The sequence below is a fragment of the Pseudarthrobacter sp. NamE5 genome, from assembly GCF_005796225.1.
Taxonomy (GTDB): Bacteria; Actinomycetota; Actinomycetes; order Actinomycetales; family Micrococcaceae; genus Arthrobacter.
This window is the reverse complement of record NZ_VAHO01000001.1, coordinates 55,084-281,095: the sequence shown is the minus strand read 5'-3', so window position 1 is coordinate 281,095 and position 226,012 is coordinate 55,084. Positions and strand designations below refer to the sequence as shown.

The 226,012-nt window shown below is 65.9% G+C and carries 213 protein-coding genes, 1 tRNA gene and 4 pseudogenes (2 of these 218 running past the window's edge); 130 read left to right on the top strand and 88 right to left on the bottom strand.

The features are described 5' to 3' along the window. Window positions 1-83: the 5' portion of a hypothetical protein gene (locus FDW84_RS19155; RefSeq protein ID WP_171046614.1), read on the bottom strand. The gene continues 55 nt to the left of window position 1, outside the view; 83 of the gene's 138 nt are visible here — the first part of the coding sequence; its start codon is at window positions 81-83; its stop codon lies off the left edge, out of view. A gap of 215 nt (window positions 84-298) precedes the next feature. Here FDW84_RS19155 and FDW84_RS02505 point away from each other — a divergent pair, with 215 nt between their 5' ends. The 3 genes from FDW84_RS02505 (at window position 299) to FDW84_RS02495 (ending at window position 4,642) form a co-directional block, all read left to right on the top strand. Then, entirely contained in the window at window positions 299-1,144 is an 846-nt protein-coding gene (locus FDW84_RS02505) for an alpha/beta fold hydrolase (protein ID WP_138606232.1), read from the top strand. Window positions 1,145-1,378: 234 nt separating this feature from the next. Next, a complete protein-coding gene (gene ppsA / locus FDW84_RS02500; RefSeq protein ID WP_138606230.1) occupies window positions 1,379-3,793 on the top strand; it encodes a phosphoenolpyruvate synthase in 2,415 nt (804 codons plus the stop codon). After that, on the top strand, window positions 3,794-4,642 hold the full coding sequence (locus FDW84_RS02495) for a pyruvate, water dikinase regulatory protein (RefSeq protein WP_138606228.1): 849 nt from the start codon (window positions 3,794-3,796) through the stop codon (window positions 4,640-4,642). It begins immediately after the preceding gene. A gap of 9 nt (window positions 4,643-4,651) precedes the next feature. Here the strand turns inward: FDW84_RS02495 and FDW84_RS02490 are convergent, their stop codons facing one another. Genes FDW84_RS02490 through FDW84_RS02440 form a run of 11 tightly spaced genes read right to left on the bottom strand, consistent with a single transcriptional unit; the run spans window position 4,652 to window position 16,239 of the window. Beyond that, the gene (locus FDW84_RS02490) at window positions 4,652-5,641 is read right to left on the bottom strand and encodes a 3-hydroxyacyl-CoA dehydrogenase family protein (RefSeq protein ID WP_138606226.1); all 990 of its coding nucleotides are present in this window, start codon (window positions 5,639-5,641) and stop codon (window positions 4,652-4,654) included. 2 nt (window positions 5,642-5,643) lie between these two features. Next, complete coding sequence (locus FDW84_RS02485) at window positions 5,644-6,138, bottom strand: ribose-5-phosphate isomerase (protein ID WP_138606224.1); 495 nt, start codon at window positions 6,136-6,138, stop codon at window positions 5,644-5,646. Beyond that, complete coding sequence (locus FDW84_RS02480) at window positions 6,135-7,913, bottom strand: dihydroxyacetone kinase family protein (RefSeq protein WP_138606222.1); 1,779 nt, start codon at window positions 7,911-7,913, stop codon at window positions 6,135-6,137. Before FDW84_RS02480 ends, FDW84_RS02485 begins: the two co-directional genes overlap by 4 nt. Before the next feature lie 52 nt (window positions 7,914-7,965). After that, complete coding sequence (locus FDW84_RS02475; protein ID WP_138606220.1) at window positions 7,966-8,967, bottom strand: sugar phosphate isomerase/epimerase family protein; 1,002 nt, start codon at window positions 8,965-8,967, stop codon at window positions 7,966-7,968. Window positions 8,968-8,969: 2 nt separating this feature from the next. Then, window positions 8,970-10,094, bottom strand: a complete 1,125-nt coding sequence (locus tag FDW84_RS02470; RefSeq protein WP_138606218.1) for a Gfo/Idh/MocA family protein — start codon at window positions 10,092-10,094, stop codon at window positions 8,970-8,972. After that, on the bottom strand, window positions 10,079-10,777 hold the full coding sequence (locus FDW84_RS02465) for a ThuA domain-containing protein (RefSeq protein ID WP_138606216.1): 699 nt from the start codon (window positions 10,775-10,777) through the stop codon (window positions 10,079-10,081). The genes FDW84_RS02470 and FDW84_RS02465 overlap by 16 nt, the downstream gene beginning before the upstream one ends. 57 nt (window positions 10,778-10,834) lie before the next feature. After that, window positions 10,835-11,839, bottom strand: a complete 1,005-nt coding sequence (locus FDW84_RS02460) for a sugar phosphate isomerase/epimerase family protein (RefSeq protein ID WP_138606214.1) — start codon at window positions 11,837-11,839, stop codon at window positions 10,835-10,837. A gap of 25 nt (window positions 11,840-11,864) precedes the next feature. After that, entirely contained in the window at window positions 11,865-13,058 is a 1,194-nt protein-coding gene (locus FDW84_RS02455; protein WP_138606212.1) for a Gfo/Idh/MocA family protein, read from the bottom strand. Between the two features lie 13 nt (window positions 13,059-13,071). After that, complete coding sequence (locus tag FDW84_RS02450; protein WP_138606210.1) at window positions 13,072-13,977, bottom strand: carbohydrate ABC transporter permease; 906 nt, start codon at window positions 13,975-13,977, stop codon at window positions 13,072-13,074. A gap of 1 nt (window position 13,978) precedes the next feature. Continuing rightward, the gene (locus FDW84_RS02445) at window positions 13,979-14,914 is read right to left on the bottom strand and encodes a carbohydrate ABC transporter permease (RefSeq protein WP_138606208.1); all 936 of its coding nucleotides are present in this window, start codon (window positions 14,912-14,914) and stop codon (window positions 13,979-13,981) included. Then, window positions 14,911-16,239 carry an extracellular solute-binding protein gene (locus FDW84_RS02440; protein ID WP_138606206.1) on the bottom strand — a complete coding sequence of 443 codons (1,329 nt, stop codon included), beginning with the start codon at window positions 16,237-16,239 and terminating at the stop codon, window positions 14,911-14,913. The genes FDW84_RS02445 and FDW84_RS02440 overlap by 4 nt, the downstream gene beginning before the upstream one ends. A gap of 244 nt (window positions 16,240-16,483) precedes the next feature. On the opposite strand from FDW84_RS02440, the gene FDW84_RS02435 reads away from it, so the two are divergent. Beyond that, window positions 16,484-17,539, top strand: a complete 1,056-nt coding sequence (locus tag FDW84_RS02435; RefSeq protein WP_138606204.1) for a LacI family DNA-binding transcriptional regulator — start codon at window positions 16,484-16,486, stop codon at window positions 17,537-17,539. Window positions 17,540-17,549: 10 nt separating this feature from the next. Next, complete coding sequence (locus tag FDW84_RS02430; RefSeq protein WP_138606202.1) at window positions 17,550-18,734, top strand: mandelate racemase/muconate lactonizing enzyme family protein; 1,185 nt, start codon at window positions 17,550-17,552, stop codon at window positions 18,732-18,734. Here FDW84_RS02430 and FDW84_RS02425 read toward each other — a convergent pair. After that, entirely contained in the window at window positions 18,731-19,570 is an 840-nt protein-coding gene (locus FDW84_RS02425; protein WP_171046613.1) for a helix-turn-helix transcriptional regulator, read from the bottom strand. The genes FDW84_RS02430 and FDW84_RS02425 overlap by 4 nt on opposite strands. A gap of 87 nt (window positions 19,571-19,657) precedes the next feature. Between FDW84_RS02425 and ilvD the strand changes: the two genes are divergently transcribed. Continuing rightward, window positions 19,658-21,523, top strand: a complete 1,866-nt coding sequence (gene ilvD, locus FDW84_RS02420) for a dihydroxy-acid dehydratase (protein WP_138606197.1) — start codon at window positions 19,658-19,660, stop codon at window positions 21,521-21,523. Window positions 21,524-21,541: 18 nt separating this feature from the next. Here ilvD and FDW84_RS02415 read toward each other — a convergent pair whose 3' ends face one another. Beyond that, complete coding sequence (locus FDW84_RS02415; protein WP_138606195.1) at window positions 21,542-22,648, bottom strand: GTP pyrophosphokinase; 1,107 nt, start codon at window positions 22,646-22,648, stop codon at window positions 21,542-21,544. Window positions 22,649-22,697: 49 nt separating this feature from the next. Beyond that, window positions 22,698-23,687 (bottom strand): LacI family DNA-binding transcriptional regulator, encoded by a 990-nt coding sequence (locus tag FDW84_RS02410; protein ID WP_371419125.1) that lies wholly within the window; start codon window positions 23,685-23,687, stop codon window positions 22,698-22,700. Window positions 23,688-23,905: 218 nt separating this feature from the next. On the opposite strand from FDW84_RS02410, the gene FDW84_RS02405 reads away from it, so the two are divergent. From FDW84_RS02405 to FDW84_RS02395, 3 genes are read left to right on the top strand one after another with little or no spacing between them, the layout of a single operon-like run. After that, window positions 23,906-24,988 carry a uridine-preferring nucleoside hydrolase UriH gene (locus tag FDW84_RS02405; RefSeq protein WP_138606191.1) on the top strand — a complete coding sequence of 361 codons (1,083 nt, stop codon included), beginning with the start codon at window positions 23,906-23,908 and terminating at the stop codon, window positions 24,986-24,988. After that, on the top strand, window positions 24,988-26,412 hold the full coding sequence (locus FDW84_RS02400; RefSeq protein WP_138606190.1) for a uridine transporter UriT: 1,425 nt from the start codon (window positions 24,988-24,990) through the stop codon (window positions 26,410-26,412). Before FDW84_RS02405 ends, FDW84_RS02400 begins: the two co-directional genes overlap by 1 nt. 8 nt (window positions 26,413-26,420) lie before the next feature. Beyond that, window positions 26,421-27,389, top strand: coding sequence for a ribokinase (locus tag FDW84_RS02395; RefSeq protein WP_138606188.1), 969 nt, complete (start codon window positions 26,421-26,423; stop codon window positions 27,387-27,389). Here FDW84_RS02395 and FDW84_RS02390 read toward each other — a convergent pair. Next, window positions 27,386-28,984 (bottom strand): succinic semialdehyde dehydrogenase, encoded by a 1,599-nt coding sequence (locus FDW84_RS02390; RefSeq protein WP_138606186.1) that lies wholly within the window; start codon window positions 28,982-28,984, stop codon window positions 27,386-27,388. The two genes, FDW84_RS02395 and FDW84_RS02390, sit on opposite strands and share 4 nt — an antisense overlap. 177 nt (window positions 28,985-29,161) lie before the next feature. Here FDW84_RS02390 and FDW84_RS02385 point away from each other — a divergent pair, with 177 nt between their 5' ends. From FDW84_RS02385 to FDW84_RS02350, 8 genes are all read left to right on the top strand, one after another. Further along, on the top strand, window positions 29,162-30,184 hold the full coding sequence (locus FDW84_RS02385; RefSeq protein WP_138606184.1) for an extracellular solute-binding protein: 1,023 nt from the start codon (window positions 29,162-29,164) through the stop codon (window positions 30,182-30,184). Then, window positions 30,181-31,872 carry an ABC transporter permease gene (locus FDW84_RS02380; protein WP_138606182.1) on the top strand — a complete coding sequence of 564 codons (1,692 nt, stop codon included), beginning with the start codon at window positions 30,181-30,183 and terminating at the stop codon, window positions 31,870-31,872. The genes FDW84_RS02385 and FDW84_RS02380 overlap by 4 nt, the downstream gene beginning before the upstream one ends. After that, entirely contained in the window at window positions 31,869-33,026 is a 1,158-nt protein-coding gene (locus FDW84_RS02375) for an ABC transporter ATP-binding protein (protein ID WP_138606180.1), read from the top strand. The genes FDW84_RS02380 and FDW84_RS02375 overlap by 4 nt, the downstream gene beginning before the upstream one ends. 36 nt (window positions 33,027-33,062) lie before the next feature. Continuing rightward, window positions 33,063-35,666, top strand: coding sequence for an AMP-binding protein (locus tag FDW84_RS02370; protein WP_138606177.1), 2,604 nt, complete (start codon window positions 33,063-33,065; stop codon window positions 35,664-35,666). Window positions 35,667-35,940: 274 nt separating this feature from the next. Next, window positions 35,941-37,323 carry an APC family permease gene (locus FDW84_RS02365; protein ID WP_138606175.1) on the top strand — a complete coding sequence of 461 codons (1,383 nt, stop codon included), beginning with the start codon at window positions 35,941-35,943 and terminating at the stop codon, window positions 37,321-37,323. Between the two features lie 53 nt (window positions 37,324-37,376). Next, window positions 37,377-38,171 (top strand): alpha/beta hydrolase, encoded by a 795-nt coding sequence (locus tag FDW84_RS02360; protein ID WP_138606172.1) that lies wholly within the window; start codon window positions 37,377-37,379, stop codon window positions 38,169-38,171. Between the two features lie 49 nt (window positions 38,172-38,220). Continuing rightward, the gene (locus tag FDW84_RS02355) at window positions 38,221-38,796 is read left to right on the top strand and encodes a DUF1349 domain-containing protein (RefSeq protein ID WP_240721330.1); all 576 of its coding nucleotides are present in this window, start codon (window positions 38,221-38,223) and stop codon (window positions 38,794-38,796) included. A 67-nt stretch (window positions 38,797-38,863) separates the two neighbouring features. Further along, window positions 38,864-39,802 carry a carbohydrate kinase family protein gene (locus FDW84_RS02350; protein ID WP_138606168.1) on the top strand — a complete coding sequence of 313 codons (939 nt, stop codon included), beginning with the start codon at window positions 38,864-38,866 and terminating at the stop codon, window positions 39,800-39,802. 129 nt (window positions 39,803-39,931) lie between these two features. Here the strand turns inward: FDW84_RS02350 and FDW84_RS02345 are convergent, their stop codons facing one another. Continuing rightward, on the bottom strand, window positions 39,932-41,116 hold the full coding sequence (locus FDW84_RS02345) for an ABC transporter substrate-binding protein (protein ID WP_138606166.1): 1,185 nt from the start codon (window positions 41,114-41,116) through the stop codon (window positions 39,932-39,934). 347 nt (window positions 41,117-41,463) lie between these two features. Between FDW84_RS02345 and FDW84_RS02335 the strand changes: the two genes are divergently transcribed. From FDW84_RS02335 to FDW84_RS02320, 4 genes are all read left to right on the top strand, one after another. Further along, window positions 41,464-42,057 (top strand): TetR/AcrR family transcriptional regulator, encoded by a 594-nt coding sequence (locus tag FDW84_RS02335; protein ID WP_138606164.1) that lies wholly within the window; start codon window positions 41,464-41,466, stop codon window positions 42,055-42,057. A gap of 359 nt (window positions 42,058-42,416) precedes the next feature. Further along, on the top strand, window positions 42,417-44,129 hold the full coding sequence (gene betA, locus FDW84_RS02330) for a choline dehydrogenase (RefSeq protein ID WP_138606162.1): 1,713 nt from the start codon (window positions 42,417-42,419) through the stop codon (window positions 44,127-44,129). 56 nt (window positions 44,130-44,185) lie between these two features. Further along, window positions 44,186-45,739 (top strand): aldehyde dehydrogenase family protein, encoded by a 1,554-nt coding sequence (locus FDW84_RS02325; protein WP_205754713.1) that lies wholly within the window; start codon window positions 44,186-44,188, stop codon window positions 45,737-45,739. Between the two features lie 117 nt (window positions 45,740-45,856). Next, window positions 45,857-47,500, top strand: coding sequence for an APC family permease (locus FDW84_RS02320; RefSeq protein WP_138606160.1), 1,644 nt, complete (start codon window positions 45,857-45,859; stop codon window positions 47,498-47,500). Between the two features lie 103 nt (window positions 47,501-47,603). On the opposite strand, the gene FDW84_RS02315 is transcribed toward FDW84_RS02320, so the two are convergent. After that, window positions 47,604-48,902 (bottom strand): Y-family DNA polymerase, encoded by a 1,299-nt coding sequence (locus FDW84_RS02315; protein WP_171046612.1) that lies wholly within the window; start codon window positions 48,900-48,902, stop codon window positions 47,604-47,606. Continuing rightward, the gene (locus tag FDW84_RS02310; protein WP_138606158.1) at window positions 48,895-49,326 is read right to left on the bottom strand and encodes a LexA family protein; all 432 of its coding nucleotides are present in this window, start codon (window positions 49,324-49,326) and stop codon (window positions 48,895-48,897) included. Before FDW84_RS02310 ends, FDW84_RS02315 begins: the two co-directional genes overlap by 8 nt. A 270-nt stretch (window positions 49,327-49,596) precedes the next feature. On the opposite strand from FDW84_RS02310, the gene FDW84_RS02305 reads away from it, so the two are divergent. Continuing rightward, window positions 49,597-50,550, top strand: coding sequence for a DUF559 domain-containing protein (locus FDW84_RS02305; protein WP_138606156.1), 954 nt, complete (start codon window positions 49,597-49,599; stop codon window positions 50,548-50,550). Window positions 50,551-50,747: 197 nt separating this feature from the next. Here FDW84_RS02305 and purU (FDW84_RS02300) read toward each other — a convergent pair whose 3' ends face one another. From purU (FDW84_RS02300) to glyA, 7 genes are read right to left on the bottom strand one after another with little or no spacing between them, the layout of a single operon-like run. Continuing rightward, entirely contained in the window at window positions 50,748-51,644 is an 897-nt protein-coding gene (gene purU / locus FDW84_RS02300) for a formyltetrahydrofolate deformylase (RefSeq protein WP_138606154.1), read from the bottom strand. A 3-nt stretch (window positions 51,645-51,647) separates the two neighbouring features. Further along, window positions 51,648-53,021, bottom strand: a complete 1,374-nt coding sequence (locus tag FDW84_RS02295; protein WP_138606152.1) for an L-serine ammonia-lyase — start codon at window positions 53,019-53,021, stop codon at window positions 51,648-51,650. A gap of 1 nt (window position 53,022) precedes the next feature. Further along, window positions 53,023-53,661, bottom strand: coding sequence for a sarcosine oxidase subunit gamma (locus FDW84_RS02290; RefSeq protein WP_138606150.1), 639 nt, complete (start codon window positions 53,659-53,661; stop codon window positions 53,023-53,025). Next, window positions 53,654-56,614, bottom strand: coding sequence for a sarcosine oxidase subunit alpha family protein (locus tag FDW84_RS02285; protein ID WP_138606148.1), 2,961 nt, complete (start codon window positions 56,612-56,614; stop codon window positions 53,654-53,656). Before FDW84_RS02285 ends, FDW84_RS02290 begins: the two co-directional genes overlap by 8 nt. Next, window positions 56,611-57,030, bottom strand: a complete 420-nt coding sequence (locus FDW84_RS02280; RefSeq protein ID WP_138606146.1) for a sarcosine oxidase subunit delta — start codon at window positions 57,028-57,030, stop codon at window positions 56,611-56,613. Before FDW84_RS02280 ends, FDW84_RS02285 begins: the two co-directional genes overlap by 4 nt. 32 nt (window positions 57,031-57,062) lie before the next feature. Continuing rightward, window positions 57,063-58,283: a sarcosine oxidase subunit beta family protein gene (locus FDW84_RS02275; protein WP_138606143.1), complete on the bottom strand. Its 1,221-nt coding sequence runs from the start codon at window positions 58,281-58,283 to the stop codon at window positions 57,063-57,065. Then, on the bottom strand, window positions 58,280-59,635 hold the full coding sequence (gene glyA / locus FDW84_RS02270; protein WP_138606142.1) for a serine hydroxymethyltransferase: 1,356 nt from the start codon (window positions 59,633-59,635) through the stop codon (window positions 58,280-58,282). Before glyA ends, FDW84_RS02275 begins: the two co-directional genes overlap by 4 nt. Before the next feature lie 154 nt (window positions 59,636-59,789). On the opposite strand from glyA, the gene FDW84_RS02265 reads away from it, so the two are divergent. Next, window positions 59,790-60,461, top strand: a complete 672-nt coding sequence (locus tag FDW84_RS02265) for a GntR family transcriptional regulator (RefSeq protein WP_138606140.1) — start codon at window positions 59,790-59,792, stop codon at window positions 60,459-60,461. Window positions 60,462-60,726: 265 nt separating this feature from the next. On the opposite strand, the pseudogene FDW84_RS02260 reads toward FDW84_RS02265, so the two are convergent. Then, window positions 60,727-61,233: pseudogene (locus tag FDW84_RS02260) on the bottom strand (orotidine 5'-phosphate decarboxylase / HUMPS family protein); the annotation flags it as partial. On the opposite strand from FDW84_RS02260, the gene FDW84_RS02255 reads away from it, so the two are divergent. Further along, the gene (locus FDW84_RS02255; protein WP_371419124.1) at window positions 61,136-61,456 is read left to right on the top strand and encodes a response regulator transcription factor; all 321 of its coding nucleotides are present in this window, start codon (window positions 61,136-61,138) and stop codon (window positions 61,454-61,456) included. The pseudogene FDW84_RS02260 and the gene FDW84_RS02255 overlap by 98 nt on opposite strands. 128 nt (window positions 61,457-61,584) lie before the next feature. After that, the gene (locus FDW84_RS02250) at window positions 61,585-62,397 is read left to right on the top strand and encodes an IclR family transcriptional regulator (RefSeq protein ID WP_138606135.1); all 813 of its coding nucleotides are present in this window, start codon (window positions 61,585-61,587) and stop codon (window positions 62,395-62,397) included. A 66-nt stretch (window positions 62,398-62,463) separates the two neighbouring features. Here the strand turns inward: FDW84_RS02250 and FDW84_RS02245 are convergent, their stop codons facing one another. Continuing rightward, on the bottom strand, window positions 62,464-63,399 hold the full coding sequence (locus FDW84_RS02245) for a LysR family transcriptional regulator (protein ID WP_138606133.1): 936 nt from the start codon (window positions 63,397-63,399) through the stop codon (window positions 62,464-62,466). A gap of 149 nt (window positions 63,400-63,548) precedes the next feature. On the opposite strand from FDW84_RS02245, the gene FDW84_RS02240 reads away from it, so the two are divergent. The 6 genes from FDW84_RS02240 (at window position 63,549) to FDW84_RS19975 (ending at window position 73,222) form a co-directional block, all read left to right on the top strand. Continuing rightward, a complete protein-coding gene (locus FDW84_RS02240) occupies window positions 63,549-64,853 on the top strand; it encodes an aromatic ring-hydroxylating oxygenase subunit alpha (protein WP_138606131.1) in 1,305 nt (434 codons plus the stop codon). Beyond that, the gene (locus tag FDW84_RS02235; RefSeq protein WP_138606129.1) at window positions 64,850-66,265 is read left to right on the top strand and encodes a ferredoxin reductase; all 1,416 of its coding nucleotides are present in this window, start codon (window positions 64,850-64,852) and stop codon (window positions 66,263-66,265) included. The genes FDW84_RS02240 and FDW84_RS02235 overlap by 4 nt, the downstream gene beginning before the upstream one ends. A gap of 147 nt (window positions 66,266-66,412) precedes the next feature. Next, entirely contained in the window at window positions 66,413-68,353 is a 1,941-nt protein-coding gene (locus FDW84_RS02230) for a BCCT family transporter (RefSeq protein WP_138606127.1), read from the top strand. Between the two features lie 9 nt (window positions 68,354-68,362). After that, on the top strand, window positions 68,363-69,292 hold the full coding sequence (purU, locus tag FDW84_RS02225) for a formyltetrahydrofolate deformylase (protein WP_138606125.1): 930 nt from the start codon (window positions 68,363-68,365) through the stop codon (window positions 69,290-69,292). 36 nt (window positions 69,293-69,328) lie between these two features. Then, window positions 69,329-71,836, top strand: a complete 2,508-nt coding sequence (locus tag FDW84_RS02220; RefSeq protein WP_138606123.1) for a GcvT family protein — start codon at window positions 69,329-69,331, stop codon at window positions 71,834-71,836. Between the two features lie 132 nt (window positions 71,837-71,968). Further along, on the top strand, window positions 71,969-73,222 hold the full coding sequence (locus FDW84_RS19975) for a hypothetical protein (protein ID WP_371419122.1): 1,254 nt from the start codon (window positions 71,969-71,971) through the stop codon (window positions 73,220-73,222). A 113-nt stretch (window positions 73,223-73,335) separates the two neighbouring features. Here the strand turns inward: FDW84_RS19975 and FDW84_RS02205 are convergent, their stop codons facing one another. The 3 genes from FDW84_RS02205 to FDW84_RS02195 form a co-directional block, all read right to left on the bottom strand. Continuing rightward, on the bottom strand, window positions 73,336-75,690 hold the full coding sequence (locus tag FDW84_RS02205) for an FdhF/YdeP family oxidoreductase (protein WP_138606118.1): 2,355 nt from the start codon (window positions 75,688-75,690) through the stop codon (window positions 73,336-73,338). 117 nt (window positions 75,691-75,807) lie between these two features. Next, the gene (locus FDW84_RS02200; protein WP_138606116.1) at window positions 75,808-76,428 is read right to left on the bottom strand and encodes an MBL fold metallo-hydrolase; all 621 of its coding nucleotides are present in this window, start codon (window positions 76,426-76,428) and stop codon (window positions 75,808-75,810) included. After that, the gene (locus tag FDW84_RS02195; protein ID WP_138606114.1) at window positions 76,428-77,513 is read right to left on the bottom strand and encodes an S-(hydroxymethyl)mycothiol dehydrogenase; all 1,086 of its coding nucleotides are present in this window, start codon (window positions 77,511-77,513) and stop codon (window positions 76,428-76,430) included. Before FDW84_RS02195 ends, FDW84_RS02200 begins: the two co-directional genes overlap by 1 nt. Before the next feature lie 345 nt (window positions 77,514-77,858). Here FDW84_RS02195 and FDW84_RS02190 point away from each other — a divergent pair, with 345 nt between their 5' ends. The 3 genes from FDW84_RS02190 to FDW84_RS02180 all read left to right on the top strand — a co-directional run bounded on the left by FDW84_RS02190 (window position 77,859) and on the right by FDW84_RS02180 (window position 79,892). Then, the gene (locus FDW84_RS02190; RefSeq protein WP_138606112.1) at window positions 77,859-78,677 is read left to right on the top strand and encodes an HAD family hydrolase; all 819 of its coding nucleotides are present in this window, start codon (window positions 77,859-77,861) and stop codon (window positions 78,675-78,677) included. A 137-nt stretch (window positions 78,678-78,814) separates the two neighbouring features. Then, the gene (locus FDW84_RS02185; RefSeq protein WP_371419121.1) at window positions 78,815-79,048 is read left to right on the top strand and encodes a hypothetical protein; all 234 of its coding nucleotides are present in this window, start codon (window positions 78,815-78,817) and stop codon (window positions 79,046-79,048) included. A 40-nt stretch (window positions 79,049-79,088) separates the two neighbouring features. Then, the gene (locus tag FDW84_RS02180; RefSeq protein WP_240721329.1) at window positions 79,089-79,892 is read left to right on the top strand and encodes a glycerophosphodiester phosphodiesterase family protein; all 804 of its coding nucleotides are present in this window, start codon (window positions 79,089-79,091) and stop codon (window positions 79,890-79,892) included. Between the two features lie 20 nt (window positions 79,893-79,912). Here the strand turns inward: FDW84_RS02180 and FDW84_RS02175 are convergent, their stop codons facing one another. Next, complete coding sequence (locus FDW84_RS02175) at window positions 79,913-80,410, bottom strand: hypothetical protein (protein WP_138606106.1); 498 nt, start codon at window positions 80,408-80,410, stop codon at window positions 79,913-79,915. A gap of 141 nt (window positions 80,411-80,551) precedes the next feature. Here FDW84_RS02175 and FDW84_RS02170 point away from each other — a divergent pair, with 141 nt between their 5' ends. Further along, a complete protein-coding gene (locus FDW84_RS02170) occupies window positions 80,552-80,770 on the top strand; it encodes a DUF6480 family protein (protein ID WP_138606104.1) in 219 nt (72 codons plus the stop codon). A gap of 39 nt (window positions 80,771-80,809) precedes the next feature. On the opposite strand, the gene FDW84_RS02165 is transcribed toward FDW84_RS02170, so the two are convergent. The 3 genes from FDW84_RS02165 to FDW84_RS02155 all read right to left on the bottom strand — a co-directional run bounded on the left by FDW84_RS02165 (window position 80,810) and on the right by FDW84_RS02155 (window position 85,277). Then, window positions 80,810-81,907 carry an EAL domain-containing protein gene (locus FDW84_RS02165; RefSeq protein WP_138606100.1) on the bottom strand — a complete coding sequence of 366 codons (1,098 nt, stop codon included), beginning with the start codon at window positions 81,905-81,907 and terminating at the stop codon, window positions 80,810-80,812. A gap of 164 nt (window positions 81,908-82,071) precedes the next feature. Then, complete coding sequence (locus tag FDW84_RS02160; protein WP_138606098.1) at window positions 82,072-83,613, bottom strand: putative bifunctional diguanylate cyclase/phosphodiesterase; 1,542 nt, start codon at window positions 83,611-83,613, stop codon at window positions 82,072-82,074. Between the two features lie 17 nt (window positions 83,614-83,630). Further along, entirely contained in the window at window positions 83,631-85,277 is a 1,647-nt protein-coding gene (locus tag FDW84_RS02155) for an ATP-binding protein (protein WP_138606505.1), read from the bottom strand. A 214-nt stretch (window positions 85,278-85,491) separates the two neighbouring features. On the opposite strand from FDW84_RS02155, the gene FDW84_RS02150 reads away from it, so the two are divergent. The 5 genes from FDW84_RS02150 to FDW84_RS02130 all read left to right on the top strand — a co-directional run bounded on the left by FDW84_RS02150 (window position 85,492) and on the right by FDW84_RS02130 (window position 89,494). Then, a complete protein-coding gene (locus FDW84_RS02150) occupies window positions 85,492-86,277 on the top strand; it encodes a class I SAM-dependent methyltransferase (protein WP_138606503.1) in 786 nt (261 codons plus the stop codon). 134 nt (window positions 86,278-86,411) lie between these two features. Continuing rightward, the gene (locus FDW84_RS02145; RefSeq protein ID WP_205754712.1) at window positions 86,412-86,861 is read left to right on the top strand and encodes a hypothetical protein; all 450 of its coding nucleotides are present in this window, start codon (window positions 86,412-86,414) and stop codon (window positions 86,859-86,861) included. 90 nt (window positions 86,862-86,951) lie between these two features. Beyond that, window positions 86,952-87,368 (top strand): hypothetical protein, encoded by a 417-nt coding sequence (locus FDW84_RS02140; RefSeq protein ID WP_138606096.1) that lies wholly within the window; start codon window positions 86,952-86,954, stop codon window positions 87,366-87,368. A gap of 107 nt (window positions 87,369-87,475) precedes the next feature. Next, window positions 87,476-88,285 (top strand): SDR family oxidoreductase, encoded by an 810-nt coding sequence (locus FDW84_RS02135; protein ID WP_138606094.1) that lies wholly within the window; start codon window positions 87,476-87,478, stop codon window positions 88,283-88,285. A gap of 84 nt (window positions 88,286-88,369) precedes the next feature. Continuing rightward, window positions 88,370-89,494, top strand: coding sequence for a glycerate kinase (locus FDW84_RS02130; RefSeq protein ID WP_138606092.1), 1,125 nt, complete (start codon window positions 88,370-88,372; stop codon window positions 89,492-89,494). Between the two features lie 4 nt (window positions 89,495-89,498). Here FDW84_RS02130 and FDW84_RS02125 read toward each other — a convergent pair whose 3' ends face one another. Continuing rightward, window positions 89,499-89,843 (bottom strand): LuxR family transcriptional regulator, encoded by a 345-nt coding sequence (locus FDW84_RS02125; protein WP_138606090.1) that lies wholly within the window; start codon window positions 89,841-89,843, stop codon window positions 89,499-89,501. Window positions 89,844-89,886: 43 nt separating this feature from the next. Further along, window positions 89,887-90,408 (bottom strand): DUF6328 family protein, encoded by a 522-nt coding sequence (locus tag FDW84_RS02120; RefSeq protein ID WP_138606088.1) that lies wholly within the window; start codon window positions 90,406-90,408, stop codon window positions 89,887-89,889. A 210-nt stretch (window positions 90,409-90,618) separates the two neighbouring features. Here FDW84_RS02120 and FDW84_RS02115 point away from each other — a divergent pair, with 210 nt between their 5' ends. The 5 genes from FDW84_RS02115 (at window position 90,619) to FDW84_RS02095 (ending at window position 95,007) form a co-directional block, all read left to right on the top strand. Beyond that, complete coding sequence (locus FDW84_RS02115) at window positions 90,619-91,518, top strand: SDR family oxidoreductase (RefSeq protein ID WP_138606086.1); 900 nt, start codon at window positions 90,619-90,621, stop codon at window positions 91,516-91,518. A 48-nt stretch (window positions 91,519-91,566) separates the two neighbouring features. Then, entirely contained in the window at window positions 91,567-91,938 is a 372-nt protein-coding gene (locus FDW84_RS02110) for a hypothetical protein (RefSeq protein WP_138606084.1), read from the top strand. 179 nt (window positions 91,939-92,117) lie between these two features. Then, complete coding sequence (locus FDW84_RS02105) at window positions 92,118-92,990, top strand: glycosyltransferase family A protein (protein ID WP_240721328.1); 873 nt, start codon at window positions 92,118-92,120, stop codon at window positions 92,988-92,990. A gap of 95 nt (window positions 92,991-93,085) precedes the next feature. Then, window positions 93,086-93,991, top strand: a complete 906-nt coding sequence (locus tag FDW84_RS02100; RefSeq protein WP_138606082.1) for a GAF domain-containing protein — start codon at window positions 93,086-93,088, stop codon at window positions 93,989-93,991. Beyond that, on the top strand, window positions 93,988-95,007 hold the full coding sequence (locus tag FDW84_RS02095) for an SGNH/GDSL hydrolase family protein (protein WP_138606080.1): 1,020 nt from the start codon (window positions 93,988-93,990) through the stop codon (window positions 95,005-95,007). Before FDW84_RS02100 ends, FDW84_RS02095 begins: the two co-directional genes overlap by 4 nt. An 8-nt stretch (window positions 95,008-95,015) precedes the next feature. On the opposite strand, the gene FDW84_RS02090 is transcribed toward FDW84_RS02095, so the two are convergent. Beyond that, window positions 95,016-96,368 (bottom strand): uracil-xanthine permease family protein, encoded by a 1,353-nt coding sequence (locus FDW84_RS02090; RefSeq protein WP_138606078.1) that lies wholly within the window; start codon window positions 96,366-96,368, stop codon window positions 95,016-95,018. Window positions 96,369-96,567: 199 nt separating this feature from the next. Here FDW84_RS02090 and FDW84_RS02085 point away from each other — a divergent pair, with 199 nt between their 5' ends. Both FDW84_RS02085 and FDW84_RS02080 read left to right on the top strand, forming a co-directional pair. Further along, window positions 96,568-97,173: a malonic semialdehyde reductase gene (locus tag FDW84_RS02085; RefSeq protein WP_138606499.1), complete on the top strand. Its 606-nt coding sequence runs from the start codon at window positions 96,568-96,570 to the stop codon at window positions 97,171-97,173. 163 nt (window positions 97,174-97,336) lie between these two features. Beyond that, window positions 97,337-97,837 carry a hypothetical protein gene (locus tag FDW84_RS02080; protein WP_171046635.1) on the top strand — a complete coding sequence of 167 codons (501 nt, stop codon included), beginning with the start codon at window positions 97,337-97,339 and terminating at the stop codon, window positions 97,835-97,837. Here the strand turns inward: FDW84_RS02080 and pgm are convergent. After that, complete coding sequence (gene pgm / locus FDW84_RS02075; protein ID WP_138606074.1) at window positions 97,834-99,498, bottom strand: phosphoglucomutase (alpha-D-glucose-1,6-bisphosphate-dependent); 1,665 nt, start codon at window positions 99,496-99,498, stop codon at window positions 97,834-97,836. The genes FDW84_RS02080 and pgm overlap by 4 nt on opposite strands. A gap of 246 nt (window positions 99,499-99,744) precedes the next feature. On the opposite strand from pgm, the gene FDW84_RS02070 reads away from it, so the two are divergent. Together FDW84_RS02070 and FDW84_RS02065 are read left to right on the top strand one after the other, a co-directional pair. After that, window positions 99,745-100,662 carry a nuclease-related domain-containing protein gene (locus tag FDW84_RS02070; protein WP_138606072.1) on the top strand — a complete coding sequence of 306 codons (918 nt, stop codon included), beginning with the start codon at window positions 99,745-99,747 and terminating at the stop codon, window positions 100,660-100,662. A gap of 48 nt (window positions 100,663-100,710) precedes the next feature. Further along, complete coding sequence (locus FDW84_RS02065; protein WP_138606070.1) at window positions 100,711-101,205, top strand: DUF4190 domain-containing protein; 495 nt, start codon at window positions 100,711-100,713, stop codon at window positions 101,203-101,205. Between the two features lie 18 nt (window positions 101,206-101,223). Here FDW84_RS02065 and FDW84_RS02060 read toward each other — a convergent pair whose 3' ends face one another. The 5 genes from FDW84_RS02060 to FDW84_RS02040 all read right to left on the bottom strand — a co-directional run bounded on the left by FDW84_RS02060 (window position 101,224) and on the right by FDW84_RS02040 (window position 105,602). Next, window positions 101,224-102,648 carry an FAD-binding oxidoreductase gene (locus tag FDW84_RS02060; RefSeq protein ID WP_138606068.1) on the bottom strand — a complete coding sequence of 475 codons (1,425 nt, stop codon included), beginning with the start codon at window positions 102,646-102,648 and terminating at the stop codon, window positions 101,224-101,226. 232 nt (window positions 102,649-102,880) lie between these two features. After that, entirely contained in the window at window positions 102,881-103,309 is a 429-nt protein-coding gene (locus FDW84_RS02055) for a lipopolysaccharide assembly protein LapA domain-containing protein (RefSeq protein ID WP_138606066.1), read from the bottom strand. A gap of 143 nt (window positions 103,310-103,452) precedes the next feature. Continuing rightward, window positions 103,453-103,656, bottom strand: coding sequence for a hypothetical protein (locus tag FDW84_RS02050; RefSeq protein WP_138606064.1), 204 nt, complete (start codon window positions 103,654-103,656; stop codon window positions 103,453-103,455). A 136-nt stretch (window positions 103,657-103,792) separates the two neighbouring features. After that, window positions 103,793-104,020, bottom strand: a complete 228-nt coding sequence (locus FDW84_RS02045) for a hypothetical protein (RefSeq protein ID WP_138606062.1) — start codon at window positions 104,018-104,020, stop codon at window positions 103,793-103,795. 139 nt (window positions 104,021-104,159) lie between these two features. Beyond that, window positions 104,160-105,602: an amidase gene (locus tag FDW84_RS02040; protein ID WP_138606060.1), complete on the bottom strand. Its 1,443-nt coding sequence runs from the start codon at window positions 105,600-105,602 to the stop codon at window positions 104,160-104,162. A 195-nt stretch (window positions 105,603-105,797) separates the two neighbouring features. On the opposite strand from FDW84_RS02040, the gene FDW84_RS02035 reads away from it, so the two are divergent. The 3 genes from FDW84_RS02035 (at window position 105,798) to FDW84_RS02025 (ending at window position 107,398) form a co-directional block, all read left to right on the top strand. Next, complete coding sequence (locus tag FDW84_RS02035; RefSeq protein ID WP_138606058.1) at window positions 105,798-106,124, top strand: rhodanese-like domain-containing protein; 327 nt, start codon at window positions 105,798-105,800, stop codon at window positions 106,122-106,124. A 62-nt stretch (window positions 106,125-106,186) separates the two neighbouring features. Continuing rightward, window positions 106,187-107,059, top strand: coding sequence for a prephenate dehydratase (gene pheA / locus FDW84_RS02030; protein ID WP_240721351.1), 873 nt, complete (start codon window positions 106,187-106,189; stop codon window positions 107,057-107,059). 135 nt (window positions 107,060-107,194) lie between these two features. Then, the gene (locus tag FDW84_RS02025) at window positions 107,195-107,398 is read left to right on the top strand and encodes a hypothetical protein (protein WP_138606054.1); all 204 of its coding nucleotides are present in this window, start codon (window positions 107,195-107,197) and stop codon (window positions 107,396-107,398) included. 45 nt (window positions 107,399-107,443) lie between these two features. Here the strand turns inward: FDW84_RS02025 and FDW84_RS02020 are convergent, their stop codons facing one another. Next, window positions 107,444-108,493: a diacylglycerol/lipid kinase family protein gene (locus tag FDW84_RS02020; protein ID WP_138606052.1), complete on the bottom strand. Its 1,050-nt coding sequence runs from the start codon at window positions 108,491-108,493 to the stop codon at window positions 107,444-107,446. Between the two features lie 90 nt (window positions 108,494-108,583). Here FDW84_RS02020 and serS point away from each other — a divergent pair, with 90 nt between their 5' ends. The 4 genes from serS (at window position 108,584) to FDW84_RS02000 (ending at window position 112,201) form a co-directional block, all read left to right on the top strand. Beyond that, a complete protein-coding gene (gene serS, locus FDW84_RS02015) occupies window positions 108,584-109,864 on the top strand; it encodes a serine--tRNA ligase (RefSeq protein ID WP_138606050.1) in 1,281 nt (426 codons plus the stop codon). A gap of 140 nt (window positions 109,865-110,004) precedes the next feature. After that, window positions 110,005-110,514 carry a hypothetical protein gene (locus FDW84_RS02010; protein WP_205754711.1) on the top strand — a complete coding sequence of 170 codons (510 nt, stop codon included), beginning with the start codon at window positions 110,005-110,007 and terminating at the stop codon, window positions 110,512-110,514. 217 nt (window positions 110,515-110,731) lie between these two features. Next, the gene (locus FDW84_RS02005) at window positions 110,732-111,592 is read left to right on the top strand and encodes an HAD family hydrolase (RefSeq protein WP_138606048.1); all 861 of its coding nucleotides are present in this window, start codon (window positions 110,732-110,734) and stop codon (window positions 111,590-111,592) included. A 24-nt stretch (window positions 111,593-111,616) separates the two neighbouring features. Next, window positions 111,617-112,201: a histidine phosphatase family protein gene (locus FDW84_RS02000; protein WP_138606046.1), complete on the top strand. Its 585-nt coding sequence runs from the start codon at window positions 111,617-111,619 to the stop codon at window positions 112,199-112,201. Between the two features lie 70 nt (window positions 112,202-112,271). Here FDW84_RS02000 and FDW84_RS01995 read toward each other — a convergent pair whose 3' ends face one another. Beyond that, entirely contained in the window at window positions 112,272-112,871 is a 600-nt protein-coding gene (locus tag FDW84_RS01995; RefSeq protein WP_138606497.1) for a hypothetical protein, read from the bottom strand. Between the two features lie 134 nt (window positions 112,872-113,005). Here FDW84_RS01995 and FDW84_RS01990 point away from each other — a divergent pair, with 134 nt between their 5' ends. Continuing rightward, on the top strand, window positions 113,006-115,384 hold the full coding sequence (locus FDW84_RS01990; protein ID WP_138606044.1) for a phosphoketolase family protein: 2,379 nt from the start codon (window positions 113,006-113,008) through the stop codon (window positions 115,382-115,384). Between the two features lie 4 nt (window positions 115,385-115,388). Here the strand turns inward: FDW84_RS01990 and FDW84_RS19970 are convergent, their stop codons facing one another. The 4 genes from FDW84_RS19970 to FDW84_RS01975 all read right to left on the bottom strand — a co-directional run bounded on the left by FDW84_RS19970 (window position 115,389) and on the right by FDW84_RS01975 (window position 118,283). Then, window positions 115,389-115,553, bottom strand: coding sequence for a hypothetical protein (locus FDW84_RS19970; RefSeq protein WP_371419120.1), 165 nt, complete (start codon window positions 115,551-115,553; stop codon window positions 115,389-115,391). A 36-nt stretch (window positions 115,554-115,589) separates the two neighbouring features. Then, on the bottom strand, window positions 115,590-116,150 hold the full coding sequence (locus FDW84_RS01985; RefSeq protein WP_371419119.1) for a DUF429 domain-containing protein: 561 nt from the start codon (window positions 116,148-116,150) through the stop codon (window positions 115,590-115,592). A gap of 93 nt (window positions 116,151-116,243) precedes the next feature. Beyond that, on the bottom strand, window positions 116,244-117,572 hold the full coding sequence (locus tag FDW84_RS01980) for a carboxylesterase family protein (protein ID WP_240721350.1): 1,329 nt from the start codon (window positions 117,570-117,572) through the stop codon (window positions 116,244-116,246). Between the two features lie 222 nt (window positions 117,573-117,794). Continuing rightward, the gene (locus FDW84_RS01975; RefSeq protein ID WP_013599443.1) at window positions 117,795-118,283 is read right to left on the bottom strand and encodes an inorganic diphosphatase; all 489 of its coding nucleotides are present in this window, start codon (window positions 118,281-118,283) and stop codon (window positions 117,795-117,797) included. Between the two features lie 154 nt (window positions 118,284-118,437). Here FDW84_RS01975 and dacB point away from each other — a divergent pair, with 154 nt between their 5' ends. From dacB to panC, 15 genes are all read left to right on the top strand, one after another. Continuing rightward, on the top strand, window positions 118,438-119,976 hold the full coding sequence (dacB, locus tag FDW84_RS01970; RefSeq protein WP_138606042.1) for a D-alanyl-D-alanine carboxypeptidase/D-alanyl-D-alanine endopeptidase: 1,539 nt from the start codon (window positions 118,438-118,440) through the stop codon (window positions 119,974-119,976). Window positions 119,977-120,067: 91 nt separating this feature from the next. Next, entirely contained in the window at window positions 120,068-121,198 is a 1,131-nt protein-coding gene (locus FDW84_RS01965) for a zinc-dependent metalloprotease (RefSeq protein ID WP_138606040.1), read from the top strand. 159 nt (window positions 121,199-121,357) lie between these two features. After that, on the top strand, window positions 121,358-122,413 hold the full coding sequence (tilS, locus tag FDW84_RS01960) for a tRNA lysidine(34) synthetase TilS (RefSeq protein WP_138606493.1): 1,056 nt from the start codon (window positions 121,358-121,360) through the stop codon (window positions 122,411-122,413). A 30-nt stretch (window positions 122,414-122,443) separates the two neighbouring features. After that, a complete protein-coding gene (hpt, locus tag FDW84_RS01955; RefSeq protein ID WP_041651844.1) occupies window positions 122,444-122,995 on the top strand; it encodes a hypoxanthine phosphoribosyltransferase in 552 nt (183 codons plus the stop codon). A 17-nt stretch (window positions 122,996-123,012) separates the two neighbouring features. Beyond that, entirely contained in the window at window positions 123,013-124,053 is a 1,041-nt protein-coding gene (locus FDW84_RS01950) for a LacI family DNA-binding transcriptional regulator (RefSeq protein ID WP_171046611.1), read from the top strand. Window positions 124,054-124,261: 208 nt separating this feature from the next. Continuing rightward, window positions 124,262-126,325, top strand: a complete 2,064-nt coding sequence (ftsH, locus tag FDW84_RS01945) for an ATP-dependent zinc metalloprotease FtsH (protein ID WP_138606038.1) — start codon at window positions 124,262-124,264, stop codon at window positions 126,323-126,325. Window positions 126,326-126,335: 10 nt separating this feature from the next. Next, window positions 126,336-126,980, top strand: a complete 645-nt coding sequence (folE, locus tag FDW84_RS01940; RefSeq protein WP_138606036.1) for a GTP cyclohydrolase I FolE — start codon at window positions 126,336-126,338, stop codon at window positions 126,978-126,980. 10 nt (window positions 126,981-126,990) lie between these two features. Further along, entirely contained in the window at window positions 126,991-127,911 is a 921-nt protein-coding gene (gene folP / locus FDW84_RS01935) for a dihydropteroate synthase (RefSeq protein ID WP_138606034.1), read from the top strand. Window positions 127,912-127,924: 13 nt separating this feature from the next. Continuing rightward, window positions 127,925-128,317, top strand: coding sequence for a dihydroneopterin aldolase (gene folB, locus FDW84_RS01930; protein ID WP_138606033.1), 393 nt, complete (start codon window positions 127,925-127,927; stop codon window positions 128,315-128,317). Beyond that, on the top strand, window positions 128,314-128,859 hold the full coding sequence (gene folK / locus FDW84_RS01925) for a 2-amino-4-hydroxy-6-hydroxymethyldihydropteridine diphosphokinase (protein ID WP_138606031.1): 546 nt from the start codon (window positions 128,314-128,316) through the stop codon (window positions 128,857-128,859). The genes folB and folK overlap by 4 nt, the downstream gene beginning before the upstream one ends. Further along, window positions 128,856-129,401 (top strand): DUF3180 domain-containing protein, encoded by a 546-nt coding sequence (locus FDW84_RS01920; RefSeq protein ID WP_138606029.1) that lies wholly within the window; start codon window positions 128,856-128,858, stop codon window positions 129,399-129,401. Before folK ends, FDW84_RS01920 begins: the two co-directional genes overlap by 4 nt. Next, window positions 129,382-129,894: a PH domain-containing protein gene (locus tag FDW84_RS01915; RefSeq protein ID WP_138606027.1), complete on the top strand. Its 513-nt coding sequence runs from the start codon at window positions 129,382-129,384 to the stop codon at window positions 129,892-129,894. The genes FDW84_RS01920 and FDW84_RS01915 overlap by 20 nt, the downstream gene beginning before the upstream one ends. Window positions 129,895-130,004: 110 nt before the next feature. Further along, window positions 130,005-131,489 (top strand): PH domain-containing protein, encoded by a 1,485-nt coding sequence (locus FDW84_RS01910; protein ID WP_240721326.1) that lies wholly within the window; start codon window positions 130,005-130,007, stop codon window positions 131,487-131,489. Further along, the gene (locus FDW84_RS01905) at window positions 131,482-132,375 is read left to right on the top strand and encodes a Rossmann-like and DUF2520 domain-containing protein (protein ID WP_138606023.1); all 894 of its coding nucleotides are present in this window, start codon (window positions 131,482-131,484) and stop codon (window positions 132,373-132,375) included. The genes FDW84_RS01910 and FDW84_RS01905 overlap by 8 nt, the downstream gene beginning before the upstream one ends. A gap of 2 nt (window positions 132,376-132,377) precedes the next feature. Continuing rightward, window positions 132,378-133,295, top strand: a complete 918-nt coding sequence (gene panC / locus FDW84_RS01900) for a pantoate--beta-alanine ligase (RefSeq protein ID WP_138606021.1) — start codon at window positions 132,378-132,380, stop codon at window positions 133,293-133,295. A gap of 40 nt (window positions 133,296-133,335) precedes the next feature. On the opposite strand, the gene FDW84_RS01895 is transcribed toward panC, so the two are convergent. After that, entirely contained in the window at window positions 133,336-133,602 is a 267-nt protein-coding gene (locus tag FDW84_RS01895) for a hypothetical protein (RefSeq protein WP_138606019.1), read from the bottom strand. Between the two features lie 141 nt (window positions 133,603-133,743). On the opposite strand from FDW84_RS01895, the gene FDW84_RS01890 reads away from it, so the two are divergent. Beyond that, the gene (locus tag FDW84_RS01890) at window positions 133,744-134,361 is read left to right on the top strand and encodes a TetR/AcrR family transcriptional regulator (RefSeq protein WP_138606017.1); all 618 of its coding nucleotides are present in this window, start codon (window positions 133,744-133,746) and stop codon (window positions 134,359-134,361) included. A 92-nt stretch (window positions 134,362-134,453) separates the two neighbouring features. Here the strand turns inward: FDW84_RS01890 and FDW84_RS01885 are convergent, their stop codons facing one another. Beyond that, window positions 134,454-135,488: a LacI family DNA-binding transcriptional regulator gene (locus FDW84_RS01885; protein WP_138606014.1), complete on the bottom strand. Its 1,035-nt coding sequence runs from the start codon at window positions 135,486-135,488 to the stop codon at window positions 134,454-134,456. After that, complete coding sequence (locus FDW84_RS01880; RefSeq protein WP_138606012.1) at window positions 135,467-137,227, bottom strand: glycoside hydrolase family 13 protein; 1,761 nt, start codon at window positions 137,225-137,227, stop codon at window positions 135,467-135,469. The genes FDW84_RS01885 and FDW84_RS01880 overlap by 22 nt, the downstream gene beginning before the upstream one ends. A gap of 119 nt (window positions 137,228-137,346) precedes the next feature. Between FDW84_RS01880 and FDW84_RS19150 the strand changes: the two genes are divergently transcribed. The 3 genes from FDW84_RS19150 (at window position 137,347) to FDW84_RS01870 (ending at window position 139,839) form a co-directional block, all read left to right on the top strand. Further along, the gene (locus FDW84_RS19150) at window positions 137,347-137,523 is read left to right on the top strand and encodes a hypothetical protein (RefSeq protein WP_171046606.1); all 177 of its coding nucleotides are present in this window, start codon (window positions 137,347-137,349) and stop codon (window positions 137,521-137,523) included. 137 nt (window positions 137,524-137,660) lie between these two features. Continuing rightward, a complete protein-coding gene (locus FDW84_RS01875) occupies window positions 137,661-138,227 on the top strand; it encodes a type 1 glutamine amidotransferase domain-containing protein (protein WP_138606010.1) in 567 nt (188 codons plus the stop codon). Window positions 138,228-138,363: 136 nt separating this feature from the next. Further along, entirely contained in the window at window positions 138,364-139,839 is a 1,476-nt protein-coding gene (locus tag FDW84_RS01870; protein WP_138606008.1) for an MDR family MFS transporter, read from the top strand. Window positions 139,840-139,905: 66 nt separating this feature from the next. Here the strand turns inward: FDW84_RS01870 and FDW84_RS01865 are convergent, their stop codons facing one another. Further along, window positions 139,906-140,742 (bottom strand): alpha/beta fold hydrolase, encoded by an 837-nt coding sequence (locus FDW84_RS01865; RefSeq protein WP_138606006.1) that lies wholly within the window; start codon window positions 140,740-140,742, stop codon window positions 139,906-139,908. Window positions 140,743-140,820: 78 nt separating this feature from the next. After that, window positions 140,821-141,501: a TetR/AcrR family transcriptional regulator gene (locus tag FDW84_RS01860; RefSeq protein ID WP_240721325.1), complete on the bottom strand. Its 681-nt coding sequence runs from the start codon at window positions 141,499-141,501 to the stop codon at window positions 140,821-140,823. Window positions 141,502-141,727: 226 nt separating this feature from the next. Here FDW84_RS01860 and FDW84_RS01855 point away from each other — a divergent pair, with 226 nt between their 5' ends. The 5 genes from FDW84_RS01855 to atzF all read left to right on the top strand — a co-directional run bounded on the left by FDW84_RS01855 (window position 141,728) and on the right by atzF (window position 150,442). After that, window positions 141,728-143,230: an amino acid permease gene (locus FDW84_RS01855; RefSeq protein ID WP_138606002.1), complete on the top strand. Its 1,503-nt coding sequence runs from the start codon at window positions 141,728-141,730 to the stop codon at window positions 143,228-143,230. A 72-nt stretch (window positions 143,231-143,302) separates the two neighbouring features. After that, window positions 143,303-144,187, top strand: coding sequence for an urea amidolyase associated protein UAAP1 (locus FDW84_RS01850; protein ID WP_138606000.1), 885 nt, complete (start codon window positions 143,303-143,305; stop codon window positions 144,185-144,187). After that, window positions 144,184-144,861 (top strand): urea amidolyase associated protein UAAP2, encoded by a 678-nt coding sequence (locus FDW84_RS01845; protein WP_138605998.1) that lies wholly within the window; start codon window positions 144,184-144,186, stop codon window positions 144,859-144,861. Before FDW84_RS01850 ends, FDW84_RS01845 begins: the two co-directional genes overlap by 4 nt. Next, window positions 144,858-148,598, top strand: coding sequence for an urea carboxylase (uca, locus tag FDW84_RS01840; protein ID WP_138605996.1), 3,741 nt, complete (start codon window positions 144,858-144,860; stop codon window positions 148,596-148,598). The genes FDW84_RS01845 and uca overlap by 4 nt, the downstream gene beginning before the upstream one ends. After that, complete coding sequence (gene atzF, locus FDW84_RS01835) at window positions 148,595-150,442, top strand: allophanate hydrolase (RefSeq protein ID WP_138605994.1); 1,848 nt, start codon at window positions 148,595-148,597, stop codon at window positions 150,440-150,442. The genes uca and atzF overlap by 4 nt, the downstream gene beginning before the upstream one ends. A gap of 79 nt (window positions 150,443-150,521) precedes the next feature. Here the strand turns inward: atzF and FDW84_RS01830 are convergent. Further along, window positions 150,522-151,016, bottom strand: a pseudogene (locus FDW84_RS01830) (alpha/beta fold hydrolase). Window positions 151,017-151,071: 55 nt separating this feature from the next. On the opposite strand from FDW84_RS01830, the gene lysS reads away from it, so the two are divergent. The 5 genes from lysS to FDW84_RS01805 all read left to right on the top strand — a co-directional run bounded on the left by lysS (window position 151,072) and on the right by FDW84_RS01805 (window position 158,345). Then, window positions 151,072-152,604, top strand: coding sequence for a lysine--tRNA ligase (gene lysS / locus FDW84_RS01825; protein WP_138605992.1), 1,533 nt, complete (start codon window positions 151,072-151,074; stop codon window positions 152,602-152,604). A 2-nt stretch (window positions 152,605-152,606) separates the two neighbouring features. Then, a complete protein-coding gene (locus FDW84_RS01820; RefSeq protein ID WP_138605990.1) occupies window positions 152,607-152,786 on the top strand; it encodes a hypothetical protein in 180 nt (59 codons plus the stop codon). Between the two features lie 133 nt (window positions 152,787-152,919). Further along, on the top strand, window positions 152,920-153,252 hold the full coding sequence (locus FDW84_RS01815; RefSeq protein ID WP_138605987.1) for a histone-like nucleoid-structuring protein Lsr2: 333 nt from the start codon (window positions 152,920-152,922) through the stop codon (window positions 153,250-153,252). 366 nt (window positions 153,253-153,618) lie between these two features. Next, window positions 153,619-156,111 (top strand): ATP-dependent Clp protease ATP-binding subunit, encoded by a 2,493-nt coding sequence (locus tag FDW84_RS01810; RefSeq protein WP_138605985.1) that lies wholly within the window; start codon window positions 153,619-153,621, stop codon window positions 156,109-156,111. 113 nt (window positions 156,112-156,224) lie between these two features. Beyond that, window positions 156,225-158,345, top strand: a complete 2,121-nt coding sequence (locus tag FDW84_RS01805) for a S9 family peptidase (RefSeq protein WP_138605983.1) — start codon at window positions 156,225-156,227, stop codon at window positions 158,343-158,345. 126 nt (window positions 158,346-158,471) lie between these two features. On the opposite strand, the gene FDW84_RS01800 is transcribed toward FDW84_RS01805, so the two are convergent. Further along, window positions 158,472-159,902: an amino acid permease gene (locus FDW84_RS01800; protein WP_138605981.1), complete on the bottom strand. Its 1,431-nt coding sequence runs from the start codon at window positions 159,900-159,902 to the stop codon at window positions 158,472-158,474. Between the two features lie 303 nt (window positions 159,903-160,205). Here FDW84_RS01800 and FDW84_RS01795 point away from each other — a divergent pair, with 303 nt between their 5' ends. The 5 genes from FDW84_RS01795 (at window position 160,206) to FDW84_RS19145 (ending at window position 163,424) form a co-directional block, all read left to right on the top strand. Continuing rightward, window positions 160,206-160,715, top strand: coding sequence for an amino-acid N-acetyltransferase (locus tag FDW84_RS01795; RefSeq protein ID WP_138605978.1), 510 nt, complete (start codon window positions 160,206-160,208; stop codon window positions 160,713-160,715). 141 nt (window positions 160,716-160,856) lie between these two features. After that, the gene (gene dhaK, locus FDW84_RS01790) at window positions 160,857-161,858 is read left to right on the top strand and encodes a dihydroxyacetone kinase subunit DhaK (RefSeq protein ID WP_138605976.1); all 1,002 of its coding nucleotides are present in this window, start codon (window positions 160,857-160,859) and stop codon (window positions 161,856-161,858) included. Then, window positions 161,858-162,487: a dihydroxyacetone kinase subunit DhaL gene (gene dhaL, locus FDW84_RS01785; protein ID WP_138605974.1), complete on the top strand. Its 630-nt coding sequence runs from the start codon at window positions 161,858-161,860 to the stop codon at window positions 162,485-162,487. Before dhaK ends, dhaL begins: the two co-directional genes overlap by 1 nt. Beyond that, a complete protein-coding gene (gene dhaM / locus FDW84_RS01780; protein ID WP_138605972.1) occupies window positions 162,484-163,164 on the top strand; it encodes a dihydroxyacetone kinase phosphoryl donor subunit DhaM in 681 nt (226 codons plus the stop codon). The genes dhaL and dhaM overlap by 4 nt, the downstream gene beginning before the upstream one ends. 83 nt (window positions 163,165-163,247) lie before the next feature. Then, the gene (locus tag FDW84_RS19145; protein ID WP_171046605.1) at window positions 163,248-163,424 is read left to right on the top strand and encodes a hypothetical protein; all 177 of its coding nucleotides are present in this window, start codon (window positions 163,248-163,250) and stop codon (window positions 163,422-163,424) included. A gap of 12 nt (window positions 163,425-163,436) precedes the next feature. Here FDW84_RS19145 and FDW84_RS01775 read toward each other — a convergent pair whose 3' ends face one another. Further along, entirely contained in the window at window positions 163,437-163,925 is a 489-nt protein-coding gene (locus tag FDW84_RS01775; RefSeq protein ID WP_138605970.1) for a hypothetical protein, read from the bottom strand. 144 nt (window positions 163,926-164,069) lie between these two features. After that, window positions 164,070-165,014, bottom strand: coding sequence for an HhH-GPD family protein (locus tag FDW84_RS01770; RefSeq protein ID WP_138606489.1), 945 nt, complete (start codon window positions 165,012-165,014; stop codon window positions 164,070-164,072). A gap of 144 nt (window positions 165,015-165,158) precedes the next feature. Here FDW84_RS01770 and FDW84_RS01765 point away from each other — a divergent pair, with 144 nt between their 5' ends. Next, a complete protein-coding gene (locus tag FDW84_RS01765) occupies window positions 165,159-165,866 on the top strand; it encodes a hypothetical protein (protein ID WP_138605968.1) in 708 nt (235 codons plus the stop codon). A gap of 45 nt (window positions 165,867-165,911) precedes the next feature. Here FDW84_RS01765 and disA read toward each other — a convergent pair whose 3' ends face one another. From disA to FDW84_RS01750, 3 genes are all read right to left on the bottom strand, one after another. Beyond that, window positions 165,912-166,988, bottom strand: coding sequence for a DNA integrity scanning diadenylate cyclase DisA (disA, locus tag FDW84_RS01760; RefSeq protein ID WP_138605966.1), 1,077 nt, complete (start codon window positions 166,986-166,988; stop codon window positions 165,912-165,914). Between the two features lie 246 nt (window positions 166,989-167,234). Beyond that, window positions 167,235-167,741 carry a 2'-5' RNA ligase family protein gene (locus FDW84_RS01755; RefSeq protein ID WP_138605964.1) on the bottom strand — a complete coding sequence of 169 codons (507 nt, stop codon included), beginning with the start codon at window positions 167,739-167,741 and terminating at the stop codon, window positions 167,235-167,237. A gap of 49 nt (window positions 167,742-167,790) precedes the next feature. After that, window positions 167,791-168,000, bottom strand: a complete 210-nt coding sequence (locus FDW84_RS01750) for a hypothetical protein (protein WP_138606487.1) — start codon at window positions 167,998-168,000, stop codon at window positions 167,791-167,793. Between the two features lie 259 nt (window positions 168,001-168,259). Between FDW84_RS01750 and FDW84_RS01745 the strand changes: the two genes are divergently transcribed. Together FDW84_RS01745 and FDW84_RS01740 are read left to right on the top strand one after the other, a co-directional pair. Further along, on the top strand, window positions 168,260-169,873 hold the full coding sequence (locus FDW84_RS01745; protein ID WP_138605962.1) for a peptide chain release factor 3: 1,614 nt from the start codon (window positions 168,260-168,262) through the stop codon (window positions 169,871-169,873). 6 nt (window positions 169,874-169,879) lie between these two features. Next, complete coding sequence (locus tag FDW84_RS01740; protein WP_138605960.1) at window positions 169,880-171,109, top strand: beta-ketoacyl-[acyl-carrier-protein] synthase family protein; 1,230 nt, start codon at window positions 169,880-169,882, stop codon at window positions 171,107-171,109. 86 nt (window positions 171,110-171,195) lie between these two features. Here FDW84_RS01740 and FDW84_RS01735 read toward each other — a convergent pair whose 3' ends face one another. The 5 genes from FDW84_RS01735 to FDW84_RS01715 all read right to left on the bottom strand — a co-directional run bounded on the left by FDW84_RS01735 (window position 171,196) and on the right by FDW84_RS01715 (window position 177,954). Further along, on the bottom strand, window positions 171,196-172,545 hold the full coding sequence (locus tag FDW84_RS01735; protein WP_138605958.1) for an MFS transporter: 1,350 nt from the start codon (window positions 172,543-172,545) through the stop codon (window positions 171,196-171,198). A gap of 495 nt (window positions 172,546-173,040) precedes the next feature. Next, the gene (locus FDW84_RS01730; RefSeq protein ID WP_138605956.1) at window positions 173,041-174,369 is read right to left on the bottom strand and encodes an enolase C-terminal domain-like protein; all 1,329 of its coding nucleotides are present in this window, start codon (window positions 174,367-174,369) and stop codon (window positions 173,041-173,043) included. After that, a complete protein-coding gene (locus FDW84_RS01725; protein WP_138605954.1) occupies window positions 174,366-175,979 on the bottom strand; it encodes an aldehyde dehydrogenase (NADP(+)) in 1,614 nt (537 codons plus the stop codon). Before FDW84_RS01725 ends, FDW84_RS01730 begins: the two co-directional genes overlap by 4 nt. A 38-nt stretch (window positions 175,980-176,017) precedes the next feature. Further along, window positions 176,018-176,932, bottom strand: coding sequence for a 5-dehydro-4-deoxyglucarate dehydratase (gene kdgD / locus FDW84_RS01720; protein ID WP_138605952.1), 915 nt, complete (start codon window positions 176,930-176,932; stop codon window positions 176,018-176,020). A gap of 137 nt (window positions 176,933-177,069) precedes the next feature. Further along, complete coding sequence (locus tag FDW84_RS01715; protein ID WP_138605950.1) at window positions 177,070-177,954, bottom strand: LysR family transcriptional regulator; 885 nt, start codon at window positions 177,952-177,954, stop codon at window positions 177,070-177,072. A gap of 139 nt (window positions 177,955-178,093) precedes the next feature. Between FDW84_RS01715 and FDW84_RS01710 the strand changes: the two genes are divergently transcribed. Genes FDW84_RS01710 through FDW84_RS01690 form a run of 5 tightly spaced genes read left to right on the top strand, consistent with a single transcriptional unit; the run spans window position 178,094 to window position 181,916 of the window. Then, the gene (locus FDW84_RS01710) at window positions 178,094-179,101 is read left to right on the top strand and encodes a Bug family tripartite tricarboxylate transporter substrate binding protein (protein ID WP_138605948.1); all 1,008 of its coding nucleotides are present in this window, start codon (window positions 178,094-178,096) and stop codon (window positions 179,099-179,101) included. Between the two features lie 5 nt (window positions 179,102-179,106). Next, window positions 179,107-179,682 (top strand): tripartite tricarboxylate transporter TctB family protein, encoded by a 576-nt coding sequence (locus tag FDW84_RS01705; RefSeq protein WP_138605946.1) that lies wholly within the window; start codon window positions 179,107-179,109, stop codon window positions 179,680-179,682. A gap of 9 nt (window positions 179,683-179,691) precedes the next feature. Continuing rightward, complete coding sequence (locus tag FDW84_RS01700; protein ID WP_138605944.1) at window positions 179,692-181,221, top strand: tripartite tricarboxylate transporter permease; 1,530 nt, start codon at window positions 179,692-179,694, stop codon at window positions 181,219-181,221. Continuing rightward, complete coding sequence (locus tag FDW84_RS01695) at window positions 181,218-181,622, top strand: universal stress protein (protein ID WP_138605942.1); 405 nt, start codon at window positions 181,218-181,220, stop codon at window positions 181,620-181,622. Before FDW84_RS01700 ends, FDW84_RS01695 begins: the two co-directional genes overlap by 4 nt. 18 nt (window positions 181,623-181,640) lie before the next feature. Next, on the top strand, window positions 181,641-181,916 hold the full coding sequence (locus tag FDW84_RS01690; protein ID WP_138605940.1) for a hypothetical protein: 276 nt from the start codon (window positions 181,641-181,643) through the stop codon (window positions 181,914-181,916). Window positions 181,917-181,979: 63 nt separating this feature from the next. On the opposite strand, the gene FDW84_RS01685 is transcribed toward FDW84_RS01690, so the two are convergent. After that, window positions 181,980-182,456: an NUDIX hydrolase gene (locus tag FDW84_RS01685; RefSeq protein WP_138605938.1), complete on the bottom strand. Its 477-nt coding sequence runs from the start codon at window positions 182,454-182,456 to the stop codon at window positions 181,980-181,982. 119 nt (window positions 182,457-182,575) lie between these two features. Between FDW84_RS01685 and FDW84_RS01680 the strand changes: the two genes are divergently transcribed. Further along, on the top strand, window positions 182,576-182,845 hold the full coding sequence (locus FDW84_RS01680; protein WP_138605936.1) for a hypothetical protein: 270 nt from the start codon (window positions 182,576-182,578) through the stop codon (window positions 182,843-182,845). A 90-nt stretch (window positions 182,846-182,935) separates the two neighbouring features. Here FDW84_RS01680 and radA read toward each other — a convergent pair whose 3' ends face one another. Then, complete coding sequence (gene radA, locus FDW84_RS01675) at window positions 182,936-184,309, bottom strand: DNA repair protein RadA (RefSeq protein ID WP_138605933.1); 1,374 nt, start codon at window positions 184,307-184,309, stop codon at window positions 182,936-182,938. 120 nt (window positions 184,310-184,429) lie between these two features. Here radA and FDW84_RS01670 point away from each other — a divergent pair, with 120 nt between their 5' ends. After that, entirely contained in the window at window positions 184,430-185,491 is a 1,062-nt protein-coding gene (locus tag FDW84_RS01670) for a Gfo/Idh/MocA family protein (protein WP_240721324.1), read from the top strand. A 23-nt stretch (window positions 185,492-185,514) separates the two neighbouring features. Here the strand turns inward: FDW84_RS01670 and FDW84_RS01665 are convergent, their stop codons facing one another. Then, window positions 185,515-186,642 (bottom strand): FUSC family protein, encoded by a 1,128-nt coding sequence (locus FDW84_RS01665; RefSeq protein WP_138605930.1) that lies wholly within the window; start codon window positions 186,640-186,642, stop codon window positions 185,515-185,517. Between the two features lie 255 nt (window positions 186,643-186,897). Between FDW84_RS01665 and pstS the strand changes: the two genes are divergently transcribed. The 5 genes from pstS to FDW84_RS01640 all read left to right on the top strand — a co-directional run bounded on the left by pstS (window position 186,898) and on the right by FDW84_RS01640 (window position 191,579). Further along, window positions 186,898-188,019 (top strand): phosphate ABC transporter substrate-binding protein PstS, encoded by a 1,122-nt coding sequence (pstS, locus tag FDW84_RS01660; protein ID WP_138605928.1) that lies wholly within the window; start codon window positions 186,898-186,900, stop codon window positions 188,017-188,019. Window positions 188,020-188,128: 109 nt separating this feature from the next. Further along, the gene (gene pstC, locus FDW84_RS01655; protein WP_138132539.1) at window positions 188,129-189,061 is read left to right on the top strand and encodes a phosphate ABC transporter permease subunit PstC; all 933 of its coding nucleotides are present in this window, start codon (window positions 188,129-188,131) and stop codon (window positions 189,059-189,061) included. Further along, the gene (gene pstA, locus FDW84_RS01650) at window positions 189,062-190,174 is read left to right on the top strand and encodes a phosphate ABC transporter permease PstA (RefSeq protein ID WP_138605926.1); all 1,113 of its coding nucleotides are present in this window, start codon (window positions 189,062-189,064) and stop codon (window positions 190,172-190,174) included. It abuts the gene before it with no gap. Between the two features lie 83 nt (window positions 190,175-190,257). Continuing rightward, window positions 190,258-191,037, top strand: coding sequence for a phosphate ABC transporter ATP-binding protein PstB (gene pstB, locus FDW84_RS01645; RefSeq protein WP_138605924.1), 780 nt, complete (start codon window positions 190,258-190,260; stop codon window positions 191,035-191,037). Window positions 191,038-191,195: 158 nt separating this feature from the next. Continuing rightward, window positions 191,196-191,579 (top strand): hypothetical protein, encoded by a 384-nt coding sequence (locus FDW84_RS01640; protein WP_138605922.1) that lies wholly within the window; start codon window positions 191,196-191,198, stop codon window positions 191,577-191,579. 46 nt (window positions 191,580-191,625) lie between these two features. Here the strand turns inward: FDW84_RS01640 and FDW84_RS01635 are convergent, their stop codons facing one another. The 4 genes from FDW84_RS01635 to FDW84_RS01620 form a co-directional block, all read right to left on the bottom strand. Then, window positions 191,626-192,030: a hypothetical protein gene (locus tag FDW84_RS01635; protein WP_138132542.1), complete on the bottom strand. Its 405-nt coding sequence runs from the start codon at window positions 192,028-192,030 to the stop codon at window positions 191,626-191,628. A gap of 181 nt (window positions 192,031-192,211) precedes the next feature. Further along, the gene (locus tag FDW84_RS01630; protein WP_138605920.1) at window positions 192,212-193,225 is read right to left on the bottom strand and encodes an inorganic phosphate transporter; all 1,014 of its coding nucleotides are present in this window, start codon (window positions 193,223-193,225) and stop codon (window positions 192,212-192,214) included. A gap of 1 nt (window position 193,226) precedes the next feature. Beyond that, entirely contained in the window at window positions 193,227-193,844 is a 618-nt protein-coding gene (locus FDW84_RS01625; RefSeq protein WP_138605918.1) for a DUF47 domain-containing protein, read from the bottom strand. A gap of 314 nt (window positions 193,845-194,158) precedes the next feature. Next, window positions 194,159-194,818, bottom strand: coding sequence for a hypothetical protein (locus tag FDW84_RS01620; protein WP_138132544.1), 660 nt, complete (start codon window positions 194,816-194,818; stop codon window positions 194,159-194,161). A gap of 191 nt (window positions 194,819-195,009) precedes the next feature. Here FDW84_RS01620 and FDW84_RS01615 point away from each other — a divergent pair. The 4 genes from FDW84_RS01615 (at window position 195,010) to FDW84_RS19965 (ending at window position 197,960) form a co-directional block, all read left to right on the top strand. Then, window positions 195,010-195,082, top strand: a tRNA-Lys gene (locus FDW84_RS01615). A 186-nt stretch (window positions 195,083-195,268) separates the two neighbouring features. Beyond that, on the top strand, window positions 195,269-196,294 hold the full coding sequence (locus FDW84_RS01610) for a LacI family DNA-binding transcriptional regulator (protein ID WP_138605916.1): 1,026 nt from the start codon (window positions 195,269-195,271) through the stop codon (window positions 196,292-196,294). Between the two features lie 131 nt (window positions 196,295-196,425). Beyond that, the gene (locus FDW84_RS01605) at window positions 196,426-197,256 is read left to right on the top strand and encodes a DUF4397 domain-containing protein (RefSeq protein ID WP_138605914.1); all 831 of its coding nucleotides are present in this window, start codon (window positions 196,426-196,428) and stop codon (window positions 197,254-197,256) included. Window positions 197,257-197,417: 161 nt separating this feature from the next. Continuing rightward, window positions 197,418-197,960: an anti-sigma factor domain-containing protein gene (locus tag FDW84_RS19965; RefSeq protein ID WP_371419123.1), complete on the top strand. Its 543-nt coding sequence runs from the start codon at window positions 197,418-197,420 to the stop codon at window positions 197,958-197,960. Window positions 197,961-198,003: 43 nt separating this feature from the next. On the opposite strand, the gene FDW84_RS01595 is transcribed toward FDW84_RS19965, so the two are convergent. Beyond that, entirely contained in the window at window positions 198,004-198,513 is a 510-nt protein-coding gene (locus FDW84_RS01595; protein WP_138605912.1) for a hypothetical protein, read from the bottom strand. Between the two features lie 206 nt (window positions 198,514-198,719). On the opposite strand from FDW84_RS01595, the pseudogene FDW84_RS01590 reads away from it, so the two are divergent. Next, a pseudogene (locus FDW84_RS01590) lies at window positions 198,720-198,981 on the top strand (L-arabinose isomerase); the annotation flags it as partial. Window positions 198,982-199,039: 58 nt separating this feature from the next. Here the strand turns inward: FDW84_RS01590 and FDW84_RS01585 are convergent. Then, the gene (locus tag FDW84_RS01585) at window positions 199,040-199,996 is read right to left on the bottom strand and encodes an ANTAR domain-containing protein (protein WP_171046610.1); all 957 of its coding nucleotides are present in this window, start codon (window positions 199,994-199,996) and stop codon (window positions 199,040-199,042) included. Between the two features lie 315 nt (window positions 199,997-200,311). On the opposite strand from FDW84_RS01585, the gene FDW84_RS01580 reads away from it, so the two are divergent. The 12 genes from FDW84_RS01580 (at window position 200,312) to FDW84_RS01525 (ending at window position 210,563) form a co-directional block, all read left to right on the top strand. Beyond that, window positions 200,312-201,838: an arabinosylfuranosidase ArfA gene (locus tag FDW84_RS01580; RefSeq protein WP_138605910.1), complete on the top strand. Its 1,527-nt coding sequence runs from the start codon at window positions 200,312-200,314 to the stop codon at window positions 201,836-201,838. Window positions 201,839-201,957: 119 nt separating this feature from the next. Next, window positions 201,958-202,542, top strand: a complete 585-nt coding sequence (locus tag FDW84_RS01575; protein WP_138605908.1) for an HhH-GPD-type base excision DNA repair protein — start codon at window positions 201,958-201,960, stop codon at window positions 202,540-202,542. Window positions 202,543-202,659: 117 nt separating this feature from the next. Next, the gene (locus tag FDW84_RS01570; protein ID WP_138606483.1) at window positions 202,660-203,664 is read left to right on the top strand and encodes a LacI family DNA-binding transcriptional regulator; all 1,005 of its coding nucleotides are present in this window, start codon (window positions 202,660-202,662) and stop codon (window positions 203,662-203,664) included. A 60-nt stretch (window positions 203,665-203,724) separates the two neighbouring features. Continuing rightward, the gene (locus tag FDW84_RS01565) at window positions 203,725-204,276 is read left to right on the top strand and encodes a cysteine hydrolase family protein (protein WP_138605906.1); all 552 of its coding nucleotides are present in this window, start codon (window positions 203,725-203,727) and stop codon (window positions 204,274-204,276) included. 109 nt (window positions 204,277-204,385) lie between these two features. Continuing rightward, window positions 204,386-204,688: an urease subunit gamma gene (locus FDW84_RS01560; protein ID WP_138605904.1), complete on the top strand. Its 303-nt coding sequence runs from the start codon at window positions 204,386-204,388 to the stop codon at window positions 204,686-204,688. A 12-nt stretch (window positions 204,689-204,700) separates the two neighbouring features. Further along, complete coding sequence (locus FDW84_RS01555; RefSeq protein ID WP_138605901.1) at window positions 204,701-205,054, top strand: urease subunit beta; 354 nt, start codon at window positions 204,701-204,703, stop codon at window positions 205,052-205,054. Further along, window positions 205,051-206,796, top strand: coding sequence for an urease subunit alpha (ureC, locus tag FDW84_RS01550; RefSeq protein WP_138605899.1), 1,746 nt, complete (start codon window positions 205,051-205,053; stop codon window positions 206,794-206,796). The genes FDW84_RS01555 and ureC overlap by 4 nt, the downstream gene beginning before the upstream one ends. 18 nt (window positions 206,797-206,814) lie before the next feature. Further along, on the top strand, window positions 206,815-207,294 hold the full coding sequence (gene ureE, locus FDW84_RS01545) for an urease accessory protein UreE (protein WP_138605897.1): 480 nt from the start codon (window positions 206,815-206,817) through the stop codon (window positions 207,292-207,294). Beyond that, window positions 207,275-207,955, top strand: a complete 681-nt coding sequence (locus FDW84_RS01540) for an urease accessory protein UreF (RefSeq protein WP_138605895.1) — start codon at window positions 207,275-207,277, stop codon at window positions 207,953-207,955. Before ureE ends, FDW84_RS01540 begins: the two co-directional genes overlap by 20 nt. A gap of 28 nt (window positions 207,956-207,983) precedes the next feature. Beyond that, window positions 207,984-208,601, top strand: coding sequence for an urease accessory protein UreG (gene ureG / locus FDW84_RS01535; RefSeq protein ID WP_138605893.1), 618 nt, complete (start codon window positions 207,984-207,986; stop codon window positions 208,599-208,601). A gap of 46 nt (window positions 208,602-208,647) precedes the next feature. After that, entirely contained in the window at window positions 208,648-209,484 is an 837-nt protein-coding gene (locus FDW84_RS01530; RefSeq protein WP_138605891.1) for an urease accessory protein UreD, read from the top strand. Further along, a complete protein-coding gene (locus tag FDW84_RS01525; protein WP_138605889.1) occupies window positions 209,484-210,563 on the top strand; it encodes a HoxN/HupN/NixA family nickel/cobalt transporter in 1,080 nt (359 codons plus the stop codon). The genes FDW84_RS01530 and FDW84_RS01525 overlap by 1 nt, the downstream gene beginning before the upstream one ends. On the opposite strand, the gene FDW84_RS01520 is transcribed toward FDW84_RS01525, so the two are convergent. Together FDW84_RS01520 and FDW84_RS01515 are read right to left on the bottom strand one after the other, a co-directional pair. After that, window positions 210,541-210,996, bottom strand: coding sequence for a transferase (locus FDW84_RS01520; RefSeq protein ID WP_138605887.1), 456 nt, complete (start codon window positions 210,994-210,996; stop codon window positions 210,541-210,543). The genes FDW84_RS01525 and FDW84_RS01520 overlap by 23 nt on opposite strands. A 138-nt stretch (window positions 210,997-211,134) precedes the next feature. Beyond that, window positions 211,135-211,428, bottom strand: a pseudogene (locus FDW84_RS01515) (FadR/GntR family transcriptional regulator); the annotation flags it as partial. Here FDW84_RS01515 and FDW84_RS19960 point away from each other — a divergent pair. The 4 genes from FDW84_RS19960 to FDW84_RS01495 all read left to right on the top strand — a co-directional run bounded on the left by FDW84_RS19960 (window position 211,324) and on the right by FDW84_RS01495 (window position 213,444). After that, window positions 211,324-211,620 carry a dihydroxyacetone kinase subunit DhaK gene (locus FDW84_RS19960; protein ID WP_371419118.1) on the top strand — a complete coding sequence of 99 codons (297 nt, stop codon included), beginning with the start codon at window positions 211,324-211,326 and terminating at the stop codon, window positions 211,618-211,620. The pseudogene FDW84_RS01515 and the gene FDW84_RS19960 overlap by 105 nt on opposite strands. 130 nt (window positions 211,621-211,750) lie before the next feature. Continuing rightward, on the top strand, window positions 211,751-212,221 hold the full coding sequence (locus FDW84_RS01505) for an RpiB/LacA/LacB family sugar-phosphate isomerase (protein ID WP_138606481.1): 471 nt from the start codon (window positions 211,751-211,753) through the stop codon (window positions 212,219-212,221). 26 nt (window positions 212,222-212,247) lie between these two features. Next, window positions 212,248-212,529, top strand: coding sequence for a hypothetical protein (locus FDW84_RS01500; protein ID WP_240721323.1), 282 nt, complete (start codon window positions 212,248-212,250; stop codon window positions 212,527-212,529). A gap of 165 nt (window positions 212,530-212,694) precedes the next feature. Beyond that, window positions 212,695-213,444 carry a GAF and ANTAR domain-containing protein gene (locus tag FDW84_RS01495; protein ID WP_171046609.1) on the top strand — a complete coding sequence of 250 codons (750 nt, stop codon included), beginning with the start codon at window positions 212,695-212,697 and terminating at the stop codon, window positions 213,442-213,444. A 22-nt stretch (window positions 213,445-213,466) separates the two neighbouring features. Here FDW84_RS01495 and FDW84_RS01490 read toward each other — a convergent pair whose 3' ends face one another. After that, the gene (locus tag FDW84_RS01490) at window positions 213,467-213,757 is read right to left on the bottom strand and encodes a hypothetical protein (RefSeq protein WP_138605885.1); all 291 of its coding nucleotides are present in this window, start codon (window positions 213,755-213,757) and stop codon (window positions 213,467-213,469) included. 209 nt (window positions 213,758-213,966) lie between these two features. Next, window positions 213,967-214,266: a DUF4193 domain-containing protein gene (locus tag FDW84_RS01485; RefSeq protein WP_138605883.1), complete on the bottom strand. Its 300-nt coding sequence runs from the start codon at window positions 214,264-214,266 to the stop codon at window positions 213,967-213,969. 132 nt (window positions 214,267-214,398) lie between these two features. On the opposite strand from FDW84_RS01485, the gene FDW84_RS01480 reads away from it, so the two are divergent. Then, on the top strand, window positions 214,399-214,992 hold the full coding sequence (locus tag FDW84_RS01480; protein ID WP_240721322.1) for a TetR/AcrR family transcriptional regulator: 594 nt from the start codon (window positions 214,399-214,401) through the stop codon (window positions 214,990-214,992). Beyond that, window positions 214,989-215,981, top strand: coding sequence for a DMT family transporter (locus FDW84_RS01475; RefSeq protein WP_371419117.1), 993 nt, complete (start codon window positions 214,989-214,991; stop codon window positions 215,979-215,981). The genes FDW84_RS01480 and FDW84_RS01475 overlap by 4 nt, the downstream gene beginning before the upstream one ends. Here the strand turns inward: FDW84_RS01475 and FDW84_RS01470 are convergent. The 3 genes from FDW84_RS01470 to FDW84_RS01460 form a co-directional block, all read right to left on the bottom strand. Continuing rightward, entirely contained in the window at window positions 215,898-216,197 is a 300-nt protein-coding gene (locus FDW84_RS01470; RefSeq protein ID WP_240721321.1) for a DUF3040 domain-containing protein, read from the bottom strand. The two genes, FDW84_RS01475 and FDW84_RS01470, sit on opposite strands and share 84 nt — an antisense overlap. An 84-nt stretch (window positions 216,198-216,281) precedes the next feature. Next, a complete protein-coding gene (locus FDW84_RS01465) occupies window positions 216,282-216,812 on the bottom strand; it encodes a DUF488 domain-containing protein (RefSeq protein WP_138606469.1) in 531 nt (176 codons plus the stop codon). 73 nt (window positions 216,813-216,885) lie between these two features. Further along, a complete protein-coding gene (locus tag FDW84_RS01460) occupies window positions 216,886-217,944 on the bottom strand; it encodes an aldo/keto reductase (protein ID WP_138605881.1) in 1,059 nt (352 codons plus the stop codon). A 466-nt stretch (window positions 217,945-218,410) separates the two neighbouring features. Here FDW84_RS01460 and malQ point away from each other — a divergent pair, with 466 nt between their 5' ends. Then, on the top strand, window positions 218,411-220,639 hold the full coding sequence (gene malQ, locus FDW84_RS01455; RefSeq protein WP_138605879.1) for a 4-alpha-glucanotransferase: 2,229 nt from the start codon (window positions 218,411-218,413) through the stop codon (window positions 220,637-220,639). 46 nt (window positions 220,640-220,685) lie between these two features. On the opposite strand, the gene FDW84_RS01450 is transcribed toward malQ, so the two are convergent. The 5 genes from FDW84_RS01450 to FDW84_RS01430 all read right to left on the bottom strand — a co-directional run. Next, window positions 220,686-221,732 carry a lactonase family protein gene (locus FDW84_RS01450; protein ID WP_138605877.1) on the bottom strand — a complete coding sequence of 349 codons (1,047 nt, stop codon included), beginning with the start codon at window positions 221,730-221,732 and terminating at the stop codon, window positions 220,686-220,688. A gap of 513 nt (window positions 221,733-222,245) precedes the next feature. Beyond that, window positions 222,246-224,225, bottom strand: coding sequence for an HNH endonuclease signature motif containing protein (locus FDW84_RS01445; protein WP_138605875.1), 1,980 nt, complete (start codon window positions 224,223-224,225; stop codon window positions 222,246-222,248). Window positions 224,226-224,497: 272 nt separating this feature from the next. Continuing rightward, window positions 224,498-225,055, bottom strand: a complete 558-nt coding sequence (locus tag FDW84_RS01440) for a hypothetical protein (RefSeq protein WP_138605873.1) — start codon at window positions 225,053-225,055, stop codon at window positions 224,498-224,500. A 112-nt stretch (window positions 225,056-225,167) separates the two neighbouring features. Beyond that, window positions 225,168-225,434, bottom strand: coding sequence for a GlsB/YeaQ/YmgE family stress response membrane protein (locus FDW84_RS01435; RefSeq protein WP_138132576.1), 267 nt, complete (start codon window positions 225,432-225,434; stop codon window positions 225,168-225,170). A gap of 133 nt (window positions 225,435-225,567) precedes the next feature. Next, window positions 225,568-226,012, bottom strand: the 3' portion of a protein-coding gene (locus tag FDW84_RS01430; RefSeq protein WP_138605871.1) for an aldo/keto reductase. It continues 389 nt past the right edge of the window; only the last 445 of its 834 coding nucleotides appear in the window; its start codon lies beyond the right edge, outside the window; it ends in the stop codon at window positions 225,568-225,570.

Genomic DNA, 226,012 nt, shown 5'->3' with positions numbered 1-226,012 from the left:
CTAACGCGATCGCGGTGGACGCGCTTTGGAGCACCGACCACATTGGCGGGTACAGGAGGATCCTTCTCATCATCAGAACTCATGAGGCTCATCCTAGGGGCAACGAAGGGTTGGGGTAGTTGTAAACCCAGCCCATCTTTTCGGGCCATGACATGTAAAGGTTCTTCGGCGCTCCATCCCATGTAATGGGCTGAATCGGCGTCGCCTTCAAGGTCATAGTGGGAGGATCCCTAGGATTCTCTATTTCCCGTGGATAGTCTGGGAGAGGACGCCACCCTACGCGAGGGCCAGTGAGAACGTGATTAAAGCAGTTGCTGCGGTGATCGGCCGCCGGAACAATGTCACCATACTCGGCCGGGATGGTGGGCCTGTGATGATGTTTGCCCACGGTTTTGGCTGCGATCAGGCCATGTGGCGGAAGCTGCTGCCATATTTTGTTGATGATTACCGGCTGGTGCTTTTTGATCATGTTGGTGCGGGACACTCCGACATCAGCGCCTATGACTGGGAGAAATACGGGTCCCTGGATGGGTACGCGTCGGACCTGCTGGAAATTTGCGCAGCCCTTGAACTTGAGGACGTCATCCTTGTTGGCCACAGCGTCAGCACAATGATCGCCGTGATCGCCGCAGTGCAGGACCCCAACCGTTTCTCCCACCTTGTCCTGCTTGCTCCTTCACCCCGTCATACCGATGACCCGTACGACGGCTACGTGGGCGGGTTTTCGCGGGAAGACATCGAGGGTCTGCTGGCAGCCCTGGACAGTAACTATTTCGCCTGGGCCGCGGCCCTGGCGCCCTTGGTCATGGGCAACCCGCAGGAGCCGGAACTGGCGGAGGACCTGCGTCTTAGCTTCTGCCGGACAAATCCGTCCATCGCACGGCACTTCGCTGGGGTGACTTTCTTTTCCGACACCCGCCCTGAACTGGAAAAGTTGCGCACCAAGTGCCTGATTCTGCAGTGCTCCGACGATCGGCTTGCTCCGCCTGAGGTGGGCGCCTACCTGCACCAGAATCTGGAACACAGCACCCTGGTGCAGTTGCAGGCCACCGGGCACTGCCCCCACGTCAGCGCTCCGGAGGAAACGGCCCGGGCGATTTTGCACTACCTCGACACCCGCGGCACACCCCATCTCGGCAAATAAGCCCGATGTTCTGGAACAGGCTTTAAGCCCAACCGGACAGTACCTGCGCTACGCCAAAATGGGAGGGTTTCGCGCCCCTCGCTCTCCTTGGGCACCACCAAAGTGACTTTTCATTACTCGAACCAAATGTGTCCCGCATCACATCCGGTTGCTTCCGTGCGGCTCTTCCGACAACCCTTGCATCACCTCATTTTTAGCGCTTGTCGGCGCGTGCCCAACGAAGGAGCACCACCTATGACTGACGTTCTTTGGTTTTCTGACCTTGGCCTGTCCGATCTCGACCAAGTCGGCGGCAAGAACGCCTCGCTCGGAGAGATGGTCCGGAACCTTGCCTCGGCAGGGGTCAAGGTTCCGGACGGTTTCGCTACCACGGTTGACGCCTACCGGCGTTTCCTGGCCGAATCCGGGCTGGACAGCCGGATCGAGGACATCCTGGAGGGCCTGGACAGCGGCGATGTGGCCGCGTTGACCCTGGCCGGAAAGCAGATCCGCGACCTAATCCGCAGCACCCCTTTCGCTCCTGGTTTCGAGGAGCAGATCCGTGCCGCCTACCACCGGCTGACGGGCAAGCACGGAGGAGACGTGTCCTGGGCGGTGCGCTCCAGCGCCACGGCGGAGGACCTGCCCGATGCTTCCTTCGCCGGGCAGCAGGAGACCTTCCTAAACATCCGGGGCGTGGACAACGTCCTGTTCGCCATCAAGGACGTCTTCGCCTCGCTCTACAACGACCGCGCCATTGCGTACCGCGTACACCACGGGTTCATCCACTCGGAAGTGGCACTCTCGGCGGGCGTGCAGCGCATGGTCCGCTCCGACGTCGGCGCATCCGGCGTGATGTTCACCATGGACACCGAGACGGGCTTCACCGACGCGGTCTTCATCACCTCCTCCTACGGCCTCGGTGAGGCCGTCGTCCAGGGCGCCGTGAACCCTGACGAGTTCTACGTGCACAAGCCGGCGCTCGCAGCCGGCCGGCCGGCCGTGCTCAAGCGCGGCCTGGGCGAAAAGGCCGTCCAGATGATCTACACGGAGTCCGAGGAGTTCGGAAAGACCGTGGACTTCGTGCCCGTACAGCCGGACCAGCGCCGCCGCTTCAGCCTCACGGATGAAGAGGTGGAGCAGTTGGCCCGGCACGCGCTCGCCATCGAGGCGCACTACGGCCGCCCGATGGACATCGAGTGGGGCAAGGACGGGGTGGACGGGGAGCTGTACATCCTCCAGGCCCGGCCCGAGACCGTCGAATCCCGCAAGGCCTCCGGCACCATCTCCCGCTACACCCTCACCGAACACTCCGCTGTCCTGGCCGAGGGCCGGGCCATCGGCCAGCGCATCGGCGCCGGCCAGGTGCGGGTGCTCACCTCCATCGACCAGATGGCCTCCTTTCAGACGGGTGACGTCCTGGTGGCGAACATGACCGACCCCGACTGGGAACCGATCATGAAGAAGGCTGCCGCGATCGTCACGGACCGCGGCGGGCGCACCTGCCACGCAGCCATCATTGCGCGCGAACTTGGTATCCCGGCCGTCGTCGGTACCGGCAACGCCTCCCGGGTCCTGGCCGACGGCGCACCCGTCACCGTCTCCTGCGCCGAGGGTGAGGCCGGCTTCGTCTACGAAGGACTGCTCGACTACACGCTGCAGGAAACCAGCCTGGACACCATGCCGCCGGCGCCGGTCAAGATCATGATGAACGTCGGCACCCCCGAGCAGGCCTTCAGCTTCGCCAAGCTTCCGAACCACGGCGTCGGCCTGGCCCGGCTCGAATTCATCATCAACCGGCAGATCGGCATCCACCCCAACGCCCTGCTGGCCGTGGCGGGAGAGATCGAGCGGCCGGACTCGCTGTCCGACTACACAATTCGGCAGATCCGGGAAAAGACCGCTGCCTACGACGGCCCGCGGGACTACTACGTCAAGCGCCTCGCGGAGGGCATTTCCACCATCGCCGCGGCGTTCGCGCCGGAACCGGTGATCATCCGGCTCTCGGACTTCAAGTCAAACGAGTACGCCAACCTGGTGGGCGGTCCCGCCTTCGAGCCCTCCGAGGAGAACCCGATGATCGGGTACCGGGGCGCGTCCCGGTACCTCTCGGAATCATTCCGCAAGGCCTTCGAACTCGAGTGCGAAGCCCTGAAATATGTCCGCAACGAGATGGGCCTGACCAACATCAAGATCATGGTTCCGTTCGTCCGCACCCTGGACGAGGCCCGCGGCGTCACCGAGCTCCTTGCTGCCAATGGGCTGAGCCGGGGTGAAAACGGGCTGGAAATCGTGATGATGTGCGAACTGCCCGCCAACGCCCTGCTCGCCGACGAGTTCCTGGAGTACTTCGACGGCTTCTCCATCGGCTCCAACGACCTGACCCAGCTCACCCTGGGACTGGACCGTGACTCGGCCCTGGTGGCCGAAGGGTTCGATGAACGCAACCCCGCCGTCACCAGGCTCCTCGAAATGGCCATCGCCGCCTGCCGCGCCAAGGGCAGGTACGTGGGTATCTGCGGCCAAGGCCCCAGCGACCACCCGGACTTCGCCGAGTGGCTGCTGGAGCAGGGCATCAGCTCCATCTCGCTTAACCCGGACGCCGTCACCGAAACCTGGCTCCGCCTGGCGCGCACAAGCACCCGCTCCAGCAACCGTTCCGCCGTCTGAATGACCGAAAGCCAAAAGAACACCGTGGGGGCGGGAAACCCGTCCGCCCCCACGGTGTTCTTTCTCTCGGACAGCACCGGCATCACGGCCGAAACGCTCGGCAACACGTTGCTCACCCAGTTCCCCGGCCAGCCCCTGGAGCGCCGGACCATCCCGTTCATCACCACCGTGGAGCAGGCCCAGGAGGTGGTGGCGGTCATCAACCAGCTCGCCGCGGCCGGGCCTCGGCCGATCGTCTTTTCGACCGCCGTCAGCCAGGACGTCCGCTCCGTCCTGGCCCGCAGTCGAGGCCACTTTTTCGACCTGATCGGCGCCCACCTCGGCCAGCTGGAAGATGCCTTGGGCTCCTCCGCCAGCGGCCAGCCTGGCCAGGCCCACGGAGTGGGCGACGCCGTCCGCTACCAGTCGCGGATGGCCGCCGTCGAGTATGCCATCGAGCACGACGACGGCCAGTCGCTGCGTGCGCTGGAGCGCGCTGAACTGATCCTCATCGCCCCGTCGCGCTGCGGCAAAACCCCCACCACCATGTACCTGGCGCTGCAGCACGGCATCCTCGCCGCGAATTTCCCCCTGGTGGAGGAAGACTTCGCCAGCCTGTCCCTGCCACAACCCCTGCTGCCCTTCGCCAACAAATGCTTCGGGCTTACGTCCCAGCCTGTCCGGCTCAGCCAGATCCGCCAGGAACGCCGTCCTGGCAGCGCCTACGCATCGCTGAACCAATGCAGCTTCGAGTTGCGCAACGCCGAGGACATGTACCGGGCCAACAATGTGCCCTACGTGAACTCGGCGTCGATGTCGGTTGAGGAAATTTCAGCCACCGTCCTCCAGCGGATGCAGCTGCACCACTAGGAGAGGCTGTCAGGCAAGCGGGGCAGGCCCGAGGTCCTCCAGCAGTTTCTGCATGGCCACGTACGCCCTGTTCCGGTAGGCGATCAGTTCAGGGATGCGCTCCGCCGGGACGTTGAGGAACCCTGCCCCGGTCTTGGTGCCCAGCTTCCCGGCGTCCACCAGGTCGGAAAGGATTTTCGGGGTGGCGAACCGGTCCGGGAAATCCTGTTGCAGTGACTGGTAGCAGAAGCTGTACACGTCCAGGCCGGCCATGTCCGCGATGGCAAAGGGGCCGAAGAACGGCAGCCGGAAGCCGAAGGTGGTTCGGACCAGGGTGTCGACGTCATCCGCCGTAGCAATGCCCTGCTCCACCAGCTGCGCTGCCTCGTGGAACAGGGCGTACTGCAGGCGGTTCAGCACGAAACCGGTGACGTCCTTAACCACGGCGGTTTGCTTGCCGGCCGCATGCACCAGCTCCCGGACAGCGGCCACGGTGGCTGCAGAGGTACCGGCATGCGGGATGATTTCCACGCCCGGGATGAAGGGTGACGGATTGGAGAAGTGCACTCCGAGGAACCGTTCCGGCTGCGCGACCGGCACGGACAACTCCGCGATGGAGATGGTGGACGTGTTGGAGCCGATGATGGCATCCGGCCGCGCTGCCCCGCTGATCCGCGCGAGGGTCTGGTGCTTGATGGCGATGACTTCGGGGACGGCTTCCTCGATGAAGTCCGCGTCCGCCACTGCCTCCTCGATGTCCTTCGCGGCCCACAGGTTCTGCTTCAGGGTTTCCGTGGCGCCGGCAGGAAAGAGGCCGTCCGCCACGAACTGATCGGACTCCCGCAGGAGCCTGTCGTAGTTGTCCTGTGCCACCTCGGCGGACACATCGGACAGTGCCACGCGGGCGCCGCCCAGGGCGAGGACCTGGGCGATTCCGCCGCCCATGTACCCGGAGCCGACAATGGCAATGCGCCTGGCGGTGCCGCCCGGCGTGGTGGTGTTGGTGGCTGGTTCGGTCATGGTCAGACTGCCTTCGGGGATTCGGGCTCATAGGAGCAGATGGCGTCCACCTTGGCGGCGGAGGGGGAGGATTCGTCGAAGCGGTAGCCGAGCCAGTCGCCCACGAGTTTCTTGGCCAGCTCAAGGCCGATGACGCGCTGGCCCATGGTGAGCACCTGCGCGTTGTTGCTCAGCACCGAGCGCTCAACGGAGTAGGCGTCATGGGCGGTGACGGCACGGACGCCCGGCACCTTGTTCGCCGCAATGGCCACGCCCAGTCCTGTTCCGCAGATCAGCAGCGCGCGGTCCGCTTCGCCGCCAGCAACTTTGCGGGCGGCATTTACGGCAACGTGCGGGTAGGCCGTGGGGTCGTCAGCACCGACGCCCACATCCACAACGGATGCGACGCGGCTGTCCGACTCCAGCAGCGCCTTCAACGCTTCCTTGTATTCGACGCCGGCCTCATCGTTGCCGATGACAATGCGCCATCCTGCCGCTGCCTGCTGGTCCGTACTCATGCGTTTGCTCCATCTCCGGCCACCGAGGCCGACCGGGAACCATCAAGGGAAGAATCAAAAGCTCCGAGGCAGTCGGCGACCCTGCCCGCAATGAGGGCGAAGGACACCGCGCCGGGGTCGGGGTGGCCCAGGCTCTTTTCGGCCAGCGGGCGGGCCCTGCCCAGCCGCGGGCGGAGTGAGGCGGTGGAGTCGGCGGCGGCACGCGCGGCTGCCGCCCCGGCGGCCAGGGCGGAAGCAACGGGAGCGCCGCCGTTGAACGCCGACTGGAAGGCGCCGCGGAAGGGCAGCAATGCGTCCACCATTGTTTTGTCCCCGGGGACGGCCTTGCCCAGGGCGGTGACGGCGTCGGTGAAGGCGGTCACGACGACGTCCGCGTCCTGGCGCCGGTAGGAGGCCTTGTTGCCGAAGGTCCTTCCGGCGGCCTGCAGGGCAGAGCCCCACAGCGCCCCGGAAGTTCCGCCGGCGCGTTCGCTCCAAGCTTCTCCAGCGGCGGTGAGGACCCGCTGTACCGATGCGCCGGCGACCGAGACGTCCCGGGCCGCAGCGGCCGCCGCCTCGGCGCCGCGGCGCATGCCGATGCCGTGGTCGCCGTCGCCGGCGATGGCATCAAGCCTGCCCAGTTCCGATTCATGGTCCGCGACGGCGTCCCGCACCTGCGCGAGCAGGGCGGCTGCAAGCCTGCCCAGCTCAGCCGCTGCCACCGTCGTCTCTTCCGTTTCCACGGCCGCAGGGTGCGCTGGCCCGGCCGTTTCCCGCCGTTCCCGTCGCTCCCGCGGAGCCATGCTGCCCTTGCGGTATCCGGGGGTGTCAGCTGGGGCGGACCAGTAGCGCTCCAGATCATCGTCCAGCCAGAGCAGCGTGAGGGACAGCCCGGACATGTCCAGGCTGGTTACCAGTTCGCCGCATTCCGGCTCCACGATGGTCAGCCCGGCGGCCGTGAGGAGCTTTTCGATCTTGCCGTAGAGCAGGAACAGCTCCTCGTACTTGACCCTGCCAAGGCCGTTAAGGATGGCCACCACCCGGTCGCCTGCGTCGTCGGGCTTGTCCTTGAGCAGCCGGGAGACGAGCAGTTCCGCGAGTTCGGAGGCCGTGGGGAAGGGGTGTTCCGAGATCCCGGGTTCGCCGTGGATGCCGAGCCCCAGTGACATCTGCCCGGCGGGCACGTGGAACAGCGGTTCTGCAGCCCCCGGCAGGGTGCAGCCGTCAAAGGCCACGCCGAGGGTACGGGTGCGGTGGTTGGCGCGGAGGGCGAGCTGCTCGACGGCGTCCAGGTCGAGTCCCGCTTCCGCAGCGGCACCGGCGACCTTGAACACTGTCAGGTCGCCGGCAATACCGCGGCGTTTGTCGATCTGGTCGATCGGGGCGCTGGCGATGTCATCCGTGGCCAGGACGGTGCGGGTCTCGATGCCCTCCGCATTGAGCCGCTGCTGCGCCTCGCCGAAGTGGATCACGTCCCCGGCGTAGTTCCCGTAACTCAGCAGCACACCGCCGCCGGCGTTCGCGGCCTTGGCCACGCGGTATACCTGGCCTGCCGACGGCGAGGTGAAGATGTTCCCGCACACCGCGCCTGCGGCCAGGCCCGGCCCCACCAGTCCGGCGAAGGCGGGGTAGTGGCCGGAGCCGCCGCCCACCACCACGGCCACCTGGCCCGTGGGCATCTCGGTGGAGCGGACCACGCCTCCGTCCACGCGGGCCACGTAGGCGCGGTTGGCGGCGACGAAACCGGTCAGCGCCTCGTCCACAAAGTCGGCGGGGTTGTCGTAAATCTGCGTCATGGTTCCCTCAATGAATCCTTGCTGGAAAGGCGGTGCTGCGTGCAGGTAAGGCCTACACCTTGGCGAGGTCCGCCGTCGGCTGCTGCCGCCCCTGTGACACCTGGCTCCCGCCGAGTGCATAGCCGTCCCGCTTGGGAAGGACATGCCGGCGCAGGTATTCCTGGTTGCCGGCTGACACGCTCAGGCCGTCCCCGCCGTAGTGTTCGGTGCAGAGGATGCCCTGGAAGCCGACGGACAGGGCGACCTTGAAGGCCTCGCGGTAGTTGATGAGACCGCTTTCCATCGGAGCCGGCATGGTCACGTACGTTCCGCGGGCAACGTCCTCGTCGCGGTAGTAGTTCTTCATGTGCCAGTAGTTGGCGTAGGGCAGCGTTTTGGCCACCAGCTCCCGCCAGTCCTCAACCGGCCGGTGCAGCCGGACCAGGTTGCCCAGGTCCGGGTTGAGGCCCACGTTCGCCAGCCCGATGTCCTGGACGAGGCGCACGGAGGAGTCCGCTGTGCCGAGGTATGTGTCCTCGTACATCTCGAGCGAGAGCAGGACACCCACCTCGGCCGCGTGCCGGCCCAGTTCCCGGAGGCGGACGACGGCGTTGCCCCAGGTTTCCCTGTCTCCCGCCGGGTCCTTGTGGCCTTCCACCGTCCAGAACCACAGCTGCTGCTGCTGTTCCGGGGTGATGGCTTGGTGGAGTCCGACCGAGACCACCTCGCAGCCCAGTTCCGCGGCGGCGTCGATAGTGCGGTGGCTGTAAGCCAGGTTGGCTTCCCAGTTGCCTTCCTCGATGACGCTGCGCCGGATGGCGGAGATGGCGGGGAGGCCGACGCCCGCGTCCGCCGCTGTCTGCTTGAACTCGGCCAGGCGCTCCCGGCCGAGGTCTCCGGGGCGGACCCAGCTGTCCGTCAGGTCCGCGTTGGCAAACCCGGCGTCCTTCACCTCCCTGAATGCTTCAGCCCAGACGCCCGCATCCGCGTCATTGGCGTTGACTCCTCCGGTGCCGGTAGCAGGGAACGGCAGCATGGCCGCGGCGATGGGCCAGTTGTCCGCTGTGTAGGCCATGACTAGGAAGCTTCCTGGGCCTGCAGCGCGTCCACGTCCTCTGTTAGGACGGTCAGTTCCACGCTTACCGGCCGCTCCACCGTGCTGTTGATGCGGACGGCCGCACCGCTGTGCGCTGATTCGAGCACCGACTCCATGACCTCCAGGGCGTGGTAGGCGAGGGCACCGCCGGCGCGGGGTTCCGCCCCAGGCGCGGTTGCGGCAAGATCCGCAATGCCGAACCCGCGTCCCGCATCAACGTACCCGGCCGACACCGGAAGGGTCTCCCACGCATCGGCACCCAGCGAGAACAGCTCCACCTCACCGTCAAAGTGGTTGGGATCCGGAACCACCAGCGATCCGCGCTCACCGTGGATCTCGATGTTCGGCGACTTGGACTTTACGGCGTCGAAGCTCATGAACAGGGTGGACAGCGCGCCGGAGGCATGGGTCAGGACACCGGTGACATGGGAATCGATGGTCACGGGGATCTTTTCACCCTGCCGCGGGCCGGAGCCGATGGTCCGCTCATTGCGGGTGTGGCTCGCGGCGCCCACCACCGAGACCACCGGCCCCAGCAGGGTCACCAGGGCGGTCACGTAGTACGGGCCCATGTCCAGCAAGGGTCCGCCGCCGGGCTGGTAGTAGAAATCCGGGTTCGGGTGCCAGCGCTCGTGGCCGGGGGTCACCATGGTGGCGCTCGCAGAGACCGGTGCGCCGATGAGCCCGTCGTCGATCGCCTTGCGTGCCGTCTGGATGCCGGTGCCAAGGACCGTGTCAGGAGCGCAGCCGACGACGACGCCCGCCTCCCGCGCTGCGTCCAGCACCTGCCGCGCCTCCTCAGTGGTGGCGGCGAGAGGCTTCTCGCCGTACACGCTCTTGCCCGCCGCGATCGCCTTCAGCGCCACCTCGGCGTGCGCCGCCGGGATGGTCAGGTTCAGGACCAGTTCGACGTCGTCCGCGGCCAGGAGGTCGTCCACGGACACGGCACGGACGCCCTCGTACTGCTCCGCCACGGCGTGGGCGCGTGCCGGATCCAGGTCCGCGACCGCCACGAGATCGACGTCATTGAGCTTCCGGAAGTTGGCAAGGTACTGCGCGATGATGGCGCCGCAACCAATGATTCCTACTTTCAACGGCTTGCCCACAGCAGGCCCCTTTCAATGATGGTGCGGACGTTCCGGTCCTGGAGGATTTCGACCCTGTGGCCGGGGGTGGCCACGAAGATGCGGCCCTTGCCCCACTGCCGGGTCCAGATGGCGGGGGAGGTGACCTCGCGGTTCCAGGGGTCCCACTCCCGGACCTTCTGGGTGGTGGTGGCCAGGACGTCGATGTAGTCGTCGGAGAGGACCCAGTACTGCTCGGTCACCAGGTCAAAGTCCTCGATGCCCTTGGTGATGGGGTGCTCGGCCGCTGCCGGCAGCATGTTCACCGTGTAGGGCACGTAGTTGTCCGACTGCTCGCCGGTGCACTCGTCCGGGTGCTTGCCCGGGTGGCAGGCGAACTGGCCACCAATCAGGTGCAGGTAGTCGGAGGTGTTGCGGTAGGAGTCGGCAATGCCGCCGTGCCACCCGGCCAGGCCGGTGCCGTTTTCCACGGCAGCCCGCAGCCCGGCGAACTCGTCCTTTTCAATGGTGCTCATGGTCATGCACTGCATGATCAGGTCCACCCCGGCCATGTAGTCAGCGTCGGCGTAGATTTTGGGGGATTCCTCCACCCTGACCTCGTAGCCCTGCTCCTTGAGGTAGGGGATGAACTCTTCAGTGGCTTCGACTGGCTGGTGTCCGTCCCAGCCGCCGCGCACCACCAGGGCGCTCTTGGATTCTGTCATGGGGATTCCTTTGTTTGAGGACCGGCGAAGATGTGCCGGTGAAGCGGGTGGTCCGGGTCAGCGGCTGGCAAAGGCGGCATCAAAGGCAGCTGCAGGCGGGGCGATTCGGGCGAGTTCCTGCACCATAGCCAGTGCCTGCGGTGCACCGATGAGGCGGTCCATGCCGGCGTCTTCCCACTCGATGCTGGTGGGGCCGCTGTAGCCGATGGCGTTCAGGGTCCGGAAGATCCGGTTCCACTGCACATCGCCGTGCCCGGCGGTGACAAAGTCCCAGCCGCGGCGCGGATCCGCCCAAGCGAGGTGGGAGCCCAGCCGCCCGTTGCGGCCGTCGAGCTGCCGGACGGATTCCTTCACGTGGACATGGAGGATGTGTTCCGCGAAGTCCTGCAGGAACATCACCGGATCCAGGTCCTGCCAGATGAAGTGGGACGGGTCAAAGTTCAGCCCGAAGCTCTTCCGGTGGCCGATGGCCTCCAGGGTGCGCTTCGCGGTCCAGTAGTCGTACGCGATTTCGGACGGGTGGACCTCCAGTGCGAAGCGGACACCCTCCTCCTCGAAGACGTCCAAAATCGGGTTCCAGCGGTCCGCGAAGTCCTGGTAGCCGGCGTCGATCATTGCCTGGGAGGCGGGCGGGAACATGGCTACGGCTTTCCAGATGGCGGAGCCGGTGAATCCGGTCACCGTCTTAACCCCCAGCCGGGCAGCTGCCCGGGCGGTGTCCTTCATCGACTCCGCGGCCCGGCGGCGTACTCCTTCGGGGTCTCCGTCGCCCCAGATTTCCGGGGACAGGATGCCCTGGTGGCGTTCGTCAATGGGGTCGTCGCACACTGCCTGCCCGGTGAGGTGGTTGGCGATCGCGTAAACCTTCAGGTTGTTTTTCTCGAGGATGTCCAGCCTGCCCTGGAGGTAGTTGTCGTCCTCGGCTGCCCGGTGCGGGTCCAGGTGGTCACCCCAGCAGGCGATTTCCAGTCCATCGAAGCCCCACTCGCCGGCGAGCCGGGCCACTTCCTCGAAGGGCAGGTCGGCCCACTGGCCGGTGAAAAGCGTGATGGGTCGTGTCATGGGTGTTCCTTCTCCTGTACTCACGTCAGACCTTCTGCCACTGGCTGGAGTTCGCGGCACTGGACTCCACCGCGGCGAGGACCCGCTGGACCTGCAGTGCGTCCGCAAAGGACGGTTCAGGCTGCCGGCCTTCACCGATGGCGCCGACGAGGTCTACCACCTGGTGCGTGAAGCCATGCTCGTAGCCCAGTCCGTGGCCCGTGGGCCACCAGTTCCCCACGTAGGGGTGCTCCGGCTCGGTGACGAAGATCCGGCGGAAGCCGGCGTCGGGGGATTCAGCGGCGTCGTAGAAGTTCAGGACGTTCATGTCCTCAAAGTCGAAGGTGAGGGAGCCCTTGGTTCCGTTGACCTCCAGGCGCATCGCGTTCTTCCGGCCCAGCGCGTAGCGCGTTGCTTCAAAGACGCCTATCGTGCCCGTGGCGCCAGCGCCGCCGTCGAACTTTGCGCTGAAGATCGCCGCGTCGTCAACGGTGACGGGTCCCCGGGGCGTGTCGCTGCTGATGTCACCGTGGCCGCCAAGGCCCACCATTTCGCCGGCAAGCGGACGCTCCGTAACAAACGTTTCAAGCAGCGCGGACACGCCGCTGATGTTCTGGCCCGTAACCCACTGAGCCGCATCGATGCTGTGCGCTCCGATGTCTCCCAGCGACCCGGACCCGGACTTGCTCTTGTCCAGCCGCCAGGTCATGGGGGCGTCTGCGTCCGACAGCCAGTCCTGCAGATACTGGGCCCGGACGTGGCGGATGTCGCCGAGCCGGCCCTGTTCCACGAACCGCTTGGCCAATGCCAGGGCAGGGGTCCGGCGGTAGCTGAAGCCGCACATTGACATGATCCCCTGCTTGGCGGCGGTCTCCGCGGCCAGTGTCATCCTCTCCGCTTCCGCCACAGTGTTCGCCAGCGGCTTTTCGCACAAAACGTGCTTGCCGGCTTCAAGGGCTGCGATGGCGATCTCGGCATGGGTGTCGCCCGGCGTGCAGATGTCGATGAGGTCGATGTCGTCCCGCTCGATCAGGCGGCGCCAGTCCGTCTCGACTGACTCCCAGCCCAGCTTGTCTGCTGCGGCGCGTACGCCCTCGGCGTTCCTGCCAGCGACGGCGGTGAGTTCCGGCTGCAGCGGCAGGTCGAAGAACCGGGGCGCCGTGCGCCAGGCGTGGGAGTGGGCTGCACCCATGAAGGCATAGCCCACCATGCCAACCCGCAGGGGCTTTGCGGTGGTCATATGATTGTCCTTTCTATTTGCTGAAGCCGGCGGTGAGGCCGCTGAGCAGCTGGCGGCGGCCGACGACGTAGAGCACCAGGATGGGCAGCGTGCTCAGCATCACCGAGGCGAGAACGGCCGGGATGTTGACGCTGTACTCGCCCTGGAAGGTCCACAAAGCCAGGGGCAGGACGCGCAGGTCGGGGCTCTGGGTGAGGACCAGCGGAAGCAGGAACCCGTTCCAGACGTGCAGGCCGTTGTAGATGGCGACCGTCACGATGGCCGGACGGGTCAGCGGGAGGGCCAGCCGCCACATGATCTGCCACTCGCTGCAGCCGTCCAGCCGCATGGACTCGAACAGTTCGTTCGGCACGTCGCGGATGAAGTTGGACAGGATCAGCACCGTCAGCGGGATGGCAAAGGCAATGGACGGCAGGATCAGTGCCAGCAGGCTGTCGTACAGGTTTAGCCGGATGATCATCAGATAGATCGGGATGATCGTCGCCTGGAGCGGGATCGCCAGGCCCATCAGGAACATCCCGTTGACCAGTTTGAGGAACCTGCCGCTGCCCCGGACGATGGCGAAGGAGGCCATGAAGGAAATCAACACTGCCGGGGCGACAGCACCGATGGTGACGATGGCACTGTTCATGAAGTACCTGGCGAAATTCGCCTCAATAACCAGCTGGTAATTCTCCAGCGTGGGCGAGGTGGGAAGCGCCAGCGGGTTCTGGCCGAAATAGCCTTCCTGGGTCTTCAGGCTGGTGATCACCACGTAGTACACCGGGATGATGATGATGGCCAGCCAGAGCCAGCCGCCCATCCCTGCAGGGATGTTGAGCCGCCGCAGCCGGGACCCGAAGCCCCGCGTGCGGGCTGCTGAGCTGGTGGGGGAGCCGGCCCTGGCTTCCTCCGTGTTGGTGTTCAAGACGGTACTCACGCTACAGACCTTCCAACTGGCTGCCGTGCTTGTCCTTGCCTCCAAGGCGCTGGAGGAGCAAGGCAAGGGCAAGGCCGATGACTACGAGAATGACGGCGATGACGCTCGCCGGGCCCATCAGGTTGGCCCGGAAGCCCCGCAGGTACATGTCCAGGGCCAGGATCCGGGTGGAGTTGCCCGGTCCGCCGCCGGTGAGGACGAAGATCAGGTCGAAGTACGTCAGCGACCCCACCACCATCAGCGTGGACGAGGTGATGATGGTGTACTTCAACTGGGGCAGGGTGATGTGGAAGAACTGCTTGATGGTACCCGCGCCGTCGATCTCCGCCGCCTCGTACAGGGACTTCGGGATTTGCCGCACGCCGCCTTGGTAAATCAGCGTATGGAACGGCACGAACTGCCAGGCGATCACAAAGATGACCAGGCCCAGGGCGAGGTGCGGAACCCCCAGCCAGTCCTGTGCCAGGAACGGCAGTCCAAGGCCGGTGGCAAGGCCGAAGTTCGGATCCAGCAGCGCCTTGAAGGCAATGGCTACCGCAGCCGAGGAGAGCAGCAGGGGCAGGAAGTACAGCACCGCCAGGGCGGCCCGGTACCGCTGGCTTCCTGCGGTAAAGACCCCCAGGAGGAGGCTGATCGGAGTCTGGACGAGCCAGGAGGCGATCATAATCAGGAAGGTCAGCCCCAGGGCGTTGTACAGCCCCGGGTCCGCGAGGACGGCGAGCCAGTTGTCCATTCCTGCCACCCCGATGGAGCCGATGCCGTCCCAGTTGGCGAAGCTGAGGATGAATACCCCTGCCAGCGGCACCACGGCGAAGACCAGGAAGAAGAACAAGGCAGGCACGGTCAGCCACGCAAGCGCGGCCTTGCGCTTTTCAGTCTGTAGGGATTCGCCCCTGGTGACAGCAGTGCGGGGCGAAGTGGAGACGGTGTTACTCATTTTCCGAGGGTGGCATTCATGTTCTCGGCGAACTGCTGCGGCGTGATCGACTTCAGGAACAGCTGGTCGATGTTGTTCAGCAGGGCCTCGGCTGCGGTGGGGCTCAGCGCCTGGTCCCAGGACTGCTGGAAGTTCGGTGCGTTCTTGGCCAGGTCGTAGACGAAGTTCAGGAAGTCCTTGTCCTCGGACGTGTCCAGCTTGTCCTCGATGCCGTTGACGATGGGAACGGACCCGGAGGCGATGTAGGTGTCAATGACCGTCTCGGTCAGGATCCCGTCCTTGAAGAACTTCTTCGCAGACTCCTTCTCCTGGTCCGTGGCCTTGGAGGAGATCGACATGTACTGGGCAGGGTTTCCTACCCCGTTCTTGGGGTCGCCCTTGCCGCCGGCAACGGTGGGGAAGTGGACGAAGCCCAGTTTTCCGCTCTGGACGAAGTTCTGGCCGCCCTTCTTCATGGCGCCGTAGGTCCAGGAGCCGTGAAGCATCATGGCTGCCTTGCCCGTGAAGAGCAGGGCCTGGTCCGCGTTGGAGTCGGCGGCAATCGAGGAAAAGCCCTTGATGAAGCCTTCTGCCGAGACCAGTTCCTGGATCTTGGTGCCGGTCTCGATGACGGCCGGGTCCAGCCAGGCATCCGGCTTGCCTTCGAAGATGGCGTTAAAGACCTCGTGGCCGCCGATGCGGTCCAGCAGGTATTCAAGCCACATCATGGAGGTCCAGCGTGACTGGCCGCCGAGTGAGAAGGGGGCCACGCCCATGTCGTTGAAGGTCTTGACCAGCGACATGACATCGTCCCAGGTCTTGGGCGGCTGTGCGCCGGCCTTTTCGAACAGTTCCTTGTTGTAGAACAGGACAATGGGGGCGACGTACTGGTTGGGCAGTGCGTAAATCTTCCCGTCCACGGTTGCTGCGCCGAAGGAGGAGGGGAAGAACTTTTCCTTCAGGTCCTTGTTCTCCTCAAACCAGCTGGTGAGGTCCTCCACCTGGTTTGCCTCGGCGTAGGTCTTCAAGGTGCCGCCGCCCCAGCCGTAGATAATGGTGGGGGCCTGGCCGGCGCCGATGGCGGTCTTGATCTTGGTCTTGTACGCGTCGTTCTGGAAGTACGTCACCGCGATCTTGTTGTCCGGGTTTGCCGAATTGAAGGTGTCCACGGCCTTCTGCATGGTGGTCTGGTTCGGCTCGCCGGAGAGGTACCACATGCTGGCGCCCCCGCCGCCACTGGCCGTACCCGGTCCGGATGTCCCGCAGGCACTGGTGGCCGCTACGGCGAAGGGGGTGAGGGCGGCAAGTGCGAGGAAAGAGCGGCGGGAGGTCTGGGGCTGCTTCATTGCTTCTCCATCTGGAATTTGCTTCTTTGCAAGTATCGGAGCCGTGGCTCCGCTCCACTTTTCGAAATGTTTCGAACCTGTGGTTTAGATCACTCTCTAAACTAAAGCCCCTTTATCCGCCCCAGTCAAGAGGAAGCTGGCACAATTTTTGGTCAACCTTTCGGCCGAACGGACCCCTCTTGACGCTTGAAGCAGGCGTGTACAGAATGAGATTTCCGAAAGATTCGAAAGATTGCGATCGCCAATGACAACCAAAACGCCACATCGGACCAAGCCCACGCTCGCCTCGGTGGCGCGCCAGGCCGGCGTCTCGGCGCCCACAGTTTCCAAGGTGGTGAACGGCAGGGACGATGTTGCCCCCGAGACCCGGGCCCGCATCCTGGCCGCGCTGGAGCAGTCCGGCTACCAGTCACCACAGCTGCGGCGGCCGACGGCGGATACCGGCACCGTTGTTGAAGTGGTAATCGACGTGCTCGACTCGGCCTACATGATTGAGGTCCTCAACGGGATACTGCAGTTTGCAGCGGGCGCCGACGTGGAGATCCTGGTCAGCGTCACCGGCCGTGGAAACCCCAGCCTGCCCAGCCCGGAGCGGCGCGCCCAGCGCATGCTGGACGAGGGCAGGGCAGGGATGATCGTCGTTACTTCCGCTTTCAGCGAGGCGCAGCTGCAAGCGTTCCGGCGCCGCAAGATTCCCGTCGTCGTCATCGATCCGCTCAACCCGCCCTCGGCTGATGTGGTCAGCGTGGGAGCCACCAACTGGGCCGGTGGGAAGGCCGCCACGGAACACCTGCTGGACCTGGGGCACCGCCGTATCGCCTACATCGGCGGAATCGAGAACGCCGAGTGCAACCAGGCGCGGCTGCATGGCTACATGGCGGCCCTGATGGCCCGCGGTGTCACGGTGGATCCGCGGTACATCGTTTCGGGCGGCAGGTTCAGGCGGGAGAGCGGTGTTGAAGGGTTCCAGGAGCTGCTCAAGCTCGACCAGCTCCCTACAGCGATTTTTGCAGGCAGCGACACCATTGCACTGGGCGTCCTCAGCGAAGCGGGCCGCCACGGTGTCAAGGTTCCTGAGGACATCAGCCTCATCGGCTTTGACGGCACCAAGCAGGGCGCCGAATCCATCCCTTCGCTCAGCTCCGTAGCCCAGCCGCTGGAGGAGATGGGGCGGGCGGCGCTGCGATCGGTGCTGCGCCAGGCCGACGGCGAATTCCCCGATTCCCACCGGGTGGAACTTGCCACCCACCTCATCGTCCGCGACTCCACCGCCGCTCCCGCAACCGCTGAGCAGGAATGAAGCCGCAACGATGAAAATCACCAGTCTCGACACCGTCGTCGTCGACTTCTACCGGACAAACCTCATCTTCGTCCGACTGAACACCGATGCCGGCATCACCGGCGTCGCCGAGGCAACCCTTGAGGGGCAGGAACACGCCGTCCTCGGCGCCGTCGCGATCCTTGCCGACGCCGTGCGCGGCAAGGACCCCACGCGCATTTCCCAGACCATTTACGAACTCAACCGCGATGCCTACTGGCGCGGTGGGCCTGTGACGATGACAGCGCTCAGCTCCCTTGAAATGGCGATGTGGGATGTGTCCGCACGAGCCCTCGGTGTGCCGGTCCACCGCATGCTGGGCGGGCAGGTCCGGGACAGGGTCCGCGCCTACGCCAACGGCTGGTTCTCAGGGGCCACATCCCCTGAGGACTTTGCCGAGGCCGCTGTGCAGACGGTTGCCCAAGGTTTCCGCGGACTCAAGTGGGACCCTTTTGAAGCGGCGGATCTTACGCTCGGGCCGCGCGACCTTCGTCGAATGCTCGAGCCTGTTGCCGCCGTCCGGGACGCTGTTGGTGATGATGTGGAGCTGTTCATCGAAGGGCACGGCAGGTTCGACGTCCCCACTGCCATCCGTGTGGCCCGGGAACTTGAACAGTTCCAGCCGGTGTTCTTCGAAGAGCCGTGCCCTCCGGACGGCATCGACGCGCTGATCGAGGTCCGCTCCAAGTCTCCCGTGCCGATTGCGGCGGGGGAGCGGTGGTTCGGGCGGAGCACTTTCGTCCCCGTCCTCGCCAGGAACGCCGTTGACTACATCCAGCCGGACGTCACCCACGCCGGCGGCCTGCTGGAACTGTCCTTCATCTCCACGCTGGCAGCCGCCCACTACATTCCGTTCGCACCCCACAACCCCAGCGGCCCCCTTAGTACTGCCGCAACCTTGCAGCTTGGCGCCGCGCTGCCCAACTTCCGGTATCTCGAAATCATGGCCACCGACGTGCCGTGGCGCAGCGCAATTTCGAACGAGCGCCTCCAGCTGACGGAGGACGGCGAGGTGCTCATCCCTCAAGGTCCAGGCCTGGGCATCGAGCTCGATTTTGACGCGATGGCCGAGCACCCATTCACGGCCCATCCCATGCGGATCTTCACAGACGCCGTCGCCGACATCCGCCCGCCGGACGCCCGCTCCTACTTCAACCTCGAGCCCGTGCGGGGCTAACTGCCGGCAGCAAGCAGCAGCTGGATTTGCTGCGCGGCGTCACTGTCCTGAACGGGTGTGTAGATCACGATATGCAGGTCGGGGCGGTCGGAGGGTGAGACCTGGTGGTGCTCAAGCCTCAGGACGCCCACCGAGGGGTGGCGGAACAACCGTTCCCGGGATTCGAAGCCCAGGATGTCGTACCGGTCCCAGCCTTCCTTGAACTCTGCGCTCGTTTCCTTGAGCCGCTCCACCTGGTACGACAAGTCCGGATCGCCCAGCCGCTGCCCGGCTTCTGCCCGGAACTCGGCCAGGAACCTCCTGCTGGTGACGTCCCAGTCGGGCAGCAGTTCCTTCACATAGGGGTCGGTAAAGACGAGCCACAGCAGGTTCCGCTCTGGTGCGGCCACGTTGGCGATGTTGGGATACAGAGCGGCGTAGGCCCGGTTCCAGCCCATAACGCTCCAGTCCGGGGCCAAGGCGAAGGCCGGGTTGGGACCCAAGGCATCGAGGAGGCGCTGGATATGTGCCGGAGCATCGGCAGCCTCCGGACCGGCCGACACAGGCGCCGAATAACCGCCCAGTGACAGGACGTAGGAGCGGCCGGTCTCTGAAAGGTGCAGTGTCCGGGCCACAGCCTCGAGCACTTCCCGGGAAGGCCTGATGTCCCGTCCCTGCTCAAGCCAGGTGTACCAGGTGACACTGACCCCGGACAGGAAGGCCACTTCCTCCCGCCGCAGTCCGCGTTCACGGCGGCGCGCCACCGGCGGCAGTCCGTACTCGGACCGAAGCGCCTGGTCGCGGCGTGCCCGCAGGAAAAGGCCAAGTTCCCTGCGCTTCTCCCCAGCCTCTTTCACGGCAACTAACACTAGTACTCTGGTACTGCTACTACTAGTATCAGCACTGTCTTCCGCTGGCCGGGCAGGGGCGGCAGGATCGGTATCATGCCTCCTCTTCGTTCACGCACTGTCACCCACGGCCGCAACATGGCCGGCGCCCGCGCACTGCTGCGCGCCTCCGGCGTCGCCAACACGGACATCGGCAAGCCGATCATCGCCGTGGCCAACTCCTTCACCGAATTCGTCCCCGGCCACACCCACCTCGCCCCCGTGGGCCGGATTGTCTCCGACGCGATCCTCGCCGCCGGCGCCGTGCCGCGCGAGTTCAACACCATTGCCGTGGACGACGGCATCGCGATGGGCCACGCCGGCATGCTCTACTCTCTTCCGTCCCGGGACCTGATCGCCGACTCCGTGGAGTACATGGTCAACGCGCACTGCGCCGACGCCCTGGTCTGCATCTCCAACTGCGACAAGATCACCCCCGGCATGCTCATGGCCGCGCTGCGCCTGAACATCCCCACCGTGTTCGTTTCCGGCGGCCCCATGGAGGCCGGCCGCGTAACCCTGACCGACGGCTCCGTGCGCTCCCTGGATCTGGTGAACGCGATTGCCGACGCCGTGGACGAGTCCATCTCCGATGAAGACATCAACCTCATCGAAGAGAACGCCTGCCCCACCTGCGGTTCCTGCTCCGGCATGTTCACCGCCAACTCCATGAACTGCCTCACCGAGGCCATCGGCCTGTCCCTGCCGGGCAACGGCTCGGTACTTGCCACGCACACCGCACGCAAGGCGCTGTACGAGAAGGCCGGCTCCACCGTCGTCGAGCTGGTAAAGCGCTATTACGACGGCGACGACGCCTCCGTGCTGCCGCGCTCCATCGCCACCGCCAACGCCTTCGACAACGCGATGGCCCTGGATATCTCCATGGGTGGTTCCACCAACACCATCCTGCACCTGCTGGCCGCTGCCCAGGAGGCGGGCGTGGACTACGGCCTGGCCGAGATGGACGCCAAGTCCCGCCAGGTGCCCTGCCTGGCCAAGGTGGCCCCGAACGTCGCGAAGGACAAGACCTACTACATGGAGGATGTGCACCGAGCCGGCGGCATCCCCGCCCTGCTGGGCGAGCTGAACCGGGGCGGGCTCCTGCACAAGGACGTCCACTCCGTGCACTCCGCCGACCTTGACGGCTGGCTGGATGACTGGGACATCCGCGGCGGCAAGGCTACCGAAGAAGCGAAGGCCCTGTGGCACGCCGCTCCCGGCGGCGTCCGCTCCTCCACCGCGTTCTCCCAGTCGAACGAGTGGACCTCCCTGGACACCGATGCTGCGGAAGGCTGCATCCGTTCTGTAGAGCATGCCTACTCCAAGGACGGCGGACTGGCCGTGCTCCGCGGCAACGTGGCCATCGACGGCGCCGTGGTGAAGACCGCCGGTGTGGACGAGTCCATCTGGACCTTCGAAGGCCCGGCCGTGGTGTGCGAGTCCCAGGACGAAGCCGTGGAGAAGATCCTGAACAAGACCATCAAGGAAGGCGACGTGGTGGTCATTCGCTACGAAGGCCCCAGGGGCGGTCCAGGCATGCAGGAAATGCTTTACCCGACGTCGTTCCTCAAGGGCCGCGGCCTGGGCAAGAAGTGCGCCCTCATCACGGACGGCCGCTTCTCCGGCGGTACCTCCGGCCTGTCCATCGGGCACATCTCCCCGGAGGCTGCCTCAGGCGGCACCATCGCCCTGGTGGAAAACGGCGACATCATCAGCATCGACATCACGGGGCGCTCCCTCCAGCTGCAGGTTTCCGACGAGATCCTCGCCGAGCGCCGTGAGAAACTCCTGGTCAACGGCGGCTACAGGCCCAAGAACCGGGACCGCCAGGTATCGCCGGCCCTGCGTGCCTACGCTGCCATGGCCCTGTCCGCGGACAAGGGCGCGGTGCGGGACGTCTCGCTGGTGGAGAACCTCGTCTAGGGCCGCGCGCCCAGCACCCTACTTCTTCGTCAGCCGGTACCGCTCGATTTGCTTCAGCCGCCGCATCAGGCTGTCGCGCCGGGGGTGCGGGACGGCGTCGGCCGGTTCCGCGGTGAGGTCGATGTGCTTGGTGCCGTACTGCCACAGCAGCAGGTCATCCAGTAGCCGGTCCGGGCCGGGGGAGTAGCGGTGATCCAGGGCCTTGCGCACCTCGGTGATGCGGTTGGCGCTCAGGAGACCGGCCAGCTGCATGGTCTGCTTGAGGCCGTGGGCGGCGAGGAGTTCGGCGGCCCAGCCCCAATCATCGTCCACCTTGCGGTCTACATGCGGGAGCAGGGTGCGCCAGACGTCCCGCACACGGTTGGGGGTCAGCGGTGCTGCTCCTTCGCCGTCGGCGTCCCAAAAGCTGCGCACTTCCTCGTAGCGTTCGTGGAGGCCGGCGAAGGCGGTCTCCACTGTTTCCAGCATGGCCGCGGTGGCCGTGAACTGGCGGTCGAAATGCGGCGTCCAGGCCCGGGGGTCCTCGGCCTTGAACCGGATGTCATGCTCGATCTCGCTCCAGGCATGCGCAAAGATGGTGCGGATCTGGCATTCAAAAAAGTAGCTGCCGTTGGGCACAGCATCCGGGTTGAAGACCTGCTGGTACTCCTTGACGGCCTCGTTCTGGATGGTCCGCAGGATCAGGTGCCGGCTGGAGTAGCCGTACGTGCCGGACTCGATGGAGCCGATGTCTTTTTCCCGGTCCCCGCGGCAGTCGAAGAGCTGGCGCTGGCGCTTGATGATGTTGGCCACGGCGGCGTTTTCGGCCGGCAGCTTGGTGATGACGCGGATGCCCACCATGTCGTTCAGGGTCCGGAACGGGTCCGGGAACTTCAGCAGCCGCGGTCCTCCCGGTTCCAGCGGTTCTTCGGTCCGGGAAATCTTTTCCTTGAATGATTCCACCGTTTTGGTCCGCCCGGTGACGAACAGCGGCGTCACCTCGGTGTCCTTGAGCATGTCCCGCAGGATCAGCAGGACATCGCGCGTGACCAGCTTCAGGGCAGGGCGGACGCGCGCGTAGATCTCCACGTTGTGCTCCACGGACTCGCGGAGCTTCGCGTCCAGGCTGTCCCAGTTACTCGGCATGCTCCCAGCTTACGGCCGGGCACTGACAGAACGACGGCGGGCGGGGCCTTCATTCCGCGGCGGCAGCGGTTGAGGCACGCACCACCAGTGAGCTCTCCAGCGTGACCGCCGTCTTGTCCAGCGGTTTCCCCTCCATCAGGCGGCGCAGCTGTTCACCGGCCCTCAGGCCAAGCGGGGTGGCGGGCAGGTGGACGCTGGTGAGGCCGGGGTTGCTGGTGGCCGAGTAGGGGAGGTCATCGAAGCCGGCCACCGCCAGTTCGTCCGGGATCTTCACTCCGGCCACGCGCGCTTCCTGGAGCACGCCGTAGGCATGTGTATCGGTGCAGCAGACGACGGCGGTCACCCCCTCGCGCTGCCACCCAGGCCACGTTCCGGCGAAGGCGGAAGCTGCCGAACCGACGTCGACCGTGGTGCTGATGATGCGGTCCGCCCCCACGTTGAGGCCCCGGGCGGCGGCCTCCGCCAGGAAGGCTTGGCGGCGGAGGGCGAAGGTTTCGGTGCCGGTGACGCTGTCCACGTACGCCGCCTCCCGGTGCCCGGCCTCCGCCAGGTGCGCGGCCAGCTGGCGCGCGCCGCTTGCCACGTCCAGGTTCACCGAAGGTGCATACGCTTCCAGCCCGGGCGCATCCAGCAGCACCAGGGGTGACGGCGACGCAAGGTCTTCGAGGAAGCCTGCGTTGGGTGCGTCCACCAGGAGCCCGGCCGGACGCAGCGACATCAGCCGCCGGACGTCGTCGGCCTGGGGAAACTCGCCTGCGTCCGTCACTGACAGCAGGAGCTGGTACTGGGGGCCCAGGGACTCGCGCACCCCGGCGATCACCTTCGCGAAGAACGGGTTGGAGATGTCCGGGGCCACCATGACCACAATCGAGCTCACGCCCCTGGCCAGCGAACTGCCGATGCTGTCCACCACATAGCCCAGCTCGGCGATGGCCTCGCGCACCCGCAAGATGTTGTCCTCGGAGACGCGGCCGGCCGTCTTGCCGTTGGCCACCAGCGAGACGGTTGCCACCGAAACGCCGGCGCGGTCAGCAACCATGGCTGCCGTGACGCGCCGCGGGCGTGCCCGGTGCTGCAGCTGTTCTCCGGAATCCATACTTCGATCCTAGCCGCCGCCCCGAGCTGCCAGCGAGGGCAAGGCATCAAGCGTTTGACGTGGGGAGACTGCCGAGGCGGCGTCAAGCGTTTGACGTAGGCCACAAAACCCTGCCAAGATCACTTCCGGAATACTGAGCCCCTGCCCCCGCGCAGGCCCCAATGACGTGGAGAACCATCGTGGAACCAAACCACCAGCCCAAGAACAGCCGGCCGGCTGAACGCAGGAAGATCATTTTGGACTGCGACCCCGGGCACGACGACGCCGTGGCGCTGCTGCTCGCACACGGCAACCCCACTATCGATCTGCTGGCAGTTACAACCGTGGTGGGCAACCAGACCCTCGAAAAAGTCACCCGCAACGCCCTGGCCGTAGGCACCATTGCCGGCATTACCGGCGTCCCCTTCGCCGCCGGCTGCCCCCGGCCCCTGGTCCGCAATATCGAAACCGCGCCGGACATCCATGGCGACAGCGGCATGGACGGTCCGCCCCTGCCCGCGTCCACCATCGGGCTGGACCCGCGCCACGCCGTCGACCTCATCATCGACACCGTGATGGCCCACGAGCCCGGCACCGTCACCCTGGTTCCCACCGCCGGCCTCACCAACATCGCCCTGGCCGCACGCAAGGAGCCGCGTATTGTGGAGCGGGTCAAGGAAGTGGTCCTGATGGGCGGCGGCTACCACGTGGGCAACTGGAGCGCCGTGGCCGAGTTCAACATCATCATCGACCCCGAGGCCGCCCACATCGTCTTCAACGAAAAGTGGCCCGTGGTCATGGTGGGCCTGGACCTGACACACCAGGCGCTCGCCACCCCGGACGTGGTGGAAAAGATCGCCGCAATCGGCACCGGTCCGGCGAAGTTCGTCACCGAACTGATGGACTTCTTCGCCCACACCTACAAGGACGCCCAGGGCTTTGACCATCCGCCGGTCCACGATCCCTGCGCCGTGGCCTACGTGATCGACCCCAGCATCGTCAGCACCCGAAAAGTGCCCGTCAACATCGAACTGCGGGGCGCACTGACCCTGGGCATGACCGTGGCCGACTTCCGCGCCCCCGCACCGGAGGACTGCCACACCAGCGTCGCCGTGGACCTTGACCACGAGAAGTTCTGGAGCCTCGTCACCGACGCGCTGGTCCGGATCGGCGAGCCGGGCAGCGGTGACACAAACAACAGCGGCAACGCGGGCGACGTCGAGCGCCGGCACAGTGCCCACCTCACCGTGGGAGGGGTCAAGTAATGTCTGCCACCGCTACTGAAACCAAGGCCGGCCGGGGCAATGTCACCGCCCTGATGACCGCCCTGCTGGCAGCCTGCGTGGCCTTCCAGCTCAATGCCTCCATGCTCAGCCCCGCCCTGGTCACCATGGGTGAGGAACTGAAGACCGACCAGGCCGTCATCGGACTGTCCCAGACCTGGTTCTTCACCGCGGCCGCCCTGTTCTCCCTGTTCCTGCCCCGCCTAAGCGACATCATCGGCCGGAAGAAGGTCCTCGTGGGCATGATGGTGCTAATGGGCGCCGGCTCGGTGATTGCCGCCCTTGCCCCGGACGTCACCTGGCTCTTCGTGGGGCGCATCATCCAGGGCGTCAGCGGCCCCACCGTTCCGCTCTGCCTGATCATGCTGCGCTCCGCGGTCAGCAACCCGCGCAAGTACGGCACGCTGATGGGCCTCATCACCGCCGTCAACGGCGGGGTGGCAGGCGTCGATTCCTTCGTGGGCGGCTACCTTGCCGAGCACTTCGGCTTCCGCAGCATCTTCTGGCTCATGGTGGTTTTCGCCGCCGTCGCCACCGCCCTGATTGGCTTCCTGGCCGCCGAGAGCAAGCCGGGTGCCGGCACCCGCATGGACTGGACCGGCGTGTTCTTCATTGTCGTGGCCGTCGGAGCCCTCCTGACCGCGCTCAATGAAGGGGCCAAGCTGGTGGGCGGATTCTCCTCCCGGACCCTCATGCTGAGCCTCGTCCTGGTGGCCGTGTCCGCCGTAGCCTTCGCCGCCTTCTGGCGGACGGAAAAGCGCGCCGCGCAGCCGATGGTGGAAATCGTGCACCTGCGCCAGCGCTCCACCTGGGCGCCGCTGCTGACCACCACCCTGACCATGACCGGCATCTTCGCCGTGATCAACGGCATCGTTCCCGCCTATGTCCAGGCAGCCGACGGCTTCGGCGTGGGCCCCACCGAAATGTCGTTGATCATCCTCACCCCGTACGCCCTGCTCGGCTGGCTGGTGGGACCGCTGAGCGGCAGGCTCGCCCCCGTCCTCGGCTACACGAAGGTGCTGCGGATCGGCCTCCTGGGCAGCGTCGCCGCACTCGCCGTCATCGCAGCCTTCGGCCTGGACAGCCTGCCCATGATGGTTGCCGGCACGGTCTTGCTGGGCATCATGTACGCCGGTACGGTCAACATCATGCTCAACGGACTCGGCGTTGTCCTCTCGCCGGCGGGAAACCCCGGCTTCCTGCCCGGCATGAATGCCGGGGCGTTCAACCTGGGTGCCGGACTGAGCTTCCTGGTCCTGCCCGCCGTGCTGGTGGCGACGGCATCCCTCGGCGACGCGAAGGCCTCCTACCTGACCGTCGTGGTCGTCGGCCTTGCCCTCACCGTGGCAGCGTTCGCCGCCTCACTGCTGATCCCCAAGCCTGTCGAAGCCGAGGTGGCCGGGTGAATGCCGCCATGCTCCAAGGCGGGCAGGAGCGGCCGGGCCGGATCGTCGTCGTCGGCTCCCTGAACGCGGACCTCACCATCTACTGCGAACGACTCCCGCTGCCCGGTGAGACGGTGCACGGCAACGGGTTCGCCGTGAACCCCGGCGGCAAGAGCGCCAACCAGGCCGTGGCCGCCAGCCTGCTCGGCGGGAAGGTCAGCCTGGTGGGCGCCGTGGGCGACGACCCCAACGGCGACATGCTGCTCTCCTCCGCGGCACGGGCCGGGGTGGACGTGGGGCACGTCCGGGAGTCGCATGAGCCAACGGGCGTGGCCGTCATCGCCGTGGACGCCAACGGCGAGAACAACATCATCATTTCCGCCGGCGCCAACGGGACCCTGTCCCCGGCGGACGTGGCGGAGGCGTCGGACGTGATGGAGCATGCCGCCGTCGTGTGCCTCTGCCTGGAGGTGGGCATGCAGACCGTGCTGGCCGCCGCCCGCGGAGGGCACGACGCCGGCGCCACAGTTCTGCTGAACCTCTCGCCGTATGCGGAGGTGCCGGAGGAACTCACCGTCCTCACCGACGTCCTGCTGGTCAATGCGCACGAGGCAGCGCTGTTCCTCGGTGAAGGGGCGGCCGTTCCCGTCTCCGGTGCGCCTGACGAGGAGTGGGAGCAGGTCCGGGTGCGGTTTGCGGAGCGGGGGATCCGGCAGGTCCTGGTGACGCTGGGGTCACAGGGCTCAGTGGTGCTGGATTCGCTGGCTCCGGCGGGTTCCCGGATCACCCGGATTGCACCCAGCCAGGTTAAAGCGGTGGACACCACCGGGGCAGGTGACGCCTTCACCGGAGCCGTTGCCGTCCGCCTTGCCGCCGGGGACGCCCTGGCGGACGCTGCCGCCTTCGCGTCGGTGGCGGCGGCACTGGCCACTACCCGGAAGGGCACCCAGGCCGCCTATCCGGAAGCGGCCGACGTCGAACGGCGCCTGCGGGCCTAGGAACCGGTCCGCCGCCCGATCAGCCTGAGCGCTCCCTTGACCAGCCTGAGCGCTCCCTTGACCAGCCTGGTGTACCTCTCGTTGGCCATGCCGGGCGGTGGCCCCACCGGGACGAGCCGCTGCACGGCCACTGTTTGGGTTTCGGTGTACTTGAGGATGCCCTCCCTGCCGTGGCGCCGCCCCACCCCGGAGTCCTTCATTCCGCCCATCGGGGCATCATGGGATGCCCAGGCAGCGGAGTAGCCATCATTGATGTTGACCGTCCCGGCCATCAGGCGGCGGGCCACCGATTCCCCGCGCCGGGCTGACCAGACGCTGGCATTGAGTCCGTAGCGGGAGTCGTTGGCACGTTCCACGGCTTCCTCGTCGTCCTCCACCCGGTAGACGGACACCACGGGGCCGAACGTTTCCTCCCGGGCCACGAGCATTTCCTCGGTCACGCCGGTGAGGACGGTGGGTTCGTAGAAGTACGGGCCCAGGTCCGGCCGGTGGCGGCCGCCTGCAATAAGGGTTGCCCCCTTCGACAACGCGTCCTCGACGTGCTCGGACACCCGTGCCAGCTGCCTTTGGCCCGTGAGCGATCCCATGTCGACCTCCCAGCCTGGACCGGTACCGAGGCGCAGGGCATTCACGCGTGCGGTGAATGCGGCCAGGAAATCCTCGAAGACGTCGCCGTGCACGTAGATCCGTTCCATGCTGATGCAGAGCTGCCCGGAGTTGGAGAAACAGCCCTGCGCAGCACCCCGTGCAGCCTTCGCCAGGTCCGCGTCCGCCAGGACCACGGTGGCGTTCTTGCCGCCAAGCTCACCCGAAAAACCGATCAGCCGCTCGGCGCACTGCCGCGCCACGATCTTTCCCGTCTCGGAGGAGCCGGTGAACATCAGGAAATCCACGCCGGCAACCATCGCCGGACCCAGCACGGGCCCGTCCCCGGTGACAATCTGGAACACGTCCTGCGGCAGTCCGGCCTCCCGCAGCAGTTCCAGGGCCATCAGCGCGGTGAAGGGCGTCTGCGAATCGGGTTTCAGGACCACGGCGTTGCCCGCCAGCAGCGCGGGGATCGCGTCCGAGACGGCAAGGGTCAGGGGGTAGTTCCACGGGCTGATGATTCCCACCACGCCCTTGGGGAGCCGGTGCTCCGTGGTCCTGGTGAGGCCGGGCGCGGCCCCCGTGCGGCGGACAGGGCGCAGGAAGCGTTCGGCGGTGCGCCGGTAGTAGGCCGCGGTCAGGGCGGCGTCCGCCAGTTCCTCGAACGCGTTGAGCCGCGACTTGCCGCTCTCGGCCTGCACCAGGTTTAGGATGTCCTCCTCGCGCTGCAGGAGCAGTGCGTGGAACCGTCCGACGACGGCGCGGCGCTGCCGGAGCGGAACGGCGGCCCACTGCCGCTGGGCTGCCCGGGCAGTGGCAGTGGCGGCGGCGACATCTTCGGGGGTGCAGACAGGGACTTCGCCAATGAGGCCGCGGTCCACCGGAGAAAAGGATGCCTGCAGGGGCCGTCCGGGTGCGCTGGCCACCAGGCCGGAAAGATGCGACGGAGCCAGGGGCCATGGCGGTTGTGTTGCCGGCATCGGTCCTGGCCGGGTGGTGCTGGTCATCGTGACCCCCTCTGAACGCCGTTACACTTCCGAGCCTATCCGGCAGTATCTGTAGGCGTGCTCACGAAGGCGCTGTCACGCCGGTTCATAGTTTCAGGCGTCGCCGGTAATTAAGTTAGGCTTTCCTTGCCAAATTAGCATGCGGTCGCAGTACCGCCCGTGTGAGAAGAGCCCCCTGTGCGCCCTCGTCCCTTGATTGCTGCCGCTGCAGGCCTGACCGCCCTTACGGCCGCCCTGACCGGCTGCGGCATCATCGGTGGACAGCCCGCCGACCTGCAGATCTATTCAGCACGCCATTACGACCTGGAGGGCGCCTTCGGCCAGTTCACGGACGAGACCGGCATTACGGTGGAGTTCATCAGCGGGGATGACGCCGAGCTCCTCGAACGGCTCAAGGCGGAGGGAGAGGACACCCCTGCGGATGTCTTCATGACCGTGGACGCCGGCAATCTGTGGAACGCCGCGCGCCAGGACGAACTTGCCGCCGTCGATTCGTCAGTCCTCAAGGAAGCAGTACCGGAGGACCTGCGTGACGCGGAAGGCCGCTGGTACGGCCTGGCCATGCGTGCCCGCACCATCACCTACAACCCGGACAAGGTTGACCCCGCCGAGTTTGACGCTGCGGACACCTATGCCGGCCTGGCCGACCCCAAGTGGAAGGGCCGTCTCTGCATGCGCGACGCCACCTCTTCCTACACCCAGTCCCTCGTTGCGAGCCTGATCGACCTTCACGGCCGGGAGAAAGCTCTGGAAATCGCCAAGGGCTGGGTGGCCAATGACGTGCAGATCATGAGCAACGATGTGCTGCTGCTCGAAGCCATCGACGCAGGAACCTGCGACGTCGGAATCAACAACCACTACTACCTGGCCCGTACCCTCGAGGAGAAGCCGGACTTCAAGGTGGACCTTTACTGGGCCAGCCAGGAAGGCGCCGGGACACACGTCAACATCTCCGGCGCCGGTGTGGTGGCAGGCTCGGACAACGCCGGGGAAGCGCAGCAGCTCGTCGAATGGCTGGCCACCAAGGGGCAGAACGCCTTCGTTGACGCCAACCACGAGTTCCCGGTCAACCCGGCCGCACAACCCGAGCCGGTCATTGCGGGCTTCGGTGAGTTCAAACGGATGCCGCTGAACGCTGAAGCCTATGGTGACCTCAACGCCGAGGCCGTCGACCTGCTCGCCGAGGCCGGATACAAGTGACCGAAACGGCCGTCCTCGCTGAAGCGGGGACGCCGGACCGCCGTCCCCGCCGGTCGGCCGGTGCCGGCCGCCCCGCCTGGTCCGCCCTCGTTGTCCTGGTGGCCGTGGTGGTTGCCATGCCCGTGCTGGCGGTGATCCTTGACGGGCTTGGCAGCCTGGGCAGCACGGCCCCGCCGCGGGATCTTCCCGGGATGGTGCTCACCACCCTGCTGCTGATGCTCGGCGTGGCCGCGGGCTCGCTGCTGGTGGGGGGCGGCCTGGCCTGGCTGGTGACCGCCTACCGCTTTCCCCTGCGCAATGTCTTCGTCTGGCTGCTGGTCCTTCCCCTGGCCGTACCCGCCTATATTCTGGGGTTCGTTTTCCTCTCCGTGTTCGACGTCTCCGGGCCGGTGCAGTCAGTCCTGCGCACGGCCTTCGGCGCCGATGTGTGGGTGCCCGAAGTCCGTTCGCTGCCAGGCGCGATCCTGGTGATGTCGCTGTCCCTCTACCCCTACGTTTACCTCCTGGCACGAACCGCGCTGATTGAGCACACGGCCGGCACCTACGACGCCGCACGGACCCTGGGCGCGGGAAGGGGCCGGGCATTGCGCCGCGTCCTGCTGCCGCTGGCCCGGCCGTCCCTGGCCGCGGGCATGTCCCTGGTGATGATGGAAACTCTGACCGACTTCGCCACGGTGCAATACTTCAACGTCCAGACCGTTTCCGTGGGCGTCTACCTGGTCTGGAAGGGCACCTTCAACTTCCATGCCGCAACCCAGCTGGCCGTGCTGGTGCTGCTGTTCGCCGTCGCCGTGCTGGCGGGCGAGCGGGCCCTCCGCGGCCGGGCCCGCTACCATCGGCAAGGCGGCCGGGGGCAGGGCCTGCAGCCGCAACGGCTCGACGGCGGCCGCGGCTGGGGAGCTGCCGCTCTTTGTGCGGCGGCTGTCAGCACGGGCTTCCTTATTCCCGTAATCCAGCTGCTGGCATGGGCGGCCGGGGGAGCTGCCAGGAACCCCGGGTTCCTCGCCGACCCCCGCTTTGGCGAGTACATCGTCAACACGCTCCTGGTGGCGGCAGTCACCGCCGCTGCCTGCGTGCTCATCGCCGTGGCGGTGGGACACGGAGTCCGGCTGAGCGGGGGAAGGTTCGTGTCCTCTGCGGCACAACTGACCACGTTCGGTTACGCCGTGCCGGGTGCCGTGGTGGGCATCGGCGTGCTGATCTCCTTTGCTGCCCTGGATGACGCCTTGGAAGCGGCAGGTGTTCCCGGCGGCACCGGACTGCTCATCACCGGTTCGGTGCTCGGCATTCTGTACGCCTACGTCATCCGGTTCCTGGCGCCGGCCTACCAGGCAGTGGACTCCAGCTTCGCGAAAATTCCGATGACCCTAACCTTCTCCGCCCTGAGCCTGGGCGCCGCGCCCCGCCGGATCCTCGCACGGGTGCACGTACCCCTGGCCAGGTCCGGGATCGCGGTGGCCCTGATGCTGGTGGCGATCGACGCCGTCAAGGAGCTGCCCATCGTGCTGCTGCTGCGGCCCTTCGGGTTTACGACGGCGTCCGTGTGGGTCTATGAGCTGGCACGCGAGAACTTCTGGGAGAAGGCGTCGCTGCCTGCGCTGGTGATCGTGGCAGCGGCCATCCTCCCCGTCCTGGTCCTGGTCCGGCAGGCCCGAAGTGTTGAAACCTCTGGAAAGGTCCCGGCATGAGCATAAGGGCACACGGGCAGCATCCCGGCGGGAACGGTGGCGCTCCGGCGGCACTGGTATTTGAAAGCGTGAGCAAGCACTACGGATCAACCGTGGGCGCTCGCAGCCTGGACCTCGACATTCCGGCCGGCGAGCTGGTGACCCTGATCGGCCCCTCGGGCTGCGGAAAGTCCACCACACTGCGCCTCGCCGCCGGCCTGGAACGGCCGGACCAGGGCGCCATCCGGGTTGCGGGGGACGTGGTGGCGGACAGACGCCGCTTTGTGGAACCCGAGAAGCGCCGCGTGGGGCTGGTGTTCCAGGACTACGCCCTGTTCCCGCACATGACCGTGGCGCAGAACGTGGAGTTCGGCCTGGACCGCCTGGCCCGCGGTGACCGCCGGGCGCGGACCGGGGAAGTGCTCGACCTCGTCCGGCTGGGCCATCTCGCCGGCCGGTATCCGCACGAACTCTCCGGCGGCGAGCAGCAGCGCGTGGCCCTGGCCCGTGCCCTGGCGCCCCGCCCCGCCGTCGTACTCCTTGACGAACCGTTCTCCAGCCTGGATGAATCCCTGCGCGCGCAGGTGCGCCGGGACACCGTGGCAACGCTCAAGGAGGCCGGAACCACCGGGGTGCTGGTCACCCACGACCAGACCGAGGCGCTGTCCGTGGGCACCCGCGTGGTGGTCATGCGGCGCGGCGTGATCGAACAGGCGGACACCCCGGAGAAGGTCTTCGAACAGCCGGCCACCCGGTTCGTTGCCTCCTTCATGGGCGACGCCGACTTCCTTCCCGCCCACGTGCACCGGGCCCTGCTCACCTGCGAGATCGGCGTCGTCTCCACCGTCCCCGGCTGGGCCAACAGCGAAGCGGACGTGGACGTGGTGCTGCGCCCCCACGAGGTGGCACTGCAGCCGGACCCAAACTCTCCGGCGCGCGTGTCCGCCGTCGAATACCACGGCGCGTTCGTGCTGCACTACGTCACGCTCGCATCAGGGCGGACGGTGCGGTCCTGGCAGCCGCACACCGTGCGCCACCCCATCGGAACGCCTGTCGCCGTGACGGTAGCGGCAGGGACCACCCCCACCCTGCTGCTTGGCGACCGCGCCATCACCTCACCGCCGCCGGGCAGCTCCTTGGCGCCCCGCCCTTCAGTACCCCTTCAGCTCAGTTAGGCACCCCATGCTTATCCTTCCCACCCTGGTGGCGCTTTGACCGCGCAGCCCGGGCTGGCCCGCGTCGCGTTCGCGGACCTGGCCCGCCACGGAGACCGCCCCGCGGTCTACACCCCCGACGGCGTCCTCTCCTACCGGGAACTTGCCTCCCTCGTGGACCACGTCGCCGCACGGCTCGGCACGGAGCGCCGGCTGGTGGTGCTGGCCGCGCGCAATGACCTGGACTCGCTGGTGGGCTACCTTGCGGCGCTCTCGGCGGGGCATCCCCTGCTGCTGGCACCGGCGGACAAGCCCGACGCCCTGGCATCCCTGCTGGACGCCTACGACCCGGACGTGCTCCTGCGCCCGGGCGACGGCGGCGGGACCCCGCTGCTGGAGGAGCGCCGCCGTGGGACCAGGCACGAACTGCATCCCGAACTGGCGCTGCTGCTGAGCACCTCGGGTTCCACCGGCTCCCCGAAACTGGTCCGGCTCTCGCAGGCCAACCTCACGGCCAACGCCGAGGCGATAGCCGAATACCTGCACATCGGACCCGAAGACCGGGCCGCCACCACGCTCCCGCTGCACTACTGCTACGGCCTGTCCGTCATCAACAGCCACCTGGCCCGGGGGGCAGGATTGGTGCTCACCGACCTTTCGGTGGTGGACCCCTGCTTCTGGGACCTCTTCCAGGAACGCCGGGCCACTTCCTTCGCGGCCGTGCCTTACACGTTCGACCTCCTGGAGCGGGTGGGTTTCGCCGGCAAGGACCTGCCGCACCTGCGCTATGTCACCCAGGCCGGCGGGCGGCTTGCGCCGGAAAAGGTACGCTCCTGGGCGGAAACGGGTCAGCGCCGCGGCTGGGACTTCTTCGTCATGTACGGGGCAACCGAGGCCACTGCCCGGATGGCCTACCTGCCGCCGGACCTCGCCGTGGACCACCCGGAAAGCATCGGCGTGCCGGTGCCGGGCGGGATGTTCCGGATTGAACCCGTGGAGGACCTGGCGGACGGCGAACTGGTGTACACCGGCCCCAACGTCATGCTGGGCTACGCGGAGCAGCCGGCGGACCTGGCGCTGGGCCGGGAAGTCCACGAACTGCGCACCGGCGATCTCGCCCGGCAGCGTGCCAACGGGCTGTACCAGGTGGTGGGCCGGCGCAGCAGGTTCGTGAAGATCGTGGGTCTGCGCGTGGACCTCGGGCAGGTGGAGAAGATCCTCGCCGAGATGGGCATCACCGCCGCCGCGGCAGGATCCGACGACGGGCTGGTGGTCGCCGTTGAAGGCGACCACGACGGCGGAATGCTCGCCAAAGCCCTCGCCGGCATGATTGGGCTGCCCCGCGCCGCCGTCGTAATCCACACGGTGGAGGCCCTGCCGCGCCTGGCCACCGGCAAGGTGGACTATCCCGCAGTGCTTCTGCTCGCCGTAACGGACGCTTCCGCTGCCGCCCCCGCCGCCGGGCGTGCCGGCCCGGCTGCGCCCGCGGATACTGCCGACGGCCCCGCTCCTGCCGGCCGCGCTGCCGCGGACACAGACATCCGGCGCATCTTCATGGATGCCCTGGAATGTTCCTCCGTTGCTGACGATGACACGTTCGTCTCCCTGGACGGGGATTCTTTGTCCTACGTGGCGGTGTCCGTGCGGCTGGAACAGGTCCTGGGGCAGCTGCCGCCGGACTGGCACCTCATTCCGGTGCAGGAACTGGAACGCCGCCGGAAGCCGAAGCAGCGCCGGTTCGTCTCCTTCCTGGAGACCTCGATCGTGGTGCGTGCAGCGGCCATCGTGTGCATTGTGGCCACCCACGTTGAGCTGTTCATGTTCCAGACCGCCCACCTGCTTTTCGCGGTGGCGGGCTACAACTTCGCCCGGTTCCAGCTTGCAGAAGCGCGTCGCCCCAGGCTGCGCCGCCAGCTTCGCGGCGCAGCCCGGATCGTAGTGCCGTCGGTGGCGTTCATTGCCCTGGCCTACCTGCTCACGGACCATTACACGCTTGCCAACATCTTCCTGCTCAATGCCATGGTGGGGCCGCAGGAGGTGACCACCCAGTGGCACTTCTGGTTCGTGGAACTGCTGGTGTACATCCTGCTGGCCATGGCAGCGTTCATGGCCGTGCCGTGGGTTGACCGGTGGGAGCGCCGTGCGCCGTTCGCCTTCGCCCTGGGCCTGGTAGCCATCGCCCTGCTGGCCCGTTACGACATCGTGGACCCCGGCCTGCCCAAGCCTCCGCCGGTGTTCTGGATCTTCGCGCTGGGCTGGGCGCTAGCCCGCGCCCGCACCAACGTGCACCGGTTGACCGTTTCCGCCATCACCCTGCTGACCCTGCCCGGTTTCTTCAACAGCACCGTGCGGGAGACCACCGTGGCCGCGGGCATCCTGCTGCTGGTCTGGGTGCCGGCGCTGCCCGTGCCCGCCGTCCTGCGCAAGGTCACAGGCTGGCTTGCCGCGGCGTCGCTGTACATCTACCTGACGCACTGGCTGATTTACCCGGTCCTGCTGCCGATCAATCCGCTCCTGGCGGTGGCGGGTTCGCTGGTGCTCGGTGTCGGTTACTGGGCTTTGTGCCGGTGGCTGCCCGGGGCTGCTGCGGCTGCGTGGGCCAGGCGGGAAGCGGTTTTGCGGCGAACCCCTGGCTCTTCCGGGGTCCGCAACGCCAGCTGAATTCCTGTACCAAAAGCCCCGGCTGCTGCACGCAGCCGGGGCTTTTTGCTGCCCGGCGTAACACAACAACGGCCCTTGACCGTGAGCGCCGTCACTGCTTTACTAAATGAACCCCATTCATTTATCGGAACCGGCGGTTGGGCCTAAGCAAGCATCGGGCCATCAGCAAGGGAGCGGCCAACAACGGCGTGGCCGCCTTTTCGCCACCGTCACCAATCCGTTTCACCTGCCTGTGCCGCCCCCGCACCGGAGGCCCGAACTCCTAGGAACCACCATGAGCTCCGCATCTGACACCCGAGCCCCGCTTGAGGGAAACCGCCAAAGTCCTGAAGCTGCTGGCAGCGGCTGGCGCCGAGTCCTGGGGGTTCCGTCACTGGTCCTGCTGGGCCTCGTCTACATGGTGCCCCTCACCATCTTCAGCACCTACGGGATTGTGGTTGAACTCACCGGCGGCCGGCTCTCGGCAGCCTACGCCGCCGCCCTGGTCGTCATGCTCTTCACTGCCCGGTCCTATGGGCGGATGGCCAAGGCGTTCCCGTTTGGAGGCTCGGCCTATACCTACGCGACACGTTCGTTCGGCGCCGGTTTCGGCTTCCTGGCGGGCTGGTCGTTGCTGCTCGACTATCTGCTCCTGCCGATGATCAATTATCTGCTGATTGGCATCTACCTCAACGCGGCATTCCCGGCCGTTCCTGCATGGCTGTTCATTGTCGTTTCCATCGTGGCAGTGACTGTGCTGAACCTCGTCGGCATCACGGCCGTAGCCAGGGCGAATTATGTGGTGGTGGGACTCCAGGGTTTGTTCATCGTGCTGTTCGTCGTCCTCGCCTGCGTATCGATCAGCGGCTCGGGCGCTGTGGATCTCCTGGCTCCCTTCAGGGGAGCAGATGGCGCCGAAGGCTTACCTCCGATCATGGCCGGCGCTGCCATCCTCTGCCTGTCCTACCTCGGTTTCGACGCCGTTTCCACCTTCGCGGAGGAGGCGAAAGACCCGAGGCGGACCATTCCCAAGGCCATCATGCTCACCACTGTCCTTGCCGGCCTCATTTTCCTGGCACTCGCCTACATAAGCCACCAGCTGCTGCCGGTGGGGACTTTCGCCAGCCCGGATTCCGCCGCGATCGAGGTCGTCGGCGCCGCAGGCGGGAACCTCCTTGTCGCATTCTTTACCGCCGCCTATATCGCAGGAAGCCTCGGCTCCGCCCTGACCTCCCAAGCCTCTGTGTCGCGCATCATCCATTCCATGGGCCGAGGCCGGGTCCTTCCCGCGGTCCTGGGGCGGCTCCACCCCCGGCTTGGCACCCCGGCGGTGCCGATCATCCTGACTTCAGCGGTGGCGCTGCTTGCCCTGGTCCTTGACCTGACAACCGTCACTTCGCTCATCAGCTTCGGCGCCCTCGTTGCCTTCTCGGTGGTCAACGTATCCGTCATCAAGCATCACTTCATCGATGAGAACCAGCGAGGGCCCAAGGGCGTGGTCAACAACCTTCTGCTGCCCGGCGCCGGCCTTATCCTGACAGTTTGGCTTTGGACGAGCCTGAGCGGATTGTCCTTCTCGCTTGGCCTCTCCTGGGCGGCGCTTGGGCTCGTGTACCTGGCCGTCCTGACGCGCGGGTTCCGCCGGCCAACGCCTGACCTGGAACTCGAAGCCGCCTAGCTGCCGGCTGTCCGGCAAGGACGTGGCTTGCCTGGTCGCTGTAGTCTCGGCACATGCGGCACCGGTATCAGTACGGCGAAGATTCCAGCCAGTGGGGCGAGCTTTTCCTGCCGGAACTGCCCGACGGCGGGACGCACCAGGGCGTTGCAGTGGTCATCCACGGGGGCTACTGGCGCCCGCGGTACGGCGCGGAGCTGGGGGAGCCGCTGGCATCGGACCTGGCTGCCCACGGCGTCGCGGCGTGGAACCTTGAGTACCGGCGCGCGGGAAACGGCGGGGGCTGGCCCCATACCTTTTCCGACGTCCTGGCGGGGATCGACAAACTGCGGGAGATTGCTCCCCTGCATGCACTGGACCTGACCAGGGTAGTGGCACTGGGACATTCCGCAGGCGGGCAACTCGCCGTCTGGGCAGCCGGCCGGGACCGGCTGGGCGGACTGGGGCTGCAGGCGGAGCACCGTGAGTTGGAACCCAATGCCGGCGGCGTTCGGCTTGCCGGGGTGGTCAGCCAGTCGGGCGTCCTGGACCTGGGCGAAGCTGAAAGGCTCAACCTCAGCAACGGTGCGGTGGCCAACCTGCTGGGCGGACCGTCGTCGGAATTCCCGGGGAGGTACCGGTACGCGGACCCCATGGCCGCGCTGCCTCTGGGTGTTCCCGTCTACGCGGTTCACGCGGAGGGAGACGAAGACGTTCCGCTCAGCATGTCCACGTCCTATGTGGACGCCAGCAGGTGTGGTTCCGTGCCCGCACAGCTGGTCATGGTGCCGGGTGACCACTTCGCCCTGATTGATCCTGGAGCCGAGGCCTACCGGAAGTGCCGCGACCTGGTGCTGGGACTGCTGGCCTGAAAACGGTGCCCACGACGGCGCAGACCCACCCTGTCGTAGCATGGCGCCCATGGACATCCCTTGGTCGAGCGGCACCTGGACACATCCCCCTGTTTCTGCCGTTGAACTCGGCGCTGACCTGCTGGTGACGGCCCGGGAAGGCAGCGATGCGTGGCGCCACACGTCGTACGGCTTTGTGCACGACAGTGAGCACGCACTTCTGGTCCCGTTTCCCGAGGGCTCCGCCATGGAGGTGGAGTTTACGGCGGAGTTCTCGGAACAGTTTGACCAGGCCGGAATCTTTGTTCGACTCGCTGCGGACAAGTGGGTCAAGGCGGGCGTCGAGTTCGCGGACGGAGCATGCCAGCTTGGGGCCGTAGTCACCAACGGGCACTCCGACTGGTCCGTCGCCCCCGTCCCCGGATGGAAGGGCAGCCGCGTGCTCATCCGGATCAGTCGTGCCGGCGATGCGCTCACCATCCGGGCAAGGGCAGATGACGGCAGGCTGCAACTGGTCCGCCTGATCCCGCTGCATCCTGCCGCTGACGCTTACGCGGGTCCGTTCACCTGCGCTCCAACCAGGGCTGGCTTGACAGTTCCCTTCCATGCCTGGCGCGTGGTAGAGCCTGACCGCGCCCTGCACTAGCGTCATCCAGTGCCCGCGACAGCGCAACGGCTCCGCCTGACCGGGCCTCTTCTGGCAGAGTATGACCATGCTCACTGTTATTGGCGAAGGTCTTGTTGACGTTGTCCAGCGCGCTTCCGGCGTCGAGGCCCACGTGGGCGGCAGCCCGCTGAACGTTGCGGTGGGGCTGGCCCGCCTGGACCACCCGGTGCAGTTCATCGGACGCTACGGCCGGGACGCCTACGGCGAGTCCGTGGCCGCGCACCTCCGTGCCAGTTCCGTGATGCTTCCGATCGGCCCGGACGACCTTCCCACCAGCGTGGCCACCGCACTGATTGACGACGACGGCGCCGCCACCTACACCTTCGACCTCGCCTGGGAGCTTCCCGGTATCGCCGACAGGCTCGCCTTCATGCTGCAGGGCACCACCCTGCTGCACACCGGCTCCATCGCCACCATGCTGGCACCGGGCGCCACCGAGGTGCTCGCCGCCGTCGAATATGCCCACCCGCGCGCCACCATCAGCTTCGACCCCAACTGCCGGCCCAGCATCATCTCCGACGTTGCGTATGCGCGGCGGCATGCGGAGAAGTTCGTCTCGCTGTCCGACGTGGTGAAGGCCTCCGACGAGGACCTGGCATGGCTCTACCCTGACGTGGACATCCTTGATGCTGCCCGGCGGTGGCTGGAGCTGGGCGGCAACGAGGGGCCGGCCATGGTGGTGGTTACCCGCGGAGCAGAAGGGCCGTGGGGAGTCTGCCGGGCCGGTGAAGCGAAGGTGCCTGCGCCGAGGGTTGAAGTGGCGGATACTGTCGGCGCCGGAGATTCGTTCATGGCAGCCCTGCTCTCAGGCTTGGTGGACCGTGGCCTGGATGGGGCACAAAACCGCAAGGACCTGCGCGAGCTTCCAGCCGAGGGTTTGGGGGAGCTCCTCGCCCACGCTGCACGGGCTGCTGCGGTGACGGTTTCCCGGCCTGGCGCAAACCCGCCCACTCGGGCTGAGCTGAACGGGCATCTGGAGGAGTAGCCCATCCCTTGCCCTTCGACCCTCTCTCAGTTAAAGCGTGTTTCACGCCATCGCTCTCTCACTTCCTTGTGGAAAGTGAGAGAGCGATGGCCAAAATGGCGCATCAACTGAGAGAGCGTGCTGGGCGGGTTACTCTTGGCCCAGCCCCGCGGCCGAGGTCTTTTCGCCGGAAACACTGTTGAGGGCGCGCAGATCGAAAATGCCGGTGATGTCTGCCTGCTGGGTGGTGCCGGCAGTGACGCCGTCCTCCAGGAGCTTGTTGTAGGTGCCGGCCAGGGGGTCCACGGTGAAGACGATGTTTTTCAGGGAGCGGTCGATGACGTCCGCCTTCAGTTCCGCACCTGCTGCTTCCTTGAGGGCGGCGTTAATGACGGTGGCTTTCTCGGAGTCCGATGCGCTCTTGAGCCATTCCACCGACTTCACATGGCCCTTCAGCAACGCCTTCACAGTGTCCGGGTGCTCGGCGGCGAACTTCTGGTTCACGATCAGGATGGTGGTGGGGAACTCGCCCGGCTTCCCGGACAGCGAGCCGTCCCACAGGTCCTTTTCGTCCACCAGCACCCTGGCTCCGGCCGTCAGCACCAGGCGCGAGGCCCAAGGCTCAGGCAACCACGCGCCGTCGAGCTTTCCATCCTGAAACAGCTTCAGGGTCTGGGCGTTCTCGGTCGGGTTGATGGCGACATCACCACTGCCGTCAACGTTGGTTTTGTAACCCTGCGAGGCGAGCCAGGCGCGGAGCGCAACGTCTTGTGTGCCGCCGAGTTGCGGCGAGGCGAGCGTCTTGCCCCTGAGGTCCGCCGCGGAGCTGATCTCCGGCTTCACCACCAGCTGGGCGCCACCGGCGGCCGCACCCGCGATGATGTTGACGGACTCACCCTTGCTCTTGACGAACGAGTTGATGGCGGGGTTGGGGCCGATGTAGGTGGCGTCGATAGCGCCGGCGTTGAGTGCCTCGATGGCGGCCGGGCCGGCGTTGAACACCTGGGTGCTGAGCTTGGTGCCGCCAAGTGCATCGGCGATGTAGTTCTGGCTTACCCCCACCAGGGCGGGCGCGTGCGTGACGTTGCCAAAGTAGCCGAGCTTGAGTTCGACGGCGGGATTGCCGGCAGGTGCGCTTCCGCCGGCAGGTGCCGTGCCCGGGTTAGCCGCGTTGACGGCAGAGGCCAGGGTGCCGCCGCCTCCCAGGAGGGCAAGCAGGGCGGCCGTGATGCCGATCTTCTGGCCCAGGGAGCGCCTGGGTTTGCCGGACTGGCCGGCAACGATGCGGGTTGAGCTTGCCTGGCTCTGCGGACTCTTGTCCTGTGGTTCTGCCATGGGGATTCCTTTGTTGGGGCGGATGCTGAGTCGAGAGTACGGAGCCGCCGGCAGCCGGACAATCATCCGTGTAGCAGGGGTTCACGGGACGACGCGAAGGCTCAACGCGGCGTAGCGGAGCGTCAAGAAACGTCGCAGGACGTCTTGTTCCTGCGACAGCAATCGCCAGCAGGGTCCTGTTCCAGGAACCCCTGACGAAGACGATGGCAGGCGGGATCCTGCTCATTTCCGCGGGAGTACTCATCGTCGAGATCGGAGCCAGCCACGCACATTAGCGGCGCAGCCCCTACGCTCACCGGCGGGCGGGGCGGGATGCACCGGCACCGCTTTCACCATAGGCTGGCGGAGTGGATACAGGCACCGTGAACACCCGTGAACAGGGCGAGCAGGTTGACAGGCAGTCGCGCATTCTTGAAGCAGCGCTGGAACTGCTGTCGCGCCATGGGATCTCGGGTGTCAGCATGCGTGCGGTGGCCCGTGAGGCGGGAGTCGCCCTCGGCCTGGTGAACTACTACTACGAGGACAAATCGAGCCTGATCCGTGCGGCACTGCACAGCGTTGACAAACACGACCTCGCATTGGTTGCGCAGGATCCCGGCCTGTCCCCGGAGGAGCAGTTGCGGAATGCCCTTCGCCGGGTTGCGGGTCCGGAACTCCTGACCACGCGGTACCTGTCCCTTCGCCTGCATCTTTGGGCGCTCGCGCGGGCGGATGAGGATTTCGCCCTGATCAATGCGGCGGCGTTCGACCGCTACCTGGACGGGCTTGCGGCCCTGATCGGGAACGCCAGGCCGGAACTGTCGGCTAAGGAATGCAGGGAGCGGGCGGCCGATATCGTCGTCGTACAGAACGGCATGTGGCTGACCGCGCTCCTTGGCGTGGACAAGGAATCCATCCGGCGGAGCATCGCCCGCACCGAAGAGATCGCCTTCGCCGCGTAGCGGCCGGGCGTGGCCACTACTCCGGGGCGGCGGCAGTGCACCGCCCTTCTCACAAGGCCCGCCCTGTGGCCCAACTCCCTGTCACATTCGGGCGGAAGCGTGACATCTTTCTAAGGCCGGGGGCACATTCCTGCGGCTCATCACGGGACTCATGTTTCGCCGTCGTAAATTTTGAACGTTTGTCCAGTTTTCCTATTGAACACTCGTTCAACTTGCACTACTCTCCTTGAATATGACCTACGCCACACCAGGGAATACCGCGGATTCTCCGGCTAACACGGTCAACCCTTTCGCTTCCGAAAGAACGACGCCCCGCCCTGGGCCAGTGACGGGCACCAGGTAGAAGGAGAGTTTGCAGCATGTCTAAAACCCATTACGACTACGTCATCGTCGGCGGCGGCAGCGCGGGTTCGGTACTCGCCAACCGGCTGAGCGAAGGAGGCCAGAGCAGCGTCCTGGTTCTCGAGGCGGGACGGAGCGACTACCCCTGGGACCTGTTCATCCAGATGCCCGCCGCGCTGACCTTTCCCAGCGGTAACCCGCTCTACGACTGGCGCTACCAGTCGGATCCCGAGCCGTATATGGGCGGCCGCCGCGTTGCCCATGCCCGCGGCAAGGTCCTGGGCGGCTCCAGCTCGATCAACGGCATGATCTTCCAGCGCGGAAACCCCCTCGACTACGAGCGCTGGGGCGCCGATGCCGGCATGGAGACCTGGGACTTCGCCCACTGCCTTCCGTACTTCAACAAGATGGAAAACGCGCTGGCAGCGGATCCCGACGACGAGCTCCGCGGGCACGACGGCCCCCTGGTCCTTGAGCGGGGTCCGGCCACCAACCCGCTCTTCCAGGCATTCTTCATGGCCGCCCAGCAGGCCGGCTACCCAATGACCGACGACGTCAACGGCTACCGCCAGGAAGGCTTCGCACCCTTTGACCGCAACGTCCACAAGGGCCAGCGGCTCTCGGCCTCCAGGGCACACATCCGCCCCAACTCCTCCCGCAAGAACCTCACGGTCCTGACCCGGGCGCTCGCCACCAAGGTCAACTTCAAGGGCAACGTGGCAACGGGTGTCACCTACCGGCGCAATGGCCAGACCCACCAGGTGAACGCGGGTGAGGTGATCCTGGCCGGCGGCGCCATCAACACCCCGCAGCTGCTGCAGCTCAGCGGCATCGGCGACGCAGCACACCTGAACACCTTGGGCATCAACACCGTGGCCAACCTGCCCGGCGTCGGCGAAAACCTCCAGGACCACCTCGAGGTCTACATCCAGCATGCCTGCACCCAGCCGGTCTCCATGCAGCCGGCCCTGGACGTCTGGCGCATGCCGTGGATCGGCATGCAGTGGCTCTTCGGCCGCAAGGGCCCTGCAGCCACCAACCACTTCGAGGGAGGCGGTTTTGTCCGCTCCAACGAGGACGTTGCCTACCCCAACCTGATGTTCCACTTCCTGCCGGTTGCCGTCCGCTACGACGGCCAGAAGGCCGACGCGAAGCACGGCTACCAGGTGCACATCGGCCCCATGTACTCCGACGCCCGCGGCACCCTGAAGATCAAGTCCACGGACCCAACGGTCCACCCGTCCATGGTGTTCAACTACCTGTCCACGGACCAGGACCGGCGCGAATGGGTCGAGGCAGTCCATGTTGCCCGCGACATTCTGGGCCAATCCGCCATGTCGCCGTTCAACGGAGGGGAGCTTTCCCCGGGCCGGTCCGTACAAACGGACGCCGAGATCCTTGACTGGGTTGCCCGTGACGCCGAAACGGCACTTCACCCGTCCTGCACGGCGAAGATGGGCCCGGACTCCGACCCCATGGCCGTGGTCAACCCGCTGGACATGACAGTCCACGGCACCAGCGGCCTCCGCGTGGTGGATGCCTCCGCCATGCCGTACGTCACTAACGGCAACATCTACGCCCCCGTCATGATGCTCGCCGAAAAGGCCGCCGACCTCATCGCCGGAAAAGCCCCCCTGGCGCCGCAGCAGGCAGAGTTCTACCGGCACGGTGTCAGCCCGCTCGAGCGTAACAGTGGCAGGGAAACAGCAGCCGCGGCAGTGCAGGCCTAGGCATGCTGGGTATAAAGGACTCCCTGGACAGTGCATCACAACGTGTAGGAGATACGATGACCGCCACCGCTGAGCGGCTTCACCAGGCCGGTAAAACCGGGGACGTGATCAAGGGCCTTTACATTGACGGCACCTGGCAGGAAGCGTCCGACGGCGGAACAACAGTTGTGCGCTGCCCTGCGGACGGGCGTGAGGTGGCGGTGGTGGTATCCGCCACGGCGGGCGACGCCGAGCGGGCGATCGCGGCCGCACGCTCAGCTTTCGACAGCGGTCCATGGCGGCGGCTCAGCGACCTGGAAAGGGGAGCTGTCCTGCTCCGGGTAGCCGACCTGCTTGAACGGGACAAAGCCGAATACGCCCGTGCGGAGGCGCTCGATACGGGCAAGCGAATCGTCGAGGCCGAGTACGACATTGACGACATTGCCGCCTGCTTCCGTTACTACGGGAAGATCGCAGGCCTCGATGCCGGCAGGGTGATCGACACCGGCAGGCCGAACGCCATCAGCCGCGTGGTCTACGAACCGCTCGGCGTGTGCGCCCTCATCGCGCCCTGGAACTACCCGCTCCTGCAGGCAGCGTGGAAGGTGGCCCCGGCACTCGTTGCGGGAAACTCGTTCGTACTCAAGCCCAGCGAACTCACGCCGTCGACCTCCATCCTGCTCATGGAGACCCTCGCAGAAGCCGGCGTTCCTGCCGGTGTGGCGAACCTCGTTACCGGACCTGGCTCCAGGGTGGGCGGACCGCTCAGCTCGGACCCGCGCGTCGACCTCGTTTCCCTGACCGGGAGCCTGGCCACCGGCCAGACGATCATGGCCGCTGCCGCAGAGACGGTGAAGCGCGTCGCCTTCGAACTCGGCGGAAAGAACCCCAACGTCGTCTTCGCGGACGCGGACTGGGACGCCGCCGTCGACAATGCCCTGACTGCCGTGTTCCTGCACTCCGGCCAAGTCTGCTCGGCGGGGGCGCGGCTCGTCGTCGAAGAGTCCATCGCGGAACGCTTCGTGGCCGAAGTGGTGGAACGGGCAAGGAAAATCCGGATGGGCGGACCGTTCGATCCGGAAGCGGAGACGGGGCCTCTGATCTCCGCGAAGCACCGTGACCAGGTCCACGCCTACGTCCAGGCCGGGATTGCCGAGGGCGCCGAGCTGCTGTGCGGGGGGTTCATCCCGGACGAGGGGCCGCTCGCGGACGGCTACTTCTACCCGCCCACGGTCCTCGCCAACTGCCGCTCGGGCATGAGCGTGCTGCAGGAGGAGTCCTTCGGGCCTGTACTGACGGTCGAGACGTTCCGGACCGAGGACGAGGCCGTGACCATCGCCAACGACACGGAGTACGGCCTGGCGGGTGCGGTCTGGACGTCGGACGCGTCCAAAGCGCAGCGTGTTGCGGGCGCCCTCCGGCACGGAACAGTATGGATCAACGACTATCACCCGTACGTCCCGCAGGCGGAGTGGGGCGGCTTCGGGAAGTCCGGCATTGGCCGGGAGCTTGGCAGCGCGGGCCTCAACGAGTACCGCGAGGCAAAACATATCTGGCAGAACATCCAGCCCGCATCCAGCGGCTGGTTTGGTTCACCTGCCGGTGACGCCGGGGTGGGGGCCGCCGGCTAGCAGCATTTGGGGGAAACGGCCGGGCGCCGCAGGCGTGGCGCCCGGCCGCCGATATCACCCGCGTCCAATGGCGGCCGCGGGGCATCACCATCGTGCTTTTCTCATCTAGGAGTTCGGATGTTGGAACCCAGCAAGAGTACTGATTCAAGTGGCATGGACGAGTTCGGCTATGCCCAGACCCTGGACCGCAGCATCGGCAAGTTTGCCAGTTTCGCGGCAGGTGTCAGCTATATCTCCATCCTTACCGGCGTTTTTCAGCTGTTCTACTTTGGCTTCTCCATGGCCGGACCGGCCTACGCCTGGTCCTGGCCGATCGTCTTCGCCGGCCAGCTCATGGTGGCGCTCTGCTTCGCCGAGCTCGCCGGGCGCTATCCCGTGGCCGGGTCCGTCTACAACTGGGCCAAACAGCTCTCCTCAGGTACGTTCGCCTGGCTGGCCGGCTGGCTGCTGCTCATTTCCTCGATCGTGGCGCTCGGGGCCGTGGCCCTGGCGCTGCAGCTCACTCTCCCCCAGATCTGGTCCGGTTTCCAGATCATCGGTGACGGCACCGGCACCTACGATTTCGCCCTCAACGGCGTCCTGCTCGCCAGCATCATGATTTCCATTTCCACCCTTATCAACGCCTTCGGCGTGAAGCTGATGACCAAAATCAACAGCATCGGCGTCTTCGTGGAACTCGCTGCCGCCGTGCTCCTCATTCTGGCCCTGGCCTGGCATGTGGTGCGGGGCCCGGAGGTCCTTTTCAGCACCGCAGGCTACGGCATGGACCATGACCTCGGCTTCTTCGGGGTGTTCCTCATCGGCGCCATGGCATCGGGGTACGTGATGTACGGCTTTGACACCGCCAGTTCCCTGGGCGAGGAGACGAAGGACCCGAAGAAGACCGCTCCCAGGGCCATCCTTCGGGCAATCACCGCGTCCTTTATCCTCGGCGGACTGATTCTCCTCGGCGGGCTCCTGGCCGCCCCGGACCTGAACGACCCCAAGCTGGGAAGTGCCGACGGCGGGCTGCAGTACATCGTGCTGTCGGTGCTGGGAGGCCCGTTCGGCAAGGCCTTCCTGGTGTGCATCGTGGTGGCTGTATTCGTCTGCACCCTCGCCGTCCACGCTGCCGCCATCCGCATGATGTTCGCCATGGCCCGGGACAACAACCTGCCCTTCAGCCGCCAGCTGAGCAAAGTGCATCCCGAGCGGAAGACGCCCACGGTGGCGGCCATCGTCATCGGACTCATCGCCATCATTCCGCTGATCGTCAACGTATCCCAGCCGGCGATCTTCACCATCCTGTCCAGCATCAGCATCGTCCTGATCTACCTGTCCTACCTGCTGGTCACCGTCCCGCTGCTGCGGCGGCGCTTCCTGAAGAAATGGCCGCTGTCCGACGAAAGCCACGGAGAATCCGGGTTCAGCCTCGGCAAGTGGGGTGTCCCGGTGAATATCCTCGCGGTCCTGTGGGGCGGAGCGATGACGCTGAACCTGGTCTGGCCCCGGCCGGAGATCTACAACTCGGTGCCGCCGTTCGAGTGGTACCTGCAGTGGGGCGGGGTCCTCTTCGTCACCGCAGTCACCGTGGGCGGCGCCCTCCTGTACCGCCTGAAGATCAGGCACCAGACGGGCGTCCTGGCCGAGCATGCAGCCACGGCCGTTCCGGGAGATCCCGAGGTGCCCTCCGCCCCGGCGCAGACTGAGGCTCCCACCGCTCCGGTACCGGCATCTGTCCCTGCCGCGGTGTCGAAGTCGGTGGTGGACGTGGCCAGGTAGGCCCAACCCGCAGCCACCCTGGACGGGCATCCCTTCGCCAACCCTCCCGGGCGAAGGGATGCCCGTCGTCGTTCATCTCTTAGCCGAGGTCCTTGGCGGGATCTCATGCAGCTCTGACCAGGGGGAGCTCGTCCCAGTGGGTGGTGTACCGCGGCGAGCGCATGTCCCGTTTCATGGTCCAGTCCAGCCCGGTCTTGATGCCGGCATGGCCCAGACCGATGGAGCCGCGGCCGAAGCGGCGGCTGACATCCTCCAGCAGGGGCCCGATGCCCCGCTCCTCATGACGGTTCTCGAACGGTTTCAGCGGCGGCTGGTTGCCCGTGGGACGAAGGTCCGTGAGCATGAGCCCGGCCTTGGCGTACCTGAGTCCATCCCGGATGTGGGGCAGCAGCGCATGCGCGGCTTTGGTCAACAGGAGTGGATCCGCCGTGGGCATCGGCAACGACACGCACACTGAGGGATAGGCCTGTTCATGCTGCCGGAACGGGGAAGTGGCCGCGAAAGCGGTAAGGACCTTCGCCTGGAGCCCGTGTTTGGAGAGCCTCGCACTCGCCTGCTGGCCATAGATGCCCAGCACCTGCCGGAGGCCTTCCACGCTGGTGACCGGAGTGGAGAAGGATCGCGAGAAGATGAGCTGGTCCCGGCCAATGCGCTCCTCCTCCATGGGGATGCACGGAGTGCCGCGCAGTTCCAGGACGGTGCGCATGAGAACCACCGAAAACTTGTCCCGGATGGCCACGGGGTCGGCGCGGAGAAGGTCCAGGACCGTGAAGATGCCCAGGAGGTTCAGGCGCCTGGTGAGCCTGCCGGCGATGCCCCAGACCTCCTCCACGGACAGCCGGGCCAGCAGCGCTTCGCGCGCCGGGCCCGGAACACCGTCCCAGTGGCACACTCCGCGGAACGCCGGGTTGTTCTTGGCCCATTTGTTGCACAGCTTCGCCAAAGTTTTGGTGGGGGCAATTCCCACACAGACAGGTACTCCCACGTGCCGCCGCACTGCGTCTTTGATTCTGCGGCCCAAGGCCAGCAGCTGTTCCGGTTCGCCTTTCACGCCCAGGAAGGCCTCGTCGATGCTGTAGACCTCCATCCAGGCGGAATGCCTGCCCAGCAGTTCCATGACCCTGGCACTGATGTCCCCGTAGAGTTCGTAGTTGCTCGATTTCGCCACCAGGCCCCATTCCTTTGCCCTGGGCGCAAGCTTGAACCAGGGCTCACCGGTAGGGATTCCCAGGGCTTTGGCCTCGGGGGAGCGGGTGACGGCACAGCCGTCGTTGTTGGAAAGGACCACCAGCGGCCGCCCCTCAAGCGAGGGATCGAACGCCCGCTCGGCTGAGGCATAAAAACAGTTCACGTCCACATGGGCGATCTGCGGCATCTGCCGCATCAGGACCGGTTTAGACATGATGGAGGCACCTCGTGGCCACACCCCACACGGTGAGGTCGGACAGGGCAGAAACCCTGATGTCCGGATACTTGGGGTTTTCCGCCTGCAGCACTACTCCGGCTGCGGTGATGCGCAGGCGCTTGACCGTCAGTTCGCCGTCCAGCACGGCGATCACCACGGATCCGTCCTTGGGCTCGAGGGCGCGGTTGACGATCAGTTCGTCGCCGTCGCTGATTCCGGCCCCTTCCATGGAATCTCCGGTAACCCGGACCACGAAAGTACTGGTGATGTCCTTGATCAGGTGGGCATTCAGGTCAATCCGGCCGTCGAAGTAGTCCTGTGCCGGTGATGGGAACCCCGCGGCAACGGCCACAGGGGAGATCGGCACGGAGAACAACGAGGCGCCCGCATCTATCACGCGGGGACCGACAATAACGCCCACAACACACCCTTATTCGAAAATATGTTCGATTACTTCAGTGTAGCCCCGCCCTCCGACAACCGGTACTGCCACGCCCCGGACCGCAGCACCAGCCGGCACGCGGTGGGCAATCGTCCCCCTCCCACGCTCTCTCACTTGACGTCGGTTTTCCGGCGATCCTCTCTCACTTAACGCGGGTTTTCCGGCATCCCTCTTACACCTCTGAACGCCCAGCGGCAGACCTGTGGATAACTTCTGCAACTTCCTACCGTCCCGGGGCACAATGCCAGCATGCGAAAGCAAGTCCTGCCCCCGCCCTTGGCGAAGGATCCGTTCACGTTCAGCTCTGCCAGGGCTTCCGGCCTCACACTGGATAGACTCCGCCGCAAGGATGTGGTCAACGTGGGCCGAGGTCTTTACCGCCCGGCGGACTGGGACTTCGATCTGGAAGGCGCCGCCAGGGCGTTGTCCGCTGCGTCTCCCGGAGCCTGGATCTCACACGTGACCGCGGCGCGGCTCCGGTGCCAAGTGCTGCCGCCGTGGCTGGCAGATTCCACAGAGCTGCATCTCAGCAAGCCGCGTGTGCTGCCGTCGGTCCGCCGAAAGGGGATATTCGGGCATACCGTCCTGGCCCTTGAAGATGAGGTTGAAGAGGTTGACGGGATCAGCCTGAGCACACGGTCCCGCACCTGGCTCGATCTGGCACGGATGCTGCCGCTCAATGATCTGGTGAGCATGGGTGACGAACTGATCCGCATCCCGCGGGTGGATTTCGAGGGAAGGACGCAGCCCTATGACACCTTGCCGGGACTGCGCGTCCTGGTGGGGCGCCACCCGAATCTCCAAGGCATCGTCAGGGCCCGCGAAGCGTTGGAGCTGATGCGGGTGGGTGCCGATTCTGCCCCGGAATCGCTGCTCCGGCTGGCTATCGTCAGCGCGGGCTTACCCGAACCGGAACTTCAGGTGCCGTTGCGCGCCGGCGACACGAGGTCGCCGTCAGCCGATCTCGGCTATCGTCATCGCCACCTTGCAATCCAGTACGACGGCGGACATCACCTCGCTGAGGCGCAGATCTTTAGTGACAGGAGCCGGAATAAGGCCTTCGAATCAGCTGGCTGGACGGTGCTTGTATTTGATAAGGAAGACCTTGCCGACGATTTTCAGCGTGCGGTGCAACGAATAAAACGGGCACTGCGGAACGGCTGGCTAGACCATCCGCAGGCATCAGGGTTTGCCAGCGGTTAAGCGGCGGCAGAAATTTCGTTCAGTAGCCCCTTAAAGCCGTGACGCTCCCTCGCCGTTGAACTGGCCACCGGGGTGAGAGAGCGTCACTGGAAAGGCCACGTTAAGTGAGAGAGCGTCAGGCCAAAAGCCACATCGAGTGAGAGAGCGTCAGGCCAAAAGCCACATCGAGTGAGAGAGGGCCCGTGGGGAGGGCGGAATCAGCGGAGGACCACCGTGCGGTTGCCCTGCAGGATCACCCGGCCCTCACAGTGCCAGCGGACCGCGTTGGACAGGGCCTTGCACTCGGTGTCGCGGCCGGCAGCCACCAGCTCCTCGGGTCCGTAGGTGTGGTCCACTTCCACCACCTGCTGGGCGATAATTGGCCCTTCGTCGAGTTCCGCGTTGACGTAGTGCGCAGTGGCACCAACAGTCTTCACGCCGCGCGCGTAAGCCTGGTGGTACGGCTTGGCCCCCTTGAAGCTGGGCAGGAACGAGTGGTGGATGTTGATCGCCTTCCCGTCCAGCTTCCGGGTCAGGTTGTCGCTGAGGACCTGCATGTAGCGGGCCAGCACCACAAGCTCCACGTCGAACTCGTCCACCAGTTCCAGCAGCCGCGCCTCAGCCGCCGGCTTGGTCTCCGGCGTCACCGGCACGTGGAAGAACGGAATCCCGTGCCATTCCACCAGGGCCTGGTGGTCGGTGTGGTTTGACACCACGGCCACCACGTCCACGGGCAGTTCACCAATCCGCGCCCGGAACAGCAGGTCGTTCAGGCAGTGCCCGAACTTGGATACCATAATCAGCACCCGCCGCTTGGAACCCTGCCGCTCCAGCCGCCAGCGCATCCCGAAGCGCTCCGCGACCGGACCGAAAGCGGCCCGCAGCGTGTCCACTGTGGAGGCATCGCCGTCGGACGCGAAATGCACCCGCATGAAGAAATGCCCTTCGGAACGCTCACCGAACTGCTGGTTGTCGATGATGTCGCAGCCGTGCTCCAGCAGGAAGCCGGACACGGCGTGGACAATGCCGGGCGACTCGGAGCAGTCCAGGGTCAGGACATGCTCCACGGTGGTCAGCGGCTGGGAAACAGCGGTTTCAGTCTCAATTGCAGTCATGGCTCAGCACTCGATCACGTTGACGGCAAGGCCTCCGCGGGAGGTTTCCTTGTACTTGGTTTTCATGTCAGCCCCTGTTTCGCGCATCGTCTTGATGGCTTTGTCGAGGGATACCTTGTGGCTGCCGTCGCCGTGCAGGGCAAGGCGGGCGGCGTTGATGGCCTTGACGCTGGCGATGGCGTTACGCTCGATGCAGGGAATCTGCACCAGCCCGCCCACCGGGTCGCACGTCAGGCCCAGGTTGTGTTCAATGCCCACCTCGGCGGCGTTTTCCACCTGCGCCGGCGTCCCGCCCAACACCTCGCAAAGTCCTGCGGCGGCCATGGAGCAGGCGGAGCCCACCTCGCCCTGGCAGCCAACCTCGGCACCGGAGATGGAGGCGTTGATCTTGAAGAGGATTCCGACGGCGGCCGCGGCCAGCAGGAAGCGGACCACGCCGTCGTCGTTGGCGCCGGGGACAAACTTCACGTAGTAGTGCAGCACCGCCGGGACGATCCCCGCCGCGCCGTTGGTGGGGGCGGTGACGATCCGCCCGCCGGCGGCGTTCTCCTCGTTCACGGCCAGCGCGAACAGGTTCACCCATTCCATGGCCCGCAGCGGGTCGGTCTCGCCGGTATCCGCGGCCAGGGTCTGGAATAACGACGGCGCGCGGCGGCGGACGTTGAGTCCGCCCGGAAGGATTCCTTCCGCGGTGCAGCCGTTGTGTACGCATTCGCGCATAACGGCCCACAGCTTCAGGAGTTCCTCGCGCAGTTCCGCCTCGGACCGCCAGGACAGCTCGTTGGCCAGCATCACATCCGAGATGGACATGCCCTCGCGGCTGCAGATGGCCAGGAGCTCGTCGGCAGTGTTGAACGGGTACGGCAGGGCAGTGGAGTCAGCCACCACGCGGTCGCCGGCGTCGGCGTCCCCATCAACCACGAAGCCGCCCCCAATTGAATAGAAGCTCCGTTCGCTGAGGACCGTGCCGGTGTGGTTCAGCGCCCGGAAGGTCATGCCGTTCGGGTGGGCCGGGAGGGATTTGCGCCGGTGCAGCACCACGTCCTCGTCCCAGTTGAAGTCCACCCGGTGGTCGCCGCAGATCCACAGTTCGGCGTCGAGCGCGGCGGCTGCAACCTGGTCATCGGCTGTGGAGGTGTCCACCGTTTCGGGGTCGAGGCCCTTGAAACCCAGGACCACGGCCTTGTCCGAGCCGTGGCCCCGACCGGTGGCTCCCAGCGAGCCGAACAGTTCGGCCTGGACCCGGGTGGTGGAGCTCAGGTGTCCGTCGCCCTTCAGCCCGTCGGCGAACAGCTTTGCTGCCCGCATCGGGCCAACCGTGTGTGACGACGACGGCCCGATGCCAACGGAGAACAGGTCCAGGACGCTGAGCGCCATGTCAGGGGACCTCGGGGGAGGCGTACTCCCGCATTGAGTCCAGGAGCCAGCGGCCCAGGAAATCGGCGAAGGAGGCGCGGGGGAAGATCCGGAACGACTCGTCGCCGGTCTTCCACAGCACTGCCGGGATGTTGCCGATCTCCGTGGACAGGGCCGTACCGGCCTGCAGGACACGGGAGTGCAGGTCCAGCGAGCAGCCCTTTTCGAGGACGGCCCGGGCCCGCGGGCCGGTGAGCTCAAACGTGGTGCGGTTGGCGGAGAGATCCACCACCTGCCCAGCCTCGCCGCCCAGTGCCTCGCGCAGTGCCTGGATCAGGTCACCGCCCAGGGATTCGTGGGCCTCGGTGGGCGCCACCACCAGGAACTCCTCGGGTCCGAGCCAGAGGACCGAAGTGTTTCCGGTCCCGCTGACGCTGCCGCAGCCTGCGGGCAGGCCGCCGGTGACGGAAGCCACGCGCTCCCCGGCCCCGCTGTTCCGGTTGACCCGCAGGCCCACCATGGTCAGGAACGGTACTTCACGAAGTTCCACAACGCCCTGGACGGAGCCGGCTTCAAAAGCTGCGCCCAGCGGGGCTGCCGGGCTCACGCGCAGGGAGAGGTTCTTCTGGGCGGAAGTTGCGGGTGCTGCTGTTTCAGCCATCTTTGCGGGTCCCTTCGGGGTCAAAAAGTACGGTTTCGGCGACGACGACGTCCACGAGCTGATCGCCGGCAGCGGCCACCAGGGTTTCACCGATCCGGTTGCGGCCGTTCTTGATCAATGCCAGGCCGAACGACCGGCCAAGCGCGGCGCTGTGGTAGCTGGAGGTGACAAAGCCCTCCATCGGAACCGGGCCGTAGGCCGGGTTGGTGGAACGGCCCTTCTCCACGAGCTGGGTGCCTTCGGGAAGCCTGAATCCGCCATCTACCGGCAGGACGCTCACCAGGTGCTTGCGGTCCTCGCGCTGTGCGTCGCTGCGGGAGTAGGAGCGCTTGCCGATGAAGTCCTTGGCCTTGGAGACAATCCATTCCATGCCCGCGTCCTGCGGGGTGACGGTGCCGTCCGTGTCCTGCCCGACAATCGGGTAGCCCTTTTCGGCGCGGAGCACGTGCATGGTTTCCGTGCCGTAGGGGGTGATGTTGAACTCGGCCCCGGCAGCTGCCACGGCTTCCCACGTGTTCAACCCGTACCAGGACGGCACGTTGATCTCGTAGGCGAGTTCGCCGGAGAAGGAGATCCGGCAGACCCGGGCGCGGACGCCGGAGGCCAGGGTGGTTTCGCGGAAGGTCATGAAGGGGAAGGCTTCGGCTTCCAGCCCGCCATTGGCGGCCAGTTCCGGCGCCACCTTGGCGATGACTTCGCGGGACTTGGGTCCGACGACGGCGATGGTGCTCCACTGCTCCGTCACCGAGGTGCAGTGCACGTCCAGTTCCGGCCACTCGGTCTGCAGCCATTCCTCCAGCCAGTCGAGCACCTTCGCGGCGCCGCCGGTGGTGGTGGTCATAAAGTAGGTTTCCTCGTCCAGGCGCAGGGTCACGCCGTCGTCGAAGATCATGCCGTCAGGGGTGCACATCACGCCGTAGCGGGCCGAGCCCGGGGCGAGCTTCTTGAACGCGTTGGTGTAGATCCGGTTCAGGAACTCACCGGCATCCTTGCCGCGGATCTCGATCTTGCCCAGGGTAGTGGCGTCCATGAAGCCCACGAATTCGCGGACGGCGGCGCACTCGCGCAGCACAGCCGTGTCCATGTCTTCCCCGTCCTGCGGGTAGTACCACGGCCGCTTCCACTGCCCGACGTCCTCGAACAGGGCACCCTTGGCAACATGCCACGGGTGGATGGAGGTTTTGCGGGCGGGGTCGAACAGTTCGCCGCGCTGGCGGCCGGCCAGTGCCGCGAACGCCACCGGGGTGAACGGGGCGCGGTAGGTGGTGGTGCCGATGTCACCGATGCCGCGGGAGGCCTCGCCGGCGGTCCGGAGCGCAGCAGCAATAACGCCGATGGCATTTACGCCGGAGGTCTTGCCCTGGTCGTTGGCGGTGCTGATGGAGGTGTACCGCTTGATGTGCTCCACCGACCGCATGCCGGCTCCCGTGGAGCGCAGCACGTCAGCCACGGACTGGTCGCGCTGGAAGTCCACGAAGTGGTGGTGCCAGCCGTCCGGGGTGCCCTGCTCGCCGGGAACCAGCCACAGCTGGCGGGTGGGGGCGGCGGCCTTCGGCTCGCCCAGCGGGGAAGGTTCGACGGCGGTGCTGAAGCCGGCAGCGCGGGCCGCCGTAAGGCCCGCGGAGACGCCCTCGGCGAGGCAGACGGCCAACTCAAAGCTGCCGCGCCCCGAACCCACGATTTGCTGGTTGGGGACCACGGTGCTGGGCACAAAAGCGGCCAGTTCATCGTCCCAGCGCAGCTTGCCCTGCCGCTGGGAGTGGAGGTGCACCAGCGGGCTCCAACCGCCGGACACAGCCAGCAGGTCGCAGGCGAACTGCTCGATGCCCGAGGTGAGTTCACCGTCGTCGTTGATGCTGCGGACGGTGACGCCGTCCACGCGGCCGTCGCTTCCACCGGAAGTGTTGGCCACCGCGCTGCCGATCAGCACCCGCGTGCCGGCCTCGACGGCGGCGGCAGCGACTTCGGTGAGCTGCGGTCGGGCGTCCACCACCGCAGCGATCTTGACGCCGGCAGCGCGAAGGTCAGCCGCCAGGGCGTAGGCACTGTCGTTGGTGGTGCTGATGACCACGCGCTTGCCCGCGGCCACGGCATAGCGGTTCAGGTAGCTGCGGACGGCCGAGGCGAGCATGATGCCGGGGCGGTCGTTGTTCTCGAACACCAGCGGGCGTTCGTGGGCGCCGGGAGCCAGGACCACCTGGTTGGCACGGATGTGCCAAATACGCTGCCGCGAAACTCCCGGAGCTGCGGGCGAGGACAGGTGGTCGGTGCGGTTCTGGACGGCGATGACGTAGTTGGCGTCGTAGGCACCGAAGGCCGTGGTGCGGTTCAGGACGGTGGACTCAGCGCCCGAAACGAGCTCCGCCTCGACGTCAGCCACCCATTCCAGGGCCGGCTTGCCTTCGATGGTCTCCGCCATTTCAGGGGACGTGGAACCGGAGAGGAGGGATCCGCCCAGTTCGGGCTGGTCATCCAGGAGCATCACACGGGCGCCGGTGCGGACAGCCTCGCGGGCTGCGGCCAGGCCGGCGGGGCCGCCGCCGATCACCAGAACATCGGTGTGGACGTACTTTTTGTCGTACTCGGCCTGGTCATCGGCCGGGTCCAGCTTGCCCAGGCCGCTCAGGAAATCCGCCTTCAGGCCGTCCACCAGGGTGACGGTGGTGGCGGGGAGCATGGACTCGGCCACGTGGCCGGGAAAGCGTGGCTGCACCTTGACCAGTGCATTGGCTTCCTCCACACCGGCGGACATGATGCCGCGAGGACGGTCCTCATAAAGGGAGTTGCCGGCGGCCACGCGGCCGTTGGCCAGCAGGGCGGAGGCGACGGTGTCGCCCGGGTGGCCGGAGAATTCTTCGCCGTCCACCGTGAAACGCCAGGAGATGGTGCGGTCGATGCGTCCGCCGGCGGCGAGGCGGGCGTTCTGGGAAGTCGCGGGATTCTGGGAAGTCACGGGGTTGCTCCTTCCGGGGCGGTGGTGCTGGAGATGCTGGTGGGGGAGGTGCTGGTGCCCGAGATATCCGGAGAAGCGTTTCCCGTGGTGGTGCTGTCAGCGGCGGTGCTGGCAGTGCCGGTGTCGGCGGTGACCTTGCCGGCGGCATCGGGACGGGGTGAACCCATCGGGTAGACCGCCTGGATCTCATACGTGACGGTGTCCCGGAGCATGTTAAACCACTGGCGGCAGCCGGTGCTGTGCAGCCAGCGTTCGGCAAAGGCGCCCTTGGTGTTGTCGCGGTAGAACAGGTACTCGGCCCATTCGCGGTCCGTGAGTTCGTTCGGGTTTTCGGGGTAGGCTACGTGGGCCTGGCCGCCGTAGTGGAACTCGGTCTCGTCCCGGGAGCCGCAGTTGGGGCAGGAGATGAGCAGCATGTGTGCGTCTTCTTTCTAAAGTGCTCGGGCAGCTAGTGGGCGACGGCGGCAGCGCCGTGTTCGTCGATCAGGGCACCGGTTTCGAAGCGCTCCAGGGCGAACGGCTGGTTCAGCCTGTGCGGGGAGCCCGTGGCAATGTTGTGGGCGAAGGTCATGCCGGCAGCCGGAGTGGCTTTGAAGCCGCCGGTACCCCAGCCGCAGTTGACGAACATGTTCTCCACCGGGGTGTTGCCCACGATCGGGGAGGCGTCCAGGGTGGTGTCCACGATGCCGCCCCAGGTCCGGAGCACGTGGGCCCGGGCAAAGATCGGGAACAGCTCGACGGCGGCGGCCATCTGGTGCTCGATCACGTGGAAGGAGCCGCGCTGGCCGTAGCCGTTGTAGGAGTCCACGCCGGCGCCCATCACCAGTTCGCCCTTGTGGGCTTGGGAGACGTACACGTGCACGTGGTTGGACATCACCACGGTGGGGTGGACGGGCTCGTGCAGTTCTGAAACCAGGGCCTGCAGCGGGTGGGACTGGATGGGGAGGCGGAAGCCGGCCATTTCGGCCAGGACGGAGCTGTGGCCAGCGGCGGCGAGGCCCACCTTTTCGGTGTTGATGGTGCCGCGGTTGGTCTTGACGCCCACCACGCGGTTGCCGTCCTTGACGAAGCCGGTGACTTCGCAGTTCTGGATGATGTCCACGCCCATCTCGTCGCACTTGCGGGCGAAGGCCCAGGCCACGTGGTCGTGCTTGGCGATCCCGGCGCGGGGCTGGTAGGTGGCGCCCATGACGGGGTAGCGGATGTTGTCGCTGATGTTCAGGATGGGGCAGAGTTCCTTGACCTGCTTCGGGTCCAGCCATTCCGCGTCAACGCCGTTGAGCTTGTTCGCCCCCACGCGCCGCATGCTTTCGCGCACGTCACCCAGGGTATGGGCGAGGTTCATCACGCCGCGCTGGCTGAAGAGGAAATCGTATTCGAGCTCTTCCGGCAGGATTTCCCAGAGCTTGAGTGCGTGCTCGTAGATGGCCGCGCTCTCGTCCCAAAGGTAGTTGGAGCGGATGATGGTGGTGTTCCGGGCCATGTTGCCGCCGGCCAGCCAGCCCTTTTCCAGCACGGCGATGTTGGTCATGCCGTGGTTCTTGGCCAGGAAGTACGCGGTGGCCAGGCCGTGCCCGCCGCCACCCACGACCACAGCGTCATAAGAGGACTTGGGCTCGGGGTTGCGCCAGAGGAAGTCCGGGTGCTCGGGGAGGAGATCTGCACTCACTGGGCCGCTCCAATCATGTCTGCTTCAAAGGCGGCAACCTCGGCGTCGCCGTTGAGGTGGGGGTAGAGGGGGAACTGTTCGGCAAGGGCCGCCACCCGGGCGCGGAGTTCGACGGCGGTGTCCCCGGCCAGGGTGCCCGTGCCGTCGGTGCCGTTGCCGGCAGCGGCGATGAGCGCCGTCGCAATAATGTCCGCAACCTCCGCAAATTCCGTGGCGCCGAAACCGCGGGTGGCAAGGGCCGGGGTGCCGATCCGGAGTCCGGAGGAGACCATCGGCGGGCGGGGGTCGAAGGGAACGGCGTTGCGGTTCACGGTGATGCCGATCTTGTGCAGGGCGTCTTCGGCCTGCTGCCCGTCCAGTTCGGAGTTCCGAAGGTCCACCAGGACCAGGTGGACGTCGGTGCCGCCGTTGACCACGGAAATTCCTGCCGCGGCAACGTCGTCCTGGAGGAGCCGCTCCGCCAGGAGCTTGGACCCCTGAAGGACGCGTTCCTGGCGTTCCTTGAACTCCGGGCTGCCGGCAAGCTTGAAGGCTACGGCCTTGGCGGCGATGACGTGCTCCAGCGGGCCGCCCTGCTGGCCGGGGAAAACGGCGCTGTTGATCTTCTTGCCGTACTGCTCCTTGGCCAGGATCACGCCGCCGCGCGGGCCGCCTAGGGTCTTGTGCGTGGTGGTGGTGACAACATCGGCGTACGGGACCGGGTTAGGGTGCAGGCCTGCTGCCACGAGGCCGGCGAAGTGTGCCATGTCCACCATGAGGTAGGCGTCGACCAGGTCCGCGATGCGGCGGAATTCGGCGAAGTCCAGCTGGCGGGAGTAGGCGGACCAGCCGGCCACGATCAGGCGGGGGCGGTGCTCGAGGGCCAGGGCTTCAACCTCGGCCATATCGATCCGCAGGTCCGATTCGCGGACGTGGTAGGGAACCACGTTGTAGAGCTTGCCGGAGAAGTTGATGCGCATGCCGTGGGTGAGGTGGCCGCCGTGGGCCAGGTCCAGGCCCATGATGGTGTCGCCCGGGTTCAGCAGGGCGAACATGGCGGCGGCGTTGGCCTGGGCGCCGGAGTGCGGCTGGACGTTGGCGAACTCGGCGCCGAACAGTGACTTCACGCGGTCGATGGCCAGCTGCTCCACCACGTCAACGTGTTCGCAGCCGCCGTAGTAGCGCTTGCCTGGGTAGCCCTCGGCGTACTTGTTGGTGAGGACCGAACCCTGCGCCTCCATGACGGCGGACGGGGCGAAATTCTCGGAGGCAATCATTTCCAGCGTGGACTGCTGGCGCACCAGCTCCTGGGCGATGGCCTGCTGGACCTCGGGATCGACTGCGGAAAGTCGCTCGTTCAACTGCTCAACCACGGATGCTCCTTTGAAATACCACTTGTTCAATCACTGATATATCAGTGTGGGAACAATGGTATGATTGCGATCACAGCAGAGTCAATAGCTGGACCGAAAGCGGCTGGAAGCTACCGCTTGGATCTCAGCGGGTTTCGAAGAATGGAGCGATGCCTTGAATGCACTTCTTGCCCTGGCCCCTGCGGAGGAGGAGGCCCCCTCGCAGGCGGAGGCCGCATACCGGCAGCTGCGTGACAAACTGATTATGCTGGAGATCCGCCCGGGTGAGCCCATCAATGACGGCCGGCTGGCGGTGGAGCTCGGCTTCAGCCGCACTCCGGTGCGCGAGGCGATCAAGCGGCTTGAGGTGGACCACCTGGTGGTTTCCTATCCCCGCCGGGGCACGTTTGCCACCAATGTGGACTTCACGGAGCTGGCGGACGTGTCGGAAATCCGGGAACTGCTGGAGCCCCTCGCCGCCCGCCGGGCTGCAGACCGTGCCAATGAGAGCATGCGCCGGGAACTACTGAAAGTGGCGGACGCTATTGCCGGCATCGATCCGGGCACGGGCGAGTCCCGGGACCTGATGCGCTATGACCTCATGGTGCACCGGCTGATCTACAAGGCGGCAGCCAACCCGCACCTGGAAGACACCCTGATCCGCTACGACAACCTCGCCACCCGCATCTGGTGCGTGGTGCTGGACAAGGTTCCCTCCGTGACCGGCCACATCACTGAACACGTGGACCTGCTCAAAGCGGTGGCGGCCGGCGACGCGGACAAGGCAGGGGAACTTGCCCTGCACCACGTCACGAGCTTCGAGGAAACCATCCGCAAGATCCTCTAGACGCCAGGGCGCTCCATCACTTACCGGGGCTTCAGCCGAAACGCTCTATCACTTACCGCCGCAAAATCCAAAACCCTCTCTCAGTCGACAGGAGGCGGGTCTAAGACTGCCGCGGGATGTGAAAGAGGGTTTCCTTAGAAGCCGCAGCAAGTGATAAAGGGATCGCCAAAAGGCCGCAGCAAGTGAGAGAGGGTTTCAGGTGCGACGGCGGCCCCCACCAGAAAGTGGGGGCCGCTGCGGTTGCGGGACATATAGGGCCCTGGGGCTAGACGATCGCGGCCTTCAGTTCCTTGGCGGCAACGGCGGGATCGTCGGCGCTGTAGATGGAACCGCCGACGACGGCCACGTCGGCACCTGAGCGCTGTACGGCCTCGATGGTGGAGAGGTTCACGCCGCCGGCGACGGAGAACGGGACGCGGGCTTTTTCGCCGGCGCTCAGGAGCACGTCCAGGTTGTAGCCGGGCTTCGCCTGCTCGTCCAGGCCGGCGTGCATTTCGACAAACTTCGCGCCCAGGGCGCGGGCTTTGTTGGCGCGGCCCACCTTGTCCTCAAAGCCGATCAGGTCCACCACAATGCCCTTGTTGTGTGCCTTTGCGGCCTTGACGGCACCGGCGATGGTGGAGTCGTCGGCGCTGCCCAGGACAGAGACCAGGTCCGCGCCGGCGGTGAAGGCGATGTCGGCCTCCAGTTCGCCGGCATCCATGGTCTTCATGTCCGCGAACACGATCTTGTCCGGGTGGGCGGTCTTGACGGCGGTGACGGCGCTGGACCCGCCGGGCCGCCCGCTAGCCGAAGCGGCGGACTGGAACCTTGGGGAGCGGGAGCTGGAGGTGCTGCAGCTGCTGGCGGCGGGCCAGCGGAACCGCGGCATTGCCGCCAAACTGCACATCAGCGAGAACACCGTGAAGTTCCACCTCCGCAACCTCTACCGAAAGATTGGTGCGTCGTCCCGCACGGAAGCCATGGCGCTCGCCCACAGCAACGGCCTGCGCTGACGCGCGCTGAGTGCAATGTCGGCTCCGTCACAGTCCGCGGTCTAGGATCGGAACCGTGGAGTAACCGGAGGCTCCCTCGGTACCTAGTTGCGGGAGCGCGGGCCGCAACCTACTTGAGAGTATGAATCATGGCTTCAAACGATGAGCGCGAACCCGAGATCGATGCTGAACCGGGTCAGTCCGGCGGCGTCCAGTCTGTTGACCGTGCCCTCACAGTACTGGAGATCCTGGCGCGGGACGGCCATGCCGGCGTCAGCGAGATCGCAGAAGAAATAGGGATTCACAAGTCCACCGTGTCCCGGTTGCTCGGTTCCCTGGTCAGTCGCGAGATGGTCCAACAGAACAGCGACCGCGGCAAGTACCAGCTGGGCTTCGGCATCCTGCGCCTGGCGAGCTCCATTCCCGGGCGGCTCAGCCTGGTGCGCGAGGCCCGGCCCGTGCTGGAAGCGCTGGCGGAGGAATTCAAGGAGACGGTGAACCTTGCCGTCCTCCGCTCCAATTACGCAGTGAACGTGGACCAGGCGATGGGCCCGTCCACCTTGGCCACCTATGACTGGGTGGGCAACCTGACCCCGCTGCATGCCACCTCAAGCGGCAAGGTCCTGCTGGCTGCACTGCCGGCCGAGGAGCGGGACCGCATTTTGAAGGAGACCGGCCTGCCGCCCAGGACTCCGCGGACCATCACCAACCGCAAAGAGCTTGAAACCCAGCTGATCGACGTCGCCCGCGAGGGTTACGGCCTGGTGCGGGAGGAGTTCGAGATCGGGCTGACTGCTGTTGCCGTCCCGGTCTACAACCACCTTAGTGCCGTGATCGGGGCCATCAGCATCTCCGGCCCGGCCTTCCGCTTTGACCCGGAGAAGACACCGGGACTGATCGAAGCCCTCAAAGATGCGGGGCTGCAGGTCAGCGCCAGGATGGGCTACACCCGCGGCCGCTAAGGCATCAGCTTCCGTGGGGAGGATAAGGAAGCCGCTGAACACCAGGACGCCCCACGACCGCAGCCCTCAAAGGTCCTCTTCCTCCAGCCGCTCGGTGAGGATCCGGTTGGCGTTGACCTGCAGGATGTTCAGCGACTCCTGGATCAGGGGTGAGGCGATGCTGCCCCTGCGGACCGCTGCGACAATGCGGCGGGTGGGTCTCGTCCTGCCGGTGATGCGTAACCGAACCACGTTTTCGGCACCATGCAAAGGCGCCAGCCGGGGCAGCAGGCCGACGCCCAGCCCCGCACCCACGAATGCGATGTGGGTTTCCCATTCAACGGCTTCATGGGCGATCCGCGGTGTCACCCCTACCGCCGTGAACGCCGCGGTGAAGAGGGAATGGTAGGTGGAACCGGCGGCCTCCGTGATCCAGGGTTCCGATGCCAGCTCTTCAAGCGTCGCTGTTTCCCTTGATGCCAGCGGGTGGTCACCGGGAATGATCACGTCCAGTGGATCGTCGAGCAGGACTTTCTGCTCGAAGCGCGGATCGTCCTCACCGTAACTGTCGGACTGCATGGCGACGATGACTGCAAGATCGATTCGTTCCGCAATCAACAAGTCGAAGCAGCGGGCCGGATCAGCCTCAAGAACCTGCACCTCGAGCAGGGGGTGTGTTGAGCGCAGGGTGGCGGCGAGCGGCGCGAGCAACTGGGCAGCCGCAGAGGAGAAGCCGCCGAGGCCAAAGTGGGACTGCACCTGGTCACCGGCCTCCATGGCTGCGGCGCGCAGGCTCTCCCACTGGGCAATGAGGGGATCCGAACCTGCCACCAGGAAGCGCCCGGTGGCGGTAAGCCGCACGCCCCGGCCGTCTTTCGTCAGCAGCTGCATTCCAAGCACTCGCTGGAGCTCCCGCAATTGCGCGGAAACGGCAGAAGGAGAATACCCGGTGAGTTCGGCGGTCGCGCCTATGGTGCCGCACCGGCCGAACACGCGCAGTGTGATGAGCCTCGGATCGATCATGCACCTATTGTGCATGGTTATCTTCACTATTTTGCGCTTTTTTTGCAGCTCTTGTGACCCTAATCTCATCACTACAAGTTCTTCCACCACGCCCCTGCACCCGTGGTCTCACGCAGCACCCACTACCCATGCCTCCCGGGAGGAAACCCATGACCGCTTCAGTGAACGCGCCCCTCAATACACGCGGAAAACTCGCTGCATCGTTGCCTGACGAGCAGCTGGCAGAAATCACCGCCTTGTTTCAGTTCCGGCGCACGGGCTACTCCCTCGACGCCCCCTTCTACACCGACCCCGCGATCTTCAAAATCGACATGGAGGCCATTTTCGGCCAGCACTGGATCTTCGCTGCCAGCACCGCCGAACTGCCGGAACCGGGCGACTACGTCACGGTGGACTACGGGCCCTACTCCCTGATTGTGCTGCGCAACGACGACGGCGGCGTCAACGTCCTGCACAACGTGTGCCGCCACCGCGGTGCCCGCGTTCTGACCGAGTCCGCTGGCTCCACCGGTAACCTCGTCTGCGGCTACCACTCCTGGACCTATTCCCCCGAGGGCAACCTGATCCACGCCTCCGCTCCTGGCGAAGCCAAGTTCGACAAGAACTGCTTTGCCCTCAAGCGCGCCCATGGCCGCGAGGTTGCCGGCCTCATCTTCGTCTGCATCGCGGACGAACCGCCGACGGATTTCGACGAAACCGCAAAGATCTTTGAGCCCTACCTCGCGCCCCACGATCTTTCGAAGACGAAGATCGCTTACCAGCAGAACATCATCGAAGAGGGCAACTGGAAGCTCGTCATGGAGAACAACCGTGAGTGCTACCACTGTGACGGCCACCCCGAGCTCGCTTGCTCCCTCTTCCCCACCTGGGGCCTGACGGAGGGCCTGATCCCGCCGCATCTTGAGGAAGTCTGGGACCGGAACAAGCAGGCCCAGTCCTCCCTCGAGGAGCGTTGCCGCCGTTATGGACTTCCCTACGAGGTGGTGGAGCAGCTTGACACCCGTATCGCGGGAATCCGCATCTCACGGGAATCACTCGATGGAGAGGGCGAATCGTTCTCCGCCGACGGGCGCAGGCTGTCCAAGAAGCTGCTCGGTGACTTGCGCGACTTCCGCCTTGGCCGCTGCTCCATGCACCTGCAGCCCAACAGCTGGTTCCATTTCCTGGGCGACCACGTCATCACATTCGCTGTCTTCCCCATCAACGAACACCAGAGCCTCGTACGCACCACCTGGCTGGTGGCCGACGACGCCGTGGAAGGCGTCGACTACGACCTCGAGAAGCTCACCTACACCTGGAAGCAGACGAACCTGCAGGACAAGGCGTTCGTGGAGCTTTGCCAGCAGGGTGCCGGCAGCCCCGCCTACGAGCCCGGTCCCTACATGAAGAGCGAATACCAGGTCGAAGCCTTCATCAACTGGTACGTGCAGCGCGTGCAGGAGCACTTGGCATGATTGAACTCCTCACTGAAACGGCAATCCAGGAACCACAGCGTATCCGCGGACTTGAGATGCCGTGGAACAGGGTGATGGGAAGCACCGAGACACCCGCCCGGGCAGCCCGTGCCTTGAACCCATGGCATCCGCAGGAGTTCATGGCCGAATGTGTCGAGACCGTTCCCGAGGCCGGCGCCATGATGACCTTCGTGTTCCGCCGCTGCGACCGTGCGCCCCTGGCGTTTCGTGCGGGCCAGTACGTGAACGTCGCATTTCCCGTCAATGGCGAGGACCAGGAACCGGTGGACCGCAGCTACTCGCTGTCCAGTTCGCCCACCGAGCCGTGGACCTTCAGCATCACCGTCAAGTGCGACTCCACGGGACTGGTCTCGCCATGGGTGCACGAGAACGTCAAGCCCGGCACGGTTCTTGAGATGCTGGGACCGGTGGGAGCATTCCACCTGCCCGATGCCGACCGGCGGGCACGGTATCTCTTGCTGGCCGCCGGTGCAGGGATCACACCCATCATGTCCATGGTGCGGACCATCCACTCCCTGCCAGGACACGCCGATGTCGTGGTGCTCTACCACGGCTCGGACGCTGGAGGTTTTGCATTCCACCGGGAACTGGCCTATATCGCCTCCGTGGACTCACGCATCAAGGTCTACTACTCCCTGGGCGACCGCAGCATACCGGAGGGGTGGGAAGGGCTCAGCGGAAGGCTGACGGCGGCCATGCTCGAGGAGGTGGCCCCGGACGCCAACGGCCGCCAGGTGTACGCCTGTGGACCTGAGGGTTACCTGAACACCGCCACCGAGCTCCTCCAGAAGGTCGGTGTCGACGACACTTCCATCTACATGGAGTTCTTCTCGGGAGACCGCCAAACGCTCCTTGAATACCAGGCGGAGGTGGCACTTGCCGCCGACTTCGCGGAGGAGATGGCGGAGGAGATCGCCGAATCCGCCGAGGACTACTTTGAAAGCCAGCCCGCCGCGTTCGGCCTCTACGAGCCTGGTTACGACGCGGACGGAACCCTGCAGGCCTCAGGGCTGCCGCTGGAAATCGTCCAGCCGGAGGCACCGGGCTCCGACCCCTCTGCCGACATCCCGGGCGAAGAGCCGGACGCGGCTTCCCCTGATGCCTCGAGCTTCGACACGGTGGGAACAGGCAGCCTCACCATGTCCTTCATGCGTACGGGCATCAATGTGCGGATCGAACCTACCGAGCATATCCTCGAGGCGGCCCAGCGCGCGGGCGTCAGAATTGGCGCGAACTGCAAGGAAGGCATGTGCGGCTCCTGCAAGGTCGTCAAGCTTTCAGGGGACGTCGAGATGAACCACCAGGGCGGGATCCGGGCACGGGAGATTTCTGCAGGCAAGTTCCTGCCCTGCTGCTCCACCGCGCAGACGGACCTGGTGATTGATGCCTGACCCCTGTTCCGGCCCACTGTCAAGGCGCAGCCGAAACCGCTCAAAGCGAAGCCGACTCTAAGAACTGAATCCAAGGAAGTTCAACCTTCCGCCCGGTCTGGGGACGCCGGAGTACAACGCCCATGAATTCAAACCAAAGGACTTGACATGGCTTTGAACAGCGATATCCGCCCGGACAATGACGTCCGGGCCGAACCAGATCTCCAGCCCGCCAACCACAACGCGGAGGCCGAGGTGGAGAACACCGAACAGATTATGCAGGAACTCCGCCAGACCCGCGCTGAGCAGGCTGTGGCGGAACGCCGGAACCGAAAGCTCACCCTGGACAAGGTCACCTTCGGCATCACCGGCATCCTCGCCGTGGCCTTTGTTGCCTGGGGCTTCCTGGGCCGGGACAGCCTGTCCGCCACCTCAACGCTCGCCCTCGACTGGGTCATGGAGTACACCGGCTGGCTCTTTATGGTCCTGGCCTCATTGTTTGTCGTTTTTGTCCTGTGGCTCGCCTTGGGCAAGTGGGGCAACATCCCGCTGGGCAAGGACGGAGAAAAGCCCGAGTTCCGGACCGTCTCATGGATTGCCATGATGTTCGCGGCCGGCATGGGCATCGGCCTGATGTTCTACGGCGTCGCCGAGCCGCTCTACCACTTCATCTCCCCGCCGCCGGGAACCGTTGACGGACGGACGCCGGCGGCCATCCAGACTGCCATGGCCACCTCGATCTTCCACTGGACACTTCACCCTTGGGCCATGTACGCCGTCGTGGGAATCGCCATGGCCTACGGTACCTACCGCCTGGGCCGCAGGCAGCTGATTTCGGCAGCATTCACGTCACTCTTCGGCATCAGGACCGTCGAAGGGCCGGTGGGGAAGTTCATCAACATCCTGGCAATCTTCGCCACGCTCTTCGGCACGGCGGCCTCGCTCGGCCTGGGTGCCCTCCAGATCGGCAGCGGCCTGACTTCGAACGGCTGGGTCGGTGAGATCGGCACCCCTGTCCTGGTGTCCATCGTGGCCATCCTGACCGCCTGCTTTGTGGCCTCGGCGGTGTCCGGCATCAGCCGCGGCATCCAATGGCTGTCCAACATCAACATGGTCCTGGCAGTGGTCCTTGCGCTCATTGTCTTCATCGCCGGGCCCACGCTCTTCATCCTCAACCTCATCCCGGCAGCCGTGGGCGACTACGCCGGGGACCTGGCCGCGATGGCATCCCGCACCGAGGCCGTGGGGGACGAAGCCCTGCGCACCTGGATGTCCGGCTGGACCATCTTCTACTGGGCCTGGTGGGTATCATGGACGCCCTTCGTGGGCATGTTCATTGCCCGGATCAGCCGCGGCCGCACCATCCGCCAGTTCGTGACCGGCGTCCTGCTGGTTCCCAGCATCGTCAGCGTCCTCTGGTTCGGCATCTTCGGCGGAACCGCCTTCAAGGTCCAGCAGGACGCCGACGCGGCCAACCAGCCCGGACTGGTGGCCATGACCGACGGAACACCGTCCATCGACTTCGACGGCGCACTGTTCGACCTCGTGAACAACCTGTCCATGCCGGGCTGGTTAACCGGAGCGGTCATTGTCCTGGCCATGGTCCTCGTGGCGATCTTCTTTGTCACGGGCGCAGACTCGGCATCCCTGGTGATGTCCTCCCTGAGCTCCAACGGTTCCGCCGAGCCGAAGCGCGGCCTGGTCATCTTCTGGGGCCTCCTCACCGGAGCGGTAGCCGCCGTGATGCTGCTTGCCGGCGGTGACAAGCCCTCCGAAGCCCTGTCGGGACTCCAGCGCATCACCATCGTGGCGGCCCTGCCGTTTGTGCTGGTCATGCTGCTGCTGTGTTTCGCCTTGGTCAGGGACCTGCGCCGGGATCCGCTGTCCCTGCGACGGCGGCTGGCGGACTCGGTGGTGGAGCGCGCCATCCGCACGGGCGTGGACCAGCACGGCGGCGCCCAGTTCGACCTCGTGACCAAGCATGAATGCGGTGAACGCTGTTCAGAGGACACGCCGTGCCCTGGCGGTTCCAGTACGACCGGCTCCACCGCAGTTGATTCCATGTCGGCGGATTCCGCCGTCGCTACCAAGCCCACCCCAGCACCCTAGGAGCAAACCATGACCACAGTCCTCGAAGGCCGTCCCGCCGGCAACGCGACGGCGGAAGCCGGCGCCGTCCCCAGCGTCCGCAGTACCGGCACCGCACAGTACGTCCTCACCCTTGCGTGCCCGGAGCGCCCCGGAATCGTCCGGGCCATCACCGCATTCCTCGCTGACCGCGGCTTCGACATCGTTGAACACCAGCAGTTCGATGACCACATGAGCGGCAAGCTCTACCTGCGCACGGCCTTCACTCCCGGAGACAAGGAAGTTTCCGCGGAAGGCCTCAGCGCCGAGTTCGCCGCCATTGCCGATGAATTCGACATGGAGTTCGCCATCCACGACGGACGCCCCCAGCGCGTGCTGGTGATGGTCTCGAAGTTCGGACACTGCCTCAACGACCTTATCTTCCGCTGGCGCGCCGGCAGCCTGGGTGCGGAGATCGCCGTCGTGGTGTCCAACCACGAGGACCTCCGCCCCATGGCGGAAGCCGCCGGCCTGCCGTTCATCCACGTCCCGGTTACAGCGGACACCAAGCCGCAGGCCGAGGCGCGCCTGCTGGAACTGGTGGAGGAGTACCAGGCAGACCTGGTGGTCCTGGCCCGCTACATGCAGGTACTCTCGGACGGCCTCAGCCAGACCCTCCGCGGCCGCGCCATCAACATCCACCATTCCTTCCTGCCCGGGTTCAAGGGGGCCAAGCCTTACCACCAGGCCTATGACCGCGGCGTGAAGCTTATCGGCGCCACCGCGCACTATGTCACCGCAGACCTGGACGAGGGCCCGATCATCGAGCAGGAAGTGTTCCGGGTGGACCACAGCCTGGACCCGAATGCACTGGTCACTGTCGGCCGGGACGCCGAATCGCAGGCACTGTCCCGCGCAGTCAGGTGGCACTGCCAGCACCGGGTCCTGCTCAACAACACCCGCACCGTCGTCTTCCGCTAACGCCAACGCCCGCAAAGCTAAACAGGAGAAACACCCATGAGCGCATCACCACGCGTTGTCATTATCGGCGCCGGCATTGTCGGAACCAACCTTGCCGACGAACTCGCCACCCGGGGCTGGACCAACATCACGGTGGTGGAACAGGGCCCGCTGGAACTCGCCGGCGGCTCCACCTCGCACGCGCCGGGCCTGGTGTTCCAGAACAACCCGTCACGGACCATGACCGAATTCGCCACCTATACGGTGAACAAGCTGCTCGCCCTGAGCAAGGACGGCGAGTCCTGCTTCAACCAGGTGGGCGGCCTGGAGCTGGCAACCACCCCCGAGCGCCTCGCCGACCTCAAGCGCAAGATGGGCGTGATGACGTCCTGGGGCGTCGAGAGCCGGATCGTCGACGCAGACGAATGCGAAAAGATCTACCCTCTCCTGAACACCGGCAAGCTCACCGGCGGCCGCGAAGTCCTGGGCGGCCTGCTCATCCCCACCGACGGTTTGGCCCTGGCCGCCCGTGCGGTGCAGCTGCTGATCGAGCGCTCCAGCGAGCGTGGCGTGACCTTCCTCGGCTCCACCACGGTGACCGGCATCGCCCAGGAGGGCGGCAAGGTGACCGGCGTCGAAACCGACAACGGACTGATCCCTGCGGACATCGTGGTGTCGTGCGCAGGTTTCTGGGGCCGTGAACTCGGCAAGATGGTGGGGCTGGAAGTCCCGCTGCTGCCGCTGGCCCACCAGTACGCCATCAGCACCCCGCTGCCCGAACTCGAGGGCGTCAACGAACTCCCGAAGGGCGCCAGCAAGCCCATCCTGCGCTACCAGGACAGGGACCTGTACTACCGCGAATGGGGCGACCGCATCGGCATCGGCAGCTACGCCCACCGGCCCATGCCGGTTGACATGTCCGCCCTGCCGAAGGTCTCCGCAGAGGAAATGTCGGACCACCGCATGCCCTCCCGCCTGGAGTTCACCCTGGAAGACTTCCTGCCTGCCTGGGAGGACAGCCAGGACCTGCTGCCGGCACTGCGCAGCTCCGCAATCCAGGACTGCTTTAACGGCATTTTCTCCTTCACCCCCGACGGCGGCCCGCTCATGGGCGAGGCGCCCGACCTCGAAGGCCTGTTCGTGGCCGAAGCTGTCTGGGTCACGCACTCGGCCGGCGTGGCCAAGGCAATGGCGGAGCTGCTGGTGGAAGGCCGTTCCCGCACGGACCTGCACGGCTGCGAGCTGACCCGCTTCGAAAAGGTCCAGACCTCCGACGCCTACGTCAGCGAGACGTCGCAGCAGAACTTCGTGGAAATTTACGACGTGATGCACCCGCTGCAGCCCAGGGAATCCCCGCGGGACCTGCGCGTCAGCCCGTTCAACGTCCGCCAGAAGGAACTGGGGGCGTTCTTCCTGGAGTCCGCCGGCTGGGAGCGGCCGCACTGGTTCGAGGCCAACCGCGGCCTGCTCGAGGAGCTCCCTGCCGAGTGGCAGACGCCGGAGCGGGACGACTGGTCCGCCATGTTTTCGTCCCCCATCTCGGCGGCCGAGGCATGGAGGACCCGGACCGCCGTCGGGCTGTTCGACATGACGCCGCTGAAGCGGCTCTCCGTGGTGGGTCCCGGCGCGCAGGCGCTGCTGCACCGGCTCAGCACGGGCAACATCGCGAAGAAGCCGGGTGCCGTAACCTACTGCCTGCTGCTGGAGCACGACGGCGGCATCCGCAGCGACGTGACCGTCGCAAGGCTGGCCGAGGAGGACTTCCAGCTGGGCGTCAACAGCAACGTGGACTTCGACTACCTCCGGGTGGAGGCCCGGAAGCAGTCGGCCGCCGATCCCGCCCAGTGGGTGCATGTCTCCGACATCACCGGCAGCACCTGCTGCATCGGCTTGTGGGGGCCGCTGGCGCGTGAGGTGATCGGCAAGGTCAGCGCCGACGACCTCACCAATGACGGACTCAAGTACTTCCGCACCAAGGAAATCTCCGTGGGCGGCATCCCGGTCACCGCCATGCGGCTCTCCTACGTCGGCGAGCTCGGCTGGGAGCTGTACACCACCGCCGAGTACGGGCTGAAGCTGTGGGACCTGCTGTTCGAGGCGGGCCAGGAGCACGGCATCATCGCTGCCGGCCGCGGCGCGTTCAACAGCATGCGGCTGGAGAAGGGCTACCGGCTGTGGGGCACGGACATGACGTCAGAGCACCACCCGTACGAATCCGGCCTGGGCTTCTCCGTGGCCAAGGACAAGACTGGCTTCGTGGGCGCCGAGGCCCTGGCTGAGCGCAAGGAGCAGCCCGCCACGCGTGCGCTGCGCTGCCTGACGGTCGACGACGGCACTTCCATCGTGCTGGGCAAGGAACCGGTGTACGTGGCTGGCGAAGCCGTTGGCTATGTCACCAGTGCCGCCTACGGCTACACCGTCCGCAAGCCGATCGCGTACGCCTGGCTGCCCGCTTCGGTTTCCGAAGGCGACGCCGTGGAAGTGGAGTACTTCGGCAAGCGCATCGCCGCCACCGTGACACCTGAACCGCTCTTCGACCCGGGCATGGAGCGCCTCCGCGGCTAGTGCCGAGCCTGTCCAACCAAAAACCGGGGGTCGCCGAACAGGGGGCCCCCGGTTTTTCATGTGTGCAGGCCATCCCGCGAAGCTGAACGGTCCGGCACCCTAAATGTCGTACCCCCTTGTCATGATGGGTTTATGGGACAGGCAGCGGTGGCGAAGGCTTTTGAGGAAATCAAGGCTGCCCTTACTGTGCTTGATGCCGAGGTGGATGGGTGTGGGTTGGAGCCCTTCTCGGCTGCTGATTCACTGGCGGGGCTGGCGGATGGGTGCCTGGACATCCTTGCCGGCATGCGGGAGATGGAGGCCGGTTTTGCAGGCCTAAAGGCCCGTGCTGCCGCGAAGTATGCGGACAGCGTCCAAACCAAAGCGCCGGATATGCCGGTGCAGGCGCAGGAGATGGCTGTCGCGGCGGAAATCGGCTGTCTCCTGGCCATGGGGCCGCGGGCAGCGGGTTCCTTCCTGGCCGCGTCACACGCGCTGACCAAGGAGTTGCCGCGGACATTATCGGCACTGCAGTCCGGGACGATCTCCTCGCAGCACGCCCTGGTCATGGTGGACGAGGCCGCAACCCTGGACCCGGCCGGGGTCGTCGCTCTGGAAGCCCACTTCCTGGACCCGGCCACCCCTGAACCGCCCGCGGCGGCGACGATTGGGGACATGCCGGCGTACCGGTTCAAGGCCAAAGCCAGGTCCTGGCGGGAAGCCACCACGCCGAATCCATTGAAAAGCGCCATGCCAAGGGGGTCGCTGACCGGAGGGTGGAATGCCGGCCGGACCAGGACGGCATGGCATGGCTCTCGGCCTACCTTCCCGCTGACCAGGCGCTGGCAGGCTGGAACCGCCTTAACGCCCTTGCGCGGGCCGCACAAGGACCCAACGAAGCCCGCACCCTCACCCAACTCCGGACCGACAAATTCGCCGAAGCGATCCTCACCAGCGGAACCAGTGCAACCCTCCATACAGACAGACCAGGCAACGGTAGCGAAGCAGGTGACAGCGACGCCCGGTTCCTGCACGCCTCGCCGGCATGATGGGCGCTGCGCAATATCCAAGAGCCGGACCAGACCGGCCTCACTCCTGCGCCCCTGCGCCCACGGTGCTTATCTGACAGCCTTGCCGGTGCCGCGACTGCCCCTTGTCCTTGGCTTCGCTCAGTGGTTGGCTGTTGGAATGGCTGATGAAGAGGTTTACAAGAACATTCCGTCCGACGAGCACCTGAGGCAGGATGTGGCGCCCGAGACCGAGGGTGAGCCCCAGGGCAGCCCCGACCCCGGTTTTACGCCTGGACAAACTAACGCCGGCCAGCAGGTGTCAGGCCTCGCGTCGGCCACCGGTTACGGCAAGGACCTGGATCCCGAGGCGCAGCCGGACGGGAACAACCCCATCTAGGCAGCGGACCTCGGGCACAGCGCGCGCCAAGGAACAAATGACGACGGCGACATCCGGCACCTGCCGAATGTCGCCGTCGTCATGCCGTCCTCTAGGGGCCTGAACGGCTGTCTCTACCTGGCTGCGGCAGGCTCCAGTTCTTCGGATGCAACCTCGCCCGACGTTTCGGCAACGTGCGGGACGAAGCGGACAAACATTGCTTTGAAGCCGGGGGTGTTGGATTCGCGGGCGACGTTGTCTTTGTGGACCAGGACGTTGGCTTCAGGGAAGTAGGCGGCGGCGCAGCCCTTGGCGGTGGGGTAGGCCACGAGGCGGAACTTGTCGGCTTTGCGGTCGTGGCCGCCGAAGGTGCTGATGACGTCCACCAGGTCGCGGTCCTGGTACCCGAGTTCTTCGAGGTCTTCGGGGTGGATGAGGATGACGCGGCGGCCCCCGGAGATGCCACGGTAGCGGTCGTCCAGGCCGTAGTAGGTGGTGTTGTACTGGTCGTGGCTGCGGATGGTCTGGAGCACCAGGTGCCCGGCGGGCGGGGTGAGGTATTCCAGCGGGCTGACGGTGAACCGGCCGCGGCCGATGTCCGTGGCGAAGGAGCGGGTGTCCCGTGGCGGGTTGGGCAGCACGAACCCGTTTTTGGTCCGGACCCGGGTGTTGAAGTCCTCGAAACCGGGCAGGACACGTTCGATGTGGTCCCGGATGACGTCGTAGTCCTCGGCCATGGCCTTCCAGTTGACCGGGTGGTCCGGGCCGAAGGTGGCGTCGGCCATGCGGGCGACGATGACCGGCTCGGCGAGCAGGTGCTCGGAGACCGGGGTGAGGCGGCCCTGGGTGGAGTGGACCACGGACATGGAGTCCTCAACGGAGAGGAACTGGGCGCCCTTGGGGTGTTTGTCGTCCTTGTCGGTACGGCCGAGGGTGGGCAGGATCAGGGAGGTGCGGCCGTGGACGATGTGGGAGCGGTTAGGTTTGGTGGAGATGTGCACGGTCAGCCCGATCCGCTGCATCCCCGCCTCGAGCATCTCGGTGTCTGAGCAGGCCAGGGAGAAGTTCCCGCCCATGGACACGAAGACGTCCACCTCGTCGCGTTCGAAGGCCTCCATGGCCTCCACGGCGTCGTAGCCGTGGTGCCGCGGTGACGTAATGCCGAACTCGTTGTCCAGGGCTGCCAGGAGCCCTTCCTTGGGCTTTTCCCAGATGCCCATGGTCCGGTCGCCCTGGACGTTGGAGTGCCCGCGGACGGGGCAGGCGCCGGCGCCGGGCTTGCCGAAGTTGCCCTGCAGCAGCAGGACATTGACCATTTCCTTGATGGTGTCCACCGAGTGCGGCTGCTGCGTGACACCCAGCGCCCAGCAGAAAATAGAGGCCTTGGACTTGATGAGCATCCCGGCCACGGTCTCGATCTGGGCGCGGGTGAGGCCGGTGGCCTTTTCGGTCTCGGCCCAGTCCAGCTCCTGGCGGGCTTCGCGGTAGGCCTCGAACCCGTCGGTCTGCGCGGCGATGAAGGCGTGGTCGACGACGGTCCCCGGGTTGGCTTCTTCGGCTTCCAGGAGCAGGTGGCCCAGGGCCTGGAACAGCGCCAGGTCCCCGCCGACCTTGATCTGCAGGTATTCGTCAGCGAGCGGGGTGCCGCCGCCGACGACGCCGGAGACGGTCTGCGGGTCCTTGAAGTTGAACAGCCCGGCCTCGGGCAGCGGGTTCACGGCCACCACCTTGCCGCCCTTGTCCTTGCATTCCTTAAGCGCGGACAGCATGCGGGGGTGGTTGGTTCCGGGGTTCTGGCCCACCACGAAGATCAGTTCGGAATCGTGGATGTCGTCCAGGGACACGGTGCCCTTGCCGATCCCGATCGTGGGGTTCAGGGCAGAACCTGAGGACTCGTGGCACATGTTGGAGCAGTCCGGCAGGTTGTTGGTGCCGATGGCCCGGGCGTAGAGCTGGTACATGAACGCGGTCTCGTTCGCGGTCCGCCCGGAGGTGTAGAACACGCACCGGTCTGCCGTGGTGGCCCGGACGTGCTCGCCGATCAGCTCGAATGCCTCGGCCCAGGAAATGGGTGAGTAGTGGGTGTCGCCGGGGCGGATCACCACCGGTTCGCTCAGGCGGCCCTGGTTGCCCAGCCAGTACTCGGTCTTGGTGGAAAGTTCGGCGATGGAGTGCTTGGCCCAGAACTCGGCGCCCACGGTGCGGAGGGTGTTTTCCTCGGCCACTGCCTTGGCGCCGTTTTCGCAGAATTCGGCGGCCTTGCGCTTCTTGTCCGATTCCGGCCAGGCGCAGCCCGGGCAGTCAAATCCGCCGCGCTGGTTCAGCCGCAGCAGCGACTGGGCGGTGCGGGTCACGCCCGCCTGCGCCACGGCGCGCTCGAGCGCGACCATGACGGCCTTGACGCCGGCAGCCTCGGTCTTGGGTTTGTGGACTTCGAGGTTGTTCTCGTTGATGTCCTCCACGGGGGCGGGCTGTTTCCCGAACTTCATTGTTCCAACTTCCTTACCGGCATAAATTGATCGATTCCCGGCAAAGGCGCGCCGGGCTCTCCCGGCGCGCCCCTGCTGGCACTCTGTCCCCTGCGGCTGAGCCTGCCGCAGGACCTGCTACTGGGCGACCTTGGCCAGGGTTTCCTGCTCGGCCGCGATGGTGGTGTTGTCTCCGTGCCCGGTGCGGACCACAGTCTCCGGCGGGAGGGTGAGCAACCGTTCCCGGATGGAGGTGAGGATGGTGGGGTAGTCGCTGTAGGAGCGGCCCGTGGCGCCGGGACCGCCGTTGAACAGCGTGTCCCCGGTGAACACCGTTCCTTCGCTCTCAAGGTAGAAGCAGGTGGAACCGGGGGAGTGGCCGGGAGTGTGGATGGCCCGCAGGGTGGCCCCAGCCACCTCGAAGACGTCACCGTCGGTTAGTTCCCGGTCCGGCTTTGCATCCGGGTAGACCTGCTCCCACAGGACCAGGTCCTCGGGGTTCAGGTAGATCGGGGCGCCCACGGCCTCTGCAACCTCTCGCGCGGCGCCGATGTGGTCGTTGTGCGCGTGGGTCTGGAGGATGGCCAGCACCTTCCGGTCACCGATCTGGTTGATGATCGCGGTGGCGTCGTGCGGGGAATCGATGATCACGCATTCCTTGTCATCGCCCACGATCCACACGTTGTTGTCCACATCCCAGGTGCCGCCGTCGAGCGAAAACGTGCCGGAGGTGACCAGGTTCTCGATGGTGACCGCCATTAGAGCTCCACCACCGAACGCAGGACCTTGCCCTCGTGCATCTTGTCGAAGGCTTCCTCCACCTGCTCAATGGTGATGCGTTCGGAGACGAAGGCGTCCAGGTCCAGGTTGCCCTGCTTGTAGTGCGAGACCAGCATGGGGAAGTCGCGGGAGGGCAGGCAGTCCCCGTACCAGGAGGACTTCAGGGACCCGCCGCGGCCAAAGACGTCCAGCAGCGGCAGGTCAAGCTGCATTTCCGGCGTCGGGACTCCCACCAGGACCACGCGGCCGGCGAGATCGCGGGCGTAGAAGGCTTGCTTGTAGGTTTCGGGACGGCCAACGGCGTCAATCACCACATCGGCCCCGTTCCCTCCCGTGAGGGCCCGGATGGCCTCGATCGGGTCCTCGTTGCTGGAGTCGATGCCGTGCGTGGCACCCAGGGACCTGGCCATCTCCACCTTGTTGGCGTCGATGTCCACCGCGATGATGGTGGTGGCCCCGGCGAGCTTGGCCCCGGCGATCGCGGCGATGCCCACGCCGCCGCAGCCGATCACGGCCACGGACTCGCCACGCTTGACCTCGCCGGTGTTGATCGCGGCGCCGATGCCGGCCATGACACCGCAGCCCAGCAGCCCGACGGCAGCAGCGTCCACCCCGGGGTCCACCTTGGTGCACTGCCCGGCAGCGACAAGGGTTTTCTCGGCGAAGGCCCCGATGCCCAATGCGGGGGAAAGTTCGGTGCCGTCCTCCAGGGTCATTTTCTGGGTGGCGTTGGCGGTGTTGAAGCAGTACTGCGGCTGGCCCTTGGCGCAGGCCCGGCACTCACCGCAGACAGCACGCCAGTTCAGGATGACCCGGTCGCCGGGGGTGATGGAGGTGACACCGTCACCCACGGCGGAGACAACACCGGTTGCTTCGTGGCCCAGCAGGAAGGGGAAATCATCGTTGATCCCGCCCTGCTTGTAGTGCAGGTCTGTGTGGCAGACGCCGCAGGTAAGGATGTCCACCAGGGCCTCGCCCGGCCCCGGGTCCGGCACCAGGATGGTCTCCACTGACGCCGGAGCGTTTTTTTCCTTGGCAATGACTGCCTTGACTTGGTGAACCATGAACTGGTGTTCCTTTCCTAAAACCCGGGAATCGTGGCGGCGGTACCTGAGGCAATCCTGCTGCCCGTTCAACGATCTCATGCCGACGCCCGGGCCGCGGCGGCGTGTGCTGGGTTGTTTGTTATTGCGTATTACACAACACGGTGCATAGAGCGCGTACTGGAAATATGTCAGCCGTCACAGTGGAGTGTCAATAGCGGGGGCAAGTACTACGTCGCGCAGGGACCTGGCCAGGTGCACTTTGACGTTGCGGCAGGGCGCACTGCCGCTGTGCATTGCCCCGGCGGAGAGGCACCTGCTCAGCCGGCCTCCAGCTTCCGGCACGTCGCCACGTAGACTGGCAGGATGCGTTTGGTAGCGAGTGACATCGACGGGACGATCCTCGGACACGACGGAAAAATCAGCGACCGCACCGTCCGCGCCTTCCACGCCTGCCGGGACGCCGGCGTCGAACTGGTCTTCGTGACCGGCCGGCCGCCGCGCTGGCTGCACCCGCTGCAGGACCAGCTGGGGCACAGGGGGACGGTCATCTGCTCCAACGGCGCCGTAGTCTGGGACCTGGAAACAGACCAGCTGGTGTCCGCCCGGACACTGAGCCTGGACGCGGTGCTCGAAGTCCGCCGCGTAATCAAGCAGCTGCGTCCGGCAGCCCTGTTTGCCGCCGAAACACTAACGAGGTTCCACCTCGAGCCCGGCTTCATCGAAAACGAATCCAGCGAACTGCTGTCCGAGTTCACTCCCGCCGCGCTCGCCGATACACTCCCCGGCGACGACGCTGTGGTGAAGTTCCTCGCCATCGTCCGTGAGGGCACTCCGGACGACTTCCTCGCAGAGGTGGCTCCCGCCGTCGGACACCTCGCGGCGGCCACCCACTCCTCGCCCGGAGTCCCCATGCTCGAACTTGCCCTGCCCGGTGTCAACAAGGCCGTCACGCTGGCCGAATACGCCGGCACCCTGGGAATCGGCGCCGAGGACGTGGTGGCATTTGGGGATATGCCAAACGACATTGAAATGCTCCGCTGGGCCGGCCACGGTTATGCGATGGCCAGCGGCCATCCGGACGCGATCCGTGCCGCGGGACAGCAGGCGCCGCACTTTGATGACGACGGCGTGGCCCAGGTTCTGGAGGCCAGGCTGGCTTCGCTGGGAGTCACTCTTCCCTGACACCGGCCGGCGGCCTGGGAAAGTCGCTCCATTTACACAGCTTGCGCTCACCTGGCGTTCACTTTCGCTTCCTAGCTTTGGAGGCGGAGAGGCCAACCTCTCCTTTCCGGCTCAAGGGGTAGATGATGGCAAGAAAAGTGAAGCTTGGAACCGAAGCGCCGCTCCGGCAGGCAACACCCGCTCCGCACTGGAAGAAACTGCGGCAGGGCGACCGCGTCCGCGTCCTCCTCGCGCCAAAGTTCGAGGCCAACGGACTGGTGGACGCCCTCACCGCGGACCATGCGGCTGTGTGGATTAATTTCGACGGCGGCCGCGGACGTACGCTGCTCCACTGCAGCGACGGCGTGGACATCCTTCCTGAGGACAGCTGATACTCCCGGGCCCGCCGGCAGCCTCGGGTACGCTCACACTGTGAGCCTGCCGTTTTTCGACAATTCAGCCGGTGGCGGGTCTCCGCTGCCCATAGCGATGGCCCACCGCGGATTTTCCGGCGAGGGGCTGGAAAACTCCATGGCCGCGTTCCGCGCCGCCGTTGGCCTGGGCTACCGGTATCTCGAGACGGACGTCCACACCACGTCGGACGGCGTGGTGCTCCTCTTCCACGATGACACCCTTGACCGGGTTACGGACGGCCGCGGCAAGGTATCCGGCCTGCCCGCAGCCGAGGCGGCAAAGGCCCGCATCGGCGGCAGCGAGCCCATCCCGCGGCTCGATGAGCTGCTCGCGGAACTGCCCGACGTCCGGCTGAACCTGGATGTCAAGGACTGGAACTCCGTTGCAAGCATCGCCGCGGTCATCGAGGAGCGCCAGGTGCATCACCGGGTCCTGGTGACCAGCTTTTCGGACCGGCGGCGGCGCGCGGTGCTGAAGCGGCTGAGCCAGCCGGTCGCGGCGTCGGCCGGGGTGGGGTCAATCGCACTCTTTACCCTGCTGGGTCCGGTGCTTCCGCGCTCTGTCTTCCAGTGGCTGATGCGGAAGATCCTCCGGGACGTCCAGGCGCTTCAGGTTCCGGTCCGCCGCGGCATCGTCAAAGTGGTGACCCCCGCATCCATCCGGCGTGCGCATGCGCTGGGCCTGGTGGTCCACGTATGGACCGTCAACGAACCCGAGGAGATGCGCCGGCTCCTCGGGCTGGGCGTTGACGGGCTCGTGACAGACCGTGCGGACCTCCTCCGCGAAGTGCTCGTTGAGCGGGGAGAGTGGCCGCACGGCTGACTGCGGCCGGCCAGCCCTTTCTAGCCCCGGCCCGTGCTGGTGGAAGGGTCCTGGTCGCCCTCGGTGGGGTCCGCGCGCAGTTCATCCGGGTTGCTGTCGGGCAGGCCCGCCGAGCCCGATACCCCGCCCGGATCCGCCCCTGCCCCGCCGGCAGGGGCGGAAGCGCTCCCGGCCAGGCCGCCGTCGTCGTCCCGTCCGGCACTGCCCCGTCCAGCACTGCCCTCTCCAGCGCCGCGGCCTTCCGTGCCGCTGCCACCGTCTGACTCATCAGCGTCCTGGTCCCCGCCAAAGGGATTTTCGGACACCGGGCCGGGGGCCGCGCCGGTCTTGAGCCCCGGAGCCTTTTGCTTCTCCGCCTCCATGGCGTTGGATCCCTCGCTGAGGGAGGAGTGGACCTCTACGTCGTCTTGGGGATCCGTGGGGTCAGGAACATTCATTTTCTCTGTGGGTTTGGATGTCCCTGCCAGGTCTTCCATGGCGTTTTCTGCTGCCTTGCCGATGCTGTCGCCGATACCCATGTGACTGCTCCTTCCGACATTGTGTGCCGGGCGCCCGCAGCGGACCCCCGGAACATTACCCTTCCAGAATTATCAGCATGCTTACAATTAGTCCAGAGCCGGGGCATGGGACCGCGGCCGGACGGGAAGGACCAACTCATCATGAGCAGCTACCATCCGGAAAATGATCCGGCCAACCCCGACCAGCCGGGCAAGGACCCAGCTGACGCCAGGCCGGCTGGCAAGGACTCTGCGGGTTCGCCAAATCCGGACCCTGCCGAAGGCAACGTCACAGGGCTGGAGCCGGGCGGGGGAGTGCCTCCCGGGGAAACCCCGCCAGCGGAAGACCAGATGAGCGGGGACCAGGGCCACAGCGAATAAGCGGCCCGGCTAGGGCGCACTGCTGCCGGCCGGACCGCGTCAGCTCTGGTCGTTCCTGTGCAAAGCGGTGGCCGAGTGCGATGCACCCGCTTGGGCGGCTGTGCCGGCCTGCCCAGGTCCCGGGAGATGCCGCTGGAGCCCGTCCACGTCCAGCCGGGTGTTCCAGTTGGTCCAGTCCTTGGGCATGACGGAGGGCCTGCCCAGCAGGTAGCCCTGCCCGGCACTGATCCCCAGTTCGGTGAGGACTTTGAGCTCGCCCACGGTCTCGATGCCCTCTGCCACCAGGGTGGTTCCGATCTGTTCGGCAAAATCCACCAGGCAGGCCGCCAGGGCGCGCTGGATCCCGTCATTGTCCACGTCACCAATAATGTTCCTGCCCACCTTCAGGAAGTCCGGCCGCAGGTGGACCATACGGCTCACTGCGCCGGCGCCTGAGTGGGTGTCATCGACGGCGATCCGCAGGCCCCTGTCGCGCAGGGGGTTGATGGCGGAGATAAACTGCGCATATTCCTCGTCCTTGACCGTCTCCGTCAGTTCGAGCACCACACGGCTGATGGGAAGGTCGATGTGCTCGAACAATTCCGGCAGCCGCGGGTCCAGGCACGACGCCGGGGAGATGTTCAGGGAGACGAACAGGTTTCCCGGAAGATTCTTCGCGGCTGCTGCGGCGGACCCCAAGGCCGAGAATTCAAGGTTGGCACCCAGCCCCACTGCAGCTGCCTCGGCGAACCAAAGCTCCGCGGCGGCGCCGTCATCGCTGACAAACCGGGACAATGCCTCGACTCCCACCACTGTTTTTTCTTCCAGGCCGTAGATGGGCTGGAAGGCAGTCATGAGCATGTTGTTCTCGAGAAGCGCGCTGATACGTGACACGCTGCGGATGGCGTCAATTTGTTCGGCCAGTTGGGGCGGAAGGGCTGCAGGGGTGAGGCGCATCTGCCTGGCGCTTTCGAGCGTCTCCACCGTATTGGCGTCGCTTTGCCGGGTCTCCAGCAGGTATTCCAGCAAGGCCCGCTCCGGAACACCCGGATTTTCATCCAGCCTGTTGCTCAGGCGCTGCCGCACCGCCGCTCCGGACGGATCCGTGTCCGCCAGCACAGCGGCGATTATTCCCCATGCCTGTGTCCGAACCAACATTAACTACGCCCCCAGTTGACGAAGTAATGACCCAATGGCCCATAGCTGTTCAATTTCTAAATGCCTCTAAAATCCGGTGTCCCTGCTGAAACCTGTTTTCGCGGCGACGAAAACCAGACACCGCACGATGATCGTATATCGCAGGAAACAAAAGCGCAGTAGTTTCAGCCCTGCTCAATGGCGCTTTCCGGCCTGGCAGCCAGCAGTTCCGGTATTTGTTCCGGCGGAACGGGCTTGCTGAAGAAGTAACCCTGCGCGCTGAGGCAGCCCAAGCCGCGAAGGATCTCGGCCTGCTCAGCAGTTTCCACCCCTTCCCACACCGCTTCCAGCCCGCAGGCCCTGACGAGTTGCAGGACAGCTGCCACCAGTGCCGGTTGGCTGGGATCTGACCCCAGTCCCGTGATCAGCGACCGGTCCACCTTGACCCGGTCCACAGGGAGCCTGCGAAGGTAGCTGATGGACGAGTATCCGGTGCCGAAGTCGTCGATCTCGATGCCCACGCCCAGTCCGCGCAGCCCGCCCAGTGAATACCGGTCCAGCTCGTTGCCCTTGACGATGGCCACCTCGGTCAGTTCCAGGACCACCTGCTCCGGGCGCACGCCCGTCTCCTTGAGGACAGCCCTGACATCCTCGATGAACTGGAGGCTCTGCAGGTCCGTGGCCGAGATATTGATCCTGACGGAAAAGCTGCTGTCCACCACGGAAGCATCAAGCCAGTCCCGGAGCCGGTGCACAGCCGTCCTGAGTACCCAGTTTCCGAGCTCGGAAATCAGGCCGGCCTCTTCGGCGAGCGGAATGAACTCATCGGGCATGATGAAGCCCCGGGTGGGGTGGTTCCAGCGGATTAGGGCTTCCACGCCTTCGATGCGGCCGGTGCCGAGCTCCACCACCGGCTGGTAATGGAGCATCAGGCCGCCGGATTTGATGGCGCTGCGGAGATCCTCCACCAGCTGGCTGCGGAGCCTCCGCACCAGCAGGAGCCCGGGTTCGAAGCGGTGAAGCCTGTTTTGGCCTTCCGCTTTGGAGGCATACATGGCGACGTCGGCCTCCATCAGCATGTCCTCGGGTGTCTTCCCCGCGCCGCCGCAACTAAGCCCCATACTGGCCCCGCAGCGGACGCTGCGTCCCGGCACGTCAATGGGCTCGCCCAAGGCCGCCAGGATGCGGTGCCCCACAATGCCGGCCTGGTCCGCAGAAGCGCCAGGCAGGACGATCGCGAATTCGTCACCGCCCAGGCGCGCCACGACGTCGGAGGTGCGGACTGCGCTGCGGATCTTCTGCCCCACGATGGACAGGACATGGTCCCCTGCCGTGTGGCCAAGGCTGTCGTTGATGGATTTGAAGGCATCCAGATCCATCAGCAGGAGGGCGGGGCTGTCCCCGGACCCGCCGTCGGCGTCCAGCGCATCCTTCAGCGCCTCAAGGAGGGCGGAGCGGTTGGCCAGGCCGGTCAGCGGATCCTGCATGGCCATCTTCTGCATTTCCAGATGGGCTTCATGCAGCAGCTGGGTTCGGACCTGGACCCGCTGCTCCAGCTCTTCGTAGATAATTTGCAGGTCCTCTGCCAGTAGGTTAGTGCCCATGATGATGGCATCGAGTTCATCGCGTGCCGGGGACACCTCGATCCGGGAGCTGAGGTCTCCGGATGCCAGGCGCACGATGCCTTCGAGGAGCTGGGAGAGCCGCGGGTCGTTATCCGCAAACATCGGGTTCCGGCATGCGTTCAGTTCTCCTGGCTGCGGTCGGCGCCCAGGGGAAGGCTTACTTTGACGGTGGTGCCCGCACCCAGCGTGGAGGACACATCTATGCGGCCGCCGTGGCGGGACACGATGTCCTTGGTGATTGCCAGCCCCAGGCCGGTCCCCGGAATGGCCCCGGACATGGCGTTGGAGGCACGGTAGAACCGGGTGAAGACGTGGTCGATTTCGTCGCTCGAAATGCCTATTCCGGTGTCCGCCACGCTGACGGTGGCCCATCGCGTACCGTCGGCGGCGGCATGGGACTCGCTGCCCACCTCAATCCGGCCGCCGCTCGGGGTGAACTTGATGGCATTGGAAACCAGGTTGGTGAACACCTGCTGCAGCTGCACCTCGTCGGCAAGGATCTCAGGGTCCTCCGGGACGGGGTCCACGGCGATCGTGACGTTCTGCAGCGTAGCCAAGGGCCGAAGCGCTGCCGCCACCAGGTCCAGGGTTTGTCCCAGCCGCACCGGTGTAAGGTGCATCAGGCTGTCGTCAAGGCCGCTGCGCGAAACGCTCAGCATGTCCTCGATGAGGATCCGGAGCCGCTCCGTGTTCCTCACCACGATGTCCAGCATCTGGTGGACCTCTGGGGAGACCGGTTGCTCAGTGTTCTCCTGGATCATGTCCAGGTACGCCATGATGGACGTCAGCGGAGTCCTCAACTCATGGTTCACGGTGGCCAGGAAGTCGGTCTTGGCCTTGTCCAGCTGCTGAAGCTGCTTCACCACCTGCTGCTGGCTGCTGATCAGGTGGCTCTGGATAAGGCCATAGGCGGTATTGCCTGCTACGTGCTGCATAAGACCCAGCTCTGCGCCCGTCCAGCTTCGCTGCTGCTCCAGCATCGCGATCACTATGATGCCCAGCGAGGAATTCCCCTCGCCCATGGGCACCGCCAGAGACGAGGCGGCGTCCGCGATGCCGGCTGAAGGGGCCTGTCCCGCCGTCGGCCCCCCGGCCGTCGACTCCTCGGCTGCGGCGGATGAGGACGTCTCCGCCCCGGCCCACAGCAGGTCGGCCATCTGCCGGGCATGCTGCTCGTCCGGCAGTGAAGCGGGAGCAAGCGGTTTAAGTCCGGGCCTGCTCCAGGAGGCATTGATGCGCGGAACCCGGTCATCCTCAAAGGTCGCCAGCCAGACATAGTCCGCCTTGAACGTGCGGCCGAAGCCCGCCACCACGTGCCGGGCTATTTCCTGCGGATCATTCGTTGCCCGAACCGCAGCCGAAACCTGCCGCAGCTGCTCGCGGAGTGCCTCGGTCTCCTGCCGTGCCGCCTTGCGGCGGGCCACCATATCTATCAGGGCACCAGCGCGGTGGACAAGCTCCCTGGGCGGCGGCGGCTTGGCGATGCAGTCATGAATGCCGGAAGGCTTCATGGCCGCCAGCTCCGCGGGGTCGTCGAGGTCCACCACCACCAGCACCGGCGCGGCGGTTTCAACCGTGGCCAGGGACGAGTCAACCACGACGACGGAAGGCTCCGCGGCTTCCAGCCCGGCAGCAAGGGCCTCGGCATCTTCCGCGCACAGCACCCGGTAGCCGGCATCCCGCAGTGCCTGGGCGTTCGTTGCCAGCCGTGCGCCGTCGGGGTCTGCCACGACGGCGGTGCGGGGCGCGGACAAGCCACCAGGCATGTCAGCTGTCACAATCCCCCCTTCCCTCCCAGTTGACTACATTCTAGGGGGATACAGTGTGGTCGGCTTCACGAAGCGGCAGGCAGGCACGCCGCCTGCAATAAAGGGCGGCCATCCGCTTCCCGCTTGATCAGGCACTTATATTTGATCTGTGCCCTCCCCAGCGAAGCCTTCCCCCGCAAAATCAGCCTTTTCCGCCCTGCCGAAGTACCTGATGATCCCCAAACTCATGCGGTTGGCCCGCTCTGCCCCCAAGAACCGGCCACTGGCGTGGGACACCTACTGGGCGGGGATACGGGGAACCGGCTCCGGTGATGAAGTCCTGTGGGACTCGGGCACGGACCATGAGTTCCTTGGCTACAAGGATGTGCTGCTGCGGTACCTGGACCCGGAACTGCCCGTGGTGGACGTAGGCTGCGGACACGGCAGTTTCACCAGGGCGTTGGCGGAAGTCTTTCCCGAGGTCATTGGAGTGGATGTCTCCGCGAACGCTGTTGCCCATGCCAGTGCCCAGGCTGCGGCGGACATTACGCCGGCCGGTGGGAGCGCGGGCTGTATCCGTTTCGAGGCCCGGGACATGACCCGGACGGGTGCGGCGGAGGGACTGGCCGGCGACGGCGGCGCCAACGTCTTCATCCGGGGTGTGCTCCATGTCCTGGACCCGGCCGACCAGGCTGCGCTGGTGGAGAACCTGCGGCTGCTGACCGGCAGCCGGGGCACAGTCTTCCTGGCCGAGACCAATTTCCAGGGCAACCCGGTGGAGTACGTTTCCCACCTTGGTGCCACCGCACGGAAGATCCCGGCACCGCTGGAGCGGGCCATCCGCGGGCTGCCCATGCCCGGCCATTTCGGACCGGAAGAGCGCTCGCGGGCACTTCCGCCGGAAACCTGGGAACTCCTGGTGGACGGTGAGGTCGCTATTGAAACAAATCCCTTGACCGGCGTTGACGGGCAAAGCCGGGTGCCGGGATACTTCGCGGTGCTGCGCCCGCGGGCCTGATCCGCCGCTCCGCCTGTGTCGCGCCTGCGGGAAGCCGCCGGAAGCCCCGCGGGCCCTTGACAGGGAGCCCGGCCGGGAGGCTACATAGTAAGTAGACTTACTAGTTGGAGCCCCAGGGGAAAGGACGGCCATCCATGGCGCAGGACAAGGGCAACAAGAGCCGCGAAGCTGAAGCGGACCGGGATGAAGAAGACCTGGGCGCCGGACCCGACGAGGGCAAGGTGCGGACCGGGCCGGAGTCATCCAAGTCCCTTAAGTACTCACAGGAGGTCACCTCAACGGAGGACGAACCCGAGCGCGAGGGCCGGAGCCTGGTCACCACGCACCACGAAGTGATCCGGCAGTGGGCTGAAGAGCGCGACGGCGTTCCGGCCACGGTGGAAGGCACCGAGCACGGTGACCACCTGGGAGTGCTGCGGATCGACTTCGGGGGCGATGATGACAAGCTCCGCCACATCAGCTGGGAGGAATGGTTCAAAACCTTCGACGCCCGCCAGCTGAATTTCATCTACCAGGAACAACGCAGCGACGGCCAACAGTCAAACTTTTTCCGGCTCGAAAACCCCGGCCGGGAAGACGCCTAAGCCGCAACCGTCCAACCGCCCCAGTCCAGCACCGACCCACCCGCCGGCGCCGGTCCAGTGACGGCGGACGCAGAACATACAGGAACTGCCATGCGCGAACTCATCCCCTCCGGCGACCTCCGCGAGATGCTGCTGCCACCCACCTACGGGCGGCATGTCACCCGGTCCACGGAGTTCACCGTCCTCTCAGTCGAAATCTGGGCCACCGGCCTGGTGGTTAACATCCACTTGGCGTCCGGCGGCGGTCCGGAACCACGAATCATCCTCCAGGACCACTTCGGCACAGAGTATTCATTCCGGGATTCCGCCACCCTGGGATCCCGGAACCTGCAGGTGTTCACTCCCTCGGTGCCGCCTGGAACCAGGAGCCTGACGGTGAGGTCGGCCGATGATCCGAGTGGGCGGCAGGTAGTAACCTTCGCCGTCCCGCTGAGGGCCGTGCCGAGCGAACTGCAGCCTTCGCAGGATGGCGGCTACCCGCCGCCGGAGCTCCGCCGTCCTGCGTGACACGCGGCGCTGCCTGACGCTGCCATCACCACGCACCCTAACCGGCGCTGCCACGAACCCGTACGCATCACCGACTGCCCCGCTTGTTCCAAGGAAAGGTTGACACCATGCAGGACACCGCAGGATTCACCCCCAGCACCGCCATCGTCACCGCGTCGGACTCCGGTATCGGCAAGGCCACCGCCGTGGCCCTCGCCCGGGCAGGGATGGACGTGGGCGTCACCTGGCACTCGGACAAGGCCGGGGCGGAAAACACGGCCGAAGAAATCCGTGGGCTGGGACGCAAGGCCGTGGTGCGGCAGCTGGACACCACCGAACTCCGCTCCGCTGGCAGCGTGATCGAAGAACTGGCTGCCGAGCTGGGCGGCGTTGACGTTTTCGTCAATAACGCGGGCACCGGCGAGAGCACCAAGTTCCTGGACATGGACATTGACCGCTGGATGGAAACCTTGGATACCAACCTCAACGGGGCCTTCGTCTGCCTGCAGGCGGCTGCCCGCCGGATGGTCCGGGCCGGCAGGGGCGGGCGGCTTATCGCGGTCACCAGCGTGCATGAATTCCAGCCCCGGGTGGGATCGTCCGCCTACGACGCCTCAAAGCACGGCCTGGGTGGACTCATGAAGACGCTGGCCCTCGAGCTTGCCCAATATGGGATTACTGCCAATACGGTTGCCCCCGGCGAGATCGCCACCCCCATGACCGGGCAGGAGGATGAGGATCCAACGTCCAAGGACAGGCCGGGCGTCCCGGTCGGCAGGCCCGGTGATGCCCGGGAAATTGCCGCCGTGATCGCGTTCCTGGCCTCGCCCGGTTCCAGCTACGTCAACGGCGCCTCCTGGCCTGTGGACGGCGGCATGCTCCAAATGGGGCCGCAGGCAGGATCACACATCACCAGCCACGAGTGGCGCGAGGGCTAGGAGCTATCCAGCAGTCGGCTCACTTCCTGTCCGGATTACGGATTTGGCAAGCGCTTTCCACGCGGCTGCTGGCATGATGGTCGCATGCGCATTCTTATTGCTCCGGACAAGTTCAAGGGTTCCCTGACGGCAGCTGAGGCGGCTGCGGCCATCGCCGAGGGCGCGCTGCGGGTTTACCCGGACGCCGTAGCCACGCAGTTCCCCATAGCCGACGGCGGCGAAGGTACACTCGAAGCGGCAGTGGCTGCCGGCTACGAGGAGCGGCTGAACGCCGTCGTGGGCCCGATCCTGGCGCCCCTTGGTGCCGCGTGGGCCCTGCGGAAGGATAACGGCGGAAAGGTCACCGCCGTCATCGAGACGGCGCAGGCCTCCGGCCTTGCAGGCATGGAGCCCACCCCGGAGAACGCCCTCCGCGCACACAGCTATGGCTGCGGACAGTTGATCGCAGCTGCCCTGGACGCCGGGGCCACGGAAATTGTGCTGGGACTCGGCGGATCAGCGATGACCGACGGCGGCAGCGGTGCCCTGCGCGCCCTGGGCCTGAAGCCGCTGGACTCCGCCGGCAACGTGGTTCCGCTGGGCGGCGGCTCACTGGCCGACGTCGTCGCGCTTGACGCCAGCGCCCTGGACCCCCGGCTTGCAGCCACCACCTTCCGGATTGCCGTCGACGTCCGCAATCCCCTGTACGGGCCAACGGGCGCGGCGCACGTCTTCTCTCCGCAGAAGGGTGCGGACCCGGACGCAGCAGAATTGCTCGACGCGGGGCTGCGTAACTGGGCGTCCGTCCTGCGCCAAGCTACGGGCCGGGACGTGAACGTCCCGGGGGCCGGCGCCGCCGGCGGCTTCCCGGCGTCGTTCCTTGCCTTTACCGGTGCCACGCTGGAAGGCGGCTTCGCGCTGGTGGCCGGGCTTACCGGCTTGGCCTCGCAGCTGGGCGCGGCGGACCTGGTGATCACCGGTGAGGGCTCCATGGACTCTCAGTCCCTGACCGGGAAAGCTCCCATCGCCCTGGCTGACGCCGCCCGGGAGCGCGGAATTCCAGTGATTGTGGTGGCCGGCCGGATCCTGGTCACGCCCGAAGACCTCGCGGGGCATGGGGTAGTGGCTGCCGCGCAGCTGCTGGACGTGGCACCCAGCCCTCAGGACGCCTTGGCCAACGCCGCCAAGTACCTGGCCTGGGCAACAAGCCAGGTACTTGAGGGCGCGTAAGCAGCTAAACGATGGTGGTGTTGCGGCGGCGCCGCCAGATCAGCACCACGATCAGCGTTGCCAGGGCTATCCCGCCGATGACCCACGGGGCGAAGTCGAGCCGGGTGGACTCATTCTGTGCCGATTCGCCGGTTCCCGGGTTCGCGGGGCCCGTGGAGGCGGTATCCCCGGGAGAAGGCGTGGGAGATGAAGCAGTCATCGCCCACGCCCCTCCGGAGGATCCCGAACCCGTCTGCACAGCGGCCGTTGCGGAGCCCCCGGCCGGCGACGCGTGTGCCGCCCCCAGCGGCAGTGCCGGCGCCGAGATGACCAGCAGGGCAAAAAGAGCACTTCTCAGGATGTTTCTCATACAGTTTTCCTTTCGTTGGGAGCAGACCCGGAACTGACCGGGGTCACTTCTGTTTGAAATTGGCTGGTGCCGCCTCTGCTGCAGCGCGCCTGTTCAGGTGGATGGGGACGTAAACGAGGAGAATCACCATCACTGCCATCAGCGCTCCGCCGGCGGTGAGCCCTGCCGAACGTCCGGCGGTGACGTCAAAGACCAGGGCTGCCGTTCCCGCGCTCAGCAGTGCAATGCCGGCAAGGGTCAACTTGGCGATGGTGTCTCCGCTGGAAACCAGTGTTTCCTTGAGTCGCTTGCGGAAGAGCCGCCGGTGCACGCTGACCGGCAGGAGGATGAGTGCCGTAGTCAGCGCGGCGATGACGACGTTCGTCAGGTAAAGGTTCACCTGGAATTCATCCAGGTCTTCAAACCGCTCCTGGAAGGGCAGGGTCAGCAGGAAGCCGGCCAGGATCTGCACGCCCATCTGCAGGACCCGCATCTCCTGGAGCAGCTCAGCCCAGTTGCGGTCCAGCTGTTCCTCACGGGTTTCGTTCCTGCCCGTTCGGCCCGTGTAATCCTCCACCTCGGACATTGCATCTCCTTCCGCTGCCGCCCCCGGGGGGTTTCTTTCTACTCTTTCCCTACCCAGAAGCAAGGTTGACGTTGCGCCAAAGCCAACATTTGATAAGTTTACTGATTATTCGAACTGGGCGGTGGACTTTGCTCCTCCGGCCGGGATAGCTTCGAGGAGCCGGTGCATGGCGGAGCTCTTCGAAAAACCGACACAGTGAGCAGGCGGACTATGAGCGACACACAGAAGCAAACAGACCAGCCAAAGGACCCGCGGGGCGGCTACCACTCGGGCCCGTTCCCGGAACAGGAACAGAAGCAGCCCGGCCTCACGGCGCCGATGGAACCCAAGCCTGACCATGGAGAACTCAGCTACGAGGGCCACGGAAAGCTGCAGGGCAAGGCCGCGCTTATTACCGGCGGTGATTCCGGCATTGGCAAGGCCGCAGCCATAGCCTTTGCACGCGAGGGGGCCGACGTCGCCATCTCCTACCTCCCTGAAGAAGAGGAGGACGCCCAGGACACCGCCGACTGGATCCGGAAGGCCGGCCAGCGTGCCCTCCTGTTCGCCGGGGACGGGCGTGAGGAGGAATTCAGCACGCGCATCGTCGAGGAAACCGTGTCCGAGTTCGGCCGGCTTGACGTCGTGGTGCTGAACGCCGCATACCAAAAGAACCGTGAAAGCCTGGAGACCCTGCCCACCGAGGAGTTCGACCGGGTTTTCAAGACGAACCTGTACTCGCTGCTCTGGACGGCGCGGGCCGCTGTTCCGCACCTCAAGCCAGGCGCCTCGATCATCACCACGTCATCGGTCCAGGCCTTCAATCCCTCCCCGGGCCTGATCGACTACGCAATGACCAAGGCCGCGCAGGTGGCGTTCACCAAGGCACTGGCACAGGAACTTGGTCCCCAGGGGATCAGGGTCAACGCGGTGGCTCCGGGGCCCATTTGGACACCGTTGATTCCCGCCACGGAATGGCCGGAAAAACTTCCCAAGTTCGGCCAGGACACGCCGCTGGAGCGCGCGGGCCAGCCCGCCGAACTGGCCGCGGCATACGTGCTGCTGGCCTCGGAGGACGGCTCCTACATCTCCGGGGCAGTGCTGCCGGTCACCGGCGGCAAGGCGCTCTGACAGGCCAGCTCCCAGTTCAGCTCAATCCAACGCACAACAGGAGGAATTATGACGCAGGAAAACCAGCACGCACAGCCGGAAACGGACTCGGGCGGTTACGGCACTCCCACCGCCGAGCAGGAAATGGGCGGAATCCAGGACTCGGCAGACAGCACACAGGCGGGCGGCGCCAGTGACTCGGACAGCGTGGGAACCAACGAGCCGCAGCAGGAAACCAGCGGGGACCCGGTGCCCCGCGACGTGGACCTTCCCTCCGGTGAAGCCGACCTCGACGAGTCCAACGACGACTCCCAGGGATCTGCTCCGGTGTCCTCTGAACCAGGGCAGGAAGCTGCGGGGATTCCTGACGGCAGCGGCAATGACCTCCCTGAGGAGAAGTCACCGAACGACGACGGCGGTGAAAGCTTTGACGCCGGCTAAGCAGGAGCCGGGCTGCCAGCGCGCCTGCTGAACTGCACACCAGGAGGCCTCCGTCCCGATCCGTTAGGAATCCCAGGGCGGAGGCCTTCGGCGTGCCGGGCATACATCCGGGCCACGTGGGTACAGGAACGACGAACACATTCGCTAGCTATGCCGATGCAGGCGCCAGGAGGGTGGGCGTGAGCGCAAGATCTTCAGAACAATGGGCGCGCCGTAGTGGCGTGCCGGGCCAGGTAGACGTGGACGTGCTGCTGCCCACCTGCAACCGTCCGGCGGAACTCGCCGTGACCCTGGCGGGACTTGCCGGACAGACCGAGCCGGCCTTCGCCGTCGTTATCAGTGACCAGTCAACCGGCGCACCAGGCTGGGAACACCCTGCTGCTGCCGCCATGGTGCGGGTCCTCGAAGCCCAGGGCCGTCCGGTCACCCTTCTCCGCCACCTGCCGCGGCGGGGGCTGGCGGAACACCGCCAGTTCCTGCTGGAGCAGTCAACCGCGGAGAAATGCCTGTTCCTGGACGACGACGTCTGGCTGGAACCCGGAGCGCTGGACCGGCTCAGCATCGCCTTGGACAAGCTGGACTGCGGTTTCGTGGGAATGGCACCCCAGGGCCTGTCCTACCTGGACGACAGGAGGCCGGAGCAGACGGCGGTCTTCGAAGCCTGGGACGGCCCTGTTACGCCGGAACGCATCCGCCCCGGTGAACCGGGCTTTGACCGCTGGCCACTTCACAGCGCGGCGAACCTCAGCCACCTGGGCGCCGACCTGTCCCTGCAGCCCGGCGAGTGGGTTCCCTACCGGGTGGCCTGGCTGGGTGGCTGCGCCATGTACCGGCGGGACGCGCTCAACGCCGCCGGCGGATTCAGCTTCTGGACCATGCTGCCTGCGAACCACGCAGGCGAAGATGTCGTGGCGCAGTGGCAGGTGATGGAAAGGTTCGGCGGCGCCGGGATCCTGCCGTCCGGCGCCGTCCACCTCGAGGCGCCCACCACGGTGACGGACCGGCGGGTGGAGGCGTACGACATCGTGCTGAACCGGGAGCAGGCGGGCTGATTCCGCACTGCCCCTCCCTTGAAGGGCGCACGGGACGTATTCTGTAAATACAAGGTTTTGCAGTAGGCCGCGGCGCTCCCAACAAGGCGTGGAACATGGCCGCTGAACCCGCAGGGCAGCTCGGCTGGAAACCCCTTCCAGTACCCCCGGAGCAGGTGTTCGACAGCAAGGATGTCGAAACCTACCTCTGGGAGGTCACGCGCGACTTCATGGCGGACATCAAGGGTGACCAGCGCGGCATCAGCTGGGCCGCCACTCTCTTCCGGCTGGGACAGGCACGCACCGTTGCCGCCGGTACGGAAAAGGCACGCGAGGCGGACCGGGAGCAGTGCTCCTTCGCTGACGGGCCCGTGATGGAGGCCCTCCGCAGCGGCGAATTCGTACTGTTGTCCGACGTCAGCCGGGACCGCCGCTGGCCCGGCTACGCCAATGCGGCCGCCGGCCACGGTGTCCAGTCGCTCCTGTCGGTGCCCATCGCGTCCGAAGGTGGAACCAGTGCCGCCATCAACCTGTATGCAGCCTTTCCGCACGCCTTTTCCAGTGACGACCTGCTCCGTAGCCGCAGTTATGCGCGGCAGGTGGCACGTGCGCTGCGCGTGGTGGTCCGGGTTGCCGAGCGGGCCGAGGCGACGGCGGGAATCGCCGTCGTGCAAAGTTCCCTGGTCCTGGTGGACCTGGCGGTGCGCAGCCTTATGGATGAGTACGGGCTCAGCCGCGAAGGCGCCCTCCGGTTCCTGCAGACCCAGGCACTGCACCACGAGCTTGACCTTCGGGGTGCTGCCCTGAACATCGTCGCGCCCGGTCCCGGGCGTGAGCAGCGGGCCCGGGCCGCGGATGCGGGCAGTGAGCCCTCCGGGCTGGGGCCAGGAAGCCCCGAGGGAGTGGCGGACTTCCGCGTGGTGCCTCCTGCCGAACTGGACCACGAGGCGGACGAGCTGCGCCGCGCAGGAGGCGGAGCGGACACGGACCTGCCGCCGACGGCGGAAGGGAGGACGGCATGACTGCGGAGAAGCAGGAGCAGCGGCCGGAAGAAGTTCGCGTGCAGCTGCACGGGCAATGTGGGGATCCGGAGGTGCGGCGTGCGGATCCGGAGTTTGGAACCTGGCAGCATCCGTGGCGCCGTTTTGTGGCGCTGGGGGATTCGTATACCGAAGGCGTGGGCGACCCGGAACCGCGCAGCCTGGGCGGGCTCCGGGGCTGGGCCGACCGGGTGGCGGAGGAACTGAGCGCCGGCCAGCCGGACTTCGCCTATGCCAATCTTGCGGTCCGGGGAATGCTGCTCCAGCAGATTCTGGACCGGCAGCTGGATTCGGCGCTGGCCCTGCGGCCGGACCTCGTGGCTATGTCCGGCGGCGGAAATGACATCATCTTCCGGCGCGGTGACCCGGACAAGCTTGCCGACAAAATGGACCACGCGGTGCAGGTACTGGCCGGGACCGGGGCTACCGTGCTCCTCTTTGCCGGGCCTGACTGGGGCAATACGCCGGTGTTCAGCAAGATCCGCGGGCGCATGGCTGTCTACAACGAACACCTCCACGCCATCGCAGCGCGGCGGCACGCCATCATGGTGGATCTGTGGTGCCTGCCGGAACTCCAGCATGCCCTGATGTGGGACCCGGACCGGCTGCACCTCTCGCCGCTGGGTCACCACAGCGTAGCCGTCGCCACCCTCAACGCCCTCGGCGTGGACCATCCCCTCCACCCCCTGCAACCGCGGCCGCTTCCCGCGCACGGATGGAAACAGGCCAGGGCCGAGGACCTGGTGTGGGCGCGGCAGTATTTTGTTCCGTGGGTGTTAAAGCGCCTCCGGCCGCACAGCGTGGATGAGGACGCATTGGTGGCAAAGCGGCCGCAGCCCTCCCCGGTGTTCGGACTGGGCCGGCCGGGACCGTTCCCTCCCGGCCATCCCGCCGGGAGGCTGCAGGGAAGGGAACAGTTCCCATCTGTCCATGTGGAAAAGCCGGGCCAGGCAGCGCGTTCCGAACGCCGGCGGGAGAACCCTGGCAAGGTGGCCTGAGCCGGGGGTTACCGCTTTTTCGGTGACCGCCTGGCGGCTGCATTGACTGCTGCCTTAACCGCCGGCGGAAGGCCGGCCTGCTCCGTCTCCGGCTCGGCTACCGTACCGCGTGCCTTCGCGATGGCCTTCATGCCGTGGTAGATCACCAGGGCGGCGGCAGAGCCCAGCGCGATGCCGGTGAACTTGAGGTCGCCAATGGTCCAGGTGTAGTCGGCGATGCCGATGATCAGGGCCACGGCCGCGGTGGTCAGGTTCACCGGGTTCGAAAAGTTCACCTTGTTCTGGACCCAGATCTTCACACCCAGAATGCCGATCATCCCGTAGAGCATGGTGGCGGCGCCGCCCAGCACGCCCGGCGGAACTGTGGCAATCAGCTCGCCGAACTTGGGTGAGAAGCTGAGCAGAATGGCGAATATTCCTGCCACCCAATACGCCGCCGTCGAGTACACCTTGGTGGCCGCCATGACGCCGATGTTCTCTGCATAGGTGGTAGTGCCGGAACCACCGCCGACACCGGCCAGGACGGTAGCGGCGCCGTCGGCCATCAGCGCACGCCCGGAGACGCCGTCGAGGTTTTGCCCGGTCATGGCCGCAACAGACTTCACGTGGCCAATGTTCTCAGCCACCAGCACCAGGACCACGGGCACGAACAGGCCCAGAACGCCGATATGGAACTCGGGGGTCTGGAACTGCGGCAGGCCCACCCAGGCGGCGGCCTCCATCTTTTCGTAGCTCACCTCGCCGCGAAGCATGGCCACCAGATAGCCAACCACCACACCTACCAGGATGCTGAGCCGGCCCAGGATCCCGCGGAACAGGACGCTGACCAGGATGATGGTGGCGAGGGTGACGACGGCGGTGATGGGCGCGGCGTCGAAGTTCTGTTTTGCCGCGGGGGCCAGGTTCAGGCCGATGAGTGCCACGATGGCGCCGGTGACAATGGGCGGCATGAGCCGGTTGATCCATTCGGCACCGAACTTTTGCACAATCGCGCCCACCAGCGCGAGGACCGCGCCGGCCAGCACCACGCCGCCGAGCGCCCCCGGCACGCCGAACTGCTGCTGCGAGGCCATGATGGGAGCGATGAACGCGAAGCTGGAGCCGAGGTAGCTGGGGACCCTGCCCTTGGTGATCACCAGGAAGAGCAGCGTGCCGATGCCGGAGAAGAACAGTGTGGTGGCCGGCGGCATCCCGGTGATGATGGGCACCAGGAAGGTCGCGCCGAACATGGCCACGACGTGCTGCATGCCCACGCCGACGGTCAGCGGCCAGGCGAGCCGCTCATCTGGAGCCACCACGTGGCCTGGCTTGATGGACTTGCCGGTGCCGTGCAGCTTCCATTTAATTCCGAGCATGCTCATGGGCGGAGGCCTTTCAAGGGGGATGCCGCTGCGGGCGAAAATTATCTGGGACCAGAATACCGCCCGGCTCCTGCCGCTGCCTGCTGTGGCCAACGTCACCCGGCGTCATGGGAAGAGCCAGAACCTGGTTGAAGTTGCAAGTATCGAAAGCAACGAGGCCACCCCGGCCAAGCGGGGAGGCGCAGCGAAAGGTAACCCCATGACCATCGCCCACGAAGAAGCAGTCATCGATCCGGCCGCCGTCGACGCCATTTTCACCCAGGCCCGCACCGCCAACTCCTTCACCGGAGAGGTCACCGACGAGCAGGCACAGGCCATCTACGAACTGGCCAAGTTCGGCCCCACTGCCTTCAACTCGCAGCCCCTGCGCGTGACCTACGTCCGCTCGGATGAGGCCCGCGCCAAGCTGGTGGACGCTCTCATGCCGGGCAACCGCGCCAAGACTGCGTCGGCCCCGCTGGTGGCCATCCTCAGCTACGACACGGACTGGGCCGGGCAGTGGGACAACTTCCTCCCCGGCTACAACGCCCCCAAGGCCATGTACGACGCCAACCCTGAGTTGACCGCCGCCACGGGCAACAACAACGCCCACCTGCAGGCCGGCTACTTCATCCTCGCCGTCCGCTCGCTCGGATTTGCCGCCGGACCCATGACCGGCGCAGACTTCGGCGCCATCGACGAGGCATTCTTCCCGGCCGGCGACCAGAAGAGCTTCCTGGTGGTCAACATTGGTCTCCCCGCAGAGGGCGCCTGGGGCGAAGCCAAGCCCAAGTTCGCCTACGAGGACGTCGTCCGCACCGTCTAACCCCCTCCGACGCTCTCTCACTTGATGCGCCTTTTTTCCTGACGCTCTCTCACCCGTGAAAGAGCGTCAGAGGTTAAACCGCGTTAAGTGAGAGAGCGTCGTTTTTCAAACGGCATTGAGTGATGGGGCGCCCGTGGGGGAGTGGGAGACTGGGGCTATGCCGATGCGGAACCTGATCTTCGTGGCGTTCGTCGAGCCGGTGGCCGAAGGCGGGGTTTTCCCGCGGACGGAATGGCCGCTGCACATCACCCTGGTGAGGTTCGACGTCGGCAGTCCTGCAGGTGCCGACCCCGCCGGCCGCGTAGCCGGGCTGGCCGCGCCTCCAGCGCTGGCAGCCCTGGGTACACAACTAGCGGTGGGGGAGGACGCGGGGTTCGGCCGGAACGGCTCCGTGCCGGTGAGCCTGGTTTATCCGCACCCGGACCTGCAGACCCTGCACGAGCAATTGGTTACCGCAGTTGAAGCCCTCGGCGGCAGGGTCCTGACACCTGCCCACACAAGGTCCGGCTACCGGCCCCACGTCTCCCATCATGGTGACAAGCGGCTGAACCCTGGCGACGCCGTCGTGCTTGACCGGATCGCCCTGGTGGACATGGCGCCGGACGGTGACCGCACCGTCCGGCGCGTTTTGAATCTGTGGACCCGAGCCGAAGCAGAAGCCTAGGCGATGACGCTGTCCACCAGCGCTTTGGCTTCGGCCTGGACCTGCTTGAGGTGCTCCTCGCCCTTGAAGGACTCGGCGTAGATCTTGTAGACGTCCTCCGTGCCGGACGGGCGGGCAGCGAACCACGCGTTCTCGGTGACCACCTTCAGTCCCCCGATGGACGCGCCGTTGCCGGGGGCCTTCGTGAGCTTGGCGGTGATCTCCTCGCCTGCCAGGGACGTGGCGGTGACGTCGGCTGCGGAGAGCTTGCCCAGCTTGGCCTTCTGGTCACGGCTGGCGGCGGCATCGATCCTGGCGTAGACGGGAGCGCCGAACTGGTCGGTCAGGCCCTTGTACAGCTGGGAGGGTGACTTGCCCGTCACAGCGGTGATTTCCGAGGCGAGCAGGGCCAGCAGGATGCCGTCCTTGTCCGTGGTCCAGACGCTGCCGTCCTTCTTGTTGAAGGAAGCCCCGGCGGATTCCTCGCCGCCGAACGCCCCTTCGCCGGACAGCAGGCCGGGCACGAACCACTTGAAGCCAACGGGTACTTCCACGAGCTTGCGGCCCAGGCTCCCGGCCACCCGGTCAATGATGGAGGAGGACACCAGGGTCTTGCCCACCACGGAGGCAGGGTTCCAGCCGCTGCGGTTCCGGTAGAGGTAGTCGATGGCGACGGCGAGGTAGTGGTTAGGGTTCATTAGGCCGCCGTCAGGGGTAACAATGCCGTGCCGGTCAGCGTCGGCATCGTTTCCGGTGGCTACATCGAAGGCCGGCTGGCCTGATGCCGCTGCGTCAGACATCCGCTGGATCAGCGAAGCCATGGCCGACGGCGACGAGCAGTCCATGCGGATCTTCTCGTCCCAGTCCAGGGTCATGAAGGCCCACTGCGGGTCCACGGTGGGATTGACCACGGTGAGGTCCAGGTGGTGCCGTTCCGCGATTTCGCCCCAGTAGTCAACGGAGGCACCGCCCATTGGGTCCGCCCCGATGCGGACGCCCGCCTCACGGATGGCGTCCAGGTCCAGGACTGAGGGAAGGTCATCCACGTAGCTGCTGAGGAAGTCGAACTTGCCGGTGCTGTCCGCGGCCTGGGCATCAGCCAGTGGGATGCGCTTCACCCCGCGCAGGCCATTTTCGAGCAGCTCATTGGCGCGGTTGGCGATCCAGCCCGTGGCATCGGAGTCGGCAGGTCCGCCGTGCGGCGGGTTGTATTTGAAGCCGCCGTCCGCCGGCGGGTTGTGGCTGGGCGTGACAACAATGCCGTCTGCCTGCGGCGCACCGGGACCGGCGTTCCGGTTATAGGTCAGGATGGCGTGGCTCAGGGCCGGGGTGGGGGTGTAGCCGTGGCGGGCGTCGATGAGGACCTGGATTCCGTTGGCGGCCAGCACCTCAAGCGCCGAGTTCTGAGCAGGCTCGCTCAGGGCATGCGTATCCTTGGCGAGGAACAGCGGTCCTGTGACGCCCTGCGCAGCGCGATACTCCACGATTGCCTGGGTGATGGCGACGATGTGCTTTTCGTTGAACGACGCCTTAAGGCTGGATCCGCGGTGTCCCGAGGTTCCGAATACCACCCGCTGGCCCGGATCACCCAGGTCCGGGCTGATGTCGTAGTACGCATCGAGGAGCGCAGAGATGTCAACAAGGTCCTGGGGTTGGGCGATTGTGCCCGCTCGGCTAGCCATGCCACCAGCATGCCAGACGGCGGCCGGAGTCAAAACGACCGGCCCGGTATCCGGACTCCTGTGTCCGGCCTATGACGGAAGAACGTCATCAAGCGAGTAGCCAACCTGAGTACAGCGCACCAAAAGTACTTATATACCGGCGCCTGCACGCCCTGTTACCTTCGGAAAATCCGCAGGAACCATCCGGAAGCAAGGCACGACGGCGGCCGGCCGCCGTCGTCCTTACGGCAGGGAAGCAGGGAAGCCATGGGGGCAGCAGACGGGCCAGCAGAGCAGTCCAGGCTGGCCGCTGAAAGGGTCGCCAGGCTCAAGCGCCAGCTTGAGGGGTCCGAGCGCCCCACGACTTCCTGGGACGACGCCGGCGCCGTGGATGAAAAGGCAGTGGGGAACAAACTGGACGAGCTGGTCCCCCGCGGCTGGTATGTGCTGCATGATGTCCACTGGCCCGGCCGGCCCAAGGCAAACCTGGACCATGTCCTGGTGGGGCCTGCCGGCGTCCTGGTGGTGAACCGCAAGAACTGGATCGGCGAGGTCCGCGTCTCGTCCGGAGTGCTGTGGCAGGGGCGCTATGCGCGGACCCAAGCCGTGGAGGGCGCCCTGGCGCAGTGCGCGGCCGTGGCCTCGATAGTGGCTCCGCCGCACCGGAGATTCGTGCGCCCGGTGATTTGCATGGCGGCGCAGCCGGACCTTTTCGGCGTGACCAGCTCTGACGTCGCCGTCGCCGGCACCGAGCGGGTGGTCGCGGCCATCGAAGCCCTGCCGGCCGTGCTCGACCCAGAGGGGGTGGCAGGGCTGTATGAATACCTCGGGCGCGAACTCACGCGCGAACAGGAGCCGGGCATCACGGCGTTCCGGAGCGTCCGGCCGGAGACAGTGGTCCGGCCTGCAGCAGGCCTTCCGCCCGGTAAGGCCAGGGAGCCCGGAAATTCGGCGGTCAACGGAGACGGTGCTGGAACCGCCACCAACGGAAGGGGCCGTGCCGGGAGCTACGCCAGGCATCCCGCGGGCCGCCACGTCGCCGCGGAGGGTATAGGGCGGGGTGCGCCGCGGCCCGGCAGGAACGCCAAAGCCCGGCATCAGCGCAAAACGGGAGCCGGGGGCCTGGCGATGCTGGCGGCTTTCGCCGCTTTTGCCGTGTACGTGCTGCCGTACTGGGGGCGCTAGCCGCTGGCTGCCGCGGTAGGCTTGAATCCAAGAATCCAGGGGGAAACAATGACCAACCAGCCGACCCAGCACCCGGAACACCAGGGACCCGATTTTCCGCGCTCGCCAAGGCAGGGAGACCAGTTCGGCAACCAGTACCGCGGCCAGCAGTACGGGCAGCAGACCGGCCCGCAGTATGGCGCGCAGTACGGGGAAAGCAGCCCTTACGCCCCCGGCCCGTACGGCCAGCAGGCGAGCCCTTACGCCCCCGGCCCGTACGGCCAGCAGGCGTACTACGGGATGCCTGCCGAGCCGAAGACATTGAGCATCGCGAGCATGGTGTGCGGCATTGCTTCGGTGATCATGGGCTGGCTCCTGCTCCCGCAGGTCGCTGCGATCATCACCGGGCACATGGCGCTCAAGCGGGAGCCGGCGGGCAAGGGCATGGCCATTGCCGGGCTGGTCCTGGGATATTTGTGCCTGCTGGGCTACGGCGCGTTCTGGCTGCTGGCCATTATCGGGCTCTCCATTGCCAGTTCCAGCAATTCCACCTACACGTTCTAGACCAGGCTGAATAGTCCCTCACGCTGCCGGGGTGGGCGGGATGTTGTGGTTCAGGCGGAAGATGTTGCCGGGATCATAGCGGTCCTTGAGGGCTACGAGCCGCTGGTATGTCTCCGGTCCGTAGGCTGCACGCGCGGCATCCGTTTCCTTTAGCCCAACCTCGGCGCCCAGGAAGTTGATGTACACGCCATGCTCGGCGAACGGCTGCATGAGCCCGTACGCTTTCCGGGCAAAAGCGGTCAGCCGTTCGTCCTCCGCCGGGTCCCGCCAGAACCCGTAGACGTTCAACCAGTAGCGGGCAGACCGGTTGGGGAAGGCCGTGGCGTCCTCCGGAACCCGTCCAAACGCGCCTTCCATGTGGTGGATGTCGATGCCGGTTCCCTCCCACGCCAGCTCGGACGCGAATCCAAGCAGGACGTCCACGGCCTCCTCGTCCAGCCGGGAGAAGGACAAGTTTTTCCAGTAGCCGCGGGAGCCTTTGGGGAACACGGAGTCCATCGCGCTCTGCCAGTCCAGCCAGGACGTCGGTCCTACCTCCTGCTCGTCCGGCGGAGCGTCTGCCCGCAGCTGGTCCACAAGTGCGAGACCGGCCTGGTGGTCCCCGGCAACCCAGGCGAAGCCGATGATCATCCAGGGATCGCTGCCCATCCCGAACTCGGGCGGGAACACCAGGAAGGACATGATCGGGTTCATTTCGTCCGGCAAGTCCCGGGTCCAGCGGGCGAAGGCGAGCAGGGCACCGCGCCAGTGGCCAGGCCGGTAGAACAGGTTGCCGCCCAGCGGGGACGGCGGCAGGGACCGGGCCCGGAAGGTAAAGGAGGAGGCCACGCCGAAGTTTCCGCCGCCGCCGCGCAGGCCCCAGAAGAGTTCCGCATTCTCCTGACCGCTGGCGTGCAGGTGCTCGCCCGTGGCGGTGACGACGTCCACCGACTCCAGGTTGTCGAGGCTGAGGCCGTTTGACCTGGTCAGCCAGCCAACGCCACCACCCAGAGTCAGCCCGGCAACGCCGGTGCCGCTGATCACTCCCAGCGGCACGGCCAGGTTGTGATGGGCCGTGGCCCGGTCCACATCGGCAAGGGTGGCTCCAGGTTCCACCGTCACAAGCCTGGTAGCCGCCTCCACCTGCACGCGCTTCAGCGCTCCGAGATCCAGCACCAGTCCGCCGTCAACGGTGCCGTGCCCTGCTACATTGTGGCCGCCGCCCCGGACCGCTAAAGCCAGACCGGTGCGCCGGACAGCATCGAGCACGACGTCGATGTCGGCTGTGCTCCCTGCCCGGGCAATGGCGCGGGGCCGGAGATCGACCATCCCGTTCCATACCGCACGCGCGTCGTCATAGGTGGGATCCGGGGGTTCGATCAGGGATCCTGCCAGCCTCCCGCGCAACCCGTGCAGGACCTGCTGTAATTCCTGTTCCCGGTTAATGTTGTGAACTGTAGACACCGTCAGTGCTCCCGACGTGAAGGGTTGGAACCCCGGTATGGGAAAGATGTGAGGGGCGCCCGGCGCCCGCACGATCGGGGCTGCCGGGCGGGACAGTCCCGTCGGAGGCCCGTGCAGTGATGCAAGTCCAGTGCCCAGAATTTTAAGTTCGCCGGATGGCGGGGTCAACAGTCGTCCTGACACAAAAAAGGTCCGGCACGGGAGCTTGCCCCCGCGCCGGACCTGCCTACGGCTAGCGCCGCTGCCGCGCGCGCGCCCGGTGTGCACTGGCACGGAGCTGGAGAATCCGGGCGCCGCCGGCGGCGGCAACCAGCACGCCCCCGGTAACACTGGCGATGAACAGAGCCATGCCCAGCGGGACGGCGCCTTCGAATCCCAGGAACTTCACCAGCACCAGCTCCTGGTTCTGCAGTATGAAGATGATCAGGAGGATCAGGAGCACCAGGGCGGCGACCACGGCTGCCCAGATGACCCCGGTGCGGGTGACACGGCGCTCAGCTGCACCGCCGGACTGCTCCGCAGCAGGGCCCCCGGCCGGAACCCCTGCCGCATCCGATGAGTAGGAGGGGGCATTGCCGTAGCTGCCCGGAGTCCGGTCAGCTGATGGCGTTTCCCGGCCCGGCTCCGGCTGTCCGGCAGATGGGTAGTTTCCGGTACTCATGCTGGTTCCCTTCGTCAGGTGCTGATCAACGCGTGCCAATACTAAGCATGCTTATGTTTCCACCATAGTGCGAGGGGTACTTCAGCACAACGCGCGGAAGGGCCTTCAGTGAAGACCCTTCCGTTGACTTTGCCGGGACAGTGTCAAACCCTCTCCGTGCTCCGCTCGGCCGAGGGGGTACGGGGCTTCGGCGTCCTGGGCCAGTTCGGGAAAGCCCAGAACGTGAAGTCCTGCGACTTGACCGGCTTCTCCGGAGTTTCCACCGGGGTTTCCTGCTGTGCTTCGCGCTTGGGATCAGCTTCTTTCCTGATGCCCCAGCCGAAGTCCTTGCTGGATGAATAGCACATCACAGACCTCCTAACAGTGACTGCCCTTTAATCGTCCTCCGGTTTGGCGGCGGAGTCGACACCTGTGCGGCAGCTTTTGGTACGGCGTGCGGCATGCCGCGATGCGGCCGGTCCGCGGTGGCTGGAGCGGGAGGAACTAAGTTCCCCTGGCCATGTCCTCCGCTTCCTGGGGGCGGTGGAACTCGCACGGCCCGTGGTGCCGGAGGGGGAGGAGGCAAGTGCGCCCGGTGGGCAGGTGGACCAGGCCGCACCGTCCCTTCTCCGCCAGGTCTTCGCGGACATTGGGATTGCTCAGGTCCCGCCGGGCATCACCGGCCCGATGCGGTGCCTGGCCGGTCGTGAATGGGGAACTTTCAGCATTCATAGGGCAACTCCTCATTGAGCGCTGGCCCCTTGCGAGGGTGCGCGAGAACGACGCACCTCTATATTGCTCCTGCCGGATTACATGTAAGTTAAGCCCGGGTTAGGCGGAGGTCAACAATTCCAGGCCCCTCATCCCGGAATCAGTACCCCAACTGGTTGCCCACCCGCAGCAGCAGGGCTTCCGACCCCATAGGTCCCACCAGTTGGATGCCCATCGGCAGCCCCTGCCCAACCTGTCCACCAGTCCAGTGGACAGGGAGGGTAATGGCGGGCAGCCCGCAAACATTGACCATGGAGGACCACGGTGCGTATTCGCACTGCTTGCGGTAGTCGCCATCGGCATCCCCTGGCCATTGGGCTGCCGGCCAGCGGTCTGCGCCGTGCATGGTGCCGGTGAACCAGCCAACCGGGCGGGGTGTCTGCGCCAGCGCCGGCATGAGCATCAGGTCCCACTGTGCGTACTGGGTCAGCGTGTCCTGCTGGAATTTGCGGAGGAACGCGAGGGCGTCAGTGAGCTTGGCCGGGATGCGCTGCTGTGCACGCCGCCGGAAGGTGCGGGTCAGCGGGGCCAGGAGAAGTTCGCGGTGCGGGCTGATCCGGGCGCTGCCCACCGCGGCAGTCCAGGCGGTGGTGAAGGCGTCCGGATACCTATTGTCGTAGCGGATGCCTGCTTCAGCGACGGCGTGGCCCGCGTGTTCCAGAAGCTTCCGCCCCGCCTCGAGCGCGTCCAGCGCTTCCTGCCCCGGGCTGAAGGGAAAAGTTCCGGACCACGGGCTGTCCAGCGTGACGCCGATGCGAAGCTTTGGCGGTTCCTCCTTCACGCCGGCGAGGTAGCCCGCCTCCCCTTTACCGCGCCCGCGGCTGGCACTTTCGGGAACCGGCACCAAAGCGTCCATCATGAGTGCAGCGTCGGCCGAGGTCCTGGCGATCGGGCCTGCCACCACCAGCCGGGCCGGGTCTCCCAGGCTTTCGCCGGCGGGAACCAGGCCACGCCCGGGCTTGAGTCCCACCAGGCCGCAGGCGGCTGCAGGAATACGGATGGACCCACCGCCGTCCGTTCCCGGTGCGAAAGGAAGCAGCCGGGCGGCGACGGCAGCGGCGGTGCCGCCGGAGGAGCCGCCTGAGCTCCTGCTCAGCGCGTATGGATTGCGCGACGGCGGCGCGATCCGGTTCTCGCTGTAGGCAGTCAGTCCGAATTCGGGAACCTGCGTCTTGCCCAGCGGGACCACGCCCCTTTCCCTGAGCAGGGCAACCAAGGGGCCGTCGCTGGGCGCAGGTTTGTGGTCCAGCGCCGCGCTCCCGTGCGTTGTCACCACTCCGGCCATGTCGGTAAGGTCCTTGAATGCCAGGGGCATGCCGTGAAGCAACGGCAGTTCTTCCGCCGGGGTGTTGGACAGCCGGCCGTCGGCGGCCCGGGCCTGGTCCATTGCCTGGTCCGCCGTCACCCTGATGAACGCCCCTAGCAGCGGGTTCTGCTGCTCAATCCGGGCCAGGAAATGGGCCGTGGCTTCCGTTGCCGACACCTTTCCTTGCCGCAGCTGGTCCTGCAGGGCGACGGCCGGCAGCTCATGGAGTTCAGCCAACCGGCCTCCCACCCTTGCAGCGGCAGCACGGGTCCCGGAAGCTTCGGCTGTCCCGGGCGGCGGGGGCAGCATAGCTAGGGGGCATAGTTTCCTCCTTGGATCATTCAGAAGCTTAACGTGGCCGGTTCCAGGGCTCCCGCAGCGGGTGAAGCACTAGGCTTAATGCCACCCCCCATCCGCGAAGGCAGGAACCCCATGAGCGAATTCGACAATGTCCCCGTCAACGACATTCCCGACGACGCCGTCATTCTCGATGTGCGTGAGGACTACGAATGGGTGGCCGGCCATGCAGAGGGCGCACTCCACATTCCCATGGACCAGATTCCAGCCCGCCTGGACGAACTCGACCCGGACGAGGACCTCTACATCATCTGCCGTACCGGAGGGCGCTCCTTCCGTGTGGCGCAGTGGCTCACCGGCCAGGGCTATACCGCCATCAACGTCGCCGGCGGGATGGATCAGTGGCTGGAAGCCGGCCGGCCGCTCGTCTCTGACAATGGCCTGAAGCCTATGGTCCTGTAGTGGCCAACCTGTCCACCTACGCTTTTCTGGGACCGGAGGGCACCTTCACTGAGGCAGCCCTGATGCAGGTGCCTGACGCCTGGCAGGCCAAGCGGGTTCCGGCATCGAACGTCAATGCCGCGCTCGACCAGGTACGCGACGGTTTGGCGCACGCGGCGATGGTGCCGATGGAAAATTCCGTGGAAGGCGGCGTCACCGCCACCCTCGACGCAATCGCCGCAGGCACGGAACTCCGTATCATCCGCGAGGTCCTGGTGCCCATCAGCTTCGTTCTGGTAGCCAGGCCCGGAGCGCGGTTGGAGGACGTTCGGCGAATATCCACGCACGGGCACGCCTGGGCACAGTGCAGGCTTTGGATGGACGCGCACATTCCGTCAGCAGAATACGTGCCGGCGTCGTCAACGGCCGCGGCGGCGATGGCGCTCTTGGAGACCGGCTGCCATTATGACGCCGCCATTTGTGCTCCCCTGGTAGCCCAGGAGCAGCCCGGCCTGACCGTGCTCGCGGAGAACATCGGGGACAACCCCGGGGCCGTCACCCGCTTTGTCCTGGTCAGCCAACCCGGCGTCCTGCCGGTCCGGACCGGCGCTGACAAGACCACGGTGGTGGTCCCGCTTCCCCAAGACCGGCCCGGCGCACTGATGGAGATCCTCGACCAGTTCGCCAGCCGCGGGGTGAACCTCAGCCGGATTGAGTCCCGGCCCACCGGACAGTATCTGGGCCACTACTTCTTCAGTATCGACGCCGACGGGCATGTGGCCGACGAGCGGGTGGCCGACGCCCTGGCAGGGCTGCACCGCATCAGTCCAGCCACCCGTTTCCTGGGTTCCTATCCCCGGGCAGACAGGCAGGCCACTGTTGCTGAAGCGCACACCAGCGACCCTGCATTCCGGGCTGCAAGGGCTTGGGTTGAAGACATTCTCGGGCATGCATAAGAGGTGCTCACAGCGGTTGCGGCGCTTCGCCCAAAGCGTAGGTAAATGCCTCTCGAGGTACTTCCCCGGGCTGTGGACAATGCGTATGCTTGCTTGATCCACACGGGGGATGGCCCCTACTGAAGGGAGCGCGCCATGACTACGAGCAGCACTGATAACGATGGCCAGGGGATGATCATCAACCCCCGGCCTACCGCGGACAACCAGGACTGGGACGGGGACGAGGCCGACCGGGCGGACCGCCTGCGCTTCGAGGAAGAGCAGGCGATGATCCGTGAGCAGTCTGAGGCCCACGCTGCGGCCAAGGCTGCGCAGGAGAACAAGGAATCCCGCCACTGACGGCATCCCTGCCAGTCCCGCGGAAAAACCCCAGCAACTAGCAGTTCAATCCTTCACCCTCACCAAAAGCGACTTCGGGTCCACCTGGACGGTGAGTCTGGTTGCCTCGCCCGCTGTGTCGCCGTCCAGTTGGGTAGGCATCGGTTCCGGGCATTTGATGACGATCCTGCCCGACCGGTAAACGGTCATGATGGGCAGTTTCCCGCTGTGCTTGAAAATGATCTTGACGTACATCAGCAGCCAGCCAAGGGCGCTGCGGGGACTCATCACCACCACGTCGAGCATGCCGTCGTCAATCATCGCCTGCGGGATGAAATCGATGCCGCCGGGAACCAGGCCGCAGTTGGCAAAGAGCACGCTGCGGATGTTCCGGACCTGTTCCCCGCTGCCGTCCAGCGAAATGGAGACCTTTTTCCGGCGCCCCGGAAGGTGCCGCATCCCGGCCTCGGTGTATGCCAGCCAGCCAACAACCTTCTTCAGGCCCGCATTCGTGTCCGCCAGGACCTCTGCGTCCATGCCGATGCCCGCGATCACCAGGAAGACATGCTCGGCCGAATATCCGGTACGGGAGTTTTCGATTCCCATCCGAGCAGTGTCAATGTGACGCTGCCGGCCAAAAAGCGCGGTATTGACATTCGCATGCAGGTCGGTGACCTCAAGCTCCAGGTTCCGGGCCAGGAGATTGCCGGTGCCCAACGGTATAAGGCCCATGGCCACGTCGGTATGAACGAGGGTCTCTGCCACCACACGGACCGTGCCATCACCGCCGCCCACGAGGACGACGTCGGGCTGGTGCGCCAGGGCGGCACGCACCTGCGAATAGCCCGGATCATCCGCCGTCGTCTCGAAGAAGACCGGATTCTCCCAGCCTGCCGCGAGGCAGCCCCGCTGAATCTTGCCCCTCGCCTCTTCCGAGCGGGCCTTGACCGGGTTCAGGACCACCGCCACGCGCTGCCGGCCGAGCCCGGAATCCTGCGCTTCTCCGCCCACGGCGCTGCGCACGTGCAGTGCCTTGAGCCTGCGCACGCCCCACCAGCTGGAGATGGCAAACGCGAGGGCCACCCCGATCAGCAGGTACAGGATCCAGTCGCTCATGGTGCTTCAACAGTAGCCCGGCCGAAGCGGGAGGATCCGGCACGGCCGCTGCCGCCCGCCGTCGTGCGCGGGATTGGATACCCTTGTCTGGTGATCGACGTAAAAGACCTTAGCGAAAACCCGGATAAATACCGTGCCAGCCAGCGTGCCCGCCGCGCGGATGAATCAGTGGTGGACGCGATCATCTCCGCGGATTCCGCCCGCCGGGCGGCGCTGATCCGCTTCGAGAACCTCCGTGCCGAGCAGAATGCCTTCGGCAAGAAGGTGGCACAGGCCAAGGGTGACGAGAAGAAGGCGCTGCTGGCCGAGGTCAAGGAACTGGCCAACTCGGTCAAGGCGGCTTCCGCGGAAGCCGATGCTGCACAGACAAAGCAGGAAGAACTGCTGCGCACCATTCCCAACCTCATTGAGGACGGCGTCCCGGAGGGCGGCGAGGACGACTACGTGGTGGTCAAGACCGTCGGCACGCCGCGGGAGTTTCCGGACTTCGAGCCGAAGGACCACCTGGAAATCGGCGAGCTGATCGGTGCCATCGACATGGAGCGCGGCGCCAAGGTGTCCGGCGCCCGCTTCTACTTCCTCCGCGGCGTGGGTGCCCGGCTGGAAATGGCGCTGCTGCAGATGGCCATGGAACAGGCCATCGAGGCCGGCTTCATCCCGATGATCACCCCCACCCTGGTGCGTCCGGAGACCATGCAGGGCACGGGCTTCGACGTAAAGCACGACGCCGAGATCTACCGCCTCGCCGAAGACGACCTTTACCTGGTGGGCACCTCCGAGGTGGCGCTCGCGGGATACCACGCGGACGAGATCCTGGACTTCTCCAAGGGCCCCATCCGCTACGCCGGCCAGAGCTCCTGCTACCGCCGCGAAGCCGGTTCGCACGGCAAGGACACCCGAGGCATCATCCGGGTCCACCAGTTCAACAAGGTGGAGATGTTCATCTACACCACCGTTGAAGAGGCCGCCGCCGAGCACCAGCGCCTGCTGGCGTGGGAAGAGGAGATGCTGGCCAAGTGCGAGCTGCCGTACCGGGTGATTGACACCGCCGCCGGCGACCTCGGCACGTCCGCAGCCCGCAAGTACGACTGTGAAGCCTGGGTTCCCACCCAGGGCGCCTACCGTGAGCTGACCTCCACCTCCAACTGCACGACGTTCCAGGCCCGCCGTCTGAATATCCGTGAGCGTGCGGTCAACGCAGAGGGCGTTGCCAAGGGCACCCGGTCCGTCGCCACCTTGAACGGAACCCTGGCCACCACCCGCTGGATCGTTGCGCTGCTCGAGCACCACCAGAACGCGGACGGCTCGGTCAACGTGCCGAAGGCCCTGCAGAAGTACCTGGGCGGCCTCGAGGTCCTCCCGGTCCTGTAATTTCCGCCGCTCCCGGGCTTGTTCGCAGATCCGAACCTTGACGGTCCGGATCCGCGAACAAGCCCTGGACAGGTGCGCCGCTGTCCACATACGGCGCGGGGCGTACTGACGCCGGGGCCTCATTCAGCCAGTCTTGGGGAATGGAAATTCTGCCTGGACTTATAGATTCCGCTGCCGTACTGCGCGCGCAGGGCACTACGGACACCATCCACCGTGAGTTCCGGGCGGGAAAGCTTGTCAGGATCCGCCGCGGCTTCTATGTCCGCACCGATGAGTGGCTCAAAGCCCGGCCCTCAGACCGCTTCGCATGGTCGACGGCGGCAATCGCCAGATCGGTCAAGGGTGCGGTGCTGTGCGGGGAAACGGCCGCCCTGGCCGCCGGGCTGCCTGTTTTAAGGACGCCAGCCTGCGTTCAACTTGCCACCACACTCCCCGGGCGCAGCGGTCTCCGGCGGTCCCCGCTGATGGTCTTGGGCGAGGATAAGGCCTCCCGCCAGGTCCGGGAGCAACGCTCGTACCCCCTTCGGTATTGCCTAAAGCCCGCCATTGAGCCTGTGCGTTACGGCGAATTCAGATGTACGAGTCCCGCCGGCTGGGGTTCAGCACCGTACGTTGGGGCTGGGCGGACGCAGAGGACCCGGATCGCCTGAGGAGAAAGCTCCTTGCGGCTGGGCTCACGCCCCGGCTCCCAAGCTTGTTCGCGGATCCGAACCTTGACAGTTCGCATTCGCGAACAAGCTTGGGAAAGGTCAGCACCGGCAGCGGAACGCTCACCCACCGGGAGGCCATGTGAGCCTTTATGCGGTGTTCAACAAATGTGTGGCGTGAATCCTAGCGCAGATCAGTTACGTCTGGTTCACTGTGTGGATGACAACGCTGACTGAAACCCCAGTCGCCGGCAACGATGACCGGCGAGACAACGAAAACAACAACGTAGACCAGAAGCTGATGATCGCACTGGACGTGGACGGCACGCTGGTGAACCACGATGGCCACATGTCCCCAGGCGTCAGGGAATCCGCGCAGGCGGTGGTGGCTGCCGGGCACGAGGTCATGATCGCTACGGGCCGCTCCCTCAACGCTACGCTGCCCATCATCGAAAAGATCGGGATTGAGCGGGGCTACGCCGTCTGCTGCAACGGCGGCGTCACCCTTCGGCTGCATCCCGAGCTGGATGGCGGCTACGAAGTAATCCACAAGGCCACGTTCGATCCCGGACCCGCCCTCCGCGCGCTGCGTGAGCGGCTTCCTTCGGCGAAATATGCGCTGGAGGACGCCGACGGCAATTTCCTTTCCACCGAGCGCTTCCAGGATCCCAGCTTTGGCGTCGAGGCCGTGGGCGTGGATTTCCATACCATGCTTGAGGCAACCGCCGTTCGCGTGGTGGTGTTCAGCACCGAGAACACGTCGGAAGAGTTCACCGAGGCGATTGAGCACGTCGGCCTTGCCGGCGTCACCTACTCCGTGGGCTGGACGGCATGGCTGGACATTGCAGCGGCGGGCGTGACCAAGGCCAGCGCCTTGGAGAACCTCCGGACCAGGCTGGGCATCGAGCAGCACCTGACGGTGGCCATCGGCGACGGCCGCAATGACATCGAGATGCTCAGCTGGGCCGGACGGGGGGTGGCCATGGGCCAGGCGCCGGAGGAAGTCATCGCCGCAGCGGATGAGGTCACCCACTCAGTGCTCGACGACGGCGCTGCCCATGTGCTGCGCAGTCTGCTCTGAGCAGTACAAGGCAGAATAGACAGCATGACCCTCACGACCTTTGCCCTGATCCGCCACGGCCAGACAGACTGGAACGCCCAGCGGCGGCTCCAGGGATCCACAGACATTCCCCTGAACGAGGTGGGCCGCGGCCAGGCGCGCGACGCCGTCGCCGTTCTTTCCGCCTACGAATGGGACGCCATTGTCTCGTCGCCGCTGAGCCGGGCCGCCGAGACCGCCGACCTGATCGCCGCAGGCCTCGGACTCAGCGACGTGCGCCGGGTTCCGGAGCTGACCGAACGGAGTTTCGGGCCAGCTGAGGGGATGCAGGCGGGGCCAGAGCTGGATGCCCTGCGCATTCCGGGAGGTTTCCGCGGTGCCGAGAGCGAGGACGAGGCAGCTGACCGCGGACTGGCAGCGCTGGAGGCACTTGCCGAGGAGTTCCGCGGGCGCAGGCTTCTCGTCGTCGCGCACGGAACACTCCTGCGGGTAACCCTCAGCCGCGCCGTGGGAAGCACACTCACAAGCATCGACAACGCCGTGCTCAACCTGGCGCACCACCACGCCATTGACGGCTGGCAGCTCGAGTACTTCAACGGCGAACCGGTGATGGCGGCGACCCAGAGCTGAACAAGCAGGCCTGAAAAACCAAAGCTGAACATGCAAATCTGGCCACCCGTGGATGATCAGGCAGCAGCCGCTACCGCACCTCGAGAATCAGCGCCAAAAGCCGGGCTGCCGCCGGCCGGGCCGCATGTTCCTCATTCCACTGGGCCCGGGCAACCGCCTTGCTGACGGCCTGCGTGGTGATGCCCAGCTCCTGCGCCACGGCTTTCTGCTGTCCACGGACGCCGGGGGTCAGCAGGTCAAGCACACGCCATTCGGCATCGGAACGGTCGCGGACAATGTGGCCCAGCAGCCGGAGCACCGCTTCCGCGTCGTGGGCAACGTCGGCCAGCGGACCCTCCACGGCGACTGGAATCCGCTCCTTGCTGCTCCGCATCCGGTCCACGGCCCGGCGCGCGTACACCAGCCCATGGCCGGAGGCGTCCTTGATCTGGTTGGGCAACGGCTCGTTGACCGGCCCCACGCCAATCCCCACGTACCAGGACCCGCACCGGAGTGCGACCAGCGCAGCCTCCACGGCCTGATGCGGGACGTCCACGATGCCCTGGACCTCGTCTTCGACCGACCGGTCGAAGTCCAGGCGCGCAGGGATGTGCCGCAGGTCTTTCAGCAGCTGGGGCACGCGGTCGCCGTCGCGCCGGCTGTCCGTCTGGTTGATGGTCAACGTGAACATTGATCCAAAGACTACCTGCAGGTAGCTGACTGCAGGCAAGCGGGGTTGCCTCTGGCTGGCCCATCTGATGCGATGGGGGAACGGCCCCGCCTGACGGATGACGAAGGGGCGGCGAACGCGACGCGAGGATGGTTATGACCAGCAGCATGGGGCAGGACGAACTCGAACTTGTTGACCGCTGGTGGCGCGCCGCCAACTATCTTTCGGTCGGGCAGATCTATCTCCGTTTCAATCCGCTGCTGCGCGAGCCGCTGAAGGCAGAGGACACCAAGTCCCGCCTGCTCGGACACTGGGGCACCACGCCCGGCCTGAACTTCGTGTACGCGCACCTTAATCGCCTAATCCGCCGCGACTCCGCCGAGATGCTCTTTGTGGCCGGTCCCGGCCATGGCGGTCCCGCCGTCGTCGCCAATTCCTGGCTGGAGGGCACCTACTCGGAAATTTACGGAAACGTGGGCAACGACGAGGCCGGACTGGCTGAGCTGTTCCGCCAGTTCTCCTATCCGGGCGGCATCCCCAGCCACGCCGCGCCCGAAAGCCCCGGCTCCATCAATGAAGGCGGCGAGCTCGGGTACTCCCTGGCCCACGCGTACGGAGCGGTGCTGGACAACCCGCAGCTGGTCACCGCCGTCGTGATTGGCGACGGCGAGGCCGAAACCGGGCCGCTGGCCGCCAGCTGGCACTCCCACAACTTCCTGGACCCGGCCACGGACGGCGCCGTGCTGCCCATCCTGCACCTCAACGGCTACAAGATCGCCAACCCCACGGTCCTGGCCCGCATGCCTGAGGCCCAGCTGGAGCAGCTGCTGCGCGGCTACGGGCATGAGCCGTACTTCGTCACCGTCAAGGACCCGGACAACACCGCGCAGGCCCACCAGGACTTTGCCGGTGCGCTCGAGCGGAGCTTGGCGGGCATCCGCGCCATCCAGGATTCGCGCAGGGCCCCCGGCACGGAGGATGCGGCTGTGGAGGCGCCGCGCTGGCCCATGATCGTCCTGCGCTCCCCGAAGGGCTGGACCGGCCCCCGTGAGGTGGACGGGCTGCAGGTGGAGGGGACCTGGCGGAGCCATCAGGTGCCGCTGTCCGAGGTGCGCACCAACGCGGACCACCTGCGGCAGCTGGAAGAGTGGCTGCAGTCCTACCGTCCGGAGGAGCTGTTCGACGGCGACGGCAGGCTCCGGCCCGAGGTCGCCGAGGCAGCACCCACGGGAGACTTCCGCATGAGTGCCACCCCGCACGCCAACGGCGGACTGCTGCGCAAGGCACTGAAGCTGCCCGCCTACCGGGACCACGCCGTCGAGGTTAAGGAGACCGGGACCGAACGGGTGAGCCCGATGATTACCTTGGGCTCGTGGATGCGCGACGTCATCTCGCTGAACATGGAGACCTTCCGGCTCTTCGGCCCGGACGAAACTGCGTCCAACCGCCTGCAGGACGTCTATGAGGTCACCGACAAGGTGTGGCAGTACAGGATTGACGACGCCGACGAGCACCTCGCGCGGTCCGGCCGGGTCATGGAGGTGCTCAGCGAACACCTGTGCCAGGGCTGGCTGGAAGGCTACCTCCTGACAGGCCGGCATGGTGTGTTCAGCTGCTACGAGGCCTTCATCCATATTGTCGATTCCATGTTCAACCAGCACGCCAAATGGCTGAAAGTGCACCGCAAGCTGCCCTGGCGGCAGCCGGTGGCGTCCTTGAACTACCTGCTGTCCTCGCATGTGTGGCAGCAGGACCACAACGGGTTTTCCCACCAGGACCCGGGGTTTATCGACCATGCCGTGAACAAGAAGGCCGAGGTCATCCGGGTGTATTTGCCGCCGGATGCCAACACGCTGCTGTCCGTGATGGAGCACTGCCTGGAATCCACGGATTACGTGAACATCGTGGTCAGCGGGAAGCAGCCCTCACCCACCTGGCTTGGGCCTGCCGACGCCGCCAACCACTGCCGCCGCGGCTTGGGGATCTGGGAGTTCGCCGGGTCCGAGGTGCCGGGGGAGGAGCCGGACGTCGTCCTGGCCTGCGCGGGCGATGTTCCCACCGTGGAGACTGTGGCCGCCGCTGAACTGCTGCGCGGGGGCGTGCCGGGGCTCAAAGTCAGGGTGGTGAACGTAGTGGACCTGATGCGGCTGCAGGATGAGGGCGAGCACCCGCACGGGCTGCCGTCCCGGGACTTCGACGGGATCTTCACCAACGACAAGCCCATCATCTTCGCCTATCACGGCTACCCTTCCCTGATCCACCGGCTTGCCTACCGCCGCACCAACCAGGAGGGCCTGCACGTTCGCGGTTACAAGGAAGAAGGAACAACCACCACTCCCTTCGACATGGCCATGCTGAACGGCATCGACCGGTTCCAGCTGGCCATCGACGCGATCGACCGCGTGCCCGGTCTGGCGGAAAAGCACTCACTCCTGCGCCAGGACCTGCAGGACCGGCGGATGCGGGCGCGGGAGCACACCAGGACGCACGGTGAGGACCTGGAGGAGATCCGGAACTGGAAGCTGGGCGGTTAACCTCCTAGCCCTCCTCGCTGGGCAGTTCGTCCAGCCGGCATGACGGCAGGTGAATCCAGCCTTCGCTGCGGGCCGCACCTGCCTGCGCCTCATCGGGCAGGAGCGTTCGACGGCGGGCGGCGGCCCGGGCGGTAAGGGAAGCCACGACGGCGTCAAAGAGATCGTCCAAAGCTGCGAGTTCGTCCTCGTGCCCCGCCAGGTCCAGCTAGGGTGCCTGCGCCTTGAAGTCCGTAAGGAGCAGGCCGAGCCGCCCGGTTTCAGCGCTGCCGCGGCCCTTGTAGCCCCGGCCGCTGAGTCCCCAGATTTTCAGGGACGCAGCGGGGTAGACCTCCGCCAGGCGTCCGGAGCCGTCCCGCGGTTGGGGTCCGTGGAGCGATGCGATCCTGGCCTGGATCACTGCGCACCTCATGGCCGGATGCGCCAGGCGGTCGGCGGACACGCTCAGGGGAATGAGCCCTGTTTGTGCGGTGGTGAACCGGTCCGTGTCGCGGTAGGCCAGGAGGCGACGCCCGGCTATCCCGTCCTGCGCCAGGACTGGTCCCGCGTCGAAGTTCAGGTGCGCGGTGAGGAAGGGGAGCAGCGCGTCCGGCCAGCCCACCGGGCAGTCGATGCCCGTCATGCCGGCAGTGCCGAACAGGTCCACGATTTCCTGGTCATCGACGCCGAGTGCGAGGTGCGCCAGCCGGGCCGAGCCCTGGCCCCACTCAATCATTGCAACGGCAGTCTTCTTGGTAGCTGCGGCAAGGTCAACGCCCAAAGTCCTCATGGCTTTTCCATTCCGCCGGAGGAGAGTTTTTGTCCGGATATGCAGCCGCTTCCACACTCGAAGCCTGCATCTCCGGACAAAAACTCCAAGGGGTCAGACGGTGCTGTACGTGAGCGCACCCGGAACCCCGCCCTTGTCGCCGAGCGAGTCTCCCCGCGCGAAACCTGCCCAGAGCCGCCGCAGCTGCCGCCCGGCCGCGTCCACGTCCTCCCACGGCGCGCCGGAAATCAGGCCTACACCGTCCCAGGTGTTCCTGTTGCCGAAGAGAAGGGCCAGATCGATGGTGTGGGCAGCGCCGAAGAAGTTTCCCGGGGCATGCCAGTGCAGGACGTAGCGGTGGGCTTTCCCTCCGGCCTGGGCATGCCGGCGGGCAAATTTCCGGGCTGCCCTGCCGTAGACGGTCTCCGTGACCACCCAGTTAATGGCCCGCAGCGCCGCGTCGCCCACCACGGGAATTTGCCCGAGCCGCATCAGGTGCGGGCTCCGGGGCAGGAACAGCCGGGCCTCTTCGGATGTGTGCCCGATCAGCACCTCGATGCCGGGTGCGGAGCGGTTCCATGCCGCTTCGATGTCTGATTCCTCCGGCAGCGGCGCATGTCCGTACTGCGTTCCGAAGGGCATGGCTGCCAGCATGCCGAACTTCCGGGCCACCTGCGCCACGTGGTCCTCCAGCTCCACCACTTCCATGGCAGGAGTTTCCTCCGTGACGCCCTCGGCCGCGATGCCCATGGCATGGTTCATCCGGGCCCTGCCCCGCGAGATGCCCAGCGGCGCGCTTTGGATGATCGCCCGCTGAAAGAGCGAGGGTGCGTCCGGGGTCGCCATCAGGTGGGCAATTGCGTCACCGCCGGCAGACTGGCCAAAGGCGGTCACCCTGCCTGGGTCGCCGCCAAACGCGGCGATGTTCCGCTGCACCCAGCGGAATGCCGCCAGTTGGTCCAGGAGGCCCAGGTTTCCGGGCCTGCCGGTCCGGGTGGCCAGGAACCCGAACAGTCCCAGACGATAGGTCACGGAAACAACGATGACTCGGTTCTCGGCCACCAGCACGGCCGGATCAAAGATGGCGAGGTCACCGGAACCTGTGGTGTAGGAGCCGCCGTGGATCCACACCATGACGGCGAGCTGCTCGCCGTCGGCAAGGTCGGCCGGCCTGGTGATGGACAGGTTCTGGCAGCCCTCACTGCCGGGAAGTTCGCCATAGCGGGTGCCCAGGACGTCGTCGAGGAAGGGAACGGGTCCCTGCGGGCAGGCGGGAGCGGGTGAGTCAGCCGCAAATGGCGTTATCCAGTCCGGTGCAGGGACGGGAGGCTGGAAACGTGCAGCGGTTGCATAGGGGATGCCGGTTGCCCGGATAACCGCCCCATCCCGCCAACCGGTGACTGGCCCGCAGGGCGGGTTGAACAGGCGGGAGGTATCAGGCACGGATTTCACAGCACCACCTTTTCACATCCCGCTTAGGGGTTTTTGTCCAGGTATGCAGGGTTGGAGGGCGGGCGGCAAAGCCCGCATACGTGGACAAAAACCCAATAAGCACGACGGCGGATGCCCGGCTCTTGCGAACCAGGCACCCGCCGTCGACAAAAAGGGCCCACGCCGTAAGGGTTCCCTGGCCGAGCGAAGCGAGGCTAGGGGGACGGCGGGGATTTAGTGGCCCGTGGGCACGTAACGCTTGATGGAAGCTTCCAGTTCGGCTTCCGCGGCAGCGCGGTCGCCCCAGCCCTCGGCCTTGACCCACTTGCCCGGCTCCAGGTCCTTGTAGCGGGTGAAGAAGTGCTCGATTTCCTTGATCAGGAACTCGTTGACGTCGCTGACCTCCTGGATGTGGTCAAAGCGTGCATCCACGGGGACGCAAAGGATCTTGGCGTCTCCGCCGCCGTCGTCGGTCATGTTGAAGACGCCGATGGGGCGGGACTCGACGATAACGCCGGGGTGCAGGTCGAAGTCCTGCAGCAGCACCAGCGCGTCCAACGGGTCGCCGTCCTCGCCGAGGGTGTTCTCGAAGTATCCGTAGTGCGTCGGGTACTGCATGGCGGTGAAGAGGACGCGGTCCAGGCGGACGCGGCCGGTCTCGTGGTCAACTTCGTACTTGACGCGCGATCCCTTGGGGATCTCGATGGTCACGTCATGCTTCATGGAATGCTCCTCGGCAATTTGCAGGGGTTCGCGGCACCTTGGACGGGCAACAAAAAGGACTGTCAGTGCCGCCGACTATTATTGAGGATATAGCGAGAGGCCCTGGAATCAGGAACTTGTGGGGATATTTCAGGACTTGAGGACCGGCACCGGCATGACCACAACAAGCGGCAAGGATCAGTGGCTTGCCCGTGCGCGGCAGGCGGCGGCGAGCGCAGGCGCCAGCCTGTGGAGGGTCTGGCCGAACGTCGTGCTGACGGCGCTCCTGCTCATCCTTGCCGTGCCGGCGGCGTTGCTGGTGGCCCCGGGTTTCCTCGGCCCCGAACCTCCCGCCCCCGCCCCGCCTGCACCTGCCTGGCAGCAGGCCCCCGCCACGCTCTCCGCCCATGAAGGCCTCCCCGCACTCAGTGCTGCCGCTAACCTTCCAGCGCACGCAGCCGTCACTGCTCAGCTGGACCCGCTCTTGAAGGCCGACGGCGGCGGAGACTTTACCGGGACGGTGCAGGATGCACTGAGCGGCCAGGTCCTGTTCGACCGCGGCGGTTCCGAGCACCGGGTTCCAGCGTCCAACATGAAGCTGCTGACGGCAGTTGCGGCCCTGCGGACCCTGGGTCCCGAGCACCGCTTCACCACCAGCGTGGTTACGGGACCGGCCCCGGGACAGGTGGTGCTGGTGGGCGGCGGCGACGTCCTCCTTGGTGCAGGCGGGTCGAACCGGGAGCAGGTGCTGGGCCACGCCGGGCTGGCCACCCTGGCTGCGGAAACAGTGGCCGCCCTGCAGGCAGAGGGAACGTCGGGGGAGATCAGAGTCCTAGTGGATGACTCCCTCTTTTCCGGCCCCGCGCTGAACCCGGCGTGGGAGAGCGGTGATGTGGCAGCGGGCGAGGTGGCGCCGGTGTTCCCGCTGGCGCTGAACTCAGGCCGGTACCACTCCGCCGTCACCACCGGGCCCCGTCCCCAGGATTCGGCGATGACCGTTGCGGGGGAATTCGCTGCCCGGCTGCGGGACGCGGGCGCCGCTGCGGGACTCACTGTGGCAGCCGCCGTCGAACGTTCACCGGAGCCTGCCGCGGCTGGAAGTCCGGCAACAGACAGCCGCCAAGGGGAGGGCTCCGCCGAGGTGCCAGTGCTCGCGGAAGTGCAGTCCGCCACCGTCGCGGAGCAGGTGAACCTGATGCTGCGGGACTCCGACAACTACCTTGCGGAAGCCCTGGGCCGGCTCACGGCCCTCGCTGAGGGCCTGCCGGGCAGCAACGATGGCGCAACGGCCGCTGTCCGGGCGCAGCTTACCGAAGCCGGCCTCAGTGGAGACGCTGTGCAGCTGGTGGACGTGTGCGGGCTGGCCATGGGCAACCGCGTCCCGGCGCGTCTGTTCTCCGAGGTGGTCCGACTCATCACCACCGGTACGGACACCAGGCTCCGCGCTGCCCTGGACGGGTTCCCGGTGGCCGGCCTCACCGGCACCCTGGACACGAGGTATGCGGGCGAGGCCACTGCAGCGGGAGCAGGGCTGGTGCGAGCCAAGACCGGCACGCTGAACAGTGTGCTTGCGCTCAGCGGCTACGTGGTGGATGCCGACGGCAGGCTCCTGGTCTTTTCGTTCATCGGCAACGGACTCACTCCCGGAGCGGCAGGAAACAAGGAAGCGCTGGACCGGGCCGCCACCGTGCTCGCCGGCTGCGGCTGCCGCTAGGTGTCCCCGGTCCTGACCACCGTTGGCAGTAGTGGTTCGCCGGTCAGCGAACTTAAGGACTATCCCCAGCTCTCTGTGTTCTGATGGGACCATGGAGCCCACACGCGAGTCGTCAGCCCAGACGTTGTCCGCCTCGGCGCAGTCCCTGATCAACTGGGACCTCGCCGCCTCCACCGCCGCGCGCCTGGCTCCTGCCGGGCCGGCACTCAATCAGGCCGCCATCAGCGAGGCCGTGGACAGCCTGCGTCGGCTCGCCGATGTCTCTGTGGAGCACGTGCACCACATCACGGGACTGGAAGCGGCGCGCGACCTTCGCGACTCCACCGTGCTGGTAGTGGACCGGGCGTCCTGGGCCAAGGCCAACACCCAGAGCTTCGCAGTCATGCTCAAGCCCGCCATGGAAAAGATGGTGGAAAACAGGCACGGCACCCTCAGCCCCACCGCCGCCAGCGTCAGCGGGGCCATCACCGGCAGCCAGCTCGGCGCCGTCCTGGCATTCCTGGCCAGCAAGGTCCTGGGCCAGTACGACCCCTTCGCTGCGCTCGCTGAAGGCTCCAACGCCCCATCCGGCGGCAGGCTCCTGCTTGTGGCGCCCAACATCTTAGCCGTCGAGCGCGAACTCAACGTCACCCCCGAGGACTTCCGACTCTGGGTATGCCTGCACGAGCAGACCCACCGCGTGCAGTTCGCTGCGGCACCCTGGCTGCGGCAGCACATGCTCGAACAGATCGACCAGCTCAGCGTCCACCTCCTGGGGAACGTCGATTCGCTGATGGAGCGTGCCACCGCGGCCGCCCGCTCACTGAAGGACCGGACCGCCTCCGGAACCACCCCCGGCCGCGGCGCCATCCTGGACCTCCTCCAGGATCCCGAGGAGAAAGCCGCCATCTCCCATCTCACTGCCGTGATGAGCCTCCTCGAAGGCCACGCCAACGTGGTGATGGACGCCGTGGATGCCAGCATCATCTCGTCGGTGAAAACCATCCGGCAGCGGTTCAATGACCGTGGCAAGGACCGCGGCGTGATTGAGAAGTTCATCCGCAGCCTGCTGGGCCTGGACGCAAAAATGCGGCAGTACTCGGACGGCGCCAGGTTCGTGCGTGCGGTGGTGGATGTGGCGGGCATGGAAGGCTTCAACAAGGTCTGGGAGTCGGCAGACAACCTGCCGACGGAGCCGGAGATCCACGACGCCAAGCTGTGGCTTGAGCGGATGGGACACTGATTGCCGCACAGCACATCACCTGACGCGGCCTCCGGCGTAACTGGCACTGCTCTTAGCGTCGGTCGCGGTGGCGGTCACGGTGGCAAGGACAGCAGTGTTCCCAGCGGCCGGCGGCGGCCCGGAAGGCTGGCACCCGTCGTTGGCACGGCGCGCAAAGCAGTGCAGGACGCCCTGGCCAAGGGAGGCTATCCGCGACACGTCGTGGTTGCCTGCAGCGGCGGCCCGGATTCCCTGGCCCTGGCCGCGGTGGCCGCATACTTCGCCCGGCGCGGCCACGTTGACGGGCATCCCGTATCAGTGGGCGCGGTGGTGGTGGACCACCAGCTGCAGGAAGGGTCTGCCCGGGTAGCGGCGAAAACCGCGGAGGTCCTGCGCGACCTGGGCCTGGCCCCCGTGGAGGTCCGGTCCGTCACCGTGGCAAGCGTCGGCATGGGTCCGGAGGCAGCCGCCCGGCAAGTCCGGCACGAAGCGCTGGAAGCAGCCGCCGCCGCGCAGGGTGCCGATGCCATTTTGCTGGGGCATACCCTGGACGACCAGGCTGAGCAGGTGCTGCTGGGCCTCGCACGCGGCTCCGGCACCCGCTCCCTCGCCGGAATGAGGCCCGCCCGCGGAAAGCTGTTGCGGCCCTTCCTCGGGCTCCGCAGGGCGGACACGGAAGAGATCTGCGCGGTGGAGGAGCTGAATCCCTGGCACGATCCCACCAACTCGGACCCGTCCTTCGCACGTTCGCGCACGCGCGTCGAAGTGCTTCCGCACTTGGAGGAAAAACTGGGGCCCGGGGTCGCCGAATCGCTTGCCCGGACCGCTTCCATCCTGCAACTGGACGCCGATTACCTCGAGGACGTGGCGGAAAGCACCTTCGCTGCGCTGGTGGAGCGGAACGGCCGGGAACTAAGCCTTCCCGAGGAATCGTTGCGCGCCCTTGCCCCTGCCATCAGGTTCCGGGTCATCGCCAAGGCGGCGGCCGACGTCGGAGGCCAGCAGCCCACTTACCAGCGCCTTCTGGCGGCGGAGGCGCTGCTGCTGCGGCAGGGATCCGCAGGTCCCGTTCAACTGCCGGGCGGGGTGAGCGTCTACCGGCTCTCGCTGGCAGAGCTCGAAGCAGCCGGGGCCACAGGCCGCCCGGCGGCGGCTGATGAAGCAGAGCCCGTTCCCCGCGAAGGGGCGCGCTGTGGGAAGCTAGTATTCCGGCCTCAAAAGCCGTCCGCAAAATAGTCGCACCCCGCATCTACACAGGAGCCATTGGTGGATTCAAACGACGTCCAGGCAGACCTCAAGCACGTTCTCTACACCAAGGAACAGATCCAGCAGCGGATTACCGAACTTGCTGCCCAGATCGACAAGGACTACGAGGGCCGCGAAATCCTGATCGTGGGCGTGCTAAAGGGTGCGGTGATGGTCATGGCCGACCTGGCCCGGGCGCTCCACAGCCACATTTCCATGGACTGGATGGCGGTGTCCTCCTACGGCTCCGGCACCCAGTCCTCCGGGGTTGTCCGCATCCTGAAGGACCTGGACACGGACCTGATGGGCAAGGACGTGCTGATCGTCGAGGACATCATCGATTCCGGCCTTACCCTGTCCTGGCTCAAGACCAACCTGGAATCCCGCGGCACGGCGTCGGTGGAGATCTGCACCGCCTTCCGCAAGCCCACCGCCGCCAAGGTGGAGATCGACGTTAAGTACGTGGGCTACGACATTCCCAACGAGTTCGTGGTGGGTTACGGCCTGGACTACGCCGAGAAGTACCGCAACCTGGACTTCGTGGGCACCCTGGCGCCGCACGTTTACGAGTAGGCTGCCTCCCACCCGCCTTGGGCAGGAACATTGGCATCAAGGATGTGGCACTGGCGGCCGGAGTTTCCGTCACCACCGTCTCGCATGTCCTGAACGACGCCGCATACGCGCGGGTCAGCCCCGAGACGCGCAGCAAGGTCAGAACTGCTGCAGAGGAGCTGGGGTACGGCCCCAACCGGCTGGCGCAGGCGCTGCGGAGCCGGCGCAGCGGAATCCTCGGACTGGTGAGTGAGGATATTGCCACCACCCCGCACGCCGGCCGCATCATTCTGGGCGCCGACGAGGCTGCCCGGGCCCGGGGCTACACGCTCATGGTCATCAACACCTTCGGGACGGCAAGCAGCACGTCCCGGGAGGCGGACGTTCGAGCGCTCCTGGAGCGGCAGGTGGACGGCATCCTCTACGCCACGATGTACCACCGCACCGTGCACGCCCCCGCAGGCCTGGCCAAGGTCCCGGCAATCCTGGTGGACGCCGTCAGCCCCGGCCATGGCCTGGCCTCCGTGGTGCCGGACCAGTACGGAGGCGCCCGCGCCGCCGTCGACATCCTCCTTAGCGCCGGGCACACGCGCATTGCTTACCTGAACAACACAGAGGATGTGCCGTCCACCCACGGGCGGCTGCGGGGTTTCCGGGACGCCCTCACCAACGCCGGGCTCGACGGCGGCGCAGCGCCTGTGGAGGCAGCGGCGCCGGACGCACGGGGCGGCTACGAAGCGGCCTGCCGGATCCTCGCCGGTAGCAACCCGCCGTCGGGCCTGTTCTGCTACAACGACAGGATGGCCATGGGGGCCTACCGGGCGGCGGCAGAGCTGGGCCTGTCCATCCCGGCGGACCTCTCCGTGGTGGGGTTCGACGACCAGGAACTCATTGCCGCCGGCCTTTACCCAGGCCTCACAACCGTGGCGCTGCCGCACTACGGGATGGGAGCCTGGGCAGCTGAAAGGCTGGTGGACATGGTCGAAGGAAAGCTTCCCGCAGAGCACACGGGACCGGAGGCCATGCTCTTGCCATGTCCGGTCGTGAGCAGGGCATCCGTCGCCGGGCCGCGGGACTAAAATTGATGGCATAGAACCTGCTGCGCGAGGCAGGCCGTCCGCCGCCGGCACCCGGGAGGCAGGGCTACGCCCACAGGGAACTTTTGCCTTCCATCATGCGTGATCTACTCCGGACGGTGTATAGCTAGAAGCTGACGCAGCACCATCACGCGCGCAGACTACTCGCCGTGCAGCACTACCAGAAGGGACGGGGCCAGCCCCCGAACAGATGAAAGCTAAGAACTTTTTCAAAGGCCCAGGCATCTGGATCGTCGTCGTGGTCGGTCTGCTCCTGGTGGCCTTTGCAACGCTGGCCCCGGGTGGTGCGGCCCGGATCGATACTGACAAGGGCCTTGAACTGCTTGCCGGCAACAACGTCGAACAGGCAAAGATCTTCGACGGCGAGAACCGCGTTGACCTCACCCTGAGGGAAAACCTGCAGCTGGACGGCCAGGACAAGGGCAAGAGCGTCCAGTTCTTCTTCGTTGACGCCCGCGCCGAGGACGTGGTTAAGGCCGTCACCGACGCCAAGCCTGCCCAGGGCTACACCGACCAGCCCATCGAAAGCAACTGGTTCTCCGGCCTGCTCTCCCTCCTGATCCCCGTCATCCTCCTCGGCGCCCTGTTCTGGTTCCTCATGACCCGCATGCAGGGCGGCGGGTCCAAAATCATGCAGTTCGGCAAGTCCAAGGCCAAAATGGTCAGCAAGGACATGCCGCAGGTGACGTTTGCCGACGTCGCAGGATCCGACGAAGCCGTGGAAGAGCTGCAGGAGATCAAGGAGTTCCTCCAGGAGCCGGCCAAGTTCCAGGCCGTGGGCGCCAAAATCCCCAAGGGTGTGCTGCTGTACGGCCCTCCCGGCACCGGTAAGACCCTCCTGGCCCGCGCCGTTGCGGGTGAAGCCGGCGTTCCCTTCTTCTCCATCTCCGGCTCGGACTTCGTGGAAATGTTCGTCGGCGTCGGCGCCTCCCGCGTCCGCGACCTCTTCGAGCAGGCCAAGGCCAACTCCCCGGCCATCATCTTCGTTGATGAAATCGACGCTGTCGGCCGCCACCGCGGTGCCGGCATCGGCGGTGGTAATGACGAGCGCGAGCAAACGCTGAACCAGCTCCTGGTGGAGATGGACGGCTTCGACGTCAAGACCAACGTCATCCTCATCGCAGCCACCAACCGTCCCGACGTGCTGGACCCCGCGCTGCTGCGTCCCGGCCGCTTTGACCGCCAGATCGGCGTGGAAGCGCCGGACATGATCGGCCGCGACCAGATTCTGCAGGTGCATGCCAAGGGCAAGCCGATGGCACCCGGCGTGGACCTGAAGGCCGTGGCCAAGAAGACGCCCGGGTACACGGGCGCCGACCTTGCCAACGTCCTGAACGAGGCCGCACTGCTGACCGCACGCTCCAACGCAAACCTCATCGACGACCGGGCGCTGGACGAAGCCATCGACCGCGTCATGGCCGGCCCCCAGAAGCGCAGCCGCGTCATGAAGGAGCACGAGCGCAAGATCACCGCCTACCACGAAGGCGGCCACGCCCTGGTGGCGGCAGCGCTGCGGAACTCGGCCCCGGTCACCAAAATCACCATCTTGCCCCGCGGCCGGGCCCTGGGCTACACCATGGTGGTCCCGGACAACGACAAGTACTCGGTGACCCGTAACGAACTCCTGGACCAGATGGCCTACGCCATGGGCGGCCGCGTCGCCGAAGAGATCGTCTTCCATGACCCGTCCACCGGTGCCTCCAACGACATCGAGAAGGCCACCGGCACCGCACGCAAAATGGTCACTGAATACGGCATGAGCGAGCGGGTGGGTGCTGTCCGCCTGGGCCAGGGCGGCGGCGAGCCGTTCCTGGGCCGCGACGCCGGGCACGAGCGCAACTACTCGGACCAGATTGCCTATGTGGTGGACGAGGAAGTGCGCCGCCTCATCGACCAGGCCCATGACGAGGCCTACGCCATCCTCACCGAGAACCGGGACGTGCTGGACCGTCTTGCACTGGAGCTGCTGGAACGCGAAACCCTGAACCAGGCTGAGATCGCTGACATCTTCAGGGACATCCGCAAGCGCGACTTCCGTGAAGTGTGGCTGTCCAAGGAGACCCGCCCAGTGCAGATGACCGGTCCTGTGGAAACTCGCCGCGAACGCGCGGAACGCGAAGCCCAGGAAGAGGCCAAGCAGGCCCGGCTGGACGAGCCGCTGGACGCGAACCCGCCACACCCGCAGGGAGTTCCGGAGGACGTACCTTTCAAGGGCGGGGTCACCGACTCGGGGCCCGACGCCCTCCGCGGCTAAGCTTTCATACGTGACCCACTTCGACGACGACGACGTTCCCGCCTCCGCCGTATACCCGGCGGAGGGCGGCGCCCACCATACAAAGCACCAGAAAGTGGACCGGCCCCGGATTGAGGCAGCCGTCCGTGAAATCCTCCTGGCCATCGGCGAGGACCCGGACCGGGGCGGCCTCATCGATACCCCCAAGCGGGTGGCCAAGGCCTACGCAGAGGTGTTTGCCGGGCTGCACCACGACCCCGCAGATGTCCTGTCCACCACCTTCGACCTGGACCACGAGGAACTGGTCCTGGTCAAGGACATCCCGTTCTACTCCACCTGCGAGCACCACCTGGTGCCGTTCCACGGGACCGCCCACGTGGGCTACATCCCTTCGCATGACGGAAAGGTCACCGGGCTGAGCAAGCTGGCCCGGCTCGTGGACATCTACGCGCGCCGCCCCCAGGTCCAGGAGCGGCTCACCACGGAAATTGTCGAAGCGCTGGTCCGCCACCTCAAGCCGCGTGGCGCGATCGTCGTTATCGAATGCGAACACATGTGCATGTCAATGCGCGGTATCCGCAAGCCCGGAGCGAAGACCGTCACCAGCGCGGTCCGCGGGCAGCTTCATGACCCGGCCACCCGTGCCGAAGCCATGAGCCTCATCCTCGGAAGGTAACCATCAGACCATGGATTCACTAGCTGCAGCCCCGGGAACCGGACCGGCAACCTCACCGTTGCCCGTCCTGCGCAAGCCGCGCCCGGCGGCCCGCTTCGAAGACCTTCCCACTGGCCGCACCCTGGTCATGGGCATCCTGAACGTCACCCCCGATTCGTTCAGCGACGGTGGCAAGCACTCGACGGCGGATTCAGCAATCGCGGCAGGGCTGCGGATGTTCTACGCCGGTGCGGACATCATCGACGTCGGCGGTGAATCCACCCGCCCCGGCGCCGAGGACGTCAGCCCGGAAGAGGAACAGCGGCGGGTCCTTCCCGTGATCGAGGCACTGGTGAAAGCCGGTGCGTTGGTCAGCATTGACACCACCCATGCCTCCACGGCCGCCGCCGCCCTGAAAGCCGGTGCCGCCATCATCAACGACATTTCGGGCCTCAGCATGGAGCCGGAGATGGCTGAGCTCGTGGCGTCCGCCGAGGTCCCGTACGTCCTCACGCACCGCCGGGGGGACGCGCGCACCATGAACTCGCTCGCCGAATACAAGGATGTGGCGGCGGAAGTGGTGGCGGAGCTCGCCGGCGTCCGGGACAAGCTGTACGCAGCGGGCGTCAGCCAGGAGCAGATCATCGTGGACCCCGGTTTGGGGTTCGCCAAGAACGACGCCCAGAACTGGGAGCTCCTGCAGAACCTTGACCAGCTGGACAGCCTCGGCCACCGGATTCTGGTGGGCGCCTCACGCAAGCGCTTCCTCGGCACCCTGCTGGCGGTGGCCGGGAAATCCGCTGCCCCTGAGGAGCGAGACGCGGCCACCGCCGCCGTCACTGCCATCAGCGCCTACCGCGGTGCCTGGGCCGTCCGCGTGCACGACGTCGGGTTCAGCCTTGATGCCGTCAAGGTTGCCGCGCGCATGGCTGCATTACCCAAAAACCAGTAGGGCCGGGGGACCCATGGACAGGATTACGCTGAGCGGTGTGACCGCCGTCGGCCATCACGGCGTGTTTGATTTCGAGCGCCGCGAGGGCCAGCCTTTTGTTGTGGACGCTGTGCTTTACCTCGACTTCACCAAGGCGGCGGAGTCCGACGACGTCCGGGACACTGCGCACTACGGCGAGGTGGCACAGCGTATAACCCAATGGATCTCCGGCGAGCCGCTGAACCTCATCGAGGCGCTGGCCGTGCGGATCGCGAACAGCCTGCTCAGCGAATTCCGGCTCCAGGCCGTGGACATCACCGTGCACAAGCCGCAGGCGCCCATCGAGGTTCCCTTCGGCGATGTGGCCGTCACCGTCCACCGTGCACGCAGCAACGCGGAGGAACCAGCTGAGAGGGAGGGGCCATGAACACCGGCTATACCAAGGCGGTCCTTGCCCTCGGCAGCAACCTGGGTGAACGCAATGACACCCTGACCGAGGCCGTGGCAGACCTCGTGGATCCGCCCGAGGTGCGGTTGCTGGCTGTCTCTCCCGTCGTGCAGACCAAAGCCGTGGGCGGGCCCCCCGGCCAGCCGGACTTCCTGAACATGGTCATCACCGTGGAAACCAGCCTGTCCCCGCGGGAGCTCCTGGAACACTGCCAGGTGGTGGAGAACAAGCACCACCGCGTGCGGGAGGTGCGCTGGGGACCGCGCACCCTGGACGTGGACATCATCACCTACGGCGACCTCCGCAGCGATGATCCGGTCCTCACCCTTCCGCATCCCCGGGCCGCCGGCCGCGCCTTCGTGCTCTACCCATGGTCGCTCATTGAACCTGCCGCCACGCTGGACGGGGAACGCGTCAGCATACTGGCGGCCAGGGCAGATGATTTCGGTGATCTTGTTCCCTTCGACGGCTTCGGCGACTTCGACGGAATGCCCACGGCCGGGGCAGTGGAGGAGCGATGAAGCCCATCAATCCGTTGCGCCTCCTGCTGATCGGTTTCATCCTGGCCGTGGCGGGCTGGTCCGCCACTGTCGTCACCAGCCGGTACAGCATGGCCACCCCGGTCCTTCCGGCGACGGCCCTGGCCACCATGGGCGTGATAGTCACCATTACCCTGATCCTTGGCATCAGGGTCCTGCGGTGGCGGAACAGCCTCAAAGACAGCACCAAAAAGAAGACCGTGCTTGACCCGCTGCTTGCCGCCCGGACATTGGTGCTTGCCCAGGCCTGTGCCTATGCCGGGACGGTGCTGCTGGGGTGGCATGTGGGCATCTTCCTGGACCAGCTGCGCATCTGGAGCCTGCGCAGCGACCAGGGCATCACCTGGCTTGCACTGGCCATGGCCGGTGGGGGGCTGGTAATGATCGTGGTGGGCCTGCTGGTGGAACGGTTCTGCAAAATCCCGCCCGAAGACGGCGACACCAAGGGTATTGACGGGACGTCCGGCCGCGCTGTGCCCGGTGAGGCCGCTGGGGAGGGCGAATATGCGTACCGAGGCGATTGATCCTCCCGGCATCGACTGGGAGCGGGTTTCGCCCAAGTACATCACTGTGAGGTTGGTGCAGTGGGTGCTGGGAAACCTGGTATCCGTTCTGGTTCTCTCCCTGCCGCTGATGCTTGTCCTGGCAGATGTGTGGGTATGGCCGCCGCTCTGGCTGGCCGTCACCGTACCTGCCGTAATGCTGGTGGTTGCCCTCTGGCGGCTGGTGCTGATACCGCGGCAGGTCCGTGCCATCGGCTATGCCGAGCGGGACGATGACCTCCTGATCAGGACCGGCATCTTCTTCCAGCGCACCATGGCCGTTCCCTATGGACGCATGCAGTACGTCGACATCAGCGTGGGGCCGGTGGAGCGCGGACTGGGCCTGTGCACCCTTAAACTGCATACGGCATCACCCGGCACCAACGCCCAGATTCCCGGCCTTCCCGCCGCCGAGGGGGCCCGGCTTCGCGAGCAGCTTGCGGCCCGGGGCGAAGCCAGGCTGGCAGGGCTGTGACGGCAGACGGGCGGTTTCCGGATCCCGGGACACAGCCGGGCCAGTCCCATCCAGCCGCGCCCGCCCCTGCTGCAGAAAACCCCGCGCCGGCCCCTGCTGCACAAGGTACAGTGTCCGACGGCGAATGGCTGCGCGTGCATCCGGCGTCGCCGTTCGTGCGGGGCTGGGTTGCCCTGGCAGCCATCGCCTTCTTTTTCGGCCGGGACATCTTTGAGCGCTCCCTGCAAGGGCGGCCTGTCTTCGAGGAGGAGCTCGCGGGCCGGGCGCCCCTGTTGCTCGCCGGCGGCGGAGCTGTCCTGCTGGTCACCGTGCTGGGCTTCATCCTGACCTGGTACTTCACGAAGTACCAGGTGGCGGGCGGCTACGTCCGCGTCAATACCGGGTTCCTCTTCCGGCAGCAGCGCCAGGCCAGGCTGGACCGGGTCCAGGCCATCGACATCGTCCAGCCGCTGTTGGCCAGGATCTTCGGGCTGGCAGAACTCAAGTTCGAGGTGGCCGACGCCGGCGAGTCCGCGGTGCGGCTGGCCTACCTGAAAATGGACGACGCCCGGCAGCTCCGCGCCACCATCCTCGCCCGCGCCGCCGGCGTCACCACCGGAACGGAAGACCCAGGCGTGGCCGCTCCCGAGGCGCCGGAATATCCGGTACTTGCGGTGCCGCCGTCGCGCCTTGTCGGCTCGCTGCTGCTGAGCGGGCAGAGCGTCTTCGTGGTGGCGGCCACTGTGGCATCGGTGCTGCTTTCCGCGGTCACGGAAAGCAGCGCCTTCTACCTGTATCTCGTCCCTGCAGTGCTGGGTCTGGCCGCCACTTACTGGAACCTGTTCAACAAGGGATACAACTTCACCGCCGCCATCTCGCCGGACGGCATCCGGCTGCGGTACGGACTGCTCGACACGCAGGCGCAGACGCTGCCGCCCGGGCGTATCCAGGCCGTGAAGATCACCCAGCCACCGCTCTGGCGGCCGCTGGGCTGGTACCGGATACAGGTGAACGTGGCCGGGTACGGACTGGTGGAGAACGCCGGGGAAGGATCGGCCCGCACCACCCTGCTGCCCGTGGGAACGCTTCCGGATGTGATGAACATGCTTTCCCTCGTGCTCCCGGACCCCGGCACGCCGCAACCCGCCGTCGTTTTTGGTGCCGGGCTAACCGGACAGGATGCCGCCGGCGGCTTCGTCACCACTCCGCGCCGGGCCCGCTGGCTGGCCCCGCTAAGCTGGCGCCGGAACGGGTTCGCCGCCACGGACACTGCCCTGCTTCTGCGGTCCGGTCGCTGGTGGCGGCAGCTCGTGGTGGTGCCGCACCAGCGCACCCAGTCCATGGCCCTGCACCAGGGCCCGCTGGCACGGCTGTTCCGGGTTGCGGACCTCGTCCTGCACACCACGGCCGGGCCGGTCCTGCCCCGCCTCACCCAGGCCGGAGTGGACGAGGCCAGGACGCTCTTCAACGAACAGTCCGCACGGGCCCGGCTGGCCAGGAAGCGGCAGACCACCGAACAATGGCTCCGGCAGGTAGCACCGGCGGCAGCTGAAGCCGTACCGGTGGCCGAGCCGGCCCCGACCACCCACCAACAGGAAGGCGGGCAGCATGGCTAAGCCCGGACGCCTCGGCGTCGGAATCATTGGCGCGGGAAAAGTCGGGGCAGTGCTTGGTGCCGCCCTGCGCGCCGCCGAACACGCGGTGATCGGGGTGTCCGCGGTTTCCGAGGCAAGCCGGGACCGGGCGGAAGCGCTCCTTCCCGGCGTTCCCGTCCTTGAAGTGCAGGACATTGTGGAACGCGCCGAACTCGTCCTGCTCGCCGTGCCCGACGACGCCCTGCCTGGCCTGGTGGAGGGGCTCGCCAAGCTGGGAGCCTGGCAGCCGGGCCAGCTGGTGGCCCATACGTCGGGCCGTTTCGGCGTCGGCGTCCTGCATCCGGTCCGCGCCGCCGGCGCCGTTCCGCTGGCACTGCATCCGGCCATGACCTTCACGGGGATGAGCCTGGACCTCACGCGGCTGCTGGACTGCACGTTCGGGGTGACGGCGGACGCGGCGATGCTCCCCATCGCCCAGGCGCTGGTGGTGGAGATGGGCGCCGAACCCGTGGCTATCGCCGAGGCGGACCGGACGCTCTACCATGCTGCCCTGGCACACGGGTCCAACCACCTGGTCACGCTCGTGGCGCAGGCTGCGGAGCTGCTCGGCTCGGTAGGCGTGGAGCTGCCGGCACGCATGCTGGGTCCGCTGCTGCGGGCCACCCTGGAGAACGCGCTGGCGTCCGGGGAGTCGGCGCTGACCGGTCCGGTTGCGAGGGGTGACGTGGGAACCGTTGCCGCGCATGCCGAGGCATTGCGGGAGTTCGACGGCGGCGGGCGCGGCGACGTGCTTGCGGCGTATTTTGCCATGGCGCGGGCGACAGCCTTGCGGGCTGAAGGGCGCGGACTGCTGAAGGCCGGCCAGCTTGAGGGGCTGCGCCACGCCCTGGAACCCAAGGAGGACTGAAGATGGCCGTCAAACTCGTCACCACGGTGCAGGAGCTTCACTCTGAGGGTGCACGGCTACTGGCTGGCAAGCGTGGAACGTCGCAGGGGCTGGTGCCCACCATGGGCGCTCTCCACGAGGGCCATGCCGCCCTGGCCCGTGCCGCCGTCGAACAGAACGACGTGGTGGTGGCCACCATCTTCGTAAACCCCCTGCAGTTTGGCGACGCCGTGGACCTGGACCGGTATCCCCGCACGCTGGAGGCCGACCTGGCGCTGCTTGACGGGGAAGGGGTGGACCTGGTTTTTGCGCCGTCCGTTGATGAGGTGTATCCGGGCGGCGAGCCGCTGGTGCGGGTGACCTCCGGGCGCTTGGGGGAGAAGTGGGAGGGGGCCTCCCGGCCAGGTCACTTCGACGGTGCCCTGACCGTGGTGGCCAAGCTCCTGCACTACGGCCTGCCCGCTGCCGGGCTGGCTGCAGGTGACGGGACGGGCGGCGGGCTGCCCGCCTACCGCGCCTACTTCGGCCAAAAGGACGCGCAGCAGTTGGCACTGGTCCGGCGCATGGTGGCTGACCTGAACTTTCCGGTGGAGATTGTCGGGGTGCCCACGGTGCGTGCGGCGGACGGGCTGGCGCTGTCCAGCCGCAACCGCTTCCTGTCGCCCGAGGAGCGGGAGGCGGCCTTGGTGCTGTCGCGGGCCCTTCGCCTGCTCGAGGAGCGGGCACACGCCCGGGAACCCCTGGACCTCGAGTCAGCCCAGGCGCTGGTGGAGTCCCAGCCGCTGGTGGCCCTCGACTACTTCGACGTAGTGGATCCGGCCACCCTGGAGCCGCTGGCGGAAAACTGCCGGGAGACACCCTTCCGGGGTGAAGGCCTAGCGCTCATTGCGGCCAAAGTGGGTCCTGTGCGGTTGATCGACAACACGCCGCTCAGTTCCTGACGCTTGGGCTGGAGGGCAGGCTTCCCGGCGCGTCACCGCGCTAGACGCCGGTCCTGTCCCGGTTCGTGACGAGCTGTTCCAGTAGAGCACGTTCAGGGCGGCCGGGGTTTCTTGCCACGCAGCGGCGAAGCCTGGCCCTGGCAAGCTCTTCGCCGGGTTCTTTGCCACAGAGTATTTCGTCGATGATCTCCTGCGCTTGCCATCGGAGCGACTCGAGGGCGAACTGCCGGATGTCGTCAGGGGTGTCGGCGGGCATCCACGGATCAGGGTCCGAGGGGACGCTTTTGAGCATCCGCTCTGCTGACATCGGGGCCTCCTTGCACCAGTCCGAAGCGGCCGGTGGGACCTCTACGGCGTCTAAAGCACGGCGTCCAAAGCACTGCGCCAGGAAAAACTTTACCGCGGGGAAGACCAGTCTGTCTTCCCCCCGCGTTAGAATGAGGGGGCTATGAGTCCAGAGGCGAAAGTCCCACAGCCTTCCGAGTCTTTGGCGGACTCGTTGATGGCTCCTGCCGGTTCGGCTGACCGGATTATGGCGGTGGCCTATGAGCTCTTCTCCCAACGTGGCGTGCGGGATGTGGGTGTGAACGAGCTGATCGAGCGTTCCGGGGTAGCCAAGGCCACGTTTTACCGGCATTTCCCGTCCAAGGATTCCCTGGTCCTCGCGTTCCTGGAACAGCGGGACAGGCAGTGGACGATGGATATGATCCTGTCGGAGGCGCGCCGACGGGGCAGCACCCCCACAGCACAACTGCTGGCCGTTTTTGACGTGTTCGGGGAATGGTTCCTGCGGGAGGACTTCGAGGCCTGTTCGTTCGTTAGGGTCCTGTTGGAGATGGGACCCGCACACCCCCTGGGACAGGCCAGCATTGCTTATCTGGACAAGATCCGCGGCCACGTCCAGGCGGTGGCGGAAGAGGCCGGGCTGGTGAGGCCGGATGAGTTTGCCCGTTCCTTGCTGGTACTCATGAAGGGTTCCGTCGTTCAGGCCGCAGAAGGTGACATGCTGGCGGCCGGGCGCGCACAGCAGATGGCGGGTTGGCTGGTCGAGCACCATCGGGCTTGAGAATCAAAGCAGGACAGGGGGACCGGCACAAGGCCCCCGTTGCCGCCACTATCCGCCGCGTGAATGTCCCGCAGGACGACGCCGCAGACTGGTTAGGAGGCGGTCTTGCTGTCGAGGGTGCGGGGAGCGGAGGTGCTTGAGCGGACCACAAGCCGGGTCTGCATAAGCTCGTCCGCCGGCCCCGCTGCCTTGCCGTCCTCCTGTACCAGGGCAAGCAGGCGCTCCACTGCCCGCATGCCCTGGTTGCGCGGAATCTGGTCAATGGTGGTGAGCCCCAGGATTTCGCCCATCTCGTGCCCGTCCACACCGATGACGGACAGTTCGTCAGGGATCCGCAGCCCCAGGTCGCGGGCCGCCAGGATGGCGCCGAACGCCATTTCGTCAGAGGCGCAAAAGATGGCCGTGGGCCGCTCGGCAGGGTCCGCCAGCAGCTGTTTCGTCTCCCGGTAGGCATCATTCGCCGAGTAATCCGAGATCAGGGACCACGCCTCGCGGACCGGCAGGCCAGCCGCTGCCATGGCTTCTTCGTAGCCGGCACGCCGTCCGCTGGAGATCTGGAAGTTCCTCCCGTACTCATGCTCGCCGCCCACGTGCGCCACCCGGGTGTGGCCGAGGCTGAGCAGATGGTTCGTGGCCCGCCGGCCCACCTCCACATCGTCGATGCGGAGGGTGGGAATGCCGGGAAGCGGCCCGCCCACGCCCACCACGGGTATGCCGGCGGCAAGAATCTGCTCCGTCTCGTGGGAGTTGAGCTGAAGGGAAACCGCCAGGACGCCGTCGAGCCGTTTGCGCAGCAGGAAGTCCCCGAGCACCGATTCCCGGTAGCGGTCGCCCTGGAAGTCATAGAGCGTGAGATCGTAACCGGCGTCCATCAGGGCGGAATTGGCTCCCTCGAGCAGGGTGGCAAAGTACCACCTGTTAACGAAGGGCAGCACCACACCAATGTTGTGGCTGCGTCCGCTCGCCAGGCTCGAGGCATGGTAGGACATGACGAAGCCCAGCTCGCTGGCTGCGGCGGTTACGGCCTCCCGCGCCTTGGAGGAAACGCTGCCCTTGCCGCTTAACGCCCGCGACGCCGTCGCCTGTGAAACCCCCGCCAAACGGGCTACATCCTTGATTCCTGCCACTGACCCTCTGATGCTCCGCTTGGCGCCATGCGCAGCCAGATGCACTGCGCAGGACCCAGTTTACGCTGGTCAGCGGCCGCAGGGTCCGTGGCAAGGAGGATCTCCAGGTGGGGGAGGTCAATCGTCGCCTCTCCCATGTTCAGCATCACCAGGACGCCGTTGTTCACAAACGCCACACAATCGCGCGGAGCTGTACCTTCTGCCCATTCCAAGGATCCGGCACCCAGCTTCAGGGTACGGCGGAGGACCAGGGCCCGGCGGTACGTTGAAAGAACGGAGGACTCGTCCTGGCGCTGGGCATCCCGGGACAGCGCGGCCCAGCCATCTGGCTGCGGCAGCCAGGACTCGCCGGTGCTGTTAAAACCGAAAGCCGGCGCGTCCGCCTCCCAAGGGAGGGGCACCCGGCACCCGTCACGGCCAATCCGTTCGCCAGCCGTCCGCCGGAACGAAGGGTCCTGGCGGAAGCTGTGATCCATGGTGGTGTGATCGGGAAGGCCCAGTTCTTCACCCTGGTAGAGGTAAACCCCGCCAGGCAGCGAAAGCATGAGCATGGAGGCCGCAAGGGCCCGCCGCAGGCCAAGCTCAGCATTTGGCTGGACGTCTCCGGCGCCCAGGCCGTCACCGGGGCGGGTAGGAGGCTCAATGATGCCGAAGCGTGTGGCGTGCCGGACGACGTCATGGTTTGAAAGCACCCAGGTGGTGGGTGCGCCCACAGAATCGAACATCCGGAGTGAATTCTCGATGACTGCCCGCAACTGGTCCGGATCCCAGGGCGTGCCGAGGTAGGCGAAGTTGAACGCCTGGTGCATCTGGTCCGGCATGACCCAGTTCGTCAGGCGGGACAGGGGGTCGATGCTCGCTTCGGCACACAGGATGCGGTCGCCGTCGAACTCGGCCAGGACGTTGCGCCACTGGCGGTAAATGTCATGGATGCCGGGCTGTCCGAACATGGGCGCCAGGTGGCCCGGGTAGTCATCGGTGCTGCCGCCGTCGGGCCGTCCGTGCCAGTCCGGCAGGCCGTCCGCCTTGACCAGGGCGTGGGCCACGTCCACCCGGAAGCCGGCCACACCGCGGCTGAGCCAGAACCGCAGGATGCGCTCGAATTCGGCATGCACTGCCGGGTTGTCCCAGTTGAAGTCAGGCTGGGAGGAGTCGAAGAGATGCACGTACCACTGACCGGGCTCGCCGGAGGGCTCCGTAATACGCGTCCAGGCCGGGCCGCCGAAGTGGGACTGCCAGTTGTTCGGCGGGAGTTCGCCGTCCTCGCCGCGTCCGTCCCGGAATACGAACATGTCCCGCTCTGGGCTTCCCGGTCCTGCCTGAAGCGCCGCCTGGAACAGTGCGTGATCCGATGAGCAGTGGTTGGGCACGAGGTCGATGATTACCCGGATGCCCAGCGAGTCTGCCCGGGCAACCAGCGCGTCAAAGTCACCCAAGGTGCCGAAGACCGGATCGACGTCGCAGTAGTCAGCGACGTCGTAGCCACCGTCCCGCTGCGGGGAGACGTAGAACGGGGACAGCCATACGGCGTCTACATCGAGCGCGGCTAGTTGGTGCAGCTCCGCGGTGATGCCAGGAAGATCGCCATTGCCGTCGCCATTCAGGTCACGGAACGAGCGGGGATAGATCTGGTAGATCACCGAGGACCGCCACCATTCGGTGCCGCTGTCGGCCGGGTGGACCGGCACAAGCCGAAGGTCGGATACGTCGGATCCAGCAGGGGTAAGCGTCGTAGTCATCAGGTCATCGTAGCCGTCGCAGCGGGAAAATTGGAACGGCTTCCACCGAGCAAACACAAAGAACCGCGAAAGTCATGGACGGCTTGAACGTGGAGAATGGAATCGCTTACAGTTGTGACTTGTCTCACCGTTTCCGTTCGGCACAACTTGCCTTGATCTTCAGCGGCGTTGAGAGGCCGCGCGGCCGGCGCTGGTGGCGGGAACCCGGCTGGCGCCACGCCACCCTGGTGCTCCTGCTTTTCCTCTACCTGCAGAAGTTCATCGTGGACGGGCTCACTGCCGGTTCGGTCAAGTAGCAGGGGAGGCCCGGCCTAGTGTCGATGCTCAGCTTGCTTATCAATTCCTGTCTTCCTAGGCTGGAACTGTCAGGCAAACAACTCTCGAAGCGGAAGCTCTGCGCCCCCGCACGGCCCGCTTCATGCGAGGAGGAACAATGTCAGAAAACAACATCTCCGGCAAGAAGGTAGCGTTCCTGCTGACAGACGGCGTGGAGCAAATTGAGCTCACCAGCCCGTGGCAGGCCGTGAAGGACGCCGGCGGAGTGCCAACCCTGGTCGCTCCCTCCGGCGGGAAGGTCCAGGGATTCGAAGGCACGGAGAAGGGCGATACTTTCGACGTGGACCTCACTGCAGCGGAAGCCAACGCCTCGGATTTCGATGCGCTGGTCATTCCCGGCGGCGTTGTCAACGCAGACCACCTGCGCGTTGACAAGGACGCGCAGGCCTTTACCCGGAACTTCTTTGAACAGCACAAGCCGGTGGCCTCTATCTGCCACGGGCCATGGCTGCTCATCGATGCCGGGGTGGTGCGCGGCCGCAGCGTCACCTCCTACCACACCCTGCGCACGGACCTGGAAAACGCCGGTGCCAGCTGGACGGACCAGGAAGTGGTGGTGGACCAGGGCCTGGTGACCAGCCGCAACCCCCACGATCTGCCTGCCTTCAACGGCAAGCTGGTCGAGGAAATCTCGGAGGGCCAGCACGCGGGCCAGACCGCCTAGTTCCTGGAACCACCCCTGTTGTTCCCTCAGGCTTAAGAAAAGTTCCGGCGAGGAGGAATTACTCCACACGGTAGAGTGTTGGCATCTGCAACGGCCTTGTCCGCGCACCATCCGTACACTCCCTGAGGGAACACCCATGTCTACCGAAGTCTCTCCGACCGCGAACGGCCAGTCCGTCCAGACCCAAGGAGCCAAGCCCGCCCCGCCGGAGAAGATCTCCCGTGAATCGGTGACCGTCATCGCCACGCTGCTGGTGGCGACGTTCGTGGTGATCCTCAACGAGACCATCATGAACGTCGCCCTGCAGCGGCTCATGGTCGAACTCCAGGTGGATGCACCCACCGTGCAGTGGCTGTCCACCGGCTTTATGCTCACCATGGCCGTGGTCATCCCCACCACGGGGTTCATCCTGCAGAGCCTCTCCACCCGGGCTGTCTTCATGCTGGCGATGGGGCTTTTCGCCGGCGGAACGGCAATGGCGGCAGTTGCTCCCGGTTTCGAACTGCTGCTCCTGGCCCGCATCGTTCAGGCGGGCGGCACGGCCATCATGCTGCCGCTGCTGATGACCACCATCCTCACCTTGGTTCCGCTCGCCAAGCGCGGGGCGGTGATGGGCAACGTCAGCATCGCCATCTCCGTGGCCCCGGCCATGGGCCCTACTGTTTCCGGTCTGATCCTGCAGCACTTCACCTGGCGCTTCATGTTCGTGTTCGTCCTGCCTGTGGCCCTCGCGGCCCTGGCGATCGGCGCCAAATACCTCACCAATATCGGTGAGGTCGAGAAGACCAGGCTCGACTTCCCCTCAGTCCTGCTTACCGTTCCGGCGTTCGGCGGACTCGTCTATGGCCTTAGCCAGATCGGCGGCGGCCATGGCGGCCAGTCCGGTCCGGGTGCCGGCGCTATGGCCGCCCTGGTGATCGGCGTTGTCAGCCTCGCAGTGTTCGTCCTCCGCCAGGTCCGGCTGCAGAAGGCGGAAGCTCCGCTGCTGGACCTGCGCGCCTTCAACTTCCGCATGTTCACCGTCTCGGTCCTGCTGATGGTGGTGGCCATGATGGCACTCTTCGGCGGAGTCATCCTGCTGCCGCTCTACCTGCAGGAGATTCGTGGTCTCGGCTCGCTTGAGACCGGCCTGGTACTGCTTCCCGGCGGCCTGGCCATGGGCCTGCTTGGGCCGGTCATCGGCCGGCTGTTCGACAAGGTGGGGCCGCTGCCGCTCACCGTCACGGGTTCCATCCTGATGGTCGCCGCCCTCTGGCAGTTCTCAATGCTCGACGACGGCACCTCCGTGGCGTGGATCGTCACCTTGCACGTGGGGCTGAGCTTCGGCCTGGCGCTGCTGTTCACGCCTGCCTTCACCACCGGCCTGAACCCGCTTCCGCCGCACCTGTACTCGCACGGCTCCGCAATCATGAGCACCACGCAACAGGTGGCGGGAGCTGCGGGAACGGCGCTGCTGGTGTCCATCTTCGCCGTGGTCTCCACGACGTCGGGCCTCGTCGCCGGGATGAGCGCCGCCTTCCTGACGGCAACCGTCATAGCCCTTGCCGCCGTCGTGCTTTCAGCGATGATGCGCAAGACCGAAGGTACCGGGCCGGGTCACGCCGCGCACTAGCCCAACTAGGTAGCAGCAGGTGTCGGAATGAGCCCTCAAAACGACATTTGCTGCTACCTAGTTGGGTCAGCCGGCGAAGAAGTCCGCGAGCTCCTTGATGAGCCGGTCCGGGGCCTTGATGACACCGTCGTGGCCGTAACCGGGCAGGATGGTGTAGCTGGAGCCGGAAAGGACGTCGTGGATCTGGCCGCAGGCCACGCCAAAGTACGCCGGGCTTTTTTCGCCCACCACAATCAGCGTCTCCAGCGGCAGTTCCAGGAACGGTTCGGCCGGCATGTCGGCTGCGATGATCGCCTTGATTTCACGGACGCCGGTCCGCATCATCTCGCGCTGCTGTTTGCCCTCATGGGTGCCTGCCGTGAGCTTGTTGGCCAGGGTCAGCATGGACAGCGGCATCCGAGACGAGAAGGAGCCGCCAGCTTCCAGTCCGCGCTGCAGGACGGCGAGGGCGCGGTCGTCGTCCCCGGCTGCTGCGGCGTGCTCGTACTCGGCGATCCAGTCAGCTTTCACGCTGTGGTTGACGGAGACGGCGGGGTCGTAGACGGCAAGCCGCTCCACGGGGAGGGTGCGCGCCGCATGAAGTGCCACGGCGCCGCCGAAGCTGTGGCCGAACACGTCCGTGCTGGCGGTGTGCTTCATTACGGTCTTCAGGTCCCGGATGTCCACGTCCAGCGTGTAATCCTCCGGCTGCGGGGATGAGGAACCTCGGCCGCGGCGGTTGAACGTGTGCACTGGACGGCCCAGTGCCGCGCTGAGTTTTTGTGCGAACTTGGTGTAGTCGGCGGCGGTCACCATGGAGGGCGGGACAATGACAACGCCCGAACCGGCAAAAGCGAGTTCCGTGCCGGTGGAGAAGAGCTCCAGCGTGCCGCCGTCGGGGGTCCTGATGTTCTCACGCGTCATGTTCCGAGCCTAGCCGAGCAACCTGAACACAGTCTCCATGGACACCGCGGTGGCGGCGGGCCACATCCACGCAGTCTGTCAGCTGAGGCGGGCAATGAGTGCGGCGCTGTGCTCTCGGATGGCGGGCAATCCCTCGGCAAGCCCACACAGGATAAGTCCGGCGTCCGCGGCCTGCAGCGGCGATTCGGGTGTCATCAGGCCGTCGGCGCGAAGATTAATCAGGGATTCGACCAGCCGGAAGGTGAAGTCAGCACCGTTGCCGTCAGCAGCGGATCCCACGCTGGCCGAAGGCAGTCCGGCCCCCAGTCTTCCGTAGAGGCCGCGCAGTTCCTGCCGGCTGGCCAGGAATCCCGCGAACCGCGCGCTGCGGACCTCGGGCAGGTGGTAGAGGATTCCGAGGTTCCAGCGCGCGCTGCACAGTTGCGTCCCGTCGTAAACCGCGACGGCATGAAGCCGGCTTCCGGACGGTTCTTCCGCTGGTCCAGCCGCTGGCGGGAGGGCCGCCACGGTGCGGGCAAATTCCAGCCCGCCGGCTACGGTGCCTTCGAGGAGGTCCTCAAGGATATCGTCCTTGGTCTTGAAGTGGTGGTAGAGGGACGACTGCCGGATTCCTACGGCGTCGGCAATGGACCTGGTTGAGGTGTTGGCGAAGCCCTGGGTGGTGAAAAGCTCAGCCGCGGCATCCAGGATTTCATCACGGGCGGTGGCCCCGGGCCTGGAGGGCTGATGGGTGCGGGGTCGTCCCGGTCCTGAATTCACCGCATCATTCTTGCATTCCTGCCGGCCTCTCCCGAGCCCCTCACAAGAGGTGAGGGGACGGAAATAATCCGGAAACAAGATGTCCATACGCCTTTTACAGAAGCGAAACTCCCCGGGGACATCACGCTGGAAAACTATCAAGTGACCGGTATTCAACAGCTTTCGGCCGAGTGCTGCGTACCGGATGGCTCCACCCCTCACGCCGTTCCAGCCCCCGGAGAATCCGATGACTTCAACCGTTCTTCCCACCGTCCATGCGGACGATGCGGACCTGACGTCCCTTGGCTACGAGCCCACCCTGCACCGCAAGCTTGGCCGCTACGCTTCCTTTGCCGCAGGCTTTTCCTTCGTCTCCATCCTCACCACCATCTTCCAGCTGTTCGCGTTCGGCTACTCCTTCGCGGGGCCGGCCTTCTTCTGGACCTGGCCGGTGGTCCTCGTGGGCCAGTTGCTGGTGGCGCTGAACTTCGCTGAGCTCGCCGCCCGCTACCCGCTGTCCGGTGCCGTCTACCAGTGGGCGCGGCGGGTGGGCGGAGAAGGCGTGGGCTGGTTTGCCGGCTGGTTCATGGCGATCGCCCAGGTGGTCACCGCCGCGGCTGCCGCCATAGCCCTGCAGGTGGTGCTGCCCCAGCTGTGGGACGGTTTCCAGCTGGTGGGCGGCGACCCCGCGCTGAACACAGTGACCGGCGCTGCCAACGCGGTGATCCTCGGCGCCGTGCTCCTGGTGGCCACCACCATCATCAACTCACTAGGCGTCAAACTCATGGCGCACGTCAACTCCGTCGGCGTCACCTGCGAAATCGTGGGCGTTGTGGCCGTCATCCTGGCACTCGTCAGCGCGGCCCAGCGGGGTCCGGACGTCGTAGCGGACACCGCCGTGCTCCAGACTTCGGAACTGGGTGCCGTGGGAGCGTTCCTGGTCTCCGGGCTCATGGCCGCCTACGTCATGGTCGGCTTCAACTCCGCCGGCGAACTCTCGGAGGAAACCAAGGACCCACGCCGCACGGCCCCCCGCACCATCCTTTCCGCCCTGCTCATCTCCGGCGTTGGCGGAGCGCTCATGATCATCACCGCCCTGATGGCCGCGCCCAGCCTCGATGACGGCCGGCTCGCCACCGAGGGCCTGCCCTACGTCCTCACCGCAGTCCTGGGCACCTTCTGGGGCAAGGTCCTGCTGGTGGACGTCGCCATTGCCATCTTCGTCTGCACGCTGGCCATCCAGACCGCCGGTTCACGGCTGGTGTTCTCCATGGCCCGGGACGGCAAGCTCCCCGCCTCGGCACTGCTTTCCTCAGTCCACCCTACCCGCGGCACTCCGATGTGGCCGTCAATCGTCATCGGCGCCCTCGCAGTGGGTGTGCTGGCCATCAACGTGGGCAACGCAGCCCTGTTCACCACTCTCTGCAGCGTCTGCATCGTCATGGTCTACCTTGCCTACCTCCTGGTCACTGTGCCGCAGCTGGTCAACCGCCTCCGGGGCGACTGGGACCGGGTAGGACAGACAATGCCTGCCGGGCTCTTCTCACTGGGGCGCTGGGGACTGCCCGTCAACGTCCTGGCCGTTCTTTACGGGGCCCTGATGGTGGTCAACCTGGCGTGGCCACGGCCGGAGGTCTACGACCCCTCCGGTGAGAACGGCATCCTCCTCTACTCCGCGCCGCTCATGGTGACCGTGGTCCTGCTCCTCGGCCTCTGGGTGCGCCGCCGGAACCTGGCCGCCCAGGCCTGAGCACACCTGCCCAGAAAGTTTTCCAACACCCTTCCGAACCAACACACGCTTCAAGACCAGTACAGGACCGACATGACACAAGTAACCGAAACTCCAGCAGCAGCCGGGACCGCCACCACCGCCGGTGCCCGTGCCCACGCAAGGGAACAGCACGGCAGGACCGCGAATACCATGCGGTACGTTCCGGCCGCTTCGGCCCCGGCGCCCCTTCTGGCAGGACTTCCCGACGGCGCCGCAGCTTCCGTCAGCTGGGCGGAATCGCTGGCCTTCGGCCGCTACGCCGTCATGACCCTGGCCCGTGGCACCAGGGTCAGGCTCACGGACACCTCCGGTGACGCCTGCGTCCATGCGTTGTTGTACCGGGCCGGTGCACCGTACGAGCGGCTCAACATTGCCGACACGGTCAAGGTCCCCTGGCAGGCCTACCCCGCGGCCGGCCACCCGCTGCTTTCCGACGCCGGCCGCCTGATGGCCACCATCGTGGCCGACACCTCATCCCGCCACGATCCACTCACCGGCGCCACTACGCTCGCCGGCAACACGGCACGCTACGGTGCAGGGTCCGTCCACAGTGCTTCTCCCGCTGCGCGGGAACTGCTCACCCTCGGCGCCCTTAAGACCGGTCTTGGCCCGTCCGACGTCGCGCCGTCGCTGTCCTTCTTCAAGGGCATCACCGTTGACCCTGCCGGCAGCATCACCTTCACCGGAAGTGCAGGCCCGGGCGCCGCCGTCGACCTTCTCCTCCAGATGGACGCGGTCCTGGTCCTCGCCAATACAGCACACCCGTTGGACCCTCGCCCGGACTTCACCGGCACCGCTGCCGACATCCTCTCCTGGCATGCGCCGCAGGATCTGGCAGCGCTGGAAGCGGGCACCCTCACGAGCCCCCTGGCTCCAGAACACCTGCAGGCACTGCACAACACCGAACACGACCTGACCGCAAGGAACGCCCGATGAACACTGCCGTTTACACCAACCCTGCCGCAGACGCCCGCGCCATTGCCCTCACCGCAGGCGAGGTGGTCCTGGATGAGTTCGTCGAGGCACGCGGCCCCTGGTCCGCCGTCGTCTCCGCCGGCGACGTGCTGACCATCGTTGACCTTGAGGGCAACCAGGCCGTGGATTGCCTGCTGTACGCTGCGGGTGACACCTCCGTCCGTTACTCAGCAGCCGCCACCATCGCCAGCCAGCAGTCGATCGTCCTGACAACGGGCTCGGTCCTGCGGGCGGAAACGGGAGCGCCGCTGATGACAGTCGTGGCCGACGAGGTGGGGGTGCACGACACCATCGGCGGCGCCTGCTCGCAGGAGTCCAACACGCTCCGCTACGGCCAGCACACCCGGGAACAGCACGCCTGCGTGGAGAATTTCCTGATTGAGGGTTCGCGCTGGGGCCTCGGGAAGCGGGACCTGGTGTCCAACATCAACTGGTTCATGAACGTGCCGGTTGACCCGGACGGCGCCCTGGGGATCGTTGACGGCCTGTCCGCTCCCGGCAAGCGGGTGGCGCTGCGCGCCGAGTTGGACACCCTGGTGCTGGTGTCCAACTGCCCGCAGATCAACAACCCGTGCAACGGCTTCAACCCCACCCCCGTCCGCATGATCGTCACCCGGCCGGAGGCTGCGCTGTGAACACCTTTGACACCCTGCTGATCGCAAACCGCGGCGAGATCGCCTGCCGCATCATCGAATCCGCCCGGAAGCTGGGACTCCGCACGGTGGCCGTCTTCTCCGAAGCGGACCGGGGCGCCAAGCACGTCCGGCTCGCAGACGAAGCGGTGCTCCTGGGGCCGGCTCCGGCGAAGGAGTCCTACCTCCGCGTGGAGGCGCTGCTCGAAGCCGCCAGGTCCACCGGGGCCGGCGCCATCCACCCCGGCTACGGATTCCTGTCCGAGGACGCGGACTTCGCCGAAGCCGTTGAAGCAGCCGGGCTGGTCTTTGTTGGCCCCACCCCCGAACAGCTGCGCACCTTTGGCACCAAGCACACAGCGCGCGATGCCGCACGCGCGGCCGGAGTGCCGATGATCGCCGGATCAGGGCTGCTTGAGGACGTGGACGCTGCCGTCGCGGCCGGCAAAGCCATTGGCTTCCCGTTGATGCTCAAGGCCACCGGCGGTGGCGGTGGGATCGGCATGACGGTCTGCCGCAACGAGGCCGAACTCGTGGAAAGCTTTCCCCGCGTTGCCCGCCTGGCCGGTGCCAGCTTCGGCACCGCAGGCGTTTTCGCAGAGCGCTACGTGGAAAACGCGCGGCACGTTGAGGTCCAGGTGTTCGGCGACGGCGGGGGCCGGGTGGTCAGCCTCGGTGACCGGGACTGCTCCCTGCAGCGCCGCCACCAGAAGGTCCTGGAAGAGGCCCCGGCTCCGGACCTGCCGGATGAACTGCGCGAAGAGCTGCACCGCAGCTCCCGTGCCCTCTGCGCCTCCCTTAACTACCGCTCGGCCGGTACGGTCGAGTTTGTCTATGATCCGGCCCGCCGCGAGGCATCCTTCCTGGAAGTCAACGCGCGTCTCCAGGTGGAGCACCCGGTCACCGAAGCCGTCACCGGCGTGGACCTGGTGGAGTGGATGCTCCGGCTGGCCCAAGGCGGGAGCGGCGCCGAAACCGTCCTCAAAGGCGTGCCGGACAGCCTGCCGGTTTCCGGCCATGCCGTGGAAGCCCGGGTCTACGCTGAGGATCCCGCCCGGAACTTCCAGCCCAGCGCCGGCACCGTGACCAATGCCGCCTATCCGGCCACGGCGGACGTCCGCGTGGACGCCTGGGCCGAAACCGGTACCGAGGTGTCCACCAACTACGACCCCCTCCTGGGCAAGATCATCACCTCCGGCGCCAACCGCACAGAAGCATTTGACCGGCTGTCCGCAGCGCTCGCCGGCACCCGGATCGACGGGATCGAAACCAACCTCGGCATGCTCCGCGCAGCCACCACGCTGGATGCGGTCCGCGGCGTCCGGCACTCCACCGGCACGCTGGACAATGTGGGGGATCCAGAGCCGCGGATCACCGTGGGCCGCCCGGGCCTGCAGACCAGCGTGCAGGACTGGCCCGGCCGAACGGGACTGTGGCAGATCGGTGTCCCGCCGAGCGGACCCATGGATGATCTGTCCTTCCGGCTCGGCAACACCGTCCTTGGCAACCCGGAAGGTGCCCCGGGCCTGGAATTCACCATGACCGGCCCAAGCCTGACGTTCACCCACCCCACCACCGTCTGCGTCACCGGTGCCGAGGCAACCGTGACAGTTGACGGGACTGAGGTGCCCAGCTGGGCGCCTGTCACGGTCCCCGCGGGCGGAACGCTCGACGTCGGCACGGCCGGCGGCAAGGGCCTGCGCGGTTACATCCTGTTCCAGGGCGGCCTGGACATTCCGGCGTACCTTGGCAGCGCCTCCACCTTCACCCTGGGGCAGTTCGGCGGCCACGCCGGGCGCGTCCTGCGCGCCGGCGACGTGCTCCGTGCAGTCACCCAAACTGGGGAGGCACCCACGGCAGCAGTGCCACTGGACAGCCGCCCCGCCCTGACCTCGGCCTGGGAACTGACCGTGGTGGAAGGGCCGCACGGCGCCCCGGAGTTCTTCCAGCGGGAGGACATCGAAGAGCTGTACGGCGCAGAGTACGAGGTCCACTTCAACTCGGCCCGCACCGGCGTCCGGCTCATCGGCCCCAAGCCGCGCTGGGCCCGGACCGACGGCGGCGAGGCCGGCCTGCACCCCTCCAACATCCACGACACCGCCTACTCAGTGGGAGCCCTGGACTTCACCGGAGACACTCCCATCCTGCTTGGTCCGGACGGCCCCAGCCTGGGAGGCTTTGTCTGCCCCGTCACCGTGGTGACGGCCGACCGCTGGAAGCTGGGCCAGCTCCGGCCGGGGGACAAGGTGCGGTTCGTGCCCATCACAGCCAGCCGGGCGCCGTCGGCCAAGGATCTGGGGCCGGGCCGGCAGCTGGTTCTGCCTGGCGACGCCGGCTGGTCCGGGGACCTTTCCGCCGTCACCGCCTCGGCGCCTGCGCTCCGTACCGCCCGCCGCGGAGATGGCGACGACGGCGTCCTGGGCCGGGTGCCGGAAGGTTCCGGGCGGCCTGCGGTCACCTACCGCCGCTCCGGCGACGACAACCTGCTGGTGGAGTACGGCGAGATGGTCCTGGACCTTGGGCTCCGCGCGCGCGTTCACGCCCTGCACCAGCACATCGAGCAGCTCCGGGTGCCGGGCATCGTGGACCTCACCCCGGGCATCCGGTCCCTGCAGATCAAGGTGGATCCGTCGGTCTTGTCCACGAACCGGCTCCTGGACCTGGTACAGGAAGTCGAGGCAGCGCTGCCGGCAAGTTCCGAGCTGGTGGTTCCCAGCCGCACCGTCCGGCTGCCGCTGTCCTGGGACGACCCCGCTACCCGCGAGGCCATCGAACGCTACATGGCAGGTGTCCGTGACGACGCCCCCTGGTGCCCCTGGAACATCGAATTCATCCGCAGGATCAATGGTTTGGACTCGGTTATTGACGTGTTCGACACCGTTTTTAACGCCGAATACCTGGTCCTGGGACTGGGCGATGTTTACCTCGGCGCCCCGGTGGCCACGCCGCTGGATCCGCGCCACCGCCTGGTCACCACTAAGTACAACCCGGCCCGCACCTGGACGCCCGAGAACGCCGTGGGCATCGGCGGTGCATACATGTGCATTTACGGCATGGAAGGCCCCGGGGGTTACCAGTTCGTTGGGCGCACCACCCAGGTCTGGTCCCGCTACGCTGACTCGGCCCCGTTCGAGCCCGGTTCGCCGTGGCTGCTCCGTTTCTTCGACCGGATCTCCTGGTACCCCGTCAGCCCAGAGGAACTCCTGGACCTCCGGGCTGACATGGCCGCTGGACGTGGCCGCGGCGTTGAGATCGAGGACGGCATCTTCTCGCTTGCCGAACACGAGGTATTCCTCGAGGAAAACCGCGAGTCGATTGCGGCCTTCCGGGAAAAGCAGGGGGCTGCCTTCGCCACTGAACGGCAGGCATGGGCGGACGCCGGCGAGTTTGACCGTGCCGACGCGCTGGCCGCCGTCGTGGCGCCCCCGGCAGACGAGGTAACGGTTCCGGACGGCGGGTCCCTCGTCTCGGCACCCTTCGCCGCGAGCGTCTGGAAGGTGGACGTGGCGGAAGGCGACCGGGTGGTCAAGGGCCAGCCGCTGGTGTCACTGGAGGCGATGAAGATGGAAACCGTGCTGGAGGCGCCCTGCGATGGCGTGGTGCTGCGGGTCCTGCCGGCCGCCGGCTCGCAGGTTGTTTCCGGAGAGGCCGTGGTGGTCCTCGGCGCCGGCGCAGAGCTGGAAAATACAGGAGCGGGGGACGGGCTGGAAGCAGCGGAACTCGAGGAGGCGGCAGTATGAACATGGAGACCCAGGGTGCCGCCACCAAGCGGGTCCAGGCTGCGCTCGCCGCCCTGGAGGCCATCGACCGCCCGGAAATCTGGATCACCCTCCGCGATGCTGACGGGCTGCTGACCGAGGCCGCGGCTATTGACACGGCAGTTGCCGGCGGCGCCGGCCTGCCGCTGGCCGGGCTCCTGCTCGCCGTCAAGAACAACGTCGACGTGGCAGGCATCCCGACCACGGCGGCGTGCCCCGGCTTTGCCTATGTCCCGGACAAGGACGCCGCGGCGGTGGCCCGGCTGCGCGCCGCCGGCGCCCTGGTCCTGGGCGCCGCCAACCTGGACCAGTTCGCCACCGGCCTGGTGGGAACGCGCAGCCCGTACGGTGCGGTCCGGGACTCCCGCCGTCCGGACTTCATTTCCGGCGGCTCCAGTTCCGGCTCGGCCGTGGCGGTGGCCCTGGGGCTCGTGGACATCGCCATTGGGACGGATACCGCCGGTTCGGGCCGCGTGCCTGCCGGGCTGCAGGGCATCGTGGGCATCAAGCCCACCCTCAATGTCGTGTCCACCGCCGGTGTGGTGCCGGCGTGCAGGTCCTGGGACGCGGTCACCATCTTCGCCCGTCAGCTCTCCACAGCGGAGCTTGCCATGGGCGTGATGGCTGGAGGAGCCCGGGCATGGCCTGCAGACATCCGGCTGGCAGCGCCGGAGAAGCCGCGCGTCGCCTACCCCGCAACCCTGCCGGCACTGCCGGAGGCCTGGGCTGCTGAATTCCGGCGCAACGTTGACAGGCTCAAGGACGCCGGCGTGGAGGCGGAACCCATTGACTTCAATTCCTTCCTCGAAGCGGCCCGGCTGCTGTACGACGGCGCGCTGGTAGCGGAGCGTTACGCCGCCGTCGGAGAGTTCCTGGAAAATGCCGACGGCGGTGTGGAGAGCCAGGCGGGCCTGGACCCTACCGTGGAGCGCATCATCCGGGCGGCAGGCGCAGTGCCCGCCCACCGGTACGTCGCTGACACCGGGCGCCTCGAGGCGTTGAAGCAGAAGGCGATGGCGGGGCTTGCAGGTTTTGATGCCCTGCTGATTCCCACGGCGCCGTTCCATCCCACTTTTGCCGAGGTGGCCGCGGATCCGGTGGGCGTGAACTCCCTGATGGGCACCTACACGAACTTCTGCAACCTGTTCGACCTGTGCGCCGTTGCCGTGCCGGCCGGAGAGGTGGACGGGTCCCAGTTCGGGCTGACCGTGGTGGGCCGGACGTTTGAGGACGCTGTTGCCGCCGACATCGCCCGCCTCCTGGAGGCAACTCCGGAAGCCCCGGCACTCTTTGCCCAGGGCGCGGCGCCGGCAGCGGCCCGCGCTGGTGCCGGCCCGTCGTCGTCCGCTCCCTGGCCAATCGCTGCAGGCGCCACCGCTGCTTCACTGGTGGTGGTGGGCGCACACCGCAAGGGGCAGCCGCTGGCCCACCAGCTCGAGGAACTCGGCGCCGCCTGGGACGGGGAGGTGCGGACCGCGGCGCGCTACCGCATGGTTTCCCTGGACACGGTGCCGCCCAAGCCGGGCGTGTACCGTTCGGACGACGGCGCGGAGCTGGTGGGGGAGCGGTGGCTCCTGTCACAGGCGGGGCTGGGCAGGTTCCTGGCCGCCCTGCCCGAACCCATGCTGCTGGGGGCGATCGAACTGGCCGACGGTTCCCGGGCCGTCGGCTTCGCCTGCGACGCCGTCGCAGCATCAGGAGGGGAGGACATCACGCGCTACGGCGACTGGCTGGCAGCCAAGGACCACCTGCCCCAGCCCAAAAGCCTGTGGCAGAACCTCGGGGACGTTGCCCTGGCCGGGTTCAGCAGGGGCGAGCGCACCTAACCCCCCTGCGTTCTTGTCCAGATACGCAGACTGCACGCGGTTTAAATCGGCATATCTGGACAAGAACTCCTAAAGGAAGTCAGCCCTTGAAGTACTCGGAGATGTCGGTGACCAGTTCGTCAATGGCTGCCGGGATGGAGCCGTGGAAACCCTTGGGCGAGAGCTCGTAGGTGCTGCCGGGGACCGCGGCGTGCAGCCGCTCCGGTTCACCTTGGTGCGGGACAGCAGGGCCATCAGCCCGGCCAGGACCGGTTCAGGGATTTTGGCTGTCGCCCAGGATGTTTCGCGCGCCGGTGGCGTCCAGGACTGTGCGGACGTCCGCGATCTCGGTCACCATGGAATAGTCCTCGGGCTGCTTCGAGGAGCTTCCGCGCCCGCGGCGGTCGTAGACGTCCACCGCCCAGCCAGCCCCAAGGCCCTCGGCCAGCGCCATCGAAAACGGCCGGTAGATCAGGGCGGTGAGGAACGCCCCGCCGATCAGCAGTACGCGGCGTTCCCCCGGCGCATCGCCGGTGCCGTAGCTGTACAAGGCCAGCCGGCCGCCGTCGTGCGTTGGAAGTGCCTGTTCTTTCACCACCCCGTCCCAGGCAGGAGCGGTGCGACCTCCCCGCCCGGTAAACTTGTGGATTGTGACTTCCCAAAACACCCCCTCGCCCAAAAACGCCCCGGAGCCGCTGGATGCCAGCGAGCAGATGCGGATCCGCATGGAGAAGCGCGCCAAACTCATCGAGCGCGGCGTAGAGGCGTACCCGGTGGGCGTGGAGCGGACGCACTCGCTCGCGGAGATCCGTGAGAAGTACGCCCACCTGCAGGCAGACGACACCACGGGTGACATCGTAGGCGTCACCGGCCGCGTGGTGTTCATCCGCAACACCGGAAAGCTGTGCTTCGCCACGCTCCAGGAGGGCGGCACGGATGGCAAGGGCACCCGCCTGCAGGCCATGCTTAGCCTGGCCAACATCGGCGAGGAGGCGCTCGCCGACTGGAAGGCACTGGTGGACCTTGGTGACCACGTGTTCATCAAGGGTGAGGTCCTCTCCTCCCGCCGCGGTGAACTGTCCATCATGGCTGACTCCTGGTCCATGGCTTCCAAGGCGCTGCGCCCGCTGCCGGTGCTGCACGCGGAGCTGAACGAGGAGACCCGCGTCCGCCAGCGCTACGTGGACCTGATGGTCAGGGACGAAGCCCGCGAAATGGTGTACACCCGCGCGGCCATCACCCGCTCCATCCGCGAGACACTCTTCCGCCACAACTACGTTGAGGTGGAGACCCCCATCCTGCAGCTGGTTCACGGCGGCGCCCTGGCGCGCCCGTTCGAGACCCACATGAACGCCTTCGACCAGAAGATGACCCTGCGTATCGCCACGGAGCTGTACCTCAAGCGTGCTGTGGTGGGCGGCATCGACCGCGTCTACGACATGGGCCGCGTGTTCCGCAACGAGGGCGTGGACTCCACCCACAGCCCCGAGTTCACCACCCTTGAGTGCTACGAGGCATGGGCCGACCAGTTTGTCATGGCCGAGCGGATCAAGGAGATCATCCTCGACGCCGCTGACGCAGTGGGTGCCGGGCGTGTCCTTCAGACCGAGGCAGGGGAGATCAACCTCGACGGCGAGTGGGCATGGCTTGCCGTTTACCCGGGGCTTTCCGACGCCGTTGGCCACGAAGTCACCCCGGATACTCCGCTGGAGGTGCTTCGCGGAATTGCCGAAAAGCACGAGGTCAAGGTGGACCCGAAGTGGGACGCTGAGAAGCTGGTTGTCGAGCTGTTCGGCGAGATTGTGGAACCAACGCTGCTGAACCCCACGTTTGTCTACGACTACCCGCCGTCCGCGCAGCCGCTGGCCCGCCCGCACCGCGAGGACGGCCGGCTCATCGAGGCCTGGGACCTAATCATCGGTGGCATGGAACGCGGCACCGCCTTCTCCGAACTGATCGACCCCGTCATCCAGCGCGAGCGGCTCACCGAGCAGTCACGCCACGCCGCTGCTGGTGACGACGAAGCGATGCAGCTGGATGAGGACTTCCTGCGCGCCCTCGAATACGGCGCTCCTCCGATGGGCGGAATCGGCCTGGGGATTGACAGGCTGGTGATGCTCTTCACCGGCGCCGGAATCCGTGAAACCATCCTCTTCCCGCTGCTTAAGCCCGAGGGCCACTGACCATGGAATACGTAGCTGTCCTCCTGCCTTCGATTGTGGTGGGTTTGCTGTTCTGGTTTGCCATGAAATCGATCTTTAACGCCGACAAAGCCGAGCGCCAGGCCGAAGCCCAGGCGCAGGCGGAGGCCGAATCCCGCGCCGCGTCAACGGCAGAGCACCCGGATTCGGAACCGAATAGATAAACCCGCAACTTTCCCCCTAATATCCACAGGAACCATTTGGCGCTTTGACGCGTTGCCATAAAGGGAGTCATACTTTTTAGGGAAACATCCTGCTTTTCTGAAAACCGAACCCTTTCCAAGAGGAAGGCCTTTAATGGCACAGAAAGTAAACATCATCCTCGTTGATGATCTGGATGGGGGATCCGCAGACGAGAATGTTAAGTTTGGCCTCGATGGGGTCAACTATGAGATTGATCTGTCAGCAGCAAACGCTGCTGAGCTCCGCTCTTCGCTGGAGCGTTTTGTTGCAGCAGCACGGAAAACTTCCGGCGGCCGCACCGCCACCCGCACTAAGGCAGCACCGGGTGGCCGCAGCCACGACTCTGCGCAGATTAGGCAATGGGCCCGCGAAAACGGCTACACGGTTAACAGCCGCGGCCGAATTCAGGCCGAAATCCAGGAAGCCTACCAAAAGGCAAATTCCTAGAAGTGCCCCAGGTCTCGTTAGGCCCTGCTTCCGGACGCCGGGAAGCAGGGCTTTTTCGTGCATGGACTGGAATTTCCCGCACGGCCCCTGTCCGGAAAAGTGCCCGGCTACTTTCACTCGGCCGGCACGGCTGGATCCGCTCAGCTGCCCTTGCGGCCGCATGGCCGGGGCAGGTGGCACAGTCGGCCCGGCTGGCCGCCGCGGAGCCGCCTGCAGCAGTCTCCGGAAAAAGACCCGCGACGGTCCTTCCGGGCCCGCCGCCGTCGTATTCCCACACCGGCCAGGTTTCCCCTGTGGCGAACACGCTCCACAAGTCCGGGCCCGCCACGTAGCATCAAAGTACGTCGTAGCTAGGAGTGTGGCGAAATGTTTGAGCGATTTACGGACCGTGCCCGTCGCGTAGTTGTGCTTGCCCAAGAAGAGGCACGCATGCTGAACCACAATTACATCGGTACCGAACACATCCTCTTGGGTCTGATCCATGAGGGTGAGGGCGTTGCCGCCAAAGCTCTTGAGTCCTTGAGCATTTCGCTCGACGGCGTTCGCGAGCAGGTGCAGGAGATCATCGGGCAGGGCCAGCAGGCGCCGTCCGGGCACATCCCCTTCACCCCCCGTGCCAAGAAGGTGCTGGAGCTCTCGCTCCGCGAAGCCCTCCAGCTGGGCCACAACTACATCGGCACGGAGCACATCCTGCTGGGCCTCATCCGTGAGGGTGAGGGCGTTGCCGCCCAGGTGCTGGTGAAGCTCGGCGCCGACCTTAACCGGGTCCGCCAGCAGGTCATCCAGCTCCTGTCCGGTTACCAGGGCAAGGAAACCACGGGTGCCGGCGTCGGTTCCGGCCAGCCCGAGGGTGCGCCCGCAGGATCCGTGGTCCTGGACCAGTTCGGCCGCAACCTGACCCAGGCTGCCCGCGAAAACAAGCTGGACCCGGTCATTGGACGCGAGCAGGAGATGGAACGCGTCATGCAGGTCCTCTCCCGGCGCACCAAGAACAACCCGGTCCTGATCGGCGAACCCGGCGTCGGCAAGACCGCCGTCGTCGAGGGCCTTGCCCAGGCAATCGTCCGCGGCGACGTCCCCGAGACCATCCGCGACAAGCAGCTCTACACCCTGGACCTCGGTTCCCTGGTGGCAGGCTCCCGCTACCGCGGTGACTTCGAAGAGCGCCTGAAAAAGGTCCTCAAGGAGATCCGCACCCGCGGCGACATCATCCTCTTCATCGACGAGATCCACACCCTGGTGGGTGCGGGTGCCGCCGAGGGCGCCATTGATGCTGCATCCATCCTGAAGCCCATGCTGGCCCGCGGTGAACTGCAGACCATCGGCGCCACCACGCTGGATGAGTACCGCAAGCACATCGAGAAGGACGCCGCGCTGGAGCGCCGCTTTCAGCCGATCCAGGTCAAGGAACCCTCCGTGGCGCACGCCATCGAGATCCTCAAGGGCCTGCGTGACCGCTACGAGGCACACCACCGCGTCACCATCACCGACGGCGCACTGGCCTCTGCTGCCAGCCTCGCCGAGCGGTACATCTCGGACCGCTTCCTGCCGGACAAGGCGATCGACCTGATCGACGAGGCAGGCGCACGTCTCCGCATCCGCCGCATGACCGCTCCGCCGGAGCTCAAGGCCATGGACGAGCGCATCGCGAAGCTGAAGATGGAGAAGGAATCCGCGATTGACGCGCAGGACTTCGAAGGCGCCGCTGCGCTCCGCGACAAGGAGCAGAAGATGATCTCCGAGCGTTCGGAGAAGGAGCGCCACTGGAAGTCCGGCGGCATGGACGACATCTCCGAGGTGGATGAGGATCTCATCGCCGAGGTGCTGGCCAACTCCACAGGCATCCCCGTCTTCAAGCTGACCGAGGAAGAATCCTCGCGCCTGCTGAAGATGGAAGACGAACTCCACAAGCGCGTCGTCGGCCAGGACGAGGCCATCAAGGCACTGTCACAGGCCATCCGCCGTACCCGTGCAGGACTCAAGGACCCCAAGCGTCCCGGCGGCTCGTTCATCTTCGCCGGCCCCACCGGCGTCGGCAAGACCGAGCTGGCCAAGGCACTCGCGGAGTTCCTGTTCGGTGAAGAGGACGCCCTCATCACCCTGGACATGTCCGAGTACTCCGAGAAGCACACCGTTTCGCGGCTCTTCGGTGCCCCTCCGGGCTACGTGGGCTACGAAGAGGGTGGCCAGCTGACTGAGAAGGTCCGGCGCCGTCCGTTCTCCGTGGTGCTGTTCGACGAGGTGGAGAAGGCCCACGCGGACCTCTTCAACTCGCTGCTGCAGATCCTGGAAGACGGCCGCCTGACCGACTCCCAGGGCCGCGTGGTGGACTTCAAGAACACCGTGATCATCATGACCACCAACCTGGGTACCCGGGACATCTCCAAGAGCGTTGCCACCGGCTTCCAGTCCGGAACCGACACGCAGACCGGCTACAACCGCATGCGTGCCCGGGTGACGGAGGAACTTAAGCAGCACTTCCGCCCCGAGTTCCTGAACCGTGTGGATGACGTTGTGGTGTTCCCGCAGCTGACCCAGGACGAGATCATCGAGATCGTGGACCTGTTCGTCACCCGCCTGGAAAAGCGCCTCAAGGACAAGGACATGGGCATCGAGCTGACCAAGGCCGCCAAGGTGCTCCTCGCCACGCGCGGTTACGATCCCGCCATGGGTGCCCGGCCGCTGCGCCGGACCATCCAGCGCGAGATCGAGGACCAGCTGTCCGAGAAGATCCTGTTCGGCGAGATCCACGCAGGCGACATTGTTGTGGTGGATGTGGAAGGCGAAGGCGACGACGCCAAGTTCACGTTCGCAGGCAACGCCAAGCCGCGCATCCCGGAAATCGCCCCGAGCGTCTAAGCAGCAGCACGAGAGGCCCCGCCGGCTCCCAGAGCCCGCGGGGCCTTCGTCTTGCCTCCGCCCGGGTTCCGTCCGTTTTGTGATGCCGGGCACAGTCGGGTTGAATCGGGGGCATGGCTAACTTGGACCCGGTGATCCCGGATGAGCAACCTTTGACCCCTTTCCACGACCTGGACCATTACCTCTCCATCCCACGGGTAAGCGGACTGGCCCTGAGCCCGGACGGCAGCCGCCTGGTTACTACCGTTGCCACCCTGAACGGCAAGGGCACGGAGTTTGCCACCGCGCTGTGGGAGCTCGATCCCGCCGGGGAGAAGCAGGCGCGGCGCATCACCCGCAGTGCCAAGGGCGAGGCCGGGGCGGCGTTTGCTGCCAACGGGGATGTCTACTTCACGTCCGCCCGGCCGGACCCCGACAGTCCCGAGGAAGATCCGGTCAGCGCCCTGTGGCTCCTGCCTGCCGGCGGCGGCGAGGCCCGGGTGGTGGTGAACCGGGCCGGCGGTGTGGGGGCAGTGCTGACCGCCAGGAACGCGGATGCCACCTTCGTGACGGCAGAGGTCCTGGCCGGTTCCGTCGACGAGGAGGACGACGCCCAGCGCCGCAAATCCCGCAAGGACAAGAAGGTCACCGCCATCCTGCACAGCGAGTACCCGGTGCGGTACTGGGACGCGGACCTGGGTCCGGGCCAGCCCCGGATCTTCGCCGTGGAGCCCGGAAAGGAGAGGCAACCGGGCAAGCCGTCAACGGTGGACGCCGCAGCGCCCCTGGTTCTCCGAAACCTCACCCCGGACGCCGGGCCCAGGCTTAGGGAGGCGGAAACGGTGGTCAGCCCCGACGGCAAAACCATCTACACGAGCTACACCAGGCCGTTGGCCAAGGCGGACAGCCGCTCCGTCCTGGTGGCCTTGAACGTGGCCTCGGGGGACACCAGGGTGCTCCTGGACAGTGAGCGTATGAGCTATTTCCCTGGCCCCGTCAGCCCGGACGGCAACACCCTGGTGGTGCTCAGCGAGAGCGACACCACCCCGCACCAGGCGCCCCAGGTCAAGCTGCACCTCCTTGACGTCTCGCAGGAATCCGTGGGGGCTGACCAGCTGCAGCGGTTGGTCCATGACTGGGACCGCTGGGCCAAGCCGGCAGCCTGGCTGCCGGACGGTTCCGGCCTCCTGGTAACAGCGGACGACGACGGCTCGTCGCCGGTTTTCCGGATCAGCGTTCCCGCCGGTGCGGCTGAAGTGAGCGTCACCCGGGTGACGCGCGATGCCGCGGCTTACACCGACGTCGTGGTTTCTCCCGATGGACGCCACGCCTATGCCCTCCGCAGCTCGTATGAGTTCCCGCCCGAACCTGTCCGCATTGACCTGCTGACAAGTGAGGTGATGCGCCTCCTTGCTCCGGCAGAACGGCCCTCTTTCACAGGCACGCTGGAACGGATCGCGGCCACGGCCGCAGACGGATCCCGGGTCCCCGCCTACCTTGCGCTTCCGGACGGTGCGTCCGCGGAGGCTCCGGCGCCGATGCTGCTCTGGATCCACGGCGGCCCGCTGGGCTCATGGAACGCCTGGACCTGGCGCTGGAACCCGTGGCTGCTCACAGCGAAGGGCTATGCCGTACTCCTGCCCGACCCGGCGCTCTCCACCGGCTACGGCCAGAACTACATCCAGCGGGGCTGGGGCGCCTGGGGCAATGCACCCTTCTCGGACCTCATGGCCGTGACCGACGCGGCCGTTGATCGTCCGGACATCGACGCGGAGCGCACCGCCGCCATGGGCGGCTCCTTCGGCGGCTACATGGCCAACTGGGTGGCCGGGCAGACGGACCGCTTCAGAGCCGTTGTGACCCACGCGAGCCTCTGGGCCCTCGACCAGTTCGGTCCCACCACTGACGCTTCCCAGTACTGGCTGAAAGAAATGACCCAAGAGATGGCGCTGGAGAACTCCCCGCATCTCCATGTCGAAAAGATCAGCACTCCGATGCTGGTGATTCACGGCGACAAGGACTACAGGGTACCCGTCGGTGAAGGCCTGCGTCTCTGGTACGAGCTCCTGTCCAAATCACAGCTTGCTGCTGACCAGGACGGCCGCACCCTGCACCGGTTCCTGTACTTCCCCGACGAGAACCACTGGATCCTCCAGCCGCAGCATGCCAAGGTCTGGTACGGCGTCGTGGAGTCCTTCCTGGCCCGGCACGTCCTGGGTGAGGAGGTGGCGCTGCCGGCCGAGCTGGGGCTGTAGTAGCACCGGTACAGTCGGTTCGAAGGCTGGGACATTTACCGCGTGCTGCTCCTTCGTCGCTTGACGCACGCTACGTAAATGTCCCAGCCTTCTTCACCTTGTGCCGGGGGCAGGGCCCTGATCGGGCTAGGCGTCTTGCTGACCGGGGCGTTGGCGGGCGTATTTTAGGTGGAAGTAGGCGTAGCAGGCGCCCACGAACGGTACTCCGAAGTAGAGGGCGGTAGCCTGGGTCGGGTCAAAGCCGATGCCGATCAGGGAAATGACGCACAGGATGAAAGCCGCGATGGGCAGCAGCGGGAACAGCGGTGCGCAGTACGGGAGTGAAGCTGTGTCGCCGCCTGCCCGGATGAAGTTCCGGCGGTGGAAAAAGTGCGCCGCCGTGATTGACATCCAGACGCCCACCGTGGCGAAGCCCGCAATGGAGACGAGCACCAAGTAGACCGTGGTGGGAGCAACGACGCTGCTGATAAGGGAGGCCAGGCCGCCCAGCATGCTGACGCACAGGGCAAGCATAGGAATACCCCGCTTCGTCAGCTTGCCGAGAGCTTTAGGCGCGTGCCCTTCATCCGCCAGGGAAAATAGCATCCTGGCACAGGAGAAAAGACCACAGTTACCGGCTGACAAAAGAGCCGTGATGATCACAAAATTCATGATGTCCGCTGCATAGGGAATGCCAAGCTGGGAGAAGACGGTGACGAAGGGGCTTTCCTGCAGGGAAGCGTCCCCGTATGGCACGGTGCTGGCAATGACCGCAATCGCACCCACAAAGAAAATCAGGAGCCGAATAACCGTGGTGCGCATTGCCTTGGGGATATTGACGGCAGGATTTGCGGTTTCCCCCGCCGCTACGCCAATGAGCTCTGAACCGGAAAAGGCATAAAAGACGGCAAGCGTAGTGACAAGGACTCCGGTAATGCCGTTGGGGAAGAGTCCCTGTGATGTCACCAGGTTCTCTCCCAGGCCGGGATAACCGTCGTGGGCAAGGGGGTGAAAACCCAGCAGGGCCGCGCCGCCAAGGACTATCAGGCCAACCACTGCACTGACTTTGATCAGCGCGAACCAGAATTCCGATTCCCCAAAGACCCTGGAGGAAATCGCATTCAGGGTAAACAGGACCGCAGCAAAAAGCAGGCACCAGATCCACACGTCGACGTCCGGAAACCATCTTTGCATCAGAAGCCCGGCCGCCGTGAACTCGGAACCCAGCGCGACAGCCCAGCAGAGCCAGTAAAGCCAGGCGGTGGCGAAACCGGTAGCCGGGCCGATGGACCTGGCGGCGTAGATGTGGAAAGCACCGGAAACAGGATATGCAACAGCCAGCTCACCCAGGCAGGCCATCACCATGTACACGACGGCCGCACCGATCAGGTACGCAATGATTGCTCCCAGCGGCCCCGCCTGCGCAATCGTGTAGCCGGAACTGAGGAAAAGGCCCGAGCCGATCACGCCACCCATCGCGATCATCACGAGATGCCGCGCCTCCATTGACCTGCGAAGGCCTCGTTTGTCGCCGTGCTCCGCAGTGCTGTCAGTGCGGGTGGGGGAGCTCAATGCCATTTTTCCTCCAAGGTGGGCGTCATTGCCCATAGGGGTGATGGAAGTAACACCCGCAACACTGGTTGCTCCTGTCCCGCCACCGCAAACGAGGCCGCACGACACGTCGGAAGTCTGGGTAGTAGCAGCCTGATATGGAGGTGGAGCATAAGCAAGCCTTTAGCTGAGACCCATTGTAAAGGGCGGTAGCTGGCTCTAAGTGACTCCGTGGCCCGGTGGGGATGGTGGCGAAGGAGGAGCGTCACCCCGCGGCGTCTCCTGGTCGAAACAAACTCAGCCAGGGCGAGGCCGAACTAGGATTGGCCTGTGACTGACTCCTTCCATATCCGGCCTGCCCGCACCAGCGATGTTTCCGCCATCAAGAAGCTGGTGGCCCCGCTGGCAGAGCAACGGATCCTGATGGCAAAGGAGACCGTGGCCTACTACGAAAGCCTCCAGGAGTTCCGGATCGCAGAATCCATCGAGGGCGAGGTCATTGGCTGCGGGGCGCTGCACGTCATGTGGGAAGACCTGGCGGAAGTACGTACCCTGGCTGCTTCCGAGGACTGGCGCGGCAAAGGCGTGGGGCATGTCCTGGTGGAGAGCCTTCTGGAAGAGGCCCGCGCACTGGGCGTGGCCCGCGTCTTCTGCCTGACGTTCGAGGTGGACTTTTTCAAGCGCCACGGCTTCGAGGTCATGGCCGACCAGTCTGCAGTAGATCCTGTGGTCTACTCCGAACTGCTCCGCTCCCATGATGAGGGTGTCGCCGAGTTCCTGGACCTGGCAAGGGTCAAGCCCAATACGCTGGGCAACACCCGCATGATCAAGGTGCTGTAGCGTCCCGGTGCAAAGCGCACCCTGGGGAAGTTCCTCCGCTGGTGGGAGGGGCATTGCGGCCGCTGGAACCTACCGCTGTCCAGCCTGCCGGTAGTAGGGTCAAAGTGACATTCTCCAGGAACCAGAGCCAGGAGCACCGCGATGAAAAAACTGATCAATGATCCCCGGGCCGTCGTCGAAGAATCTGTGCAGGGCTTCGGCCTCGCCCACGCCAACTTGGTAACCGTCAGCACGGACCCCACGTTCATCACCCGCAACGACGCGCCGGTGAGCGGCAAGGTAGGGCTGGTTTCCGGAGGGGGCAGCGGCCATGAACCGCTGCATGCCGGCTTCGTGGGGCGGGGCATGCTCGACGCCGCCGTGCCGGGGGCGGTGTTCACCTCGCCGACGCCGGACCAGATCCTTCCGGCAACACTTGCCGTCAACGCCGGCGCCGGCGTTGTACATATCGTGAAGAACTACACGGGCGACGTACTGAACTTCGAGACGGCGGGCGAACTTGCGGAAGCCGAGGGCGTCAGTGTCCGCACGGTGCTGGTGAACGACGACGTGGCCGTGGAGGATTCGCTGTATACCGCGGGGCGCCGCGGCGTGGGCGGCACGGTGTTGGTGGAAAAGATTGCAGGTGCGGCCGCAGAAAGGGGCGATGACCTGGAAGCCGTGGCCGCCATCGGCGAGCGGGTCAACGCGAACGTGTGCACCATGGGCGTGGCACTGTCCGCCTGCACTGTTCCCCACGCGGGCACACCGAGCTTCGACCTGGCCGAGGACGAAATCGAGATCGGCATCGGCATCCATGGGGAGCCTGGCAGGCACCGTATTCCCATGGAGAACGCCGACGGCATCACTGACCGGCTGCTGGAGCCGGTTATATCTGATTTGGGAATTGCATCGGGGGACCGGGTGCTGCTGTTCGTCAACGGCATGGGCGGAACACCGTTGAGCGAGCTGTACATCATCTACCGGCGCGCGGCCCAGGTCCTGTCTGAGCGTGGAGCCAGTGTGAAACGTTCCCTGGTGGGCAACTACATCACGTCACTGGAAATGCAGGGTTGCTCCATCTCTGTACTGAGGTTGGACGATGAGCTGACGGATCTGTGGGACGCCCCGGTCCACACCGCTGCCCTTCGCTGGGGCGTGTGATGGCTGTGCTGGACGTGACCTGGGCGGTGAAGTGGCTGACGCTCTCCGCCCAGGCAATGGCAGAGCACCGGGCCTACCTGATTGAACTGGACCGCGCCATTGGGGATTCTGACCACGGGGAAAACATGGACCGTGGGTTCCAGGCTGTCCTGGACAAGCTGTCCGAGACCCCGCCCGGGACGCCTGGAGTGGCGCTCAAGCTGACCGCGATGACCCTGATGTCGAAGGTTGGTGGGGCTGCCGGGCCGCTCTACGGTACAGCCTTCCTGCGTGCGGCCACCTCGCTGGGTGAATCCGCTGAGATCGATCCTGCAGCCTTGGCCAACGCCCTGGCCGCCGCCCGCGACGGGATTGTGGCGCGCGGAAAGGCTGAACCGGGCGACAAGACAATGGTGGACGCATGGACGCCGGCAGCAGAAGCGGCCCGGAAAGCGGCGGTGGACGGGGATGTCCTTGCTGTCCTGGTGGCCGCTGCCGAGGCCGCCGAAGCCGGCGCCGTGGCAACCGATCCCCTGGTGGCGCGTAAAGGCCGTGCCAGTTACCTGGGGGAGCGAAGCGCGGGACACCGTGACCCCGGTGCTGCCTCTTCTGCCCTGATCCTCCGGGCAGCTGTGGGGGCTGCTGCGTGACCGTCAGCATAGTAGTGATCTCCCACAGTGAAAAAATTGCCGACGGCGCTGCTGAGCTTGCCGCCCAGATGGCACCGGACGTGGAGGTGCTGACCGCGGGCGGTACCACCGACGGGAGGATCGGCACAAGCCTGGAGAAGGTCATGGCTGCGCTGGATAAGGCGGGCGGTACGGGCACCGTAATCATTGCTGACTTGGGGTCTGCTGTGATGACGGCCGAGTCCGCGCTTGAGTTCGCAGAGAATCCTGGCGGTGTGCTGCTGGCGGATGCTCCGCTGGTGGAGGGGCTGGTGGCAGCAGCCGTGGCGGCCCAGGGCGGCGCGGATATGCAGGCCGTCAAGCTGGCTGCTGAAACTGTTGGTGGTTCGCGGCAGGGGCCGGAAGGCTCACCCGTGCAGACAGCAGGGGAAGGAGCCGGTCCGGATGCCACCGGGGATTTTGAGCTCGTCAACCAGGCGGGAATGCACGCGCGGCCGGCGGCGAAGATTGCGGGCGGCCTGTCGTCACTGAATGCGGAGGTGAAGGTCAACGGAGTGGACGGCGCCTCCATGACGGGTCTCATGACGCTCGCTGCCGGCAGGGGGTCGGTGCTGCATGTGGAGGCTTGGGGCGCGGACGCGGAACGGGCCGTGGATTATGTGCGCAGCCTGGTGCAGGCTGGGTTCGGGGAGCCATAGAGCAGGTGCCGCGGGCAGGCAAATCGCCTGCCCGCGGTGTGTTCGAGGATGCCCGGCCCGCTCCTGCGAATATGCTCAATGCCATGGAACGGCCCCAGCTCGAAGACAGCACCGCGGATATTGAAGTATTGGACGGCCAAACGTCCGTGGAGGAGCTGCTCGCCGACCTTGGTCTGGAATGGCGGCACATTTCAGGAACGCAGGATGCTGCGGTCGCAGCGGCAGAGGATGAATTTTTCGGCCAGCCCGCGCTGTTCTAGGGGGTATACGCCTCAAGTCCGTACGTGCAAACCTTCACCGTCCAGAAGGACGCCCGCGCTGAGGAACCGACCGCACTGCTGCCCGAATGGATAGTCGGGCGTGGGGCGGAAATCGACGGTGTGAAGCGGTAATGCGGTTCCGTCCGGGGCGGTTCCCGACGCCGTGACGGACATGGGTGACTCGGTCAGTGTTGGGAGCATCAGAGTCCCCACCTTGGTGCCGTTGGGTGACGCCGTAGCCGAGCAGACGCCCTCAGTGCAGCCCTGGTCAACCGAGTCGCTTCCCGGCCGGAGTTCAACATCATCCTCGGTGCAGGAGCCGTCCTGGCACGCCTTGAGACGCAGGACGTGGACCTCCTGCGCATATCCCGCCGCAACTGTCACCGCGACAGCAGTAGCCTGCGCTATGGCAGGGCAGGGGGCCGCGCCCGGACCGGGCCCACAGGCGGAGGCGAGTCCCGCCGTCGTCATTGCTGCCAGGAGCAGCCGCAGACTGCGCATGCTTCAGCGTAGGGCACCGGGAGCGGGGAAGAACCTGCTTCACATCAACCGACGCCCGCATTGTTATTGCCCTCAAGGGATGGGCGCCAAAAAGAGACCCGGGACGGGAAGCCGCACCAAACCTGAGGCTGGTTAGCTGTGGCGTCAGGCTGGGAGCCGGTACCCGTCGCCGTGCATCTCTGCCAGGCCGTCGGCCAGCAAACCTGCCAAGGCACGCTCGAGCTGCTCCGGCGCCGAGTTGAGCCGGTGCAGGGCGGCCAGCGGTAGGCCGATGCCTGCCGGCGCGAAGCCCAGGTCGGCGGGCTCCCGGTGGAACATTTCGGCCGGCACCGGCATGTCGGCGAGCCTAAGCACGGCCATCACGGCACCGCGGACCTGGCGGTCGGTGCCGTGCCAGGCCTGGCCTTTCGGGACGTACGACGACGGCGGCCCACCTGCCGCCCGCCACGCACAGAGGTCGTTTACCGGGCAGGCAGCGCACTTGGGTGCCCGCGCGGTGCACAGGAGCGCACCCAGTTCCATGACCGCGGCGTTCCAGCGGACCGAAGAGCTGTCGCTGGCAGGCAGGAGTCCGGTGGCCAGCCGCATCTCAGCTGCCGTGAGGGCCTGGGCCGGAAGGGCGGTGCCGGACACCAGCCGGGCATGCACGCGCCGGATGTTCGTGTCCACCACAGTTTCACGGCGGCCGTAGGCGAAGGCGGCCACGGCAGCGGCGGTGTAGCTCCCTACGCCGGGAAGGGCCAGCAGTTCCACATAGGTGTTGGGTACCTTGCCGTTGTGGTCTTCCGTGATGGCCACCGCGGCGGCATGGAGCCGCAGGGCCCGGCGCGGATACCCCAGCCGCCCCCATCGCCGGACCGCTTCGCCGGCTGGTTCTCCTGCCAGTCCCGCAGGGGTGGGCCAGCGTTCCAGCCACTCGTGCCAAACAGGCAGTACCCGGACCACCGGCGTCTGCTGCAGCATGACCTCGCTGACCAGGATTCCCCAGGGGGAACAGGCGGGTTCGCGCCAAGGGAGCTTGCGGGCCGTTTCGTCGAACCACCCATTGATGCGCTCGTGCAGCGTGTCCAGTTCTGCTGGGCCTGGCACAACGGGGGCGGAAGAAGCTTCAGTATCGATGCCAACACTGTAATGGATGCTCAAGTGAGGGCTGAAACAGGATGTGACCAGAGCGTTAGTGCTGCGGCGGCGTGGTGGGTCAGCAGAAGCAGGGCAGTTCTCTAGCCTAGAAGGATGGGCAGGCAAGGGGATTCATCAGCACGTGGCAGGACACCGGCATCCGGTTCCACTGCCGTCCGGAAGCCAAGCGCGGCGGTGTACCGCCGCCGCCGGCTCTTTGCGGGCGGTGCGCTCCTGCTGGTCATCGCGCTGATCCTCAGCGGTTTCGCCATCGCCGGCGGATTGAACGGCACGTCCGAGCAGGCTTCGTCGACGGAGCCCACTGCCGGCGCTTCAAGCGCGACGGCGTCAGCCTCTCCTTCCGGCGGGCCGTCGTCTTCGGCTTCCCCCAGTGCAACCGCTGCCGTGACACCCACCCCGTCAGCTACCCCCACCTGCAACCAGAACCTGATCACCGTTTCCGCTTCCACGGACAAGCCTGCCTACGGGCCGGAGGAAAAACCGATGCTCACGCTCAAGGTGACCAACGGCGGCACCGCGCCATGCGAAGTCAACATCGGAACCTCCCAGATGGAGTTCCTGGTGACCAGCGGAGCCGACCGCATCTTTTCATCCCGGGACTGCCAGGCGAAGAGCGAAGACCTGGTCAAAGTCATACCGGCCGGAGCCAGTGAGACGGCGAATTTTCCCTGGTCCCGTAACCGCAGCGTGGAGGGTTGCCAGCCGGTTGAAGCCAAGCCGGGCGGCGGCGGGGCCTACTACATTTTCACGGCAAAGCTCGGATCCAAGGCCAGCCCCAAGGCCGTCTTCCAACTGAACTGACAGTTGCCGGCTGCCTGGTGCGTTCGTGCTGCTGCGGTTGCGGTTTTAGAGGAAGCGGTCCAGCAGGCTTGCCTCCGCCATCCGGCTGAGGCCTTCGCGGACAGTGCGCGCGCGCTGGTCGCCGATACCGTCCACGGTCATCAGGTCGTCAATGGTGGCGGCCATGAGGAACTGGAGCCCGCCGAAGTGGTCCACCAGGCGGTCGGCAACGGCCTTCGGCACAGCCTTCAGCCCGGACAGCAGCCGGTAGCCGCGGGGCTGGACCACGGCGTCGAGGTTCGCCTCGCCGCCGGCGAACCCGACGATTCCCGAGATCTTTCCCAGATCGATCAGCTCGGTGGGACCGAGGTTGACCAGTGCGCTGACGGCCTTTTCAATGTCCTCGGCGGAGGCATCCGGGCTCGCGTAGTCGCGGATGATGACGTCACTGCCGGGACCACGGCCCACGGTAAGTTCATCGAGCTGGAGCGAGAGAAGGCGGCCATCCTCGCCGAGCTCCAGGACGTACTGGGAGATCTCCTCCGAAATGCGGCGGACCATTTCCTGCCGCTGGAGGGTGACGGCGACGTCCCGGACCGTCACCATCGCCTCGATTTCCAGGGCGGACAGCGAGCTGGTTACCTGGTCCAGCCGTGCCCGGTAGCGCTCCAGGGTGGCAAGGGCCTGGTTGGCGCGGGCCAGGACGTTTTCGGACCCCTCCAGGACATGCCGCAGCCCGTTGACGTAAAGGGCGATGATCTGCATGGACTGACTCACGGAGATGACGGGTACGCCGGTCTGCTTGGCCACGCGTTCCGCGGTGCGGTGGCGGGTGCCGGATTCCTGGGTTTCGATGCTGGAGTCCGGAACCAGCTGCACCGCTGCCCGCAGGATGTTGCCCGCGTCCTTGTCACAGATGATCGCGCCGTCCATCTTGGCCAGCTCCCGCAGGCGGGTGGGCGAGAACTCAATGCCGATATCAAACCCGCCGGAGCAGATGGAATCGATGGTGCGGTCCGAGCCCAGGACGATCAGAGCGCCGGTGCGTCCGCGCAGGATGCGCTCGAGGCCGTCCCGAAGGGGAGTTCCGGGTGCAACCCTGGCCAGAGTTGCCCTGAGCGATTCTTCGGGGCTCCGCGCCATAGGTTTTCCCTTCAAAGGTGCGGACCGCCGCCCGCAAGAATGCCGGCTTGCACAGTTTGCCGGCCGGACCAGAAAGTGCTCTGTTTCCCGCAAGCTCAATGATAGGGGTAAGAAGTGCCAGCTTCCGCACGGGCAAGCCCTAAAGTGCCCCATCAGGGGCGGGCGCGGACGGCTGCAGAAACGCGTTCGACGGCGGGTGGCCGGGCAGGTATTTTGGCCTGCGGACTGCCGCTGCCGGCCACTGCTTCAGGTGGGTTCCGCGAGGGGTGTGAGCGTCCTGGTGCCGCTGTCCCACAACCGGGCCCGGGTACAAACCCCTTCCATGCGCAGGTCCAGCAGATCGAGCGCTGTTCCCAGCTGGTGCCCGGAAACGCGGCGGGCAAGGGTTACGTGCGGCGTCCAGGCGCCGGGCCGGGTGAGCGGCAACGCTCCGGATATCTCTTCGTGGAGGAGCCGGTGCAGTTCGAGCAGCGGTCGGGTCACCACGATGGACCTGGCCAGGACGTACATTCCAGTCCGGGCGCCGAAAACCTGGACGCCCGAAAAATCGATACCGACCGGCAGCCGTTGCCAGAGGTCCTTCAACGTAACGGGGAGATGCAGTTCCGGGCCCGCCGCGAGCGTGATGTGGGGGCTGTTGCTCGATGACGTGTGCCCCGCCAGGCTGGGAACGCCCGCTGCCGCGAGCCGCGTCCAGTCAGACCTGATGGCCTTGTCGGTTGAATCCTCGAAGGTCAGCTCAATGCTGTGCATCCCCCCATCATGCCGCTTCCTGCTTCCCGTTCGCGGTTTGCGGGCGGCTTTAGCGTGCGCGGTCCCTGATCATGTGCTCCAGGTCCTTGCGGACCTTTACAAGTGATGCCGCCCGAAGGGCGTTTTGTTCCGCGGCAGTCTGGGTGCCACGCCGCCGGGTGTCAGCAGCGGCCCGGGCCGGGCCACGTTCTGCGGCCCCGGACAGCCCCGGCACCAGGGGGTCGAAGAACAGGTTGCCGGAAAAGGAAACTCCCTGCATCACCGGTCACTTCCTTTCCGGCCGGCGCGGGAAGGAAGCCTGCGTGGGTCTGTCATAGGTCATCATGCGGCTACGCTAGCCCGGCAGGATTTCGCGGTCTTGAACTTCGGGTTTCAGCGGCGTTAAGCGGGGCCCGTCCAGTTTGGTCCCCTGCGATAAACTGGGAACTTGGCTGTCCGCCCAGCCCGTTCCCCGGCAAAGTCCGCAGTGCCCTACGAGGCGGCGCCCGGGTACCCCGAACCGCAGCGAAAGTAGCACCGTGTCCCAAGATGTCCTGACCCCCGCCCGGATCTCCGGTATTCACAAAGAGGCCGGCCGCCGCAGGACCTTTGCTGTCATCTCCCACCCCGACGCCGGCAAGTCCACCCTGACAGAGGCGCTGGCCCTGCACGCCAAGGTGATCGGCACCGCCGGTGCCTCCAGCGGCAAGGCCAACCGCAAGGAAACCGTCTCGGACTGGATGCAGATGGAAAAGGACCGCGGCATCTCCATCAGCTCGGCCGCGCTGCAGTTCTCCTACCGGGACACGGTTATCAACCTGCTGGACACCCCCGGCCACGCGGACTTCTCCGAGGACACCTACCGGGTGCTGGCCGCCGTGGACTGCGCCGTGATGTTGGTGGATGCCGCCAAGGGCCTGGAAACGCAGACCATGAAGCTGTTCGAGGTTTGCAAGCAGCGCAACCTGCCAATCATCACCGTTATCAACAAGTGGGACCGTCCCGGCCTGGACGCCCTTGCCCTGATGGACGAGATCACCGAGCGTACCGGCCTGCAGCCCATGCCATTGACGTGGGCGGTGGGGATCTCCGGCGACTTCCGTGGCGTGTGGGACCTCCGCAATGACCGGTTCGCCCGGTTCCAGCGCAACAATGCCGGCGCCCAGATTGCCATCACCGAATACTTCACCCCGGAGGAGGCAGCCGAAAGCCAAGGCAGTAACTGGTCCGACGCAGTGGACGAGGCGGGTCTGGTGATCGAGTCAAACCTCGAGTTCGACGTCGGCGCGTTCCACGCGGGCAAGGCAACTCCCATCCTGTTCAGCTCGGCCGCGCTCAACTTCGGCGTCAAGGAACTGCTGGACGCACTGGTGGACTTCGCCCCGCCGGCATCCCCGAGGCCGGATATCGACGGCAACCCCCGGGCGGTCGAGTCCCCGTTCTCCGGCTTCGTCTTCAAGGTCCAGGCCGGCATGAACAAGGCCCACCGGGACCACGTGGCCTTCATCCGCGTCTGCTCCGGCGTCTTCGAGCGCGGCATGGTCGTCACCCAGACCCGCACCGGCAAGTCCTTCGCCACCAAGTATGCCCAGCAGGTGTTCGGCCGGGAACGCGAAGTGATTGACGAGGCTTACCCCGGGGACGTCGTCGGCCTGGTCAACGCGTCCTCGCTGCGCGTGGGGGACAGCCTTTTCCTGGAAGAACCGGTGGAGTACCCTGCCATCCCGCTGTTCGCGCCCGAGCACTTCCAGGTGGCCCGGTCCAAAGACCCCAGCAAGTTCAAGCAGTTCCGCCGCGGGATCGAGCAGCTCGAACACGAGGGCGTCATCCAGGTGCTCCGCTCCGACGTCCGCGGCGACCAGGCGCCGGTGCTTGCCGCCGTCGGGCCCATGCAGTTCGAAGTGGTGGAGGACAGGATGGCGCACGACTTCAGTGCCCCCATGCGGCTGGAGCGCCTGCCCTACTCCCTGGCCAGGATTTCGACGGCGGACGCCATGCCCGCGCTCGCCAACGTTCCTGGCGCGGAGGTGCTGCTGCGGTCCGACGGCGAGTACCTGGCCCTGTTCAACGACGTGTGGGCCCTGCGCCGGATCGAAAAAAACCATCCCGACCTCACCCTCGTGCCCATCGGCACCCACAACCCCGCAAAGTAGGTCAACATGGCTGCAACCCAACCCCGTGCACTGGTCACCGGCGTCGGCACCATCAATCCGCTTGGCTCCTCCGTCGCTGAGACCTGGGCCGGCCTGGTGGCCGGCAGGTCCGGCATCGCCCCGCTTGAAGATGCGTGGGCGGAACAGCTGCCGGTGAAGATTGCGGGGCAGGTGCGGGCAGACCTTTCGGAACACCTGAACACCCGTGAGATCAAACGCATGGACCGCTGCGGCCAGCTCGCCCTTATTGCCGCCCGCGAAGCCTGGAAGCAGGCCGGCGCCCCGGAGGTGGATCCCGAGCGGTTCGCGGTGGTGATCGGCTCTGCCTACGGCGGGCTCGGCTCCACCCTGGAGCAGGACCGGACGCTTGCTGAATCCGGTCCCCGCAAGGTTTCGCCGCATACACTGACCCGGCTCATGGTGAACGGGCCTGCGGCCTGGGTGTCCATCGATCTGGGCGCCCGCGGCGGCGCCCGCACGCCGGTCAGCGCCTGCGCCTCAGGGGCTGAGGCGATTGTCCAGGCAGCCGAGATGATCCGCTCAGGTGCTGCCGACGTCGTGATTGCCGGCGGCGTTGATGCCTCGGTAAATGACCTGGTGGTCACCGGTTTCTCCCAGATCCGCGCGCTGTCCACCCGGAACGATGATCCGCAGCGTGCATCGCGCCCCTTCGACGGCGGCCGCGACGGCTTTGTGCTCGCAGAGGGCGCCGGCATCGTGGTGCTGGAAAGCGAAGAGCACGCCCGTTCCCGCGGCGCTGAGGTCCTGGGCGCTGTTGCGGGCGGAGCGGTGACTTCCGACGCGAACGACATCGTGGCGGCAGATCCGGCCATGCAGCGCAGGGTGATGCAGAAGGCGCTCGATTCGGCCGGGATGGCTGCTGACGACATTGGATTTGTCCATGCCCACGCCACCTCCACGCCTGTGGGGGACCGGCTGGAGGGCCAGGCAATCAACGCCATCTTTGGTGCGGGCGTTCCCGTGACATCCACCAAGGGGCACACAGGTCACCTGCTGGGCGGCGCCGGGGCGCTGGCCGCCGTCGTAGTGGTTGAGGCACTCCGGGCCGGGATGCTTCCCGGCACCCTCAATGTGCAGGAGCAGGACCCGGAAGTTGAGCTTAACGTCGTCACCGAAGACGTCCGCCCGCTCCAGCCGGAAACGCCCCCGGCCGGGCTGGTTAATGCCTTCGGTTTCGGCGGGCACAGCGTTGCCCTCGTGATCACAGGCGCATAGGTTCCGCCCGGACGCCGGAACGGTGCGGGGGCGCCCGTGCGCTCCGGCGTCCCCGCACCGTTCCGGCGATTCCGGCCGGGGTACTGTCAGGCGCGGGCGGGAACAGCTTCCGCAGCCGCCAGTTCCGCCATGTCCGGCTCGGCGTCCTTGCCGCTGCGGCGCTCCTTGAGGAAGTACACCAGGCCCGCGGCGATAGTGGAGGCCACGGCCAGTGCGAACAGGCCCGGGATGACGCTGCCGGTCTGCTCCTTGATGATGCCGAAGCCGAACGGCGCCACAAAGCCGCCCAGGTTTCCCAGCGAATTGATGATGGCGATGGCAGGCGCAAGGACCATGGGGTGCAGCCCGGACTGCGGAATGGTCCAGAACAGCGGCGATGCGCTCTTGAAGCCCATGGCGGCGATGGCCAGGAACACCAGGGCCATGACCGGGGTTGCTACGGCTGCCGCAAAGGTTCCGACAGCAGCGACCAGGAGGGCAACCACCAGCAGCGGCTTCTTGGACCTGGCCTTGTCCTGCAGCTTCGCCGCGAAGTACATGGCGAACACGGCGCAGATCCACGGGATGGAGGAGAGAAAACCGACGGTGAGGTCCGTGGTGCCGGGAATCTGCTTGATGATGCTGGGGAGCCAGAAAGTGTTGGCGTAGATGGACAGCTGCACGGAGAAATAGATACCGCACAGCAGCAGGATCTGCGGGTTCAGCAGCATCTTCCAGCGGTTGACCTTGCCGTCTGCGGTGCTGTGCTGTGCGTCCTCAGCGGCGATGGCGCCGGACAAGGCGTTCTTTTCGGCCGGGGACAGCCATTTGGCGTCTTTGATCTTCGCGTCCAGGACGAAGAACACCGCGAAGCCGACCACCACGGAGAGCGCGCCTTCGAACCCGAAAAGCCATTGCCAGCCGCGCAGGCCCAGCGCGCCGTGGAGGCTGAGGAGCATGCCGGCGATGGGGCCGGAAATTGCGGCGGCGATGGAGGAGCCGGCGATGAAGATTGCAGTGGCCTTGCCGCGCTGGCCCGCCGGAACCCAGCGGGCGAAGTAGAAGATGACGGCGGGGAAGAAGCCGGCCTCGGCGGCGCCCAGCAGGAACCGCAGGATATAGAACATGGTTTCGTTCTGCACGAAGGCCATCAGGAAGGAAACCGTGCCCCAGCTGATCATGATCCTGGTCAGCCACACCTTGGCACCGTACTTCTCCATCATCACGTTGCTGGGAAGCTCGAAGATGGCGTAGGCGATGAAGAACAGCCCGGCCCCGAAGCCGTAGGCAGCGGCGCCGATGCCGACGTCGGCCTGGAGGTGGTCCTGGGCGTAGCCGATGTTGGAACGGTTCAGCTGATTGCAGACCAGCATCACCAGCATGATAGGCAGTACGCGCTTGAAAAATTTCTTCGTGGCCGAGGCCACGTCCGCGACAGCATTGTCCACAGACGTCATTGGATGTTTCCTTTGGGATAGGTAGTGCAGGCCGGCTGCGGGGCTTTGGGGGGAAATGTGGGGCCCGCCACAGCGACCCCACTACTTTAGGTTGCTTGTGTTATGCGCGTCCAACACGCATTCGGCATCGCTTTATGTCCTGCGGGCATGGTCCCGGCAGGGAACGGGGGGATGAACGCCAGAGGCCCCTTCCGGACTGCAGGGCGGAAGAGGCGTACAGGTGCAGCGTTAGTCTGTCTCGGGCCCCTGGCAAAAGTGGCACTCGTCATCACAGTCGCTGCTCCCTGGTGCCGCGTTGTTGCGGGGGAGGGAACGGGGCCGTGCCAGCGAGGCCGTGACTTCGGTGTTTCTGCGGACGGGCAGGGCAGTCGGGGAGTTCATGATGGTGCTCCGGGTTGGAATCCCGCACGGCCGGCTCCTGTTGCGGGGGATGTCCGGCCGTGCGGAAGTTGGTGCCCGGCGTGCTGCCGGGGGAAGGGTGCCAGCGGACTGCGCTTACCTCACCAGGCAGGGCCGCTTCGGATCGAAGGACCAGCCCTCGATGTAGTACTGCATGCCGATGCTGTCGTCCCGCGCGTCCAGGCCGCGCTCCAGGTACAGCTGGTGCGCCTTCGCCAAGGCATCCCGGTCCAGTTCGATGCCCAGGCCGGGGGCTTCCGGAACCTCGATGGCGCCGTTCCTGATCTGCAGCGGTTCCTTGGTCAGGCCCTGGCCGTCCTGCCAAATCCAGTGCGTATCCAGCGCGGTGATCTCGCCCGGAGCAGCAGCGCCGGTGTGGGTGAACATGGCCAGCGAAATGTCGAAGTGGTTGTTGGAGTGCGAGCCCCAGGTGAGGCCGAACTCGTGGCACATCTGCGCAACCCGCACTGAGCCGTGCATGGTCCAGAAGTGCGGATCGGCCAGGGGAATATCGACGGCGTTGCTGCGGATGGCGTGCGACATCTCCCGCCAGTCCGTGGCAATCATGTTGGTGGCCGTCTTCAGCCCGGTGGCTCGCCGGAACTCGGCCATCACCTCGCGGCCGGAGAACCGGCCTTCGGCGCCGCACGGATCCTCGGCGTAGGCCACCACGCCCTGCATCCGCTTGCCCAGCCGGATCGCTTCGTCCAGGAGCCAGCCGCCGTTGGGATCAAGCGTGACCCTGGCCTCCGGGAAGCGCTTGGCGAGGGCCGTGACAACGTCCACCTCGTCGTCGCCGGAAAGCACTCCGCCCTTGAGTTTGAAGTCGCTGAAGCCGTACCGCTCCTGCGCCGCCTCGGCCAGCGCGACGACGGCCTCCGGAGTCATTGCCTCCTGGCGGCGGAGCTGCTCCCAGCGGTCAGCAGGGGAGTCCTCCACCAGGTAGGGCAGGTCCGTGCGGGAATGGTCGCCAACGAAGAAGAGGTAGCCGAGCATCGGCACCGACGTGCGCTGCTGCCCGTCGCCCAGGAGTTCGGCCACAGGGACACCGAGGTACTGGCCGTGGAGGTCAAGCAGGGCGGATTCGACGGCGGTGACTGCATGCACGGTGGTGCGCAGGTCGAAGGTCTGCAGGCCGCGGCCACCGGCGTCGCGGTCCGCGAACTCGGCCGCAACCTCACGCAGGAGCGAGCGGTACCGGGCGACCGGCTTGCCGCTGATCAGGGTGCCGGCCTCCTCGATGGTGGTGCGGATCTTCTCGCCGCCGGGAACCTCGCCAAGGCCAGTGCGGCCGTCGGAATCCGTAATGATCACCACGTTGCGGGTAAAGAACGGGCCGTGGGCGCCACTGAGGTTCATCAGCATGCTGTCGTAACCGGCAACCGGAACAACTTCGATGCCGGTGATGGTGGGCTGGGTGCTCATGCGCCGACCTCTGCTTTCTCCGCGGCGGGAATAAAGTCGCCGTTGATCCGGCGGTTGAGGTGCCAGGGATTGGTGTCCTGCAGCGGCTGGGGGAGGAGCTCCTGGGGGATGTTCTGGTATGCGACCGGCCGGAGGAAGCGGTTGATGGCCAGGGTTCCCACGGAGGTGGTGCGGGAGTCGGAGGTGGCCGGGAAGGGTCCGCCATGGACCATGGCGTGGCCTACCTCCACGCCGGTGGGCCAGCCGTTGACAATGATGCGGCCTACTTTCTGCTCGAGGACGGGGATCAGCGGCGCCGCCGTCGGGTAGTCCTCTTCGGTGAGCTGGAGTGAAGCGGTGAGCTGGCCTTCAATCCGGGTGGCTGCTTCGAGGAGTTCTTTCACTGAGCCGTAGCGGATCACCAGGGAGGCGGCGCCGAAGATCTCTTCGTGGAGGACGTGGTTGCTGACGAAGTCACGGACCTGGGTGCCGAAGATGGTGGGGGCCGGGGCGTTCTTTGTTGGGCCTTCGGTACCTTGGCCGATCAGTTCAACGCCGGTGGCGGCGCCCAGGTTCTGCGTGCCCTGGTTCCAGGAGCCTGCGATGCCTTCGGTGAGCATGGTCTGCCCGGCGCAGGCTGAAACAGCGCGTGCGACGGCGGCAGCGAGCTTGTCTCCTGCCTCGCCTTCTGGCGCGAACAGCAGGCCGGGGGAGGTGCAGAGCTGGCCGGAGCTTCCGGTGACGGCGGTGACGTACCGCTGTGCCAGTGCGTCGATCTGTTCGTCGGAGCCTTTGAGGGCGCCCTCGAAGACGAAGACGGGGTTCAGGGAGGACATTTCGGCGTAGACCGGAATGGGTTCACGGCGCCCGGCGGCGGTGCGCATCAGGGCGATGCCTGCAGCCTGGGAGCCGGTGAAGCCGACGGCCTTGATGTGCGGGTCCGCCACCAGCGCCTGGCCGATGCTGGCGCCCGGCCCGTAGATCAGCGAAAACACGCCGGGGTGCAGGCCGAAGTCCTGAACGGCCTTGGTGACGGCCTGGCCGACCAGTTCGCTGGTGCCGGGGTGGGCGTTGTGTGCCTTGAAGACCACGGGGCAGCCGGCGGCGAGGGCTGAGGCGGTGTCCCCGCCCGCCGTCGAGAAGGCGAACGGGAAGTTGCTGGCGCCGAATACCGCAACCGGGCCGAGCGGGATCTGGCGCTGCCGGATGTCGGCGCGGGGCAGCGGCGTGCGGTCCGGGATGGCCGGGTCAATGCGGACGCCGCGGAAGTCGCCCTGGCGGACGACGCCGGCGAAGAGCCGGAGCTGGCCGGTGGTGCGGGCGCGTTCGCCCTGGAGCCGCGCTGCCGGCAGACCGGTTTCCTGGTTTGCGCGGACAATAAGTTCGTCGCCGATGGCATCGATGTTGTGGGCGACGGCTTCAAGGAATCCGGCGTGGGTTTCGGGATCGAGGGTGGAAAACGACGGGTAGGCGGCCGCTGCTGCTTCGGTGGCGGCCTTCAGCTGGTCCTCCGTGATCAGTGAGTAGGCGGGGTCGAGCTGCTCGTTGGTGGCCGGGTTGTAGCCGAAGGCTGTCTTGCCGTCGCCGATGACGGTCTGTCCGGCGATCAGGGAGTGTCCGGTGAGGGTCACGGTGGGTTCCTCCTGGGTGGTGGTGGATCTTGGGACGGTCAGGAAACGCGGGCGATGAGGGCCTTGAGGTCTGCGAAGTCCTGTTCGGCCAGGTTCTGCAGCGGGGGGCGCACCGGACCTGCGGAGCGGCCGACGGCGTCCAGGCCGGCCTTGACGATGGAGACAGAGTATCCCTTCACACGGTCACGGATGTCCAAATAGGGGATAACGAAGTCGTTGAGCTTCTTGTTCACGGCGGCGCGGTCGTTGTTGCGGACGTCCCGGTAGAAGTCCAAGGCGAACTGCGGGACAAAGTTGTACATGGCGCTGGAGTAGGTGCTCATCCCCAGCTGCAACAGCGGGAGGGCAAAGGTCTCGGCGGTGGGCAGTCCGCCCAGGTAGAACAGGCGGTCGCCCAGCCTGGCGTAGACACGGGCGTCGTGCTCGAGGTCGCCCACGCCGTCCTTAAAGCCGATCAGGTTCCCGTGGCGCTCGGCCAGGGCCGCAACAGTGGTGTCCTTGTAGATGGCGTTGGCACGGTTGTAGATAATCACGCCCAGGGAGGTGGCGCTGCAGACGGCGCTGACATGTTCGATCAGCCCCTCCTGGTCGGCTTCCGTCAGGTACGGCGGCAGCAGGAGGATGCCCTCGGCGCCTGCAGCCTCGGCGGCCCTGGCATTTTCGATGGCCTGCGCGGTGGATCCGCCGGCCGAGGCGAGAACGGGCACCTGGCTTCCCACTTCATCGACGGCGGTCCGGACGACGCGCTCGGATTCGGCCGGGGTCAGGGAGAAGCCCTCGCCGGTGCCGCCGGCGGCGAAGAGGCCGGCCACGGGAAAGCTCGCCTGCCAGGCGAGGTGCTTGCGGTAGTTCTCTTCATCGAACTGCAGCTGGGCGTCAAAGGAGGTCACCGGGAATGACAGCAGGCCGTCTTTCAGGGTGTTTGCCAGTTCCTGGGGGGTGTACTTTGCCACGATGTTGTCCTCTGCTTCGAGCGCCTTTGCCGGCGGCTGGTGTGGGTTCCTGTTCAGGTTAGGCAGAGGACGTTATGCCTGTCTAAGTGCACTTTTGAATGCATTGATACCTTTGAAGTATGACCCGCATGAGCGGATTACTCCATCGCGAACTCGAAGTCCCGCAGGAGGCGTGACAGGGCGGGGTTGGTGATCCTGCGGCTCCAGATGGCGTGCAGTTCCACCTGCTCACCGCCGCCTTCCGGAAGGGGCAGGAACTCCACGCCTTTGATGCCCAGCAGGGTGGCGGAGTGCGGCACGAAGGCAACCCCGCGTTTGGCTGCAACCAGCGACACCATCGTCAGCACCTGGCTCACGGTGTGGACCACATTGCCATGCTGGATTGGCAGGGTCCTCACTACCAGGTCGTAAAAGTAGCGGGCCTGGATGGGGGAATGCATGATGAGCGGCTCGTCCTTGAAATCCTTCGGTCCGATGTCCCGTGCCAGATGCGTCAGGGGGTGTCCGGCGGGGACAGCGAGGACCAGTGCCTCCTGGTAGAGCAGATGGGAGTCAAAGGTTTCCCGGTCGAACGGCGGCCGGGCCAGGCCGAGATCCAGTTCGCCCGTCATCAGCCGGCTGATCTGGTCGCCGGTGACAAGTTCCTGCAGGTCCACGTCCACATCTGGAATGATGGCGGCGATCTCCTCAAGCAGGGGCCCAAGAATGCTGAAGCCGCTGGCCGCGGTGAAGCCGATACGCAGGACGCCCGAGCGCCCCGACGCGATCCGGCGGGCAGAAACCGGCGCGCGTTCGGCCAGCGCCATGAGGCGGCGGGCTTCCTCGAGGAAGGTCTTGCCTGCGTTGGTGAGTTGGACTTTTCGGTTGTCCCGCTCCAGGAGTTCGGCGCCGATGATCTTTTCCAGCTTCTGGATCTGCCGGCTTAGCGGGGGCTGCGTCATGTTGAGGCGCTCGGCCGCCCGGCCGAAATGCAGTTCCTCGGCAACGGCGATGAAGCCTGCCAGTTGGTCGAATGTAAACATGATGCCTTCCTGGTATCACTTGATGCAGTTTCGGGCTTAGACAGGCATCATAACTGCTCCCTACACTCGACAGAGCGAACGGGGTGACCCGGTTCACAGACTGTCCGGACCCCGCCCGGAGACTTAACGAGGAGTTCCAATGAAGCACTTCCCCACCCGCCGCGCCGTCCTCGGAACGGCGTCGGCCTTCACCCTGCTGGCGCTCACTGCCTGCGGCGGCAATGTCGCCGGCGGCACCGCCGCCAACACGTCCAAGTACCCCACTGGTCCGGTTACCCTTACGGTCGGCCAGGCTGCCGGCGGCAGCACCGACCTGATCGCACGTGCCCTGGCCGAGGGTGCCACTAAGACCCTTGGTGCGCCGATGCCCGTAGTGAACAAGCCGGGTGCCAACGGCGCCCTGGCCACCAAGGAAGTGGCCGGCAAGCCCGCGGACGGCCAGGAGCTCGTGCTGCTCACGGCCTCACTGATTACCATCACCCCCCTTGCCGTCAGCGAGGACGAAGCCGTCAACATTGACGACCTGGACGTCATTGCAGGACTCTCGCAGGATGACTACGTGCTCGTTGCCAGCACGGATTCCGGATTCAAAAGCTTTAAGGACGTCACCGACGCCGGCCGCAACGTCACGTTCGGCACCACGGGCGTCGGCACTGGCAGCCAGCTGGCACAGACTGTCCTCTTCAAGCAGGCCAACGTCCAGGGCACCGACGTCCCGTTCGACAGCGGCAAGCCTGCCCTGACCGCCGTCATGGGCAACCAGGTGGAACTGGCCACCATCCAGCTCGGCGAGGCTATGCCCCAGATCGAAGCCGGCAAGGTGGCCCCGTTGCTCGTCTTCTCGGAAGAGCGCAACAGCTTCCTGCCCGATGTACCCTCCGCCAAGGAGGCCGGCTACGACGTTCCCGTGGCCCAGTACCGTGCGGTCGCGGCCCCCAAGGGAACGCCGCAGGACGTCAAGGACAAGCTGCTCGCCGCATTCCAGGAGACGTTCAAGACAGACGCCTACAAGGAATTCAACGAAAAGAACATGCTGACCCCCAAGGAACTCTCCGGCGAGGAAGTTGTCACGGAGTGGAAGGGCTACGCAGCGAAGTACAAGGAGCTGGTGGAGAAGTACGACATCAGCCTGAGCGGAAACAAGTAGCAGCAATGGAGACCACTCCAGCAGTGTCCGCCGGACGGGATGGCAGCTCCGCCGTCCCGTCCGGCGGGTACGCCCGCAATGACCTGCCCGAAGCCCTGACCCCGGAGCAGCTGGCCGCCCAATGGGAGGCGGAGAAACCTCCCGCGGCAGGTGCCCTCGCCAACGTCGGTTCATCCTTGGTGGTGCTCGGCGTCGGCGTCGGCGCCCTCATACTTTCGGTCGCCATGGGTCTCGGCACCCCTGGCGCCCCGCAACCTGGCCTGTGGCCGTTTATGATCAGCTGCGTCGTGGTGGCCCTGGGGCTTTTCCAGCTGATCCTGGGCCGGCGCAACAGGGATGGGGAAAAGTTCACCCGGATGTCGTTCGCCCCGCTCACCGGCCTGGCGACACTCGCGGCAATGGTGGCGCTGATGCCCATGATCGGATTCGAGATCCCGGCGCTTGTCCTCTGCATCATCTGGATGCGGTTCCTCGGCGGCGAGACCTGGCGGTCCACCCTCGTGGTCAGCGCGCTCGTCGTGGCCTCGTTCTACGGGATCTTCGTCCTGGCGCTTGGCACCTCCATCCCCCACCTCTTCTAGGAGACCACCATGGATTTCCTGAATCCTGTGATCAACGGATTTTCAGTCGTCCTGGAGCCGACGAACCTCCTCTACTGCCTGGTCGGCGTCGTTATCGGCATGCTGATCGGCGTGCTGCCCGGATTGGGGCCGGCGGCAACCATCGCCATCCTGCTTCCACTGACGTACGGCGTGGAGCCTGTCACCGCCATCATCATGCTGGCCGGCATCTTCTACGGGGCCCAGTACGGCGGCACCATCACCTCGGTCCTGCTGCGTCTTCCCGGTGAGGCGTCCTCCGTTGTCACCGTCTTCGACGGCTACCAGATGGCCAGGCAAGGCCGGGCAGGAACAGCCCTGGGACTGGCCGCCATCGGCTCATTCGTCGGCGGTACAGCGGCGATCATCGGGCTGACCTTCCTGGCACCCCTCGTGGCCAGCTTCGCGCTGGACTTCGGGCCGCCCGAGTACTCGGCACTGGCCCTGCTGGGCATCCTGCTCGTAGCCACCATCAGCAGCGGCGCCAAGGCCAAGGCCCTGATCGCCGCGGCCATCGGCCTCCTGCTGGCCACCGTGGGCCGGGACATGTTCACCGGTGAAAGCCGGTTCACCTTCGGGAGCCTGCAGCTCGCAGACGGCATCGACTTCGTTCCGATCGCCATGGGCATCTTTGGCCTGGGTGAGATCCTCTACAACCTGGAGGAACGCCACCGCGCCGCCAAAGCGCCGTCGAAGGTTTCCAACGTGTGGCCCTCAAAGGGCGACCTGAAGCAGGCCTCCGGAGCAGTCGGCCGCGGCTCTGTCCTTGGGTTCTTCCTGGGCATCCTGCCCGGCGGCGGCGCGACCATTGCCTCCATGGCCTCTTACGCCATGGAGAAGAAGCGCGCCAAGCAGCCGGAGCGGTTCGGCAAGGGCGCACCAGAGGGCGTTGCCGGACCGGAAACTGCGAACAACGCGGCAGCGACGTCGTCGTTCATTCCGCTCCTGACCCTCGGCATCCCCGCCAACGCCACCATGGCTTTGATGTTCGGCGCCCTGCTGATCCAGGGCGTCACACCCGGACCGCAACTCGTGGAGCAGAACCCGGAGCTCTTCTGGGGTGTAGTGAACTCGATGTACATCGGCAACATCCTGCTCCTGATCATGAGCCTGCCGCTGGTGGGAATCTTCGTGCGGATCCTCCGGGTCAGGGCTGCGATCCTGGCTCCAATCACCGCACTGATCACTCTCCTGGGCGCCTACACGATCAACAACAGCATGTTCGACGTCACCCTGGTGGTGGTCTTCGGAGTGGTGGGCTACCTCATGAAGAAGTTCGGCTTCGAGCCCGGGCCGCTTGTGCTGGCCTTTGTCCTCGGTGAACTGCTGGAAAACTCGCTGCGGCGTTCGCTGCTGGTGTTCGGCGGCGACCCCACCGGATTCCTTACCCGTCCCATCTCAGCCACCCTGCTGCTGGTTTTCGTCCTGGTGGCCGTGCTGCCGGGCATTCGCAGCCTGATGGCCAAGCGCAAAGGCGCCGCGCCCGCCGGCACCACCAACAAAATCGAGGAGAAGGTATGAGCATCATCGTAGGGTTCGTTCCCACCCCGGCAGGCGAAGCAGCCCTCGCAGCAGGGATTTCTGAAGCGAAGCTCCGCAACCAGGAACTTGTCATTGTGAACTCCGCACGCCAGGGCGCCCTCGTGGACAAGTCGGTTGCCGCAGAGGACGTCCTGGCGGGAGCCGCAAAGCGGGCGGCGGATGCCGGCGTGACGGCACGGGTGATCCAACCGCCCTACCAGCACGACCTCGCTGACGAGTTCCTCGACGTTGCCCGGCAGGAGGACGCATCGCTGATCGTCATCGGCCTGCGGCACCGTACCCAAGTGGGTAAGTTCATTCTTGGCAGCCATGCGCAGCAGATCCTGATGCAGGCGGACCGCCCGGTACTGGCCGTTAAGGCCAACGGCACGCACTTCTAGCCTGGGAGTAGGGACCAGATGTACCAATACAATCCGCGGCGGCGCACTGCTCCCGGGCCTGCGCCTCTGCCCAACTGGTCAAAACTGGCAAAGAACGACCATGTGGAGGTTCGTTTCGCTCAGGGAGCGGTGGCGTCGGGAACCATCGACATGATCGCTGCAGACCGCAGCGTCTTCTGGCTGATCCGCAGCAACGGCGCCGGGCGGGTGATGGTGTGTCTGGGCGACGACGTCTCGGTCACCAAAGCAGCCAACGCTCAGCCAGGCCGGCAGCGGGAGTGCTCGGCAGCCTAGGGACGTGGTGCCCTGACGGAGAATCTCGGTGAGGCCGGCGACCCCTTTGTGGGGTTGCCGGCCTCACCCGTTCCGCTTCCCGAGGTGTGCCAGGAGGGCGTCAAGGACCGGCAGTTGGCCCTTCACCAGCTTGAGCCGGGCTTCCTGCTCAGGGAACCAGCGGGCGTCATCAATTTCCGGATAGTGCTGGACCCGGCCAGACCCCTTGGGCCATTCCAAAGGAAAGGTGTTGCTGGTGATGCGTTCCGGACTGAAGTCGTGCTCCGCCGCATAGACAGTGATGATCTTGCCGGACGGCTGCCGGAACCCGCCAAGCAGTTGATAGCCGGCGTCCGGGGCGGGAGTCCCCATCTCCTCGGCAAATTCCCGCAGGGCTGCGGCCAGCGGATCCTCGTCCCCTGAGTATTCACCCTTCGGGATGGACCAGGCGTGGGCGTCCTTGCGGGCCCAGAACGGACCGCCCATGTGCGCGATCCAGACCTCCAGTCCGTCCGCGGCCGGCCTCCTGTACAGGAGTATTCCCGCGCTGAGCACCGGCATCTTCTCCTCCGTCCTGGCTTGCCCGTGTATCTGATTCAAAACCGCCGTACAGCGTTAACCCGCAGTTCACGGCGCTGCTTTAGGTTATTCCTTCAGGCACTTGCTCGAAGGGACCCGTCATGGCAAACATTGCTGAAGTTATGGGACGGCTGACGCCGGAAGAACTGGAAGAACTTCACAGCCTTGGCCCGCAGGGCCACCTGCCGCGGCACCTGACCGACGCGCTGGACCGTGCCGCGGGCGGGCCCGGTTCCGGCCGGGGGTACTACGTTCCCACCGGGAACGTCAGCGCCACGGGAGGCCCGCTGCTGGTGCTGCGCAGCGACGTTTCCGGCTGGCTTTTCAATGCCCACCGGGACGATCCGGACCAGCTTCCCCAGCACCCCTGACTCCCTTTGGGATTTTCGGGCAGATAAGCAGGGTTCCAGCCCCAGGAAGTCCCCATGTCTGCGCAGTAATCCGGGCAACAGACAACAAAGCTATCCGATCAGCAAACTAAGCGCCTCAGTCAGGTGCTCCACCTCGCGGACCGAGAAGCCCGCCGGCACCGGGCCCGGACCGGTGTGGCTTGCCGGAACCACAGCATGCGTGAACCCCAAACGGTGTGCTTCCTGGATGCGCTGGTTGATGCCCGGAACCGGACGGACCTCGCCCGCCAGGCCCACCTCGCCGAAGGCAATCAAACGGATGGGCAGTGGTTTGCGGGCCTTGGCTGAGGCGACCGCCAGCGCCACGGCAAGGTCTGTGGCCGGTTCGCTAAGCTTCACCCCGCCCACCGTTGCCACATAGGAATCGTCCTTGTGCAGCATTGTTCCGGCGCGCTGCTGCAGCACAGCCAGCAGCATCGAAACCCGGGAGCTGTCCAGGCCGCTGGTGGCCCGGCGCGGCTGTGAGTTGGGGCTTTCGGCCAGCAGGGACTGGACCTCTGCCAACAGTGGACGCCTGCCTTCCATGGTGACAGTGATGCACGTGCCGGAGACCGGATCCTTGGTCCGGCTGACAAACAAACCGCTGGGATCAGCCAGTCCTTCAATGCCGTTCTCGTTCAGGTCGAAACAGCCGACATCGTCGGTGGGCCCGTAGCGGTTTTTGACGGCACGGAGCAACCGCAGCCGGGAGTGCCGCTCTCCCTCGAACTGGCACACCACATCCACCAGGTGCTCCAGCAGGCGGGGACCGGCTATGGAGCCGTCCTTGGTCACGTGGCCCACCAGCAGCGTGGTCATATTGCGACGTTTCGCGGCGGCGATGATGGAGGCCGCCACTTCGCGGACCTGGGAGACGCCGCCTGCGCTGCCGTCGACGTCGGCGCTGCTGAGGGTTTGCACCGAGTCCACAATCAGGAGCCGGGGCTCGATCTTCTCCACCTGCCCCAGTGCCTGGCCCAGGTCCGTTTCAGCGGAAAGGTACAGGGACTCGGCGACGGCGTCGATCCGCTCTGCGCGCAGCTTCACCTGCGCCGCAGACTCCTCGCCGGTCACGTACAAAACACCCTGGGCGGTCCGGGCAAACTTGGCAGCTACATCCAGCAGCAGCGTGGACTTCCCCACGCCCGGTTCGCCGGCGAGGAGGATGACGGCACCGGGCACCAGGCCGCCGCCCAGCACCCTGTCCAACTCGTCAACGCCGGTTGGCAGGAATGCCGCGGTGGTGGCATCCACCTCGGCAATCCGGCGGGCCGGCTCCACAACCGTTGTGGCCGCCGTCGTGCGTGCCACCGCCGTGCCCGTTTCCTCAACGCTGCCCCACGCCTGGCATTCTCCGCAGCGCCCCACCCATTTGACCGTGGTCCAGCCGCACTCGGCGCACTTGTAGGCGGGCGCCTTGGAAGCCCGGGAAGTCTTTGTAGCCATGGGTTCAACCCTAGTGGCGGGCCCCGACATTCTCCGTGCCCCGACCATCGCGGCCGTTGCCCACACCACCCTTAGACTGAAACTCCCTGCCAGCGCCAGCCCACTATTGGAGCGATAACTGTGAAGCAAGAATCGAGCCGTCCCGCCGCCGACGCCCGCGCCTTGCGCTGGGGAGTTGTGGCAACAGGCCGCATCGCGCACAAGGTCACCCGGGACCTCGCCCAACTGGAGGGCGCTGAGCTCTATGCCGTGAGCTCACGTGGCAGGGCCTCCGCAGAGGCGTTCGCCAGCGAGCATGGCTTTGCCCTCAGCTACCACGATGGTCCTGCGGGAGACGGTTACCGGCAGCTCTTTGCCGATCCGCGCGTGGATGTGGTCTATGTCGCCACTCCCCATGCGCAGCACTTCGAGGTTGTCCGGGCGGCACTCGAAGGCGGAAAGCACGTCCTGTGTGAAAAGCCCTTTACCATCAACGCCAGGGAAGCCACGGAACTGGTTGACCTGGCCAAGGCGCGCGGCCTTTTCCTGATGGAGGGGGTATGGACGCGTTTCCTCCCGGCCACCCGCCGTGCCCTCGAGCTGATCGGCAACGGGGAGATCGGCCTGGTCCGCTGGGTCCAGGCTGACCTCGGATTTCCAGCCGCGTATGACCCGACGGACAGGCTGTGGGACCCTGCCGCCGGTGGCGGGGCCCTCCTGGACCTGGCGGTCTACCCGCTCACCTGGGCTGTTGCCGCCCTCGGTTTCCCCGCCGGCCTCACCGCGAAAGGACATCTCAACCAGGACGGCGTTGACGTTCAGAACACGCTCACCCTTGAATACCCGGAGGGGGCTGCAGCCCAGCTCACGTCGTCGCTGCAAGCTTCCGGTCCAGGCATGGCCACCATTGGCGGCACTGCAGGCTGGATCAGGACCGGTTCCCCGCTGTACAACCCGCGCAGGCTTGAGATCTGCGGCCTCGACGGCAACGTCCGGATCGAAGAATTTCCGGAGGAAACAGAGGGGTTCATCCATGAACTGCGCGAAACTGCCCGCTGCATCCGGTCAGGGCTGCAGGAGAGCCCGCTGATGCCCTGGGCGGAAACCGTCCGGGTAATGCAATTGCTGGACCAGGCGAGGGACCAGATGGGGTTGCGCTACGCGAACGACTACGGGAACGGCGGCCAGGTTCCGGCCGGCTGACTTCCAACGGGCAGGAATGCCAGCTAAAGGGCCGGCAGCACGTCCCGCGCTTCGCTGGCGTCCATCCCGGTTGCCTCCAGCAGGTCCACCATCAGCGGGCGGAACAGCATCACCACCGTTTCGCCCTCAAGCCGCTGCACCTCCAGCAGCTTCGGGTGCAGCCGCAGGGCAATCTCGCTGAGGTCGTTGCGCGCCGTGCGCAGGTGGGCGCGGCGGACGCCGTCGTGCGTTTCCGCCAGGCCTAGTGACAGCTCGTCGATCGCAGCAGCGGTCTCCTGCAGCACCTCGGCAATGTTCTCCGTCGCCTCGTCCGACAAGGCCGCATGGTTGATGGCGCTGGTCAGCCGCCGCGCGAAGACGCGGCTGTTCCGCAATGCCAGGTCGATGAAATCGAGCGACTGTGCCAGCCGGTCCAGCTCGTCCCGGTGCCGGCGGTAGGCAGGCGCGAGCCGGGCAACCTCGCCCGATGCCCGCAGTGAGTGCCGCATGCCGTCCACCAGGGACTGGCAGTTCCGGCCGCGGACCAGCGCGTGCCAGGCCCTGGTTGAATCACTGTCCGCCAGCGCCTCCGCGCACTCCCGCAGCACTTCGGCCAGTTCATGGAGGAGTTTCTGGACGTCCTTTCGAGGCTCGCGGCGAGGGTCCTTGGGGGCGAGGATGGTTACCAGCAAGGCGAACAGGCCGCCGACGACGGCGTCGATACTGCGGGTGAACGGCCCGCCGGACGGCGCCGGCAGCAGCACTACCAGCAGCGACTGCAGGGCCAGCTGGGTGGTGAAGATGTTTCCGCTGTCCAGGAAGCGGGCCAGCAGGATGGAAAACAAAAGGACGACGGCGGCCTGCCAGATTCCGGCGCCCAGCCAGTGCAGGAGGAGGTCGCCTACCGCGATGCCGATGGTGCAGCCCAGGCCCACCTCCAGGACCCGCCGCAGCCGGGGCTCCCGGGAGAAGCCAAGGGCGATCAGGGATGACGTGGCAGCGAACAGGGGGCCCGAGTGGCCCAGGACGTACTCTGCGAAAGCGTAGGCACCCACGGCGCAGACCGTCATCTGGATGGCGGGGATCAGGGAATTCCGGCTCCGGATCAGGCCGGTGCGGAGGCGGCCCCGGAGGAACCGCCTGCCTGCTGAGAGTCCTGCTGCGGGGGCCATGCCGTCCAGTCTATTTGTTGCCCCGTGCGATTATTTTCCTGCAGGTGCACTACGGCGGAACATGTGATCTGCGCAATGGTGGCCGGGCATTTGTCAGCGAAAATCCCGCCGTCGTTAATCCTCCGTTCACTTTGGGCAGGCCATCCCGTTACCTGCGGCCCCTACCTTCGATGAAAGTACAGACCGTACGCATCGCGCAGCAGGGTTCTCCGTCCCTGTCCCCGCAACTGAATAACCCTGGAAGGGGTACATCTAGTGAAGGCACTCCGCTTCGGCCGCCACGCGGCTATCGCTGTTATCGCAGCCGGCGCACTCGCGCTTACCTCCTGCGGTTCAGACAACGCCACGGGCACCGCTCCCGCAGGCACCCAGGGTGGTTCCGGGCCCAAGGTCACCGGCACCCTCACCGGCATCGGCGCTTCCTCCACCGGTGCGGCCATGGACGCCTGGAAGGCAGGCTTCGCCTCCGCCAACCAGGGCGCCACCGTGCAGTACTCCCCGGACGGTTCCGGCGCAGGCCGCAAGGCCATCATTGACGGTTCGGCCCAGTTCGCCGGTTCCGACGCTTACCTCAAGGACGAAGAGCTTGAGAGCTCCAAGGCTGTCTGCGGTCCCGACGGCGCCATCAACATTCCCGTCTACATCTCCCCGATCGCGGTGGCGTTCAACCTGCCCGGTATCACCGAGCTGAAGCTCGACGCACCTACTGTCGCCAAGATCTTCCGCGGCGAGATCGCCAACTGGAATGATCCCGCGATTGCCGCCCTGAACGAGGGCGTCAGCCTCCCTGACCTGAAGGTCACCCCCGTGAACCGCTCGGACGACTCCGGCACCACCACCAACTTCACGGAATACCTCGCTGCCGCTGCTCCCGAGGTCTGGACGGACAAGGCCTCCGGCGTTTGGCCTGCAACCCTGCAGGGCGAAAACGCCAAGGGCACCTCCGGCGTGGTCAAGACCGTCACCGACACCCCCGGCGCCATCACCTACGCTGATGACTCCGCCGTGGGTGGTTCTTTGGGCACCGCCTCCATCAAGGTGGGCGAAGAGTTCGTCACGATCTCCGCCGAAGCTGCAGCCAAGGCTGTGGAAGCCGGTTCCCCGGTTGAAGGCCGCTCCGAAAACGACGTCGCCATCAAGCTGGACCGCAAGACCGCCGCTTCGGGCGCCTACCCCATCGTGCTTGTTTCCTACCACGTTGTGTGCAGCGCTTACGACAGCCAGGAGACTGTTGACCTGGTCAAGGCCTTCGAGAACTACGTAGTTTCCGAGGAAGGCCAGCAGGCCGCCGCGGATTCTGCGAAGTCGGCACCGTTGTCCTCCTCCCTGACCGAGAAGGCCACCGCAGCCATCGAGTCGATCAAGGTCAAGTCCTAATATCCGCACCAAAGCCGGGTTCCCCGCCTGCCGAAAGGCAGTGCGGGGAACTTGGCTTTGAACGCAGCACTTTCCAGCCTCAGTACCACCACGATCGAAGGGCCGTCGAATGACCGCCACCACGCTGACCAGCACCCAGGGCGCCGGCCGCGCCGGGGACAAGATATTCTCCGGTGCCGCACTTGCCGCCGGCTGCCTCATCCTCGCCGTCCTCTTCGGCGTCGCACTCTTCCTGGTGGTCCAGGCCATTCCTGCGCTCACCGCACCGTCTGCAGAGATCCAGGGCGGAGAAGGCTTCTTCGCCTACATCTGGCCCATCGTGATCGGCACCCTCATCGCCGCGGTTATTGCACTGGTGATCGCAACGCCGATCGCCATCGGCGTTGCCCTCTTTATCTCGCACTTCGCCCCGCGCCGGCTGGCCGCCGGACTCGGCTACGTGGTCGACCTGCTCGCCGCCATTCCGTCCGTGATCTACGGCGCTTGGGGCGCAGCGTTCCTGGCCAAGGAAATCTCCCCGGCCTACAACTGGCTTGCGGCGAACATGGGCTGGCTGCCAATTTTCCAGGGGCCGGCCTCGGCCACCGGCAAGACCATCCTCACTGCAGGCATCGTCCTCTCCGTCATGGTGCTGCCCATCATCACGTCCCTGTCGCGCGAAATCTTCCTGCAGACCCCCAAACTGCACGAGGAAGCAGCACTGGCGCTGGGCGCAACACGCTGGGAAATGATCAAGATGTCCGTCCTGCCGTTCGCACGCCCGGGGATCATCAGCGCAGTCATGCTGGGCCTGGGCCGCGCCCTCGGCGAGACCATGGCGGTGGCCCTGGTGCTGTCCTCGGGTGCGCTGACCGCAAGCCTGATCCAGTCCGGCAACCAGACCATTGCGGCGGAAATCGCCCTCAACTTCCCTGAGGCAAGCGGCCTCAAGGTCAGCACGCTGGTTGCGGCCGGCCTGGTCCTGTTCATCATCACCCTGGCCGTGAACATGGTCGCGCGCTGGATCATCAGCCGGCACAAAGAATTCTCGGGAGCCAACTAAATGACCTCCACGCTTACCCCCGTGCGCAGCAAGCGCTCTGCACTCACCAAGGGCCAGCTGCCCAAGTACGCTCCGTACGCCGTCCTTGCCGCAGCACTCGTCGTGGGCGCCGCCATCCTGGCGCTCGTCGGCTTCAATGCCTTTGGCTGGGGCCTTGTCTCCGCCCTGCTCTTCGCCATTGGCCTGGTGAGCTGGAGCGCCGCCGTCGAAGGCTCCCGCAAGGCGAAGGACAAGCTGGCCACCTGCCTGGTGGTGGGGTCCTTCCTCATCGCGCTGCTGCCGCTCATTTCAGTGATCTGGACGGTCCTGGTCAACGGAATCCCGGGCCTGATCGCCCCCGGGTTCCTGAGCACCTCCATGAACGGCGTCACCGGCGTCTACGACAACCGGGCAGCCGAAGAAGGGGCGCCGGTCATCGGCGGGATCTATCACGCCCTGTTGGGCACCATTCAGATCACGCTGCTGGCCACCGTCATTTCCGTGCCGGTAGGCCTGCTGACTGCCATCTACCTGGTGGAATACGGCAACGACGGCCGGATTGCCCGCGCCATCACCTTCTTCGTGGACGTCATGACCGGCATCCCCTCCATCGTGGCCGGCCTCTTTGCGGCCGCCTTCTTCTTCGCCGTCGTTGGTCCAGGCACCAAGACCGGTGCGGTAGCCGCCGTCGCCCTCTCCGTCCTGATGATCCCGGTGGTGGTGCGCTCCAGTGAGGAAATGCTGAAGATCGTGCCCAACGAGCTGCGTGAAGCAGCCTACGCCTTGGGCGTGCGCAAGTGGCGCACCATCATAAAGGTGGTTATTCCGACGGCGATTTCCGGCATCGCGTCCGGCGTCACCTTGGCGATCGCCCGCGTCATCGGCGAGACGGCGCCCATCCTGGTCACCGCCGGCTTCGCCACCAGCATCAACTCGAATGTGTTCAGCGGCTGGATGGCATCGCTGCCGACGTTCATTTACACCCAGATCCTGAACCCCACCTCGCCGGCCAACCCGGACCCGTCCTCCCAGCGCGCCTGGGGAGCCGCCCTGGTGCTGATCATCCTGGTGATGCTCCTCAACCTTGGAGCCCGGCTCATCGCCAGGGTCTTCGCGCCCAAGACTGGCCGCTGACACCCGTCCCGGCCAGACACCCCTTCCGGTTACCTGAACCGGATGCCAGACTTCAATTGATACCCAGTTAGTGAAGGAACACCATGTCTAAGCGCATCGACGTCAAGGACCTGAACGTCTACTACGGCGATTTCCTCGCCGTGGAGGACGTGACCATCAACATCGAGGCCAAGTCCGTCACAGCGTTCATTGGCCCCTCGGGCTGCGGAAAATCCACTTTCCTGCGCACCCTGAACCGCATGCACGAAGTGATCCCCGGTGCCCGGGTGGAGGGTGAAGTCATGCTCGACGGCGACAACCTCTACGGTCCCGGCGTGGATCCCGTCACCGTCCGCTCGCAGATCGGCATGGTGTTCCAGCGGCCCAACCCGTTCCCCACCATGTCCATCCGGGACAACGTGCTGGCCGGCGTGAAGCTGAACAATAAGAAGATTTCCAAGGGCGAAGCGGACGTACTGGTGGAACGCTCCCTTAAGGGCGCCAACCTGTGGAACGAGGTCAAGGACCGGCTGGAGAAGCCGGGCTCAGGCCTTTCGGGCGGGCAGCAGCAGCGCCTCTGCATCGCCCGCGCCATCGCTGTGGAGCCGCAGGTCATCCTGATGGACGAGCCCTGCTCCGCGCTGGACCCCATTTCCACCCTGGCCATCGAGGACCTCATCAATGAGCTCAAGGACCAGTACACGGTGGTGATCGTGACCCACAACATGCAGCAGGCAGCCCGTGTCTCGGACCGGACCGCTTTCTTCAACATCGCGGGAACCGGAAAGCCGGGCAAGCTGATCGAGGTGGGCGATACCCATACCATCTTCAGCAACCCCACCCAGAAAGCCACCGAGGATTACGTTTCCGGCCGGTTTGGATAGCCGTCAGGGGTCTTGGCTACCCCTGGAATTTTCGCCCTCTTCGCTTCCGCTCTGGGCAGCGGCGGCCCAAGGAAAACGTGTGCTGTCAAACGGAATTCATTTAGTACGCTAAACTAGATACTTCGGGAACTAGTAAATAGCAGCCTTAGGAGTTTTCCTTGACGCAGATAGCAAGCGGCCGCAGGGCCCATCAGCTTACGGTTTCCGGACATGGGATCGCGACGACGGTTCAGCACATGAATCCGCAGATGGGCCTGTTCCCGAAGCCTCAGGCCTCCGCGACCACCCTTGGGCAGGATCCGGAACCGGGTATGGAGACCGCCGGCACCGAGGAACTCCTTGCCGAAGTCTGGCGCACCAGTTCCTACCTCGAAACCGTCCAGTGGGAACTCGACAACGCACATCAGTCCCTGCAGCAGGCTCTCCAGCAGGCAGCAAGCTCCGGAGTGGACCATGGCGCGCTGCTCCAGGCCGCAAACCTGACGTCCGAGGAACTGGAAACGGCCCTGCTGGAGGGGCCCGACTCACCCGGAGCCTTCTAGTCCTGCCCTAGTTCAGCTTCCGGGCTGATGCGGGCTTCGCCCGCAGCTACTCCGGAACTTCCAGCTGGAATCCGCACCGGCAGCGCAGGACCCTGGTGGGCAGCGAGACCACGTTGAGGCCGCCCCCGCTGTTGCTGCTGCGGTAGCATAAACGTTCAATTTCGAACTCGGCTTCCTCCATTGGGTAACCGCAGTGGATGTAGTCATCACCAAACATGATCACCTGGGCCATCCAGCGCACCTGGTGCAGTGCGGCAGCCACGTCGCCGGCGTATGCCAGGTGTTCCTGGAAGCGGCCGCAGTCGTTGCAGGTGTAGGCGACAGTAACGACGTCGCCGTTAGCGCCCATGGCCCTGACGGCGTGGAGGGTCAGCTGGTGTTCCGTGCCGCAGGTTTCGCAGCGGAGCTGGCGTGGCTGGGGCAGGGAGTGCCGGGGATTCGAGGAAGACATGATGCCTGCTCTTTTCCGCGATGTGCATCCATGCCGCCGGTATGCTGCAGCGGCGCAATCCGCGGCCCTGCACCCGGCGGCGGATCTCAGGCCCCGGCGAGTGCGCAGTAGCGCGAATCTGCGGGGCCTACTTCCGAATTTACGGCACCTGCCGTCGCCTGTACAGAGTCAGCACGCAAGGTCAGCCGGCGAGTGGGGTTAGCGCCAGTGCCAGGATGAAGGCCAGCCCGGCTGTGGCTGCCGGCGTCAGCGCCCAGAGCCCTACAATTCTGATCACCAGCTTCCGGTTGGTTACGGAGAAGTGCTGGTTTTCGCCCGCTCCCAGGACCGCTGCCGTGACAGTGTGGGTGGTGGACAGCGGCCAGTGGAGTCCGATGGCGCCCACGAACAGCATGACTGCGCTGAAGATCTGCGCCACCGAGCCCCGCAACGGGTCAACCGTGGTGATCTTGTAGCCAACCGTGTGTGAAATCCGCCAGCCGCCGAACATGGTTCCTGCTGTCATCATCACCGCCGACAGCAGGGCCACCCAGAGGGGTATGCCGCCGTCGTCGGGATAGCCTGTTGCCAGCAGTGCCAGCAGCAGCACGGCGCTGACCCGTTGCCCGTCCTGCAGACCGTGTCCAAAAGCCACGGCTCCTGCCGCAACCGCCTGGCTTCGCCGGAAGCGCTGGTTGACCACGTTGGCCTGGGTATAGCGGGCCGCCCACGTGGCCGGATAGACGAGCATGAAGGCGCCGCTGTAGGCCACGAGCGGGGAGAGAACCAGCGGCAGCACCACCTGGAAGAGCAGGGACTGGTCCACGCCTCCGACGCCGTCGCCTCCTACCGCGAGGCTGGCGAGTCCGGCGCCTGCCAGGCCGCCCACCAGGGCATGGGTTGAGGAGGCAGGGATGCCGCGCCACCACAACAGAAGGCCCCAGGCGCATGCGCTCGCCAGGCCGGCCACCAGGATGCTCAGGCCGTCCGTCCCGGGGGACAGGCTGATCCAGGCCCGGCTGGCGGCGACGGCCAGGCCTGCGCTGAGCAAAGCGCCGACAAAGTTGAAGAAGGCAGCCAGCAGCACCGCGACGCTGGGCGTAAGTGCCCTGGTACGGACTGCGAGGGCCACGGAGGTGGAGACGTCGCGAAAGCCGTTGACGAACGCGAACACCGCGGTCAGCAGGACCACTACGCCGAAGAAGACCGGCGTCACCTCAGGATTCCTTGACGATGATGCTGCCAACCTGGGTGGCGATCCGGCGCATGTCCTTGGTGACTTCCACCAACTGGTTGGCGATGTCGCGGTGGCGTGAATACTGCGCCCATTTCATGTCCGCAATCATGTCCGCCACCCACACGCGGTGCGTCCGTTCAGCGCGCTTGGCAAGGCGCAGGATTTCGATCCAGTAATCCTCAAGATCGTCCAGGTTGTTGAGCCGGCGCATCGCGTCCACCGTCAGTTCCGCCTGCCGGCTGATGATCTCAAGCTGGTCGGCTGCGCGTTTGGACAGCCGCTCCAGCTTGTAAAGGCCTACGAGTTCCGCCGCGGCGTCCATCTTCTCCATCGCCTCGTTCAGGTAGCGGGAGAGCGCGTACATGTCCTCGCGGGGGAGCGGGTTAACGAAGCTGGTGCGCATGTGCGTCAGGAGCGCAAAGTGCAGTTCCGCGGACTTCGCCTCGTGGTTGTGCATATCCTCGACCAGCTTGCCGTGGTCTTCGGCCGAGACGCCGAGGATCTCCGCCATGGTGGCGCTGGCCAGCACGATCTGCTGGGCCAGCTGCGAAAGGAGGATCAGCCCGGCGGGCTCCTGGGGAAAAAGGCGCAGCTTCACGTGTTTACCGGTCTCCGGGGAAAGTACAGGGCGGTGGTTGGGGGCCCTGTGACTTGACCTGGCGCACAACCGAGCCCCACTCTACCGGCCCCAGGCTGCGGGCCTGGAAACAGCACCGCTGCGTGGTGGAAAACCGCGGCGAAAGGGCATGAAAATGGTGCCGAACCGGATACGCCTCTCGGCGGTAGGCCGCTCTAGGCGGCTGATTGTTGAAGCCCGGGGGTTTCGCAGCTCGGCACCGATTTCAGTTTTCTACTTTGCTTGGCTCAAGTCAATCTTGACAGACGGGCCGGTGCCGGGGCAGCGTTGCCGCTTCAGTCGAGTTCGCCCAGGCGCCAGGCGTTCGCGGCGTGCTCCAGGTCCTCTGCCGTCTTCACCAGCTGGTGCGAGTTCCGGGTCAGCTTGCTGGCGTGCGCTTCGTTGCCGTGCTCGGCGCCGTCCGCGAGGGTGGCCTGGCCGAGCGCCACCACGCGGCAGAAGGCTGCGGAACGTTCCAGCGCGACGTCGAACTCGCCGTCGAACGCCCCGGAAAGGATGGCATCTGCCATGGCGCGCATTTCGTCGGCGCCCGGCGGCTCGGCTGCACCTGCCACCACGTTGGACACCTGGGCGGTATCCCTGCCCGCGCGGAAGTAAACGGAAATGCGCTCCGGGTCCTGGACGGTGGCTGCACGCAGGGCATAAAGCCGCCACAAGGCGCCGGGAAGGGAACGGGCGGGGCTTTCCGCCCACATCTCGGCGATGGCTTCCAGGCCCTGTTCGTCGGCGAGCTTCACCAGGCGTTCAGTGACCACTGGGTCGTCGCTGTCCCGGCCGTGGCGGACCAGTGCCTGGGCGGCAAGGTGCGCGGCTTCCGAGACCCGGGCTGGGTCCGCGCCGCCGGCAAAGGGCTCGAAGTCGACGGGAGCGAAGGGCTTTGGCTTGTGGTGCCGGTTCGCGCCGCCATAAGGACTGGATCCTGCTTGCTCACTCATGCCCCCACGCTACTCCTGTGCCGACGTGGAAATCGAGCGTCTGCTCCCTTCCAGGGCGTGTGATTCCGCGCCCGACGGCGGATCAGGGCTTGGGTGCGAACGTGCCGGAAAGCATGGGTTAGAGTATTAACGTCCAGAAATGGACTGGGCCGCGGCTGGCCAGCCCCCAGGGTGCTGAACCACCGCGGCAGGGGCCTTTAGCTCAGTTGGTAGAGCATCGGACTTTTAATCCGTGGGTCGTGGGTTCGAGCCCCACAGGGCCCACTCTTTACGGAGAGTGGTACGTCCCCGGATCCTGGCAGCAGGGTCCGGGGACGTTTTCTTTGTCCGGACTTCGCCCGGTCCCAGCCCAGTTGGCGTAACCCGACCTTGAAGGCGCAGATTCGCGAACAAGCCCCGGATTCCAAGTAGGTCGTGGGGTGGGCTGGCGGCGGCAGGCACAATAGGCACATGGCTAAAAGCAGCAAGGGGCGGATGCCGCGACTGGAAGACGTGGCGGACAGGGCAGGGGTTTCCCACCAGACCGTCTCCCGGGTGATCAACAACCATCCCAATGTCAGCAAGGCAACGCGGGCCAAGGTGGAGGCCGCCATCGCGGAGCTGGGGTACCGCCGGAATACGGCGGCCCGCAGCCTGGTGACCCGCCGCTCGCAGACCATCGGCGTCCTGGCGAGTGAGCTGTCCCAGTACGGGCCAGCCAACACCCTCCTGGGTGTTGAGCAGGCGGCCCGGGACGCGGGCTACTTTGTCAGCATCGCAGCCCTCCGGGAGGTCAGCCGGGAGGCCATTTCCGACGCTGTCAGCCACTTCATGGACCAGGCCGTGGACGGGATCGCCGTCCTGGTGCCGCATTCAGACACCCTGACCGCCCTGGATGAGATGCAGCTGTCAGTGCCGGTGGTGGCGGTCGGATCCCTGGGCAACAGCAACGTCAGCGGGGCCATGGTGGACCAGCGCCGCGGCGCCCGGCTCGCCGTCGAACACCTCATCACCCAGGGGCACCGCAGGATTGGTCATGTGGCCGGCCCGCGGGACTGGACCGACGGATCGGAGCGCGCCGAAGGCTGGCGCGAGGCCCTGGGGCATGCAGGCCTGGCCGACGACCTCCTGCTCGAAGGCGATTGGAGCGCCGGCAGCGGATACAACCTCGGCCGGAAACTCGCGGCTGACCGCCATGCCACAGCCCTCTTCGTCGGCAACGACCAGATGGCCCTTGGCCTGCTGCGTGCGTTCACTGAGGCCGGGGTCAGGGTGCCCCGCGATGTCTCAGTGGTGGGGTTCGACGACCAGCCTGAATCGGCCTACTTCACCCCGCCGCTGACCACGGTCCGCCAGGACTTCGAGGAGCTTGGGCGGCGGTGCATGGACATCATGCTCAAGGAGATCGAGGCGGGCGCCGCCGTGAGTTCCACTGTGGTCACGCCGGAACTGGTGCTCCGCGCAAGCACCGCGCCGCCTGCGGCCGGCCCCGGGTAACCAGGCCGCGGTACGGCCGTAAAAAAATCCTGAAGAAATTCTTGTGCAAGTGCATCCAACTCTGATGCTGCGCCGGTAGTAGGGGTGTAAGCAAAAAATGCCCGCAAGGCGGGCCGAGTAAGGAGAAGGACATGCGCAACAGGATCTTCACAGCAGGCGCCGGAGCAGCCGCCATCGCAGCTGCCATCGCTCTCGCCGGCCCTGCCCAGGCTGCGGAGGGGGACGCCCAGCTGTCCGTCCTCCACGGCGTCCCGGGCACCGTGGACGTCTGGGTCAACGGAGACCGCACGCTGGATGATTTTGCCCCCGGTACCCTTGCGGGTCCGTTGGCACTTCCGGCAGGTGCCTATGAGCTTGCCATTACGGCTTCCGATGCTGCCGACGCTTCCGCCGCCGTCATCGGCCCCGTAAGTGTCACGCTGGCGGCCAACGGCAACTACACGGCCGTGGCCAACCTCGACGCAGCAGGTAACCCCACCGCGAACCTCTTCACCAACGACGTCTCCCAGATCGAGGCAGGAAAGGGCAAGCTGACCGTCCGGCACACGGCCGCAGCTCCCGCAGTGGACGTCCTGGCCGGTGGTTCCGCCGTTGTTTCCAACCTGGTTAACCCGAATGAGCAGACCCTGACTCTGGATCCCGGCACCGTTTCGGCCGCAGTGGCTGCCGCCGGAACCACAACCCCGGTGATTGGCCCTGCCGATGTCACGGTTGCCGAGGGGACCCACACGATCGTCTACGCGTGGGGCAGCCTGGCGGACAACAACCTGCAGCTGGCGGTCCAGACCATCGAGGGCATGAACTCCGCTCCGGGCTCGGTACCCGGCGCCCTTGAAGGCTCCAGCGCAGCTGCTCCGGCAGACCTTGCCGCCCTTACGGCCGGTTTTGGTGCCGCTGCCCTTGCCCTGCTCCTCGCAGGATTGGGTGTAGCCCGCACTGTGGCCGCCCGCCGGGGCGAGTAGCACTGCCCGCGGCCGCCCGGTGAAAGCCGGGCGGCCGTCCCCTTTTCCGCACGGATTCACGTCCAGGGTGCAGAATCCTCCCAGGCTTGCCGAGAAAGGCCGGACAATGAAGATACGCACGACGACGGCAGGGGAGTCCCGCCGTCGTTCTTCCGTTTTTCCTGCTGCGTCGGTGCTGCTGGCGGGGCAATGCTGCTTCCCGCCTGCGCCGCCCCTCCCGTACCGCAGGACGCACCCCCGGTGCCGCTGGCGACGCCGGTCAGGGAGGCGGCAGCCCAGGGCGGGTCCGCGCCAGCGGGCAGTTCGGCATCGCCAGGTCCAGTGGATGCGGGTCAAGGGGCGGCAAGCTCCGCAGCCCCTGGCTCCGCCTTTGCGACTCCCGGGATTCCTGTCATTCCGGTGCGGCCTGCCACCCCGCCGCCGCAGGTTCCGCCAGGGTGGTGGAAGCGGCGGACGGATCCCGTTCCTTGGAGGTACGCCTCAGCCAGGACGAGGTGCAGGGGTACCAGGAGGTATGGCTGATCGCGCCAGACCTGTCTCGGCTGGTGAGCCTGGGCGTCGTGAATTCCGAAACGGAAACGTTTGAACTGCCTGCCGGCCTGCAGCTTCCGGAGTACCCGATCGTCGACGTCTCCGACGAGCCCATTGACGGCAATCCTGCCCACTCCAGCGTCAGCATCGCCCGGGGCACCTTTAACACGTAGCTCGACTGCCGGCCGGCCACGGCCGTTTCTGCAGGACGAGCGGTCAGCGCCCGGGCCGGTTCAGCAGGGACGGCAATCGTTTCAGCATGGAGCCCATTTTCATCCACTGGGTCACCAGGACCATGACCACCAGGGCCGCCCCCACGTGCAGGTGCAGCATCAGGTGCAGGTCGTGGGAACTTGAGTCTGGAGCGGGTCCTGCCGGATTTGATGCTTCCTGAAGTGCCGTTTCGCCGTGGCCGTGCCCGGCCAGGGAGAAACCGCCGGCAGTGGAAAAAGCGGCGAAGGCCAGGTGCAGCAGCTGCTGTGCCAGCGCTGCGGTGAGGAGCACGCCCCACGCTGGCAGCCGCCGCGTGCCCAGCATCGATGCGCCCATGCCCAGCAGGGCGGCCAGGGCTACCACGATAAGTACGGCGGGTGCCTGGCCACCGGCCGCAAGATGGGCAGCCAGGCCAAGTCCAGTGGACACCGGACCCGCGAGCCAGACGGGCGACAGGCTACGGATGCCCTGTGTATTCTTACGGCCAGCGAAGGCCTCGCGTGCAGCTTCCATGCATCCCCCTTCCGTCACTGTTTCCCCAGTCTCCCCTGCCCTTACCCGTTTAGCGAAGGCTTACGCCGCCAGCGCACCCGCTTCGGCTTTGCGGCCGCCGTTTTCTCCGACAGCGACTTTCCGCACAGCCTTCCCCCCAAGAACCTTCCGGCCCATGCCGCGATTTTGTTGACTTCCGGTTGTTAGCGCTCACAATACGCCACAAACTGCACAACCTGCCCGTGGCCCGCGCACGCTGGCAGCCCAAGCGCGACTTTGCCACCTCCGCGGCAGCCTGGCTCACCGCCGGTGCCGCACACCATACTGTGCTCTCCACCCAGGTGGGCCTGGACGTGTTTGAGGACTTCGCAGAGATCGCCCGGACGGAGCTGCTGACCATCGATGAGGGAACCACCATCCGGCAGTTCAAAAAAAGACCTGAACTGGAACGCCGCCTACTACCGGCTGGCCGGGGGGATCCAGCGGTGAACCATCCTGTTGCGCTCCCCGTCGCCGGTCCGGTTACGGATTGCCGGATAATCCGCGGCTAGTGGCCAAAGTGGGCCCGCGGGGGACCCTCCGGCAGCCGTTCCAAAATGTCCTCCGCCACCTGCCGCACCTTGATGTTCCGGTGGCTTGAGGCCTTGGCCAGAATGGAGAAGGCTTCCTGGTACGAGCACCTGTTCTGGGCCATGATCACTCCGCAGGCGACATTGATGGAGGTGCGGCTGTCCAGGGCCGAGCGCAGGTCCGCGGCCATGGACTTGGCGGCATGGAGATCGATGGCCATGTCAAGGCTCTTCGCCGCAAGCCCGGCGAAGGTGCGTGCCTCCGCTATGACCTGCAGCGGGAACGCTTTGGCATCCTGGGCAAAAAGTGCCAGTCCAGCTGCCGTCCCCCTGGCGCCGGCTTCGCTGTCGCACGCCGGGTTTCCTGCGCCATGGGTTCCTGAAGCACCATGTCCTACGCGGAGCCGCAGTCCCATGGCGCTGCCGAACCCGGCTTCCTGCAAATGCGTGGAGTACCGCGGCCAGCGGAAGTCCGCGTTCCGTTGCAGCACGGCCACGGGATGGCCGCCGGCCAACACCTCGTAGAGGGGGCCTTCCTCAAAGTCCTGTTCGTGCTCCAGAAGCTCGATCACCTCATCCGAGGTGCCGGTAACGGCGGGGTTTCGCTTCGGCTGGTGGACCACCACTCCACACTCGATCTGCAGGCCCGTTGCCCGGGAGACTGCCTGGACCGTGGCTGCAGTGAGCCGGTCGAGGGATTCACGCAGGCCGTGGGTGCCGGTTACCAGGTCAAGCAGGATGCCCTCATGGCTTCCGGCCCCCGCAGGACTCTCGCCTGACTGCGGCTGCCGGTGGTCCGGCTTGTGCCGGGAACGAAGAGGGCCGGCGACGGCTGGGGGAGAGGCCTTGGTCTCAAAGGCCTCCTCGTCGCCGGCCCCGCCTATTGCCCGGGTCCTGTGGACCGGGAAACCGGAGCCTATCCCTCGTCTGTGCATTGCAGTCTCACGCCCCCTAGTGAGCCAGTACTACGACCAGGAAAGGTCTTGTCTCTGAGAAAAACCTAATTCGGCTGAAGTGGGGGGTGAATGGGTAAGCAGTACCCGAATTTAAGATTAGGTAGTACTTGGATTTCAGCTGTATCCGGGCGTTGACAGCGTTGCCGCAGGTCAAAGCGGCACTGCCGTGAGCATATGAGGGCGGACCCACGGGGGCACTGCCCGGCAAGTCCCCCCATCCAGGTTGCTTGACTCCTGCAGAGGTTGCATCAAGAATGTTTTCTATAACGTTGTAAAAGAGACGAGGACGTTTTCGTGACCACTGCAGAACCCGCCGCCGCCAAGATCACCATGGATCCCGCCTTTTCAGTGGGACCGGTCCGGCGGCGCACTTTCGGTGCCTTCGTGGAGCACCTTGGCCGTTGCGTGTACACGGGCATCTTTGAGCCGGACCACCCCGTGGCAGATGAGGACGGCTTTCGCACGGATGTGCTGGAACTGACCCGGGAACTGGGAGTATCCACCGTTCGCTACCCGGGGGGCAATTTCGTCTCCGGCTACCGCTGGGAGGACGGCGTCGGCCCGGCGGATAAGCGGCCGGTCCGGCTGGATCTTGCCTGGCACTCCACTGATCCCAACCTGGTGGGCGTGGACGAGTTCGCAAAGTGGTCAGCCAAGGCCGGCATCGAGACCATGATGGCCGTCAACCTTGGCACCCGGGGGACGCAGGAGGCCCTTGACCTGCTGGAGTACTGCAACATCGACGGCGGCACCGCCTTTTCCGACCAACGCAGGGCCAATGGCGCGGAAAACGGCTACGGCATCAAAATGTGGTGCCTGGGCAACGAGATGGATGGACCGTGGCAGATCGGCCACAAGAACGCCCGGGAGTACGGCCGGCTGGCAGCGGACACCGCCCGCGGCATGCGGATGATTGAGCCGGACCTGGAACTTGTGGCCTGCGGCAGTTCGGGACCCACCATGAGCACCTTCGGCGAATGGGAACGCGTTGTCCTCTCCGAAACCTACGAGCTGGTGGACCTGATCTCCGCGCACCAGTACTTCGAGGACTTCGGCGACCTCCAGGAACACCTCTCCGCCGGCCACCGCATGGAAGCCTTCATCCACGACATCGTGAGCCACATTGACTCTGTGAAGTCGGTGAAAAAATCCACCAAGCAGGTCAACATTTCCTTCGATGAGTGGAACGTGTGGCACATGAGCCGGGACGAGTCGCGCGCACCCACCGGCAAGGACTGGCCGGTGGCCCCCGTCCTGCTGGAGGACACTTACACGGTGGCGGACGCCGTCGTGGTGGGTGACCTGCTGGTCACCCTGCTCAAGAACACCGACCGCGTCCACTCCGCGAGCTTGGCGCAGCTGGTCAACGTGATCGCGCCCATCATGACCGAGCCGGGCGGCCGTGCCTGGAAGCAGACCACTTTCCACCCCTTCGCCCTCACGTCCCGCCACGCGTCAGGCACCGTGCTGCAGCTCGCCGTCGAATCCCCTCTGGTCAGCGGCGGCAAGACCACGGACTTTGCCGCGGTGTCCGCCGTCGCAACCTACGACGTAGACAAGGGCGAGGCCGTGGTGTTCGCCGTCAACCGGTCGGCAACGGATGAGCTGGGACTGGACGCCGTGGTGTCCGGCCTGGGGAACGTGCGTGTGGTGGAGGCGGTCACCTACGCCAACAAGGACCCGTACTGGCAGGCCACGGCCGACGATTCGACGTCCGTGCTGCCGTCGGAGAACACTTCAGTGCAGGCCGACGGCCGCCGGCTCACCGCGCAGTTGCCCGCGGTGTCCTGGTCCATGATCCGGCTGGCAGTGGGCGAGTAGCACCCCAGGGAGGGCGTTTGTCCAGATAGGCCGGGATACACGGCGGTTAGGCCTGCATACCTGGACAAAAACTCCCAGGCGGGAGGGCCGCATGACGACGGCGGCCCTCCTCTGGGAGGATGGACGGCATGGAGCTGCACATCACCGGGGACCCCGCTGCGGACAAGTTGTTGAGTGAGGACGCCTTTGCGCTGCTGACCGGCATGCTGCTGGACCAGCAGGTCACCATGGAATCCGCCTTTGCCGGGCCGGAAAAGATCAAGGCAAGGTTGGGGTCCATCACCCCGGAGGCAGTGGCCGGGCACGATCCGCAGGCCTTTGTCGAGGTGTTCAAGGAACGTCCTGCTGTCCATCGTTTCCCCGGGTCAATGGCGGCCCGCGTGCAGGCGCTCGCTGAAGCGGTGCAGAACGAGTGGGACGGTGACGCCACCGCGATCTGGACCAAAGGGGACCCTGACGGTGCTGAAGTGCTGCGCCGGCTGAAGGCGTTGCCCGGCTTCGGCGAGCAGAAGGCGAAGATCTTCCTGGCACTGTTGGGCAAGCAGTGCGGGCTCCAGGCGCCGGGCTGGCGTGAAGCTGCCGGGCACTACGGGGAAGAAGGCTCCTACCTCTCAGTGGCGGACATCGTGGATCCGGAGTCCCTGGCCAAGGTACGTGCCAGCAAGCAGGCCGCCAAGGCAGCTGTGAAGGCGGCGAAAGCCTGACCTTCCGTCCGCTTGCGGTGACCGCTGTTCTGGCGTGGCGCTCCTGGTTGCCCTGAGGGTGCTGGGGTCTGCAACGATGTATGGCAGGAACTTGCGGAACCACACGAAGGAGCCATGATGGCGGTCACCATGAATGACGTTGCGAGGGCGGCGGGGGTGTCGCTCAAGACTGTTTCCAATGTGCTGAACGACTATGAGTTCATCCGTCCCGCCACCAAGCAGCGAGTCCAGGATGCCATCGCGGAACTGGGCTATGAGGCGAACCTGACGGCGCGGAGCCTGCGGTCCGGTAAATCCAAAATGCTCGGGCTTGTCCTGTCCGATCTTTCCGCCCCCTACTACGCGGAGCTGGCCTCAAGGCTGATGAAGGCGGCCTCCCGGCGCGGCTACCGGGTGCTGGTGGAACAGTCGGACGCCGTGGCGGACGTGGAACTGAACGCGCTCCAGGGCCCGTTCCGCCAGCTCACCGACGGTCTGCTGTTCACGCCGCTGATGATTGATGCCGATGCCATCGCAGCCCGTTTGGGCAGGAAGCCGCTGGTGTTGCTGGGTGAACACATCCTTGATTCCCGCTTCGACCTGGTGACCATGAAGAACGAGGAAGCCGCCGCTGCCCTGACTGCCCGCCTGCTGTCCGGCGGCCGCCGCCGGATTGCCGTGATCGGTGCTCACTCCGGGGAGTCCGCGGGCAGCGCCGGCCTGCGGCTTAACGGCTACCGGAAGGCGCTGGACCAGGCGGGAGTGCCGTTCGATCCCGCGTTGGTTGCCCCCTGCCAATGGCGCCGTGACAATGGCGCCGCCGCCGTGGCCGGGCTCCTGGAAGGGGGAGTGGAGTTTGACGCAGTGTTCGGGCTGAACGACGCCCTGGCCCTCGGCGCCCTGCACGAGCTCCTGATCCGCGGCGTCCGGGTTCCCCGGGAGGTTGCCGTAGCCGGTTTCGATGACATCGACGAGGCCCGGTTCGCCTCCCCCTCGCTGACCACGGTTGCTCCCGGCATGGAGGAGATCGCAGAGCGCTCCATCGGCCTGCTGGTTGACCGGATCGAGGGACGCGAAACCTCCGGCGGGGGTGTGCAGGTGGAAGCCGGCTTCCTGCTGCAGGTCCGCGAGTCGGCCCCGTAGGTTTCGCCCGGCCAACACTGGGTACCTCTTCTCCAAAGCTCAACGAGGGAAAGGTGCCACGTGATTGCACTTCTTGTCATCGACATGCAGAACGCCTTTTTCGAGGCGCCGGAACTTGCCGCGCAGCAGGAGCAGATGGTCGCATCGTGCAACAGGTTGCTGAAGGCTTTCCAGGAGAGCGGCCACAAAGCACTGATCGTGGGCACGGAGCACGAGCGGGACAAGTCAACCTGGAGCCTGAACATGCTCGACGACGACCAGGGGTTCATCTTCCGCGGCAGCGAGCAGGCGCAAACTGTCCCCGGCCTCGCCATCGAAGGCCTGCCGCAGCTGAACAAGACGCGGGACAGCGCTTTCGTGGGCACCAACCTGCTTTCCCGGCTCCGGAACTGGGGCGCCGACGAAGTGGTGCTCGCTGGAGTGTCCACGCATAACTGCATCGCGCAGACGGGGGCCGACGCATTCGCCCACAATATCCGGGCCACCTATGCCAAGGAGGCGATGGCCTCCGAGGACAACCAGGACGCCGCGGACATGCTCCGCATCCTCTCCACCAGTTACCGCCAGCCAGTCCAGTCCACTGATGAGATCTTGGCGCGGCTCGCCGGCTGAGTCGTCCGGCCAGGAGAGCCGAACATAACAAACCTGAAACTTCGCGGAAACGTCCGCAACCTACTGTGGGTCCCACGCCGCCGAAAAGCGGCCTGTTGAAGGGACCTACATGCATCTGATGCCGCGTGAGCAGGAAAAACTTCTGATCGTGGTGGCCGCCGATCTTGCCCGGCGCCGCCAGGCGCGGGGGCTCAAGCTCAACTATCCCGAGGCTGTGGCCATCATCAGCTATGAGCTCATCGAGGGCGCGCGGGACGGACGCAGCGTCGCCGACCTCATGAGCTACGGGACCACCCTGTTGCGCCGGGAGGACGTCATGGAGGGCGTGCCCGAGATGGTCCACGACGTGCAGATCGAAGCCACGTTCCCCGACGGCACCAAGCTCGTCACCGTCCACCACCCCATCCGCTGAAGAGGCGAGGCAATGATCCCAGGAGAGTATGTCCTTCGCCCGGAACCGGTGACGGCGAATGCCGGGCGCGAGGCGATTGACGTCGCTGTCATCAACACCGGTGACCGTCCGGTCCAGGTGGGCTCGCACTTCCACTTTGCCGAGGCGAACGCCGCGCTGGACTTCGACCGGCAGGTCGCGCACGGGCGCCGGCTGGATATCCCGGCCGGGACTGCGGCGCGGTTTGAACCCGGGGACTCACGGAACGTACGGCTGATTGCAATTGCCGGCAACCGGGAGGTGTATGGCCTCAGCAATGCGGTCAACGGAACGCTCGACGGCGGCACCGGCCTGGGCGGGTATGCCATGAAAGGGGACGGCAAGTGAGCTTCGAGATTTCCCGCCGCCAGTACGCGGACCTGTACGGCCCGACGACGGGTGACGCCATCCGCCTTGCGGACACCGACCTGTTCCTTGAGATCGAGAAGGACCTCACGGTGTACGGCGAGGAGGTGGTGTTCGGCGGCGGCAAGGTGATCCGCGACGGCATGGGCCAGAACGGCCAGGTGACGCGGGACCAGAACGTCCCCGATACCGTCATCACCAACGCCGTGATCCTGGACTACACCGGCATCTACAAGGCGGACGTGGCCGTGAAAGACGGCCACATCTTCAAAATCGGCAAGGCAGGCAACCCGCAGATCACCGACGGCGTGGACATTGTGATCGGCGCCAGCACCGAAATCATTGCCGGCGAGCGCAAGATCCTCACCGCCGGCGGAGTGGACACCCACATCCACTTCATCTCCCCGGACCAGATCCCCACCGCCCTCACCAGCGGCGTGACCACCATGATCGGCGGCGGCACCGGCCCGGCCGAAGGAACCAAAGCCACCACGGTGACGCCTGGGAAGTGGCACATCCAGCGGATGCTGCAGGCGGCTGAAGGCTTCCCCATGAATATCGGCCTGTTCGGCAAAGGCCACGCGTCCGCCGTCGAACCCCTGGCCGAACAGATCCGTGCCGGCGCCATCGGACTTAAAGTGCACGAGGACTGGGGCTCCACGCACTCGTCCATTGACACCTCGCTCAAGGTGGCGGATGAGTACGACGTCCAGGTGGCCATCCACACCGACACGTTAAACGAGTGCGGCTTTGTCGAGGACACCATCCGCGCCATCGGCGGCCGTGTCATCCACACTTTCCATACGGAGGGGGCCGGCGGCGGGCATGCCCCGGACATCATCAAAATTGCCGGGATGCCGAACGTCCTGCCGGCCTCCACCAACCCCACGCTGCCCTATACGAGCAACACCATCGAAGAGCACCTGGACATGCTGATGGTTTGCCACCACCTCAACCCGGACATCCCCGAGGACGTTGCCTTTGCCGATTCCCGGATCCGGGCCGAGACCATCGCGGCAGAGGACGTGCTGCAGGACCTTGGGATCTTCTCCATCACCTCTTCCGACTCCCAGGCGATGGGCCGGGTGGGTGAGGTCGTTACCCGCACCTGGCAGGTGGCGGACAAGATGAAGAAACAGCGCGGCGTTTTGACGGATGACGACGGCGGCACGCACGGTTCGGAGGCAGGCTTGGGTCCGGGCAGCGACAACTTCCGGATCAAGCGCTATGTCGCCAAATACACCATCAACCCCGCCATAGCCCAAGGCATTGCGGAATCGGTAGGCTCGGTGGAGGTGGGCAAGTTCGCAGACCTGGTGCTGTGGGACCCGGCGTTCTTCGGCGTCAAACCCGAGCTCGTGCTCAAGGGCGGCCAGATTGCCTACGCACTGATGGGCGACGCCAATGCCTCCATCCCCACCCCTCAGCCGCGGACCATGCGGCCCATGTTCGGTGCTTTCGGGAAGGCTGTTCAGCAATCGTCCATCACGTTCCTGTCCCAGGCAGCCATCGACGCCGGTGTGCCCGGGGAACTGGGGCTGCAAAAGGTCATTCGGCCCGTCTCGGGAATCCGGACGCTCACCAAGGCGGACCTGAAATACAACGATGCCACCCCTGACATCCAGGTCGACCCCGAAACCTACCAGGTAACGGTCGACGGCGAGGACGTCACCTGCGAGCCGTCCGACGTCCTGCCCATGGCCCAGCGCTACTTCCTCTTCTAACATCCACTGGAGCCCGTCGTGATCATCGAAAAAGTCCTCGGCAACCTGCACGAACTGCCCGACCCCCACACCTACGCCAACCTGCACCAGGAAAAGGTGCTGCTCCCCAGTACCCAGCTGGTCAAGCGGATCCAGCGGGCCACCACCGACCACGGCAAGGAGATCGGCATCCGCCTGCCCTCCGGTTCCGGCGATCTCCGTGACGGCGACATCCTCCACGTGGAAGAGTCGAACATGATCGTGGTGTCCGTGCTGCCCAGCGACGTCCTGGTGATCGCTCCCAGCACCATCCACGAGATGGGCGTTGTGGCACACTCCCTCGGCAACCGGCACCTGCAGGCACAGTTTTTCGACTCGTCCTCCGAGTACGAAGATGACGTCATGGTGTGCGCCTACGACCACACGGTCGAGGACTACCTTGTCCACGTGGGTGTGCCCTATACCCGCCAGGAACGCGTGATGCCTGTGCCTTTCCGCCATGCTGAACACAGCCACTAAACATCAGCTTGCCTTGCAGCAGCTTGTTGATTCTGCTCTTCCTACCGGGGCTTTTGCGCACTCTCTCGGGTTTGAGACCTATGTCGACGCCGGTGCGATCGCTGATGAGGCTGGTTTTCTGGTTTGGGTGTCTGCTTTTATTTCGCAGTCGCTTTCTTACTCCGATGGGCTGGTTGTTCGGCTTCTTTACGACGGCTGGGATGTCGGGGAGCTGGATTCGCTGCTTTCTGCTTCCCTCCTGCCACGCCAGGTCCGGGAGGCCAGCGTCAAGATGGGCGGGCGGCTGCTGGATATTGGGGACGAGGTGTTTCCTTCGGATGAGCTCGCATCCTACCGGCGCCTGGTGGCCACCGGCCGCGCTGACGGGCACCAGCCTTTGGCGTTCGCCGTCGTCGCCCGTTCCCTGCGGGTACCGCTTGAGGAGGCGCTCGCCGCCTACCTGTTTGCCGCCGTCACCTCCCTGACGCAGAACGCAGTCCGCGCCATCCCGCTCGGCCAGAACGCCGGGCAGCGGCTGCTGCGGCAAGCGGCCGACGCCGTGGCTGCCGCCGTCGAGCAGATAAGGCACCTCACGCCGGACGACTTCGGTGCCGTCAGCCCAGGACTCGAAATTTCGCAGATGCGGCACGAACGCCAGCGTGCCCGGATGTTCATGAGCTAACTGTTTTTGACTTCATTAGGAGGACACCATGACTGAACCCATCAAGATCGGCATCGGCGGACCCGTCGGCGCCGGCAAGACCCAGCTCGTCGAGCGGCTCACCCGGCACATGAGTGCACAAATCTCCATGGCCGCCATCACCAACGACATCTACACCATCGAGGACGCCAAGATTCTCGCCGCCAACGGCATCCTGCCCGTGGACCGGATCATCGGCGTGGAAACCGGCGGCTGCCCGCACACCGCCATCCGCGAAGACACCTCCATGAACACCGCGGCGATCGAGGAACTGAAAGCCCGCCACCCGGACCTGCAGGTCATCTTCGTCGAATCGGGCGGCGACAACCTCTCCGCCACCTTCAGCCCCGAACTCGTGGACTTCTCCATCTACATCATCGACGTCGCCCAGGGCGAGAAAATCCCGCGTAAGGCAGGCCAGGGCATGATCAAGTCTGACCTCTTCATCATCAACAAAACCGACCTCGCACCCCACGTAGGAGCGGATCTGGCAATTATGGAACGGGACTCCAAGGAGTTCCGCGGGACCAAGCCGTTCTGCTTCACCAACCTGAAAACAGATGAAGGGCTGGACAAGATCATCGACTGGATCCGCCACGACGTCCTGATGCTTGATCTGGCGCAATGACGTCCAGCACTTCGCCGTCCGCACATCCGCCACCGCTGGTCGCGCAATGCGAGGGCGCTTGGAGCTGGGCATCGTTATGCGCGGCGCCAGGTCCATCGCTTCCAGGCAGTTCCACGAAGGCGCTCTTCGGGTGCTGCGGCCGCACTATCTCGACGACTCCGGGCAGGTTTGCTATGTCGTCGTCAATCCTGGCGGGGCCTATTTGGGGGCGGACCTCTTTGTCCTTGACGTCGAGGTGGGGGACGGCGCTGACCTGCTGCTGACCACCCAGTCCGCCACCAAGGTCTACCGCACTCCTGGCTCCTTTGCCGAGCAGCGGATGACTGTACGGCTGGGGGAGGAGGCACGCCTCGAGCTCGTGCCGGACCAGCTCATCGCCTACCGGGAGGCCAGCTACCGGCAGCGGACCTGCGTGACCATGCGGCCGTCGTCGTGCCTGGTGATGGCGGAAGTGGTGACGCCGGGCTGGTCGCCGGACGGTGCTAACTTCCGGTACGAGGAAGTCCGGCTGCGGAACGAAATCCAGGTGCACAGCGGCGGCGGCGAGCCGGAACTGCTGGCGCTGGATAACCTACTCATCCGGCCGCCGGCTGGGGATGTCACCGGCCTCGGGTTCATGGAGGGCTTCAGCCACCTGGGCTCGCTGATCGTAGTGGATTCCCGGGTGGAGCAGGCGCTCGCCGACGAACTGCATTGGCTCACAGGGACCTGTGAAGCCTTGACCGGCATCTCCCTAACGCAAACCGTGGCGGGAACCACCGGGCTTGTGCTGCGCGCCCTCTCGAACAGCACCGAAGAACTGAACAGCCTGCTCACAGGCTGCGCCAACCTCCTGCGGGAACGCTGGTACGGGCAAGGACCACTGAACCTGAGGAAACACTGATGACGGCCGTAACCCACATCGCCACGCTGTACCGGACACGGGAAACGTTGCCGCTGCGGACCCGCGTGCTCTTCACCTTCGGTGCGGTGGCCGCCCTGCATGCAGCCGCCGTCGTACTCCTGCTGGCCGGCAACGCCGCACCGGGCGGTTCGCAGGTGCTGACGTGGGGGCTGGTTGCCGCCGCCTACCTTGCCGGGGTGAAGCACAGCTACGACTGGGACCACCTCGCCGCGATCGACAACTCCACCCGAAAGTTCGTCGCCCAGCGGCAGGACCCGGTAAGCGTTGGGTTCGCGTTCAGCCTGGGCCACAGCTCGGTGGTCGCCTTGGCAGGCGTGCTGGTGATCGCAGGCGCCGCCGTGGTGGGCCAGTTCATGCAGGAAGGAACCACCGGGAACCTGGCGCTCGGTCTGATCGGGAGCGGTGTGTCCGGGTTGTTCCTGCTGGCCATGGGCCTGTTCAACGGTTCCGCCTTCGCCCGCGCGGCCCGCGCCTACCGACGGGCCCGGGCTGGTGCCGCCGTCGACCCGTTGGACTTGGAACCCCGGGGACTCGTGGCGCGGCTCCTCGCCAGGCCGCTGTCCAAAGTGCGGCGGCCCCGCAACATCTACGTGGTCGGTTTCCTGTTTGGGCTGGGCTTCGACACTGCCACCACCATCGGCCTTTTGATGATGACGACGGCGGCCTCGCTGGCCGGGGTGCCGCCGTTCGCCCTGCTCGCCCTGCCGCTGGCGTTCGCTGCCGCCATGACGCTTTGCGATTCGCTCAACGGCATGGCCATGATGCGGATGTACCGCTCGGCCCTGGATGACCCGCAGCGGAAACTGGGATTCAATGCCCTGGTCACCGGGATCTCGGCAGTGTCAGCGCTGTTCATCTCTGTGATTACGCTGGGCGGCTTCTTCAACGCCGCGTTTGCACTGGAGGACCCTGTGACGCTATGGCTGGGATCTGTCGATCTGGGTGAGGCCGGCCTGCTCCTGGTGGCCCTGCTGCTTGCTGTGTGGGCGGCCGGGACGGTGAAAGGGCGCGCCGCGGCCCGGACGCACAGCCAGGTCAGGCCGCGATCCGGCCCTTAACCTTCCGGTGCCGGCGGTTCTTGCCGGGTACGCTGCGGCCCGGTGCCCTTGAGCTTGACACCACCTGCTCGCCATCATGGACTGTGCTGTCCGCATGCACCTGCACCCCATGCTCAATCAGGACGCCGGAGCCGATGCGCGAGTGGCTGCCGATGTGCACGCGGTTTCCGATGACGGTGCCACGGCCAATGCGCACACCATCGCCGATCACCGTCCGGTCTCCAACCTTCGCATCGCGGTCGATCCAGCTGCCGTGCCCGATCAGGGAGCCCGATCCGACCCGGGCGCCGTGTTCCACGTACGTCATCCGGCCGATCCTGGCGCTTTCGGCAACGATAGCCCCGGGGGCGACGAGGCCGCCGCCGTTGGGATGGCGGGCATAGCGGGTGACCTTCCCGGCGTCGTCCTCGACTGATTCAAACTTGGTGCTCATTCAATCCCTCGTTAACGGGTGCAGTAGTTTACCGCACAGTAGGTTAACGGTCGGAAAGTCGCAGGGATTCCCGCGAATAGAGGCTTTGAGGACGGAAAAGGCGCGACGGCGGGAGGCCGCTGCAGGCGCCACCGGCCACTACGCTACGAGGTTGGCTGCGGCCGCGTCCATATGCTCGAGGATGGTCTTCCGGGCCAGGGAGGCGTCGCCGGTGTCGATGGCGGCGACGATGTCCTTGTGCCGGTCCACGCTCATGTTGCTGACGCCCTTTTCCAGGCCCGCGAACATGATGGACATCCGGATGGAGCCCTCCAGCGATTCCCAGGAGTGCAAAAGTGTTTCGTTGCCCGTCAGCCGGCAGAGGGTGCGGTGGAATTCGAGGTCCGACTCGATCCGGTCCTCCAGGCTTCCACTGGTGGCGCGGCTGAGGGCATTGCCGTGGAGAACGTCCTGGTGACGGACGACATCGCCAGCGCTCCGCCGTCGGAAACGGATAAGCGCCGCGGCATCGCCGGTGGCTTCACCGTCTTCAAAGTCATGGGCGCGGCCGCCGAACGTGGTGACAGCCTGGCAGAGGTGGTCCCCTGGGCACGCCGGACCCCGGGGCCATCTCGCTGGCCATGATCTTCGCTGTCATCGGTCGCCATGTCACCGGAGCTTTCGCGGCTCCCGCCCCGTCAGCCCGGAAATCAGCATGGGTTCAGCAGCTATGACCGCAGACATCAGTACAGGCAGGAACACGAAAAGACGAATCATGGGACTGCGACTCATCGTGGGCTCCGATGAAGCCGGAGTGGACTACAAGGACCGGGTCCTTGAGGACCTGCGGCAGGACCCGCGCGTCAGCGAGGTCATGGACATTGGAGTCAACCGCTCCGACGCCCCGGACGACTTCACCAGGCCCTACCCCCTAGTGGGAATCACTGCCGGAGAGATGATCCGGGACGGCGCCGCTGACCGGGCCATCCTCTTCTGCGGCACCGGAATTGGCGTGGCGATCGCCGCGAACAAGGTGGAGGGGATCCGTGCCACCGCCGCCCATGACTCCTTTTCCGTTGAACGCTCGATCCTCTCCAACGACTGCCAGGTCCTCACTATGGGCCAGCGTGTGGTGGGCATCGAACTCGCCCGCCGGCTGGCCAGGGAATGGATCGGCTACACCTTTGATCCGGCCTCGGCGTCGGCCGGCAAAGTGAAGGTCCTGACGGACTTCGAGGCCTGCTAGGCGCCCGGCATCAGGACTGAAAGGCGATGATGGAGGCATACCGTTACCGTGACTGGAGCCGCCTGGTCGGCACCCCAGTGGAGGTCCGGAAGGACTTTGAGCTCGTCCGGGCCGGCGTGGTGGACGATGCGATGGAGGACTCCTCGGCCATCTGGCTGGCCGCGGACGCCGCCGGTGGCAGGGCACTTTTTGCGGCCGCGGAGGGCTACGAGGTGTGGATCCGCCCCCAGGAGCTGGGCGGAAGGCTGTGCTACAAAATGGCCGCCGCGCTGCTGCCTGCCCGGCCCCGGCCCGCAGTCGAGGCCTAGCGGCAGGACTTCGATGGTTCCCGTGCGGATTGCGTTGTTCATAGTTGAGGCACCATGCCTTCACGGGGGTAGGCTGGAATGTACCCGTTCGGCAGTGAGCGGCCAGGACGTCCTTTGATGCACGTTTATGGCCTTTGCGCCGTCCGGGAGGGGGAGATCCTTTTGATGCACGCCAAAGCAGCACGTGACGAAGTTTTTGCTGACGTCGCACTCCATCTTCAGGACCTGGTCCTTGACAGTACTGATATTGAGCAGTTCCTGGGGGACCTGGCCCTGTATTGCGCCGCGAGGCTCAGCAGCCCCGGCAGGCAGCTCTACTGCGGTGTGGCAGTGGAGAGGAAAAAGAAGCCCACTGCGGCAGCCGGCAGCGATTCCTCCGTTCGAATACTGCACCAGCTTTTGGACAAGTACGGCGACGGGCCAGAGCTCACCGCCATGCGCGGGCCCGCCCCTGTGCTGGTCCCGGATGCCGGCAGGGAGAAACGGTGGCCCGAATACGCTGCAGCGCTCGTCCGGCAAGAGTTCTCTTCCGCTGTCAGTTTGCCGCTCGCGCTGGATGAGGACGCCAAGGGTGTCCTGAGCCTGTACTGCGGGCAGCGTCACGGTTTCAGCAGCGAGGACATCGCTGCCGCCCAGGCGTTTGCTGCCCAGGTTGCGAAAAGCCTCCGGGTTGCCCTGCGCATAGACAAGCTCCAGGATGTCAGGGACGGCATGAGCGCCGCCATGAAATCCAGGACCGTGATCGACCTGGCCACTGGTGCCATCATGGCCCAAAACCGGTGCAGCCAGCGCGAGGCTTTCAACGTCCTGCTGCTGGCGTCCAACACCCGTAACAAGAAGCTCAAGGACGTCGCAGCCGCGGTGATCGCGTCGGTGTCCGGCAGTTCGAAGACCTTTACGTACTTCGACGAGTAGATGCCACCTCGGCCGGCGGGCATCACCTCGGCGAGGAGGTGCCCGGCGAGTCTGAACGGGGCCCGGTGACGTGGGAATCGCTGAACGGTGCCCGCCCGGGCAGCCCGGCTGCAGAACAGTGCTCGTTGACCGCCTGGGCCAAAGTGTCACGTTCCTTGGGCGGGAGGGCTGAAAGCCCGGCGCTGTAGTTCCTGATGTCCTGCTCGGAGGCATCGCCGCCCAAGGCTATGTGTTCCAGCCACAGCTGGCCGAGGTCCAGGCCGTGCTCCTGTATGACGGCACCGGTCAGAGCCTGCTGGTCCACTTCATCCATCGTCGCGTCCTTCCCTGGGATCCGGCTTTCCGTTGCAAATTCGGAGCCGGGCGGCAGGTGGATGGGTGCAGAAATGTATTTTTTTTTGCGGCTGCGGAAAGGGGTGGCCGCGCGGCCGCCGCAGGCCTTCACCGGCCGGCCGCAAGCAACCTTTCGCCTTTGGCTTGCTGGCGAAAGCGGCGGGGAGCCGCTTCCGTCTCGGGCCTGCCCTAGGACTCGCACTCCTTGCAGTACTTCTTGCCGTCCTTTTCCCTGGCGAGCTGGCTGCGGTGGTGGACCAGGAAGCAGGACATGCAGGTGAACTCGTCGGACTGAACCGGAACTACCTGGATCAGGAGTTCCTCGTTGGAGAGATCCGCCCCGGGCAGTTCGAAGCTGTCCGCGAGCTCGGTTTCGTCGACGTCGGCAATTGCCTCCCTCCGGCCCGACTTTTCGGTCTTCAGCTCCTCGAGGCCGATATTCGGCTCTTCCTCGGGCGTCACCCGCGGAGCGTCGTAATCAACTGACATTGATGCATTTCTCCTGTCGGCTGCTGTGCTGTCCATCCTGAACAGAGCGGGAACACGGAGTCCCCAAGGGTTATTCCCCTTCGAGTTAGGTATACTGGTCTAACTACTTTTTCGTCCCTAGGAGCAGATACCGTGTCCTCTCCAGAACCGGGCCCGTCGAAACCAAGGGCCCGCGTGCTGCTGCTTAATGCTGCGGCGCGGCTCTTCTATGCGCAAGGGGTAGGGGCAACGGGCATCGACACCATTACCTCCGAGGCCGGCGTGGCGAAGAAGAGCCTCTACAACAATTTCGCCTCCAAGGCCGAGCTGGTGGCTGCCTGCCTTGACGCCCGGCACCAGGAATGGCTGGAACTGTACCGCCGGCGGCTGGACAGCGCGCGCACTCCCCGTGAGGGCGTGCTGGCAGTCTTCGACGCGTATACCGACCATGCCCACCTCGCGTACCAGGACGGGTTCAGGGGCTGCGGCCTGCTTAACGCTGCGGCGGAACTCCCCGCCGGCGCACCGGGTCGGCAGGTGGTGCGCCGGCACAAGGAAGAGGTTGAGGAACTGCTGGCCGGGCACGTGGCTGAGCTGCTGCCGGGGAAGGAAGAGCGCGCTGCCCGGCTTGCCCGGCACCTGGCTTTCCTGCTTGAGGGCGCCATGGCCCGGGCCGGCCTTGAGGGTAATGACGAGCGGCTGAAAGATAGCCGGGTTATGGCTGTACAGCTGATGGAGGGGTTGTGAACGTGGCTGGGGGATCCGCGAATGCGCCGCTCTGGGGTGCCCTGTGCGTGGTGGCGGCTTCCGTGCTGTGGGGCACCACGGGTACTGCTGCAACTTTCGCGCCTTCCGTGAGTCCGCTGGCCATCGGAGCTGTTGCGATGGGAATCGGAGGTTTGCTTCAGGCGTTGTATGCGGTCAGTGCCATTGCCGGGCAGTGGCCCGGCCTGCTGGACCGCTGGCGGCTGGTATTCTTCGGTGCTGCCGCGGTGGCTGTCTATCCGCTCGCTTTTTACAGTTCGATGCGTTTGTCAGGGGTGGCCGTGGGCACCGTGGTTTCCATCGGCTCGGCCCCGGTGGCCGCCGCCCTCGTCGAGCGTTTTGCGGACGGCAAGCCGCTCACCCGCCGTTGGATGGCAGGAGCTCTTTTGGGGGTCACGGGAGCGGCGCTGTTGTCCTTCACCAGCCACGGACCCGAAGGTTCCGCTTCCGCCGCGAATCCCTGGCTGTCCCTGGCGGGAATAGGACTGGGCCTGGTGGCGGGCGCGACGTATGCCCTCTATTCCTGGGCGGCGCACCGCCTGATTGGGGGCGGGGTTTCATCACGGGCGGCGATGGGGGCTGTCTTCGGGCTCGGCGGGTTCCTGCTGATGCCCGTGCTCGCCCTGACCGGCCGGCCACTGCTGGATTCGTGGACCAATTTCTCCGTGGGAGCCTACATGGCGCTGGTGCCGATGTTCGCCGGGTACGTCCTGTTCGGCTGGGGCTTGGCGAGGATCCGGGCCAGCACCGCCACCGGGATTTCCCTGCTGGAAACGGTCGTGGCGGCAGTCCTTGCGGTCCTCGTGGTGGGTGAGCGGCTGCCGCTGCCCGGCTGGCTTGGCGCCGCCGTCGTAATCCTAAGCCTGTTCATCCTGACGCCGCGGCAGTCAGGCGGCAGGCCGCTCCCGCCGCCTGCCCCGGCCCGGGAAAGGCTTGCCGAGCAGCAGTCCGGTGCCCAGTCCCACCAGTGAAAAACCCAGGACCACCAGGGCGATGATCTGGCCGCTGGCGCCGGCAATAAGCAGCACCAGCCCCATCAGGGAGGCGAGCGCTCCAAAAAACAGGTCCGCCCTGAACCGGGGCGCCGGGTAGCCGGAGAGCAGCTCCATGGCCAGATGGGGATCGTCAGCGATCAGCCCCAGCTCCAGCTCTTTGAGCAGTCTCCGCTCCTCTTCGGACATTGGCATTGGATGCCCCTGAATTTCATGAGAAGGGATATCGGTATTGACCGTAGGAGTCCAGCTTCCCTGAGTCAAGAGCCTGGGGCGGCGTCACTCCCGGACATCGTAGCGCAGTTGATTTTCGAGGACCCGGACGCCCTGGGTGGGAACGTGCGGCACGGCCTTGGCTGGCGGCATCAGGTGTTCAACGGGGACTTTCGCGATCAGCATGCAGTGGTCCGCCACGAGTCTGCGGTGGCACCGCCACCATAGGGTTTCACTGCACATGATGGCTGTCCGGGCGGTTTGCGCTGCAGCAATCAGCTCCGTCACGGCCGCGGTGAAGTCAGCCGAACGCATGTAGGCGGCGTAGGCCCTGAAGGATTCATTGCGCAGCGCAGTATCCGGGGAATCAGGAGGGAGCTTGCGGAAACCGCCCAGCCGCTGTTCCCAGCGGTAGCTGATTCCCGCGTCGGGAAGCCACTGCGCCATCAGGTCTTTGCCGAAATGCGGATGCTTCCTGCTGCCCGGCCCGATCCGTACATCCACCAGCGAGGCGACGCCGGCAGCTTTCAGCAGTGAGGCAAATTCGGCCTGGGAAGCAGTGCCGTGACCGACGGTAAGAAGGGACCTCACCCTCATCATGATAGGCAGGCAGGCGGGCGGTGGCTGCTGAAGCAGCCGTTCCTATCGAACGCCCGCCCGGGGAAGGCGGCTACCGCCGTCGCAGTTCTGCGAACTCGAGGGAAGGGACGATGGCGCCGGCGTCGCGCTCCATGAAGTTGGTGCCCGGGGGAACTACGTCATCGATGGCATCGAGGACGGCCTCGCTGAGCCGGACATCCGCTGCCCGCAGGTACGCCTGCAGGTGTTCCTCGTTGCGGGGCCCGATAATGACGCTGCTGATGGCCGGGTGGGTCAGGGCGAAGCCCATGGCAAGTTCCACCAGCGGCAGTTCGAGCTTGTCGGCCAGCCTGGCCAGCGCATCCGCGGCCCGGAGTTTGCGTTCACTGGAAGGACCGGAGATGTCGTAGCGGCCGGGGAGCGAATGAACTTTGGTGGCGGCCTTGCCTGCCTCAAGGGTGAAATTGCCGGACAGCCAGCCGCCGGCCAGCGGCCCGTAAGCCAGGACTCCAAGCCCGTACTGCTGCGCAATGGGCAGCACATCGCGTTCGTTGCCGCGTACCAGCATGGAGTATGGCACCTGGTTTCCCAGGGGCGGGATCAGGTGGTTGGTGGTGGCCAGCCACTGCGCCTCCACCAGTTGGGCCGGGGTGAACACCGAGGTGCCGTAGTAAAGGATCTTTCCCTGCCGGATCAGGTCATTGAGGGTGGTGATGGTTTCCAGTACGTCCGTGTTGTAGTCGGGACGGTGCGCCTGGTAGAGGTCAATCCTGTCCGTCTGCAGCCGCCGCAAACTGCCTTCGACTGCCTGCATAATCCAGCGCCGCGAGTTTCCCGAGTGTGCCGGGTTGGAGTTCATCTGGCCGTGGAACTTGGTGGCAAGGAAGACGTCATCACGCCGGCCGCGCAGCGCCCTGCCCACCACCTGCTCGGACTCGCCCTGGGAGTAGACGTCCGCGGTGTCGACGGCGGTGATCCCGGCATCCAGCGCCGCGTGGATGATGCGGATGCTCTCCTCCGCCCCGGTAGGAGCGCCCTGCCGGGCGCCGCCTTGGCTGCCGCTGCCCTCGCCGAAGTTCATGGTGCCCAAGGTGAGAGGGCTGACGGGGGTGCCCGACCGCCCGAACACCCGCAGTTCGCTGAGGCTCATGCCGGTTTCCTCCCGTTGCGTTCGCCGCTGATGCCCTTGATCGTGTTGAGGCTACACAGCCTGACGGTGCCGCGGCAGATACTTGCCTTAGTCCTTCTCTTTTCTTCGCATGGAGTAACTCAGGAGCCCGGGATGACGAAGTGTGGCGCGCTGCGCGTCCGCTGTTCCCGCTTATTGGGGCAACGGCATCCATGCTGACAATGCAATGGAACTGGGGGGCCCCGCTCAGCAAGGCGTCCTGCCACCGGCCCGCCACCCACTGCCCGTGGGAAGGAACTCCTTCATGAAGGGGCAAAAGATCGCTGAGGCCAGCAGTGTTTGAACCGACCGCGCCACAGCGCGGGTTTCGTCCCGGCGCCGCCCTGCAATAATCTGAACCAACGGTTGTGCGCGGGGGTGCAGGCGCCCGGTACAACAGGCAGCACTGTAAGTTCGGGGCACATCACACCAGACGAGGCGGACACGCATGACGGCTTCAGACCAGCAGCACCCACAACAAGCAGGGATGCCGGCCGATCCGCCGGGTGCTCCTGCCGCCTCCCAAGCTGCCTCCGCAGCCGTTAATCCGCACCTGCTCCAGAAACTGGCGGACGCCCATGGAGTAGGCACCTCCTTCCAGGGCTGGGACGGGCTGCCGCACACAGTGGCCGAGGAGACCCTGATCAAGGTCCTTGCCGCATTGGGCGTTCAGGCTGCCACGAACCAGGCCATTGAGGCCGCCCTGGTGGAAGCGGAGCTGGCTCCCTGGCGGCGGATGCTGCCTCCCGCCGTCGTGATCATGCAGGGCGAGCCCGCGCTGGTTCCGGTCCACGTGGCCGACGGCGCCGCAGTAAGCCTGGCCATCGCCCTTGAAGACGGCGCCACCGTTGATGCGGTCCAGCAGGACGTCTGGGAACACCCTGTGGAGGTCGACGGGAAATCCATCGGCCGTGCCACCTTCCCCCTTCCCGAGGACCTGCCGCTCGGCTGGCACACCCTTCAGGCCGAGTCCGGGGGCGTGACCGCGTCCGCCACTCTGGTGGTGACCCCGCGCCGGCTGACCACTGCGGAAGCCCTCGAACAGCGCCGCGGCTGGGGGTTGGCCACGCAGCTCTACTCCGTCCGCTCCAAGCGCTCCTGGGGGATCGGTGATTTTGCCGATCTGGCTGACCTTGCCGCCCTCAGCGGAGTCCGCGGCGCGGACTACGTACTGGTGAACCCGCTGCATGCCGCCGAACCGGTCCCGCCGGTGCAGCCCTCGCCGTACTCACCCTCCACCCGCCGGTTCTTCAACCCGCTGTACATCCGGGTCGAGGCCATCACTGAGCTGGCGTACCTGAAGCCGCGCCGGCGTGCCACGGTGGAAAAGCTTCGCGAGGAGGTTTCCGGGCTGAACAAGGAGGGCGGCCGGCTCGATCGCAACGCCGTCTATGGGGCCAAGCTTGAGGCCCTGGAAATGCTCTACCACACACGCCGTTCCCCGGCCCGCCAGGCGGCCTTCGAGGAATTTTGCCGCGCCTCCGGCCCGGGACTTGACGATTTTGCCCTCTGGTCCGCGCTCCGGGAGGACCTGGCGCCGGACGATCCGCTGTGGACCGACCCTGCCCGGGCTCTGGGCAGTCGGGAAGCGGAGTCGCTGAGGAAGAAACTTGCCGACCGGATCGGGTTTCACCGGTGGCTGCAGTGGATCTGCGATGAGCAGCTGGAAGAGGCCCAAAAGGTTGCGCTGCGTTCCGGCATGCGGCTGGGCGTTGTGCACGATCTTGCCGTTGGCGTGGACCATAGCAGTGCCGACGCCTGGACCCTGCGCGGCGTTCTGGCCCCCGGGACCAGCGTTGGCGCCCCGCCGGACATGTACAACCAGCAGGGCCAGGACTGGGGACAGCCGCCGTGGCACCCGGCGCGCCTGGCCGAGGCCGGCTACCAGCCCTTCCGGAACATGCTGGCTACCGTTCTCCGGCATGCCGGCGGCATCCGCGTCGACCACATCCTCGGCCTGTTCAGGCTCTGGTGGATCCCGCTCGGAAACGCGCCCGGTGATGGTGCCTATGTGCGCTACGACCACGAAGCCCTGATCGGCATCCTGGCCCTGGAGGCCCAGCGTGCCGGGGCGGTGGTGATCGGCGAGGACCTGGGCACATTTGAGCCATGGGTGCGTGACTACCTTGCTGCCCGCGGCATCCTGGGGACGTCCATCCTGTGGTTCGAGTACGACGGCGATTCCCCCCTTGCGCCCGAAAAGTACCGGACGCAGGCCCTCGCGAGTGTCAACACCCATGACCTCCCGCCCACCGCGGGCTACCTCGCCGGCGACCATGTGGCGCTGCGCAGCCGCCTCGGGCTCCTCGAACGGTCCGAGGAAGAGGAGCGGGCCGAGCACAACGCCTCTTTGGAGAAGATGCTTGCGCTCGTGCGGGAGCGCGGCTACCTGCCCGGGAAAGCGGCGAGCGGGCCGGCAGAGACGGAAGAGCAGACCATCGAGGCCCTGCACCTCCTGCTCACCCAGACGCCGTCGGTCCTGCTCGGTGTCGCCCTGGTGGACGCGGTGGGGGAGCGGCGGGTCCAGAACCAGCCCGGCACCACCGAAGCTTTGTATCCGAACTGGCAGGTGCCGCTGGGCGGACCCGACGGCATACCCGTGTTCCTGGATGACCTCCCCGCCAACGCGCGGTTCAACTCCTTGTTGGCGGCGGTGGAGGGAGCCCTGCACCGGTAGGCGCACGGGACGGCTGCCAGTCGAGCCCGCTGTTCATGCCGGCGCGTTACCGGGCGGGCACCAGCGCGGTAGGTGATGGTGTTTCCACGTTGTGGATACTGGGGCCGGGAAGGCCGGTGGCGGGATCGAGGGCAAAAGTGGCGACGTTGTCTGACCGCTCGTGCGCCACGTGCAGCCAGGTCTCCCTTACCAGGTGATGCCGGGGCCAGTCACCGCCGCTGGGGAAGTCCTTGACGGGTATCAGTTCCGTTCCGTCGCCGCCGACCTCCAGCACACTGATGATGTTGGACCCGCGGACACCCGCGTAAGCGTAGTTGCCCCGGGCATTGAGGCAGATCTCAGCAGCGGAATCGTCCGGAGTGCTGCCACCGGATGTGGCCGGTCCCCGGAAGACCAGTTCGAAGGTGCCCGCCTCCGGTCTGACAATGAACACTTCAACGGAGTACTCCGACACTACGAAGACGTGGCCGCTGTGGTGCTGCACCAGGTGGCGGGGGCCGCTGCCAAAGGGCAGGGCCACCTCGTGGTCGGCTACCAGGCCTGTCGCAGGGACGTAGTTCCAAATCCGCAGGGTGTCGTGGCCCAGATCGGTCGTCATCACTCGGCCGTCCGCCAGCATCAGGCTGGCGTGCGCCCGGCTCTGCCTCGGCTCGCCGGGGTTCACGATGGCGTGCGGGTCCACGGACGGCGCCGCAGGGAATCGGTCCTTCAGGGCGCCGTTGGCATCCAGTTCGTAGAGCAGGACTTGGCCGTCTCCCCAGCACGCAGCGGTGACGGAGCGGCCCTGCGGGTCAACGGCCACGTGGCACGTTGCATCTCCCGCGGGCTGCGGCTCTCCTAAGGGTTCCAGACCGAAGTCGCCAGTGCGGCGGTAGGCGCGCACCATTTTGCGCTGCTCGGCCACCGCGTACACGACGGGCAAGGTGGGATGGACGGCGAGGAACGACGGCGAATCTGCCTTGACAGCGGTCCCCAGCCATTCAAGGCTTCCGTCCTCATGCTCAGCGAGGGCCCCGATGCCCTCGGCGCGGCCCCCTCCATCGGGGGTATAGGTACCGGTCCAAATAATTGCCTGCTGGCCAGGGGATGTCATAGTTTCCATCCTGCCAACAAAGTGACCTTAAGCGGAGGAACTGCGCACTAGCATCGGAATTCACGCCGCCAGCACGGGGATTGAATGTGCGGAACATGGGCGCCTATGCCGGGGGAACCCTGTTGTGAGCGGCCGTTCCGCGTGCCCTTTTCCGTGTTTATGGTTGCTGCAGTGTTTTCGCGGAAGATGAGGCACGCCTCCTGCTGGCTGAGGCGCCGCACCGAAGCAGCTCTTGATGCGTGGGTGGACCGCCGGGTGCTGGACGGCACTGTCGTGGTCGCCTCTCATCCGGCGGGCTCGCCGGGACGCTAGGCGGCTCACCGGTGGCTGGAGGCCTCTCACCTTTGGCTTCCGCCTGACCGGGATCTGGGGTTGCCCCTCGTGATTCTCGCTCCCTGCGGTTGGCTCCGGCGCAGGCGGTTCTCGAGTTACCAGTTCACCATCTGATGGGCGTCCCTGCACTGAGAACGGCACGCCGTAGTCCGACACTCGCTGATTCCCCGGGTATTGCGCTTACTCCAACTTCCCGGGTGGTGGGGGTGTTTTGAAGTAGTGGTTTTGTTGGGGTTTTTGGTGCGGGTCGATGTGTGGTGGTGGTGTGTACCAGGGGGTGTGGTTGCGGATGGTGATGGTCCATTGTTCTTTGTGGATGAGGTGATGGTGGTGGGTGCATAGGAGAACGCCGTTGTCGGTGGTGGTGAATCCGCCGTGTGACCAGTAGGTGATGTGGTGGGCTTCGCACCAGGGCGCGGGGATGGTGCAGTTGGGGAAGGTGCAGCCTTGGTCGCGCGCGGTGAGGGCGAGGCGTTGGGCTGGGGTGAAGAGCCGGGTTTTGCGTCCGAGGTCCAGGATTTCGCCGTGGCTGCCCAGCAATGCGGGGATGATGTCGGCGTCGCAGGCGATTTTGCGCAGGGTGGCTGCGGCCACGGGTCCGGTGAAGACGAAGTTTCCGGTTCCGGGGTGGTGGTTGAGGCGGGGGAGGAGGTCCCGATGGTTGATGGTGGCGATGATCTGGGGGCGATTGCCGCCGGTGGTGGGGAGAGTATGGGTGGCCAGGGCTGCTTTGACGGCGCCGATGATGCCGTCGAGTTGTTTTTGGGACCGGGTGCGGCGGTCGAGTTCCGGGTTTTTCTCGCTCCATATCCTGCTCTCGGTGGTGGTCCGGGCAGCAGTGGTTGAAACCCCAGGCGCACCTGTGCGGCCATAGTTGCCCTCGCCGCTTGCGGGGCTGCTGGCATCGTTGGTGGTTTCGGTTTTGGTGCGGGGGTTGGTGGCCGCGTTCATGGCGGTGAGCAGGTGTTCGTATTGGTCTGTGGTGGCGAAGATTTCCAGGTGGTGCAGGCCGTGGCGGGGTTTGCGGATGAAGGCGCCCTGGGTGTGGCGGAGGGCTTCTTCGCTGGGTTCGGTGCCGTCTGCGTCGATGGTGTCGGTCCAGCGCTGGGCGAGGCGGGCGACGAAGTCGGGGTCGGCGGTGGCAGCGGTGGTGGTGAGGTCCTGTTCGATCCGGTCAAGGTTCTCGGCGCTGGTGCGGTGCTGGAGCCGGTCCAGTGTCGCAGTGATGATGGTGCCCGCGTACGAGGACACCACCGGCGCTACGACGCCCGTGCCGGTAGCTGTTTCTGTGGCTGTCTCTGTGGGTGCTGGAGTGAGGGCGGCGGCGAGGTGTGGCCTGGCCGGTGGGATGGGCTGGCCAGTCAGGCTGGTGCCAGGCAGGACCTGTTGGGCCAGGGCCAGACGGCGGCGGGCTTCACGCAGAGGTATCCGGAGCCGGAGCCGAAGGAACTCCGCGGTGTTCCTGCACCCGTCATCAGTTGGCGAGGGCACCACCGCGCCGGTGCTGTCTGCCGGAATCCCGGCGGGAACGGGTGCTGCGCTGCCTGCCTCTCCCGTAGGGGCTGCCGCTGCGGCCGGCCCCGGCCAGTCGGTGTCTGTTTCGTCCAGGCGTTCGCTCCCGTTGTCCCACCCCGTAACCCAGCCGCGGGAACGGCTGGAACGCGCCGCCTCCGCGGCGGCAACCGCCTCGCGACGGGTCCGGTCTACGGTTCCGGCAGCGAGCAGTTGGAGGTACTCCGCGGCCCGCGAGAACTCCTCCGCCTGTCCGGCGAAATGAGACGCCTCCACATAATCGGCGGCAGCAAGGGCCGCCGGCGCGGCAGCAACAGCTGAGGCCAAGAGCCCGGTGATCGCCCCAAGGCTGGTGGCTCCGCTGGGAGCGGCCTTGGTATTCATTGGGAGCGGCCGATTTGCACTTGCTGCCGCTTGGGAGTGGGATGCTGTGGCTTCCGGATGGGCCGCGGCGGCTTTGGCAGGAGACTCTGCGGCTTGGGAGACGGAAGCGACACCCTCCGAGGCGGCAGTATCCGAGTCCGCCGGCAGATAGCGGGAGTAGCGGGCCAATCCTTCGGGTGCGGGATTGTCACCCCGAGAGCCGGCGCGGGTGAGTAGGGCAGTAGATCTGCCGTACTCCCCGAACTGATCCCCGGTGGCTTCCATAACCCAATTCTGGCGCAGGGGGAGACAAAACTTGGTGGCAGGAAGGGCTATGTGGATAAGTCCGGTTGACCGTGAAGGCCGCGACAACACTTCGGGATGACAGGCGCACTGAGTGTAGACGAATTCCGCCTTGAACGCCGGAAACGCCGCTGGCCGCCGCGTCCCCCAAGGATCGCGACGGCCAGCAAAACTATCCAGTTGTAGCACAGGCGGAGGGTTTTCCCGCTGTCAAGCGGCGGCCCAGCCGTCCTGCACCATGTGTTCTACCTCTGCTAGGGCTTTGATTCTGGTTCGTCAGAGGTGCCCAGGTTCAGCGTTTCGGGGTGGGTGCTGTGGGCTGGGATGTGATCCTCGCCCAAATCTCCGGCGTCGTTCAGCGTGCCGGAGGTCCCTGCAGCTGACGTCCCAGCGGCGGAGGTACCGGCAGCAGGCGTACCCAGCGTGGCAGACGTCCCGAGAGTATCGGTGGTGCCGGCGGTGCCGGTCGTGCCGAAACCGCCGGACGCGCCCGTGGTGCTGGTGACGGGGGTGCCACCCGTTGTGTCGTCGTCGGACGTTGAAGACTTGCTGCCGCCGGAAGAGCCCTCGCGGTGCATCGCTGAGCCCAGGACGGTGCCTGCCCGCCGGGCGGCCTCGCTCAGCTGGTCAGCAACCTCGGGCGCCTTTTCCTTGATGGCTTCCGTAGCAACAGCCACTTTGTCCTGAACGGGTTTGCTGTCCCAGATACCAGCTGCCCGTGCCTTGAGTTTGTCGTACGCAGCTCGGCCGGACCGTGATCCGAGGACGTACCCTGCGGCAATTCCAACACCCAAAAGAAGCTTGTTTTTCACGTTGAACTCCTGCTCCGTGAGAAGGTTTCCAATCCGGGCCAAGTGGTCCGGGAAAGTGAAAACCGGCCTGGGGATGATGTCCCCAGGCCGGTTTCCTGGCTTGCGCGCAGAGTTAGCCGCGCACGCCGCGCTTGGTGATCATGCCGTACACCAGCAGCACGATAAGTGCGCCACCGATGGCCAGCAGCCACGTCTGCAGCGAGAAGAACTCCTGCAGTCCGCTGCCGAAGATCATTCCTCCGATCCAGCCGCCGAGGAGTGCTCCCACAACGCCGAGCACGAGGGTGATGAGCCAGCCGCCACCCTGCCTGCCCGGAAGGATCGCCTTAGCGATCGCACCAGCAATAAGTCCGAGAATCAGAAATGCAATAAATCCCATTTTTCGTTCCTCTTCCTAAGTAAAGGAGGCCACCGGATCCCGGCGGCACTTCATCCTTCTGCCTCAATAGTAATCATGCTTACTATCTTTTTGCCAACCCCGGGAAAGACAAAAAGTGCAGTTCAGGCTTCTTTCAGTGCCCAGTGACGTCGGAATCAATGCCGGCACCGGGACCCTCGTCCAGGATCGCCATTTCCGCGAGATCCTGCGGATCCAGGGAGAAATCGAAGATGTCCAGATTTTCCCTCATGCGCTCCGCATTGGCCGTTTTTGGAATCGTTACAATTCCGTTCTGTACGTGCCACCGAAGGACCAGTTGGCCGGGTGTTTTGCCGTGCTTTTCGGCCAATTGGGACAAGATGGGGGCGCTGAGCAGGGCGGCGCCGGATCCTCCCAACGGACTGTAGGACTGCGTAAGAATTCCATGCTTCTCGTGGAACTCCCGATCAGCCAGGCGGGTAACGGCAGGGGTTAACTGGATCTGGTTGACGGCCGGGACCACCTCTGTTTCGGCCATCAGCCGCTCCAGATGCGCTGGCTTGAAGTTGGAGACACCAATGGAACGCACCTTCCCTTCA

Excerpts from the sequence above, each read along its gene's own strand:
- ppsA (WP_138606230.1), top strand. The coding sequence starts at position 1,379 with ATGACTGACGTTCTTTGGTTTTCTGACCTTGGCCTGTCCGATCTCGAC.
- FDW84_RS02495 (WP_138606228.1), top strand. The coding sequence starts at position 3,794 with ATGACCGAAAGCCAAAAGAACACCGTGGGGGCGGGAAACCCGTCCGCC.
- FDW84_RS02490 (WP_138606226.1), bottom strand. The coding sequence starts at position 5,641 with ATGACCGAACCAGCCACCAACACCACCACGCCGGGCGGCACCGCCAGG.
- FDW84_RS02485 (WP_138606224.1), bottom strand. The coding sequence starts at position 6,138 with ATGAGTACGGACCAGCAGGCAGCGGCAGGATGGCGCATTGTCATCGGC.
- FDW84_RS02480 (WP_138606222.1), bottom strand. The coding sequence starts at position 7,913 with ATGACGCAGATTTACGACAACCCCGCCGACTTTGTGGACGAGGCGCTG.
- FDW84_RS02475 (WP_138606220.1), bottom strand. The coding sequence starts at position 8,967 with ATGGCCTACACAGCGGACAACTGGCCCATCGCCGCGGCCATGCTGCCG.
- FDW84_RS02465 (WP_138606216.1), bottom strand. The coding sequence starts at position 10,777 with ATGACAGAATCCAAGAGCGCCCTGGTGGTGCGCGGCGGCTGGGACGGA.
- FDW84_RS02460 (WP_138606214.1), bottom strand. The coding sequence starts at position 11,839 with ATGACACGACCCATCACGCTTTTCACCGGCCAGTGGGCCGACCTGCCC.
- FDW84_RS02455 (WP_138606212.1), bottom strand. The coding sequence starts at position 13,058 with ATGACCACCGCAAAGCCCCTGCGGGTTGGCATGGTGGGCTATGCCTTC.
- FDW84_RS02445 (WP_138606208.1), bottom strand. The coding sequence starts at position 14,914 with ATGAGTAACACCGTCTCCACTTCGCCCCGCACTGCTGTCACCAGGGGC.
- FDW84_RS02440 (WP_138606206.1), bottom strand. The coding sequence starts at position 16,239 with ATGAAGCAGCCCCAGACCTCCCGCCGCTCTTTCCTCGCACTTGCCGCC.
- FDW84_RS02435 (WP_138606204.1), top strand. The coding sequence starts at position 16,484 with ATGACAACCAAAACGCCACATCGGACCAAGCCCACGCTCGCCTCGGTG.
- FDW84_RS02430 (WP_138606202.1), top strand. The coding sequence starts at position 17,550 with ATGAAAATCACCAGTCTCGACACCGTCGTCGTCGACTTCTACCGGACA.
- ilvD (WP_138606197.1), top strand. The coding sequence starts at position 19,658 with ATGCCTCCTCTTCGTTCACGCACTGTCACCCACGGCCGCAACATGGCC.
- FDW84_RS02415 (WP_138606195.1), bottom strand. The coding sequence starts at position 22,648 with ATGCCGAGTAACTGGGACAGCCTGGACGCGAAGCTCCGCGAGTCCGTG.
- FDW84_RS02410 (WP_371419125.1), bottom strand. The coding sequence starts at position 23,687 with ATGGTTGCTGACCGCGCCGGCGTTTCGGTGGCAACCGTCTCGCTGGTG.
- FDW84_RS02405 (WP_138606191.1), top strand. The coding sequence starts at position 23,906 with ATGACGTGGAGAACCATCGTGGAACCAAACCACCAGCCCAAGAACAGC.
- FDW84_RS02400 (WP_138606190.1), top strand. The coding sequence starts at position 24,988 with ATGTCTGCCACCGCTACTGAAACCAAGGCCGGCCGGGGCAATGTCACC.
- FDW84_RS02395 (WP_138606188.1), top strand. The coding sequence starts at position 26,421 with ATGCTCCAAGGCGGGCAGGAGCGGCCGGGCCGGATCGTCGTCGTCGGC.
- FDW84_RS02390 (WP_138606186.1), bottom strand. The coding sequence starts at position 28,984 with ATGACCAGCACCACCCGGCCAGGACCGATGCCGGCAACACAACCGCCA.
- FDW84_RS02375 (WP_138606180.1), top strand. The coding sequence starts at position 31,869 with ATGAGCATAAGGGCACACGGGCAGCATCCCGGCGGGAACGGTGGCGCT.
- FDW84_RS02365 (WP_138606175.1), top strand. The coding sequence starts at position 35,941 with ATGAGCTCCGCATCTGACACCCGAGCCCCGCTTGAGGGAAACCGCCAA.
- FDW84_RS02360 (WP_138606172.1), top strand. The coding sequence starts at position 37,377 with ATGCGGCACCGGTATCAGTACGGCGAAGATTCCAGCCAGTGGGGCGAG.
- FDW84_RS02355 (WP_240721330.1), top strand. The coding sequence starts at position 38,221 with ATGGACATCCCTTGGTCGAGCGGCACCTGGACACATCCCCCTGTTTCT.
- FDW84_RS02350 (WP_138606168.1), top strand. The coding sequence starts at position 38,864 with ATGCTCACTGTTATTGGCGAAGGTCTTGTTGACGTTGTCCAGCGCGCT.
- FDW84_RS02345 (WP_138606166.1), bottom strand. The coding sequence starts at position 41,116 with ATGGCAGAACCACAGGACAAGAGTCCGCAGAGCCAGGCAAGCTCAACC.
- betA (WP_138606162.1), top strand. The coding sequence starts at position 42,417 with ATGTCTAAAACCCATTACGACTACGTCATCGTCGGCGGCGGCAGCGCG.
- FDW84_RS02325 (WP_205754713.1), top strand. The coding sequence starts at position 44,186 with ATGACCGCCACCGCTGAGCGGCTTCACCAGGCCGGTAAAACCGGGGAC.
- FDW84_RS02320 (WP_138606160.1), top strand. The coding sequence starts at position 45,857 with ATGTTGGAACCCAGCAAGAGTACTGATTCAAGTGGCATGGACGAGTTC.
- FDW84_RS02315 (WP_171046612.1), bottom strand. The coding sequence starts at position 48,902 with ATGTCTAAACCGGTCCTGATGCGGCAGATGCCGCAGATCGCCCATGTG.
- FDW84_RS02305 (WP_138606156.1), top strand. The coding sequence starts at position 49,597 with ATGCGAAAGCAAGTCCTGCCCCCGCCCTTGGCGAAGGATCCGTTCACG.
- purU (WP_138606154.1), bottom strand. The coding sequence starts at position 51,644 with ATGACTGCAATTGAGACTGAAACCGCTGTTTCCCAGCCGCTGACCACC.
- FDW84_RS02295 (WP_138606152.1), bottom strand. The coding sequence starts at position 53,021 with ATGGCGCTCAGCGTCCTGGACCTGTTCTCCGTTGGCATCGGGCCGTCG.
- FDW84_RS02290 (WP_138606150.1), bottom strand. The coding sequence starts at position 53,661 with ATGGCTGAAACAGCAGCACCCGCAACTTCCGCCCAGAAGAACCTCTCC.
- FDW84_RS02280 (WP_138606146.1), bottom strand. The coding sequence starts at position 57,030 with ATGCTGCTCATCTCCTGCCCCAACTGCGGCTCCCGGGACGAGACCGAG.
- FDW84_RS02255 (WP_371419124.1), top strand. The coding sequence starts at position 61,136 with ATGTCGGCCTCCAGTTCGCCGGCATCCATGGTCTTCATGTCCGCGAAC.
- FDW84_RS02250 (WP_138606135.1), top strand. The coding sequence starts at position 61,585 with ATGGCTTCAAACGATGAGCGCGAACCCGAGATCGATGCTGAACCGGGT.
- FDW84_RS02245 (WP_138606133.1), bottom strand. The coding sequence starts at position 63,399 with ATGATCGATCCGAGGCTCATCACACTGCGCGTGTTCGGCCGGTGCGGC.
- FDW84_RS02240 (WP_138606131.1), top strand. The coding sequence starts at position 63,549 with ATGACCGCTTCAGTGAACGCGCCCCTCAATACACGCGGAAAACTCGCT.
- FDW84_RS02235 (WP_138606129.1), top strand. The coding sequence starts at position 64,850 with ATGATTGAACTCCTCACTGAAACGGCAATCCAGGAACCACAGCGTATC.
- FDW84_RS02230 (WP_138606127.1), top strand. The coding sequence starts at position 66,413 with ATGGCTTTGAACAGCGATATCCGCCCGGACAATGACGTCCGGGCCGAA.
- purU (WP_138606125.1), top strand. The coding sequence starts at position 68,363 with ATGACCACAGTCCTCGAAGGCCGTCCCGCCGGCAACGCGACGGCGGAA.
- FDW84_RS02220 (WP_138606123.1), top strand. The coding sequence starts at position 69,329 with ATGAGCGCATCACCACGCGTTGTCATTATCGGCGCCGGCATTGTCGGA.
- FDW84_RS19975 (WP_371419122.1), top strand. The coding sequence starts at position 71,969 with ATGGGACAGGCAGCGGTGGCGAAGGCTTTTGAGGAAATCAAGGCTGCC.
- FDW84_RS02205 (WP_138606118.1), bottom strand. The coding sequence starts at position 75,690 with ATGAAGTTCGGGAAACAGCCCGCCCCCGTGGAGGACATCAACGAGAAC.
- FDW84_RS02200 (WP_138606116.1), bottom strand. The coding sequence starts at position 76,428 with ATGGCGGTCACCATCGAGAACCTGGTCACCTCCGGCACGTTTTCGCTC.
- FDW84_RS02195 (WP_138606114.1), bottom strand. The coding sequence starts at position 77,513 with ATGGTTCACCAAGTCAAGGCAGTCATTGCCAAGGAAAAAAACGCTCCG.
- FDW84_RS02190 (WP_138606112.1), top strand. The coding sequence starts at position 77,859 with ATGCGTTTGGTAGCGAGTGACATCGACGGGACGATCCTCGGACACGAC.
- FDW84_RS02175 (WP_138606106.1), bottom strand. The coding sequence starts at position 80,410 with ATGGGTATCGGCGACAGCATCGGCAAGGCAGCAGAAAACGCCATGGAA.
- FDW84_RS02170 (WP_138606104.1), top strand. The coding sequence starts at position 80,552 with ATGAGCAGCTACCATCCGGAAAATGATCCGGCCAACCCCGACCAGCCG.
- FDW84_RS02165 (WP_138606100.1), bottom strand. The coding sequence starts at position 81,907 with ATGTTGGTTCGGACACAGGCATGGGGAATAATCGCCGCTGTGCTGGCG.
- FDW84_RS02160 (WP_138606098.1), bottom strand. The coding sequence starts at position 83,613 with ATGTTTGCGGATAACGACCCGCGGCTCTCCCAGCTCCTCGAAGGCATC.
- FDW84_RS02155 (WP_138606505.1), bottom strand. The coding sequence starts at position 85,277 with ATGCCTGGTGGCTTGTCCGCGCCCCGCACCGCCGTCGTGGCAGACCCC.
- FDW84_RS02150 (WP_138606503.1), top strand. The coding sequence starts at position 85,492 with ATGATCCCCAAACTCATGCGGTTGGCCCGCTCTGCCCCCAAGAACCGG.
- FDW84_RS02145 (WP_205754712.1), top strand. The coding sequence starts at position 86,412 with ATGGCGCAGGACAAGGGCAACAAGAGCCGCGAAGCTGAAGCGGACCGG.
- FDW84_RS02140 (WP_138606096.1), top strand. The coding sequence starts at position 86,952 with ATGCGCGAACTCATCCCCTCCGGCGACCTCCGCGAGATGCTGCTGCCA.
- FDW84_RS02135 (WP_138606094.1), top strand. The coding sequence starts at position 87,476 with ATGCAGGACACCGCAGGATTCACCCCCAGCACCGCCATCGTCACCGCG.
- FDW84_RS02130 (WP_138606092.1), top strand. The coding sequence starts at position 88,370 with ATGCGCATTCTTATTGCTCCGGACAAGTTCAAGGGTTCCCTGACGGCA.
- FDW84_RS02125 (WP_138606090.1), bottom strand. The coding sequence starts at position 89,843 with ATGAGAAACATCCTGAGAAGTGCTCTTTTTGCCCTGCTGGTCATCTCG.
- FDW84_RS02120 (WP_138606088.1), bottom strand. The coding sequence starts at position 90,408 with ATGTCCGAGGTGGAGGATTACACGGGCCGAACGGGCAGGAACGAAACC.
- FDW84_RS02115 (WP_138606086.1), top strand. The coding sequence starts at position 90,619 with ATGAGCGACACACAGAAGCAAACAGACCAGCCAAAGGACCCGCGGGGC.
- FDW84_RS02110 (WP_138606084.1), top strand. The coding sequence starts at position 91,567 with ATGACGCAGGAAAACCAGCACGCACAGCCGGAAACGGACTCGGGCGGT.
- FDW84_RS02100 (WP_138606082.1), top strand. The coding sequence starts at position 93,086 with ATGGCCGCTGAACCCGCAGGGCAGCTCGGCTGGAAACCCCTTCCAGTA.
- FDW84_RS02095 (WP_138606080.1), top strand. The coding sequence starts at position 93,988 with ATGACTGCGGAGAAGCAGGAGCAGCGGCCGGAAGAAGTTCGCGTGCAG.
- FDW84_RS02090 (WP_138606078.1), bottom strand. The coding sequence starts at position 96,368 with ATGAGCATGCTCGGAATTAAATGGAAGCTGCACGGCACCGGCAAGTCC.
- FDW84_RS02085 (WP_138606499.1), top strand. The coding sequence starts at position 96,568 with ATGACCATCGCCCACGAAGAAGCAGTCATCGATCCGGCCGCCGTCGAC.
- FDW84_RS02080 (WP_171046635.1), top strand. The coding sequence starts at position 97,337 with ATGCGGAACCTGATCTTCGTGGCGTTCGTCGAGCCGGTGGCCGAAGGC.
- pgm (WP_138606074.1), bottom strand. The coding sequence starts at position 99,498 with ATGGCTAGCCGAGCGGGCACAATCGCCCAACCCCAGGACCTTGTTGAC.
- FDW84_RS02070 (WP_138606072.1), top strand. The coding sequence starts at position 99,745 with ATGGGGGCAGCAGACGGGCCAGCAGAGCAGTCCAGGCTGGCCGCTGAA.
- FDW84_RS02065 (WP_138606070.1), top strand. The coding sequence starts at position 100,711 with ATGACCAACCAGCCGACCCAGCACCCGGAACACCAGGGACCCGATTTT.
- FDW84_RS02055 (WP_138606066.1), bottom strand. The coding sequence starts at position 103,309 with ATGAGTACCGGAAACTACCCATCTGCCGGACAGCCGGAGCCGGGCCGG.
- FDW84_RS02050 (WP_138606064.1), bottom strand. The coding sequence starts at position 103,656 with ATGTGCTATTCATCCAGCAAGGACTTCGGCTGGGGCATCAGGAAAGAA.
- FDW84_RS02045 (WP_138606062.1), bottom strand. The coding sequence starts at position 104,020 with ATGAATGCTGAAAGTTCCCCATTCACGACCGGCCAGGCACCGCATCGG.
- FDW84_RS02035 (WP_138606058.1), top strand. The coding sequence starts at position 105,798 with ATGAGCGAATTCGACAATGTCCCCGTCAACGACATTCCCGACGACGCC.
- pheA (WP_240721351.1), top strand. The coding sequence starts at position 106,187 with ATGCAGGTGCCTGACGCCTGGCAGGCCAAGCGGGTTCCGGCATCGAAC.
- FDW84_RS02025 (WP_138606054.1), top strand. The coding sequence starts at position 107,195 with ATGACTACGAGCAGCACTGATAACGATGGCCAGGGGATGATCATCAAC.
- FDW84_RS02020 (WP_138606052.1), bottom strand. The coding sequence starts at position 108,493 with ATGAGCGACTGGATCCTGTACCTGCTGATCGGGGTGGCCCTCGCGTTT.
- FDW84_RS02010 (WP_205754711.1), top strand. The coding sequence starts at position 110,005 with ATGGAAATTCTGCCTGGACTTATAGATTCCGCTGCCGTACTGCGCGCG.
- FDW84_RS02005 (WP_138606048.1), top strand. The coding sequence starts at position 110,732 with ATGACAACGCTGACTGAAACCCCAGTCGCCGGCAACGATGACCGGCGA.
- FDW84_RS02000 (WP_138606046.1), top strand. The coding sequence starts at position 111,617 with ATGACCCTCACGACCTTTGCCCTGATCCGCCACGGCCAGACAGACTGG.
- FDW84_RS01995 (WP_138606497.1), bottom strand. The coding sequence starts at position 112,871 with ATGTTCACGTTGACCATCAACCAGACGGACAGCCGGCGCGACGGCGAC.
- FDW84_RS01990 (WP_138606044.1), top strand. The coding sequence starts at position 113,006 with ATGACCAGCAGCATGGGGCAGGACGAACTCGAACTTGTTGACCGCTGG.
- FDW84_RS01985 (WP_371419119.1), bottom strand. The coding sequence starts at position 116,150 with ATGAGGACTTTGGGCGTTGACCTTGCCGCAGCTACCAAGAAGACTGCC.
- FDW84_RS01975 (WP_013599443.1), bottom strand. The coding sequence starts at position 118,283 with ATGAAGCATGACGTGACCATCGAGATCCCCAAGGGATCGCGCGTCAAG.
- dacB (WP_138606042.1), top strand. The coding sequence starts at position 118,438 with ATGACCACAACAAGCGGCAAGGATCAGTGGCTTGCCCGTGCGCGGCAG.
- FDW84_RS01965 (WP_138606040.1), top strand. The coding sequence starts at position 120,068 with ATGGAGCCCACACGCGAGTCGTCAGCCCAGACGTTGTCCGCCTCGGCG.
- ftsH (WP_138606038.1), top strand. The coding sequence starts at position 124,262 with ATGAAAGCTAAGAACTTTTTCAAAGGCCCAGGCATCTGGATCGTCGTC.
- folP (WP_138606034.1), top strand. The coding sequence starts at position 126,991 with ATGGATTCACTAGCTGCAGCCCCGGGAACCGGACCGGCAACCTCACCG.
- folB (WP_138606033.1), top strand. The coding sequence starts at position 127,925 with ATGGACAGGATTACGCTGAGCGGTGTGACCGCCGTCGGCCATCACGGC.
- folK (WP_138606031.1), top strand. The coding sequence starts at position 128,314 with ATGAACACCGGCTATACCAAGGCGGTCCTTGCCCTCGGCAGCAACCTG.
- FDW84_RS01920 (WP_138606029.1), top strand. The coding sequence starts at position 128,856 with ATGAAGCCCATCAATCCGTTGCGCCTCCTGCTGATCGGTTTCATCCTG.
- FDW84_RS01915 (WP_138606027.1), top strand. The coding sequence starts at position 129,382 with ATGCGTACCGAGGCGATTGATCCTCCCGGCATCGACTGGGAGCGGGTT.
- FDW84_RS01905 (WP_138606023.1), top strand. The coding sequence starts at position 131,482 with ATGGCTAAGCCCGGACGCCTCGGCGTCGGAATCATTGGCGCGGGAAAA.
- panC (WP_138606021.1), top strand. The coding sequence starts at position 132,378 with ATGGCCGTCAAACTCGTCACCACGGTGCAGGAGCTTCACTCTGAGGGT.
- FDW84_RS01895 (WP_138606019.1), bottom strand. The coding sequence starts at position 133,602 with ATGTCAGCAGAGCGGATGCTCAAAAGCGTCCCCTCGGACCCTGATCCG.
- FDW84_RS01890 (WP_138606017.1), top strand. The coding sequence starts at position 133,744 with ATGAGTCCAGAGGCGAAAGTCCCACAGCCTTCCGAGTCTTTGGCGGAC.
- FDW84_RS01880 (WP_138606012.1), bottom strand. The coding sequence starts at position 137,227 with ATGACTACGACGCTTACCCCTGCTGGATCCGACGTATCCGACCTTCGG.
- FDW84_RS01875 (WP_138606010.1), top strand. The coding sequence starts at position 137,661 with ATGTCAGAAAACAACATCTCCGGCAAGAAGGTAGCGTTCCTGCTGACA.
- FDW84_RS01870 (WP_138606008.1), top strand. The coding sequence starts at position 138,364 with ATGTCTACCGAAGTCTCTCCGACCGCGAACGGCCAGTCCGTCCAGACC.
- FDW84_RS01865 (WP_138606006.1), bottom strand. The coding sequence starts at position 140,742 with ATGACGCGTGAGAACATCAGGACCCCCGACGGCGGCACGCTGGAGCTC.
- FDW84_RS01855 (WP_138606002.1), top strand. The coding sequence starts at position 141,728 with ATGACTTCAACCGTTCTTCCCACCGTCCATGCGGACGATGCGGACCTG.
- FDW84_RS01850 (WP_138606000.1), top strand. The coding sequence starts at position 143,303 with ATGACACAAGTAACCGAAACTCCAGCAGCAGCCGGGACCGCCACCACC.
- FDW84_RS01845 (WP_138605998.1), top strand. The coding sequence starts at position 144,184 with ATGAACACTGCCGTTTACACCAACCCTGCCGCAGACGCCCGCGCCATT.
- atzF (WP_138605994.1), top strand. The coding sequence starts at position 148,595 with ATGAACATGGAGACCCAGGGTGCCGCCACCAAGCGGGTCCAGGCTGCG.
- FDW84_RS01820 (WP_138605990.1), top strand. The coding sequence starts at position 152,607 with ATGGAATACGTAGCTGTCCTCCTGCCTTCGATTGTGGTGGGTTTGCTG.
- FDW84_RS01815 (WP_138605987.1), top strand. The coding sequence starts at position 152,920 with ATGGCACAGAAAGTAAACATCATCCTCGTTGATGATCTGGATGGGGGA.
- FDW84_RS01810 (WP_138605985.1), top strand. The coding sequence starts at position 153,619 with ATGTTTGAGCGATTTACGGACCGTGCCCGTCGCGTAGTTGTGCTTGCC.
- FDW84_RS01805 (WP_138605983.1), top strand. The coding sequence starts at position 156,225 with ATGGCTAACTTGGACCCGGTGATCCCGGATGAGCAACCTTTGACCCCT.
- FDW84_RS01800 (WP_138605981.1), bottom strand. The coding sequence starts at position 159,902 with ATGGCATTGAGCTCCCCCACCCGCACTGACAGCACTGCGGAGCACGGC.
- dhaK (WP_138605976.1), top strand. The coding sequence starts at position 160,857 with ATGAAAAAACTGATCAATGATCCCCGGGCCGTCGTCGAAGAATCTGTG.
- dhaL (WP_138605974.1), top strand. The coding sequence starts at position 161,858 with ATGGCTGTGCTGGACGTGACCTGGGCGGTGAAGTGGCTGACGCTCTCC.
- FDW84_RS19145 (WP_171046605.1), top strand. The coding sequence starts at position 163,248 with ATGGAACGGCCCCAGCTCGAAGACAGCACCGCGGATATTGAAGTATTG.
- FDW84_RS01775 (WP_138605970.1), bottom strand. The coding sequence starts at position 163,925 with ATGCGCAGTCTGCGGCTGCTCCTGGCAGCAATGACGACGGCGGGACTC.
- FDW84_RS01765 (WP_138605968.1), top strand. The coding sequence starts at position 165,159 with ATGGGCAGGCAAGGGGATTCATCAGCACGTGGCAGGACACCGGCATCC.
- disA (WP_138605966.1), bottom strand. The coding sequence starts at position 166,988 with ATGGCGCGGAGCCCCGAAGAATCGCTCAGGGCAACTCTGGCCAGGGTT.
- FDW84_RS01755 (WP_138605964.1), bottom strand. The coding sequence starts at position 167,741 with ATGCACAGCATTGAGCTGACCTTCGAGGATTCAACCGACAAGGCCATC.
- FDW84_RS01750 (WP_138606487.1), bottom strand. The coding sequence starts at position 168,000 with ATGCAGGGAGTTTCCTTTTCCGGCAACCTGTTCTTCGACCCCCTGGTG.
- FDW84_RS01740 (WP_138605960.1), top strand. The coding sequence starts at position 169,880 with ATGGCTGCAACCCAACCCCGTGCACTGGTCACCGGCGTCGGCACCATC.
- FDW84_RS01735 (WP_138605958.1), bottom strand. The coding sequence starts at position 172,545 with ATGACGTCTGTGGACAATGCTGTCGCGGACGTGGCCTCGGCCACGAAG.
- FDW84_RS01730 (WP_138605956.1), bottom strand. The coding sequence starts at position 174,369 with ATGAGCACCCAGCCCACCATCACCGGCATCGAAGTTGTTCCGGTTGCC.
- FDW84_RS01715 (WP_138605950.1), bottom strand. The coding sequence starts at position 177,954 with ATGTTTACATTCGACCAACTGGCAGGCTTCATCGCCGTTGCCGAGGAA.
- FDW84_RS01710 (WP_138605948.1), top strand. The coding sequence starts at position 178,094 with ATGAAGCACTTCCCCACCCGCCGCGCCGTCCTCGGAACGGCGTCGGCC.
- FDW84_RS01705 (WP_138605946.1), top strand. The coding sequence starts at position 179,107 with ATGGAGACCACTCCAGCAGTGTCCGCCGGACGGGATGGCAGCTCCGCC.
- FDW84_RS01700 (WP_138605944.1), top strand. The coding sequence starts at position 179,692 with ATGGATTTCCTGAATCCTGTGATCAACGGATTTTCAGTCGTCCTGGAG.
- FDW84_RS01695 (WP_138605942.1), top strand. The coding sequence starts at position 181,218 with ATGAGCATCATCGTAGGGTTCGTTCCCACCCCGGCAGGCGAAGCAGCC.
- FDW84_RS01690 (WP_138605940.1), top strand. The coding sequence starts at position 181,641 with ATGTACCAATACAATCCGCGGCGGCGCACTGCTCCCGGGCCTGCGCCT.
- FDW84_RS01685 (WP_138605938.1), bottom strand. The coding sequence starts at position 182,456 with ATGCCGGTGCTCAGCGCGGGAATACTCCTGTACAGGAGGCCGGCCGCG.
- FDW84_RS01680 (WP_138605936.1), top strand. The coding sequence starts at position 182,576 with ATGGCAAACATTGCTGAAGTTATGGGACGGCTGACGCCGGAAGAACTG.
- radA (WP_138605933.1), bottom strand. The coding sequence starts at position 184,309 with ATGGCTACAAAGACTTCCCGGGCTTCCAAGGCGCCCGCCTACAAGTGC.
- FDW84_RS01665 (WP_138605930.1), bottom strand. The coding sequence starts at position 186,642 with ATGGCCCCCGCAGCAGGACTCTCAGCAGGCAGGCGGTTCCTCCGGGGC.
- pstC (WP_138132539.1), top strand. The coding sequence starts at position 188,129 with ATGACCGCCACCACGCTGACCAGCACCCAGGGCGCCGGCCGCGCCGGG.
- pstA (WP_138605926.1), top strand. The coding sequence starts at position 189,062 with ATGACCTCCACGCTTACCCCCGTGCGCAGCAAGCGCTCTGCACTCACC.
- pstB (WP_138605924.1), top strand. The coding sequence starts at position 190,258 with ATGTCTAAGCGCATCGACGTCAAGGACCTGAACGTCTACTACGGCGAT.
- FDW84_RS01635 (WP_138132542.1), bottom strand. The coding sequence starts at position 192,030 with ATGTCTTCCTCGAATCCCCGGCACTCCCTGCCCCAGCCACGCCAGCTC.
- FDW84_RS01620 (WP_138132544.1), bottom strand. The coding sequence starts at position 194,818 with ATGAGTGAGCAAGCAGGATCCAGTCCTTATGGCGGCGCGAACCGGCAC.
- FDW84_RS01610 (WP_138605916.1), top strand. The coding sequence starts at position 195,269 with ATGGCTAAAAGCAGCAAGGGGCGGATGCCGCGACTGGAAGACGTGGCG.
- FDW84_RS01605 (WP_138605914.1), top strand. The coding sequence starts at position 196,426 with ATGCGCAACAGGATCTTCACAGCAGGCGCCGGAGCAGCCGCCATCGCA.
- FDW84_RS01595 (WP_138605912.1), bottom strand. The coding sequence starts at position 198,513 with ATGGAAGCTGCACGCGAGGCCTTCGCTGGCCGTAAGAATACACAGGGC.
- FDW84_RS01585 (WP_171046610.1), bottom strand. The coding sequence starts at position 199,996 with ATGCACAGACGAGGGATAGGCTCCGGTTTCCCGGTCCACAGGACCCGG.
- FDW84_RS01575 (WP_138605908.1), top strand. The coding sequence starts at position 201,958 with ATGGACGGCATGGAGCTGCACATCACCGGGGACCCCGCTGCGGACAAG.
- FDW84_RS01570 (WP_138606483.1), top strand. The coding sequence starts at position 202,660 with ATGGCGGTCACCATGAATGACGTTGCGAGGGCGGCGGGGGTGTCGCTC.
- FDW84_RS01560 (WP_138605904.1), top strand. The coding sequence starts at position 204,386 with ATGCATCTGATGCCGCGTGAGCAGGAAAAACTTCTGATCGTGGTGGCC.
- FDW84_RS01555 (WP_138605901.1), top strand. The coding sequence starts at position 204,701 with ATGATCCCAGGAGAGTATGTCCTTCGCCCGGAACCGGTGACGGCGAAT.
- FDW84_RS01540 (WP_138605895.1), top strand. The coding sequence starts at position 207,275 with ATGCTGAACACAGCCACTAAACATCAGCTTGCCTTGCAGCAGCTTGTT.
- ureG (WP_138605893.1), top strand. The coding sequence starts at position 207,984 with ATGACTGAACCCATCAAGATCGGCATCGGCGGACCCGTCGGCGCCGGC.
- FDW84_RS01530 (WP_138605891.1), top strand. The coding sequence starts at position 208,648 with ATGCGAGGGCGCTTGGAGCTGGGCATCGTTATGCGCGGCGCCAGGTCC.
- FDW84_RS01525 (WP_138605889.1), top strand. The coding sequence starts at position 209,484 with ATGACGGCCGTAACCCACATCGCCACGCTGTACCGGACACGGGAAACG.
- FDW84_RS01520 (WP_138605887.1), bottom strand. The coding sequence starts at position 210,996 with ATGAGCACCAAGTTTGAATCAGTCGAGGACGACGCCGGGAAGGTCACC.
- FDW84_RS01505 (WP_138606481.1), top strand. The coding sequence starts at position 211,751 with ATGGGACTGCGACTCATCGTGGGCTCCGATGAAGCCGGAGTGGACTAC.
- FDW84_RS01500 (WP_240721323.1), top strand. The coding sequence starts at position 212,248 with ATGATGGAGGCATACCGTTACCGTGACTGGAGCCGCCTGGTCGGCACC.
- FDW84_RS01495 (WP_171046609.1), top strand. The coding sequence starts at position 212,695 with ATGCACGCCAAAGCAGCACGTGACGAAGTTTTTGCTGACGTCGCACTC.
- FDW84_RS01490 (WP_138605885.1), bottom strand. The coding sequence starts at position 213,757 with ATGGATGAAGTGGACCAGCAGGCTCTGACCGGTGCCGTCATACAGGAG.
- FDW84_RS01485 (WP_138605883.1), bottom strand. The coding sequence starts at position 214,266 with ATGTCAGTTGATTACGACGCTCCGCGGGTGACGCCCGAGGAAGAGCCG.
- FDW84_RS01470 (WP_240721321.1), bottom strand. The coding sequence starts at position 216,197 with ATGCCAATGTCCGAAGAGGAGCGGAGACTGCTCAAAGAGCTGGAGCTG.
- FDW84_RS01465 (WP_138606469.1), bottom strand. The coding sequence starts at position 216,812 with ATGAGGGTGAGGTCCCTTCTTACCGTCGGTCACGGCACTGCTTCCCAG.
- FDW84_RS01460 (WP_138605881.1), bottom strand. The coding sequence starts at position 217,944 with ATGAGCCTCAGCGAACTGCGGGTGTTCGGGCGGTCGGGCACCCCCGTC.
- malQ (WP_138605879.1), top strand. The coding sequence starts at position 218,411 with ATGACGGCTTCAGACCAGCAGCACCCACAACAAGCAGGGATGCCGGCC.
- FDW84_RS01450 (WP_138605877.1), bottom strand. The coding sequence starts at position 221,732 with ATGACATCCCCTGGCCAGCAGGCAATTATTTGGACCGGTACCTATACC.
- FDW84_RS01445 (WP_138605875.1), bottom strand. The coding sequence starts at position 224,225 with ATGGAAGCCACCGGGGATCAGTTCGGGGAGTACGGCAGATCTACTGCC.
- FDW84_RS01435 (WP_138132576.1), bottom strand. The coding sequence starts at position 225,434 with ATGGGATTTATTGCATTTCTGATTCTCGGACTTATTGCTGGTGCGATC.